General features: G+C 68.2%; 217 protein-coding genes, 3 rRNA genes and 2 riboswitches (2 of these 222 only partly in view). Of the genes, 125 read left to right on the forward strand and 95 right to left on the reverse strand.

Going from position 1 to position 225,642, the window contains the following annotated elements; all coding sequences use genetic code 11:
* The 3 genes from VV02_RS08915 to VV02_RS08925 all read right to left on the reverse strand — a co-directional run.
* On the reverse strand, positions 1-329 hold the 5' end (the start) of the coding sequence (locus VV02_RS08915) for a hypothetical protein (RefSeq protein WP_052591043.1). The gene continues 463 nt to the left of window position 1, outside the view; 329 of the gene's 792 nt are visible here — the first part of the coding sequence; its start codon is at positions 327-329; its stop codon lies beyond the left edge, outside the window.
* A complete protein-coding gene (locus VV02_RS08920) occupies positions 278-1,501 on the reverse strand; it encodes an acetyl-CoA C-acetyltransferase (RefSeq protein WP_052591044.1) in 1,224 nt (407 codons plus the stop codon). The genes VV02_RS08915 and VV02_RS08920 overlap by 52 nt, the downstream gene beginning before the upstream one ends.
* A 171-nt stretch (positions 1,502-1,672) precedes the next feature.
* Positions 1,673-2,749: an SGNH/GDSL hydrolase family protein gene (locus VV02_RS08925; RefSeq protein ID WP_052591045.1), complete on the reverse strand. Its 1,077-nt coding sequence runs from the start codon at positions 2,747-2,749 to the stop codon at positions 1,673-1,675.
* Between the two features lie 98 nt (positions 2,750-2,847).
* Between VV02_RS08925 and VV02_RS08930 the strand changes: the two genes are divergently transcribed.
* The 5 genes from VV02_RS08930 to lysX all read left to right on the forward strand — a co-directional run bounded on the left by VV02_RS08930 (position 2,848) and on the right by lysX (position 13,468).
* A complete protein-coding gene (locus VV02_RS08930; RefSeq protein ID WP_052591046.1) occupies positions 2,848-4,224 on the forward strand; it encodes a cystathionine beta-synthase in 1,377 nt (458 codons plus the stop codon).
* Between the two features lie 461 nt (positions 4,225-4,685).
* A 16S ribosomal RNA gene (locus tag VV02_RS08935) occupies positions 4,686-6,207 on the forward strand.
* 347 nt (positions 6,208-6,554) lie between these two features.
* A 23S ribosomal RNA gene (locus VV02_RS08940) occupies positions 6,555-9,662 on the forward strand.
* Positions 9,663-9,800: 138 nt separating this feature from the next.
* Positions 9,801-9,918: ribosomal RNA gene (gene rrf, locus VV02_RS08945) — 5S ribosomal RNA — on the forward strand.
* The 16S, 23S and 5S rRNA genes sit together here, the layout of an rRNA operon.
* A 163-nt stretch (positions 9,919-10,081) precedes the next feature.
* Complete coding sequence (gene lysX / locus VV02_RS08950) at positions 10,082-13,468, forward strand: bifunctional lysylphosphatidylglycerol synthetase/lysine--tRNA ligase LysX (RefSeq protein WP_083450033.1); 3,387 nt, start codon at positions 10,082-10,084, stop codon at positions 13,466-13,468.
* Positions 13,469-13,474: 6 nt separating this feature from the next.
* Here lysX and VV02_RS08955 read toward each other — a convergent pair whose 3' ends face one another.
* The gene (locus VV02_RS08955; RefSeq protein ID WP_052591048.1) at positions 13,475-13,990 is read right to left on the reverse strand and encodes a phosphoribosyltransferase; all 516 of its coding nucleotides are present in this window, start codon (positions 13,988-13,990) and stop codon (positions 13,475-13,477) included.
* Between the two features lie 61 nt (positions 13,991-14,051).
* On the opposite strand from VV02_RS08955, the gene VV02_RS08960 reads away from it, so the two are divergent.
* The gene (locus VV02_RS08960; protein WP_052591049.1) at positions 14,052-14,645 is read left to right on the forward strand and encodes a GNAT family N-acetyltransferase; all 594 of its coding nucleotides are present in this window, start codon (positions 14,052-14,054) and stop codon (positions 14,643-14,645) included.
* Positions 14,646-14,672: 27 nt separating this feature from the next.
* On the opposite strand, the gene VV02_RS08965 is transcribed toward VV02_RS08960, so the two are convergent.
* Positions 14,673-15,188 carry a ferritin gene (locus tag VV02_RS08965; protein WP_052591050.1) on the reverse strand — a complete coding sequence of 172 codons (516 nt, stop codon included), beginning with the start codon at positions 15,186-15,188 and terminating at the stop codon, positions 14,673-14,675.
* A 28-nt stretch (positions 15,189-15,216) separates the two neighbouring features.
* Positions 15,217-15,777 (reverse strand): TetR/AcrR family transcriptional regulator, encoded by a 561-nt coding sequence (locus tag VV02_RS08970; RefSeq protein ID WP_169787669.1) that lies wholly within the window; start codon positions 15,775-15,777, stop codon positions 15,217-15,219.
* 285 nt (positions 15,778-16,062) lie between these two features.
* On the opposite strand from VV02_RS08970, the gene VV02_RS08975 reads away from it, so the two are divergent.
* Positions 16,063-16,971: a phosphatase PAP2 family protein gene (locus VV02_RS08975; RefSeq protein ID WP_083450034.1), complete on the forward strand. Its 909-nt coding sequence runs from the start codon at positions 16,063-16,065 to the stop codon at positions 16,969-16,971.
* Between the two features lie 70 nt (positions 16,972-17,041).
* Here VV02_RS08975 and VV02_RS08980 read toward each other — a convergent pair whose 3' ends face one another.
* Positions 17,042-18,400 (reverse strand): esterase-like activity of phytase family protein, encoded by a 1,359-nt coding sequence (locus VV02_RS08980; protein ID WP_052591053.1) that lies wholly within the window; start codon positions 18,398-18,400, stop codon positions 17,042-17,044.
* Positions 18,401-18,615: 215 nt separating this feature from the next.
* Here VV02_RS08980 and VV02_RS08985 point away from each other — a divergent pair, with 215 nt between their 5' ends.
* The 3 genes from VV02_RS08985 (at position 18,616) to VV02_RS08995 (ending at position 21,380) form a co-directional block, all read left to right on the forward strand.
* A complete protein-coding gene (locus VV02_RS08985; protein WP_157063339.1) occupies positions 18,616-20,094 on the forward strand; it encodes a M36 family metallopeptidase in 1,479 nt (492 codons plus the stop codon).
* Between the two features lie 72 nt (positions 20,095-20,166).
* Positions 20,167-20,781 (forward strand): ClpP family protease, encoded by a 615-nt coding sequence (locus VV02_RS08990; protein WP_052591055.1) that lies wholly within the window; start codon positions 20,167-20,169, stop codon positions 20,779-20,781.
* The gene (locus tag VV02_RS08995) at positions 20,778-21,380 is read left to right on the forward strand and encodes a ClpP family protease (protein ID WP_052591056.1); all 603 of its coding nucleotides are present in this window, start codon (positions 20,778-20,780) and stop codon (positions 21,378-21,380) included. Before VV02_RS08990 ends, VV02_RS08995 begins: the two co-directional genes overlap by 4 nt.
* A gap of 3 nt (positions 21,381-21,383) precedes the next feature.
* On the opposite strand, the gene VV02_RS09000 is transcribed toward VV02_RS08995, so the two are convergent.
* Positions 21,384-21,737, reverse strand: coding sequence for a nuclear transport factor 2 family protein (locus VV02_RS09000; RefSeq protein WP_052591057.1), 354 nt, complete (start codon positions 21,735-21,737; stop codon positions 21,384-21,386).
* A 119-nt stretch (positions 21,738-21,856) separates the two neighbouring features.
* Between VV02_RS09000 and VV02_RS09005 the strand changes: the two genes are divergently transcribed.
* The gene (locus tag VV02_RS09005) at positions 21,857-22,825 is read left to right on the forward strand and encodes a hypothetical protein (RefSeq protein ID WP_052591058.1); all 969 of its coding nucleotides are present in this window, start codon (positions 21,857-21,859) and stop codon (positions 22,823-22,825) included.
* Positions 22,826-22,837: 12 nt separating this feature from the next.
* Here VV02_RS09005 and msrA read toward each other — a convergent pair whose 3' ends face one another.
* Together msrA and VV02_RS09015 are read right to left on the reverse strand one after the other, a co-directional pair.
* Entirely contained in the window at positions 22,838-23,551 is a 714-nt protein-coding gene (gene msrA / locus VV02_RS09010) for a peptide-methionine (S)-S-oxide reductase MsrA (protein WP_052591059.1), read from the reverse strand.
* Between the two features lie 81 nt (positions 23,552-23,632).
* Entirely contained in the window at positions 23,633-24,097 is a 465-nt protein-coding gene (locus tag VV02_RS09015) for a lamin tail domain-containing protein (protein ID WP_052591060.1), read from the reverse strand.
* A gap of 133 nt (positions 24,098-24,230) precedes the next feature.
* Between VV02_RS09015 and VV02_RS09020 the strand changes: the two genes are divergently transcribed.
* The 6 genes from VV02_RS09020 to VV02_RS09045 are packed head-to-tail and all read left to right on the forward strand — an operon-like array spanning position 24,231 to position 31,733.
* The gene (locus VV02_RS09020; RefSeq protein WP_157063340.1) at positions 24,231-25,301 is read left to right on the forward strand and encodes a GNAT family N-acetyltransferase; all 1,071 of its coding nucleotides are present in this window, start codon (positions 24,231-24,233) and stop codon (positions 25,299-25,301) included.
* A gap of 5 nt (positions 25,302-25,306) precedes the next feature.
* Positions 25,307-25,858, forward strand: coding sequence for an AAA family ATPase (locus VV02_RS09025; protein ID WP_052591062.1), 552 nt, complete (start codon positions 25,307-25,309; stop codon positions 25,856-25,858).
* Between the two features lie 28 nt (positions 25,859-25,886).
* Positions 25,887-26,630, forward strand: coding sequence for a hypothetical protein (locus VV02_RS09030; RefSeq protein WP_052591063.1), 744 nt, complete (start codon positions 25,887-25,889; stop codon positions 26,628-26,630).
* Positions 26,631-26,684: 54 nt separating this feature from the next.
* Positions 26,685-29,711: a glycine--tRNA ligase gene (locus tag VV02_RS09035; RefSeq protein ID WP_052591064.1), complete on the forward strand. Its 3,027-nt coding sequence runs from the start codon at positions 26,685-26,687 to the stop codon at positions 29,709-29,711.
* Entirely contained in the window at positions 29,711-30,514 is an 804-nt protein-coding gene (locus tag VV02_RS09040) for a GNAT family N-acetyltransferase (RefSeq protein WP_052591065.1), read from the forward strand. The genes VV02_RS09035 and VV02_RS09040 overlap by 1 nt, the downstream gene beginning before the upstream one ends.
* A gap of 43 nt (positions 30,515-30,557) precedes the next feature.
* Positions 30,558-31,733, forward strand: coding sequence for a cystathionine gamma-synthase (locus VV02_RS09045; RefSeq protein ID WP_052591066.1), 1,176 nt, complete (start codon positions 30,558-30,560; stop codon positions 31,731-31,733).
* A gap of 52 nt (positions 31,734-31,785) precedes the next feature.
* Here VV02_RS09045 and VV02_RS09050 read toward each other — a convergent pair whose 3' ends face one another.
* From VV02_RS09050 to VV02_RS09060, 3 genes are all read right to left on the reverse strand, one after another.
* On the reverse strand, positions 31,786-32,853 hold the full coding sequence (locus tag VV02_RS09050) for a type IV toxin-antitoxin system AbiEi family antitoxin domain-containing protein (protein ID WP_157063341.1): 1,068 nt from the start codon (positions 32,851-32,853) through the stop codon (positions 31,786-31,788).
* 208 nt (positions 32,854-33,061) lie between these two features.
* On the reverse strand, positions 33,062-33,649 hold the full coding sequence (locus VV02_RS09055; protein ID WP_052591068.1) for a TIGR03086 family metal-binding protein: 588 nt from the start codon (positions 33,647-33,649) through the stop codon (positions 33,062-33,064).
* Positions 33,650-33,753: 104 nt separating this feature from the next.
* Positions 33,754-34,743 (reverse strand): GNAT family N-acetyltransferase, encoded by a 990-nt coding sequence (locus tag VV02_RS09060; RefSeq protein ID WP_052591069.1) that lies wholly within the window; start codon positions 34,741-34,743, stop codon positions 33,754-33,756.
* A gap of 113 nt (positions 34,744-34,856) precedes the next feature.
* Between VV02_RS09060 and VV02_RS09065 the strand changes: the two genes are divergently transcribed.
* Together VV02_RS09065 and VV02_RS09070 are read left to right on the forward strand one after the other, a co-directional pair.
* On the forward strand, positions 34,857-35,849 hold the full coding sequence (locus VV02_RS09065; protein WP_052596753.1) for an ATP-binding cassette domain-containing protein: 993 nt from the start codon (positions 34,857-34,859) through the stop codon (positions 35,847-35,849).
* A complete protein-coding gene (locus tag VV02_RS09070) occupies positions 35,846-36,691 on the forward strand; it encodes an ABC transporter permease (protein ID WP_052591071.1) in 846 nt (281 codons plus the stop codon). The genes VV02_RS09065 and VV02_RS09070 overlap by 4 nt, the downstream gene beginning before the upstream one ends.
* 67 nt (positions 36,692-36,758) lie before the next feature.
* Here VV02_RS09070 and VV02_RS09075 read toward each other — a convergent pair whose 3' ends face one another.
* The 10 genes from VV02_RS09075 to VV02_RS26660 form a co-directional block, all read right to left on the reverse strand.
* Positions 36,759-37,820, reverse strand: a complete 1,062-nt coding sequence (locus tag VV02_RS09075) for an LLM class flavin-dependent oxidoreductase (RefSeq protein ID WP_052591072.1) — start codon at positions 37,818-37,820, stop codon at positions 36,759-36,761.
* Positions 37,817-38,608 (reverse strand): DUF1684 domain-containing protein, encoded by a 792-nt coding sequence (locus VV02_RS09080; RefSeq protein WP_052591074.1) that lies wholly within the window; start codon positions 38,606-38,608, stop codon positions 37,817-37,819. Before VV02_RS09080 ends, VV02_RS09075 begins: the two co-directional genes overlap by 4 nt.
* Positions 38,605-39,813, reverse strand: coding sequence for an LLM class flavin-dependent oxidoreductase (locus VV02_RS09085; RefSeq protein WP_052591075.1), 1,209 nt, complete (start codon positions 39,811-39,813; stop codon positions 38,605-38,607). Before VV02_RS09085 ends, VV02_RS09080 begins: the two co-directional genes overlap by 4 nt.
* Entirely contained in the window at positions 39,803-41,707 is a 1,905-nt protein-coding gene (locus tag VV02_RS09090) for an FAD/NAD(P)-binding protein (RefSeq protein ID WP_218917388.1), read from the reverse strand. The genes VV02_RS09085 and VV02_RS09090 overlap by 11 nt, the downstream gene beginning before the upstream one ends.
* Positions 41,708-41,727: 20 nt before the next feature.
* Positions 41,728-42,741: an ABC transporter substrate-binding protein gene (locus tag VV02_RS09095; protein WP_052591078.1), complete on the reverse strand. Its 1,014-nt coding sequence runs from the start codon at positions 42,739-42,741 to the stop codon at positions 41,728-41,730.
* Between the two features lie 28 nt (positions 42,742-42,769).
* The gene (locus VV02_RS09100) at positions 42,770-43,552 is read right to left on the reverse strand and encodes an amino acid ABC transporter ATP-binding protein (protein ID WP_052591080.1); all 783 of its coding nucleotides are present in this window, start codon (positions 43,550-43,552) and stop codon (positions 42,770-42,772) included.
* Positions 43,549-44,544 (reverse strand): amino acid ABC transporter permease, encoded by a 996-nt coding sequence (locus tag VV02_RS09105; protein ID WP_052591081.1) that lies wholly within the window; start codon positions 44,542-44,544, stop codon positions 43,549-43,551. Before VV02_RS09105 ends, VV02_RS09100 begins: the two co-directional genes overlap by 4 nt.
* Before the next feature lie 129 nt (positions 44,545-44,673).
* Positions 44,674-44,796, reverse strand: coding sequence for a hypothetical protein (locus VV02_RS27320; protein ID WP_281177294.1), 123 nt, complete (start codon positions 44,794-44,796; stop codon positions 44,674-44,676).
* 34 nt (positions 44,797-44,830) lie between these two features.
* Positions 44,831-44,943, reverse strand: a riboswitch (SAM riboswitch).
* A 150-nt stretch (positions 44,944-45,093) separates the two neighbouring features.
* Positions 45,094-45,588 (reverse strand): transcription elongation factor GreA, encoded by a 495-nt coding sequence (gene greA, locus VV02_RS09110; protein ID WP_052591083.1) that lies wholly within the window; start codon positions 45,586-45,588, stop codon positions 45,094-45,096.
* Between the two features lie 211 nt (positions 45,589-45,799).
* Positions 45,800-46,165, reverse strand: coding sequence for a DUF4307 domain-containing protein (locus tag VV02_RS26660; protein WP_052591085.1), 366 nt, complete (start codon positions 46,163-46,165; stop codon positions 45,800-45,802).
* A 171-nt stretch (positions 46,166-46,336) separates the two neighbouring features.
* Between VV02_RS26660 and mca the strand changes: the two genes are divergently transcribed.
* Together mca and VV02_RS09125 are read left to right on the forward strand one after the other, a co-directional pair.
* A complete protein-coding gene (gene mca / locus VV02_RS09120) occupies positions 46,337-47,281 on the forward strand; it encodes a mycothiol conjugate amidase Mca (RefSeq protein ID WP_052596754.1) in 945 nt (314 codons plus the stop codon).
* A 1-nt stretch (position 47,282) separates the two neighbouring features.
* Positions 47,283-47,525, forward strand: a complete 243-nt coding sequence (locus VV02_RS09125; RefSeq protein WP_052591087.1) for a hypothetical protein — start codon at positions 47,283-47,285, stop codon at positions 47,523-47,525.
* A gap of 118 nt (positions 47,526-47,643) precedes the next feature.
* Here the strand turns inward: VV02_RS09125 and VV02_RS09130 are convergent, their stop codons facing one another.
* The 3 genes from VV02_RS09130 to trhA are packed head-to-tail and all read right to left on the reverse strand — an operon-like array spanning position 47,644 to position 49,783.
* On the reverse strand, positions 47,644-48,090 hold the full coding sequence (locus VV02_RS09130; protein WP_052591089.1) for an HIT family protein: 447 nt from the start codon (positions 48,088-48,090) through the stop codon (positions 47,644-47,646).
* A gap of 60 nt (positions 48,091-48,150) precedes the next feature.
* The gene (locus VV02_RS09135) at positions 48,151-49,065 is read right to left on the reverse strand and encodes a helix-turn-helix domain-containing protein (protein ID WP_052591091.1); all 915 of its coding nucleotides are present in this window, start codon (positions 49,063-49,065) and stop codon (positions 48,151-48,153) included.
* A 10-nt stretch (positions 49,066-49,075) separates the two neighbouring features.
* Positions 49,076-49,783, reverse strand: coding sequence for a PAQR family membrane homeostasis protein TrhA (gene trhA / locus VV02_RS09140; protein ID WP_052591093.1), 708 nt, complete (start codon positions 49,781-49,783; stop codon positions 49,076-49,078).
* A gap of 155 nt (positions 49,784-49,938) precedes the next feature.
* Between trhA and VV02_RS09145 the strand changes: the two genes are divergently transcribed.
* The 9 genes from VV02_RS09145 to VV02_RS09185 all read left to right on the forward strand — a co-directional run bounded on the left by VV02_RS09145 (position 49,939) and on the right by VV02_RS09185 (position 56,296).
* Positions 49,939-50,703, forward strand: coding sequence for an isoprenyl transferase (locus VV02_RS09145; RefSeq protein WP_052591095.1), 765 nt, complete (start codon positions 49,939-49,941; stop codon positions 50,701-50,703).
* A gap of 69 nt (positions 50,704-50,772) precedes the next feature.
* Positions 50,773-51,279: a sigma-70 family RNA polymerase sigma factor gene (locus VV02_RS09150; RefSeq protein ID WP_052596756.1), complete on the forward strand. Its 507-nt coding sequence runs from the start codon at positions 50,773-50,775 to the stop codon at positions 51,277-51,279.
* The gene (locus tag VV02_RS09155) at positions 51,276-51,941 is read left to right on the forward strand and encodes an anti-sigma factor family protein (protein WP_052591097.1); all 666 of its coding nucleotides are present in this window, start codon (positions 51,276-51,278) and stop codon (positions 51,939-51,941) included. Before VV02_RS09150 ends, VV02_RS09155 begins: the two co-directional genes overlap by 4 nt.
* A gap of 32 nt (positions 51,942-51,973) precedes the next feature.
* Entirely contained in the window at positions 51,974-52,510 is a 537-nt protein-coding gene (locus VV02_RS09160) for a COG4315 family predicted lipoprotein (RefSeq protein WP_052591099.1), read from the forward strand.
* Between the two features lies 1 nt (position 52,511).
* Complete coding sequence (locus VV02_RS09165; protein WP_157063343.1) at positions 52,512-52,976, forward strand: hypothetical protein; 465 nt, start codon at positions 52,512-52,514, stop codon at positions 52,974-52,976.
* Positions 52,977-53,187: 211 nt separating this feature from the next.
* Positions 53,188-54,081, forward strand: coding sequence for an ectoine/hydroxyectoine ABC transporter substrate-binding protein EhuB (gene ehuB, locus VV02_RS09170; RefSeq protein ID WP_052591102.1), 894 nt, complete (start codon positions 53,188-53,190; stop codon positions 54,079-54,081).
* Positions 54,082-54,115: 34 nt separating this feature from the next.
* Positions 54,116-54,814, forward strand: coding sequence for an ectoine/hydroxyectoine ABC transporter permease subunit EhuC (gene ehuC / locus VV02_RS09175; protein ID WP_052591104.1), 699 nt, complete (start codon positions 54,116-54,118; stop codon positions 54,812-54,814).
* Positions 54,814-55,497, forward strand: a complete 684-nt coding sequence (gene ehuD, locus VV02_RS09180; protein WP_083450037.1) for an ectoine/hydroxyectoine ABC transporter permease subunit EhuD — start codon at positions 54,814-54,816, stop codon at positions 55,495-55,497. The genes ehuC and ehuD overlap by 1 nt, the downstream gene beginning before the upstream one ends.
* Positions 55,498-55,540: 43 nt before the next feature.
* On the forward strand, positions 55,541-56,296 hold the full coding sequence (locus VV02_RS09185; protein WP_052596760.1) for an amino acid ABC transporter ATP-binding protein: 756 nt from the start codon (positions 55,541-55,543) through the stop codon (positions 56,294-56,296).
* 72 nt (positions 56,297-56,368) lie between these two features.
* On the opposite strand, the gene VV02_RS09190 is transcribed toward VV02_RS09185, so the two are convergent.
* The 6 genes from VV02_RS09190 to VV02_RS09215 all read right to left on the reverse strand — a co-directional run bounded on the left by VV02_RS09190 (position 56,369) and on the right by VV02_RS09215 (position 62,760).
* On the reverse strand, positions 56,369-57,172 hold the full coding sequence (locus VV02_RS09190; RefSeq protein WP_052591106.1) for a carbohydrate ABC transporter permease: 804 nt from the start codon (positions 57,170-57,172) through the stop codon (positions 56,369-56,371).
* Complete coding sequence (locus VV02_RS09195) at positions 57,172-58,065, reverse strand: carbohydrate ABC transporter permease (RefSeq protein WP_052591108.1); 894 nt, start codon at positions 58,063-58,065, stop codon at positions 57,172-57,174. The genes VV02_RS09190 and VV02_RS09195 overlap by 1 nt, the downstream gene beginning before the upstream one ends.
* On the reverse strand, positions 58,062-59,420 hold the full coding sequence (locus VV02_RS09200) for an extracellular solute-binding protein (RefSeq protein WP_052591109.1): 1,359 nt from the start codon (positions 59,418-59,420) through the stop codon (positions 58,062-58,064). Before VV02_RS09200 ends, VV02_RS09195 begins: the two co-directional genes overlap by 4 nt.
* Positions 59,421-59,509: 89 nt before the next feature.
* Positions 59,510-60,274, reverse strand: a complete 765-nt coding sequence (locus tag VV02_RS09205) for an alpha/beta fold hydrolase (RefSeq protein ID WP_245633030.1) — start codon at positions 60,272-60,274, stop codon at positions 59,510-59,512.
* A gap of 62 nt (positions 60,275-60,336) precedes the next feature.
* The gene (locus VV02_RS09210; protein WP_218917389.1) at positions 60,337-61,869 is read right to left on the reverse strand and encodes an MFS transporter; all 1,533 of its coding nucleotides are present in this window, start codon (positions 61,867-61,869) and stop codon (positions 60,337-60,339) included.
* A 6-nt stretch (positions 61,870-61,875) separates the two neighbouring features.
* On the reverse strand, positions 61,876-62,760 hold the full coding sequence (locus tag VV02_RS09215) for an NAD-dependent epimerase/dehydratase family protein (RefSeq protein WP_245633031.1): 885 nt from the start codon (positions 62,758-62,760) through the stop codon (positions 61,876-61,878).
* A gap of 147 nt (positions 62,761-62,907) precedes the next feature.
* Between VV02_RS09215 and VV02_RS09220 the strand changes: the two genes are divergently transcribed.
* Positions 62,908-63,516, forward strand: a complete 609-nt coding sequence (locus VV02_RS09220; protein WP_052591114.1) for a TetR/AcrR family transcriptional regulator — start codon at positions 62,908-62,910, stop codon at positions 63,514-63,516.
* Between the two features lie 31 nt (positions 63,517-63,547).
* Here VV02_RS09220 and VV02_RS09225 read toward each other — a convergent pair whose 3' ends face one another.
* Both VV02_RS09225 and VV02_RS09230 read right to left on the reverse strand, forming a co-directional pair.
* Positions 63,548-64,366, reverse strand: a complete 819-nt coding sequence (locus tag VV02_RS09225; RefSeq protein ID WP_052591116.1) for an MBL fold metallo-hydrolase — start codon at positions 64,364-64,366, stop codon at positions 63,548-63,550.
* Positions 64,363-64,902, reverse strand: a complete 540-nt coding sequence (locus VV02_RS09230; RefSeq protein WP_052591118.1) for a HEAT repeat domain-containing protein — start codon at positions 64,900-64,902, stop codon at positions 64,363-64,365. Before VV02_RS09230 ends, VV02_RS09225 begins: the two co-directional genes overlap by 4 nt.
* Positions 64,903-65,350: 448 nt before the next feature.
* Between VV02_RS09230 and phoH2 the strand changes: the two genes are divergently transcribed.
* Entirely contained in the window at positions 65,351-66,583 is a 1,233-nt protein-coding gene (phoH2, locus tag VV02_RS09235) for an RNA 5'-3' helicase PhoH2 (protein ID WP_245633205.1), read from the forward strand.
* A 446-nt stretch (positions 66,584-67,029) separates the two neighbouring features.
* A complete protein-coding gene (locus VV02_RS26375) occupies positions 67,030-67,806 on the forward strand; it encodes an aggregation-promoting factor C-terminal-like domain-containing protein (RefSeq protein WP_218917391.1) in 777 nt (258 codons plus the stop codon).
* A 72-nt stretch (positions 67,807-67,878) separates the two neighbouring features.
* On the opposite strand, the gene VV02_RS09245 is transcribed toward VV02_RS26375, so the two are convergent.
* Positions 67,879-69,273, reverse strand: coding sequence for a class II fumarate hydratase (locus tag VV02_RS09245; RefSeq protein ID WP_425412262.1), 1,395 nt, complete (start codon positions 69,271-69,273; stop codon positions 67,879-67,881).
* Between the two features lie 254 nt (positions 69,274-69,527).
* Here VV02_RS09245 and VV02_RS09250 point away from each other — a divergent pair, with 254 nt between their 5' ends.
* On the forward strand, positions 69,528-69,914 hold the full coding sequence (locus VV02_RS09250) for a hypothetical protein (protein ID WP_052591121.1): 387 nt from the start codon (positions 69,528-69,530) through the stop codon (positions 69,912-69,914).
* Positions 69,915-69,917: 3 nt separating this feature from the next.
* Here VV02_RS09250 and coaA read toward each other — a convergent pair whose 3' ends face one another.
* Positions 69,918-70,886: a type I pantothenate kinase gene (coaA, locus tag VV02_RS09255; protein WP_052591122.1), complete on the reverse strand. Its 969-nt coding sequence runs from the start codon at positions 70,884-70,886 to the stop codon at positions 69,918-69,920.
* Between the two features lie 122 nt (positions 70,887-71,008).
* Between coaA and glmS the strand changes: the two genes are divergently transcribed.
* The 11 genes from glmS (at position 71,009) to VV02_RS09310 (ending at position 82,226) form a co-directional block, all read left to right on the forward strand.
* On the forward strand, positions 71,009-72,862 hold the full coding sequence (glmS, locus tag VV02_RS09260) for a glutamine--fructose-6-phosphate transaminase (isomerizing) (RefSeq protein WP_052591126.1): 1,854 nt from the start codon (positions 71,009-71,011) through the stop codon (positions 72,860-72,862).
* On the forward strand, positions 72,859-73,209 hold the full coding sequence (locus VV02_RS09265; RefSeq protein WP_052591131.1) for a holo-ACP synthase: 351 nt from the start codon (positions 72,859-72,861) through the stop codon (positions 73,207-73,209). Before glmS ends, VV02_RS09265 begins: the two co-directional genes overlap by 4 nt.
* Positions 73,210-73,211: 2 nt before the next feature.
* Positions 73,212-74,669: a bifunctional ADP-dependent NAD(P)H-hydrate dehydratase/NAD(P)H-hydrate epimerase gene (locus tag VV02_RS09270; protein ID WP_052591133.1), complete on the forward strand. Its 1,458-nt coding sequence runs from the start codon at positions 73,212-73,214 to the stop codon at positions 74,667-74,669.
* A 21-nt stretch (positions 74,670-74,690) separates the two neighbouring features.
* Positions 74,691-75,221: a YbaK/EbsC family protein gene (locus VV02_RS09275; protein ID WP_052591136.1), complete on the forward strand. Its 531-nt coding sequence runs from the start codon at positions 74,691-74,693 to the stop codon at positions 75,219-75,221.
* Between the two features lie 139 nt (positions 75,222-75,360).
* Entirely contained in the window at positions 75,361-76,503 is a 1,143-nt protein-coding gene (alr, locus tag VV02_RS09280) for an alanine racemase (protein WP_218917392.1), read from the forward strand.
* A complete protein-coding gene (locus VV02_RS09285; RefSeq protein ID WP_052591139.1) occupies positions 76,500-77,666 on the forward strand; it encodes an alpha/beta fold hydrolase in 1,167 nt (388 codons plus the stop codon). Before alr ends, VV02_RS09285 begins: the two co-directional genes overlap by 4 nt.
* Entirely contained in the window at positions 77,659-78,144 is a 486-nt protein-coding gene (gene tsaE, locus VV02_RS09290; protein WP_052591141.1) for a tRNA (adenosine(37)-N6)-threonylcarbamoyltransferase complex ATPase subunit type 1 TsaE, read from the forward strand. Before VV02_RS09285 ends, tsaE begins: the two co-directional genes overlap by 8 nt.
* An 87-nt stretch (positions 78,145-78,231) precedes the next feature.
* A complete protein-coding gene (gene tsaB, locus VV02_RS09295) occupies positions 78,232-78,900 on the forward strand; it encodes a tRNA (adenosine(37)-N6)-threonylcarbamoyltransferase complex dimerization subunit type 1 TsaB (protein WP_052591143.1) in 669 nt (222 codons plus the stop codon).
* A complete protein-coding gene (gene rimI / locus VV02_RS09300; protein WP_083450040.1) occupies positions 78,897-79,427 on the forward strand; it encodes a ribosomal protein S18-alanine N-acetyltransferase in 531 nt (176 codons plus the stop codon). Before tsaB ends, rimI begins: the two co-directional genes overlap by 4 nt.
* On the forward strand, positions 79,420-80,511 hold the full coding sequence (tsaD, locus tag VV02_RS09305) for a tRNA (adenosine(37)-N6)-threonylcarbamoyltransferase complex transferase subunit TsaD (RefSeq protein ID WP_245633032.1): 1,092 nt from the start codon (positions 79,420-79,422) through the stop codon (positions 80,509-80,511). The genes rimI and tsaD overlap by 8 nt, the downstream gene beginning before the upstream one ends.
* Complete coding sequence (locus VV02_RS09310; RefSeq protein WP_052591146.1) at positions 80,508-82,226, forward strand: glycoside hydrolase family 3 protein; 1,719 nt, start codon at positions 80,508-80,510, stop codon at positions 82,224-82,226. The genes tsaD and VV02_RS09310 overlap by 4 nt, the downstream gene beginning before the upstream one ends.
* Positions 82,227-82,269: 43 nt before the next feature.
* Here the strand turns inward: VV02_RS09310 and VV02_RS09315 are convergent, their stop codons facing one another.
* The gene (locus VV02_RS09315; protein ID WP_218917393.1) at positions 82,270-83,679 is read right to left on the reverse strand and encodes a DHA2 family efflux MFS transporter permease subunit; all 1,410 of its coding nucleotides are present in this window, start codon (positions 83,677-83,679) and stop codon (positions 82,270-82,272) included.
* A gap of 82 nt (positions 83,680-83,761) precedes the next feature.
* Here VV02_RS09315 and VV02_RS09320 point away from each other — a divergent pair, with 82 nt between their 5' ends.
* Positions 83,762-84,187 (forward strand): MarR family winged helix-turn-helix transcriptional regulator, encoded by a 426-nt coding sequence (locus VV02_RS09320; protein WP_052591147.1) that lies wholly within the window; start codon positions 83,762-83,764, stop codon positions 84,185-84,187.
* A 24-nt stretch (positions 84,188-84,211) separates the two neighbouring features.
* Here the strand turns inward: VV02_RS09320 and VV02_RS09325 are convergent, their stop codons facing one another.
* Positions 84,212-85,435 carry a class I SAM-dependent methyltransferase gene (locus VV02_RS09325; protein ID WP_052596767.1) on the reverse strand — a complete coding sequence of 408 codons (1,224 nt, stop codon included), beginning with the start codon at positions 85,433-85,435 and terminating at the stop codon, positions 84,212-84,214.
* 103 nt (positions 85,436-85,538) lie between these two features.
* On the opposite strand from VV02_RS09325, the gene VV02_RS09330 reads away from it, so the two are divergent.
* Positions 85,539-86,873 (forward strand): TrkH family potassium uptake protein, encoded by a 1,335-nt coding sequence (locus VV02_RS09330; protein ID WP_245633033.1) that lies wholly within the window; start codon positions 85,539-85,541, stop codon positions 86,871-86,873.
* On the opposite strand, the gene VV02_RS09335 is transcribed toward VV02_RS09330, so the two are convergent.
* On the reverse strand, positions 86,870-87,310 hold the full coding sequence (locus VV02_RS09335; RefSeq protein WP_052591150.1) for an OsmC family peroxiredoxin: 441 nt from the start codon (positions 87,308-87,310) through the stop codon (positions 86,870-86,872). The genes VV02_RS09330 and VV02_RS09335 overlap by 4 nt on opposite strands.
* A gap of 86 nt (positions 87,311-87,396) precedes the next feature.
* Between VV02_RS09335 and VV02_RS09340 the strand changes: the two genes are divergently transcribed.
* Together VV02_RS09340 and VV02_RS09345 are read left to right on the forward strand one after the other, a co-directional pair.
* Positions 87,397-87,840 carry a MarR family winged helix-turn-helix transcriptional regulator gene (locus tag VV02_RS09340; RefSeq protein WP_052591152.1) on the forward strand — a complete coding sequence of 148 codons (444 nt, stop codon included), beginning with the start codon at positions 87,397-87,399 and terminating at the stop codon, positions 87,838-87,840.
* Positions 87,841-87,859: 19 nt separating this feature from the next.
* A complete protein-coding gene (locus VV02_RS09345) occupies positions 87,860-88,555 on the forward strand; it encodes a potassium channel family protein (RefSeq protein ID WP_052591154.1) in 696 nt (231 codons plus the stop codon).
* A gap of 42 nt (positions 88,556-88,597) precedes the next feature.
* Here VV02_RS09345 and VV02_RS09350 read toward each other — a convergent pair whose 3' ends face one another.
* Positions 88,598-89,620 carry an alpha/beta fold hydrolase gene (locus VV02_RS09350; protein WP_083450041.1) on the reverse strand — a complete coding sequence of 341 codons (1,023 nt, stop codon included), beginning with the start codon at positions 89,618-89,620 and terminating at the stop codon, positions 88,598-88,600.
* 126 nt (positions 89,621-89,746) lie between these two features.
* Positions 89,747-89,881: a hypothetical protein gene (locus VV02_RS27325; protein WP_281177295.1), complete on the reverse strand. Its 135-nt coding sequence runs from the start codon at positions 89,879-89,881 to the stop codon at positions 89,747-89,749.
* Here VV02_RS27325 and VV02_RS09355 point away from each other — a divergent pair.
* From VV02_RS09355 to VV02_RS09370, 4 genes are all read left to right on the forward strand, one after another.
* Positions 89,880-90,857, forward strand: a complete 978-nt coding sequence (locus tag VV02_RS09355; protein ID WP_052591158.1) for a ribose-phosphate diphosphokinase — start codon at positions 89,880-89,882, stop codon at positions 90,855-90,857. The genes VV02_RS27325 and VV02_RS09355 overlap by 2 nt on opposite strands.
* A gap of 87 nt (positions 90,858-90,944) precedes the next feature.
* On the forward strand, positions 90,945-92,018 hold the full coding sequence (locus VV02_RS09360; protein ID WP_157063344.1) for a hypothetical protein: 1,074 nt from the start codon (positions 90,945-90,947) through the stop codon (positions 92,016-92,018).
* Complete coding sequence (locus VV02_RS09365; RefSeq protein ID WP_052591162.1) at positions 92,018-93,064, forward strand: hypothetical protein; 1,047 nt, start codon at positions 92,018-92,020, stop codon at positions 93,062-93,064. Before VV02_RS09360 ends, VV02_RS09365 begins: the two co-directional genes overlap by 1 nt.
* A 17-nt stretch (positions 93,065-93,081) precedes the next feature.
* Complete coding sequence (locus VV02_RS09370; RefSeq protein WP_052591164.1) at positions 93,082-94,170, forward strand: hypothetical protein; 1,089 nt, start codon at positions 93,082-93,084, stop codon at positions 94,168-94,170.
* Between the two features lie 15 nt (positions 94,171-94,185).
* Here the strand turns inward: VV02_RS09370 and VV02_RS09375 are convergent, their stop codons facing one another.
* A complete protein-coding gene (locus tag VV02_RS09375; protein ID WP_052591166.1) occupies positions 94,186-95,103 on the reverse strand; it encodes an NADP-dependent oxidoreductase in 918 nt (305 codons plus the stop codon).
* 103 nt (positions 95,104-95,206) lie between these two features.
* Between VV02_RS09375 and VV02_RS09380 the strand changes: the two genes are divergently transcribed.
* The 4 genes from VV02_RS09380 to VV02_RS09395 all read left to right on the forward strand — a co-directional run bounded on the left by VV02_RS09380 (position 95,207) and on the right by VV02_RS09395 (position 98,572).
* Positions 95,207-95,608, forward strand: coding sequence for a winged helix-turn-helix transcriptional regulator (locus VV02_RS09380; protein ID WP_052591167.1), 402 nt, complete (start codon positions 95,207-95,209; stop codon positions 95,606-95,608).
* Between the two features lie 224 nt (positions 95,609-95,832).
* The gene (gene groES / locus VV02_RS09385) at positions 95,833-96,126 is read left to right on the forward strand and encodes a co-chaperone GroES (RefSeq protein WP_052591169.1); all 294 of its coding nucleotides are present in this window, start codon (positions 95,833-95,835) and stop codon (positions 96,124-96,126) included.
* A 106-nt stretch (positions 96,127-96,232) separates the two neighbouring features.
* Positions 96,233-97,843: a chaperonin GroEL gene (gene groL, locus VV02_RS09390; protein WP_052591171.1), complete on the forward strand. Its 1,611-nt coding sequence runs from the start codon at positions 96,233-96,235 to the stop codon at positions 97,841-97,843.
* 135 nt (positions 97,844-97,978) lie between these two features.
* On the forward strand, positions 97,979-98,572 hold the full coding sequence (locus VV02_RS09395; RefSeq protein ID WP_052596769.1) for a type II toxin-antitoxin system Phd/YefM family antitoxin: 594 nt from the start codon (positions 97,979-97,981) through the stop codon (positions 98,570-98,572).
* A gap of 24 nt (positions 98,573-98,596) precedes the next feature.
* Here the strand turns inward: VV02_RS09395 and VV02_RS09400 are convergent, their stop codons facing one another.
* Positions 98,597-98,830 carry an RNA-binding S4 domain-containing protein gene (locus tag VV02_RS09400; RefSeq protein ID WP_052591172.1) on the reverse strand — a complete coding sequence of 78 codons (234 nt, stop codon included), beginning with the start codon at positions 98,828-98,830 and terminating at the stop codon, positions 98,597-98,599.
* 264 nt (positions 98,831-99,094) lie between these two features.
* On the opposite strand from VV02_RS09400, the gene shbA reads away from it, so the two are divergent.
* The 4 genes from shbA (at position 99,095) to VV02_RS09420 (ending at position 102,885) form a co-directional block, all read left to right on the forward strand.
* Positions 99,095-99,712: an RNA polymerase sigma factor ShbA gene (gene shbA / locus VV02_RS09405; RefSeq protein WP_169787670.1), complete on the forward strand. Its 618-nt coding sequence runs from the start codon at positions 99,095-99,097 to the stop codon at positions 99,710-99,712.
* Entirely contained in the window at positions 99,709-100,539 is an 831-nt protein-coding gene (locus VV02_RS09410; RefSeq protein ID WP_052591174.1) for a hypothetical protein, read from the forward strand. Before shbA ends, VV02_RS09410 begins: the two co-directional genes overlap by 4 nt.
* A gap of 82 nt (positions 100,540-100,621) precedes the next feature.
* Entirely contained in the window at positions 100,622-102,136 is a 1,515-nt protein-coding gene (gene guaB / locus VV02_RS09415; protein ID WP_052596772.1) for an IMP dehydrogenase, read from the forward strand.
* 152 nt (positions 102,137-102,288) lie between these two features.
* A complete protein-coding gene (locus VV02_RS09420) occupies positions 102,289-102,885 on the forward strand; it encodes a dihydrofolate reductase family protein (protein WP_052596774.1) in 597 nt (198 codons plus the stop codon).
* Between the two features lie 7 nt (positions 102,886-102,892).
* Here VV02_RS09420 and VV02_RS09425 read toward each other — a convergent pair whose 3' ends face one another.
* The 10 genes from VV02_RS09425 to VV02_RS09465 all read right to left on the reverse strand — a co-directional run bounded on the left by VV02_RS09425 (position 102,893) and on the right by VV02_RS09465 (position 115,027).
* On the reverse strand, positions 102,893-103,300 hold the full coding sequence (locus VV02_RS09425; protein WP_052591176.1) for a VOC family protein: 408 nt from the start codon (positions 103,298-103,300) through the stop codon (positions 102,893-102,895).
* A 54-nt stretch (positions 103,301-103,354) separates the two neighbouring features.
* Entirely contained in the window at positions 103,355-103,783 is a 429-nt protein-coding gene (locus VV02_RS09430; protein ID WP_052591178.1) for a helix-turn-helix domain-containing protein, read from the reverse strand.
* A gap of 9 nt (positions 103,784-103,792) precedes the next feature.
* A complete protein-coding gene (locus tag VV02_RS09435) occupies positions 103,793-104,404 on the reverse strand; it encodes a DUF2867 domain-containing protein (protein ID WP_052591179.1) in 612 nt (203 codons plus the stop codon).
* A gap of 144 nt (positions 104,405-104,548) precedes the next feature.
* On the reverse strand, positions 104,549-106,756 hold the full coding sequence (locus VV02_RS09440) for a tetratricopeptide repeat protein (RefSeq protein ID WP_083450042.1): 2,208 nt from the start codon (positions 106,754-106,756) through the stop codon (positions 104,549-104,551).
* Between the two features lie 210 nt (positions 106,757-106,966).
* A complete protein-coding gene (locus tag VV02_RS26380) occupies positions 106,967-108,046 on the reverse strand; it encodes a hypothetical protein (protein ID WP_157063345.1) in 1,080 nt (359 codons plus the stop codon).
* A 12-nt stretch (positions 108,047-108,058) separates the two neighbouring features.
* Positions 108,059-108,448 carry a hypothetical protein gene (locus VV02_RS09445; protein ID WP_052591183.1) on the reverse strand — a complete coding sequence of 130 codons (390 nt, stop codon included), beginning with the start codon at positions 108,446-108,448 and terminating at the stop codon, positions 108,059-108,061.
* Positions 108,449-108,593: 145 nt separating this feature from the next.
* Complete coding sequence (locus VV02_RS09450) at positions 108,594-112,013, reverse strand: error-prone DNA polymerase (RefSeq protein WP_052591184.1); 3,420 nt, start codon at positions 112,011-112,013, stop codon at positions 108,594-108,596.
* A 77-nt stretch (positions 112,014-112,090) separates the two neighbouring features.
* The gene (locus VV02_RS09455; RefSeq protein ID WP_052591186.1) at positions 112,091-113,692 is read right to left on the reverse strand and encodes a DNA polymerase Y family protein; all 1,602 of its coding nucleotides are present in this window, start codon (positions 113,690-113,692) and stop codon (positions 112,091-112,093) included.
* A complete protein-coding gene (locus VV02_RS09460; RefSeq protein ID WP_052591188.1) occupies positions 113,689-114,297 on the reverse strand; it encodes a hypothetical protein in 609 nt (202 codons plus the stop codon). The genes VV02_RS09455 and VV02_RS09460 overlap by 4 nt, the downstream gene beginning before the upstream one ends.
* A gap of 73 nt (positions 114,298-114,370) precedes the next feature.
* On the reverse strand, positions 114,371-115,027 hold the full coding sequence (locus VV02_RS09465; protein ID WP_052591190.1) for a LysE family translocator: 657 nt from the start codon (positions 115,025-115,027) through the stop codon (positions 114,371-114,373).
* A 77-nt stretch (positions 115,028-115,104) separates the two neighbouring features.
* Between VV02_RS09465 and VV02_RS09470 the strand changes: the two genes are divergently transcribed.
* On the forward strand, positions 115,105-116,583 hold the full coding sequence (locus tag VV02_RS09470; protein WP_218917394.1) for an aminotransferase-like domain-containing protein: 1,479 nt from the start codon (positions 115,105-115,107) through the stop codon (positions 116,581-116,583).
* Positions 116,584-116,610: 27 nt separating this feature from the next.
* Here the strand turns inward: VV02_RS09470 and VV02_RS09475 are convergent, their stop codons facing one another.
* Together VV02_RS09475 and VV02_RS27330 are read right to left on the reverse strand one after the other, a co-directional pair.
* Positions 116,611-117,765 carry a N(5)-(carboxyethyl)ornithine synthase gene (locus VV02_RS09475; protein WP_052591193.1) on the reverse strand — a complete coding sequence of 385 codons (1,155 nt, stop codon included), beginning with the start codon at positions 117,763-117,765 and terminating at the stop codon, positions 116,611-116,613.
* Positions 117,762-117,893: a hypothetical protein gene (locus VV02_RS27330; RefSeq protein ID WP_281177296.1), complete on the reverse strand. Its 132-nt coding sequence runs from the start codon at positions 117,891-117,893 to the stop codon at positions 117,762-117,764. Before VV02_RS27330 ends, VV02_RS09475 begins: the two co-directional genes overlap by 4 nt.
* Before the next feature lie 107 nt (positions 117,894-118,000).
* Here VV02_RS27330 and VV02_RS09480 point away from each other — a divergent pair, with 107 nt between their 5' ends.
* Positions 118,001-118,423, forward strand: coding sequence for a hypothetical protein (locus tag VV02_RS09480; protein ID WP_052591195.1), 423 nt, complete (start codon positions 118,001-118,003; stop codon positions 118,421-118,423).
* Between the two features lie 34 nt (positions 118,424-118,457).
* Here the strand turns inward: VV02_RS09480 and VV02_RS09485 are convergent, their stop codons facing one another.
* Together VV02_RS09485 and VV02_RS26665 are read right to left on the reverse strand one after the other, a co-directional pair.
* Entirely contained in the window at positions 118,458-119,582 is a 1,125-nt protein-coding gene (locus VV02_RS09485) for an AAA family ATPase (RefSeq protein WP_052591196.1), read from the reverse strand.
* Positions 119,560-119,835 (reverse strand): hypothetical protein, encoded by a 276-nt coding sequence (locus tag VV02_RS26665; protein WP_052591198.1) that lies wholly within the window; start codon positions 119,833-119,835, stop codon positions 119,560-119,562. The genes VV02_RS09485 and VV02_RS26665 overlap by 23 nt, the downstream gene beginning before the upstream one ends.
* A 120-nt stretch (positions 119,836-119,955) precedes the next feature.
* Here VV02_RS26665 and VV02_RS09495 point away from each other — a divergent pair, with 120 nt between their 5' ends.
* The 4 genes from VV02_RS09495 to VV02_RS09510 all read left to right on the forward strand — a co-directional run bounded on the left by VV02_RS09495 (position 119,956) and on the right by VV02_RS09510 (position 125,089).
* A complete protein-coding gene (locus tag VV02_RS09495) occupies positions 119,956-121,077 on the forward strand; it encodes a GuaB3 family IMP dehydrogenase-related protein (protein WP_052591200.1) in 1,122 nt (373 codons plus the stop codon).
* A 110-nt stretch (positions 121,078-121,187) separates the two neighbouring features.
* Positions 121,188-121,694, forward strand: coding sequence for a GNAT family N-acetyltransferase (locus VV02_RS09500; protein WP_052591202.1), 507 nt, complete (start codon positions 121,188-121,190; stop codon positions 121,692-121,694).
* 78 nt (positions 121,695-121,772) lie between these two features.
* Positions 121,773-123,380 carry a succinic semialdehyde dehydrogenase gene (locus tag VV02_RS09505; protein WP_052591203.1) on the forward strand — a complete coding sequence of 536 codons (1,608 nt, stop codon included), beginning with the start codon at positions 121,773-121,775 and terminating at the stop codon, positions 123,378-123,380.
* On the forward strand, positions 123,377-125,089 hold the full coding sequence (locus tag VV02_RS09510) for a GMC family oxidoreductase N-terminal domain-containing protein (protein ID WP_052591205.1): 1,713 nt from the start codon (positions 123,377-123,379) through the stop codon (positions 125,087-125,089). The genes VV02_RS09505 and VV02_RS09510 overlap by 4 nt, the downstream gene beginning before the upstream one ends.
* 104 nt (positions 125,090-125,193) lie before the next feature.
* On the opposite strand, the gene VV02_RS09515 is transcribed toward VV02_RS09510, so the two are convergent.
* Both VV02_RS09515 and VV02_RS09520 read right to left on the reverse strand, forming a co-directional pair.
* The gene (locus tag VV02_RS09515; protein WP_052591206.1) at positions 125,194-126,924 is read right to left on the reverse strand and encodes an ABC transporter ATP-binding protein; all 1,731 of its coding nucleotides are present in this window, start codon (positions 126,922-126,924) and stop codon (positions 125,194-125,196) included.
* A 52-nt stretch (positions 126,925-126,976) separates the two neighbouring features.
* Positions 126,977-128,734, reverse strand: coding sequence for an ABC transporter ATP-binding protein (locus tag VV02_RS09520; RefSeq protein ID WP_052591208.1), 1,758 nt, complete (start codon positions 128,732-128,734; stop codon positions 126,977-126,979).
* Positions 128,735-128,806: 72 nt separating this feature from the next.
* On the opposite strand from VV02_RS09520, the gene VV02_RS09525 reads away from it, so the two are divergent.
* From VV02_RS09525 to VV02_RS26825, 4 genes are read left to right on the forward strand one after another with little or no spacing between them, the layout of a single operon-like run.
* The gene (locus tag VV02_RS09525) at positions 128,807-129,640 is read left to right on the forward strand and encodes an SURF1 family protein (RefSeq protein WP_052591210.1); all 834 of its coding nucleotides are present in this window, start codon (positions 128,807-128,809) and stop codon (positions 129,638-129,640) included.
* A complete protein-coding gene (locus VV02_RS09530) occupies positions 129,633-129,992 on the forward strand; it encodes a DUF3817 domain-containing protein (RefSeq protein WP_052591212.1) in 360 nt (119 codons plus the stop codon). Before VV02_RS09525 ends, VV02_RS09530 begins: the two co-directional genes overlap by 8 nt.
* A gap of 34 nt (positions 129,993-130,026) precedes the next feature.
* Entirely contained in the window at positions 130,027-131,604 is a 1,578-nt protein-coding gene (guaA, locus tag VV02_RS09535) for a glutamine-hydrolyzing GMP synthase (protein WP_052596776.1), read from the forward strand.
* A gap of 54 nt (positions 131,605-131,658) precedes the next feature.
* The gene (locus VV02_RS26825) at positions 131,659-132,510 is read left to right on the forward strand and encodes a phosphatase PAP2 family protein (protein ID WP_052591214.1); all 852 of its coding nucleotides are present in this window, start codon (positions 131,659-131,661) and stop codon (positions 132,508-132,510) included.
* A 165-nt stretch (positions 132,511-132,675) separates the two neighbouring features.
* Here VV02_RS26825 and VV02_RS09545 read toward each other — a convergent pair whose 3' ends face one another.
* On the reverse strand, positions 132,676-133,773 hold the full coding sequence (locus tag VV02_RS09545; RefSeq protein ID WP_245633034.1) for a lysylphosphatidylglycerol synthase transmembrane domain-containing protein: 1,098 nt from the start codon (positions 133,771-133,773) through the stop codon (positions 132,676-132,678).
* Positions 133,770-134,585, reverse strand: coding sequence for a PIG-L deacetylase family protein (locus VV02_RS09550; RefSeq protein ID WP_052591215.1), 816 nt, complete (start codon positions 134,583-134,585; stop codon positions 133,770-133,772). The genes VV02_RS09545 and VV02_RS09550 overlap by 4 nt, the downstream gene beginning before the upstream one ends.
* Before the next feature lie 35 nt (positions 134,586-134,620).
* Between VV02_RS09550 and VV02_RS09555 the strand changes: the two genes are divergently transcribed.
* Both VV02_RS09555 and VV02_RS09560 read left to right on the forward strand, forming a co-directional pair.
* Complete coding sequence (locus VV02_RS09555; RefSeq protein ID WP_052591217.1) at positions 134,621-135,751, forward strand: glycosyltransferase family 4 protein; 1,131 nt, start codon at positions 134,621-134,623, stop codon at positions 135,749-135,751.
* Positions 135,752-135,754: 3 nt separating this feature from the next.
* Complete coding sequence (locus VV02_RS09560) at positions 135,755-136,468, forward strand: NUDIX hydrolase (protein WP_052591219.1); 714 nt, start codon at positions 135,755-135,757, stop codon at positions 136,466-136,468.
* Here the strand turns inward: VV02_RS09560 and VV02_RS09565 are convergent.
* Together VV02_RS09565 and VV02_RS09570 are read right to left on the reverse strand one after the other, a co-directional pair.
* Positions 136,449-137,138, reverse strand: a complete 690-nt coding sequence (locus VV02_RS09565; protein ID WP_052591220.1) for a hypothetical protein — start codon at positions 137,136-137,138, stop codon at positions 136,449-136,451. The genes VV02_RS09560 and VV02_RS09565 overlap by 20 nt on opposite strands.
* Positions 137,135-138,679, reverse strand: coding sequence for a PspC domain-containing protein (locus VV02_RS09570; RefSeq protein WP_157063347.1), 1,545 nt, complete (start codon positions 138,677-138,679; stop codon positions 137,135-137,137). Before VV02_RS09570 ends, VV02_RS09565 begins: the two co-directional genes overlap by 4 nt.
* 125 nt (positions 138,680-138,804) lie before the next feature.
* Between VV02_RS09570 and VV02_RS09575 the strand changes: the two genes are divergently transcribed.
* Positions 138,805-140,070, forward strand: a complete 1,266-nt coding sequence (locus tag VV02_RS09575; protein WP_083450508.1) for an ATP-binding protein — start codon at positions 138,805-138,807, stop codon at positions 140,068-140,070.
* A complete protein-coding gene (locus VV02_RS09580) occupies positions 140,067-140,753 on the forward strand; it encodes a LuxR C-terminal-related transcriptional regulator (RefSeq protein ID WP_052591223.1) in 687 nt (228 codons plus the stop codon). Before VV02_RS09575 ends, VV02_RS09580 begins: the two co-directional genes overlap by 4 nt.
* A gap of 12 nt (positions 140,754-140,765) precedes the next feature.
* Here VV02_RS09580 and VV02_RS09585 read toward each other — a convergent pair whose 3' ends face one another.
* The gene (locus VV02_RS09585) at positions 140,766-141,926 is read right to left on the reverse strand and encodes a winged helix-turn-helix domain-containing protein (RefSeq protein ID WP_052591225.1); all 1,161 of its coding nucleotides are present in this window, start codon (positions 141,924-141,926) and stop codon (positions 140,766-140,768) included.
* Between the two features lie 410 nt (positions 141,927-142,336).
* Between VV02_RS09585 and VV02_RS09590 the strand changes: the two genes are divergently transcribed.
* The 3 genes from VV02_RS09590 (at position 142,337) to VV02_RS09600 (ending at position 145,535) form a co-directional block, all read left to right on the forward strand.
* Entirely contained in the window at positions 142,337-143,524 is a 1,188-nt protein-coding gene (locus tag VV02_RS09590; RefSeq protein WP_052591228.1) for a GAF domain-containing protein, read from the forward strand.
* 91 nt (positions 143,525-143,615) lie between these two features.
* Positions 143,616-145,139, forward strand: coding sequence for an acetaldehyde dehydrogenase ExaC (gene exaC, locus VV02_RS09595; protein WP_052591230.1), 1,524 nt, complete (start codon positions 143,616-143,618; stop codon positions 145,137-145,139).
* 6 nt (positions 145,140-145,145) lie between these two features.
* A complete protein-coding gene (locus tag VV02_RS09600; protein ID WP_052591231.1) occupies positions 145,146-145,535 on the forward strand; it encodes a DUF779 domain-containing protein in 390 nt (129 codons plus the stop codon).
* 6 nt (positions 145,536-145,541) lie between these two features.
* Here VV02_RS09600 and VV02_RS09605 read toward each other — a convergent pair whose 3' ends face one another.
* Complete coding sequence (locus VV02_RS09605) at positions 145,542-145,943, reverse strand: hypothetical protein (RefSeq protein ID WP_052591234.1); 402 nt, start codon at positions 145,941-145,943, stop codon at positions 145,542-145,544.
* 131 nt (positions 145,944-146,074) lie between these two features.
* On the opposite strand from VV02_RS09605, the gene VV02_RS09610 reads away from it, so the two are divergent.
* Positions 146,075-146,431 (forward strand): hypothetical protein, encoded by a 357-nt coding sequence (locus VV02_RS09610; protein WP_052591236.1) that lies wholly within the window; start codon positions 146,075-146,077, stop codon positions 146,429-146,431.
* A 27-nt stretch (positions 146,432-146,458) separates the two neighbouring features.
* On the opposite strand, the gene VV02_RS09615 is transcribed toward VV02_RS09610, so the two are convergent.
* From VV02_RS09615 to VV02_RS09640, 6 genes are all read right to left on the reverse strand, one after another.
* Positions 146,459-148,015 (reverse strand): AbgT family transporter, encoded by a 1,557-nt coding sequence (locus VV02_RS09615; protein WP_052591237.1) that lies wholly within the window; start codon positions 148,013-148,015, stop codon positions 146,459-146,461.
* A gap of 28 nt (positions 148,016-148,043) precedes the next feature.
* Positions 148,044-149,006: a CE1 family esterase gene (locus VV02_RS09620; protein WP_052591239.1), complete on the reverse strand. Its 963-nt coding sequence runs from the start codon at positions 149,004-149,006 to the stop codon at positions 148,044-148,046.
* A 92-nt stretch (positions 149,007-149,098) separates the two neighbouring features.
* Entirely contained in the window at positions 149,099-149,863 is a 765-nt protein-coding gene (locus tag VV02_RS09625; protein WP_052591241.1) for a creatininase family protein, read from the reverse strand.
* The gene (locus VV02_RS09630; protein ID WP_052591242.1) at positions 149,860-150,546 is read right to left on the reverse strand and encodes a FadR/GntR family transcriptional regulator; all 687 of its coding nucleotides are present in this window, start codon (positions 150,544-150,546) and stop codon (positions 149,860-149,862) included. Before VV02_RS09630 ends, VV02_RS09625 begins: the two co-directional genes overlap by 4 nt.
* Positions 150,547-150,627: 81 nt before the next feature.
* On the reverse strand, positions 150,628-151,143 hold the full coding sequence (locus tag VV02_RS09635) for a hypothetical protein (protein WP_052591244.1): 516 nt from the start codon (positions 151,141-151,143) through the stop codon (positions 150,628-150,630).
* 96 nt (positions 151,144-151,239) lie between these two features.
* Positions 151,240-151,887, reverse strand: coding sequence for a DedA family protein (locus VV02_RS09640; protein ID WP_052591246.1), 648 nt, complete (start codon positions 151,885-151,887; stop codon positions 151,240-151,242).
* Positions 151,888-151,991: 104 nt separating this feature from the next.
* Here VV02_RS09640 and VV02_RS09645 point away from each other — a divergent pair, with 104 nt between their 5' ends.
* Positions 151,992-152,540 carry a Uma2 family endonuclease gene (locus tag VV02_RS09645; protein WP_052591248.1) on the forward strand — a complete coding sequence of 183 codons (549 nt, stop codon included), beginning with the start codon at positions 151,992-151,994 and terminating at the stop codon, positions 152,538-152,540.
* A gap of 1 nt (position 152,541) precedes the next feature.
* Here the strand turns inward: VV02_RS09645 and VV02_RS09650 are convergent, their stop codons facing one another.
* Genes VV02_RS09650 through VV02_RS09665 form a run of 4 tightly spaced genes read right to left on the reverse strand, consistent with a single transcriptional unit; the run spans position 152,542 to position 155,805 of the window.
* Complete coding sequence (locus VV02_RS09650; protein WP_052591250.1) at positions 152,542-153,309, reverse strand: class I SAM-dependent methyltransferase; 768 nt, start codon at positions 153,307-153,309, stop codon at positions 152,542-152,544.
* Entirely contained in the window at positions 153,306-154,667 is a 1,362-nt protein-coding gene (locus VV02_RS09655) for a serine hydrolase domain-containing protein (RefSeq protein ID WP_052591252.1), read from the reverse strand. The genes VV02_RS09650 and VV02_RS09655 overlap by 4 nt, the downstream gene beginning before the upstream one ends.
* A gap of 4 nt (positions 154,668-154,671) precedes the next feature.
* Complete coding sequence (locus VV02_RS09660; RefSeq protein WP_052591254.1) at positions 154,672-155,193, reverse strand: GNAT family N-acetyltransferase; 522 nt, start codon at positions 155,191-155,193, stop codon at positions 154,672-154,674.
* A gap of 33 nt (positions 155,194-155,226) precedes the next feature.
* Positions 155,227-155,805 carry a TetR-like C-terminal domain-containing protein gene (locus VV02_RS09665; protein ID WP_052591256.1) on the reverse strand — a complete coding sequence of 193 codons (579 nt, stop codon included), beginning with the start codon at positions 155,803-155,805 and terminating at the stop codon, positions 155,227-155,229.
* Positions 155,806-155,890: 85 nt separating this feature from the next.
* On the opposite strand from VV02_RS09665, the gene VV02_RS09670 reads away from it, so the two are divergent.
* Positions 155,891-157,120 (forward strand): MFS transporter, encoded by a 1,230-nt coding sequence (locus VV02_RS09670; RefSeq protein ID WP_052591258.1) that lies wholly within the window; start codon positions 155,891-155,893, stop codon positions 157,118-157,120.
* A 66-nt stretch (positions 157,121-157,186) separates the two neighbouring features.
* Positions 157,187-159,688, forward strand: a complete 2,502-nt coding sequence (gene pcrA, locus VV02_RS09675; protein ID WP_052591260.1) for a DNA helicase PcrA — start codon at positions 157,187-157,189, stop codon at positions 159,686-159,688.
* A gap of 270 nt (positions 159,689-159,958) precedes the next feature.
* On the opposite strand, the gene VV02_RS09680 is transcribed toward pcrA, so the two are convergent.
* Positions 159,959-160,747 carry a M23 family metallopeptidase gene (locus VV02_RS09680; RefSeq protein ID WP_052591262.1) on the reverse strand — a complete coding sequence of 263 codons (789 nt, stop codon included), beginning with the start codon at positions 160,745-160,747 and terminating at the stop codon, positions 159,959-159,961.
* Between the two features lie 340 nt (positions 160,748-161,087).
* Between VV02_RS09680 and icmB the strand changes: the two genes are divergently transcribed.
* The 5 genes from icmB (at position 161,088) to VV02_RS09705 (ending at position 166,399) form a co-directional block, all read left to right on the forward strand.
* Complete coding sequence (gene icmB / locus VV02_RS09685; RefSeq protein WP_052591264.1) at positions 161,088-161,495, forward strand: coenzyme B12-dependent isobutyryl CoA mutase small subunit; 408 nt, start codon at positions 161,088-161,090, stop codon at positions 161,493-161,495.
* A gap of 196 nt (positions 161,496-161,691) precedes the next feature.
* On the forward strand, positions 161,692-162,672 hold the full coding sequence (locus VV02_RS09690; RefSeq protein WP_052591266.1) for a M28 family metallopeptidase: 981 nt from the start codon (positions 161,692-161,694) through the stop codon (positions 162,670-162,672).
* A gap of 186 nt (positions 162,673-162,858) precedes the next feature.
* A complete protein-coding gene (gene sucC / locus VV02_RS09695; protein ID WP_052591267.1) occupies positions 162,859-164,034 on the forward strand; it encodes an ADP-forming succinate--CoA ligase subunit beta in 1,176 nt (391 codons plus the stop codon).
* A 37-nt stretch (positions 164,035-164,071) separates the two neighbouring features.
* The gene (sucD, locus tag VV02_RS09700; RefSeq protein WP_052591269.1) at positions 164,072-164,959 is read left to right on the forward strand and encodes a succinate--CoA ligase subunit alpha; all 888 of its coding nucleotides are present in this window, start codon (positions 164,072-164,074) and stop codon (positions 164,957-164,959) included.
* Between the two features lie 222 nt (positions 164,960-165,181).
* Positions 165,182-166,399: a cell division protein PerM gene (locus VV02_RS09705; RefSeq protein WP_157063348.1), complete on the forward strand. Its 1,218-nt coding sequence runs from the start codon at positions 165,182-165,184 to the stop codon at positions 166,397-166,399.
* Positions 166,400-166,431: 32 nt separating this feature from the next.
* Here the strand turns inward: VV02_RS09705 and VV02_RS09710 are convergent, their stop codons facing one another.
* Complete coding sequence (locus VV02_RS09710; protein ID WP_052591273.1) at positions 166,432-166,827, reverse strand: hypothetical protein; 396 nt, start codon at positions 166,825-166,827, stop codon at positions 166,432-166,434.
* 118 nt (positions 166,828-166,945) lie between these two features.
* Here VV02_RS09710 and purN point away from each other — a divergent pair, with 118 nt between their 5' ends.
* The 3 genes from purN to VV02_RS09725 all read left to right on the forward strand — a co-directional run bounded on the left by purN (position 166,946) and on the right by VV02_RS09725 (position 170,318).
* On the forward strand, positions 166,946-167,560 hold the full coding sequence (gene purN / locus VV02_RS09715; protein WP_052591275.1) for a phosphoribosylglycinamide formyltransferase: 615 nt from the start codon (positions 166,946-166,948) through the stop codon (positions 167,558-167,560).
* Positions 167,561-167,630: 70 nt separating this feature from the next.
* A riboswitch (ZMP/ZTP riboswitch) is annotated at positions 167,631-167,707 on the forward strand.
* Positions 167,708-167,734: 27 nt separating this feature from the next.
* On the forward strand, positions 167,735-169,345 hold the full coding sequence (purH, locus tag VV02_RS09720; RefSeq protein ID WP_052591276.1) for a bifunctional phosphoribosylaminoimidazolecarboxamide formyltransferase/IMP cyclohydrolase: 1,611 nt from the start codon (positions 167,735-167,737) through the stop codon (positions 169,343-169,345).
* A gap of 61 nt (positions 169,346-169,406) precedes the next feature.
* Positions 169,407-170,318: a DMT family transporter gene (locus VV02_RS09725; protein WP_281177337.1), complete on the forward strand. Its 912-nt coding sequence runs from the start codon at positions 169,407-169,409 to the stop codon at positions 170,316-170,318.
* A 15-nt stretch (positions 170,319-170,333) separates the two neighbouring features.
* Here the strand turns inward: VV02_RS09725 and VV02_RS09730 are convergent, their stop codons facing one another.
* On the reverse strand, positions 170,334-170,762 hold the full coding sequence (locus VV02_RS09730) for a Crp/Fnr family transcriptional regulator (protein WP_052591280.1): 429 nt from the start codon (positions 170,760-170,762) through the stop codon (positions 170,334-170,336).
* Between the two features lie 153 nt (positions 170,763-170,915).
* Here VV02_RS09730 and VV02_RS09735 point away from each other — a divergent pair, with 153 nt between their 5' ends.
* Genes VV02_RS09735 through VV02_RS09745 form a run of 3 tightly spaced genes read left to right on the forward strand, consistent with a single transcriptional unit; the run spans position 170,916 to position 175,050 of the window.
* The gene (locus tag VV02_RS09735) at positions 170,916-174,014 is read left to right on the forward strand and encodes an adenylate/guanylate cyclase domain-containing protein (protein WP_083450048.1); all 3,099 of its coding nucleotides are present in this window, start codon (positions 170,916-170,918) and stop codon (positions 174,012-174,014) included.
* 30 nt (positions 174,015-174,044) lie between these two features.
* Positions 174,045-174,626 carry a GNAT family N-acetyltransferase gene (locus VV02_RS09740; protein WP_052591283.1) on the forward strand — a complete coding sequence of 194 codons (582 nt, stop codon included), beginning with the start codon at positions 174,045-174,047 and terminating at the stop codon, positions 174,624-174,626.
* Between the two features lie 19 nt (positions 174,627-174,645).
* Entirely contained in the window at positions 174,646-175,050 is a 405-nt protein-coding gene (locus tag VV02_RS09745) for a YjbQ family protein (RefSeq protein WP_052596782.1), read from the forward strand.
* Positions 175,051-175,053: 3 nt separating this feature from the next.
* Here the strand turns inward: VV02_RS09745 and VV02_RS09750 are convergent, their stop codons facing one another.
* Positions 175,054-175,518 carry a GNAT family N-acetyltransferase gene (locus VV02_RS09750; protein ID WP_218917395.1) on the reverse strand — a complete coding sequence of 155 codons (465 nt, stop codon included), beginning with the start codon at positions 175,516-175,518 and terminating at the stop codon, positions 175,054-175,056.
* Positions 175,519-175,537: 19 nt separating this feature from the next.
* Between VV02_RS09750 and VV02_RS09755 the strand changes: the two genes are divergently transcribed.
* The gene (locus tag VV02_RS09755) at positions 175,538-176,383 is read left to right on the forward strand and encodes a bifunctional methylenetetrahydrofolate dehydrogenase/methenyltetrahydrofolate cyclohydrolase (protein ID WP_052591287.1); all 846 of its coding nucleotides are present in this window, start codon (positions 175,538-175,540) and stop codon (positions 176,381-176,383) included.
* The gene (locus VV02_RS09760; RefSeq protein WP_052591288.1) at positions 176,380-176,643 is read left to right on the forward strand and encodes a DUF3017 domain-containing protein; all 264 of its coding nucleotides are present in this window, start codon (positions 176,380-176,382) and stop codon (positions 176,641-176,643) included. The genes VV02_RS09755 and VV02_RS09760 overlap by 4 nt, the downstream gene beginning before the upstream one ends.
* A 95-nt stretch (positions 176,644-176,738) precedes the next feature.
* Here the strand turns inward: VV02_RS09760 and VV02_RS09765 are convergent, their stop codons facing one another.
* Positions 176,739-177,731, reverse strand: coding sequence for a malate dehydrogenase (locus VV02_RS09765; RefSeq protein WP_052591289.1), 993 nt, complete (start codon positions 177,729-177,731; stop codon positions 176,739-176,741).
* A gap of 139 nt (positions 177,732-177,870) precedes the next feature.
* Between VV02_RS09765 and sfnG the strand changes: the two genes are divergently transcribed.
* Positions 177,871-178,953, forward strand: coding sequence for a dimethylsulfone monooxygenase SfnG (gene sfnG / locus VV02_RS09770; RefSeq protein WP_052591291.1), 1,083 nt, complete (start codon positions 177,871-177,873; stop codon positions 178,951-178,953).
* Positions 178,954-178,961: 8 nt separating this feature from the next.
* Here sfnG and VV02_RS09775 read toward each other — a convergent pair whose 3' ends face one another.
* On the reverse strand, positions 178,962-180,428 hold the full coding sequence (locus VV02_RS09775) for a right-handed parallel beta-helix repeat-containing protein (protein ID WP_052591292.1): 1,467 nt from the start codon (positions 180,426-180,428) through the stop codon (positions 178,962-178,964).
* Positions 180,429-180,479: 51 nt separating this feature from the next.
* Here VV02_RS09775 and VV02_RS09780 point away from each other — a divergent pair, with 51 nt between their 5' ends.
* The 3 genes from VV02_RS09780 (at position 180,480) to VV02_RS09790 (ending at position 183,146) form a co-directional block, all read left to right on the forward strand.
* A complete protein-coding gene (locus tag VV02_RS09780; RefSeq protein ID WP_052591294.1) occupies positions 180,480-181,751 on the forward strand; it encodes a carboxylate--amine ligase in 1,272 nt (423 codons plus the stop codon).
* Positions 181,748-182,515, forward strand: coding sequence for a cysteate racemase (cuyB, locus tag VV02_RS09785; protein ID WP_052591296.1), 768 nt, complete (start codon positions 181,748-181,750; stop codon positions 182,513-182,515). The genes VV02_RS09780 and cuyB overlap by 4 nt, the downstream gene beginning before the upstream one ends.
* A 271-nt stretch (positions 182,516-182,786) precedes the next feature.
* On the forward strand, positions 182,787-183,146 hold the full coding sequence (locus tag VV02_RS09790; RefSeq protein ID WP_052591298.1) for a helix-turn-helix domain-containing protein: 360 nt from the start codon (positions 182,787-182,789) through the stop codon (positions 183,144-183,146).
* A gap of 18 nt (positions 183,147-183,164) precedes the next feature.
* Here the strand turns inward: VV02_RS09790 and VV02_RS09795 are convergent, their stop codons facing one another.
* On the reverse strand, positions 183,165-183,887 hold the full coding sequence (locus tag VV02_RS09795; protein ID WP_157063351.1) for a hypothetical protein: 723 nt from the start codon (positions 183,885-183,887) through the stop codon (positions 183,165-183,167).
* Positions 183,888-184,056: 169 nt separating this feature from the next.
* On the opposite strand from VV02_RS09795, the gene VV02_RS09800 reads away from it, so the two are divergent.
* Positions 184,057-185,274 carry an NADP-dependent isocitrate dehydrogenase gene (locus VV02_RS09800; RefSeq protein WP_052591302.1) on the forward strand — a complete coding sequence of 406 codons (1,218 nt, stop codon included), beginning with the start codon at positions 184,057-184,059 and terminating at the stop codon, positions 185,272-185,274.
* A 127-nt stretch (positions 185,275-185,401) separates the two neighbouring features.
* Complete coding sequence (locus VV02_RS09805; protein WP_052591303.1) at positions 185,402-186,781, forward strand: tyrosine-protein kinase domain-containing protein; 1,380 nt, start codon at positions 185,402-185,404, stop codon at positions 186,779-186,781.
* A 29-nt stretch (positions 186,782-186,810) separates the two neighbouring features.
* Here the strand turns inward: VV02_RS09805 and VV02_RS09810 are convergent, their stop codons facing one another.
* Both VV02_RS09810 and VV02_RS09815 read right to left on the reverse strand, forming a co-directional pair.
* Positions 186,811-187,707, reverse strand: a complete 897-nt coding sequence (locus VV02_RS09810; protein ID WP_052591305.1) for a nucleotidyltransferase family protein — start codon at positions 187,705-187,707, stop codon at positions 186,811-186,813.
* Positions 187,704-187,991: a PqqD family protein gene (locus VV02_RS09815; protein WP_169787671.1), complete on the reverse strand. Its 288-nt coding sequence runs from the start codon at positions 187,989-187,991 to the stop codon at positions 187,704-187,706. Before VV02_RS09815 ends, VV02_RS09810 begins: the two co-directional genes overlap by 4 nt.
* Before the next feature lie 120 nt (positions 187,992-188,111).
* On the opposite strand from VV02_RS09815, the gene VV02_RS09820 reads away from it, so the two are divergent.
* The 5 genes from VV02_RS09820 (at position 188,112) to VV02_RS09840 (ending at position 192,781) form a co-directional block, all read left to right on the forward strand.
* On the forward strand, positions 188,112-188,714 hold the full coding sequence (locus VV02_RS09820) for an arsenate reductase/protein-tyrosine-phosphatase family protein (protein ID WP_083450050.1): 603 nt from the start codon (positions 188,112-188,114) through the stop codon (positions 188,712-188,714).
* 84 nt (positions 188,715-188,798) lie between these two features.
* Positions 188,799-190,103 (forward strand): nucleotide sugar dehydrogenase, encoded by a 1,305-nt coding sequence (locus VV02_RS09825; RefSeq protein ID WP_052591311.1) that lies wholly within the window; start codon positions 188,799-188,801, stop codon positions 190,101-190,103.
* 2 nt (positions 190,104-190,105) lie between these two features.
* Positions 190,106-190,705, forward strand: a complete 600-nt coding sequence (locus VV02_RS09830) for an acyltransferase (RefSeq protein WP_052591313.1) — start codon at positions 190,106-190,108, stop codon at positions 190,703-190,705.
* Entirely contained in the window at positions 190,702-191,790 is a 1,089-nt protein-coding gene (locus tag VV02_RS09835) for a DegT/DnrJ/EryC1/StrS family aminotransferase (RefSeq protein WP_052591316.1), read from the forward strand. The genes VV02_RS09830 and VV02_RS09835 overlap by 4 nt, the downstream gene beginning before the upstream one ends.
* A 1-nt stretch (position 191,791) precedes the next feature.
* A complete protein-coding gene (locus VV02_RS09840) occupies positions 191,792-192,781 on the forward strand; it encodes a Gfo/Idh/MocA family protein (RefSeq protein ID WP_083450051.1) in 990 nt (329 codons plus the stop codon).
* A gap of 83 nt (positions 192,782-192,864) precedes the next feature.
* Here the strand turns inward: VV02_RS09840 and wecB are convergent, their stop codons facing one another.
* Complete coding sequence (wecB, locus tag VV02_RS09845; protein ID WP_052591317.1) at positions 192,865-193,926, reverse strand: non-hydrolyzing UDP-N-acetylglucosamine 2-epimerase; 1,062 nt, start codon at positions 193,924-193,926, stop codon at positions 192,865-192,867.
* A gap of 73 nt (positions 193,927-193,999) precedes the next feature.
* Between wecB and VV02_RS09850 the strand changes: the two genes are divergently transcribed.
* Positions 194,000-195,412: a lipopolysaccharide biosynthesis protein gene (locus VV02_RS09850; RefSeq protein WP_052591320.1), complete on the forward strand. Its 1,413-nt coding sequence runs from the start codon at positions 194,000-194,002 to the stop codon at positions 195,410-195,412.
* Here the strand turns inward: VV02_RS09850 and VV02_RS09855 are convergent.
* The 8 genes from VV02_RS09855 to VV02_RS09890 are packed head-to-tail and all read right to left on the reverse strand — an operon-like array spanning position 195,409 to position 205,065.
* The gene (locus VV02_RS09855) at positions 195,409-196,830 is read right to left on the reverse strand and encodes a hypothetical protein (RefSeq protein WP_052591321.1); all 1,422 of its coding nucleotides are present in this window, start codon (positions 196,828-196,830) and stop codon (positions 195,409-195,411) included. The genes VV02_RS09850 and VV02_RS09855 overlap by 4 nt on opposite strands.
* Complete coding sequence (locus VV02_RS09860; protein WP_052591323.1) at positions 196,827-197,942, reverse strand: glycosyltransferase; 1,116 nt, start codon at positions 197,940-197,942, stop codon at positions 196,827-196,829. Before VV02_RS09860 ends, VV02_RS09855 begins: the two co-directional genes overlap by 4 nt.
* Positions 197,939-199,126: a glycosyltransferase family 4 protein gene (locus VV02_RS09865; RefSeq protein ID WP_052591325.1), complete on the reverse strand. Its 1,188-nt coding sequence runs from the start codon at positions 199,124-199,126 to the stop codon at positions 197,939-197,941. The genes VV02_RS09860 and VV02_RS09865 overlap by 4 nt, the downstream gene beginning before the upstream one ends.
* Positions 199,123-199,749 (reverse strand): NeuD/PglB/VioB family sugar acetyltransferase, encoded by a 627-nt coding sequence (locus VV02_RS09870; RefSeq protein ID WP_052591326.1) that lies wholly within the window; start codon positions 199,747-199,749, stop codon positions 199,123-199,125. The genes VV02_RS09865 and VV02_RS09870 overlap by 4 nt, the downstream gene beginning before the upstream one ends.
* Positions 199,746-200,477 carry a sugar transferase gene (locus VV02_RS09875; RefSeq protein WP_281177298.1) on the reverse strand — a complete coding sequence of 244 codons (732 nt, stop codon included), beginning with the start codon at positions 200,475-200,477 and terminating at the stop codon, positions 199,746-199,748. The genes VV02_RS09870 and VV02_RS09875 overlap by 4 nt, the downstream gene beginning before the upstream one ends.
* On the reverse strand, positions 200,474-201,619 hold the full coding sequence (locus VV02_RS09880) for a DegT/DnrJ/EryC1/StrS family aminotransferase (RefSeq protein ID WP_052591328.1): 1,146 nt from the start codon (positions 201,617-201,619) through the stop codon (positions 200,474-200,476). The genes VV02_RS09875 and VV02_RS09880 overlap by 4 nt, the downstream gene beginning before the upstream one ends.
* Positions 201,616-203,475 (reverse strand): polysaccharide biosynthesis protein, encoded by a 1,860-nt coding sequence (locus VV02_RS09885; protein WP_245633036.1) that lies wholly within the window; start codon positions 203,473-203,475, stop codon positions 201,616-201,618. Before VV02_RS09885 ends, VV02_RS09880 begins: the two co-directional genes overlap by 4 nt.
* A 48-nt stretch (positions 203,476-203,523) precedes the next feature.
* Complete coding sequence (locus VV02_RS09890) at positions 203,524-205,065, reverse strand: tyrosine-protein kinase domain-containing protein (protein ID WP_083450054.1); 1,542 nt, start codon at positions 205,063-205,065, stop codon at positions 203,524-203,526.
* A gap of 245 nt (positions 205,066-205,310) precedes the next feature.
* Between VV02_RS09890 and VV02_RS09895 the strand changes: the two genes are divergently transcribed.
* The 4 genes from VV02_RS09895 to VV02_RS09910 all read left to right on the forward strand — a co-directional run bounded on the left by VV02_RS09895 (position 205,311) and on the right by VV02_RS09910 (position 209,604).
* Positions 205,311-206,102 carry an exodeoxyribonuclease III gene (locus tag VV02_RS09895; RefSeq protein WP_052591330.1) on the forward strand — a complete coding sequence of 264 codons (792 nt, stop codon included), beginning with the start codon at positions 205,311-205,313 and terminating at the stop codon, positions 206,100-206,102.
* Positions 206,103-206,175: 73 nt separating this feature from the next.
* On the forward strand, positions 206,176-206,931 hold the full coding sequence (locus VV02_RS09900) for an HAD-IIA family hydrolase (protein ID WP_083450510.1): 756 nt from the start codon (positions 206,176-206,178) through the stop codon (positions 206,929-206,931).
* Positions 206,932-206,971: 40 nt separating this feature from the next.
* On the forward strand, positions 206,972-208,966 hold the full coding sequence (locus tag VV02_RS09905; RefSeq protein WP_052591333.1) for a S9 family peptidase: 1,995 nt from the start codon (positions 206,972-206,974) through the stop codon (positions 208,964-208,966).
* Positions 208,963-209,604 (forward strand): SecDF P1 head subdomain-containing protein, encoded by a 642-nt coding sequence (locus VV02_RS09910; RefSeq protein WP_052591335.1) that lies wholly within the window; start codon positions 208,963-208,965, stop codon positions 209,602-209,604. The genes VV02_RS09905 and VV02_RS09910 overlap by 4 nt, the downstream gene beginning before the upstream one ends.
* 77 nt (positions 209,605-209,681) lie before the next feature.
* Here the strand turns inward: VV02_RS09910 and VV02_RS09915 are convergent, their stop codons facing one another.
* The gene (locus VV02_RS09915) at positions 209,682-210,479 is read right to left on the reverse strand and encodes a DeoR/GlpR family DNA-binding transcription regulator (protein ID WP_052591337.1); all 798 of its coding nucleotides are present in this window, start codon (positions 210,477-210,479) and stop codon (positions 209,682-209,684) included.
* Between the two features lie 145 nt (positions 210,480-210,624).
* Here VV02_RS09915 and trpS point away from each other — a divergent pair, with 145 nt between their 5' ends.
* From trpS to VV02_RS09955, 8 genes are all read left to right on the forward strand, one after another.
* Entirely contained in the window at positions 210,625-211,662 is a 1,038-nt protein-coding gene (trpS, locus tag VV02_RS09920; RefSeq protein WP_052591339.1) for a tryptophan--tRNA ligase, read from the forward strand.
* 20 nt (positions 211,663-211,682) lie between these two features.
* Complete coding sequence (locus VV02_RS09925; protein ID WP_052591341.1) at positions 211,683-212,213, forward strand: 2'-5' RNA ligase family protein; 531 nt, start codon at positions 211,683-211,685, stop codon at positions 212,211-212,213.
* 101 nt (positions 212,214-212,314) lie between these two features.
* Positions 212,315-213,121 carry a hypothetical protein gene (locus VV02_RS09930; RefSeq protein ID WP_052591343.1) on the forward strand — a complete coding sequence of 269 codons (807 nt, stop codon included), beginning with the start codon at positions 212,315-212,317 and terminating at the stop codon, positions 213,119-213,121.
* Entirely contained in the window at positions 213,121-215,043 is a 1,923-nt protein-coding gene (locus VV02_RS09935; protein ID WP_245633037.1) for a fumarate reductase/succinate dehydrogenase flavoprotein subunit, read from the forward strand. The genes VV02_RS09930 and VV02_RS09935 overlap by 1 nt, the downstream gene beginning before the upstream one ends.
* Positions 215,044-215,092: 49 nt before the next feature.
* Positions 215,093-215,881 (forward strand): succinate dehydrogenase/fumarate reductase iron-sulfur subunit, encoded by a 789-nt coding sequence (locus VV02_RS09940; protein WP_052591344.1) that lies wholly within the window; start codon positions 215,093-215,095, stop codon positions 215,879-215,881.
* A 67-nt stretch (positions 215,882-215,948) separates the two neighbouring features.
* Positions 215,949-216,668: a succinate dehydrogenase cytochrome b subunit gene (locus VV02_RS09945; RefSeq protein WP_052591346.1), complete on the forward strand. Its 720-nt coding sequence runs from the start codon at positions 215,949-215,951 to the stop codon at positions 216,666-216,668.
* 11 nt (positions 216,669-216,679) lie between these two features.
* Positions 216,680-218,668 (forward strand): fumarate reductase/succinate dehydrogenase flavoprotein subunit, encoded by a 1,989-nt coding sequence (locus tag VV02_RS09950; RefSeq protein ID WP_052591348.1) that lies wholly within the window; start codon positions 216,680-216,682, stop codon positions 218,666-218,668.
* Positions 218,668-219,405: a succinate dehydrogenase/fumarate reductase iron-sulfur subunit gene (locus tag VV02_RS09955; protein ID WP_052591350.1), complete on the forward strand. Its 738-nt coding sequence runs from the start codon at positions 218,668-218,670 to the stop codon at positions 219,403-219,405. The genes VV02_RS09950 and VV02_RS09955 overlap by 1 nt, the downstream gene beginning before the upstream one ends.
* Positions 219,406-219,522: 117 nt before the next feature.
* Here the strand turns inward: VV02_RS09955 and VV02_RS09960 are convergent, their stop codons facing one another.
* A complete protein-coding gene (locus tag VV02_RS09960) occupies positions 219,523-220,662 on the reverse strand; it encodes a glycosyltransferase family 4 protein (RefSeq protein WP_052591352.1) in 1,140 nt (379 codons plus the stop codon).
* A gap of 94 nt (positions 220,663-220,756) precedes the next feature.
* Here VV02_RS09960 and VV02_RS09965 point away from each other — a divergent pair, with 94 nt between their 5' ends.
* The 6 genes from VV02_RS09965 to VV02_RS09990 all read left to right on the forward strand — a co-directional run.
* Positions 220,757-221,863 carry a mannose-1-phosphate guanylyltransferase gene (locus VV02_RS09965; protein WP_052591354.1) on the forward strand — a complete coding sequence of 369 codons (1,107 nt, stop codon included), beginning with the start codon at positions 220,757-220,759 and terminating at the stop codon, positions 221,861-221,863.
* A gap of 123 nt (positions 221,864-221,986) precedes the next feature.
* Entirely contained in the window at positions 221,987-223,072 is a 1,086-nt protein-coding gene (locus tag VV02_RS09970; RefSeq protein ID WP_052591356.1) for a quinone-dependent dihydroorotate dehydrogenase, read from the forward strand.
* Complete coding sequence (locus VV02_RS09975) at positions 223,056-223,520, forward strand: guanyl-specific ribonuclease (RefSeq protein WP_052591357.1); 465 nt, start codon at positions 223,056-223,058, stop codon at positions 223,518-223,520. The genes VV02_RS09970 and VV02_RS09975 overlap by 17 nt, the downstream gene beginning before the upstream one ends.
* On the forward strand, positions 223,517-223,891 hold the full coding sequence (locus VV02_RS09980) for a barstar family protein (RefSeq protein ID WP_052591359.1): 375 nt from the start codon (positions 223,517-223,519) through the stop codon (positions 223,889-223,891). The genes VV02_RS09975 and VV02_RS09980 overlap by 4 nt, the downstream gene beginning before the upstream one ends.
* Positions 223,892-223,903: 12 nt before the next feature.
* The gene (locus VV02_RS09985) at positions 223,904-225,142 is read left to right on the forward strand and encodes an amidohydrolase (protein WP_052591360.1); all 1,239 of its coding nucleotides are present in this window, start codon (positions 223,904-223,906) and stop codon (positions 225,140-225,142) included.
* A 156-nt stretch (positions 225,143-225,298) separates the two neighbouring features.
* Positions 225,299-225,642, forward strand: the beginning of a protein-coding gene (locus VV02_RS09990) for a BMP family lipoprotein (protein ID WP_245633038.1). Its footprint extends 739 nt past the window's final position; 344 of the gene's 1,083 nt are visible here — the first part of the coding sequence; it begins with the start codon at positions 225,299-225,301; the stop codon falls past the right edge of the window.

A 225,642-nucleotide genomic window follows, 5' to 3' on the forward strand; every position in this document is an offset into this window, starting at 1 on the left:
TCCAGCGCGGCGATCAGGGCCACCCGTCGCCCGATCGGCGGCTGCTGATCCGCGTCGCCCATGAGCCGGAAGTCGGCCGCAATCGCGATACCGACCAGCCCACTGCCCGCGATGAACCACCAGATGCCCGGCTCGATCTCTTCGCTTCGCGCCAGTGCCACGAGCGCGCCGCAGCTGAGCAGCGCGCCGGCCAGTACGACGGCCCGCAACCAGGGGTTGAGCCCGAAGAGGCCCTGACCGGCGAACCGGTCAGGGCCTTCGGGCTTCTTCTTGCTGGTCAGCTCAGACGCTCGTAGATGATGGCCATGCCCTGGCCGCCACCCACGCACATCGTCTCGAGGCCGAACGTGCCGTCGGTCGACTGCAGACCGTTGAGCAGCGTGGTGGTGATGCGTGCACCGGTGCTGCCGAAGGGGTGGCCCAGTGCGATCGCGCCGCCGTGCACGTTGAGCTTCTCGAAGTCCATGCCGAGGTCGTCGGCCGACGGCAGCACCTGGGCCGCGAACGCCTCGTTGATCTCGTACAGGTCCATGTCGCCGATGGTCATACCCGCGCGACCGAGTGCCTGCTTGGACGCCTCGACCGGGCCGAGGCCCATGATCTCGGGCGACAGCGCGGAGACGCCGGTCGAGACCACGCGGGCCAGCGGCGTGATGCCGAGCTCCTTGGCCTTGGTGTCGCTCATGACCACGAGTGCCGCAGCGCCGTCGTTCAGCGGGCAGCAGTTGGCAGCGGTCACGGTGCCGTTCTCACGGAAGACCGGCTGCATGGTGGAGACCTTCTCCAGCGTCGTACCCGCGCGCGGGCCGTCGTCCTTGGAGACGACGGTGCCGTCGGGCAGCGTCACCGGCGTGATCTCGCGCTCGAAGAAGCCGGCGTTGATGGCCTTCTCGGCGCGGTTCTGCGAGCTGACGCCCCACTCGTCCTGACGCTCACGAGAGATGCCGCGCGAGGTGGCGACGTTCTCGGCGGTCTGGCCCATCTGGATGTAGATGTCGGGGAGCAGGTTCTCCTCGCGAGGATCGGTCCAGACGGTGTTGTTCTTGGCGATGTCCGCACCGCGCTCGCCGGCCTCGGCGAACTTCGTGTTCTTCCACTCATCGGGTGAGGAGCCCGCGCCGGTGAGGTCGGCGTACCGGGACACGCACTCGACGCCGGCGGACAGGAAGATGTCGCCCTCGCCGGCCTTGATGGCGTGCGCGGCCATGCGGGTGGTCTGCACCGAGGAGGAGCAGAAGCGGTTGACCGTTGCGCCGGGCAGGTGGTCGAAGCCCGCGAGCACGGCGACCAGACGCGCCATGTTGTTGCCCTGCTCGCCCCACGGCTCGGCACAGCCGAGGTAGAGGTCTTCGACGAGGGCCGGATCGAGCTCGGGCACCTTGTCCAGCGCGGCCTTGATGACCTGGACGCTGAGGTCGTCAGGGCGCAGGTCCTTCAGGCTCCCCTTGAACGCGCGCCCGATGGGCGTACGCGCAGTGGAGACGATGACGGCTTCGGGCATGTGTCCTCCAGATCGCGGGGCCCGATGACGGGCCGGCTCGCGGGCGGCCCAAGGTGCCGCACCGCACAGGCTGACGAGTCTACGTCCCCTAAGCGAGCGCTTACCGCCGCATCCGGCATCCGCAGGTCGAGTAGGCGAGGCGCTAGCCGAGCCGTATCGAGACCACCGCGCTCACGACTGCTGAGCGACCGACTCCTCCGCGTCGTGACCCTCAGGCGCCGGCGTCTGCTCCTCAGCAACCACGTCGCCACCGGTCTCGGGCACCGGCTGGCGGCGACGACGCCGCAGCACCGCCCAGCGGCCGCGACGGCCGACCTCGGTGCCGTCCAGGTCGGTGCCGCTGACCTCGCTGCCCGGATCGCGTACGGCGCGCACGGCGGCCTCCGCGACCGGGCCGACGCTCTCGCCGCGACGACGATCGGGCGCCTTGTCGGTGTCGGGAGTCCGATGACCGAGGGCGTCGAGCACGCTCGGCAGCAACGCCGACGCAGCCCGTGCGTAGCCGGCGGGCGACGGATGGAACTGGTCCTGGCTGAACATGATGGTCGGCCGCTGCTGGAAGTCCGGGCCGATCAGGTCGCCCAGCGACACGGTGCGCCCGCCCTGCTCGACGACAGCCACGGTCTGCGCCGCGGCCAGGTCACGCGAGTACCGACGTGCGACCAGGCGCAGCGGCTGGGGGAGCGGTCGAACGGTCCCGAGGTCCGGGCAGGTGCCCACGACGACCTCGGCATCGGAGTCACGCAGCCGGCGTACGGCCATGGCCAGGTGTCGTACGGCCGTCGCCCTCGAAGTCCGGTGAGTGACGTCGTTGGCCCCGACCATCACGATGGCGACTGCGGGTTCAGCGACGCGCTCGAGCGCCTGGTCGATCTGCCCGTCGAGGTCCGAGGACTGCGCGCCGACGACCGCGACGTTGGTGAGCTCGACCGGGCGGCCGGTGAACGCCGCGACCGCGTTGGCGATGATCGCCCCGACGGTCTGCCACCTGTCGTCCGCACCCATACCGCGGGCGCTGGAGTCCCCGAGCACGAGGAGGTTGATCGGATCGCCGAAGCCGTGACCGTAGGTCCCCGAGTCCTCCGGCGCGGTGTCGAAGGGGGTGCCGACGACCCGGCGCGCGATCACCGCCTCTGCACGCAGGAGTCCGTACGCCGCTGCCCCGGCCGCGCCCGCGCCCGCCGCGGTGACGGTGCCGCCGAACGCGGCCTTGGCCGCGATCCTGCGGGCTCGTCTTGCTCGTCCCATCGACTCATCAACCCCTCTCTGCCCTACGTGATCGTCTCATCTGCCCTAGGTGGTGCCCGAGAGGCACGACTGTGTCCAGAACCTGAGACGATGCGAGCGTGAAGTATGCCGAGAACATCGCAGACCTGGTCGGACAGACCCCGCTCGTCAAGCTCTCCTCAGTGACCGAAGGCATTGCCTGCACGGTCCTGGCAAAGGTCGAGTACATGAACCCGGGCGGGTCGGTGAAGGACCGCATCGCCCAGCGCATGATCGAGGCTGCGGAGGCCTCGGGCGCGCTCCAGCCTGGCGGCACGATCGTGGAGCCCACCTCGGGCAACACCGGTGTCGGTCTCGCGCTCATCGCGCAGCGCAAGGGTTACAAGTGCATCTTCGTGTGCCCGGACAAGGTCAGTGAGGACAAGCGCAACGTCCTGCGGGCGTACGGCGCCGAGGTCGTCGTGACGCCGACCTCCGTCCCCCCGGAGCACCCGGACAGCTACTACTCCGTGTCCGACCGCATCGCGGCGGAGACACCCGGAGGCTGGAAGCCCGACCAGTACTCCAACCCCGAAGGCCCGAACAGTCACTACCACTCGACCGGCCCGGAGATCTGGACCGATACCGATGGTGAGCTGACCTCGTTCGTCGCGGGGATCGGCACCGGCGGCACGATCACGGGCACCGGCCGCTACCTGCGCGAGATCTCAGCGGATCGCGCGGGCGGCCGGGTGCAGATCATCGGCGCGGACCCGGAGGGCTCGGTCTACTCCGGTGGCAGCGGACGCCCCTACCTCGTCGAAGGTGTCGGCGAAGACATGTGGCCACGCGCCTATGACCCCAAGGTCGTGGACGAGGTCATCGCAGTGACGGATGCGGACTCCTTCGCGATGACCCGCCGGCTGGCCCGCGAGGAGGGCTTGCTCGTCGGGGGGTCGTGCGGCATGGCTGTCGTGGCAGCGCTGCGGCACGCGGCAACGTTGCCCGCAGAGGCGACCGTGGTCGTTCTCCTGCCGGACTCCGGACGCGGCTACATGTCCAAGATCTTCGACGACGCGTGGATGTCGTCGTACGGCTTCCTCCACGAGGCGCAGGAGCGCACTGTGGGAGAGGTGCTGGCCGGCAAGGACGGCAAGATGCCCGCCCTGGTCCACACCCACCCCAACGAGACCGTGCGCGATGCCATCGAGATCCTGCACGAGTACGGCGTCTCGCAGATGCCCGTCGTCAACGCCGAGCCGCCGGTCATGGCGGGCGAGGTGGCCGGTGCTGTCAGCGAGCGAGAGCTGCTTGATGCGCTCTACACAGGGGCAGCGCACCTTGCCGACCCCGTCGACAAGCACATGTCTGTGCCCCTGCCGCTCATCGGCGCGGGTGACTCGATCTCCAGCGTCCGCAGCCAGCTGGAGAAGTCCGACGCCGTCATGGTGGTCCAGGACGGCAAGCCGGTCGGAGTGCTCACGCGCGCGGACCTGCTCAACGTCCTGATCGACTGACGTCTCGTACGCCGGCGTCGCCTCGCGCAGAGGCGGCGCCGGCCGTCCCTGACGCGTCCAGGACGGGCCGTCGGGCGGCCGTCCGGGAGCGCTCGGAGCCCCGGTCAGGCCCCGATTTGTACATCGCCGCAGATGTGCCCTACTGTTCTCGATGTCAGCCCAACGGGCTGGCCGCCGGACCAAGACCTAGCAGCCTCTCGAGTCTGCTAGCCTGGTCCTCCTGCCGGAGCCAAGTGCGCGAGAATCTCGCTCTTCATCTTGATGGAAGAGCGGATTTGACGCCCAAGAGCCGGTGGGAAACACTGAAGAAGTCACCCCGAGGGTGCGTGCTGAACTAGCACGGGTTCCCGGTGTGTGGTTGTTTCTTGAGAACTCAACAGCGTGTCGAATGATTGATGCCAAGTTTGTTTGTTTTTGGTTGATTTTGAACTCTTGTTCATTTTCTGCCGGGTTTTGAGTTTTCTACGGAGAGTTTGATCCTGGCTCAGGACGAACGCTGGCGGCGTGCTTAACACATGCAAGTCGAACGATGAAGGACCAGCTTGCTGGTTTGGATTAGTGGCGAACGGGTGAGTAACACGTGAGTAACCTGCCTTCCACTCTGGGATAAGCCTGAGAAATTGGGTCTAATACTGGATATGACTGATCCTCGCATGGGGGTTGGTGGAAAGATTTTTCGGTGGAAGATGGGCTCGCGGACTATCAGCTTGTTGGTGGGGTAGTGGCCTACCAAGGCTTTGACGGTTAGCCGGCCTGAGAGGGCGACCGGCCACACTGGGACTGAGACACGGCCCAGACTCCTACGGGAGGCAGCAGTGGGGAATATTGCACAATGGGCGAAAGCCTGATGCAGCGACGCCGCGTGCGGGATGACGGCCTTCGGGTTGTAAACCGCTTTCGCCAGGGACGAAGCTTTTGTGACGGTACCTGGAGAAGAAGCACCGGCTAACTACGTGCCAGCAGCCGCGGTAATACGTAGGGTGCGAGCGTTGTCCGGAATTATTGGGCGTAAAGAGCTTGTAGGCGGTTTGTCGCGTCTGCTGTGAAAGCCCGGGGCTTAACTCCGGGTCTGCAGTGGGTACGGGCAGACTAGAGTGTGGTAGGGGAGACTGGAATTCCTGGTGTAGCGGTGAAATGCGCAGATATCAGGAGGAACACCGATGGCGAAGGCAGGTCTCTGGGCCACTACTGACGCTGAGAAGCGAAAGCATGGGGAGCGAACAGGATTAGATACCCTGGTAGTCCATGCCGTAAACGTTGGGAACTAGGTGTGGGCCTCATTCCACGAGGTCCGTGCCGTAGCTAACGCATTAAGTTCCCCGCCTGGGGAGTACGGCCGCAAGGCTAAAACTCAAAGGAATTGACGGGGGCCCGCACAAGCGGCGGAGCATGCGGATTAATTCGATGCAACGCGAAGAACCTTACCAAGGCTTGACATACACCGGAATCATGCAGAGATGTGTGAGTCTTCGGACTGGTGTACAGGTGGTGCATGGTTGTCGTCAGCTCGTGTCGTGAGATGTTGGGTTAAGTCCCGCAACGAGCGCAACCCTCGTTCCATGTTGCCAGCACGTAATGGTGGGGACTCATGGGAGACTGCCGGGGTCAACTCGGAGGAAGGTGGGGATGACGTCAAATCATCATGCCCCTTATGTCTTGGGCTTCACGCATGCTACAATGGCCGGTACAGAGGGTTGCGAGACCGCGAGGTGGAGCGAATCCCTTAAAACTGGTCTCAGTTCGGATTGGGGTCTGCAACTCGACCCCATGAAGTCGGAGTCGCTAGTAATCGCAGATCAGCAACGCTGCGGTGAATACGTTCCCGGGCCTTGTACACACCGCCCGTCAAGTCACGAAAGTCGGTAACACCCGAAGCCGGTGGCCTAACCCTTGTGGGAGGAGCCGTCGAAGGTGGGACTGGCGATTGGGACTAAGTCGTAACAAGGTAGCCGTACCGGAAGGTGCGGCTGGATCACCTCCTTTCTAAGGAGCTGCTAAGCCCTTCATGGCCACCGAGTGTGTGGTCTGGGGTGATGCTCATATGGGTGGATCATCAATCATGGTGCTGTGGGTGTTCGTCGCGCCGGCGTGAGTACGACCTGTCGTGCCCCTCTTGGGGTGTGTGGGTGTGGAAAGTGTGGGTGTGGTGGGGCTTGGAGTGTCGACACGTTGTTGGGTCCTGAGGGAACAACCGGGCCGTCCTGTTTTTTGGGGTGGTGGTTGTTGCTTCTGTGTGTGACGGGCTCATCGGTGCTCCTGCTGTTGTGGGGGTGTGGGTGGGTTTTCCGTGTGTTGTTTGAGAATTGCATAGTGGACGCGAGCATCTTTGTGGCCAAGTTTTTAAGGGCGTACGGTGGATGTCTTGGCACCAGGAACCGATGAAGGACGTAGGAATCTGCGATAAGCCTCGGGAAGTCGATAACCAGACTGTGATCCGAGGATTTCCGAATGGGGAAACCCGGCGAGAGTCATATCTCGTCACCCGCACCTGAATATATAGGGTGCGTGGAGGGAACGTGGGGAAGTGAAACATCTCAGTACCCACAGGAAGAGAAAACAACAGTGATTCCGTGAGTAGTGGCGAGCGAAAGCGGATGAGGCTAAACCTGTTTCGTGTGATACCTGTCAGGGGTTGCGGAGCAGGGGTTGTGGGACTCGTTGGTTGACGCTGACACGTTGACAAAGAGTAAGAAATGACAGGCGTAGGTGAAGCAGCTTGAATGCTGCGGCGTAGAGGGTGGTACCCCCGTAACCGAAACGTTTGTGACTCTTGATGAGTATCCCAAGTAGCACGGGGCTCGAGGAATCCCGTGTGAATCTGGCAGGACCACCTGCTAAGCCTAAATATTCCCTGGTGACCGATAGCGGACTAGTACCGTGAGGGAAAGATGAAAAGTACCCCGGGAGGGGAGTGAAATAGTACCTGAAACCGTGCGCTTACAATCCGTCAGAGCCCCCCTGGTTGGGGTGATGGCGTGCCTTTTGAAGAATGAGCCTGCGAGTTAGTGCTCAGTGGCGAGGTTAACCCGTGTGGGGAAGCCGTAGCGAAAGCGAGTCCGAATAGGGCGTTTGAGTCGCTGGGTCTAGACCCGAAGCGGAGTGATCTACCCATGGCCAGGTTGAAGCGCCGGTAAGACGGCGTGGAGGACCGAACCCACTTAGGTTGAAAACTGAGGGGATGAGCTGTGGGTAGGGGTGAAAGGCCAATCAAACTCCGTGATAGCTGGTTCTCCCCGAAATGCATTTAGGTGCAGCGTCACGTGTTTCTTGCCGGAGGTAGAGCTACTGGATGGCTGATGGGCCTCACCAGGTTACTGACGTCAGCCAAACTCCGAATGCCGGTAAGTGAGAGCGTGGCAGTGAGACTGCGGGGGATAAGCTTCGTAGTCGAGAGGGAAACAGCCCAGATCACCAGCTAAGGTCCCTAAGCGTGTGCTAAGTGGAAAAGGATGTGGAGTTGCTGTGACAACCAGGAGGTTGGCTTAGAAGCAGCCACCCTTTAAAGAGTGCGTAATAGCTCACTGGTCAAGTGATTCCGCGCCGACAATGTAGCGGGGCTCAAGCACACCACCGAAGCTGTGGCAATGACACATTACCCTAGGTTTTCCTCAGGGGTGTTGTTGGGTAGGGGAGCGTCGTGTAGCGGGTGAAGCAGCGGGGTGACCTAGTTGTGGACGCTACACGAGTGAGAATGCAGGCATGAGTAGCGAATGAGGAGTGAGAAACTCCTCCGCCGAATAACCAAGGTTTCCAGGGTCAAGCTCATCTGCCCTGGGTAAGTCGGGACCTAAGGCGAGGCCGACAGGCGTAGTCGATGGACATCCGGTTGATATTCCGGAACCGGCGAAGAACCGCCCATATCGAATCAGGGGATGCTAACCACCTGAAACCAGCTTTACTTTCACCTTCGGGTGAAAGGTTGCTGGCGGAGCGTGGGACCCGATCTTGTAGTAGGTAAGCAATGGAGTGACGCAGGAAGGTAGCCTCCGCGTGGCGATGGTTGTCCACGTCTAAGAGTGTAGGGAGTGAGGTAGGCAAATCCGCCTCACACATATCCTGAGACTTGATAGTGACCACGTAATGTGGGAAGCAGGGTGATCCTATGCTGCCGAGAAAAACTTCTAGCGAGGTTCGAGCCGCCCGTACCCCAAACCGACTCAGGTGGTTAGGTAGAGAATACCAAGGCGATCGAGTGAATCGTGGTTAAGGAACTCGGCAAAATGCCCCCGTAACTTCGGGAGAAGGGGGGCCCAGACCCTGAAGCCTTTACTGGCTAGGGGAAAGGGCCGCAGAGACCAGGGAGAAGCGACTGTTTACTAAAAACACAGGTCCGTGCGAAGAAGCAATTCGATGTATACGGACTGACGCCTGCCCGGTGCTGGAACGTTAAGGGGACCGGTTAGCCTCACGGCGAAGCTGAGAACTTAAGCGCCAGTAAACGGCGGTGGTAACTATAACCATCCTAAGGTAGCGAAATTCCTTGTCGGGTAAGTTCCGACCTGCACGAATGGCGTAACGACTTCTCCACTGTCTCAACCACGAACTCGGCGAAATTGCACTACGAGTAAAGATGCTCGTTACGCGCAGCAGGACGGAAAGACCCCGGGACCTTTACTACAGCTTGGTATTGGTGTTCGGTACGGCTTGTGTAGGATAGGTGGGAGACTTTGAAGCATTAGCGCCAGCTAGTGTGGAGTCAACGTTGAAATACCACTCTGGTCGTTCTGGGCTCCTAACTTCGGACCATGATCTGGTTCAGGGACAGTGCCTGGTGGGTAGTTTAACTGGGGCGGTTGCCTCCTAAAAGGTAACGGAGGCGCCCAAAGGTTCCCTCAGCCTGGTTGGCAATCAGGTTTCGAGTGTAAGTGCACAAGGGAGCTTGACTGCGAGACAGACATGTCGAGCAGGGACGAAAGTCGGGACTAGTGACCCGACGGTGGCTTGTGGAAGCGCCGTCGCTCAACGGATAAAAGGTACCCCGGGGATAACAGGCTGATCTTGCCCAAGAGCTCATATCGACGGCATGGTTTGGCACCTCGATGTCGGCTCGTCGCATCCTGGGGCTGGAGTAGGTCCCAAGGGTTGGGCTGTTCGCCCATTAAAGCGGTACGCGAGCTGGGTTTAGAACGTCGTGAGACAGTTCGGTCCCTATCCGCTGTGCGCGTAGGAAGCTTGAGAAGACCTGTCCCTAGTACGAGAGGACCGGGATGGACGAACCTCTGGTGTGTCAGTTGTTCTGCCAAGAGCACCGCTGATTAGCTACGTTCGGAAGTGATAACCGCTGAAAGCATCTAAGCGGGAAGCACGCTTCAAGATGAGGCTTCCATGCCCCTTGTGGGTGAGAGGCTCCCAGCTAGACGACTGGGTTGATAGGCCGGACGTGGAAGCACAGTAATGTGCGGAGCTGACCGGTACTAATAAGCCGATAACTTGATACACGAAGATGCTACGCGTCCACTATGCAACTCTGGAACAACACACAACCGTTCCACACCCCTGACAGGACCAGTCTCAGACCGGACCACGTCAGAGGGAAACTAACTGAACAGGTTGCGTGACCTTGCGTTCCACAAGGTTACGGCGGTCATAGCGAAGCGGGAAACGCCCGGACACATTCCGAACCCGGAAGCTAAGCCCTTCAGCGCCGATGGTACTGCACTGGTGACGGTGTGGGAGAGTAGGACACCGCCGGACAAACACACCCAAGGAAGGCCAGCACACACGTGCTGGCCTTCCTTGCGTTTATGGCCATTTTCGTCTGTACATTCGGGTGGTTGCGCCCCTGCGGCGGTGGTCACTCGGCCATGATGGACGGGCGGCGCGAACGCCGGCCGAGCTGGAGTTGTCAGGAGTGCGGATGAGACAGGCCCTCAAGGGGTCCTTCCGGCCGTACGGAGGCACACCCGTCGGGCCGAGCCGACGGCAGGCCGCACCTCACGAGCGGGTAGCCATGTGGCTCGGTCGGATCTTGCTGCTCGCGGCGATCTGGTCGCTCGTCAGCATTCCGTTCAAGCACCGCGGGCTACCGACGGTCGTGTCGGATGGTTTCGAGCTGCTCAACATTCCTGCAGATCCCAGCCTCTTCGTCGTGGCTCTTCTGCTGACACTGTCGGGCGCGGTGCGCCGGCGGTTCCGGATGGCTCATATCGTCACGGTGATCGTGATGGTGCTGTCCGTGCTGGAGCAGGTGCGCTGGATCATCGAGGTCATCCGCAGCCCTGGGTTCGAGGGCAATCCGTACCACGGCTTCGCGCGCCGCTGGTGGGAGTGGCGCAATGAGCTCCCGCTCAACGTGCTCGCTCTGGGAGCGGGCCTCGTCGTGCTGGTGCTGGTGGTTCGGTCGTATCCGGCCTTCACCGCCCGACTTGCCCAGGGGTCGCGCCGCACGGCGCTTGCTGTCCTGGCGGCAGGCCTGCTGCTCTCGGCGGTGGCCACGACTCTGCTCACCTTTGTCTTCCCGCGCACCCTCTCTGGTCCCGTCGAGAAGGTCGCGTGGTCGGTCCGCGCGGCGTTCGGTGTGTCGACTCCACCGGATGAGCCGGGATTCCGTGGGCATCTGGGACATCACTGGATCTACGGGCTGGCCGGTCTGATCTCGGCGGGTGCTTTGGTTCTGGCGATCCTGGTGTTCTGGCGTTCGGGTCGGGCGGCGCAGCACCAGGACGCTGAGGAGGAGCTGGCTGTCCGACGGCTTCTGCTCGAGCACGGTGAGGCTGACTCACTCGGATACTTCGCCACTCGACGCGACAAGAGCGTGGTCTTCTCTCCCGATGGCCGTGCGGCGGTGACCTATCGCGTCGAGGGCAGTGTGAGCGTGGCGAGCGCCGATCCCATCGGGAGGCACGGCTCGTGGGCAGGAGCTATTCACGCGTGGCTGGCCGACTGTCGCGTCCATGGCTGGTACGCCGCGGTGCTCTCCTCGAGCGAGGAGGGCACCAAGGAGTACGTCGACGCCGGTCTACGTGCGTTCGCGCTCGGTGACGAGGCCATCATCGATGTCGACCGGTTCAGCCTGCGCGGTCGCACCATGCGTCCGGTGCGCCAGGCGGTCACCCGCATTACCCGGGCCGGCTACACCACTCGTGTGCGTCGCCACAGCGAGCTGTCGCCGACCGAGCTCGCGCAGGTGGGCGAGCTGGCCCAGCGTTGGCGTGGCAATGAGACCGAACGTGGATTCTCGATGGCGCTCAACCGGCTGGGTGACCCTGCCGATGGCCGGTGTGTGGTGATCACCGCTCACGATGCAGCTGGACAGATCCGCGGCTTCCTGTCCTTTGTCCCATGGGGTGCTCGCGGCCTGTCGTTGGACTTGATGCGTCGTGACCGGGACGCTGAGAACGGCCTGAACGAGTATCTCGTCGCGCAGCTGGTCGAAGCGGCGCCCGGCATCGGCGTACGACGAATCTCCTTGAACTTCGCGGTGTTTCGCAATGTATTCAGTGCGGCAGACCAGGTGGGCGCGGGTCCGATCACGAAGGCGACCGACGCGTTCTTGTCCTTCGCATCGCGGTTCTACCAGCTTGAGACCCTGTACCGCTCGAACGACAAGTACCAGCCCCAATGGGTGCCGCGGCTGCTCTGTTACGACCCTGCCCTCACCGTGGCCCGGGCAGGTATCGCGATGGGCGTCGCTGAAGGTTTCCTGCCGACGCTCGGACCGAGGTTCCTGGTCGGCCCGAAGGTGTCCGATGTCCAACCGCCGCGCGCCGAAGGGTCGTTCGTCGACCGGGTGCGCGAGCAGGAGCGTCGGCTGTTGACGCCGACCGCGCCGATCGCGGCCCTGACCGAGCAGCAGCGGGTCCGCCGCGACAAGCTGGAGCGCTGGGAGGCGACGGGGCGGGAGGGCTATCCGGTCGGCGTACGACGCACCCATCGAGTCGCTGAGCTGCGAGAGGCGTACGACGGTCTGACGCCGTCGAGACGAACGCCCACTCGAGTGTCGGTCGCCGGTCGGGTGCGCGCGATCCGCGATCTCGGCGGCGTCTCGTTCGTCGTCCTGGACGATGAGGGCGCTCGCATCCAGGCCATGACGACGGCCGATGAGACACCACAGGGCGTACGCCGCGCCTGGGACCAGGTCATCGACCTCGGCGACCTGATCAGTGTGACCGGCACGGTGGCTACCTCGCGCTCGGGCGAGCTGTCCGTGCTGGTGCAGGAGTGGGACCTGGCCGCCAAGTGCCTGAGCCCGATGCCGGACCTGCACGCGACCCTCGCGGACGACGCGCGTACTCGGCAGCGGGCGCTCGACCTGATTGTCACGCCCGGTTCTCTCGACCTGCTGCGGCAGCGGTCCCGCGGAGTTCGGGCGATGCGCGAGGCGTTCGAGACGCGGGAGTTCACCGAGGTCGAGACCCCGGTGCTGCAGGCCGTCCACGGTGGAGCGGCGGCGCGGCCGTTCCGCACGCACATCAACGCCTATGACATGGACCTCTACCTGCGCATTGCACCGGAGCTCTATCTCAAGCGCTTGTGCGTCGGAGGGATGCAGCGGGTCTTCGAGCTCGGCCGCAACTTCCGCAACGAGGGCGTCGATGCGACGCACAACCCCGAGTTCACCTCGCTGGAGGCCTACGCGGCGTACGGCGACTACAACACGATGCGGGAACTGACCCGCGAGGTGCTGCTCGAGGTGGCCACTGCCGTCAACGGTGCTCCGGTGGCCCGCCGCCCGGAGGGCGATGTCGACCTGAGCGCGGTGTGGCCGGTGGTACCCGTGCACGCCGCCGTCTCGGAGGCGACCGGCACGACTCTCACGTCGGCGTCCCCGCGAGAGGAGGTCGCTGCGGTCTGCCGTGCGCAGGGAGTGAGCGTCGCCCCGGCAGCGACCGCCGGGATGCTCGTGGTCGACCTGTACGAGGCATTGGTCGAGAAGCAGACGACGTTCCCGACGTTCTACACCGACTTCCCGCTGGAGACCTCGCCGCTCACCCGGCAGCACCGCGAAGATCCGGCGCTCGCCGAGAGGTGGGACCTGGTGGCCTTCGGCGCGGAGATCGGGACGGCGTACAGCGAGCTCATCGACCCTGTCGACCAACGACGACGGCTGGCCGAGCAGTCCATGTCAGCGGCCGCCGGAGACCTCGAGGCGATGCAGCTCGACGAGTCGTTCCTCTCGGCGTTGGAGTTCGCGATGCCGCCCACTGGTGGGCTGGGGCTCGGTGTCGATCGAGCCATCATGATGCTGCTGGGCGCGAATATCCGCGCCACGCTTGCGTTTCCGTTCGTTCGACCTCAGCAGTAGCGACCGTCAGGCGACGGGAGGCTCAGCCGACCACGGGAACTCGATCCAGTCGTTGGTTCGCTTCCAGACGTACTCGCACTTCACGCTTGAGCGGTCCTTCTCGTAGATCACGGCGCACCGGGTCTCCGCGACGTGGTCGGCGCAGTAGTCGCGGACAACCTCCAGCGTGCCTCCGGTGTCGGCGACGTCGTCCACGATGAGCACTGTCTTACGGGAGAGGTCGACTGCCTGAGGCACGGGCGGCAGCATCACGGGCATCTCGAGCCGCTCGTTGACGCCGGTATAGAACTCGACGTTGATCACGTGGAGGTTCTTGATGCCAAGCGCGTAGCTGATCGAGCCGGACGGAATCAGCCCTCCCCGGGCGATGCCCAGGATCAGGTCCGGGTGGAAGCCGTCGTCGGCGATGGTCTGCGCCATCTCGCGAGCCGCGCGGCCGAAGGCCTCCCACGTCAGCACCTCGCGAGGCACATCGTCTGTGGCCGGAGAGTCTTGGGCGGTGGTGGGTGCCTGCTCCGTCATGGGCTCAGTGTGCCGGTAATCCGCTGGACCCCCGCAGGTGGCCGTTGGTTGCATAAGCCCCATGACGAGCGACCCGTGGCTGGACAAGCCGACCATCGAAGGTGAGCGGGTCCTCCTGCGCCCGTTCGCCGCTGAGGACGCCGCCGACATGGCGCGCATCATGTCCGACCCGGAGGTCGGCCGGCTGACGGGGAGTGAGACCACCAGTGAGGATGCCGCGGCCTCGTCCGGCGAGCCCGACGAGCGTACGCACCAGTGGTACGGCAGCCGCGCGACTGCTCCGGACCGTCTCGACCTCGCAGTGGTCGACCGCGCCTCGGGTGATGTCGTCGGGGAGGTCGTCCTCAACCTGCTCGACCGAGACATCCGTGCCTGCAACTTCCGAGTGCTGATCGGACCAGCGGGCCGAGACCGCGGGCTCGGCACCGAGGCGACCCGGCTCATCGTCCGCCACGGCTTCGAGCGACTTGACCTGCACCGGATCAGCCTCACGGTCTTTGCCTTCAACCCGCGGGCGCAGCGGGCGTACGAGAAGGTCGGCTTTGTCCGCGAAGGCGTACGACGCCATGCGTTCCGCTTCGACGGCGAGTGGATCGACGACATCGACATGTCGATCCTCGAGGACGAGTGGCGGGCGTTGAACGCCGACACGTGACGGTCGGTCTCGTCACGCGTGGTGAGGTCAGCGCTGGTTCTCGGTGCTGGTGCTTGGACGCTGACCGAGCTCTTCGTCCAGCCGCAGCAGCCCGGGGCCGTCCTCATCGATCAGCTCGATCCGCCCGACGATCTCACCGACCGTCGCTTCTTCTTCGAGCTGCTCGCTGATGAACCAGTTGAGCAGGGGTCGTGAGTCGAGGTCGCCGGCCTTGTCGGTCTTGCGGTAGAGCTCGCGAATGGCCTCGGAGACCCGCTGCTCGTGCTCCAACGCGGCCTTGAAGCAGGCCAGCACCGAGCTGACCTTGACCTTCGGGCCAGGGACCGCGCCGATCTGCGGATGGTTGCCGCGATCGCTCACGTGGTCGATGAACTTGTTGGCGTGCACGATCTCTTCGTCCGCCTGGTGACGCAGCCAGGCAGCCATCCCCGGAAGGTCCCGGATCTCCATCTCGATCGCGAGCTGCCGGTAGACGATGGAGGCCTCGAACTCCAACGTGATCTGCTCGTTGAACGCCGCTTCCAGCTCAGTCGTCAGCTTCATGTCTCGACTGTAGCCACGGCGGCTCGGATCAGGCCGCGGCGCGGGACGAGCCGAGGACGCCGAGGGACGCCTCGAGGAGGGTCTCGCGCAGCACGTCGTCCGGGGCGTCGGCCACCGACATCGACGATGACAGCACCCCGCCGACGACCTCCGTGGCGGCGACGGCGCGAATGCGGTCGCGGACGGAGGCATCTGGCCCGGCGAGCCAGCGGTGCAGCTGGGCGGTCAGGGTGAAGATCTCGCCGAGCGCCTCCTCGAACGCGGACAGTGCGCTGATGTCCCGGGACAACCAGACGCCGACGTCGCGGTGCCGGATCAGGCTGTCGATGAACTCGGTCAGCACGTTGCGGACCTCGGTCGGCGACCACGGGCGTTGGTCCAGGCCGTCGAGCACCGATCGCATGTCGTCGATGAGGGGGATGAGCAGTGCGTTGACCAGCTCTTGCTTGGAGGCGTAGTGGTAGTAGAGCGATGCCTTGGTGATGCCGACGGCCTCAGCGATCTCCCGAAGGCTTGCACCTTCGACACCCTTGGCCGCGATCACGTCGATCGCGGCCTTGCAGATATCGGACTTGGTGTCTCTGGCCACCGCTCCCAGACCTTCCATGAACCTGAACGTGTGATGGAAACCTCTTTGCCTAGCCTACCGGTCGGCAGGTAAGATATCTACCGTGCGGCAGGTCAGCGCTTATCTCGCTCGACTGCGCCCGGTGGACCAGCAACTCCCGGACGCCACTGACTGCTGTCACGTATCAGGCGCGCAGCTGTGTCTCCTAGATAAGACACAGCACGCAGTTGCCTCAGGGGAGCGCCAGGGTCCAGTCGGGGTCGCTCCCGATGGCGACGGGCGTGCCGCAGGACGGATGGTGAACTCGTGACAATCAGGCATTTCGAACGGCCGGTGCCGTACACCCATGTCGGGCGTACGGCCCTCGCCTGGACGACCCGACGCCGATCAGGGCTGGTCGAGCTGGGCCTCATTCTGCTGCTCTACATCGGCTACAGCGCCTCGCGCCTGCTGGCGAGCGACAACCTCGCCGACGCGCAGGCGCGAGCGGTCCGCATCCTCGACTGGGAGAAGGCCGTCGGCCTCGACGGTGAGTCGGGGCTCGGGCACTGGTTCGCGACCCATGACCTGATGGGGATCATGGGCAGCTACTACTACGCAGCCGGTCACTACGTCGTGACGGCAACGGTGCTGCTCGTGCTCTACCGCCGCGGCGGCGGCCACTATGTACGCGCTCGCCGTGCCCTCGTGACCGCCACAGTTCTCGGCCTCGTCATGTATCTCCTGCTCCCGACGGCGCCGCCGCGGCTGAGCAAGATGGGCTACGTCGATGTGCTGGCGCAGCACGCTTCAGCAGGGTGGTGGGGAGCGGACGCCTCGGCGCCCAAGGGACTCGGTGGGATGACCAATGAGCTCGCCGCGATGCCCTCACTGCACGCCGGCTGGGCGTTGTGGGTCGCCATCGTCGCGATCGCATCCGGCGCCAAGATGCACTGGCGCGTGCTCGGTGTGGCCCACGCGCTGATCACAGCGGTCGTCGTGGTCGGCACCGGCAACCACTGGGTCAGTGACGTTCTCGTCGGCTGGTACATCGTCCTCGTCGCCGCACTGATCGCGTGGCCGCGCGAGGTCCGTGGTCCTGAAGGTGCGGCTACCACGCCGAAGCGCCTCACCCTGTCGGCACCGGACGGTGACCGCGTCGTCGGACTGGATGGCGCCGTGGACATGGAGCGCAGCGCCGACGTGGAGCGTGAGCACGCGTCGTCGCCCGGCTGACCAACGCTGCAGATCTCAGACTGGTGAGCAGCGCCCGCCCGCTGCCGGAAGCGTGACACCGGGATCGAGTTCAGCGGAACTGAGCCGGCACCTGGCGCAGGTCGACCTCGAGGAGCTCGCCCGTGTCCTGCTGACCGTTGGGGAGCAGCTTGGTCTTCAGGGTGTAGGGCGCGGCATCGTTCGCGAGACCCTCGATGCCGAAGTCGCTGTCGTTGGAGATCACCACGCGGCGACCGCCGTCCAGGACCGCGACTCCCTCGACCTTGTCGTGCCCGAAGAATCCACCGGTCGGGTCGATCGAGGTCACCAGTCCGGCGATGTCGAGGAACTTCTCCGACCGGACCGGGCGGACACCGGCGGCCGGCAGGGAGGCTGAGGCATCCGTCGTACTGGCCTGTCCCACAACGCCTTCCAGCGTCTTGCCGCCGATGCGTAGTCCGCCGTGCGTCGCGTCATAGGAGCTGCCGGGCACCCGGGACAGCTTGCCCACGTCGGTCGCCTTGCGCAGGTCGACCTTGTAGAGCTTCTTGTCCGCGCTGGGCTCCTTGGCGCCATCGCGCTCGTCGACGAGCAGCTCGTGGTCGTTGATCGCGGAGATCTCACTGACAGCGGTGGTGACGCCCTTGGCGGTGGTGTGGAGGACGTACGCGTACTGCCGGGTCTGACGAGTGCGCAGGTCGATCGTGACGATGCGGACGAACGGGACGTTCTTGGACTTCGGCCCGTCGGGCGCGTTCAGACCGGCCTGCATGATGCCGACGAGCGTGCGCCCGTCCGGAGTGACCGTCAGGCCCTCCATGCCCTTGTTGGGCTCCCGCTCGGAGAGCTCGACCGGCAGCGACCCGTCGAACGGGCTCAGCCGCTCGAGCTGGCGTCCATCGCGGGAGAAGCGGGTGACGAACGGGCCGTACTCGTCGGACACCCAGAAGGTGCCGTCGCGCATCACTGCCAGGCCCTCGGGGTCGTAGCCGTACGGGCTGGCCGGAAGCGTCTTGCCGCTGAGGTCGGTGATCGTCTCGCCGGTGCTGCCGGCGAGGCTCACCTGGCCGTTGTACGGCGACCCGTCGGCGGCGTTGAGGGTGATGCTGCGTACGAGGTGGGCCTTGTTGCCCCGCAGCTGGAACTCGCCGATCGCCGGCGTGAAGTCGGGCAGCGGCTCGACCTTGATGCCGCCGGGGCCATCGACGTTGGGGCCGCGATCGGTGAGCCCATAGAACGTGTTGCGCGAGCCTGGCTTGGCGACGAAGGACGAGCCGTACGCCGCTCCATCGATCCGCGCGCCGCCGACCGTGCCGAGGGCCGGGACGTCCTGCGTATAGACGCGTACGCCGGGCGTGGGGCGTGGCGTCGGTGCGGCCGCTGCGGGCACGGCGACGGCGCAGGACGCAGCGAGCGCAGTGGCGAGGACGACGAGACGACGACCGGACATGAGGACCCTCCCAGGGCAGGCAAAGCACGGACCGACAGCGGACTCTCGTCCGCTGGTGCCTACGCGGGGTGTCGGGTGGCTGAGCGGCCGGAGGCGGTCAGGTGAACAGCCACCTCGGCACGTGAAAGGTCCCTGATCGCTAAAGGCCCTGCGGCGCACGTACGCGGGCTAGGTTGCGAGTGCTTGCCTAAAGTCTCGGGGACCAAGGGGAAGACATGAGCACCTTGACCACTCGACGTTCCCGAGCGCTGGCGGTGGCCCTCTGCGCCGCGCTGGCCGGGCCCATGTATGGCGGTGCCACCGCATCCGCCGCCCCGCGATCCAGCACCACGATCGGCACGGTCGCGCTGATCAAGACCAAGCATTCCTTGACCGGGACACACCAGTGGTACGAGCAGCGTTTCCGAGGCGTCCCGGTCCTCGACGGCTACTACGCCAAGCACACGACTAAGGCCGGCACCGTCGTCCAGGACGGCCGCAAGGCGGTCCCCACCACGCTCGTCATCCAGCCCAAGACGACGTCCGCGGTCGCCACGAGCAGGGCGCTGAGCAACGCCAGCGCTCGTGCGGCACTGCGCACGGTGCCGCCGCAGGGCAAGCTCGGCAGCGGTGAGGCGGCGACCCAACGCGGTACGACGCGCCTCGCGATCACCGTGGACTCTCGTGGCGCAGCCCTCGTCTGGGTCGTAACGGCACGGTCCGGTGAGGGCGTCGTACGCACGCTCGTCGATGCGGCGATCGGACAGGTCCGCAGCACGAAGGTGATGTCACGCAGCGCGGCCGACGGGCACGGGCTGGTCTTCGACCCAAATCCGGTTGCCACGCTGAAGAACGAGAACCTCACCGACCAGGATGACGCCGACCAACCGGCCCTGGACAAGGCGTACAAGACCGTGACGCTGCGTCACCTGACCGGCAACGGGCGCAAGCTCGTCGGGTCGTTCGCGAAGATCATCGAGGCCAAGGGTGGTCTCGCGAGCTCGCTCAACGGCAACTTCCTCTACACCCGCTCGGACGACCGGTTCGAGCAGGTCATGTCGTACTACCACGTGACCGGAGCGCAGGAGTACCTCCAGAAGCTGGGCTTCAAGGACGCCAACAACGAGCCGCAGAAGCTGCGCGTCAACACCTTCTCTGGCGACAACTCGTTCTACTCGCCGGACGACGACACCATCGAGTACGGCGAGGGTGGCGTGGACGACGCCGAGGACGCCGAAGTCATCTGGCACGAGTACGGCCACGCCATCCAGGACGACATCGTCCCGGGCTTCGGCGACTCGCACGACGCCGGCTCGATGGGCGAGGGCTTCGGCGACTACTGGGCCGTGACGATGTCGGTCCCGACCGGTCGAGGCTTCGAGGTGCCGTGCGTCATGGACTGGGACGCGACGTCGTACACCACGACCGTGCCGCACTGCCTGCGTCGGACGGACACCACGAAGACCACGGATGACCAGACCGGCGAGGTGCACGACGACGGCGAGATCTGGTCCGGTGCGCTGTGGGACATCCAGAAGGCGCTCGGTCGCAACAAGTCGGACAAGGTCGTCATCGAGTCGACCTACTTCTATGCGCCGGACACGACCTTCGCGGCGGCTGGCAAGCAGGTCGTCCAGGCGACCAGGGCGCTCTACGGCAAGGACGCGGCGGCGACGGTCACCAAGATCCTGCAGAAGCGGAAGCTGATCCCCTGAGCGTGATCGCTCTCCTTCTGCTGTGAGCAGCAAGGTCTGGTCTCCTCAGCGGCGCGGAGTCACGCTGGGTCCATGAGCGACACGCCACGACCGCCACATCCGTTGAGTCAGCAAGTGGCCGATCAGCTGCTGCAGCAGCGCATCATCGTGCTCGACACCGCGCTCGATGACGAGATCGGGACTCGGTTGATCTCCCAGCTGTTCCTGCTGTCGGCAGCCGACAGTCGCGCCGACATCAGCTTCTGGATCAACTCGCCGGGTGGCTCCGTACCGGCGATGCTCGCGATCATGGACGTGATGCATGCGATCCCGAATGACGTATCGACCTTGGCCCTCGGAATCGCTTGCAGCGCAGGGCAGTTCATCCTCTCCGCGGGGACGAAGGGTAAGAGGTTCGCGCTGCCGCATTCCAAGATCCTGATGCATCAGGGGTCTGCCGGAATCGGAGGCACAGCCGTCGACATCGAGCTGCAGGCCGATGACCTGCGGCACACCCGGGACACCGTGCTCGCCCTGATTGCCGGGCACACGGGCCAGACGGTCGAGCGGGTCTTCGAGGACTCGCTGCGCGACCGGTGGTACACCGCACAGCAGGCCGTGGACTACGGCTTCATCGACACCATCATCGAGTCAGTCGACACCATCCGACCGCGCAAAGCGCCTGTGGGACTTGGAGTTTCGCAATGAGCACCTACACGATCCCCAATGTGATCTCGTCGTCGGCACGTGGTGACCGGGTGATGGATGTCTACAGCCATCTGCTGTCCGAACGGATCGTCTACCTCGGCACCGAGATCGACGACGGCGTCTCCAACGCGATGATCGCGCAGATCCTCCACCTGGAGGCGACCGCGCCCGAGAACGAGATCAACCTCTACATCAACTCGCCTGGCGGCTCGCTGACGGCGACGTTCGCGATCTATGACGCGATGCGGTTCGTCCGGTCTCCGTTAGCGACGACGTGTGTCGGCCAGGCGTGCTCGACCGCGGCCATCCTGCTGGCGGCGGGCGAGGCCGGGCGCCGCAGCGTGCTGCCGCACTCTCGAGTGCTGCTGCACCAGCCGTCAGGGCAGGGCCAGGGGGCGATCCCGGACCTGATCCTTGCGGCCGACGAGGTGATCCGCGTTCGTTCCGAGGCGGAGGAGATCCTGGCGCACCACACGGGTCAGGACCTCGAGGCGTTGCGGCGCGACACTGACCGCGACCGGATCTTCACGCCGCAGGCAGCCGTGGACTACGGCCTGGCGGACCAGGTGGTCTCTTACAGAGAGGTACCGGCGGCCTAGTCCTCACTGGTCGGCATCGGCGGAGCCCTCGCGATAGATCTTGGCCGACGTGATCAGGCCGTTGGCGATGTCATAGATGCCGGCGATCGAGGCACTGCGCGTGCCGCCGTGGGACCACGTCTCCCGCATCTGCGCCACGACGACGGGTCCGCCGTCGATGATCCGGACGATGTCCAGGCGTGGCGTGAGGTGCACGAAAGCGTTGGTGAAGAACTCCCGCAGCTCGGAGGCCCGGATCGTGTCCGCTCCGGTCACCCACGTCGCGTCAGGCGCGAAGCCCGCCATGAGCGCTTCGATGTCGCGCGCGTTGAAGGCGGCGATGTGGCTCTGCAGTGCCGAGGAACTACTGGTGCTCATGACTGGTCACGGTAGCGGGGGCGGGCGCGTCCGAGAGCCGTCGCCGAAAGCGGCAGTGCTTCGTCCGGAATGGAGGTCACCATGGCCTGATGGACGTGGACACCCGAGGGAGCAGACCGATGAGTGATGTCACCACATGGTTGCTTGATACCGATCCGGCCATCCGGTGGCAGTTGCTTCGGGATCTCACGGACGCGCCGGCCGAGGAGGTGCGTGCGGAGCGTGCCAAGGTTGCCGAAACAGGTTGGGGCAGAAGGATTCTCGACTTGCAGGTGGATGGTCAGTGGGCCGGCGGCGCGTGCTTCCCGGGTCCCGACTGGCGAGCCCCGAGGCCGATCGTCGGTGACCCGGACGGTCAGCCGTGGACCGCGACGCTGCCGACCCTTCGGCTCCTTCGCGAGTTCGGGATCGACCCAGCCGACCCGGCGGTCCGCACGGCGGTCATCGGCGTACGGGAGAGCTCGCGGTGGGAGCACGCCGACGAGCCGTTCTTCAAGGGAGAGGTGGAGCCGTGCATCAACGGCGGCACCGTCGTACTGGGCGCGTACTTCGGTGAGGACGTCGACGGCATCGTGACCCGGCTGCTCGGAGATCAGCTCGAGGACGGCGGGTGGAACTGCGAGGCCGAGTACGGGTCGACCAGATCGTCGTTCAACTCCACGATCTGTGTGCTGGAGGGATTCTTGGAGTACGAGCGTGCCGGCGGGGCGATCGCGGTCGCCGATGCGCGGCGGCGGGGTGAGGAGTACCTGCTGTCGCGCAACCTCTTCCGCCGTGCGAGCACCGGCGAGGTGGGGGACCCGGAGTGGCTGACCTACTCGTTCCCGGCGCAGTGGCACTACGACGTGCTGCGTGGGCTCGACTACTTCCGATCCGTCGGCGGGTCGCCCGACCCGCGGCTGGCCGAGGCGGCACAGCAGGTGCGCGACAAGCAGCAGCCGGACGGCACCTGGCTGCTGGAGAACACCCATCCTGGTCTCGCGCACCTCGAGATGGAGGACGGCGACGGCAAGCCGAGCCGTTGGAACACGCTGCGTGCGCTCCGGAGCTTGCGCTGGTGTGACGCCGCCACCGCTCGCCTCGCGTAGCGGCTCGCCGGCTCAACCAGCGTTTCGGGGTGGCTCGACGGACTGCTGGCTGGGGAGCTGGTCCTGCTTGACCAGGCCGACGGGGCAGGTCATGCCGTTGGGGCCGTGGTTGCAGTAGCCGCCGGGGTTCTTGTGGAGGTACTGCTGGTGGTAACCCTCGGCGTAGTAGAACTCACCGACCTCAGCGGCCGGTCGCATCTCGGTTGAGATCTCGCCAAACCCGTTGTCCTGCAACACTTTCTGGAACGCCTCACGGGTCGCGAGCGCGGCCGCTTCCTGCTCGGGTGTCGTCCAGTAGATGGCCGATCGGTACTGCGTGCCGATGTCGTTGCCCTGGCGGTTGGCGGTCGTCGGGTCGTGGTTCTCCCAGAACGACTTGAGCAGCAGCTCCGGAGAGGTCCGCGCAGGGTCGTACGCCACGAGCACCGCCTCGGTGTGCCCGGTCCGTCCGGTGCAGGTCTCCTCGTAGGTCGGGTTCGTGGTGAACCCACCCATGTAGCCGGCCGCGGTCGTCACAACACCGGGCAGCTTCCAGAAGATCCGCTCGGTGCCCCAGAAGCAGCCCATCGCGACGTACATCACCTGCGTGCCCTCGGGCCACGGGCCGTGCATGGAGGTGCCCAGCACCTCGTGCGTATCGGGGATCCCAGGCAGCGGATCGGGGCGCCCTGGCAGGGCATCCTCGGGAGTAACCATCGTCTTGCGCTGACCGAGTCCGAAAACCATGTGTTCGAGTGTCACACTTTGGTCAACATTCGTCAGCCCCTCCGTCATCCCGGGCGGAAGGGCTGACGGGCAAATAAGGCCTCAGCAGGTCTTGTAGCCCGCCTTGACCTTGTAGTAGACGCAGGACTCGATGGCGTGGCCCGCGGCGTTGTTGAGCGTGGCTGTGTCGCCGTCGTTGTTCCAGACGTAGCCGGTCTTGTTCCAGTACACGTTGGTGATGCTGATGCTGCCCTTGCCGGTGTGCAGCGTCACCGTGGCGCGCGGCCGCAGCGTGAGCGACGGGAACGTGTAGCGGAAGTGGTTGCCGCGGTCATAGATGACGTATCCCTTGAGGTTGTACGCCTTCGTCGTCGAGGTGTTCGTCAGCGCGATGGTCTCGCGGTTGAGATACGTATTGGTCGTCGGATCGGTGCCCGGGATCTTCGTCTCGACGACGAACCGCCGGAACTGCAGCGGTTGGGTCGCCGCGTCGGCGTGTGGATGTGATGCGACGACGGTCGCCGTCGCGAGCGAAGCGGCAGCAATGAGCACGGTGGATCGGCGCATGATGTTTTCCCCCAGTGAAGCGTGGTGTATGAGGGTGAATTTACTCGCGCTTTACCTTTTGCATACCTGATCTTGAATATCTGAGAAAAGTGGATCCGAGCCGGAAGAATCCAGTCGCCCGGCGTCCGGTCACGTGGCAGAGTCAACGACCGTGGTGCGGATCATCGAGGTCGACGGACTGAGCAACGAACCGGCGCAGCAACGGCTGTTTGCGGCGTGGAACGAGGTGTACACCAGCGCTTCCCGACATCTGTTCGGCAACGAGCACTCCGGCTTCACCGTCGAGGAGATGGTCGGGCGCAGGCGTGGGAGCAACCACCAGTTCGTCGATCGGGCGGCCGTCGATGGCGAGCCGGTCGGCGAGATTGATCCGGCTGCCGTGGTGGGAATGATGAGCGTCGCCGAGCCACTGAAGGACAACACCGACACCGGGCTCCTGCGACTCGCAGTGCTGCCCGAGCATCGCCGCAGCGGTGTCGGAACCGAGCTGTTGCGCGTGGGGGAGCGGGTGATCGCCGAGCATGGTCGCTCGGTCGTGCAGGCGATCACCGAGTGGACTGAGGGCAATGCCGACGAGTCAGGCGAAGGGTTCGCGGCGGCGTACGGATACGCCCCTGCTCAGACGACCATCCGATCAGCAATGCCGATCCGTCGTGGCGAGCACGACCTGGACCATCTGCGGCAGCTGATGGCCGGCGACGGCGTCGAGGACGCGGCGGCCTTCGAGATCGAGGCGAGCGTGGACGACCTGCCCGAGGCATGGCTGGGTGACCTGGCCGTACTGGAGCAACGAATGAGCACCGATGCGCCGCAGGGCGACACGACGTTGGAGGAAGAGTCCTGGGATGCAGCCCGCGTCCGTGAGGAGCTCCGCTGGGCGCTCGACTCGGGACGGCAGGTGATCACGGCTGTGGCACGCGACCGGCTGTCGGACCGGCTCATGGGCTTCACGCAGATCCAGGTGCCGCCGACCGACCCGACCCTGGCGTACCAGCAGGACACGCTCGTCCTGCGCGAGGCGCGGGGCAACGGCCTCGGTCTGCGGTTGAAGGCCTGCGCGGCGCTCGAGCTGATCAAGACCAGCGACGAGGTGACGCGCATCCGTACCTGGAACGCCGACGACAACACCCACATGCTCGCGGTCAACGCGGACCTGGGTTACGAGCGTGAGGGATACCTGCGGGTGTGGGAGAAGCAGCTCTGAATGCCGTGCCACGACTGATCGTGCTCAACGGTCCGCCCGCGGTCGGCAAGTCGACGCTCGCGGCGCGGTACGCCGACGACCATCCGCTGGCACTCAACCTGGACCTCGATCGCGTGCACCTGCTGCTCGGCGGTGCGGACGACAACGCGCTCGATGGCTATATGGCCACGCGGGACCTGGCTGCGGCGATGGCGCGTACGCACCTGCAGGCCGGGCATGACGTCGTCGTGCCGCAGTACCTCGCGCGGCCGTTGTTTCTCGAGCGCCTCGAGGCGCTCGCCGGTGAGATCGGTGCCGCCTTCCACGAGATCGTGCTGCTCGACAGCCTGCAGCGACTCGAAGCGCGGTTCGCCCATCGCAGCGCGACCAGCGCGGAGCCCGAGCACCAGCTAGCCGCCCGAGCCGTAGCGACGGGCGGTGAGCAATCGCTTCCTGCGATGCGCGCGCGCCTCGTCGAGCTGGTCGCCACCCGGCCGCTCGCGGTGGTCATCGACTGCCCCGAGGGCCAGGAGGACACGACCTACCGGGCGATCCTGCACGCGGTGGGCGAAGCCTGAAGGGCTCCTCATCTGGCACGCTCAGCGCATGACCGAACTCGTCATCACCACCCTCGCCGAGCGGCCCGAGCTCGCCGCCCGGTGGTACGAGATCGCTGACTCCTGGCCGCGATTCATGCTCCAGGACCCGGTCGGTGACGCTCTGTGGCATCGGCTGCCCGAGGCGTTCCCGGAGTACAGCGTCATCGCCACCTCCGGCGACACGATCGTGGCGCGCGGCCGGTCCGTGCCCTTCGCCTTCCCGACCGAGGAGCGGCCCGAGCTGCCTGACTCCGGCTGGGACCGGGCGATGATCTGGGCGATGGAGGATCACGCCGACGGCGTACGTCCGACCGCGGCCAGCGCGCTCGAGATCGCGATCGACAAGTCCCAGCTCGGCCAGGGTCTGTCGTCGGTCATGGTCGGTGCGCTGCGCGTTGCCGTACGCCGGCAGGGGCACGACGCGTTGTACGCACCGGTGCGGCCCAACGGCAAGACCGACCCGTCGCAGCCGATGACGGAGTACGTCGAGCAGCGTCGCGAGGACGGCCTGCCGACCGATCCGTGGCTGCGCGTCCACGTCCGCGCGGGCGGCACGATCGTGAAGGTTGCGCCGGCGTCGATGATCATCGCGGGGTCGCTGGACGAGTGGCGAGGCTGGACCGGGCTGCCGTTCGACGAGGACGGTGACGTGGTCGTACCAGGTGGACTGACCCCCGTGCGCTGCCACCTGGCCGACAACGTCGCCACCTATGTCGAGGCGAATGTCTGGGTGCGGCACGACCTGACCTGAATGCTGCGCCCACGCCGGTCCGGCACAGGGCTCCGACGCCGGTAACCTTGGCGGGTGCTGACCGTGCAAGACGCCCTCCTGACCCTGCAGAAGTTCTGGACCGATCGGGGCTGCATGGTGGTGCAGCCCTACAACTCCGAGGTCGGAGCGGGAACCATGAACCCGGCCACCCTCATGAGGGTGCTCGGACCCGAGCCGTGGCGAGCGGCGTACGTCGAGCCCTCGGTGCGGCCCGACGACAGCCGCTACGGCGAGAACCCCAACCGTCTGCAGACCCACACCCAGTTCCAGGTGATCCTCAAGCCGGACCCGGGCAACCCGCAGGAGCTCTACCTCGAGTCGCTGCAGGCGCTGGACATCGACATCCACGCCCATGACGTGCGCTTCGTCGAGGACAACTGGGCGCAGCCGGCGATCGGTGCGTGGGGTCTGGGCTGGGAGGTCTGGCTCGACGGCATGGAGATCACCCAGTTCACCTACTTCCAGCAGGTGGGTGGCCAGAACCTCGACCCGGTGAGCGTCGAGCTCACCTACGGCATCGAGCGCATCATGATGGCCCAGCAGGGCGTCACGCACTTCAAGGACCTGCAGTACGCGCCAGGTGTCACCTATGGCGAGGCGTTCGGCCAGCAGGAGTACGAGATGTCTCGCTACTACCTCGACGACGCCGACGTGCCGGCCAACCGCGAGCTGTTCGACCACTACACGTCCGAGGCGCAGCGGATGGTCGACGCGCGACTGCCGATCCCTGCGCACAACTACGTCCTGAAGTCCTCCCACGCGTTCAACGTGCTCGACGCCCGAGGCGCGATCTCCACGACCGAGCGGGCCAAGGCGTTCTCGACGATGCGTCGACTCTCGCGCGAGGTCGCCAAGCTGTGGGTCGAGCGCCGCGAGGAGCTCGACTATCCACTGCTGAAGTCCGAGGGTCCCAAGATCCAGGCCGGCGCCGCACTGATGCCGCCGCAGCCCGACCCCGATGACATCGGAACCGTTGCGGCAGAGGCAGATTCGCAGACCTTCGCTCTCGAGGTCGGTGTCGAGGAGCTCCCCCCGCACGTCGTCGAGCAGGCCATCGAGCAGGTCCGTACGACACTCACCGAGCGTCTCGCTGGCACGCGCCTCACGTATGGCGCCATTGATGTTGTCGGTACGCCGCGCCGCATCGTGGCCACGGTCGCGGGCGTCTCCGCCCATGAGCCCAATGCCGAGACGCTGCGCAAGGGTCCGAAGGTCGCGGCGGCGTACGACGCGGACGGCAACCCGACGAAGCCGGCCGAGGGATTTGCCCGCGGCCAGAAGGTCGATGTGGCGGACCTCGTGCGCGCCGAGTTCGACGGCGCGGAGCACGTGGCGGTCAAGGTCACCGAGTCCGGTCGCGACGTGCTCGCCGTGATGGGCGAGATCGTCGAGGTCATCGTCTCCGGGCTGCGTGCCGACAAGAACATGAAGTGGAGCGACCCCGAGCTGGTCTACAGCCGTCCGATCCGTTGGGTCGTCGCGCTGTGGGGCAGCTACGTCGTCCCGGCCGAGGTCTCAAAGCTGAGGGCGGGGCGCACGACCTACGTCCAACGTACTGACCTGCAGCCGCACGTCTCGGTGAAGGACGCGGCGTCGTTCAAGCACGTGCTCGAGACGCACCACCTCGTGCTCGACCCGAAGGTGCGCCGGCAGCAGGTCGTCGATCAGGCCGCCAAGCTCGCCGAATCTGTCGGTGGCACAGTCGATTTCGAGGGCGAGTCCGCGCTGGTCGATGAGATCACCAACCTCGTCGAGCAGCCGCACGGCATTCTCGGGACCTTCGGGCCGTCCTACCTCGAGCTGCCTGAGCAGATCCTGACGACGGTCATGCGTAAGCACCAGCGCTACCTGCCGGTGCGCGATGCGGCGGGCAAGTTGATGCCGTACTTCGTGACCATCGCCAACGGTGACTGCGACGACGAGCTCGTACGCCTGGGCAACGAGTCGGTGCTGCGCGCGCGCTACGAGGACGCCGCCTTCTTCTACCAGGCCGACCTCAAGGTGCCGCTTGCTGATCTGCGCTCGAAGATCAGCAAGCTGACCTTCGAGGACCGCATCGGATCGATGGCTGACCGTGCCGGCCGCATTGCCGATGTCGCGACCGTGCTCGCGGCCGACGTCGACCTGTCGGGTCCCGAGAAGACCACCCTCAAGCGAGCAGGCGAGCTGGCCAAGTTCGACCTGTCGTCCTCGATGGTCGTCGAGCTGTCTTCGCTGGCCGGGACGATGGCCCAGGAGTACGCCGCACGCGCCGGCGAGACGCCTGAGGTCGCCGCTGCACTGCTCGAGATGGAGCAGCCTCGAACCGCTGGTGGGGCGTTGCCGGAGTCCAAGCCGGGTGCGTTGCTCGCGCTCGCCGACCGGCTCGATCTGCTGATGGCGATGTTTGCCCTGGGCGCCAAGCCGACCGGATCGTCGGACCCGTTCGCGCTGCGTCGGGCGGCGCTCGGCGCAGTCAGCATCCTGCGGAGTCAGCCCGCGCTGGCAGGCATCACGGTGGACTCCGGTCTGGCGGCTGCGGCGGATCGTCTGCGCAAGCAGGGCATCGAGGTCAGCGATGAATCCGTAGCATCTGCAAAGGAATTCATCGAGGGACGCTTCGCTCAACAGCTTCGCGACGAAGGCGTCTCTGCTGGTCTGGTCACGGCCGTTCAGCCGCTCGCGGCGGCGCCCGGCAAGGCCGAGCACGCCCTCAACGACATCGCGACGGTGCGTCGTCTCGATGCCTTCCCAGCGTTGGTCGAGGCCGTGCAGCGGATCACTCGCATCGTCCCTAAGGGCACGGAGCCGTCGTACGACCGCGCTCACCTGACCGAGCCGGCCGAGGTGGCGCTTGCCGACGTCGTCGACGGTCTGCCCGACCACGCCGCCGACTCGATCCCCGAGTGGACGACCGATGCCGATGCACTGGTCGAGCCACTCGTCCGGTTCTTCGACGACGTGCTGGTGATGGCCGACGACGCTGCGGTGAAGGCCGCGCGTCTGGGCCTGCTGCAGACCGTCGTCGAGCGTGCCCCGAGCGGCATCGCCTGGCAGGCGCTGCACACCGCGATCGCCTGATGGCCTGGACACCGTCCGACCTGTCTGCGGGCTGGGCAACGGATCTGGCCATTCTCGAGCTGAACGGTTCGGTCATCGACGACCGTGGGGACCACCTGGTCGTCACGACCCCGAGCAACCCGCAGTTCCACTGGGGCAACTTCGTTCTGGTCACTGATCCGGACACGGTCGACCAGGCAGGGCGCTGGGTGGCCGTGTTCGAGGACGCGCTGCCACAGGCGACCTGGCGGTCGATCGGGCTCCCGCGCGAGCCGAGCGATCGTGCGGCCTGGCACGACGTTGGTGTCGAGATCGACGTCGATGAGGTGCTCGCCGCGACGCGTCCGCCGCGGCCGGGGCCGCTCGCTGCGGGATACACCTCGCGCGCCCTGGTGAGCGACGACGACTGGAGTCAGCTCCTGCAGCGGGACCTCGACGAGAACGCCCGCAGCGGGGAGCACGACCCGTCCGACTTCCGGTCGTTCGCCGAGGCGCTGGGGCAGTCGCAGCGCGCCATGTCGGAAAACGGCTCCGGCGCCTGGTTCGGCGCGTTCGATGGCGACGGTGGGCTGGTGGCCGAGCTCGGGATCGTCGCATGCGGTGCGCGGGCGAGGTACCAGCGGGTCGGCACCGACCCACGGCACCGCCGCCGCGGCCTCGCCTCGCACCTGCTCGGCGTGGCTGCGCAATGGAGTGCGTCTCGAGGGTGTGACCAGTGGGTCATCGTCACGGGGGCCGACAATCCCGCCGGTCGGGTGTACCGCTCGGTCGGGTTCGAACCATCGGCCGGCAGCTTCAGCGCATACCGGCTCCCGCCTCGCTGACGGTGGGCTGAGCCTCGCTGGCAGCACGGCCTAGCCTGGGCTCATGACAGAGCAGTCACAGCCAGGGTTCGCCACGCGAGCGATCCACGCCGGCCAGGAGCCGGACCCTCGTACCGGTTCGGTCGTACCCGCGATCTACCAGACGTCGACCTACAAGCAGGACGGCGTAGGTGGTTTCCGAGAGGGTTACGAGTACTCCCGATCGGCGAACCCGACGCGTACCGCGTTGGAGACGTGCATCGCTGAGCTTGAAGGCGGGGCAAGGGGATTCGCGTTTGCCTCGGGTCTCGCGGGCGAGGACACGATCATGCGGGCGTTGCTCAAGCCGGGCGATCACATGGTGGTGCCGACGGACGCCTATGGCGGCACGTACCGGTTGATCAACACGGTGCAGCGCACCTGGGGTGTCGACCACAGCCTCGCCAAGGTCAGCCAGGCCGACGCCATCCGCGGTGAGATCCGGCCGGGCGTCACCAAGATCGTGTGGGTCGAGACGCCCACCAACCCGCTGCTCGGCATCTCCGACATCGAGGCCGTCGCACAGGTCGCGCACGACGCCGGCGCACTGCTGGTCGTCGACAACACCTTCGCCTCGCCATACCTCCAGCAGCCGATCTCGCTGGGCGCCGACGTCGTCGTGCACTCGACCACGAAGTACTGCGGTGGCCACTCGGACGTAGTCGGCGGAGCGGTCGTCGTCGCCAAAGACATTGCGGTCAAAGAGTTCTCGGACGCAGCAGACCGGATCGCGTTCCACCAGAACTCCATGGGTGCCGTGGCCGGGCCGATGGACTCCTGGCTCACGCTGCGCGGGCTCAAGACGCTTGCCGTACGCATGGAGCGCCACAGCGACAACGCCGAGAAGGTCGTGGAGTTCCTGCAGTCACGCAAGGACGTGACTCACATCCACTACCCCGGGCTCGACTCCCACCCCAACCACGACATCGCGGCCAAGCAGATGAAGCGCTTCGGTGGGATGGTGAGCTTCCAGATCGACGGAGGCGTGGAGCGCGCGCTGGACGTCGTCGGTCGTACGAAGGTCTGGGCCCTGGGCGAGTCGCTCGGCGGCGTCGAGTCGCTGATCGAGCACCCCGGCCGCATGACCCACGCGAGCGTCGCGGGCACCGAGCTCGAGGTCCCGGCGGACCTGATCCGGCTCTCTGTCGGTATCGAGGACGTCGAGGACCTGCTCGCCGACCTGGAGCAGGCGCTCGCCTGACCGCCGGCGACTACCCCGCTCAGATGGTCACTTCCCGGGGTGAGATGACCAGTCATCCGACCCCGGGAAGTGCACCTTTCGGCGGGGTAGTGCGGGGACTGGCCCTTCGGATTGCTTCCGCCTCGCGCGCCATAGTCTCCGGCAGCGTCGAGCCGAATCGCGCAACGCTGTCGGCGTGGTCGGCTCGAAGCCGGGTGATGGCGTCCGCGCGCCGAGCGCCCCAGTAGTCCTCCCAGTACAACCGGGTCACGCCGAGCCGCCTGTCTCGTACGAGACGCTCGCGCTTGCGCTCGTCCCACGCGACGGCGTCGGCTGGCTTGCTCGCCACTCCGCCCTCGTCGGTGGATTGGTACTTGGTCCGGCCGTCGGCCTCGATGACGTGGTTACCGACTCGCAGGTCGCACCACTTCACGCCCTCGCGGGTCCGTACGGGGAATTGCGTCTCCGGTACGCCGATGCCGGCCTCGAGCACCAGCTCTCTCGCCAAGGACTCGTTCGGGTTCTCCGCACCTGCGTCGCCGAGCTCGACGCAGGTGCGGGCGGCTCGTACGCCGGGCCAGCGGCGCATGATCGCGTGGGCGTGCTCCAGCTCGTCTCGTGCAATACCCATGCGTAGCGCCGAGTCGCACGCCACCAGACCGTGGCGGACGCCGCGCTCGCGGGCAATGTCGACCGCCGTGCGTGCACGGTCGAGCGAGGCGAGCCCGTCAATCTGGACGATCTGCGTGGCGTCGAACGAGGCGAGGTGGTGAGTGACGCCGTTCTTGCTCCACGTGTTGGTGAAGCCAGGTCTGGTCACGTGCACCTGTGGTCCGTGGGGGCGAAGGATGGCCAGTCCGAGCAGGTGCGCGGCCGAGTCATGGCTCAGGACCCACCCGTGACGTAGCTGGAGGATCGTCGCGCGTGCGAGCAGGAGCGGCCGGCCGACGTATTCATCGAGTCCCGCCCAGATCTGCGCCGTGGTGACCACACCGTGCCTGACTCGTATCCAGTCGCTATTGCGCACTCTCCGTCGCGCCTCGGCAGGGGTTACTCCGAGCCCGAGCAGCTGCTTCCGTGACAGCACGCCGTAGTGAGTGGCGAACGCACCAAGGACACGAGGGTCGACCGAATCGCTCATGCGCAGACCGTGACGGCCCGCCCAGGCGATACGTGAGCGTTGCTCGAGCCACGGTGGATGGGAAGTGCGGCGGAGCGGGGGTGTGGACGGCGTCAGACGCCGACTACCCCGCTGATGTGACGACTTCCCCGCGTGAGCTGACCAGTCATCCGACCCGGGGGAGTGGACGTTTCGGCGGGGTAGTCGAAGATGTATGCGCGCCGGGTGCTCAGGGCTGGGGCTGCCAGCCGATGTCGCGGCCGGTGTTGCCGAGCAGCCGCTGCAGGCCCGCACCGTCGTCCGGCGTCTGGACCATCGGGCCGAACGCTCCGGGGGATCCGGCGGGGTCGAACTGCGCGGTGAACTCCGCGCCGATCGCGACGAGCTCGGGGTGCGGGTCGTACGCCTGGCCCGTGCCCTTCGCCAGGTCCCAGCCGTGCACGAGGACCTCGTTGAGGGCGACCAGGCCGCCGACCTCGCCCGGCATCTCGATGCCACCGGCCTTGGTCATTCCGGTCCAGGCGTCGGGGTCCTCCCAGGCGTCGGCCAGGCTCTTGAGGCGGTGCGGGATGACGGCCTTCCAGTCGTCGGCGAGGTGCTCGGTGCGGCCCAGCGGTGGTGGTCCGTCCATCACCTCGAGGTTGGTCTTCTGCGCGGCCCACGTGAACGCCGTGGAGAGCCCGGCGAGATGGTCGAGCAGGTCGCCGACCTGGTAGTCGGGGCACGGCGTCGGTGCACTCAGCTGGTGGTCGTCGGTCTGCTGCACAAGGTGTGACACGAGCTCCGTGGCGTGCCGCAGGCTGGGTCGTTCAGTCATCTGGCTGGCTCCGTCGTGGTGGGGATGGTGCCGACGAGGCTGTCAGGTCGAGCGGCCGACCGACAAGGTTCTTCGGCAGAACGAGCAGGATCGGAGCGGATCCGTCAGCGCGGCTTCAGCTCCATCTCGTGCATGACCTCCACAACCTCGAACCCGAACCCGGTGTTGACCCGCTGCATCGCGCCGTTGCTCTGAGCGGTCCAGGTGTGCACCCATCGCACGTCGCTCTCGGCCTCGCGGATCTGGGCGTAGTTCGCGGCCTTCAGCAGCGCGCCGAGCCCGTGCCCGCGGTGCTCCTCCAGGACGAGGGTGTCGTCCTGGATCGCGTTCGAGCCGTCGGAGCGATCGACGTAGACCAGGGTGTAGCCGGCGGGTGAGCCGTCGGAGTGCTGGGCGAACGCGACATAGCTGCGGTACGACCGCGCCATCCGCTCCTCGCTCTGCCGGATCCTGTCGGGCGTGATGATCCGGTGGTCTCGGGTCAGGTCGCCGGTCGGCACATCCGCCGACATCGCAGTCCACATATGCGCGTACGCCTCGATCAGGTCGTCGGGCGTGGCGCCGGTCCAGGTGATCACGCGGTACGCCTCTTCGGACGACGGCGTCCGCGGTGCGCCGGGCCAGGCGAGGGCGAGGTGGTCCTCGACGTGCGAACTGACGAAGCCGCGCGCGAGGGCGAACCGGCCGCCGAGCGAGTTCTCGAGTGTCTGGTCAGGCGCGATGTTGAGCTCTACGGCCGCGATCGTCCGACCAAGCGCAGCCATCCTGGCGACCGCCCAGTTCCACAGAGCCGTGCCGACTCCTCGCCCGCGCGCCGCTGGAGGGACGCCGATCTCGACGTCGACAACATCCACGTCGTCCTCGATGTCGTACTCGAAAAGCATTGCGCCACAGATCGATTCGCCCTCATACGCGGCGACCGCAAGGCGGGTACGACGAGGACTTGGGTTGCGCAGGGATGTCGCCAGGGCGTCGTACGTCGAGAACACCGGAGCCTTGCGGCCGTCAGTGACGCCGCTCTTGAACGTGTCGTACCAGGCGCGGAAGGACGCCTCGTCATGCGGATCGACTTCGGTCGTTGTGGGGTGCGCCATGTGGCCATCGTGGCGATCGAGCGTCGCCTGAGCCAACGATTTCTTGGGATGCGCCGGGAGGATCGCAGAAATGGAGTCGTGATATCCGGGCTCGGGATGGGAGGTTGGGCAACGTGACTGACGCGGTAAGGGCAGAAGGCCTGATCAAGCATTACAAGGACGTCAAGGCGATCGACGGTGTCTCGTTGGCGGTGCCCGAGGGCACGGTGCTCGGGATGTTGGGCCCCAACGGGGCCGGTAAGACCACGACGGTCCGCGTCCTGACGACCCTCATCCGTCCCGACGCCGGCACGGCCACAGTCGCGGGTGCGGACGTCATCAACCAGCCTGATCAGGTGCGCAGCAAGATCGGGGTGTCCGGTCAGTACGCCGCTGTCGATGAGTACCTCACGGGCTACGAGAACCTTGAGATGGTGGGGCGGCTCTACCACCTGCCGGCGAGCCAGGCGCGGGCACGAGCGCGCGAGCTGCTCGGCGAGTTCCGGCTGGAGGACGCGGCGGACCGCCCGGCGAAGACGTACTCCGGCGGTATGCGACGACGCCTCGACCTGGCGGGCGCGCTGGTCGCTCGGCCGCCCGTGATCTTCCTCGACGAGCCGACCACCGGCCTCGACCCGCGTAGCCGCGGTGACATGTGGGAGGTCATCGAAGGCTTGGTGTCCGAGGGCACCTCAGTGCTGCTGACGACGCAGTACCTCGAGGAGGCCGACCGGCTCGCCGACAACATCATCGTGATCGATCGCGGTCGGATCATCGCCGAGGGCACCGCCGACGAGCTCAAGGCGCAGGTGGGTGGCGAGCGGCTCACGGTGACGGTTGCCGAGCCCGAGCGGCTGCGCGAGACCGCGCAGACGCTCAGCGAGCTCGGTTCCGGAGAGGCCGAGGTCAACGACCACACGCGCACCGTGATCGTGCCGGTGACCGGTGGCACGCAGTCCCTGCTGCTCGCCGTCAGACAGCTGGACGAACGGTCGATCACGGTGCAGGACATCGGGATTCGACGCCCAACACTTGACGACGCCTTCTTGTCGCTGACAGGCCACAAGGCCGAGGACGAGGAGAGCGACGCCGACGACGAGCGCGAGCGAGAGGCACAGACCGTATGACTACCGTGAGCGCGGCACACCTGGTGGGCGATGCCGCGACCGTCGCCAAGCGCAACTTGATCAAGATCAAGCGGGTCCCGGACCTGCTGGTGTTCACCACCATGCAGCCGATCATGTTCGTCCTGCTGTTCGGCTTCGTCTTCGGCAGCCTGGCGCCCGCTGACCCCCAGGGATACCGGGAGTTCATGATGGCGGGCATCTTTGCCCAGACCATCATCTTCGGCGCGACGATCACCGGATCCGGCATGGCCGAGGACATGCAGAAGGGCATCATCGACCGGTTCCGGACGCTGCCCATGCATCCGGGTTCGGTGCTGTTCGGCCGGACGATCTCGGACCTGCTCAACAACCTGATTGTGCTGGTCGTCATGTCGCTGACCGGGCTGGTCATCGGGTGGCGGATCCGCGAAGGCTTCGTCAAGGCGTTGGTCGCGTACGGCCTGCTGCTGCTGTTCGCCTACGCGTTCTCGTGGGTGATGGCGTTCGTCGGGCTCAAGGTCCGTACGCCCGAGATCGTCAACAACGCGGCGTTCATCGTGATCTTCCCGCTGACCTTCATCGCCAACACGTTCGTGCCGGCCGAGAACATGCCGGCCGTGCTCAAGACGCTGGCCGGCTGGAACCCCGTCTCGACGATCACCCATGCGGCTCGGGAGAACTTCGGCAACCTGTTCGCCCTGCCGGACGCGAAGGGACGCACCGACGCGGCTCGGCTCGGCGAGATCGAGTACACCTGGGCACTTAAGCACGCCGAGCTCTACACGCTCGGGTGGGTTGTGCTGCTGCTGGCGATCTTCGTGCCGCTGTCGACCGCCGCCTACAAGAAGGCCGTCGCCCGCTGACATCGCCGGTCGAGTAGGCGAGGACCTAGCCTCCGCTGGCGCTCCGGCTACTCGACCAGCGGGGTGGTCAGGCGGCGGGGGCGAGGCCGGGCCAGACGCGGGAGGGGTACGTCCGTCGCAGGACCGGCGCGATCTCGCCCACGAAGGTCTCCACACTGCGTCGTACGACATCGGCCGGCAGGCCAGGGACCTCCAGGGGAATGCCGGTCAGCTCGTGCCCGAACGCCTCGTGATACCTGCCGAGCTTGTCCAGCACCTGCTCAGGCGACCCGATCAGCGCAGACCCCTGATCGACGAACTCCTCCAGCGTCGAGAACGGCAGCTTGTTGTGCTTCGCGCCTGGCGAGCTCACGAAGGCATCGAACGCGGGGCGGTACGTCCGCAGCGCCTCCTGCGTGGTCGGCGCCACCAGCAGGCCGTTGAACCCCGCGCCCACAACAGCGTCCGCCGGGTCGTGCCCGTGCGCCTCCCAGCGTTCGCGGTAGTGCCGGACGAGCGCGGCGTACTTCTCCAGCGGGTGAAAGCCGTTGGCGGAGAACAGGGGTTCGCCGAATCGTGCTGCCAGCTCAGTGGATTCGGTCGAGGACGCGGACCCGTGCCAGATCGGGATGGTCGGCTGCTGCAACGGCCGCGGCTGGGTGGTGGCGTCGACCAGGTCGGGTCGGTAGGTGCCCGACCAGGTGACATCCTCTTCGCGCAGCAGCCGGCGGAGCAGGTCGTACTTCTCCCGGTTGCGGTCCCACTGCCCGTCGAGGTCGTAGCCGAAGAGTGCGTTCTGCTCCGGGTCGTTGCCCTTGCCGATGATGATGTCGAGCCGTCCGCCGCTGAGCTGGTCGAGGGTGGCGTAGTCCTCGGCCACCCGCACCGGGTCCAGCAGCGACAGCACCGTCACCGTCGTCAGCAGCCTGATCCGCGACGTGCGCGCTGCGATGTAGGCGAGCACGACCGGGGGAGAGGACGACACGAATCGCTGCGCGTGCCGTTCGCCGACTCCGTACGCGTCGAGACCCAGCTCCTCCGCCCATTGCGCCTGGCGTACGACGTGCTGGAACCTCTCGTACGGCGAAAGTGCCTCTCCCGTCACAGGATCCGGGCTGTTGTCGATGAGCGTGTAGGTACAGATCTTCACGCGGGTGCCTTCTCGCCAGCGGTCACGCGGGTCTCGATCCGGTTGCCGGACGGCGGAGCCGGGCAGGTGCCGAACTCGGTGAACGCATACGGCAGGTTCAGCGTCCGGTTGAAGTCCACCTCGGCCGTGCCGTCGGCGGACGGTACGCCGGTGGTGACTGTCCTCCAGAGCGCGGTCTCGGCGCCGTTGGTCGCGTCGTGGAAGATCAGGGTGAGCGCGCCGTCCGCGGACTCACCCACGGCGAGCCGATGGCTCTGGCCGGCGAGTTCCAGCTCGAGCTCGCCGATGAGACGGACGTGCTGCCGCAGGTCCGCCCTGGCGGTCGCCACCTCGACCCGGCGCGGCTCGGCCCAGCGGGTGAGCCGGCCCTCCACGACCCAGGCGGGGTCGTACTCGAAGGTGGGAACGCCGTCGAAGCGAGCCCGCGTGGGCGCGGACGCGTCTCGGGTGCGTACGGCGAACCGGCCACCTCGAAGGAGGAGCTGCACGCGGCGGGTTCCGACTCTCACCCAGTCGAGCGAGCCGGCCTCGGCAACGGTCGCCGCGATGACGCCGTCGACCGGTTTGCCATCCACCGTGATCCCGGCGTCCGCATCGGCCTCGACATGAGCGTCGACCGCGCTGGCCCACCACCGGCCCGGTAGGCCGTCGACTGTGCCGGGCTCGCCTGGTAGCCAAGCGAATCCGGTGAGGGAGAGCCAGCCGTACTCGGTGGCGAGGTCTGCCTCACGCTGGGCATGCCAGCGCTCCCACTCGACCTCGGACCGGGTGACCTGGTCGATAGTCATGCCACGACCGCCTTCGGAGTGGCGTGCTCGGCCCGGCCGGCGCGCTGCTCGCGGCGAGCGACCTCGGCACGGACCAGCGGGATGACCTGTCGGCCGAAGTCGACGGCGTCGTCGTACAGGTGGTAGCCACGGGCCGAGAAGATCCGGACGCCCAGGTCGTAGTAGTCGAGCAAGGCGGCAGCGACGGTCTCCGGCGTACCGACCAGTGCAGTCGAGTTGCCACCGCCACCGGTGGCGGCCGAGGTCGCGGTCCAGAGTGCGCGGTCGTGCCGCTCACCCGACGCGGCCGCGTTGAGAAGTCGTTGCGACCCAGCGTTCTCTGGCTGAGATCCGTTGCGCCGTCCTGTGTTGTCGAGCGGTGCGCCTCCTCCGGTCGACGTCGCAGGCTCCGCCGATCCGGCATCGTTGCGCCGCAACCGTCCTCGCGGACTCACCCCCGCCTCCTGGGCGGCCTTGATGTCACCGAGCGTGCGCTCCGCCTTCTCCCACGCCAGCTCATCCGTGGCCGCCAGGATCGGTCGGAACGCAACCTGGATGGTCGGGAGCGGGCGGCCGGCCTCGGTGGCGATCCGGCGGATGGTCTCGATCTGCTCCGCCGTGCCGGCGAGCGGCTCTCCCCAGAGGGCGAACACGTCCGCCTCGCGCGCGCCTACGTCGTACGCCGCGGCTGACGAGCCGCCGAACGAGATCCGCGGCCGCGGCTGCTGGACCGGCTTGATGTCGGCGAGGAAGTTCTCCAGCTGGTAGTGCCTGCCAGGGAAGTCGAACGGCTCGTCCGAGGTCCAGGCGCGCTTCAGGATCTGGATGAACTCACGTGTGCGGCCGTAGCGGTCGTCCTTCGGAAGGTGGTCACCCTCGGCTGCCTGATCGGCGGTGGAGCCACCCGTGATGACGTGCACCTCGACGCGGCCGTTGCTGATGTGGTCGAGAGTGGCCAGGGTCTTGGCCGTCAGGGTCGGCGCCGCGGTGTTGGGGCGGTGCGCGACGACGAGCCGCAGACTCTCCGTCTCGCCCGCGAGGTAGGCGGCGACCTGTGCCGGGTCCGGCGAACCCGAGCTGTAGGCGAACAGGACGCGGTCCCAGCCGTTGTCCTCGTGCGCGCGGGCCAGCTTCGCGGCGTACGCGAGGTCGAGCGGGCCGGCGGATCGCGCGGCAGTCTCGGTGCCGTCGTTGTTGGCGGCCATTCCCAAGAACTCAACTGGCATGACGGTGCTCCTCCGTGGTGATGGTGGTGGATGGTGCGAAGGCGGTCGCGTCAGCGACGAGCTGCTCGAGCAGCCCCCGGGCGAGAGCGTCGTTCTGGCGCAGCCCGGCGCCGTTGAAGCCAGGACGGGTGAACCCGCCGGCGCCGACGCTGCCGGACACGGATGGTCCGACGAGATAGCGGCGGGGATGGGAGGTGCCGTCCGCTCGAACAGCCCGACATCGTTCGTCGGACAAGAGCTGGCCGCCGCGCTGACCGTCTTCGCCGTCGGAGACGACATCAGCGCTCAGGTCACCGCGGCGCAGCAGCCCGCGGATCAGCGGATCGGTGGTGGCGACGACGTTGGGCCGGGGGAGTCGGGCATCCACGAAAGCACGCGCGGTGATCACGCCACGGACGCTCGGTGACGATGCGCGAAACCCGTTGTCCTCCAGAGTGACTCGCACATCCGGGCCGAGGAACCGCACGATGCCGGCGCGGTGCAGGGCAAGCAGCTCGGCCAGGCGCTGAGGTGGCGGACCACTGGCGAGGAACGAGAAGAACCCGTGGAACTCCTGCTCCAGCCGCAGCACCCGGTCAGCGGGGGACAGCCGACCGCTGCTCGCCAGGCCGGCGAGCACGCCGTACACCGACAGCAGACCGTCGAAAACCGCACGGTCCGAGGAGAACTCGGGGCTCGCCCGTCGCTGGATGTCTTGCTCGATGTGGGTCACCAGGTCCTGCTCGTACGCCTGCCGCTCGCCCCACGTCCGCCCCGCCATCGGCCGGTCGACGTCAGGGAGATGGAAGCGGTCGTGTGGGTCGGGCACGTGTGCGGCCGCGGCCGCTTCGAACGAGGGAGCCGCGACGTCCGACTCGGCGATCAGCGCCTCCAGCGTCTGCCAGCTGCCGCGAGTGCGTTCGGGGTGCGCCGCGAACAGTCGTCGGTAGTGCAGGTCCGTGAGCTCGCGGGCGACAAGGGGACGCACCTGACTGTCGAAGTCGAGGGTGCCCAAGCCCGCCAGCGCGTCGGCGGTCAGGTGCCGAGTGCTCACTGGCCCGGAGGCACCGACGCTGTAGCCGAGCTTGGAGTGATACGGCACGCCACGGCGCGACCCGGCGTACAGGACCGGCTCCTCGCCGCTCGGGTGATACGTCAGGTCGAGGCCCTCCCCGGTGAACCGCCCGCCCCGGCCCTCCGCGAGCAGCACGAACAGGTCTACGAAGGCCAGACCCATGCCGCGCACGATGACCGGCTCACTGGGACGCAGGCCCGACAGGTCGAGATCGGCCGTGTAGCCCGGCGGCACATAGGTGAGGTCCTGGGACGCTGCCGCCTCCAGCCAGGCGGTCTGCTCAGGCGTGGGTTCGTGATCGAGGTAGCCCTGCGCCAGGACCACGACATCCGCGTCCAGCTGCCGACCCGAGGCCAGCGTGACGCGCTGGCGCTCGGGAGCCCGCCGACGTCGTACGTCGTCCACAGCGACCGCGGACTCGTGGTGGACGTGCACTCGGATGCCCTCTGGCAGCGACGAGATGACCCGCTCCCACACCCACGAGAGGTACTCCGCCTGCACGCCCCGAGGCGCAAAGTCGTTGGGCTGCAACGACTCTCGTGGGCCGTACCACCCCGCCTCGCGGAGCCGGCCCAGTCCTTCGCCGGCCGCCCACTCAGCCAGGGACGGTCCGGGGTGGACAGGTCCGTCGCAGGTGACGGAGCTGTCGGTGAAGACGGTGATGTCTTCGGCGACGGAGTTCATCCAGAGCAGAGGCGACTGCTCACGTCGCCACACTCGGCCACCGCCGGCGGGATGCGGGTCGACGACGTGGATGTCGAGCCGCAGGCCCGGCGCCAGCTCCGGTGCGCTCGCGCCCAGCCGCTCCAGCACCCCAATGGTGCGTGGACCGGCGCCCACGAGCACGAGCCTGACGCCGGTCATTTCTTGGCCGGCTTCGGGAGCCCGGGCGGGTTGAGCTCGGACTTCGGCACGGCCTCCGAGCTGAGACCCCAACGCTTCAGCACCTTGGCGTACGTGCCGTCCGCGATCGTCTTGTTGAGTGCCTGCTGGATGACGGGAGCGAGCGCGTTGCCCTTCTTGGTGAGGACGCCGACCTTGCCCTGCACGGGATAGCTCGAGGAGACGGTGCCGACGATCTGGGTCTTGCCGTCGGTGGCCACGTGGTACGTCGCGCTCGGGTTGGGGCCGAGGTAGACGTCGATCCGGCCGGACGCCAGGGCGAGGTAGTAGTCGCTCGCGTTCTGGTAGTACGAGACCTTGATCGGTGCCCGACCCGCCTTGACGTTCTCCGCGTTCCAGCGCAGGAGGATGTCCTCCTGCAGCGTCCCGGAGCCGACCGCGACCCGCTTGCCAGCCAGGTCAGCAGGTCCCTTGACCCGTATCGGCGAACCCTTCTTGACCTCGAAGGCGTGCAGCCCCAGGCGATAGGTCGCGAAGTCGTACTTCTCCTTACGCAGCTCACTGACGCCGACGTTGGAGAGCGCGACGTCGTACTTGCCGGAGTCGACGCCGACGAAGAGGTTCTCGAACGACGTCGTCTGGACCTGTGGTTTGAGGCCGAGGACGTTGCTGATGAGGTAGGCGATGTCGAGCTCGACGCCCACTGGCGTCTTGTTGTCCGTCGCGGTGAACCCGAGCGGTGGGATGCCGCCGCCGGCAGAGCCGTTACCCACGATGATCGAGCCGCGCTTGCGGAGGGCGGGCGGCAGCTTCGCAGCGATCGCGGCGTCGTACGTGCCCTTGACCCGAAGTGTCTGGCTCGGCGACGTGTCGTAGCGCACGACCTGCGCCTTCGCCTCGCCCTGCTGGGGTGCGATGGTCGCCGTAGTGGTCTTCTCCTCCGGGTCCGAGCAGGCCGCGAGGGCGACCGAGGTGCCGAGGGCCAGGACGGCGGCAATTGTCGTACGACGGGAAATGGCGTTGGTGGTCATGGGAACTCGCTCTCAGGTCAGGTTGGATTCAGAGGACGCGGTCGATGAAGGCGCGGGTGCGCTCGTGCGTGGGCTGGTCGATGACCTGGCTCGGCGGGCCCGACTCGACGATCTGGCCGTGGTCCATGAACACGACGGTGTCGGCGATCTCACGGGCGAATCCGATCTCGTGAGTGACGACGACCATCGCGGCACCGTCGTCCGCGAGTGACCGGATGACGTCCAGCACCTCGCCGACCAGCTCGGGGTCCAGCGCCGAGGTGGGCTCGTCGAACAGCAGCACCTTGGGCTGCAGGGCCAGCGCACGCGCGATGGCGACGCGCTGCTGCTGACCACCCGACAGCTGGCGGGGATAGGCAGCGGCCTTGTCTGCCAGGCCAACTCGTTCGAGCAGCTCCTTCGCCTGATCCTCGACTTCACGGCGGTTGCGCCGCTGCGCCGAGATGGGAGCCTCGGCGACGTTCTGCAGCACGGTGAGGTGTGGGAACAGGTTGAAGTCCTGGAACACGAAGCCGATCCGGGAACGCTGCTTCAGCACATCTCGCTCACGTAGCTCGTGCAGCCGGTCGCCCTGCCGGCGATAGCCGATCAGGTCGCCGTCGACATGGATCTGTCCGCGGTCGACCTTCTCGAGGTGATTGATAGTGCGCAGCAGGGTCGACTTGCCAGACCCGGACGGCCCGAGCACGACAGTCACGCTGCCCTGCTCGACATCGAGCGACACATCGCGAAGCACGACATGGTCGCCGAACGACTTGGTGACGTTGCTGACCTCGACGACCGGCCGGCGTACGAGTGCTTCCGCAGTCATCGGGACACCTCGCTCGTGCGCGTCTCACCGCGAGCGGCGGCCGCATCCATGCGGAACTGTGCGACGCGAGAACGTAGGCGTTGCAACGGTGTTGGTGGCAGATGCCGAGAGCTGCCCTTGGCGTAGTGCCGCTCGAGGTAGTACTGCGCGACCGACAGCAGGGTGGTCAGGACGATGTACCAGATGGTCGCCACGATGAGCAGCGGCACGACGCGTGAGGTCCGGCCGTAGATCACCTGGACCTGGTAGAAGAGCTCAGGGATCGCGAGCACGGACACGATCGAGGTGCCCTTGAAGAGGCTGATCACCTCGTTGGTGGCATTCGGCAGGATCGAGCGCATGGCCTGAGGGAGCACGATCTTGAAGAACTGTCGGCGACGCGGAATCCCTAGTGCCGCAGCGGCTTCCAGCTGTCCCTGGTCGACCGAGGCGATGCCGCCGCGGATGATCTCCGCGGCGTACGCGGCCTGGTGCAGGGCAAGCCCAAGGACGGCGGCACCCATGGCACCGATCGCGTTGCTGGTGTCGAAGCGGAACAGCTCCGGCCCGAACGGGATGCCGATGCTGAGCTGCTTGTAGAGGTAGGCGATGTTGAACCAGAACAGCAGCTGCACGATCAGGGGGATCGACCGGAACGCCCACACGTAGGTCCAGGCGACGGCCTGGAGGAACGCGCTACCGGAGAGTCGAAGGATGGCCAGCACGATGCCGAGCGCGAACCCCAGCACCGTTCCGAGCAGGGTCAGCTGGATGGTGGTCAGCAGTGCCGTGAGGATCGTCTTCGTGACGAGGTAGTCCGCGACGGTCGACCACTCCCAGGCGGGGTTGGTGACCAGTCCGTTGACCAGCTGGGCGAGCAGCCCGAGGACAACGGCGGTGCCGACCCAGCGCCACGGGCGGCGTCGCGGGACGACGCGGAGCGCCGGTGTCGCGGCGGGCTCGTTGGGTGCCGCGACGTCGAAGGTTCGGGCTGTGGGCAAAGTCGTGGACACGGGCGGTCTCCAGACGAAGATCGAGGGTCAGGGAGAGCGACCAGAGCGCCGGAGGCCGGGCTGCGGGGGTCGCTGACGAGGCGCTCGAGGCGCAGACGGGAGACCAGGAGGGCGGTCAGACCGACGAGATCAGCAGCAGGACGCTGAGGCGATCCGCATCAGGTCGATGTGCAGGCGGTAGAACGCCGGCCGCTGCCGTTTGACGGACACGGACGGCCGCGGAACGAGCCGGGCGTCTGGCTGAGCTGCCATATCGAGCTCCGTCGCGTGAGGTGGACCCACGAGGAGTCCGCGCTTGCACCGACCGGGTGGCCGGTGCCGTGTCGTCACCCGGAGCACCCCACCGCGGTGGAGGGTTGCTGTCCAGCAAGCCGGGGCTGTGCGCTGAAACTCAAGACCTAACGAGAAGTTATGGGATGCATTAGTAGACGTGCAACTCAGCGTCTCGCTGAGCAAGACACCGCCCGCTGAGAGGCACACCGAATGCACGAGAGGCACACCCAGTGGGTGTGCCTCTCGATGGAAAGCTGTGCCTCTCGGCGGGTGCGATCAGCCGGTGTACGGCGTCGCCGCGATCACCTTCACGGCGATGGTCTTGCCGTTGGGCGCGTCGTACGACGTCTCGTCGCCGACCTTCTTGCCGTTGATGGCGGCGCCGAGCGGGGACTTCTCGCTGTAGACGTCCAGATCGGAGTCGCCGGCGATCTCGCGGCTGCCGAGGAGGAACTTCTCCTCGTCGCCGAACATCTCGACGGTCACCACCATGCCGGGGTTGACCACGCCGTTGTCCTTGGGCGCCTGGCCGACGGTCGCGTCCCGCAGCAGCTCAGTGAGCTGGCGGATGCGCAGCTCCATCTTGCCCTGCTCCTCCTTGGCCGCGTGGTAGCCGCCGTTCTCCTTGAGGTCGCCCTCCTCGCGCGCCGCCTCGATGCGCTTGGCGATGTCGGAGCGACCCTCGCCGGACAGGTGGTCGAGCTCGGCCTTCAGTCGGTCGTACGCCTCCTGCGTCAGGAAGCTCGCCGATGCGCTGGCGGTGTCGGTCACGATGGTTCTCCTTGGTGTGCGGGCCTGGCGCCACACCCCCGAACGGATGCTGGGCCAAACAACGAGGCCCGGGTCGATTCCGCCGTGCGGATTCGAACCCAGACCCTCGGTGAACCTACAAGTCTAGCAACTTGACCCGACAACGCCAGTCGGCAAGTTCCGCGTGGACGAGGGCCTCAGGCCCGCCGGACCGGTCGGCGTACGACGGTCGTCAGGGGGTGTACTCGCACGAGTCGACCGTGGCGGTCGTCGCGCGTTCGGTGGTCGCGATGGTCGCGACGTAGCGCGTGGAGGGGTACTTGCTCGGCGGGTAGGCGACCTGCTTGGAACCCACGGTCGAGTGGTCGACCGCGAGGGCTTTGATGCTGCAGGTGACGCCCTTGTCGGTGTCCGCGGTGACGTCGAACCGGACCTGCACCGAGCGGTCGTCGACGATGGAGTGGCCTGCGTCGTTCCAGGTGACGCCCTGTGAGGCGGAGATGCCCCACCAGGTGGCGAGGGCCACGCCCAGCGCGACCCCGACAGTGCCGATCACCCACCACTTGGCCTGCCCGGGAGCGGGACGAGGAAGGGGCACGACGGGCTCCTGAGCGGTGTGGGTGGCCAGCGGTTCTGGCCAGGGCTCCGAGTGAGAGGATAGGAGGCGTCGTTGCCCCGTCCGTGACCGGTCGAGATGGGGCGGTGCGGCGGGGGCCGTTCGCCCACCGCGGCACGACGACCTCACATGTGGACGACGAGGTGGACTTTCGTGTCTGACCGCTTGCGGCTCATGGCCGTGCATGCGCATCCCGACGACGAGTCGAGCAAGGGTGCGGCGACGCTGGCGCGCTACGCCGACGAGGGCCATGAGGTCATGGTCGTCTCCTGCACGGGTGGAGAGCGCGGCGACGTGCTCAACCCGCGACTGCAGGGTGACCCCGAGATCCAGCGCGATCTGCCCGAGGTGCGCCGCCGGGAGATGGCTGCCGCACAGGCCATTCTGGGCGTGCAGCACTCCTGGCTCGGATTCGTGGATTCCGGTCTGCCAGAAGGCGATCCGCTGCCGCCGCTGCCCGACGGATGCTTCGCGCTGGAGCCGATCGAGGTCACCGCTGAGGCCCTCGTACGTGTGATCCGCGAGTTCCGTCCGCACGTCATCACGACCTATGACGAGAACGGCGGCTACCCGCACCCGGACCACATCATGTGCCACGTGGTGTCGGTGGCGGCGTTCCGTGCGGCAGGCGACGAGTCGGCGTACCCGCACGCCGGCCGGGCCTGGCAGCCGCTCAAGCTCTACTACGACCGCGGCTTCTCCCGCGCCAAGCTGACCGCCTTCCATAACGCGATGACGGAGGCCGGCATGGAGTCGCCGTACAAGGAGTGGCTCGAGGGCTGGGGCGACCGGCCCGAGGGGCGGATCACCACGCGGGTGCCCTGTGCGGACTACTTCGGCAAGCGTGAGCAGGCGCTGCTCGCGCACGCGACGCAGGTCGATCCGGACGGCAACTTCTTCCGCATCACCAAGGAGATGCAGGCCAAGGTCTGGCCGACGGAGGACTTCGACCTGACGCTGTCCTACATCCCGCTGTCCGAGGGCGGCGAGGATGACCTCTTCGCCGGGCTCGGGTCGGCCGACGATGCCGACGCGCAGGCCACGAGCGGCGACCTGACGCTCGTGGTCGATGACATCCGCGAGCGAGAGACGGTCTGACATGGGCGGCTCCGGCTCGGCGAGCACCCAGATCACGGCCGGGCTCGGCGGTTTCGTCGTCCTGTTCGGTCTGGCGATCGTGTGCTACTTCCTGTTCCGCAGCATGAACAACCGACTGCGCGGTGTCCGCTACCGCGAGGAGCAGGAGCAGAAGGCCCGCGAGGCCGCCGAGCGCGACGCGGAGTCCGGCGCGCCAGAGCCCGGCGGGCTCGAGGACGGTACGCCGCACCCCGGCTCTCCCTGACGTCCCACACGTGGCGTCATCACTACCCCGCCGAAACGGCAACTGCCCCGAGTGAGATGACCGGTCATCTCACCCGGGGCAGCGCACGAAGTGGCGGGGTAGTCGGGTCGGCCGCGGCTCATCCCTGGACTTCGAGCGCGGACCTGAGCCGGCCAGCCGTCGCGAGCGCCTCCTCGGGTGTGGCGCCGGGACCGTTGACGCTGTCCATCAGGTAGCGCGGTCCGCGAGTGGCTGAGGTCTGCCACCACGGGATCAGCCAGAGGTGGAAGTGCGCGTACGCGTCCATCGTCGCCCAGCGGTAGACGCGGTCGCAGCCGGTCGCCTCGGTGACCGCAGCCAGCAGGCGCGCGGTGATCGTGCCGAGCGACGCTCGTTCTTCGGGCGTCATGGCCTGCTCATCGGCGGCGTGGCGTCGCAGCTCGAGGATCGTCGTACCCGCGACGCTGTAGGCGGCTGGCGTGTGACCCACGCGCCAGAGGTCGTCGGCGTAGAGCCAGCCGCCGGGCGGCGGATCGGTGCGGACGGTGTCGGAGCAGAACCAGCAGGACGGGTCGGTCTCGGTCATGGCATCAGCCTGCTCGGCTGAGCACGCTCGGACTTGACCGAATTTGCGATGTCCGGTCGCTCACGTCTCGACCGGCTTGGTGAACCACTGCTTCGGGTCGCCGAAACGCAGATCGTCGATGCCGCAGGCGCGCATCCGGTCGAGGGCGAGCAGGCGGTGATGCGCGGCGAACGTCAGCACGTGCGCGACCATCGCGCCGTACGTCATGACCATCGGCTTGGGTGAGAACGCGTCGACGAACGTCTCGTCGAACCGCCGCTCGGCACCGACCCGCGCGACAGACTCGGTGAACGCAGGGCCGACCCTGGTGATGCGCCGCCGCATCGACGTCACCGACTCCGCTCTCTCGACCGTGAAGTCGTACTCCCGGTCCTCCATGGCGGCCAGCCACATCTCCATCTGGCCGATCATCCGGGAGAGCAGCCAGCGCAGTGACTCGCCGTCGATGCCGTCGACCGGAGCGGCGAGAGGCGCATCGAGCTCCTCGTCGGCGAGGCGGTCCGCACGAGTCACCAGCTCCTCGACCAGCCAGACGTGGTGCTGCACCATCTGATCGACCACATCCATGCCGCTCATCTCCGTCCGGGCCGGCAGGCGGAGGCCGCCTGGTGGGTGGAAGTGCACGTTGTTGGGCGCGGCGATCTGGAAGCGGGTGGGCCGCTGCCGCCAGACCGAGGGAGCGATGTCGTACGCCCGACGGAACGCACGCGTGAAGGCCTCGTGCGAGGAGAACCCGGCCTCGAGGGCGACCTCGAGCAGGGTGGCGTCGCTGCGGATCATCCGGTACGCCGCGCGCTCCAGCAGGATGCGGCGCCGGAACGTCGTGGGCGTCTCGCCGGCCACGGCGGCGACGATGCGCTCGTAGTGGTGTCGCGAGAAGTGCGCGTCGGCGGCCAGGACCGGTGCGCTGGCGGTCAGCCCGTCGAGGTCGTCGGCCAGACGGGAGACGAGCTGCTCGAACGGATCAGGCGGCACGCTCGGATCGTCAGGTCGCGAGGCCGGGGCGGTAGATCGCCAGGGACGCAGCGACGTAGTGGACCACGAACGCTGCCACGGTGAAGGCGTGGAAGACCTCGTGGAAGCCGAACCAGCGCGGAGAGGGGTTGGGTCGTTTGGTGCCGTAGACGACTGCGCCCAGCGTGTAGAGCAGGCCGCCGACCGCGATCAGCGTGACCACGGCGATGCCGCCGGCGTGCAGCAGCGGACCGAAGTAGAAGACGGCCACCCAGCCGAGTGCGACGTAGACCGGGGTGTAGAGCCAGCGTGGGGCGTTGACCCACAGGACCCGGAACAGCACCCCGAGGATGGCGCCGCTCCACACGATCACCAGCAGCTGGGTTGCCTGGCCGCGAGGCAGGAGAGTCAGCGCGAACGGTGTGTAGGTGCCGGCGATGATCAGGAAGATGTTGGAGTGGTCCATCCGCTTGAGCAGGCTGTGCAGCCGCGGAGACCAGTTGCCCCGGTGATAGACCGCCGACGTGGTGAACAGCAGGACGGCCGTGATCCCGAAGATCACGGCGCCGATGCGGCCACGAGCGGTCGGGGCCAGACAGATCAGCACGATCGCGGACGCGAGCGCGAGAGGCGCCATGCCGGCGTGCAGCCAGCCGCGCAGGCGGGGCTTGACGAGGCGTACGAGCTCGGACGCGGTCTCCTGGACCTCGTCGAGCTGGTGGCCGATACGGGCGATCATGAGGACATCCTAACTTACGTTTGCGTAAGTTGCGGTCGCTCGGCCGACCGGCGCAACCTCGCCATTGACTCGAACGTCCATCTTCGGGCTCACGTTCCGACGGTAACGTCTGAGTGGTGCCGTTCGACGCCGATGACAGCAACCAGGAGTAAGTGATGCGTGGTCTGAATGACCTGCTGTACGGCGCGTACGAGCGACAGCTGACCCGGGCGCTCCCACAGGAACAGCTGCCCCGGCACGTCGGCGTGATGCTCGACGGCAACCGGCGCTGGGCCAAGCTGCGCGGCAAGAACTCCGAGACCGGTCACCGCGCGGGCGCGGACAACATCGAGCCGTTCCTCGGCTGGTGCGAGGACCTCAACGTCGAGATCGTCACCCTCTGGCTGCTGTCCACCGACAACCTCAACCGGCCGGCCAAGGAGCTGGCGCCGCTGCTCACGATCATCGAGGACGTCGTCGCCGACCTGGCCGCGACCAAGCGGTGGCGGATCAACGCGGTGGGCGCGCTCGACCTGCTGCCGCAGCAGACGGCGACCCGGCTGAAGGACGCCGCCGACGCGACCCGCGAGGTCAAGGGCTTGGTCGTCAACATCGCCGTGGGCTACGGCGGGCGCCGCGAGATCGCCGACGCCGTCCGATCGCTGCTGCAGGAGCACGCGGCCAAGGGCACCTCGATCGAGGAGCTGGCCGAGGTACTGGATGTCGAGCACATCGCCGAGCACCTCTACACCAAGGGCCAGCCCGATCCCGATCTCGTCATTCGCACGTCGGGGGAGCAGCGGCTCGGCGGGTTCTTGCTCTGGCAGAGCACCCACTCGGAGTTCTACTTCTGCGAGGCCTACTGGCCCGACTTCCGGCGAGTGGACTTCCTGCGAGCCCTGCGTGCGTACGCCGAGCGCGAGAGGCGCTACGGCGCTTGAGATTCGTCGCCGGTCTCGTTGAACCCGAGGCGCGTCGGCAGCGTAGGTAGAGGTGTGGAGGCTGACCGCGTGCGTGAGGACGAGCAGCTGCTGCGGACGCTCTTCGACGAGCACGCCGCGGTGCTGTGGTCGTTTGTCGTGCCGCTCACCGGCGGCAATCTGCCCCTCGCGCAGGACATCGTGCAGGAGACGATGCTGCGCGCATGGCGCCGGCCGGCGATCCTCCGTCAGCAGCAAGGATCGGTCCGGTCCTGGCTGTTCACGGTGGCGAGGCGGCTGGTGATCGACGAGTGGCGCAAACGCAGCCGCCATCCGGAGCTGCCGCTGGACGAGGCGCGTGAGGCCTCGGACGCCGAGCAGGTCGACGCGCTCCTGGACTCGGTCGTGGTCAACGAAGCGCTCTCCCGGCTGAGCGCCGACCATCGCGCGGTGCTCGACCTGTGCTACTTCCAGGGCTGTACGACGACAGAGGCTGCCGCTCGGCTCGGCATCCCCGACGGCACGGTCAAGTCTCGGGCGCACTACGCGCTGCGGGCGCTGCGGCTGGCTTTGCAAGAGATGGGAGTGACGTCATGACGTCCTCAACCGATCCGTTCGAGGAGTTCGACGCGGCGTACGTCCTGGGCGCCCTGGACGACGACGATCGGGCGGCGTACGAGCAGCACCTGCAGACGTGCGACGCATGCACCGCTGCGGTGGCCGAGCTGCGATCGCTGCCGCCGCTCCTGGCGCGCGCGCAGCCTGACGAGCCGAGGCCGGAGGTGCCGCCGATGCCGCAGACGCTGCTCCCGGGGATGCTGCGCACGGTCCGGCGCTCGCGGATCCGCCGACGTCTGGCGGTCGGCGCGGCCGCTGCCGTGGCCGCCGTCGCGCTGGTGGGCGGCACTGCGGTGCTCGCGGACCGTGGTGACCCGCCCCCGTCGATCGGCCAGCCCGTCGCGATGAGTACGGCGTCGGCTGCTCCGATACGCGCGTCGCTGCACCTCCAGCCGATGGCGTGGGGCACGAAGGTCACGATGGAGTGTCTCTACGAAGGCGACCGCGCTCCGCAGGGGCCGCGCCGGACGTACGAGCTCGTGGTGCTCCCGAAGGATGGCGGCACCCCGCAGACGGTGGCGCGATGGGCGGTACTGCCTGGGCGGGACGCGACGGTGACCGGGAGCACGGACCTGACCGCCGCGGCCATCAGCCAGGTCCAGGTGCGTACGACGGACGGCCGGGTCGTTCTGCACACCTGAACCATTGCCGCCGTCGTGGCGTAAGCGTTGGTATGAGCACTCGACACGGCATTCGGCCCCGGTACGGGGCGGGCCTGGCGGTGGCGGCGTTGTCCGTCACGCTTCTCGGAGCCTGCGGCTCCAACGACGACTCAGGTTCCGGTACGAACGCACCTGCTGCCTCCGGCGCTGCGCTGAGCGCGACCTCCTCGTCCCTGGGCGCGGTGCTGGTCAACAGCACGGGCCGCACGGTCTACTACTTCGCCGGCGACAAGGGCATGCAGTCGCAGTGCAACGGCGCCTGCGCAAGCAACTGGCCGCCGGTGAACGCACCGTCTCCGCTCCCCGCCTCGCTCGACGGCGTGACCGGCAAGCTGGGCTCGGCGACCCGCGCGGACGGCAGCAACCAGCTGACCGTCAACGGCCACCCGATCTACACCTTCAAGGGCGACTCGGCGAAGGGTCAGGCGAAGGGCCAGGGCAAGGTGCTCGACGGCGGGCTCTGGACGGTCGTGGCACCGGACGGCGACGCGATCACCAGCAAGGCCGGCTCGACGCCGACCGCGGAGTACGGCGGCGGGGGCTACTGACATGTCTGTTCTCGGAGTGAGTACGCCTTCACGCTCGACGGCACGACGTCGTACGCCCGTGGTCTGGGCTCTTGCAGTCCTGGTCGCCGGCGCGCTGGTGATCGATGCAGTCGTGCACATCAAGAATGCCGACCTGTACGCCGGGGCGCCCGGCGGAATCTTCAACGAGGGCAACATCTTTCGCGTCCAGGGCATGGTCGCTCTCGTAGCGGCCGGAGCGTTGCTGGTGAGGCCGCGGTGGTACACGTTCGCGTTCGCCGGACTCATCGCGGCGACCGCCGCCGCGGCCGTCATCACCTACACGTACGTCGAGGTCGGCGACATCGGTCCGATCCCTGACATGTACAACCCGACCTGGGAGACCGACGGCAAGGTGCTGTCCGCGGTGGCCGAGACGGCCGGTGCGGTGGTCGCTCTCGGAGGCTTTTTGATGACATGGATGGAGGCCCGGCGAGTGCGCGACTGAGACGTCTCTTATCAGGTGTGCCCGTCTGGACATAGGTGGCCCCCAGCGAGGTCACGGACCGGTAAACGATTGCTGTGCGGAACACTGTGACGCCGTTCCGGCTCCGATAACGTCGAGTGAGATTGAGGCTGGCGTCGCCCTCCACCGTGGTGGATCGGCCGTTGGTCGGACAGACCTACGAGGCACCACCTACGAGGAGCTGAGTCCGCACATGTCTCTCGAGATCTCACGTCGTACCCTCATTCGCTCGGCCGGCCTGGTGGCCGTCACCGCGCCCTTGGTGGCGTGCGGCGACTCCAAGGATCCGGCGCGCGGCGGCGGAGGAGGCGCCACCGCAGGGGAGGACCTGCTCGCCAAGGGCAAGAGGCAGGGCTACCTGCGGGTCGCCATCGCCAACGAACCGCCCTACACCAAGATCGAGCCGGACGGGACCGTTACCGGTGCCGAGCCGGACATCTTCCGTGCGGTCTGCAAGCTGCTGGGCATCAAGGACATCCAGGGCACTGTGGCCGGCTACGACGCGATGATCCCGGGGCTCAACGCCAACCGCTGGGACGCCGTCACGGCCGGGCTGTTCATGAAGCAGTCCCGCTGCGCGCAGATCGACTACTCCGAGCCGACCGTCGTGTCGACCGAGTCGTTCGGCGTCAAGAAGGGCAACCCGAAGAAGATCCTGACGGCCGCTGATGTGGTCAAGAACAAGGACCTCAAGATCGCCGTCATCGGCGGCGGGTTCGAGGAGGGCATCCTCAAGGGCAAGAAGGTGCCAGGGGGACAGCTGCTCCCGGCCAAGGACGGGCGTACGGGCATCGAGATGGTCAAGTCGGGCCGTGCGGACGCGTTCTTCCTGCCGACGCTCTCGCTGAACGACCTGGCCAAGACCGACAAGGACTTCGAGGTCACTGCGCCGGTCACGGACGTGCCCAACACCGGCGCTGGCAGCGGCTTCCGCAAGGGCGACGCGAAGTTCGTCGAGGCGTACAACGTGCAGCTGAAGAAGTACAAGGCGACGCCCGAGTTCGACGCCCTGATGAAGAAGTGGGGCTTCGACGCCGAGGCGTCCCGCAAGGCCACCAAGGCCGAGCTGTGCAAGGCAGAAGGCTGATCTCCACCCGGCCCCGAACGGTCAGGTCCGCCGGATGAGCGCCTTGTGGGACTACCGCAGCCTGCTGCTGGACGGACTCTGGCTCACCGTCCAGGTCTTCGTAGTCGGCCTGGCGCTCGCGGTCGTCGTGGCGTTCGTCCTCGGCATCGCCGGGCTGTCCGACCACCGGTGGGTGCGGTGGCCGGTATCCGTCTGGGTCGAGTTCTGGCGCGGCACGTCGATGCTCGTGCAGATGTTCGTCCTCTTCTACGTGCTCCCGTTCTTCGGGCTGGAGTTCACGCCGTTCGTCTGTGCGGTGCTCGCCCTGGGACTGAACGAGGGTGCGTACGCCTCGGAGATCGTCCGCGGGACGATCTCCGCGCGGGCGAAGGGACAGAACGAAGCCGGTATCGCGCTCGGGATGAGCAAGGCGCTGCGGATGAGGCGCATCCTGATCCCGCAGTCGATCCCGGCGATGCTGCCGCCGTTCGGCAACGTCGCGGTGGACACGCTCAAAAACACGTCGCTGGTGTCATTGGTGACTGTCGGTGAGCTGACCTACCAGACCCAGCAGGTATGGAAGACCGAGGGCCACACCGTCGCGATCTTCACCGCGCTGCTGGTCATGTACTTCGTGCTGGCGATGATCGTCGCCGGCATCATGTGGCTGCTCGAACGGCGGTTCGCGGTTGATCGGGTCGACCGTCGGTTCGCCAGCAGGTTCTTGCGCACGAGCGCGGGACCGGGGTTCTGATGATGATTCCGACCAAGGACTACTGGGACAGCCAGTACGCCGCCGATGCGCTGCCGAAGCTGCTCGACGGGCTGAAGCTCACCGTGCAGATCAGCCTGCTGGGCTTCGCGCTCGCCGCGGTGCTCGGTCTGCTCGTCGCGGTCGTACGACGCTCGAAGATCCCCGTGATCTCGCACCTGTTCAGCTTCTACGTGCTGTTCATCCGAGGTACGCCGCTGCTCGTCCAGGCGATCTTCGTCTACTTCGTGCTGCCCAAGCTGCCCGGAGTCGGCGTGAGCCTGAGCCTCTTCTGGGCAGGCGTCGTCGTCATGGGCGTCAACTACAGCGCGTATTGCGCCGAGGTCTACCGGGCCGGTATCGAGGACCTTCCTGCCGGGCAGTGGGAGGCCGCCACCGCATTGAGCCTGCCGCGCGCCACGACCTGGGGTCGTGTCGTGCTTCCGCAGGCGATCCGGTCGGTCATTCCGATCCTCGGCAACTACCTGGTGCAGATGTTCAAGGACTCGGCCGTGCTGCTCGGTATCGGTGTCGTCGAGCTGCTCAACTCCGCCAACATCTACGGCCAGGACAGCTACCGGTTCGTCGAGCCGATGGTGATGGCCGGTCTGCTCTACCTGATCGTCAGCATCCCCGCCAGCCTTGCCTTCCGAGTGATGGAGCGTCGCCTTGCCGTCAACGCCTGATACGCCGACTGTCACCGACAGCGCCGTGCCGACCGAGGAGCCGATGATCTCCTTCGACGGGGTGAGCAAGTCGTGGGGAGACAACCACGTGCTGCGCTCGCTGGACTTCCAGGTCCATCCCGGCGAGAAGGTCTCGATCATCGGGCCGTCCGGCTCGGGCAAGACCACGATCCTGCGCATCCTGATGACGCTGGAGACACCCAACGAAGGCGTCGTACGCGTCGGCGGCAAGACGCTCTGGGATGTCCCCGCGGGCGGAAAAGCCAAGGAGACCAAGGAAACTCGGCTCGCGCGCCGCGACGTCGGGATGGTGTTCCAGTCGTTCAACCTGTTCCCGCACATGACCGCGCTCGCCAATGTCATGGAGGCGCCGATCAAGGTCTCCAAGGTGCCCAAGGAGCAGGCGCGTGAGGAGGCGCTCGAGCTGCTCGACATGGTCGGCCTGCGTGAGCACTGCGAGAAGAAGCCGCCCAAGCTGTCCGGTGGGCAGCAGCAGCGCGTCGCGATCGCTCGCGCCCTGGCCATGAAGCCTCGGGTGCTGCTGTTCGATGAGCCGACCTCGGCGCTGGACCCGGAGCTGATCGGCGACGTGTTAGGCGTCATCCGCGATCTCGCGCACCGGTCGGACATGACGATGCTGATGGTGACGCACGAGATGCGGTTCGCCGAGGAGATCTCCGACCAGGTGGTGATGTTCGACTCCGGTGCGGTCGTCGAGCAGGGGCCGCCCGCACAGATCCTGAAGGAGCCGCAGCACGAGCGGACCCAGCGCTTCCTGCGAGCCGTCCTCGAGCACTAGGTCGACAGTGCAAGCCGCGTCGCTACCCAGATCCGGGAAGCGACGCGGCTTGCACTGTCGGCCCAGAACGGGTCAGTCTTTGGTGGCGCCTTCGAGCATGCCGGCGATGAAGTGGCGTTGCAGGAACAGGTAGAGCACCACCACGGGCAGCGCGACGATCGTGGCGCCGGCCGCCAGCAGGGCGAAACCCTGCGTGTACTGGCCCGAGAAAAAGCTCAGCCCGAGCGGCGCGGTCCGCAGTGACTCGTTGCTCGGCACCATGACCAGCGGGATCAGGAACTCGTTCCAGGTCCACATGAACGTCAGCACCACCAGCGTCACCAGCGCGGGTCGGGCCAGCGGCACGAGCACCTGCCAGAGGATGCGCCAGGTCGACGCGCCGTCGAGGCGAGCAGCCTCGATGATTGAGCGGCTGCTGGACCGGAAGAACGCACGCAACCAGAACGTCCCGAACGCCACCGACTGCGCGACCTGCGGCAGCGCGATCGCCCAGAACGTGTCCGTCAGACCGATCGCCTGCAGGTCGAAGAACAGCGGTACGACGATCGCCTCGGCGGGCATCATGATGCCGAGCAGCATCAGGTAGAACAGCAGGTCGCGACCGCGAAAACGCATGGTGCCAAAGGCATATCCGGCCAAGATCGACAGCACCGTGCTGATCGCGACGACGAACGTCGACACCAGCACGCTGGTCCGCAGGTACGACCCGAACCGGCCGATGTCCCACGCCTCACTGAAGTTCGAGACGCCGCCCGGTGCCTCGGCGTCGGACTGCAGCGCGGCGACCACGATGGTGATGATCGGGTACAGCGCGAAGATCGCGAACGCCACCAAGATGACGTAGTTGAGGGTCCGCTCCGAGGTCGAGACGCGCATCAGTCCGTCACCCTGTCGCCAATACGGGTGATGGCGAACGAGATCACGAAGATGATCGCCGTCAGCACCACCCCGATCGTGCTGGCGAGCCCCACGTGGCCGAGCTCGAAGGCCTGCCGATAGACCTCGTACGACGGCACGGTGGTCTCGTGACCGGGCCCACCTGAGGTGGTCATGTAGATCAGGTCGAACGTCTTCAGCGCCGCGATCACGGTGAGGGTGAGCGCGACCGCGATCTCGCCGCGCACGGACGGCAGCGTGACGGCGAAGAACTCGCGGACCGGCCCGGCGCCATCGATGCGCGCGGCCTCGTAGAGCTCGCGAGGGATGCGGCTCATGCCGGCGAGCAGCAGCACCGTGACCAGACCGCTCTCGAACCACGTGCCGATCACACCGACGGCAGGGAGCGCGAAGGTGTAGTCGCCGAGCCAGCCGCGCGTCCACGAGTCCAGGCCGATCGCCGAGAGCACCGAGTTGAGCGAGCCGTCCGGTGAGTACAGCCGCCGCCAGGCCACCGCGATCACGACCATCGCGACGACCTGCGGCAAGAACACGACCGTCCGGAAGAACGACAGGCCGCGCACCTTCGCCCGGTGCAGCACTGCGGCGAGGACCAGCCCGACGAGCAGCGGCAGCACCGCGAAGAACGCCATCAGCACGAGCGCGTGCCCGAACGATGCCCGGAGCCGCTCGTCGCCGAAGACGTCCGCGTAGTTGCCCAAGCCGACCCAGGTGGCGAGCGTCAGCCCGTCCCAGTCCCAGAACGAGAGGTAGACGGCTTTCAGCAGCGGGTACAGCGCGAAGGCGGCATAGACCGCGAAGGCCGGGAGGACGTACAGGTAACCGACCCGACGCGGCTCACCGGGAGGGCCGGCCGTACGCGTACGGCTCACTTGGCCGTGAACTCCTGGTAGTCCTTCTGCAGGGCTGCCATGGCCTTCTCAGGCGTGACCTTCTTGGCCAGCAGGTCCTGCAGCGTGGCGCCCAAGGTGTCGCCCATCGTCGGTGTCGCCCAGTCGAGGTAGGGCACCAGCCCGTCGGCCTGCGAGATCTGACCGAACGCACCGAAGACGTCCTTGCCAAGGGTGTCCGGAGGGCTCTGCTTCGAGGTCTCCACGACGGGCAGGTTGCCGTTGTCGGCCAGCACCTTCATGGCCGCCGGGCTGGTGATGAAGTTGATGTACGCGGCCGCCGCGTCAGGCTTCTTGGCCTTGCTGGTGATCGCGAACGGCAGGCCGGTCCCGCCGGTCGTGATGGTCTTACCGCCGGCCTCCGAGGGCGGCGGGAGCATGAACCGCACGTCGCCCTTCATCGCCGTGGACAGGTCGGCCTGCAGCCAGGACCCGGCGAACAGGAACACGCCGTTGCCCTTGCTGAAGCTCTGCCATGCCTGGTCGTAGTCCTGGCCGTTGAAGCCCTTGTTGAAGTAGCCCTTGTCGACCCAGCTGACGAGCGTCTGCGCGGCCTTCACGTTGTCCGGCGCGGTCCAGCTGGCGCCGGCCTGCCCGAACCCGAGCTTGCGGATCTGGTCGGCCTTGGCATAGCGACCCTGGACGATCCCGAACAGGTGCCCCGCGGGCCACTTCTCGACGTTGCCGAGGACGAGCGGGATCTGTCCCTTGGACTTCGCGGTCGCCAGCGCGGCGTCCATCGCGGCCCAGGTCTTGGGCGGTTGGATGCCGAGCTCGGTGAGCCTCTTGGCGTTGTAGTAGACGCCGACGACCTCGCCGACCTGCGGCATGCCGTAGAGGCTGCCGGACCCGAACGTCTTGCCGTCGGGGGAGTAGGACGCGACCGAGCGCACCGAGGTCGGGTAGCGCGTGTCCCAGCCGTACGCCTTGGCGTAGCCGTCGAGGCTGATCACCTGCTTGGCCTTGACGAACTCGCCCATCTGGGAGCGTGTGTTGTTGGCCTGTACGACGTCGGGTGCGTCGTTGCCTGACATCGCCAGCCGCAGCGTCTTGGTGAGGTCGTCGAACGACCGGGAGACGCGCTTGATCTTGATGTTGGGGTACGTCTTCTCGAACTGCGCGATCAGCGTGGACATCTGCTTCTGCTGGCCGCCCCGGACCTCTTGGTCCCAGACGGTCAGGGTCACGTTGCCCATCTTCGCCGCGTCGGTCGTGACGGACGCGGTCGGCGGGGCGGACGTCTTCGTGTCGTCGCCGTTGCTGCCGGGTGTGCACCCGGCCACGGTCAGCGCGCCGACGGCGAGCAGTGCCATGGAGGTTCGCTGCGTGCGGTTCATCCAGTCAGTCTGGCCCGAAAGCGGGTGTTCGTTGCTGGTCCGGGAGAAATCGATTCCGAGCCCTGCGATGTCGTACGCCGGGTGTCACCTCAGCCGAGGAAGTCCAGCAGGAGGTCGGCGACCTCCGCGGGCCGTTCGAGGCTGGGCAGGTGACCGGCCCAGGGGAGTGCGCGGTCCTCGGCGTCCGGGATCCGCTGAACCAGATCGGCCGCGATGTGCTGGAAGTAGTCGAGGTCGAGCGCGCCGGACACGACCAGGGTCCGGGCCGTGATCGTGGCCGGATCGACGTCGACCCACACCGGCTGGGGAGGGTTGGGCTGCTCGTCGGCGGCGAGCTGCACCTCGAACGCGCGCTGCTGCATGTCGCGAACCAGCTCGCGGGCGCTGTCGTCGGCCTCGGGTCCGACGAAGGTGCGGACGTTGAGCGCGGTGGCGGCTGCGACGTCACCCTTCTCCAGCAGCGCGTCCTCCTCCTCGCCGAACGCGCGGATCGCAGCCGTCGGCTCGTAGCCCCGTGCGTCCGAACACAGGAGGACCAGGGTGGCGACGAGTTCGCTGGTAGCAGAGGCCATTTCGAGTGCAACCCGTCCGCCGAACGATGAGGCGACCAGCCCGATGCGATCGGCGCCCACATGAGCCAGCACCTCGCGTACGTCATCGGCGAACGACATCTCGCCCGGCCCCACCGGGCTCTGGCCGAAACCGGCGAGATCGACTCGGATGACTCGATGACGCGCAGCCAACGCGTCCCACTGGGGATCCCACATGCGGCGGTCGGCGACACCGGCATGGATGAGGAGCACGGCGTCGTACGGGCTGGAGTCGCCGGATCCGGCGATGTCGTAGTCGATCACGGCGCTGACGCTATGGCCGAGTGAACAGGGGCGCCAGTGCATTTCGAGCCCATGAACCAGGCTCAGGCACCGGACGCGCGCTCGCCTCGACGTGCCCACGTCATCTCCGCGATCACCAGGACGCCAGCGACGAGCACGATCAGGGCGACCACCTTCAAGGCGGTCCCTGCGCTGGAGGAGTATGCGCTGATCACCTCGCCGTGGTGCGGGCGAGTTGTCGTGGCGAGCGCCTCCGCGACGGTGCGCGGAGCGTGCTCGGCAACCCGTACGTCGGGGAGCTCGCTCGTCATGTGGTGGACGAAGCCCGAGGTGAGCAGACTTCCGACGACGGCCACGCCGAGCGCGCTGCCGAGCTCGCGCGTGGTCGCTTGAAGGCCACCCGCGACACCTGCCTGGTGGGGCGGCAGGGCGTGCGCGATCACGGATGTGAGGGATGGCAGCGCGAGGGTCACGCCAGCACCGACGAGGACGAGCCATGCCCCGTACGCCGCGTAGCTCTCGTCGATGGCGGTCGCCAGTCCGAAGAGTCCGATGCCGATGACACCGAAAGCCGTTGCCAGCACAAGGCGTTCGCCGGCGCGGGCCACCAGGCTCGGGACGTAGCGGGCACCCGCCAGCAGCGGAACCGTCAGCGGGACGACGCCCAGTCCGGCCTCGAGCACGGAGAAGCCTCGGCCGTACTGCATCAAGGACGCGTTGAGGTAGAAGAGACCGAACACGCCGAAGAAGACGATCAGCATGCCCGAGCAGGCGGCTCTCAGGGCAGGGACGCGGAACAGCCGCGGATCCAGCAGTGGCTGAGCCGAACGCAGCTCGGTGCGTAGCCACGCCGCGAGCAGCACGAGGCAGGCGACGAAGGCGCCGATGACGGGCGCACTCGCCCACCCCCGCTCGGGGCCCTCGATGATCCCCATCAGCAACGCGAGAGTGCTCAGCGTGAGCAGCACCGCGCCGGGCAGGTCGAGGCTGCGATGGTGACGATCTGTTCGAGGAGCTGCGAGGGCGACCCAGATCGCGCCGATCAACGCCACAGGAATGACCGCCGCGAAGAGCCACCGCCAGGTGCCCACGCTGAGGAAGGTTCCGCCGCCGACGTTGCCGACGACCCCGCCGACGCCGGACATCGCGGCCCAGATGGCGAGCGCGTGCGACCGCCGGCGCGGCTCTGTCGCGTGGATCAGGACGGCCAGGCCGTTCGGCAGGACACACGCGGCGCCGAGGCCGGTGGCGGCACGGCCCACGAGCATGACCGCCACGTCGCCGGCGAGCGCTGAGACTCCCGCTCCCGCGGCGAAGATGAGCAACCCGGCGATGAGCACCCCTTTGCGGCCGTAGCGGTCCCCGAGGGCGCCCGCCGGGATGACGAGACAGGCGAAGACCACGACGTACGCATCGACGATCCAGAGCAGCTGGGAGGACGACGGGCGCAGGACGCTGGACGCCAGCATCGGCACCGCGAGATTGATCGATGCGACGAACCCGACGACCAGGATCGTGCACCAGCAGATGCCGGCCAGTACGAGCCGGTCACGAGCCCGTGGAGACGGCTCGGCGGCACGAGAGGTGAGGGGCGCGATCGCCGGTTCGGTGCGCACGGCGCCTCATGCCCTTCCGTAGGCGCCGGCGTCGATGTCCTCGACCAGGCCAGCACCGGTCGGGGTCCACGGAAGCATCGCGCGGGTGAGCTCGTTGGACGCCGTCATCGTGGTGCGGAAGAACCCGCCGACGAAGCCGAAGTGCTCATCGGCGTCCCCCGGAGCGACCGAGGTCACCGGTAGGTCCAAGGCGCGGCCGAGAGCCTCGGCGATGGTCCGGGTGCTGATCGCCTCTTCGTCAACCACGTGCAGGCGTGATCTGGCCGGCGCCTGCTCCAGCCCGAGCCGGATCAGGCGTGCGGCATCGGCGCGCGCCACGGCTGACCACCGTGCGGTGCCGTCGCCGACGTAGGCGGAGACGCCGTGCTTCCGGGCCGCCGCAGCGAGGAAGCTGACGAATCCCCAGTCGCCGACGCCATGGACCGACGGGGCGAAGCGGGCGATGACGGTTCGTACGCCGCGCCCGGCGTACTCGAGTGCGAGGTTCTCGCTGCCACCTCGCGCGGAGTCGGGTCCGACCGCCGGCGACGCGTCCGTCTCCCGGACCGGCCGTCCCTCGACGATTCCGGAGAGCGGGGCTGCTACGACGAGTGGACGGTCTGTGCCCAGGAGGGCGTCGGCCAAGGCACCGATGGCGGCGCGTTCGGACCGCTTCGTCTCGGCCGGATCGGCCCAGTCGTGCTTGTTCGCCAGGTGGACGACGCCGTCTGTCTCGGCCGCGCCGCTGCGGAGTGAGTCGAGATCATCAAGGTCGCCGCGGAGGACCTTCACACCCTTCTCGTCGAGCGCCGCAGCGGATGCGTCGGAACGGGCCAGCCCGATGACGTCATGGCCGGCGTCCAGCAGCTCGTCGACGGTTGCGGAGCCGATCCAGCCGGTTGCTCCAGTCACCAGTACACGCATGAGCGTGACCTCCTTGTGCCCTTGCGGGCGTCGATGGTGTGTGGCACGCGGCCGAACCGAGCAAGCGGTTACGAGACAGCGTGTACCGAAACTGTAGAGCATTACGAGACACTGTGTCCATGTACTGTGACGCGGGTGACCACAGAGCAGGGCCGAGGAGGCCGACCGCGGAGTGAGCAGGCTCGTGCGGCGGTGCTGCACGCGGTCGATGACCTGTTGCTCGAAGTCGGGTACTCGGCGATGACGATGAAGGGCATCGCCGAGCGAGCCGGCGTGTCCCGGCAGACGGTCTACCGGTGGTGGTCGACGAAGGCGGAGATCCTGTTCGAGGCGAGTGCCATCGACGCGGAGCAGGAGCTGGCCGTACGCCCGGCCGGCGATCCGGTGAGCGACCTCGCGGCGTACCTCGATGCGCTGGGGCGTTTCCTGGCCGAGTCCGAGGCGGGGGCTTCCTACCGTGCGCTCCTGGGCGAGGCGCAGCACGACGCGGCCGTGGCGCAGCTACTCGGGACGAAGGATGTGATCGGAGACAGTGCCCGGACGGTCATCGATCGAGCCGTGCCGCACCTCATGGAGTCAGTACCCGCAGACCGGGCCGTCGCCCGGCTGGTCGGACCGACCTTCTTCTGGATCCTGAGCGGTCGCAGTCGAGCTGAGCTGGTCGCACAAGACCTTGCCGCGGCGTTCGTGGCCGAGATCAGGGCTGATGCAGGTCCCAGTCGAGGCGGCGCTGGAGCTCGCTGAGTGCCCGCGATCCGCGTCCAGAGCGAGTGCGCTACAGAGGCCCGGCCGGGGCGTCACCCGGGAGGCCGACGCGCGCCCGAGCCTGCTGGAACGCGCGAGGGTGCACGCCGGCACGACTCACCGCGGCGTCGTCATCGAGATGTCCTTCTACGAGCAGCCGGAGGGTCTCGCTGACCCGAGCGATCGTCGTACGGAACTGTGCTGCGAAGGCGCGATCGACCACGCGGCCGTGACCGACGACCACGGGCCCGGTGAGCAAGGGCATCAGTCGGTCGAGGGTCTGGGCCCACTCGTGCGGGAAGGAGTCACGGAAGCCCGGCGGGCCGCTCTCCTTGACCAGGTCGCCGACAAAGCACGCGTCCGCGTCGCTGCAGGTGACGACGATGTCGTGGTCGGTGTGCCCGCGACCGAGGTGCGTGAGGCTGACGACCCGGTCGCCGAGATCGAGCCTCTTCACGTCGTTCATGACGTCGGTGGGCGGGGTGACGGTGACCGCCGTGATCGCCGCCCGCTCATCGGGTGTGAGGTCGCGCTGCAAGAGGTTCTGGCGCAGCGGCTCCGAGGCGTCGCGCACGAAGTCCGGCGCGCGGTGGTGGGCCCAGATCGGGACGTCCGTGAAGCAGGCGTTGCCCCAGACGTGGTCCCAGTGGCCGTGGGTGTTGACCACGGCCACCAGCGGTGACGACGACAGGTCACGCAGCTGGGCGCGCAGCTCATGGCCGGAGATCTCGGAGGCGCGGGTGTCGATCAGGACCAGGCCGGTCTCGCCCTCGATCACGCCGACCGTCTCGTCGGCGAAGTCGTAGCGGCGGGTCCAGATGCGGTCGCCGATCTCGGTCCACCCGGTCATGGCGCCACGTCTCCCAGGTCGCGGTCGAGGCGGCGCTCGAGGTCGCGGAGCGCTCGCTGCGCCGCGGCACGAACAGCGGACTCCTCATCATCGAGCGCGTCCAGAACGGTCGGCGCGTGCTCGCCCTCGCCCACAGCCCCGAGCACGCGCAGGGCAGCGGCGCGTACGCGCGGTACTTCGTCGGCGACGAGCTGAGCGGCAGGGTCGGCGGAGGCGCCGATCAGGCGGAGCGCGGCGACCTTGGCGCACATCTCGCGCACCCGCCAGTGCTCGTCGTCCAGGCCGGCCACGACCGCGCGCTCCGCGGAGTCGTCCCAGGCGTACAGCAGGGACCGCGCGCCCCACACCCTGAACCAGTAGTGGTTGACCGGCTTGGCCTTCCACGCCTCGGTGTGCGTGCTCAGCGCGCTGACGAACTCCGGGTCGGCGACACCATCGATCAGGCCCGCACACCGGCGTACGACATCCGCCTCGCCCCAGCGCGCGCAGGCTCGCGCGACCGTCTCCGATGGGTGCTCACGATCCGGACCGGGCATGGGAGTGATCCTTCCAGAGTGAACGCCCTGGACCGCGGGGTGCTGGTGTGACTGGTGAGGTTGGTGGGGCTCAGGTGTCTGAACGTGCGGCAAACGTCACAGCAATGTTCGGCGAGTCGGGCGGCTCAGTGCTCCCGCATGTCAGCCCGCCGTCGTACGGTCGGATTAGCGCGGAGGCGCCCGCCCTCGCGTTCGGGAGGCCCACCTATGGAGCGATCACCGCTCTGGACGGAGGGTCGGTATCGGCCCCACCGTCAGCGGTTGGCCTGGTCCCGGCACCTCGTCCGAGAGTAGGCCCGCGCGGCGGAAGCGTTGCGCGGTAAGGAGATCGGCCATGGCATCAGCCCGTCAGTCCTCCCGTCCCTCGTCCGCGCGCGCCCGCACCAAGAAGCCCAAGACCCGCACCTACGTGCTGGACACCTCGGTGCTCCTGTCCGACCCCCGCGCCATGACCCGGTTCGCCGAGCACGAGGTTGTGCTCCCTGTAGTTGTCGTGACCGAGCTGGAGGCTAAACGCCACCACCCCGAGCTGGGCTACTTCGCCCGGCAGGCGCTGCGCATCCTGGACGACCTGCGCGTCACCCATGGACGGCTGGACTCACCCGTCCCCATCGGCGAGGGAGGCACGCTCCGCGTTGAGCTCAATCACACCGACGCCGAGTCGCTGCCTGCGGGCTTCCGCCTGGGCGACAACGACACTCGCATCCTGGCGGTCTCGCGCAACCTGGCCAACGAGGGCTTCGACGTCACAGTGGTCAGCAAGGACCTCCCGATGCGGGTCAAGGCGTCCGCGGTGGGGTTGCCTGCTGAGGAGTACCGCGCCGAGCTGGCGGTGGACTCCGGCTGGACAGGCATCTCCGAGCTCGAGATCACCGACGCCCAGATGGACACGTTGTACGACGACGCGCGCCTCGAGCTCGACGCGGCGGCCGACCTGCCGTGCAACACGGGTGTCGTCATGCTGGGCCCGCGTGGCAGTGCCCTGGGCCGGGTGATGGCTGACAAGTCGGTCCGTCTGGTCCGCGGCGACCGCGACGCGTTCGGGCTGCACGGTCGCAGCGCCGAGCAGCGGATCGCGCTCGACATCCTGCTCGACCCGGACGTGGGCATCATCAGCCTCGGTGGCCGGGCCGGCACGGGCAAGTCGGCGCTGGCCCTGTGCGCCGGCCTGGAAGCCGTGATGGAGCGGCGGCAGCACCGCAAGGTGATCGTCTTCCGTCCGCTGTACGCCGTCGGCGGCCAGGAGCTCGGCTACCTGCCCGGCAGCGAGAACGAGAAGATGGGCCCCTGGGCCCAGGCGGTGTTCGACACCCTGAACGCCGTGGTCTCGCGTGAGGTGGTCGAGGAGGTCGTCGACCGTGAGCTGCTTGAGGTCTTACCGCTGACGCACATCCGCGGGCGTTCGCTGCACGACGCGTTCGTCATCGTCGATGAGGCGCAGTCTCTGGAACGCAACGTGCTGCTCACGGTGCTGTCCCGAGTGGGTCAGAACTCGCGCGTGGTCCTCACCCACGACGTCGCCCAGCGAGACAACCTGCGGGTCGGCCGGCATGACGGCGTGGCCGCGGTCATCGAGAAGCTCAAGGGCCACCCGCTCTTCGGCCACGTGACGCTGCACCGCTCCGAACGCAGCCCGATCGCGGCGCTCGTGACCGATCTGCTCGAGGGCGGCGAGGCCTAGCTCCCGCGTCCGGACGGGCTCTCCGGAGCCAGTTCGGGCGGATGACCAGACCACGTGTCGGCGGTCCGACCGGTTCACACCGGGACGTACCGCCGACACTTGGTTGTGTCCCAAGACGTCTGCGCGACACCTTCTGTCAATTCGGCGTGCGGAGTGGACAAGGTAGGGGCGATCATGCACAGTTGGTCCGCTGGTAACGGTTGAATAACGGGCAGAACGCCCCCCGCAAGCCCGCCCTGCCGTACCGGTAAGAACGTCTTTGGCGCTTCGTAGCGCGGATGTGACCCATCCGCATTGCGGGGCGCACTGCACGCCCGAGACACCCCCCAATGGTCTCGGAACGCGTAGGTGGTACTACCCCCGCACCGCCCCCCAAATTGGTCACGCACGTCCACGATCAGGTTGCCGATCGGCAGCCTGTGAGCGGACGTAGGAGGTCCCCCCGGATGTCAACACCCGTCGGACGGCACCGCGCCCGTCGACAGGCCGCACTGCGCCGTCCAGCAGTTGCGGCTACGGCCACACTCTCCGCTCTTGCTGTCTCCGCCGCGGGCTACGCCTCGGCCACCGAGCACGGCGCCTCCTCGGCTGCCGGCAACCTCAGTGGCACGGACGGCCTCGCGCCCGCGAGCAGCTCACAGCAGTACCAGAGCTTCGACCGCAACACCTCTTCCTCGCTGCAGCAGAGGGCCTCGCGGGCACGCACCGCGGCCTCCGCCCGTGAGCGGGCGTTGCTGGCCAAGCGGGCGGCGGACGCCAAGATCAAGCAGACCTCCGCGAGCAAGGCGTCCATCGGCGTGCTGCGCCAGATGGTCACCGATCGCACGGGCAAGGCCCAGGACCTGCTCCCGGCCCGCGTCAAGGAGACCACCCCGGACGACCGCGCCTCGCGCAGCAAGCGCGACGAGCCGGTGCCGACCGGCGGCAGCCCCAAGGCGATCGCCCGGGCGATGCTCTCGTCCTACGGCTGGAGCTCGAGCCAGTTCGGCTGCCTCGACAACCTCTGGACCAAGGAGAGCGGCTGGCGCGTCTCGGCGACCAACGGCTCGTCCGGCGCGTACGGCATCCCGCAGGCGCTGCCCGGCCGCAAGATGGCCTCTATCGGCTCCGACTGGCGTACCAACGCCGCCACGCAGATCAAGTGGGGCCTGGGCTACATCCAGGACCGCTACGGCAGCCCGTGCAGCGCGTGGTCGCACTCGGTCGCGACCAACTGGTACTGAGCAAACCGCGCACCACAGACGCCGGCCCGTCTCCCTCCAGGGAGGCGGGCCGGCGTTCGTTTGAGCCGCGGCTCAGACGGGTGGGCGGGTCATAGCGAGCACGTCGAGCGCGGCGTCGAGCTGCTCGAGCGTCAGGTCGCCGGAGTCGACGTGGCCTCGCTCGAGCACGATCTCGCGGATGGTGCGGCCCTCCTTGAGGGCCTGCTTTGCCACCGCAGCGGCCGCCTCGTAGCCGATGTACTGGTTGAGCGGCGTGACGATGGACGGCGAGGACTCGGCGTACGCCCGACCCCGCTCCTCGTCCGCGGTGATCCCGTCGATACACCGCGTCGCCAGCGTGCGGGTGGCGCCGGCCAGGAAGGTGATCTGCTCCATCACCGCCCGCCCGATGACCGGCAGCATCACATTGAGCTCGAACGCGCCGCTGGCTCCCGCAGTCGCGATCGTCGCGTCGTGACCGATGACCTGCGCGCAGACCATCAGCGTCGCCTCAGGGAGCACCGGGTTGACCTTGCCGGGCATGATGCTGGACCCGGGCTGCAGGTCCGGCAGCCGGATCTCGGAGAGGCCGGCGCGCGGCCCTGAGCCCATCCAGCGCAGGTCGTTACAGATCTTGGTCAGGGAGACCGCCAGCGTCCGCAGGGCGCCGGACAGGGCTACCACCGCGTCCTGGGTGCTCTGTGCCTCGAAGTGGTCGGTGGCCTCGCGCAGTGGCAGGCCGGTCTCGTCCGCCAGCCGGGCGACCACGGCTGAGGCGAAGCCGGGCTTGGCGTTGAGGCCGGTGCCGACCGCAGTGCCACCCAGGGGCAGCTCGTGCACGTACGCCGCCGCCTGGCTGATGCGCTCGCGGCTCAGCTCGATCTGGCGCGCGTAGCCACCGAACTCTTGGCCGAGCGTCACCGGCACCGCGTCCATCAGGTGCGTCCGCCCGGACTTCACGACGTCCGCGAGCTGCTCGGCCTGGCGGATGAGGGAGTTCTGCAGCGTCTCCAGTGCCGGATCGAGCTGCTGGACCAGCGCGGTCGCAGCCGCCAGCCGGATCGCGGTCGGGAACGTGTCGTTGCTGGACTGCCCGGCGTTGACGTGGTCATTGGGGTGGATCTGCAGGTCGCTCGCGAGATGGGCGATACGCGCGACGACCTCGTTGACGTTCATGTTGGTCGAGGTGCCGGAGCCCGTCTGGAAGACATCGATCGGGAACTGGTCGTCGTGCTGCCCGTCCACGACTTCACGGGCGGCCGCCGCGATGGCTGTCGCCCGTGGTTCGTCGAGCACGCCGAGGTCAGCGTTCACGAGGGCGGCAGCGGCCTTGATGCGGGCCAGAGCGTGCACGATCTGCGGCGGGACGCGTTCGCCCGAGATGGGGAAGTTCTCGACGGCGCGGGCGGTCTGGGCGCCGTACAGCGCATCGGCGGGGACTTGCACCTCGCCCATCGAGTCGTGCTCGGTCCTGGTCGCATCTGCCATGCCTCCCATCATGCGCCTGTGGCCGGCGTCACCTCCCCGGGGGACAGCGCGCGGGTGAGTGGGTGCTCAGTGCGCATGTTCGGCGGTGAATGGCCGCTCACTGCGCGTCAATGGCTCCCGAACCGACGACGTACGAGCCGTTTGCGCTCAGTCGCGAAGCGGCACGAGGCTGCTGACGGTCTGCCAGCCCGACGTTGACGGTGCTTGATGCGAAGGTGGTCCGCCGAGCCTCTGACGCGAGTGAGAATGGAGACATGCAGGTGCTGCAACAACGCGCGATCGCGGTCGCGTACTGGGTGATCGCTTTCGTGCTGTCGGTCCTGGCGGGCGTCGGCGGCGCAGTCATCGCCCGAGACTCTGCGCCCGAGTTCTCCAAGGAGGACGAGGGAGCAGCCGCGACCAGCGGTGCGCGAGTGCTGTTCGGAGCGATGGGTTTTGCGATCGCGGGCTTGGCCGTGGCGGCGCTGTTCGCCGGCGCGTGGATGCTGCTGTGGATCCGTCAGCGGCGGACGCAGGCACCCACTGCGATCGGCCACGACGACCCGGACCACGACCTCGCCGACCTCCTCGTGGACGAGGACGGGGCCTTCATCGACGAGGTGGCCGACCCGACGGCCGACGAGCCGGGCGCCCGTACCTGATGCTCAGAGCTTGCGCAGCAGGACCTGCTGGACGGCGTGGTCCGAGCCCTTCTGCATGACCAGCGTCGCCCGGCCACGGGTGGTCTCGATGTTCTCCATCAGGTTGGGGTAGTTGATCGATTCCCAGATCTCCGTCGCGCGGTTGACCGCATCGGTGTCGGACAGCGACGCGAAGCGGTGGAAGTAGGACTGCGGGTCGGCGAAGGCCGTCTTGCGCAGGGAGAGGAAGCGGTCGACGTACCACCGACGGATGTCGCGCTCAGCCGCATCGACGTAGACCGAGAAGTCGAAGAAGTCCGACAGCGCCAGCGTCGACGGGTAGTCCATGGACAGGGGCGCCGGCTGCAGCACGTTGAGGCCCTCGACGATCAGGACATCGGGCTGACGCACCACGATCTTCTCGTCCGGGACGATGTCGTACGACAGGTGCGAGTAGACCGGCGCGGTCACCTGAGGCTTGCCGGACTTGACCTCCGAGACGAACCTGATCAACGCGCGACGGTCGTACGACTCGGGAAAACCCTTGCGCTCCAACAGTCCTCGCTTCTTGAGCTCGGCGTTGGGCAGCAGGAATCCATCGGTCGTGATGAGCTCGACGCGAGGGGTGTCCTCCCAGCGCGAGAGCAGCTCGCGCAGCACACGGGCCGTGGTCGACTTGCCGACTGCGACGGACCCGGCGATGCCGATGATGAAGGGCGTCTTGGCCGGCCGTTCGTCCAGGAACGCCGATGTGACTCGATGCAGGCCTGACGTGGCGCCGACGTAGAAGTTGAGCAGCCGCGAGATGGGGAGGTAGACCTCCTCGACCTCGCGCAGGTCGATCGGCTCGCCGAGACCGGACAACCGGTCGACATCGGCCGCGTCGAGGCTCAGGGGGTGCGTGTGCCGGAGCCGGGCCCAGTCCTCGCGGTCCAGCTCCACGTACGGAGACGGCAGGAGGGGTATGGCCAGCTCGCCGGTGTGTCGGGTCACCCGGACATCGTGCCAGGCGACGATGCCGGACCGACGGAGCCTGCGACGTCGGCCGGAGGAGGAGCTGGCCGAAACAGCACAGGTCGTCCAGGGTCGGCCGGGGAGGCCCTAGGCTGCCCGCCATGTGTGGAATCGTCGGATACGTCGGCTCGAACGTCGACGGCAAGGCCCAGGACGTCGTACTCGAGGGCCTGGCCCGGCTCGAATATCGCGGTTACGACTCGGCTGGAGTAGCCCTCGTCACCGGCGACAGCGTGTCGACCGCGAAGAAGGCCGGCAAGCTCGCCAACCTCCTCGAGGAGCTGCAGAGCGCGCCCCTGCCACAGTCCAGCACCGGCATCGGCCACACCCGTTGGGCGACGCACGGCGGCCCCACGGATGCCAACGCCCACCCGCATCGCGGCGGCACCGACAGCAAGCTGGCGGTCATCCACAACGGCATCATCGAGAACTTCCACGCGCTGAAGTCCACCCTGACCGCCGACGGCGTCGAGTTCGTCTCCGAGACCGACACCGAGGTCGTCGCCCAGCTCTTGTCACGGGCGTACGCCGGCGATCTCACCGAGGCGATGCGCACCGTCGTGGACCAGCTCGAGGGCGCGTTCACCCTGCTCGCGGTGCACGCCGACCAGCCTGGTGTCGTCGTCGGTGCTCGTCGCAACAGCCCGCTTGTGGTCGGACTCGGCGAGGGAGAGAACTTCCTGGGCTCCGACGTCGCGGCGTTCATCGGTTACACCCGTCACGCGCTGGAGCTGGAGCAGGACCAGATCGTCACGATCACACCCGAGGGCGCATCGGTCATCAACTTCGACGGTACGCCCGCGCAGGGCAAGGCGTTCGAGGTCACCTGGGACGCCGCGGCCGCCGAGAAGGGCGGCTACGACACCTTCATGGAGAAGGAGATCCACGAGCAGCCGCACGCTGTCGGCGACACGCTCCTGGGTCGCACGGACGAGGCTGGACACCTCGTGCTCGACGAGCTGCGCATCTCGGAGGAGCAGCTCAAGGCCGTCGACCGGATCACGATCGTCGCCTGCGGCACGGCGGCGTACGCCGGCATGGTCGCCAAGTACGCCATCGAGCACTGGACGCGCATCCCGGTGGAGGTCGCGCTGGCGCACGAGTTCCGCTACTGCGACCCGATCGTCAGCGAGCGCACGCTCGTCGTCTCCATCAGCCAGTCCGGCGAGACCATGGACACGCTGATGGCGGTCAAGCACGCTCGCGACCTGGGCGCATTGACCGTGTCGGTCTGCAACACGCACGGCTCGACGATCCCGCGCGAGTCTGACGCGGTGCTCTACACCCACGCCGGGCCGGAGATCGCGGTCGCCTCGACCAAGGCGTTCCTGGCGCAGATCACCGCTTGCTACGTCCTCGGCCTTTACCTCGCCCAGCTGCGCGGCGGGTCGTACGCCGATGACGCGCACGCGGTCCTCAAAGAGCTGCAGGAGGTGCCGGACAAGATCGAGAAGCTGCTCGGCGACCTGGACCGCGTCCGCGAGATCGCTCGCTTCATGGCCGACACCCGCTCGGTGCTGTTCCTTGGTCGGCACGTCGGCTATCCCGTGGCGATGGAGGGCGCGCTCAAGCTCAAGGAGCTGGCCTACATCCACGCGGAGGGTTTCGCCGCCGGTGAGCTCAAGCACGGTCCGATCGCGTTGATCGAGCCCGGACAGCCGGTGTTCATCGTGGTGCCCGGGCCGGACACTCCGCACGGCCTGCACGGCAAGGTCGTCTCCAACATCCAGGAGATCCGCGCTCGTGGCGCCCGGACCCTGGTCATCGCGCAGGAGGGCGACACGGCGGTCGAGCCGTTCGCCGACGAGATCCTGCGGGTGCCGGCGACGTCGCCGATGCTCGCCCCGCTGCTCACCGTCGTACCCCTGCAGGTGTTCGCCCTGGAGCTGTCCACGGCCAAGGGCCTGGACGTCGACCAGCCGCGCAACCTCGCGAAGTCGGTCACGGTCGAGTGATTGTCGGGGTCGGGATCGACGTGGTCGACGTAGCGCGGTTCGAGCAGACGCTGGAGCGGACGCCGGCTCTGCGTGACCGCCTGTTCACGGTGGACGAGGCGTCACTGCCGATCAACTCGCTGGCCGCCCGCTTCGCCGCCAAAGAAGCACTCGCCAAGGCCCTCGGTGCGCCGGCCGGTATGCACTGGACCGACGCGACGGTCGCGCGTCGCGACGGCGGACAGCCCTACCTCGTCATCACCGGCACAGTGCAGTCGCGGGCGAACGACCTGGGCATCCAGTCCTTCCACCTGTCCATGAGCCACGACGCCGGCATCGCCTCCGCGGTCGTCGTCGCGGAGGGCTGAGCATGATCCGGGCGTACGCCGTCGGCCAGGTGCGCGCAGCCGAGGCGTCAGCGATGGAGGACCTCTTCGACGGTGAGCTGATGCAGCGAGCCGCTCTCGGCCTGGCGGAGGTCGCCATCGCCCGACTGAGCGAGCGCGCCGGCGGCGTCGCCGTCCTCGTCGGCTCAGGCGACAACGGAGGCGATGTGTTGTACGCCGCCGCTCACCTCGCGCGCGCCGACCACCCCGTCGAGGTCGTCCTCGTCGGGAGCCATGCTCATGACGGCGGCGTGGCCGCTGCGAGTGGGGCCGGAGTGTCCGTTCTCGAGTGGCGAGGCGGCGAGGCGTCGCCCGAGGTGCGTGCGGCGCTAGCGGAGGCTGACGTAGTGCTGGACGGCATCACCGGGATCGGTGGCCGGCCCGGTCTGCCTGAGCACCTCGTCGCGCTCCCGGAGCTGATCGGCGAGGACGCCTACGTCATCGCGGTTGACCTGCCCTCAGGCGCCGATCCAGCCGGCCGGACCTGGTCCGAGACGGTGTACGCCGACGAGACCGTGACCTTCAGCCTCACCAAACCGGTGCACCTGCTGCCTCCGACCGAGCCGGCGACGGGTCTGCTGACCGTGGTCGACATCGGTGTGGCCGAGCCGTCGAGCCCGGCCGTGGAGCGACTCACCCACGAAGACGTCGCACGGCTGTGGCCGGTGCCTGGGCCGGACGACGACAAGTACTCGCGTGGCGTCCTCGGCGTCGTTGCCGGCGGTGAGCTCTACACCGGCGCTGCGCTGATGTCGGTGACGGCCGCGGTCACGGCCGGGGTCGGGATGGTCCGCTACGTCGGACCGCGCCACCCGACCGACCTGCTCCGTGCGGCGGTCCCGGAGGCGGTCTTCGGCGTCGGTCGGGTCCAGGCCTGGTCCATCGGGTCCGGCCTGGACGTCGAGCAGGCTGACGAGGAGCAGCTGGCCGCAGCACGCGATGCGCTGGAGTCTGATCTGCCCGTGCTGCTTGACGCCGGCGGGCTCGACCTGATCGACGAATCGCGTTCTGCTCCAACGCTTCTCACGCCTCACGCGGGCGAGCTCCTCCGCCTGGCCCGCCGACTCGAGCTCGCCGACGCCGATGACGACCAGGTCAGGCGTACGCCCGTCGATGTCGCTCAGGCGGTGGCCGACCGGCTGGATGTGACGGTGCTGCTCAAGGGAGCGGTGACCGTCGTCGTACCCCCGACGTCGGCAGGGCTGCCGATCCGTTCACAGTCCGACGGCCCCTCGTGGCTGGCCACAGCCGGCGCCGGCGACGTGCTGGCGGGACTGGCCGGGGCATTGCTGGCCAGTGGCCTGTCGCCGCTGGACGCGGGGTCGCTCGCGGCTCTCGTGCACGGCGTCGCCGCGGATGACGCCAACCCCGGAGGCCCGGTGCGCGCGATGGATGTGGCCCACCAGCTCGGCCGGACGGTTGCCCGTCTGCTGAGCCGCTGACCGCCCGGTTAACGTGCCCGCATGACTGATCTTGTCCTCGGCCGCCTCTCGTGGCAGCCGCTCGCCGACCATCCCGAGCTCGTCGCCGATGCGGTGGCGGCCGCGTCCTTGCCGGGCGACGTGTGGGTCACTCCGGTCGACCCGGACCTGGCCGACACGGCGGCGTTCTGCGAGGAGTACGGCGTCACGCTCGAGCAGTCGGCCAACTGCGTGATCGTCGAGGCGCGGCGCGGGGACCAGCGCACCCTCGCGGCGTGCATGGTCCTGGCGACCGACCGCGCGGACATCAACAAGACCGTCCGCAAGCACCTCGACGCTCGCAAGATCTCCTTCGCCTCGATGGACGAAGCGACGTCGGCGTCTGGCATGGAGTTCGGTGGCATCACGCCGATCGGCCTGCCCCAGGACTGGCCGATCCTGGTCGATGCGCGCGTCGCGGCCGCAGGCACCGTGGTCATCGGCGGTGGCGTACGCAGCTCCAAGATCGCGCTCGACGGCGCGCTGCTCGGTGGGCTGCCCGGCGCCGAGGTGATCGAGCTCGCCCAGCCCTGACACGGCTGCTTTCTGAGAGCCGGCTCGAGTGGTCACTGCTCGGCCCGCGGCCGCAACCGCGGCGGGAGCGACCCGGCTCACGTGTGTTGAGCGTCACTCGGTTGGGTACGCCGGGAGGCCTGATGCCATGCTGGGGCCGATGAGCACGGATCAGCCCACGGCGTGGGTCACCATCGATCTTGACGCGATCGCGAGCAACGTGGCATCGCTCAAGGAGCGGGCCGGCGACGCTGCCGTCATGGCGGTCGTCAAGGGCGACGCGTACGGCCATGGCCTGGTGCCGAGTGCGCGGGCTGCCTTGCGGGGCGGAGCGACGTGGCTCGGCGTGGCTCAGATGGCCGAGGCCCTCGAGCTGCGTGCGGCCGGCGTCGACGCGCCGTTGCTCACCTGGTTGCACGCGCCGGGTGTGAACTTCGCCCCCGCGGTGCGCGAGGGCATCGACATCGGGGTCCCCGCAGTCTGGGAGATCGAGGCCGTGGCCCAGGCGGCGCGCGACGAGGGCCGGACCGCGCGCGTACAGCTCAAGGCTGACACCGGCCTCGCCCGCAACGGCGCCTACGGCAAGGACTGGGACCTGCTGCGCGATGCGGCGGCGCGGCTTCAGGCCGAGGGCGTCATCGACGTGACCGGCGTCTTCACCCACTTCGCCTACGCCGACTCACCGCAGCACCCGACCGTGCTCCAGCAGCAGGAGCTGTTCCGTGAGCGCGTCGCGGATGCCGAGCGCGCGGGTCTCAAGCCGGACGTACGCCACATGTCCAACTCAGCGGCCACCCTGACCACCCCGTCCGCGGCCTGGGACATGGTGCGTCCGGGCCTGTCCGTCTACGGCCTGACGCCGGTGCCGGACCTCGGCGACGCTGCGTCGTTCGGGCTCCGCCCGGCCATGACGATGGCCGCGCGGGCGACCGTCGTGAAGCGGGTGCCGGCGGGTCAGGGCGTGAGCTACGGGCACACCTATGTGACGCCCAGGGAGACGACGCTGGTCGACGTACCCGCCGGATATGCGGACGGTGTGCCGCGTGCCGCCTCCGCGGTGGGGCCTGTCGCCATCGAGGGCAAGCGTTTCACCGTCGCCGGGCGGGTCTGTATGGATCAGTTCGTCGTCGACGTCGGCGATCTCCCCGTCGAGGCCGGCGCAGAGATCGTCCTCTTCGGACCCGGCGACCACGGCGAGCCGACCGCGCAGGACTGGGCGGACGCCGTCGGCACCATCTCGTACGAGATCGTCACGCGCATCAGCAGCCGGCTGCCGCGTGTCTATGTAGGAGAAGGCGCATGAGCGACCGTCCATCGCGTTCCCTCGTCGGCCTGGGGATCGGGCTGGCGGCGGCGGGAGCGACCGCAGCCGTCGGCTTGTCCGTCGGCCGTCTCATGCGCCGACGCGTCGAGGCCCACCGGGTCGACATCGACCCGCAGTTCGTAGAGATCCCGGACGAAGAGCTGGTCGTCATCGCCGACGACGGTGTGCCGCTGCACGTCGAGATCGACGAGCCGCGCGGTGAGGCGACCGGCGTCACGGTGGTGCTCACGCACGGCTACACGCTCAACCTCACCGGCTGGGTGTTCCAGCGACGGGCGCTGCGCGACGCCGGCTACCGGGTCGTGCTCTGGGACCACCGCGGCCACGGTCAGTCCGAGGAGGGCGAGGACTCGTCGTACGAGATCGCCCAGCTCGGTCGCGACCTCGCCTCCGTGATCGCTGCCGCCGCGCCCGAGGGCCCCGTCGCGCTCATCGGCCACTCGATGGGTGGCATGACCGTGATGGCGTACGCCGAGCAGCACCCCGAGGCCTTCCGCGACCGGGTGATCGGTGCGGGACTGCTCTCAACCAGCGCCGGCGGTCTGCGCGATGTGCACTGGGGACTGGGCCAGCGGCTGGGTGCGGTCGTGCACCGGCTCGGCCCGGGTGCGGTGTCACGGCTGGGCGACCAGCAGGATCTCGTGGCGCAGGCGCTCAAGGCCGGCAAGGACGTCGAAGAGCTTGCGGTGCACCACTTCTCGTTCGGTTCACATGTGCCGCAAGAGATCATCCGGCTGACCGCGGACATGATCTTCTCGACGCGGCTGCACGTCATCGGGGCGTTCCTGCCCACGCTGCAGGAGCACCACCGCTTCGACATCCTGCACAGCTTCGACGGCATCGAGACGCTCGTCATGAACGGCACCGTCGACCGCATCACACCGCCGGACCACTCCGAGGCGATCGTGGCGGCCATCCCCGGCGCCGAGCACGTCGTCGTCAAGGATGGCGGGCACGTGCTCATGCTCGAGTATCCCGACCTGGTCAACGACGAGCTGCTCGCCCTGCTCAAGCGCGCGGAGCGGGCCGTCGAGAAGCCTCGCCGTCGTACGCCCCTGATGCGCCGCACGGTGACCGACATCGCCGGTCGTCGGCGCGGCTCTTCGTCCCGGTCGCGAGGTCGGGCAGGTCAGGGTGCCTGAGCCGGTCGTCCTCACCGCTGCTGACGCCGAGGAGACCCAAGCGCTGGGGGAGCGGCTCGGCGACCTGCTGCGAGCCGGCGACCTGGTCGTACTGACGGGTGGCCTGGGCGCGGGCAAGACGACGTTCACGCAGGGCATCGGGCGCGGTCTCAAGGTCCGCGGCCCGATCACGTCGCCGACGTTCGTGGTCGCCCGGGTGCATCCGTCGCTGGGGGACGGGCCCGAGCTGGTGCACGTCGACGCCTACCGGCTGGGTGGCGCGGCCGAGCTCGATGACCTGGACCTCGATGCCGAGCTCGACGAGGCCGTGACGGTCATCGAATGGGGCGCCGGACTCGCCGAGAGCCTGAGCGAGCAGCGCCTGGAGATCGTGCTGACCGGCACCGACGACCGCAGTCTGCATCTGACCGCCGTAGGCGACCGCTGGGACGAGGTCCTGGCCGCCCTCGCCGGCGATCGGTCCGGACGATCAACCTGACATTCCGTGCCCTCTGGGGCACGAGATGTCTGAACGATCGTCGCGGCGATTGGGTGGGGGACAGACTCGGTCGTTAGCCTGACCGGCGTGCTGCTAGCCATTGACACCGCGACCCAGGCGGTCACCGTCGCCGTCCACGACGGTGCCACGGTGGTCGCCGAGCACAGCACCAGTGATGCCCGCAGGCACACCGAGCTGCTGGCGCCGAGCATCCGCGACACCTTGCGGGCGGCCGGGCTGCGGCCGCGCGACCTCAGCGCGATCGCGGTCGGTGTCGGTCCGGGTCCGTTCACCGGGCTGCGCGTCGGCGTGGTGACGGCGCGGACGATGGGCCTGGCCCTCGGCGTACCCGTCCATGGTGTGTGCAGCCTCGACGCGCTCGCGCACGGTGTCATGGCCGACGGCGAGCGGACGCGGTTCCTCGTGGCGACCGACGCTCGCCGCAAGGAGGTCTACTGGGCGGCCTACGACGTGACCGACCAGGGCGTACGCCGCTCGGACGGTCCTGACGTCGCGCGTGCCGCAGACCTGCCGGCTCACCTGCGCGGTCTGCCGACCGCCGGTCGCGGACCGCTGCTCTATCCCGATGCTCTCCCGCACGCGCTGCCACAGCTCGACGTGGGTGCCGGTGCGCTGGCTACCTTCGCGATGGGTGCGTTGCGCCGTGGTGAGGAGCTGCTGGAGCCGCAGCCCCTCTATCTGCGGCGACCGGATGCCGTACCCCAGTCCGAGCGCAAGCCGGTGTCGACAGCATGACGGCACTGCGTGAGCTGCGATGGACCGACATCGAGACGCTGGCCGAGCTGGAGCGTGCGCTGTTCGCTGACGACGCCTGGTCCCCGGCCAGCTGGTGGGGCGAGCTCGCCGGCCGGCCGCGGCGGGCGTACGTCGTCGCCGAGGACGGTGCGGACATTGTCGGGTACGCCGGGGTCGACCGAGCGGGCGACGTCGCCGATGTGATGACGGTTGCCGTTGCGCCTGCGGCGCAGGGCAGCGGGCTCGGTCAGCAGCTGATGGACTGGATGGTCGACACCGCCCGCGACGGCGGCGCCGAGTCACTTCTGCTCGAAGTGCGTGCCGACAACGCTCCCGCTCGAAAACTCTACGACCGCAACGGTTTTGAGCAGATCTCAGTGCGGCGCCGTTACTACAAGGCGACGATGCCGACCCGATCGAGCCTGCGAGAGCGGTCGGAGGAGGAGCCTGGTGGAACGGGCGCTGTCCAGCCGGGTGACGTCGACGCCCTGATCCTGCGCAAGCTGCTCAAGGAGAGCCATGTCTGACGGCGCGACCACGCCAATGGGGTCGACCCGCGGTGGGCAGTCCGACGGGCCTCTCGTCCTCGGCATCGAGTCCAGCTGCGACGAGACCGGGGTGGCGTTCGTCCGAGGCAACATCCTTGTCGGCGACGCGCTCGCGAGCAGTGTCGACGAGCACGCGCGCTTCGGTGGCGTCGTGCCCGAGGTGGCCAGCCGCGCGCACCTGGAGTCGATCATCCCGATGATCGAGCGGGCCTGTGAGGAGTCGGGCCACAAGCTCGACGACGTCGACGCGATCGCCGTCACCTCGGGCCCGGGTCTCGCCGGTGCGCTGATGGTCGGCGTCGCCAGTGCCAAGGCCCTTGCGCTGTGCCTCGACAAGCCGCTCTACGGCGTCAACCACCTCGCTGCCCACGTCTGCGCCGATGTGCTCGACCACGGTCCGCTGCCCGAGCCGACCGTCGCGCTACTGGTGTCCGGCGGCCACACCAACCTGCTCGTCGTCCGCGACATCGCCTCTGACATCGAGGAGCTCGGCGGCACGATCGACGACGCGGCGGGGGAGGCGTACGACAAGGTCGCCCGGGTGCTCGGCCTGCCCTACCCGGGTGGTCCGCACATCGACCAAGCCGCTCGTGAGGGCGACCGGGACGCGATCGCCTTCCCGCGTGGCCTCACGTCCCGCAAGGACATGGACCGACACCGCTACGACTACTCCTTCTCCGGTCTCAAGACGGCCGTCGTGCGATGGGTCGAAGCGCGCGAGCGAGCCGGTGAGCCGGTCCCGGTCAACGACGTCGCGGCGAGCTTCAGCCACGCGGTGGCCGACGTGCTGACCCGCAAGGCCGTCCTCGCATGCACTGAGCAGGGCATCGAGGATCTGCAGATCGGCGGGGGAGTGACGGCCAACTCGCAGCTGCGTGCCCTTGCCGAGGAGCGCTGCGCTGAGGCCGGAATTCGCTTGCGAGTGCCCAGGATTCGGCTCTGCACCGACAACGGCGCGATGGTCGCGGCGCTGGGCTCCCAGATGGTCCAGCGGGGTCTGCCGCCGTCGGACCTCGCCCTGCCCGCTGACTCGTCTCTCCCTGTGAGGACGGTTCAGGCATGAGGACGCACGTACGCCGACCGCTGGTCATCGCCTGCGCCGCGGCTTTGCTCGCTGGCTGCTCGAGCGGCAGTGATGACGGCGCGGCGTCGCCTTCGCGGACGCTCGTTCCTTCTGCCTCTCTCCCGACCGGCAACCGATCGGTCACGCCGGTTCCCCAGCGGACGGCCGCTCCGACGCCCTCCGCGACCACTGGTCCGAGCGCTGGTCTGCCGACCGAGGCTGACCTCGCCAAGGCCCGCCAGGACGTCAGCAAGCTGCCCACCGATCGACTGGCGGCGCAGCTGATCGTCGGGTTCTACACCGGCAGCGGCGAGGACTCCATCGCCAAGGTGATCAAGAACGAGCACCTCGGCGGCGTCATCCTGTTTCCGGGCAACGTGCCCAGCGGCAGCACCATGACCCGCGACCTGCGGGCGACGTCGCAGCGCGCCCAGGACGCGATGCGCACCGACGGCCGCGACTGGCCGGCCATCATCTCGGTCGACCAGGAAGGTGGTCCGGTCGCACGGCTCGGTTCGCCGGTCACCGAGCTGCCGTCGGGGATGGCGTACGGCGCCGCGCACGATCCGGCGCTCGCGACCCGCACCGCGCAGGGCATCGGCCAGGAGCTACGTGCCCTCGGCATGACGATGGTGTTCGCCCCAGACGCGGACGTGACGATCGGCGCGCACGACCCGACCGTCGGCGTACGCTCGCCCGGCTCCGACCCGCAGCGGGTGGCGAGCACGGCGGTGGCGCAGGTCAAGGGCTACACCCAGGCAGGCGTCGTCCCCGTCGTCAAGCACTTCCCGGGCCATGGCTCCGTGACGACCGACAGCCACGTCGGGCTGCCCGTGCAGGGTGCCTCGCTGGGCGTGCTGAAGAAGCGCGACCTGGTGCCGTTCCAGCAGCTGGTCGGGAGCGGGGCTCCGGCCGTCATGTCTGCGCACGTCGTGCTCAACATGGTCGACCCGAGCGCGCCGTCGACCATGAGCAAGCCTGTGCTGACCGGCGTCCTGCGCCAGCAGATGGGTTTCAAGGGCCTGATCATCACCGACGCGCTCCAGATGGGCGCCGTCCAGCAGCGCTACGGACCAGCGCGCGGGGCTGTCCAGGCGCTCAAGGCCGGTGCGGACGTGCTGCTCATGCCGGCCGACCCGAGCGCGTCCGTCAAGGCGATCACGGCCGCAGTCGGCTCCGGAGAGCTGACCCGCGACCGGCTCATCGAGTCGGCGGCGCGGATCGTGGCGACCATGCGTCGTACGACCACCGCCCAACCCGCGGCGTCGGCCGTCGGTGCCCACCAGGCCGACGCGCTCGCGCTCGCCCGCGCCTCGGTGACCCAGATCTCCGGCACCTGCGGCCAACGTGCCGTCGGCGACGGCGTACGGGTCTCCGGTGGCACCGCTCGTGACAGGGCACGTTTCGAGGCAGCGGCGCGCAAGGCCGGGCTCCGGGTCGGCAGCGGTACGACCGTCCGCCTCCTCGGCGGAGGGGCCTACAACGCCGGCAGCGGCAAGGCCAGTGGCGATGAGGGCGGCAGCGGACAAGTCATGGTCAGTCTCGATACGCCGTACGCCCTCAGCGCGGGCCCCGCGGCTGCGACGCGGATCGCGGCCTTCGGTCGCACTTCCGCGACCTTCACAGCTGTCGTCGACGTGCTGACCGGCAAGCAGAAGGCGTCCGGCACGCTGCCGGTCGACGTCGGCCGTTGGAAGGTCGGCGCCGGCTGCTGACGGCACCTCCCCAAAACCGTTGGCCTGCAAAGTGATCGGGCGCCTACCGCGCGTTGCGGAGGGTCCGCCACAGGAATGCTGACGCGACAAGAGCCAGGGCGCAGGTGGCCGAGAGGCACCAGTACGCCCGGTGGAACGACGTCTCGAGGCTGAGCCCGGACGCTGAACCGCGATAGAGCACGACGGCCAGGAGTGCGGCGCCCAGCGCACCGCCGAGCCGCATCGCGATGTTCACGAGAGCCGACGCATCAGGCATCTGGGAGCGCTGCACCGTCTTGTACGCCGCGGTCGTCGCCGGCATCGCCGCAAGCCCGATGGCCACGCCGTTCACGAAGAGCAGCGGGCCGAGCGTGGCAGCGGAGGCCGACGCGCCAAGGAGCGCGAACGGCACGACGGTCACCAGTGTCATCGCGGAACCACAGACGACCACGATGCCGCTGCCGACGCGATCAACGATCCGACCGGCGACCGGCATCGTCAGGGCGCCGCCGAGCCCGAACGGGATGAGGGTGAGTCCGGTGTCGATCAGGCTCTTGTCATGCAGCTGCAGGAAGTAGAGCGGAAGCAGCAGCATCGTCCCGAACAGCGCCGCACCCATCAGGCACGAGACGGCCGTCGCCGACGCGAAGACCCTGTTGCGCAGCAGCTCGAGGTTCAAGATCGCGTGGGGACGGGCCCACGACCGGCGGATGAACGCGACCAGGGCGACCACGCCGAGCACGAGCGGCAGCCAGGACGACAGGCCCGTGATGGAGCCGGTTCGGCCGACCTCCCCGACCGCGTACAGCACGAGCGACAGGCCGGCCGCACTCAGGAGCAGGCCGGTGACGTCGAGAGGCCCGGCAGCGCTGCCGTCATCCCGGGGCAGATAGCGGAAGCCGAGTGCGAGGCCGACGGCTCCGATAGGGACGTTGATCGCGAAAAGCCATGGCCAGCTGAGGTTTTCGAGCATGACGCCACCGACTGCAGGGCCGATCGCGGGCGCGCCGACCACGACGAGTCCGAGCGTGCTCATCACGCGTCCGAGCCGCTGCGGCCCGGCGACCTGGCCGAGAATGCTCTGTCCTGTCGGCACCAGGAGGCCGGCAGACAGACCCTGGAGCACGCGTAGCGCGATCATCCACTCGATGTTGGGAGCGATCGCGCACAGCGCTGACATGAGGGTGAAGGCGGCGAGCGCACTGAGCCACAACCGTCCTGCGCCGACGCGTCGTCCGAGCCAGCTGCACGCGGGGAGGGCCACGGCCATCGCCAGCAGGTAGCCGCTCCCGATCCACTGCACGGAGTCCAACGAGGCGTGCAGATCCTTGCCGATGCTCTCGAGGCCGATGTTGACCAGCGAGGTGTCCAACGTGCCCATGAAGGCGCCGAAGACCACGACGCACGCCACCCGCCACACCTCCCGAGGAATGGCGTCGGCGGCCTTCGGGTCGGTGATCGTGGACTGCGACATGGCAAACCTCCTAGAAAGCGGGGCGAAGCAATTGCAGACAGTATCAATAGTAGGTCACACCCACAATAGGTAGAATCCTTGAATGGTCGACACAACACCGCACCCCGATGGCCTGCTCCGCTTCCCGACCTATGTGCTCGGCCTGCTGCACAAGGCGTCACACGCCGAGGCCGGGTCCTCGTTGCGAGACCACTGGGTGCTGGTCTGCCTGGACGAGGAGCGCGACCTGTCGCAGCAACAGCTGTCCGATGCCTTGCGCATCGATCGCAGCGATGTGGTTCGGTTGATCGACGGTCTGGAGTCAGCGGGTTATGTTGTGCGGCAACGAGATTCGCATGACCGACGTCGCTATCAGCTGTCGATCACTCCTGCCGGGAGGGCGCAGCGCAAGCGAGTCGACCGACAGATCGAGCAGGCTCAGGACCGGGTCCTGGCAGCATTGGATCCGGCCGAGCGCGAACAGCTGCATCGGCTGGCGCTCAAAGCGTTGGGCCACCCTGAGTCGTGAGCGCTCGACGTCGAGCGGGTCGGGTCAGAACGGCGTGACGACCAGGACGACCTGGGTGGTCCGCAGCCGCGTCACCACAATGGTCACCGTCTGGTCGCCGCTCAGGCGCAGCTGTCGACGCAGCTGGTCGGCGTCCACCGACACCCCGCGCTTCTTGATCGTCACGCGTCCCGCACGCCGGTCGCGCAGCAGGGCGCGCAGCCCCTTGACGTTGTACGGGAGCACGTCCGTCACGGCGTAGCGACGTGCCCAGGGGAGCCGCATCTCGTGCGACGCGTTGACGTAGCCCAGCCCTGGCGACAGCTCCCGTCCGCCGACCGCGTTGGCCAGCGCACCGACCAGGCCGGCCCGGATCACGGCCCGGTCCGCCTCGTAGAGGTAGCGGTCGAGCCGCCCGATCTCGGCCAACGTCGGATCGGCGTCCTTCGCCATCGTCTCGTCGACCACGGCATCCACCCGCCGGCCGAGCACGCGAGCGGACCGCCCCGGGCGGCGTACGAGAGTGCCCCACCACAGCGCGCACTCGACGACCTCGCCGTCGTACGACGTCCACTCGGCTTCGGCGCGAGCCGGAAGCCGGCTGTGCGGGAACGCCGGCGAGAGCTTGGCCCCAGCCCCGGGAACCCGCGAGCTGAGGTCGCGAACCGCGTCCCACGACGGGCTCAGGTCCTCCAGGCGGAACAGGCGGCGGGTCTTGCCGTTGACGTCGGCGACGCCGGGTGTGCGTCGAGCCGGGTCGAGCCAGACACCCACACCTCGCGCCCCCTCGCCGGTCGGCAGCGGCACCGACTCGGCGGTGGCTTCCTCGACGGCGGCGCGCGTCCACGGCCGGAGGTTGACGGCGGCGATCGCCGCCGTCACCTCGTCCGCATCCACAGCGTTGACCCGAAGTCCGGCAGCCGCGAAAGCCATTGCGTCAGAACCGATTCCGCAACCCAGGTCGTAGACGTGGCGGATCCCGGCATCGGCAAATCGTTGTGCGTGAGCCTCGGCGATCGGCCTCCGGGTGGCCTGCTCCAGACCGTCACGGGTGAGCAGCATCTCGGCTGCTGTCGGGCCGAGCTTGTCGACCGCGCGAGCGCGCAGCTGGGACTGGGTCAGCGCGGCCGCGACGAGGTCGGGCTCGAAGCCTGCGGCCCGCAGCCGGGCGCCGAGGGCGAGCGCCGTCGACTCGTCGTAGGGCGGGAGCGACTGCAGCAGGCCCCAACCCTCACCGGACGTCAGCCGGTGCACGAGCGGAAGGTCCATGACCGTCATCTTGGCGCACGTGCTCCGGAGCGTGGGAAGGAGCCGGTGACATGCTGTGGACGATCTCCGTCCAACGTCCGACTGTTCGAGGAGCACCTGCAGCGTGGTCCGTGCATCCCTTGGCCGCCCGACCCGGATGGTGGTGCTCGCCTATCTCCTCGCGGCGGCCATCGGCACCGTGCTGCTCATGATCCCGGCGGCCACGACCCAGGAGGGCTCGGGCGACTTCCGGGATGCGCTGTTCACGAGCGTGAGCGCCGTCTGCATCACGGGTATGTCCACGGTGGACGTCTCGACCTACTGGACGCCGTTCGGGCAGAGCGTCATCCTCTGCCTGGTCCAGATCGGCGGCCTCGGCATCATGACGCTGGCCATGCTGCTGGTGCTGGTCGTACGCGGCCGGCTCGGCCTGCGTGACACGCTCGCCGCCCAGGCCGACGCGCACACGCTGACGTTCGGCGACGTACGCCGCCTGCTGCGGCGGATCGTCACCCTGTTCGTGGTCGTCGAGCTGGTCGTGGCGGTGCTGCTGACCATCAGGTTCAGGGCCGCGTACGACGCTGGCATCGGCCAGGCGCTCTGGCACGGGGTCTTCCACGGGGTGTCGTCGGTCAACAACGCCGGCTTTGCTCTCTACCCCGACGGGATGATCAGCTTCGTCGGCGACATCTGGATCATCGGCCCGCTGTGTCTCGGGGTGCTGCTGGGCGGTCTCGGCTACCCCGTGCTGTTCGAGCTGCGGCAGCGCGGCCGCCGGTACCGCCAGTGGTCGATGCACCTGCAGCTGACGATCAAGGGCACGGTTCTGCTGTTCGTGGTCGGACTGGTGGCGTTCGTCGGGTTCGAGTGGAGCAACCCGGGCACGCTCGGGCCTCTCGGCGTCTGGGACAAGACCGTCGGCGGACTGGCCGGCACGGTCTTCCCGCGGACCTCGGGATTCAACTCGGTCGACTACGCCCAGATCCGTCCCGAGACGATGACCATCAGCTACGTGCTGATGTTCATCGGTGGTGGCAGTGCGGGCACGGCAGGCGGCATCAAGCTGACGACGTTCCTGATCCTGGCCGCCGTGATGTGGGCCGAGATCCGCGGTGAGCGCGACGTCACCGTCGGCCACCGCAGGATCCCGGCCGAGACGCAGCGGCAGGCCCTCACCGTCGCGCTGCTCGGCGTCGCGTGCGTGATGCTTGGCACGATCGTCATGGTGTCGGTGACGTCGTTGCCGTTGGAGCTGGCGATGTTCGAGGTGATCTCGGCGTTCTCGACCGTAGGCCTGTCCGCGAACGTCACGCCCCAGCTGCCTGCCGCCGGTGAGGCGGTGCTGATGGTGCTGATGTTCATCGGCCGCGTCGGCATCATCACCGTGGCGTCCTCGTTGGCGTTGAGCAGCCGGCGTCGCCGCTACCAGCTGCCCGAGGAACGACCGATCGTGGGCTAGGACGCCAGCGACGCGTCCAGCGTGATCTCGACACCGGTCAGGGCCTTGCTGACCGGGCACCCGGCCTTAGCGGCTGCGGCTGCCTCGGCGAACCCATCGGCGTCCAGGCCCTCGACCTCGCCCTCGACGGTCAGGGCGATGCCCGTCAGATGGAAACCACCGGCGGGGTCCGGGCCGAGGGAGACGTCAGCCTTCACGTCAAGGGCAATCGGCGTACCTCCGGCCTCGGCGATGACCGCAGAGAGCTGCATGGCGAAGCAAGCGGAGTGCGCAGCGGCGATGAGCTCCTCGGGGCTCGTGACGCCTGCGGCGTCGTCAGCCGCGCGACGGGGGAACGACATCTCGTACGTGCCGAGGCCCGAGCTGGTCAGCTCGACCTGGCCGGAGCCGTTCTCGAGGGTGCCGTTCCAGGCAGTACGAGCGGTGCGTGTGGGCATGGTGTGCTCCTGTCATCAGGGTGGAGACTTTGCTTGCGAGCAACTAAAGTGTACACAAGGTAACTTGGGTGGCGAAGGAGATCCCGATGGCTGACGATGGACACCCGGCGCTCGCCGAGATGCTCTGCTTCGACCTGTACGCGGCGTCGCGTGCCGTGACCGCGGTCTACCGTCCGCTGCTTGCGGAGATCGGCCTGACCTACCCGCAGTACCTCGTGCTCGTGGTGCTGTGGCGCGAGAAGGAGTGCACGGTCAAGGAGCTGAGCGGCGCACTGCAGCTCGACTACGGGACGCTCACGCCGCTGCTGCGCCGGATGGAGAAGTCGGCCCTGATCACCCGCCGTCGTCGTGACGACGACGAGCGCTCGGTCACGATCAGTCTCACCGAGGCGGGCGCTGCGCTCCGGTCTCACGAGCGCCCTGTCCAGGCCAGGATCGCCAAGGCGACCGGTCTTGCCGTGACCGAGGTGGCCGAGCTGCAGCGCACCTTGCGTGCCCTCACCGCGTCCGCGGCCGACGCCGGGTCATGATGGGCCCTGTGGAGCAGACATGCCGGTGAGAAGCCGCAGACCCGACCGCAGTCGTTCGGCCCTGGTGGTCGGACTGGGCCGTTTCGGCACGTCGGTCGCGAGCAGCCTCGTGGACCAGGGCTGGGAGGTCATCGCGGTCGATGAGTCGCAGGAGCTGGTGCAGCGCTGGTCGGACGCCATCACCTTCACCGTCCAGGCCGACACGACCGATCAGGAGGCGTTGGAGCAGCTCGGCGCCGGCACCTTCGACCGCGCGGTCGTCGCGATCGGGACCGACATCGAGGCCAGCGTCCTGACGGTCGTCAACCTCGTCGACATCGGGGTGTCCGAGATCTGGGCGAAGGCCATCAACTCCCAGCACGCCCGCATCCTGCAACGGATCGGTGCGCATCACGTGGTCCTGCCGGAGTCGGCCATGGGAGCGCGGGTCGCACACATGCTGACCGGTTCCATGACCGACTACCTCGAGTTCGACGACGGGTTCGCCATCGCGCGTACGACCGCCCCTCCGTCCGCGTGCGGGCGCACCTTGGCCGAGTCGGCGTTGCGGACGAAGTTCGGCATCACCGTCGTGGGAGTGAAGGCCAGCGCCCAGGACTTCGACTACGCCCGCCCGGAGACCGTCGTCCGCAGCGGCGAGGAGCTGGTCATCTGTGGGCCGACGGCGAAGGTCGATGCGTTCTGCGCGGCCGCCAGTGCGGAGCGCGCCAGCTAGTCCGGCAGGGGAGGCCAGGCAACCCGGGGGCTGACGCTTGGCTCACGCCTGACCGAGAGCGGCTGGGCGAACGTGCTCTAGCAGCGTCACCAAGAAGTGGCCAGGCTCTTCGTACATCGCCATGTGCGCAGAGTCCTCGAACCATTCCACGGCCAGACTCGGCACGTTGAGCCGCTCGAGCCACGCCTCGACGGGCGCCGTTGGCGTCATCGCGTCGTGCCTTCCGAGCACCTGCACCATCGGCACAGGAAACGTGGCGACCTGTCGCAGGTCGAGGCCCAGGAAGTGCGGCACCAGAGCGGCCGAGGTCAGCTCATTGCCGGCTGACAACGCCTCCAGGTCGGCGGTCGTGTAATCAGGCGAAACACCCGACATGAAGTAGTCGCAGTCCGACCGGCCTGCGGCGAACCCACCGCTGCGGCCGACCCACTCGCGCTCAACGATGATCTGCGGGAGCAGGTCGGCCGCGGCGTCCGGGTAGGGGTGCAAGGCGTCGAGGGCTGCCACGCCGTCTTCGAGCCCTTGTTGCTCGGCCGCCGCGCGGGTGAGCTCCCAGCTCACCGGCTCCGCCTCCTCGAACGAGACCACCTGACCCACGCCGACGTAAACGCTGAACAGGTCGGGCGCCTGAACAACGGCGAGCGTTGCCACCGCTGAACCCCAGCTGTGCCCGCAGACCGCGACCTTCGGCACGCCCATCTCTTGGCACAACCAGCGTGCGATCTCTACCGCGTCGTCGACGTACTGCCCTAGCCGCAGCGTGGGGCGTACGACGCCGGCGTCCGTCAGTGCGTGCGTGCGACCAGCGGCACGCTGGTCGTAGTGGACGACGGTGAAATACTCCTCGACCGGCCGCTGCCACATCCACCCCGTCGGCGCCAGCGGCGTCGCAGGGCCGCCGTGGACCATCAGCAGCACGGGGTTGCGCCGGTCGCGACCGCGCATCGAGACCACGTGAGGTAGTCCGCCAGCCTCCACGACGTGGGTCTCCTGGATGCCGTGAGGCGTCACGATCCGGTTGAGCTCGGCCAGAACGGTGATCGGAGACATTTCTTCGTCGCTCATGTCCAGATAGTAGGTCTCAGGTGATCGACCGTTTGAATCTCATTGTGTAGCAAAGCAATTCGCTTGCGCGACCGAATCGGTGCCTTCGATCGAGTTGCTTCTGCAGCCCCGCCGCACAGCGGGGTCTCACCGCAGCGCATATCGCGGACCGACGACGGATGCACGTTGATAGTCCGGCGTACGGACCGCACCGCGCGCTGCCACAGCGGTGACGGCTACTCTCGCGACCATCGGCCTCGCCACGTCAAGGAGCTCCTCCATGCGCGACATCGTGGTCTTTTCCGGGTCCGCCCATCACGCCCTTGCGAGCAGCATCTGCTCCGCTCTCGGCGTGGGTCTGTCGGCCGTCGACATCAAGCGTTTCAGCAATGACTGCCTGCAGGCTCAGCTGCTGGCCAACTGTCGCCAGCGCGACGTCTACATCGTCCAGCCCCTGGTGCCGCCCACCCAGGAGCACCTCATGGAGCTGCTCCTCATGATCGACGCTGCCCGCGGTGCGTCGGCGGCCCAGATCACTGCCGTCATCCCGCACTACGCGTACGCCCGCTCGGACAAGAAGGACTCCTCCCGCATCTCGCTCGGCGGGCGTCTGGTCGCGGACATGCTGGCCACGGCGGGCGTCAGCCGGGTGCTGACGATGGCGCTGCACGCGCCTCAGGTGCACGGGTTCTTCTCGGTCCCGGTCGACCACCTGACGGCGATCGGCGTGCTGGCCGACCACTTCCGCGGCCGCGACCTCACCGACACGGTCGTGGTCTCACCCGACCTCGGCAACGCCAAGACCGCCACGCAGTTCGCGCGGCTCCTCGGCCTGCCCGTCGCGGCCGGCAGCAAGCAGCGCAAGGCCGACGACAAGGTCGTCATCGACGCGATCGTGGGTGACGTGTCCGGCCGCCGGGCCATCGTGCTCGACGACGAGATCGCCACCGGCGGTTCGGTGATCGAGCTGATGGACCGTCTCAAGGAGTTCGGCTGCACCGATGCCGCGGTCGCGTGCACGCACGGACTGTTCTCCGGTCGGGCCGTGGAGCGACTGAGCAGTCACCCGATGATCAGCGAGGTCGTCACCACGGACACCGTGCCGGCGCCCGACTGGCCCGAGCTCAAGGTGCGGTCGATCGCTGACCTGTTCGCCCAGGCGATCGCCCGCATCCACGGGGGCGAGTCCGTCAGCAGCCTGTTCGACGGGGTCGACCCGGCTCACGCCCCGCCGCAGGCGACGTTGCCGCTCGGCTGAGCCCAGGCGTACGTCCTCCGCGAGGAACCGTCGTCGCGCGCCTGGCGTCTTGTCACCATGTGGTCTTCGTGGTTCCGCAGCCGACACGTGCGCACCGCCGCTGCGCTGCTCGTCCTGCTGGCACTCATCGGCGCGTGGATCGTGCACGTGCAGGTACGTGATCGTCTCAAGGCCGGCGAGAGCCGCACTGGCGAGTACTCCCTGTCTTCTGACTTCCGCTCGAGCTCGACGTTCGAGCTGCCTGACGGCGGCCTGAGCGTCACCGTCGAGGTCGGCGAGGAAGCCACGAAGTACGACGACTGGTCGGATCGGACGCGGGTGCGGGCTCCTCGCGGTGGCCGGCTGGTCGAGGTCAGCTGGTCGCCTCAGAGCCGCCAGAGTGACCGGACGATCGGGGTCACGCAGCGCCCGAGCAGCCTCAGCCTTCGTTCCGGCGGTCGCACGATCCTGCTGGAGGGCTCGATCGAGCAGTCCGACGACACCTCCTCCGGCGAGACGAGCAAGGAGCGGCTGGTCGCGGTGCCCGGCGACCTGGCGGATCTCGAGATCGTCGCAGGGTTCGCCGGCCGACAGCAGAGCGTGCGGGTCCTGACCGGCAAGCGTGAGCTCGGCGACTTCGCGACCCTCTACCGTCCCCGCAGTGACCTGGCGCTGCAGCCCGTGGACGTCGGACCGGACAACGACCGATACGTCCGCGGCAACGGTTTTCGGTGGGAGCTCCGGCCGGTCGTCGGCCAGACCAGCCGGAGGCCCTACGTCGAAGGGCTCGGCTGGGCCGCTGCCGGGCGAGAGTGGTTCGTGGTGCAGGGGTCGGGCTACTACAGCCTCCTGGGCTCCGCCGCCGAGTGGAGCAGTGAGACCGCAACGGCGGACTACAACGCCACCCGCGTCACCACCACGGTCACGGCCAACGGCACCCGCCCGAGCCGCACGGTGACGCCGTCCCGCAACCAGCAGGACCCCTCGACCGATCGCGTGATCAGCGACCTGACCTTCTCGGTCGTCAGTGGCGCCCCGGTCACCCTCAGCACGGTCGTCGACGCACCCCTGACGCGCGATGACCGCCACGGCGCCGAGACCGAGGCGCCTAAGACCGCCACCCTGCACCGGACCTCCGTACTGGCCTACCCCGGCGTCGTTGACCCACGAAAGGCTTCCTGATGAGCACCTCGGATGCGGCAACGGGCGCCGGGGGTGCCGGCCGACGATGGCAGCTGTGGACGGCCGCCGTCGTACTCCTCGTCCTCGTGGTCGGTGTGGCGACCTGGCGCCTCACCAGGGACGACGTCCACATCGGCGACCGGCTGGACAACGCCACGTTCTTCAACGACCAGTCCGAGGATCGGATGATGTCGGTGTCGCTTCCGCTGACCGCTCTGAGCCTCCAGGTCGGCGTCGGCCGCACGATCGGCCCCTCCGATGACCGGCTCACCGCGCCGGACGGTGCGACCTTCGTCAAGGTGTCCTGGTCGCCGACGACCTACAGCGGGACCCCGCCTGTCTGGCCGCTGGCGACGGTGGCTCAGCGGCGCGACCCGGGTTCCGCGCTCGCCCTTGTCGCCGGAGGCCAGCGTTATCCGCTCGTCACCGGTCTGACGGCCGCCGACCAAGGGTCCTCCGCCGTGGTGGTCGCCAAGGGCGACGGCTCGGACGTACGGATCGAGGCGACGTACGCCGGCCGCACCGTCACGTCGACCGTGCGCAGCGAGCCGAGCACGGCGTCCGCCATCAAGCGGCCCTCCCTCGACGCGAATCGTGGTTGCGACGCGGCGCCACCGGACACGTTCTTGTGGGTCTCGTGCACCGTCCGCTTCCACCGCGGCCTCTATGTGCCCGGACTCGGCGCGGCTCCGGCCGGTCAGGAGTGGCTCCTGGTCCACAGCAGCTCGGCGTCCCGCAAGGAGGACCGGGCCAGGCAGTACAAGAATCATCAAGGTGCGGAGTACCTGCCGTCCGGGCCTGCATCGTTCACGGTCTCCGTCGGCTCCGCGGCGCCTGCGCGTCAGGTCGGCCGCGATGTCGTGTCCGGCGATCGCGTACGACTCGCTGACCGGGCCTTCCTCGTGCCGGCCGGGAAGCCCGTCGCGATCCGCACCCGCTACCGCCTGCCCATGACGCTGGACGCCGAGCGCAGCGAGTGGAAGTCGGCGCCGAAGACCTACCTGATCGATGTCGGGTCCTCCGGGACCTACACGGACGTCGAGTAGCCCTACAGTCCGATCCCATGTCGTCCTCCCCTGAGCCATCCGTACGTCGCACGCGAGTCGCGCTGCTGGCTGGGCTGGCCGTCGTCGTGCTTGCGGCAGTCGCCGCACTGGGCGCGTGGTCGGTCCTGAAGGATCGTGCCGAGGCCGGTCAGGTGATCCGCGGCGGTCTCACAGACGTCTCGGGCCGCTCCCGGCCGGTGCTGCTGCCTCTCGGACAGGTCGACGTCACGGTCAGTGAGCCGGTCGAGTCCGTGCCTGAGGGAGCGTCTGTCGATGCTCCGCGTGCGCCGTGGGGCGGCAGCTTCGTCGGTGTGAGCTGGGAGACGGGCTACATGGGCGGCTTCCCGACCTGGGCCACCGTGCCGCTGGGGATGGCGCCTGTGCAGCCGCACGTGCACCTCGTCGTCGGCGGTCATCGCTACCCCGTGCCGGGAGCGAGCGGCGGCGACATCGTCGGTCGGCGCAAGGAGACCATCCACGGTGAGGGGAAGGCGTGGATCGCCGTCGACGGCGAGCCCAAGCAGCCGGTCATCGAGATCGAGTACGACGGTGTCACGCAGCGCGTGGACATCGCCACCGGTCGACGTGAGTCGGGTCGGGCTGCGCCGCTGTACTCCCTGGATCGTCAAGGCGCCCACTTCCGGACCTGCCCGGCGCCCCGGATCAGTGGCCTCGGCGGTGTGCTGTCGGTGGACGCGAAGTGCGGGGTCGCGACACCGCTGCGACTGCCGTACGTCTCGGGCCTGGGTTGGGCGAAGCCCGGCCGTGAGTGGGCGGTCATCAACGCATCCGTGTCGTTGCCGAGCGATGGGGAGTGGCGTGCCGCGGCCGGCTCCGGCCCGGCCGCTGACTACGACCTGGAGCCGGTGAGCACGACGTTCACTCTCGACGGTCGAGCGCCGCGACCCACGCCCGAGCTCAAGGACGCGGCGTTCGACGCCACGCGTGGCACCGGCTCGGTGGTTTTCGACGTGCCCGTGAACGGCACGGGCACGCTGCGGATCATGCAGCGGGCGCGGGCCGAGCTCGACGACGTGAACGGCGCACGGCCGCCCCAGAGCGATGCGTCGATCATCCTCGACCGGGCGATGACGCTCGCACCTTGAGGCGGCCGACCGCGCTCACGGCACGAGCACGTAGCGGCCCCTGACGCCGCCCGCCGCAACCTTGTCCAGCGCGACCGCGACATCGGCCAGCGGCACGGTCGCGTGCACACGGGTCGGCAGCGTGCCCGCCACAGTGAGGTCGAGCAGCCGCTGCTGCCGCGCACGATCCGCGTGCACCTTGACCGCCGCGGTCGTGATCCCGCGTACGGAGGCGGGGACGTTCGCAGGCACCACGCCGACGTAGTGACCGCCGTCCCGCACCACGGCGAGGACCGGGTCGACGAGTGCAGCGGCATCGAAGGCCGCATCGACCGACGACACCTCGTCCACGGAGGCGATCGGTCGGGCGCCGGCGTCTGCCACCGCGTCGCGGTCGGACTCCCGTGCCAGCCCGACGACCTCCCAGCCGGCCAAGACGGCGAGACGGACGGCGTACTCGCCCACGGCGCCCGCGGCGCCCGTGACGAGCAGGGTGCGGCCATCGGCCTCGCCCAGCAGGTCCAGCGCCTGGTCCGCGGTGAGTGAGTTCATCGGAACCGTTGCGGCCGCGACGAGATCCAGCTCTTCGGGTACGACGACCGCGGCCTCCGCGGGGACCAGGACCTGGTCGGCGTACGGCCCCGTAGCGTGGTCGAGGCCCTCGTGCAGTGCGGCGACGCGCGTCCCGACCGCCAGTTCCGGGTGCTCGCGGGCCGCGTCGGCACCGACAGCGGTGATCCGGCCGGCGATGTCCCAGCCCAGGCCGGTGTGCTCCGGCTGGTCGATCCAGCCGATGCTGTGGAAGAAGCCCGAGACCACCATCAGGTCGACGGGGTTGACCGTCGCCCCTTCGACCGCGATGCGGATCTCGTGCGGTGCGGGTTCGGGAGTGGCGACCTCGATCACCTCGACCGAGGCGTCGGGGCCGGGAGTACGGACGACGGCTGCGCGCATGACTGCTCCTTCGTGAATGGATGACATGGCGGCTACTCTGAGTCAGGCACTCTCTCGTGGGAAGTAGGCACCTGAGAGTGCGTAACCAACGCAAGGGGATGTGATGGCCACCAAGACCGCCGCTCGCCGCCGCACCGAGGCCAAGGTCGAGTACGACGCGTTCATGGCCGCGTGCAAGAGCCGTCAGCTGCTCGACCGGCTCACGGACAAGTGGGTGACGCTGGTGATCAGTGCGCTCAGCGAGCGGGACATGCGCTACTCCGAGCTGTCGCGCCGGGTCGCCGGCGTCAGCCAGAAGATGCTGACCCAGACGCTGCGCAACCTCGAGCGCGACGGTCTCGTGACGCGCACCGTCACGGCCACCGTGCCGGTCACGGTCGACTACGCCCTGACCGACCTCGGAGGCTCGCTGCACACGGTTGTTCAGCACCTCAAGGACTGGGCCGAGGACAACATGGACGACGTACTGGCCGCCCGGGAGGCGCACGACCGGCGTACGGCCTGACCGGGGAGCGCCTCCTGATCGCGAGACGCTCTGGCACTCGAGTTGACCGAGTGCTAATCGCGACTTAGATTCGGACTTGGCACTCGCCTGGGGCAAGTGCCAGCCACGGTACGAGCACCGACCCCCGCGACGGCGGCGCTCGTGACCAGCCGGCACGACCCAGGCGTCACGTATCCACACCTGCCCGTCTGGGCAGGCCTTTCACGCATAAGGAAGGTCACACCGTGTCGGTGAACATCAAGCCGCTCGAGGACCGCATCGTGGTCAAGTCGGTCGAGGCCGAGCAGACGACGGCGTCCGGTCTCGTCATCCCGGACACTGCCAAGGAGAAGCCCCAGGAGGGCGAGGTCCTGGCCATCGGTCCGGGTCGCATCGACGACAACGGCCAGCGCGTCCCGCTCGATGTCGCGGTCGGCGACAAGGTCATCTACAGCAAGTACGGCGGCACTGAGGTCAAGTACGCCGGCGAGGAGCTGCTCATCCTCTCGGCCCGCGACGTGCTCGCGGTCCTCGCCTGAGTCGACATCTCGTCTGCGACGTACGCCCCGGTCCCGCTGCCATCAGCAGCCGGGGGCGGGGCGTACGTCGTACCCCGCTCTTTGAATCGCATCCGGAAGGAACAGCATGGCTAAGCAGCTGGAGTTCAACGACTCCGCGCGCAAGTCGTTGGAGCGTGGCGTCGACGCCCTCGCCAACGCGGTCAAGGTGACGCTCGGCCCCAAGGGCCGCAACGTCGTCATCGACAAGAAGTGGGGCGCCCCCACGATCACCAACGACGGTGTCACCATCGCTCGCGAGGTCGAGCTGGACGACCCGTACGAGAACCTTGGCGCGCAGCTCGCCAAGGAGGTCGCCACCAAGACCAACGACGTCGCCGGTGACGGTACGACGACGGCCACGGTGCTGGCCCAGGCCCTGGTCAAGGAGGGCCTGCGCAACGTTGCTGCCGGTGCCGGTCCGGCCGGGCTCAAGCGCGGTATCGACCAGGCGGTCGAGGCCATCAACGAGCGCCTGCTGAGCAACGCGCGTGAGGTCGAGGGCAAGGACGAGATCGCGCAGGTCGCGACCCTGTCCGCGCAGGACCCGACCATCGGTGGGCTCATCGCCGACGCGTTCGACAAGGTCGGCAAGGACGGCGTCATCACCGTCGAGGAGTCCTCGACGACGGCGACCGAGCTCGACTTCACCGAGGGCATGCAGTTCGACAAGGGCTACCTGTCGCAGTACTTCATCACCGACGCTGAGCGCATGGAGACCGTCCTCGAGGACGCCTACATCCTCATCAACCAGGGCAAGATCTCTTCGATCGCCGACGTCCTGCCGCTGCTGGAGAAGGTCGTCCAGGCCGGCAAGCCGCTGGTGATCATCGCTGAGGACGTCGAGGGCGAGGCCCTGTCGACGCTGGTCGTCAACAAGATCCGTGGCACGTTCAACGTGGCCGCGGTCAAGGCGCCCGGCTTCGGCGACCGCCGCAAGGCCATGCTGCAGGACCTCGCGATCCTGACCGGTGGCCAGGTCATCGCCGAAGAGGTCGGTCTCAAGCTCGACCAGGTCGACCTGGACGTGCTGGGTCAGGCTCGTCGTGTCGTCCTCACCAAGGACACGACCACGATCATCGACGGCGCCGGTGAGTCCGCTGACGTCGACGGTCGCGTCAAGGAGCTCAAGGCCGAGATCGAGCGGACCGACTCCGACTGGGACCGCGAGAAGCTCCAGGAGCGTCTCGCCAAGCTTGCCGGCGGCGTGTGCGTCATCAAGGTCGGCGCCCACACCGAGGTCGAGCTCAAGGAGAAGAAGCACCGCATCGAGGACGCCATCTCGGCGACCCGTGCAGCGATCGAGGAGGGCATCGTCGCCGGCGGCGGCTCGGCCCTCATCCACGCTGCTGCCGCGCTGCAGAACCTCGCGCTCGAGGGTGACGAGGCGACCGGCTCCGCACTGGTCGGCAAGGCTGTTGCCGAGCCGCTGCGCTGGATCGCCGAGAACGCCGGCCTCGAGGGCTACGTCGCTGTCTCCAAGGTCAAGGAGCTGGAGGTCGGCAACGGTCTCAACGCCGCGACCGGCGAGTACGGCGACCTGATCAAGGCCGGCGTCATCGACCCGGTCAAGGTCACGCGTTCCGCGCTGATCAACGCTGCCTCGATCGCGTCGATGGTGCTCACCACCGACACGCTCGTCGTGGACAAGCCCGAAGAGGATGAGCCGGCCGCTGCCGGTCACGGTCACGGCCACTGAGGCCCGCTAGCCGTACGCCTCACTGAGGGGCCGGCGTCGTCCGAGTGCAGACTCGGACGACGCCGGCCCTTCTTCGTCCCCAGGGGCCCACTGGTGGCCGATGATGGCTGCGACGACGAGGTGCGAGGGGGAGCGGTGAGCAGACAGATCGACGCGGGGCAGCTGTCCGAGCAGGTGCTCGACCTGATCGCCGGCCTACAGCCGGGCGACGACCTGGTGATCACGCGCGCCGGCGAGCCCATCGCGACGATCACGCCCTACGACAGCGTCCTCGAGGGCACGGTCATGCTGCCGGACGCACCGGCCGACGTGCCGCCCAGCACGGCGTACGACGGAGTCACGGTGGTGGCCACGGCGATGAAGCTGTCGGCCGAGGCACGCAGCCGCCTGTCGGCCGAGATGGGCGGCGAGGTCGCCGTGATCGACATGATGGATGTGGTGCCCGGCATCGAGGTCAATGTCCTGCTGATCCCGGCGGCGAGCGCGCACGCCGTGGGCATCCTGAGGCGGCAGTTCCCCGTGGCTCGGATCGTCGTCACGGAGATCGAGGACGAAGAGCTCAACGTCAGCTACGCGGGGCCGGTGCGGCGCCTGCTCGAGGCCGGCGCTGACTCCTACTTGGCGTCCTCGACGATTAGCCACCTCGCCACACAGCTCGAGGCGGAGGTCCTACCGGCACGTCGTCAGCTCGAGAGTGGCGGGGGAGCCCGGTACGAGCTGGAGGGCTGACGGGACAGCGCACCCCGGCGGTGCTCAGGGTTCGGACCGGACCACCGTCATCACGGCGCCGGGCAGCTCGACACGTGACCCAGGGCGTACTTGCCGGGCCCGGCGCGTCTCGACCTCGCCGTCGACGCTCACCCGGCCGGTCTGGATCAGCTCGCGCGCCTCGGCGCCGTCCTCGACCAGACCGGACAGCTTGAGCAGCTGTCCGAGCTTGATGGCCTCGTCGCGGATAGGGACCTCGATGACCGGTTCGGACGTCATGGAGGCATCGTGTCATCCCGAATCTTTGCCAAAGGCTGCAAAACACCCTCTTGCCGACGGCCGCGGGATCGGTCAGTGTTTAGCGCCTGGAGCTCGCGCAGTTTGGCCTCCACCGTTTGACGTATGCCGGGTGCATCTGTCTACGGTGACTGCGCTAGTTGACGTTGCGACGAGTTGGACGGAGGCCTGGTGCGCTCGGGCAGTACGAACGCGGGTGAAATTTCCCCTGCTGGAGACGCATGGAGCAGCGCCACAGACTCGTCAGTGTCCAAGCGCGTAACGCTTTATCAATCCCAGGCGATAGATGGACAGATTGCGCAGGTTCCCCTGCGCGACCTGGCAGCTGCCGCTCGGGAGGGCGACCAGTCTGCAGTCGATCAGTTGATGGGGGCAGTGCATCAGATCGCGGTTCGGTACGCCCGAGCCCGGCTGGGCGCTTTTCCCGGAGCAGCGGACGCCGCACAGGATGCGGCACAGGAGGTGTGCGTGGCCGTGCTGACAGCGCTCCCTCGCTATGCCGACCGTGGCGTCCCCTTCGAGGCCTTCGTCTACCGCATCGCTTCGCACAAGGTGGCCGACGTCCAGCGTGGCGTGATCCGCCGTCCGGTGCCCACCGAGGACGTCCCGGACACGGTCGACCTCTCGGCCGGTCCGGAGGAGTCCGCGCTGCGCGCAGATCAGGCCGCCCGCGTCTGGTCTCTCATGGACAAGCTCTCGCCGCAGCACCGCGAGATCATCACGCTTCGAGTCGCCGTCGGCATGTCCGCGGAGGAGACCGCGCAGGCCCTGGGCATGACGGCCGGCGCCGTTCGCGTTGCTCAGCACCGCGCGCTCGGCCGGCTGCGCGACATGATCGAGAACGACGATCAGGGGCTGCGATGACACCGCCCTCTATCGATCGCATTCGCAAGGACGACCAGTTCCTGGACGCCCTTGGTGGGCGCGGTGGCCCCGCAGACGGTTCTGACCTCTCGGGCCTCCTGCAGTCGTGGGTCGATGAGATCGACAGCACGCCGGCTGCCAGCTCCGCAGGCGCCAAGCGGATGCGTCGCCGCCTGCTGCAGACCGGCGCTGCCGCTGGTCTGGCGTTCGCCACACTTTCGGTGAGCTCGATGGCCGCGGCCGTCACCGGCACCCAGGTTCCCGTGCTCTACCAGCTCGGCTCGATGGCTGGCGGCATCTTCGGCGGCACGACTCAGCAGCCCGCGCAGAGCCTGCTGGGCTCGGGCAGCTCCACCAGCAGCGACGGTTCCAACGAGGCCGGGTCAACCGACTCCTCCTCGGAGGACGGCAGCTCCAGTACCTACGGTCCGCCGGTGCCGAGCAGCAGCGCGACCGCTCTGCCACAGCTGCCGGATCCGTCCGGCAACTGGCCCGGCACCGGTCAGCGGCCGCCGTCCGAGGCCACGTCCTCGGACGGGACGTCCACCTCGTCGAGTTCTGACGGCTCGTCCACGTCGGGCACCCCGACGGGCACACCGACGTCGACCAGCACCCGCACCGGACCTGCTCCGGTGCCGACCACGACCCCCACGACCAGCCCACGGCGCAAGCCGCCGCCCACGCACCCTGGGGATCCGACGAGCACGTTGCCGTCGTCGACCTCGAGTGGCTGGTGGCCCTTCCCGTGGCCGACGCTGACGCTGCCGCTCAATCTGCCCACCAGCAGCTCGACGTCCAGCCTGTCCACGTCCAGCACTGCCAACTGATTCGTCCGCTGTCGGGGACCACTGGTGTGGCACCTACAATTGGGCAATGGTCTCCTCGCCCGATCAGTCCGCGGTGCCGCCCATGAGTGAGCAGCCTTCGATCCCAGCGCATTTCGGCCAGCTCGGGCTGACTTACGACGACGTCCTCCTGCTGCCCGGAGAGACCGACGTCATCCCCAGTGAGGTGGACACCACCGCACGCCTCACGCGTGAGCTGTCGATCCGCGTCCCGCTCATCTCTGCGGCAATGGACACCGTGACCGAGTCCCGGATGGCGATTGCCATGGCGCGACAGGGCGGCATCGGTGTCCTGCACCGCAACCTGTCGATCGAGGACCAGGCCGAGCAGGTCGACCTCGTCAAGCGCACCCAGACGGGCATCATCTCCAACCCGGTGACCATCGGCGCTGACGCGACGCTGGAGGACCTCGACGAGACCTGCGGCCGCTATCGCGTCTCGGGGCTTCCCGTCGTCGATGTCGATGACCACCTGATCGGCATCTGTACCAACCGCGACCTGCGCTTCACCCCGGTTGCCGAGTGGGCGACCACCAAGGTCGGCGAGGTCATGACCCCGATGCCGCTGGTGACGGCTCCGGTCGGCATCAGTCGCGAGGACGCGACGGCGCTGCTGCGCCAGCACAAGCGGGAGCGGCTGCCGATCGTCGATGACAGCGGTCGGCTCGCAGGGCTCATCACCGTCAAGGACTTCGTGAAGTCCGAGCAGTTCCCCCAGGCCTCCAAGGATGCTGACGGCCGTCTGCTCGTGGCCGGCGCGGTCGGCTACTTCGGCGACGCGTGGGAGCGTGCGGCCACGCTGGTCGAGGCCGGCGTCGATGTCCTCGTGCCCGATGTCGCCAACGGTCACGCGCGTCTCATGCTCGACATGATCCGCAAGCTCAAGTCCGACCCGGCCACCAAGCACGTCCAGGTGATCGGCGGCAACGTCGCCACCCGCGCGGGTGCGCAGGCGCTGGTCGATGCCGGCGTGGACGCGGTCAAGGTCGGCGTGGGTCCTGGCTCGATCTGTACGACTCGTGTCGTCGCCGGTGTGGGCGTGCCTCAGGTGACCGCGATCTACGACGCCGCACTCGCGTGCAAGGCGGCCGGTGTCCCCGTCATCGGCGATGGCGGTCTGCAGCACTCCGGTGACATCGCCAAGGCCCTGGTCGCTGGTGCGGACACCGTGATGGTCGGCTCATTGCTCGCCGGGTGCGAGGAGTCTCCGGGCGAGCTGGTGCTGGTCAATGGCAAGCAGTTCAAGGCGTACCGCGGCATGGGCTCGATGGGTGCCATGGCCTCGCGGGGCAAGAAGTCCTTCTCCAAGGACCGCTACTTCCAGGCCGACGTCGCCAGCGATGACGAGCTGGTGCCCGAGGGCATCGAGGGTCGGGTGCCCTACCGCGGCCCGCTGGGCACCGTCGTCCACCAGCTCGTCGGCGGTCTGCACCAGTCGATGTTCTACGTCGGTGCGCGCACCGTGCCCGAGCTGAAGGAGCGCGGTCAGTTCGTCCGCATCACGACGGCCGGGCTCAAGGAGTCCCACCCGCACGACGTGCAGGGCATCGTCGAGGCGCCCAACTACAGCGGGCGCTAGCCCCAGCTGTTCCCCGTACGCCGCCGGTCACCCCTCGGGGAGACCGGCGGCTTTCGTCGTACCCCAGCGAGGTTATTCAACCAAATGGTTGACGACGTGTGGCTTGACGCGTACGGTCGTACTCAACCAATCAGTTGAGGACGGTGATCGTGATGAGCACGGTGATCATGCAGGCGGTGTGCTCCGTGGACGGGTTCATCGCCGACGAGAACGACCAGATCGGCACGATGTTCGAGTGGTACGACAACGGCGACGTCGAGCTGCCGCTCTTCGAGGGCACGATGATCACCCACCTGTCGCAGGCCTCGGCGGACTACCTCAAGCCGTTCTGGGACCAGATCAAGGTGACGATCATCGGACGGCGCCTGTTCGACATCACTCACGGCTGGGGCGGCCGGCCGCCGACCGGTGATCACGTGATCGTGGTCAGTCACCGCCCGCCGCCCGCCGAGTGGCTGGAGGAGTTCCCCGATGCGCCCTACATCTTCGCGACCAGCGTCGAGGATGGCATCGCCAAGGCGAAGGAGCTCGCCGGCGACGGCATCGTGTGTGTCTGCGCGGGTGACGTGGCGGGCCAGGCGTTCGCGGCCGGACTGGTCGATGAGGTCGAAATGGATGTCGCACCAGCGGTTTTCGGATCCGGCAAGCGCTTCTTCGGATCGTACGACGGCGCCGAGGTCGTCCTCGAGGACCCGACCGTGGTGCAGGGTGACCGAGTCACCCACGTGCGCTACCAGGTCCGCCGCTGACTCGACCTCACGCGTTGAGCTGGCCGATGCGGAGGTTGTTGCCGAACGGGTCGCGGATGCCGAAGTCCGTGCCGTACGGCTGCTCCATCGGCTCCTGGGTGATGTCGACTCCCGCTGCTTGCATCTTCTCGAACGCCGCGTGTACGTCGTCGGTCGTGAAGGTGAGCCAGCCGCCGCCGGCGCCCTTGGTGACCATCTCGCGGATCTGCTCGGCGGTGGCGTCGTCCCAGCCGGGAGGGCCGGGCTTCTCCAGGAAGATCTCGTGTGTGTCCCCGGGGACCCGGACACTGAGCCAGCGCATCGGTCCGAAGTCGGTGTCGACCGCGACCTCGAGACCGAGGACGCCGACGTAGAAGTCCTTCGCCTGATCCTGGTCGAGGACGAAGATCTGGGAAAGGTTGTTGCGAGTCAACATGATTCGGCTCCTTGATGAGTGATGAATCTGGTCCGTACTTCGATGAGACAGACGCTATTCGGGTCGCTCGGAGCGTGCTTCTCCAAAACTGCTCGGCCTGTTCCAGCGCATTGCGAACATCGTCGGAGCGACGTGGGGGAGGCCGCGCGTTCGTACGCGATAGGCGGTCGGCGTCTCGCCGACGATGGCGGTGAAGGTGCGGCTGAACGTACCGAGGCTGGTGAACCCGACTGCCATGCAGATGTCGGTCACGGAGTCGTGCTTGTGCTGCAGCAGGAACATCGCCCGCTCGACGCGGCGGCGCTGCAGGTATCGGTAGGGAGGTTCGCCGAAGACGCGTTTGAACTCGCGGATGAAGTGCGCCTGGGACATCAGCGCGACGCGAGCGAGCTCGGCGACCTGCAGCGGCTCGGCGAACGTGCGGTCCATCCGGTCGCGAGCGCGCAGCAGCCGGCGATTGGTGTCCTCGACCTCGCGGCTCACCGCCTCAGGCTAGGCGCTCGTCCGCCGCACCGCCTCCCAGTCAGACGCGATGCCGCGCAGGAGCGCCGGGTAGACCACGAAGTGGCGGATCGGCTTGATTCCGGCCATGTAGAGCCGCCCGAAGAGGCCGTTCGGCTTGGTCAGGACGGCCATCTGACCGCGGTAGCTGCCGTCCGGCGTACGGACCCAGCTGTAGTGGGCGAGCGCGTGCACGGTCTTGTTGGCGAGCTCGTCGACGAACTCGTTCTCGGTCAGGTAGACGGGGCGGAAGGGCGCGTTCGGTGTCTCCGGTCCGGCGGGACCGTCGCGCAGGTCCTGGGGGAGGCGTTCGCGCAGAGAGTGAACGCGCTGTTCGAGCCCGTCGTCGTCGCCGTCCCAGCCTAGGAGTGCGCCGAGCTTCCAGCGGATGGAGAGCATCGTGCGTACGACGAACGAGGAGTTGTCGTACGCGTCGGCCGCGGCGCACAGCTCCAGCAGGTAGCGGAAGTCGTCCGGTCCGCCCGGGGTCGGCAGAGCCCAGACGTCCTCGACGATGAAGTCCGGCGCGATCTCGTGGATACGCCAGGGCTGGTCGGTGTGTGCGCTGGGCGGGAGCCGTACGCCGGTGCGTTCAGTGCTCATGTGACTCACGATGGCGGTGGTGGCCCTTCCGTCGCCTCCCGCTCGCGCGCGACGCGCTCACCCGTCCGAGGGAGCCCGGCCGTAAACGTAAGGACCTCCAAGAGGCCAGGCTCCTGAAATCCGGCATGAAGCTGCAGTCGAAACTCACTCATCAGTTGCGATCTGTAGACCGCTCAACTCAGCTCGCAATTCCTTTGCTTCCGCCTTGCAGCCGACCTCGACCAGGAAGATGATGTAGTTGGCTAATGACATCGCCAGGTCGGGGGTGTAGGCCGCGGCATTCTGGGCGACCAGCCTGCGGCGCAGGCGGATGGCTTCCGCGGCCGGGCCCAGGGACTCGGCGCGTCGGCCGACCTCAGTCAGCCGGACGGCGTAGTTGTGCAACGACGCCGCCAGGTCGGGGGTGTATGCGGCCGGATTCTCAGTGACCAGCGCGCGGCGCAAGGTGACGGCCTCGTGGGCACGAGTCAGGGCCTCTGGGTGACGGCCTACCGCAGCGAGTCGATTAGCGTAGTTGTGCAATGACAACGCCAGATCGAGGTTGTAGGCGGCGGAGTTCTTGGTGGCTAGGGACCGGTAGAAGTTGACGGCCTCTTCTGCGGGCGCCAGGGCCGCTGGGTGGCGGCCTGCTTCGGCGAGTCGGTTGGCGTAGTTCTGCAACGCTCCCGCGAGGTCTGGGGTGTATGTGTCGGGGCTCTCGGTGGCTAGGGACCGGTAGAAGTTGACGGCCTCTTCTGCGGGCGTCAGGGCTTCGGCGCTGCGGCCTTCCTCGGCGAGTCGGTTGGCGTAGTTGTTTAACGCTCCCGCGAGGTCTGGGGTGTGGCCGGCCGGGTTCTCGATGACAAGGGCGCGGCGCAAGGTGACGGCTTCCTTGGCCGGTGCCACAGCTTCGGCGCGGCGGCCCTCTTCGGCGAGCCGGTTGGAGTAGTTCGTCAACGACATCGCGAGGGCGGGTGTGTAGGCGCCGAGGTTCTCGGTGGCCAAGGTTCGGTAGAAGGTGACGGCTTCCTCGGCAGGGGCGAGGGCGTCGGTGCGGCGGCCTACCTCGGCGAGCTGGTTGGAGTAGTTGGTCAATGAACCCGCCAGGCCGCTCGTGTAGGCGCCCGGGTTCTCGGTTGCCAGGGTTCGGTAGAAGGTGACGGCTTCCTCGGCAGGGGCGAGGGCGTCGGTGCGGCGGCCAACTTCGGCGAGCCGGTTGGCATGATTGATCAAGGACATCGCGAGGACGGGTGTGTAGGCGGCTGGGCTTTCGGTGGCCAGCGTTCGGTAGAAGGTGACGGCCTCCTCGGCAGGGGCCAGGGCGTCGGTGCGGCGGCCGACCGCGGCGAGTCGGTTTGCGTAGTTGGTCAATGATCCTGCGAGGTCGGGGGTGTAGGCGGCGGGGTTGTCAGTGGCAAGCGCGCGGCGCAAGGCGACGGTTTCCTCGGCGGGGGCGAGGGCTTCTGTATGACGCCCTACCGCGGCGAGCCGGCTGGCGTAGTTGTTCAACGCTCCCGCGAGATCGACGGAGTAGGCGGCCGGGTCCTCGGCGGCCAGGGTTCGGTAGGAAGTGAGGGCGTCCTCGGCGGGAGCCAAGGCGTCTATGTGGCGGCCGACTCCGGCGAGCCGGTTGGCGTAGTTGTTCAACGACATCGCGAGGTCGGTGTTGTAAGCGGCCGGGTCCTCGGCGGCCAGGGTTCGGTAGGAGGTCAGGGCCTCCTGGGCGCAGGTCAGGGCTTCTATATGGCGGCCAACTTCCGTGAGGATGTTGCCGTAGTTGTTCAACGCTCCCGCGAGGTCGGGGGTGTAGGCATCCGGATCCATCCTGGCCAGATCCTGGTACGAAGTGACGGCTTCCTTGGCAGGGGCGAGGGCGTCGGTGCGACGGCCTACCTCGGCGAGTCGGCTGGAGTAGTTGTTCAACGCCATCGCAAGGTTGGGGGCGTAGGCGGCCGGATTCTGGGTACTGAGAACTCGAAAGGATCTGACAGCCTCCTCCGCCGGGGCCACGGCTTCCGTCCGGCGTCCGGCTTGGGCGAGTCGGTTGGCGTAGTTGTTTAGTGATCCCGCGAGGTCGTGAGCGTAGATGGCTGGTGCTTCCTTGGCGAGCGCTCGATAGGTGTCTGATGCGGCGCGCGCCAGGGAGAGTGCCAAGGCGGCAAGAACGTGATTGCTGCCGGGAACGGAGCTGTCTGCCGCCGACAGGTCGTTCGGGGGAAGGCGCGTTCCGACGGCATCTGTCAGGCTTGCGAGAGCGGCAGGGACGCAAATTAGACGTGCTCGATACCGTTCCCGGTCGGTTGATTCACAAACTGCATGCTTGACCAATGGAATCAATCGACCCGAAAGAACTGATACTACGGTCTCAGCCATTTGCTCTGAGTCTGCGAGAGCACGTGGAAGCACGACAAGCGGCCGTTCTAGGATTGAAGAGTGGCGTTGAGGATCGAGCACCGCCTCAATAGCAGCGAAGCAAGAAGAAAGTTTGATTGAGACCAGATATTCCCCAAGCGTATCCGGTTCGAGTTGGCCCCAGCGGGGAGGCTGGGGTGTGTCCGCTTCGGTCGGGTAGATCCGACAGAGTCACGAGTCGATCCTCCGAAGCTCCCGCTCTGGGCGGTCGGATGAGTCTGGGAGCAAGGACAGCAGCCTAAGGGCTTCCGCGGCGTTGGTTGTGCTGGTCAATGTGGCCAAAGCAACCGCTTCCGCCAGAGATTCATCATCGATCGGAAAGCCGTTGCCTTTCCAGGTGGCGCGCCAGTGCCGTTCTTCGTGTCCAAGTATCGCATCGAACATTGCTTCACGGGTAGAAGGTATTCGCGTCCCGCGCGCGCTTAAGAATGCTGCCATCAGTACTGTCAAGGGCTGAGCATACAGCCGGTCGTCGAGATCTGGATCTGGTACTTCTGTGGAACTGCCTTCTTGGCAAAGGCTGAAGGCTGCCACGGCTTCGGAGAAGAGCGCGGCCTTCTCGGACGGAGTGAGGGGAGTGGTGTCAAGCACGGTCTCCGTTGCTGTGTCTATGACGATGTCTGCCGCTTCGTCATCGGCGCGAACGGCATCGACCCACGCCGAAGCCTGTGACCTGAGAGATGGTCGTAAAGGCGCCGGTCGACGGACCAGTAGGAGTACGCGTGCTGGGGTATGTGTGACGGCGGTATCGTGAAGTGCGGGTAGTAGTCGTCGCAACTGCTCCGGACGATTCTCGGCGTAGTCGATAACGATGAGTCGGGGAGCGGGCAAAGCGGCCAAGCCGTCAAGTTGGCTGGGAGCGACATCAGATGGCAGGAAGCCGGCGAGCCATGCTGTGGCGTCCGTCGGTGGAGTCAACTCGTTCAAAGTGATACACAGTTCGGTGGCTAACCGAGTTTTTCCGGTTCCTCCTGCCCCTCCGAGAATGCGAATGGCGAACGGGTCATTTGTGGTTGCCCATCTCTGGAGATCATCGATAACTCCGGATCGATTCACAAAAGGAACCGGCGTGGATCGTGGCCGCAAGAGCCGCGCGACGCTTGCTGTTGGCGGCAAGTGGGGTCGTTGGGGTCGGTCCAGTAGGGTGATTTGGTCGCCGCCAACGATCGACACCACGGAGTTGACCGCTTGAACAATATGATGTCCGTGAGCGTGTAACAGAATGCGCTCGTCGTTCGACGTCTGAGACATGGCGCACACCGGCTATGAGTTATTCTGCTCGCGGTCCCAGTTTACATTCACGGTCGAGTTCGTCGCCTGGACGATATGATTGCCGATCGCGCTTTGATAGGTCTGCGGGGCTTCCTTCTCCACGCGTCCGATGAGTTCGTGCAACTCTGCCATGCTGTCCTGGTCAACAATCTCGGCGTCGATAATGTCCGCGAGTCGGGCGATGGCAGAGGGGCTGTCTGGCGCCTCTGCCACGAGATCAAGTTCCTTGCTCGAGCTCAACTTTTGGCGCAACCAGTGCACGATCTTGCCCCCGAGGCCGGCTGCGCCGTCCACGGCGCTTTCGGCAGCGCGATCAAGGGACTTCTCCGCCATCTTCGCTACCACTGCTGCTGTGATTACGCCCAACGTCAGCGGATCCATTCTGACCTCCCCAGTTTGGTCGGCGCGATACGAGAGCCGACGACAGTTAAGCCTAGATCTGATAACGCGGCTTGGGGGACGAGTCAGACTATTGGGCGTCTGGCTGGGGCGACGACGGAGTATGGTGCTGTCCCTCCCCGGGGCGTCACTGGAAATCGCGGGACGTGGTCTGGACGTGGATGGCGAGGTGCTCGATGCGGTCGGCCAGCAGGTTGACCACACCTTCGGGGGAGCGCTCGACGATGCCGCGGATCACCATGGCTGAGGACGTGCGCGCGATTCGGCGGTAACGATGCCAAACCCCTTTGGTCACAATGACATTGAGGATGCCGGTCTCGTCCTCAAGGTTCACGAACGTCACGCCGCCCGCCGTCGCCGGCCGTTGCCGGTGCGTCACCACGCCACCCACTTCGAACCGCCTGCCCGACTCCACGGTCATGACCTCTTTGATGCTCAGCGCACCACGCACGCGCATCTGCGTGCGGCAATGATTCATGGGGTGGTCGGCTGGGCTGATCCCGGTGGCCTGCAGGTCATGGACCAGCATCTCGCCCGGCGTCATCAGCGGCAGCAGCGGCGGCTGGTAGGCGACCGGCACCTCCAGCTGACCGGGCCTGGATGCTGCCGCCTCACCCGCCTGCCACAACGCTCCACGCCGCGATCCCGCCAGGTCATCCAGAGCGCCGGCCAGCGAAAGTGCTTCCAGCTGCTCGGTATCCAGGTCAGCGCGCCGTGCCAGGTCGGCCAGGTCGAGGAAGTCTCCGCCGTCCTCCCGGGCGGCGACGATGCGCTTGGCGACGGCGTCGCCCAGCTGACTGATGTCTGCCAGACCCAGGCGAACGGCGTACTGGTCGTCGCGTCGATGCGCCGCCGAGTCGTCGGGCGTGCTCGGGTCGAACTTGCCCGCCTCACCATCGGGATGGTCCAGCAGACAGGACTCCAGTCCGCCTGGTGCATCAGTGGATTCGGGGGTGAGTGGTTCGAGGTCAGCCTGGACACTGGAGAGCATGAGGTCGGGCGAGCGTACGACGACGCCGTGCCTCCGTGCGTCACCCACCAAGGTCTGACCCGAGTAGAATCCCATCGGCTGTGACCGCAGCAGAGCGGCGAGGAACGCAGCGGGGTAGTGGAGCTTGAGCCACGAGCTGGCGTAGACCAGCACGGCAAAACTGAGGGCGTGCGACTCGGCGAAGCCGAAGTTGGCGAAGGCCTCGATCCGGTTGTAGATCTCGTCGGCAAGCTGTCCCTCGATGCCGTTGGAGGCCATTCCGGCGAACAGCTTGTCGCGAAGTGCGCCGATCTTCTCGATGCCGCGTTTCGAACCCATCGCTCGACGCAGGAGGTCGGCGTCGGCCGGTGTGCAGTTGCCCACCGTGGTGGCCATCTGCATCAGCTGCTCCTGGAAGAGCGGGACGCCCTTGGTGCGTTCGAGGACCGGCTCGAGCATCGGGTGCGGGTAGGTGATGTCCTCTTTCCCGGTCGCACGCCGAATGTAGGGGTGCACCGCGCCGCCCTGGATCGGCCCAGGCCGGATGAGTGCGATCTCGATGGCCAGGTCGTAGTAGCAACGCGGTTGCAGCCGGGGGAGAGTGCCCATCTGCGCCCGGCTCTCGACCTGGAAGACACCGATCGAGTCAGCTCGGCAGAGCATGTCGTAGACCCCGGGCTCGGCCTTGGGGATCTCCTCGATGCGCCACTTCTCGCCCAGGTGCCGAGCGACCATGTCGAAGGTGTGCTGCAGGGCCTCCAGCATGCCGAGGCCGAGCAGGTCGAACTTCACCAGTCCCATCCACGCGCAGTCGTCCTTGTCCCACTGCAGGACGGTGCGGTCCTCCATCCGGGCGTGCTCGATCGGGCAGACCTCGCCGACCGGCTGCTCGGTGAGCACCATGCCGCCGGAGTGGATGCCGAGGTGCCGTGGGAAGCCCAGGACCTGGGTGGCGAGTCCGATGACCTGGTCGGGGATCTCGTGGTCCTGGCTCTCGATGTCGGCGCCCCAGCGCTCGACCTGCTTGGTGTACGCATCCTGCTGCCCCTGGCTGTGACCGAGCGCCTTGGCCATGTCGCGCACAGCGTTCTTGGGGCGATAGGTCACGACGTTGGCGACCTGGGCGGCATTGCGTCGGCCGTAGGTGCGGTAGACGTACTGGATGACCTCCTCGCGGCGGCCGGAGTTGAAGTCGACATCGATGTCTGGCGCCTCGGTGCGCAGCTCGGACAGGAAGCGTTCGAACGGCAGGTTGTACGCGATCGCGTCGATCACGGTGATGTCCAGGACGTAGCAGACGACTGAGGCGGCCGCGGATCCCCTTCCCTGGTAAAGGATTCCGTTCTGCCTCGCGAACATGGCGATGTCGTGAACGATGAGGAAGTAGCCGGGGAAGTCATTGTCCTCGATGACTTTGAGCTCTTGCTCGATCCGCTCCCAGGCGACTGCAGACCCTGCCGCGGCTCGTGGGTAGTGCTGCTCTCCTCGACTCTCGACCAGCTCACGGAGGTAGCTCATTGGGGTGTGACCGCGAGGTACTTCGAGCTTGGGGAGCCGCGGCGAGGCGGAGCGCAGCGAGAAGCCGCAGTCCCTCGCGATGTCGACGGTCAGCTCGACGGCACCTGGGAAGCGAGCGAACCGCCGTGCCATCTCGGCACCACTGCGCACATGTGCCATGGGTGTCGACGGCAGCCAGCCGTCCAGCTCTTCGAGGCTACGTCGAGCGCGAACCGCGGAAACCACTGTGGCCAACGGGAATCCGTCGGGCGTTGCGTAGTGCACGGCGTTGGTGGCGACCACGGGCACACCGGCGACCTGGGCGACCTCGGCCAGCTGGTCATTGCGCGTGCTGTCCCAGGGGTCCCCGTGGTCGGTCAGCTCGACCAGCACGTTGTCGCGGCCGAACAGGTCTTTGAGGCGCTCGACCTCACGGACCGCTGCATCGTGCCCACCTGAGGCGAGCGCCCGGCGTACGGCACCTTTGCGGCAGCCGGTGAGGACCGTCCAGTGGCCGCTCGCCTCATCGGACAGGGCGCCCAGATCGTAGACAGGGCGGCCCTTTTCGGCGCCTTCGGCCAGATGTGCCTCGGTCAGCGCACGCGCCAGCCGACGGTAGCCTTCCTGCCTGCGGGCGATCACGACCAGGTGGGTGCCCTCGGGGTCGGCGATGCCGTTCTGCGGACCGGTGAGACCCAGCGAGAGCTCGGCGCCGTAGCAGGTGTCGATCTCGCCGTACGCCTCCGCCGCCTCGGCGAAGCGCACCACTCCGTAGAGCCCGTCGTGGTCGGTCAGCGCGATGCCGCTCAGCCGCTGGCGGACGGCCTCGGTCATCAGGTCCTCGGGGGAGGACGCACCGTCGAGGAAGCTGTAGTGGGAGTGAGCGTGCAGCTCGGCGTAGGGCACGGCCGGTCCGTCGAGATCGCCAGTGTCCTTGGCGCGGAACGGCATTCGCTTGCGTGACCACCCGGGACCGTCGCCACCGTCGGCAGGGTACGCCGACCAGCTGGCCGGACGTACGCCGTCGGAGAGCGCCCGCTCCAGCTGCGACCACGGGATCGGCGGGTTATCCCATCCCATGGCTACTCACCCACCGGCGAAAGTTGGTGGTGGGTACAGGTATGCGTGTGCGGCTGGCCAACTTTTGCCGGAGGGTCCTAGTCATATCTGGCCTCGGCCCACCATTGGGTGCCGTCGGTGAGCAGCAGCCATGCCTGCGACCGGTCGTCGACCACCTGGAACCGATCGAAGCGGTGATGAGCGCGCCACCAGCGTTGTCGCACCGGCCACGGCCCGGCCCACCCGGTGACCCGATGTCCCTCGGACGCCTGCCCCGACGAGAGCCAGCCCAGGGGAGCCGAGACCTCGCCACGCTGGTCGATGCGGATCGGCGTGCGGTCGGCGGCGAGCACCAGCACCGGCCGTGCCTGCGCGAACACTGTCGCGGGTGCCGGCCCCGGCAGCCCACCCGGCCATGGCTGATCGACGCGACGCTCCCACGCATCTGGCAGCGCATCGCCCCAAGGGCGCAGGACGCGGCGCTCGTGGAGCAGCCGTCCGCCGCTGATCGTGGAGACCAGCACGCCGTGGTAGCCGAGCTGGTGCTGCAGTCCGGTCAGCGTCTGGACGACGTGCTCATCGGGTCGTTCGCCCCACAGCCCCTGCGCGTGGTGTGCCATGTCATCGACGGACTCGGGCGCGATCTCGATCGTGATGACCGCGCGGCTCAGGAAAGGGTCGTCATCGCCGGTGCTGGTCGTCGCGACATCCTCCAGCTGCCAGCGCACCCGGTCGGCGATCTCGGCCGCGGTGAAGTGCCACGGGTGACGCCAGCTGCGCTGATCGGCCGGACCGGACTCGGTGTGGATGGACAGACGAATCTCGTTGCACACCAACGACGCTGACGTCAGCCTGGCAACCAGGTCGTCGATGTGCGGCTCACACTCGGCGATGATGTGCTCGACCTGCTCTGAAGCCGGCTCGAACGCAACCCGGACAGAGAGATCGCGAGGGACGTCGCGCGGGTTGAGCACGGGAGCGTCCTCACCCGAGGCGAGCTGGTGAGCTCGCCACCCGCCCTCACCGAGGCGAGCGTGGACGTCGGCGCGAGGGATGGCGGTCAGATCGCCGAGCGTGCGAATCCCCATACGCCGCAACAGGTTGGTCATGCGTTTGTCGCCGGTCTGAGCCTCGACCGCAGTGACCGGAAGATGAGCGAGGAACTCCGCTGACGTGCCCTCCGGAATGCTGACGAAAGCAGACTCGGCCGTGGTCGTGAACGCTGCCTGCTCAGCCGCGAACAGCCCGTCGGCGACGGCGACGCGGACGTCGGGACCGGCGTACGGCCTGAGTCGGGTGAGCAGGGTCATGGCGGCTGCCCGGTCGCCGCCGTAGAAGCGGCTGGCCCCCTTGGCTCGGACAGCAGCCAGTCCTGCCCGCACCAGATGAACCCCCGGGACGGTCTCCTCGATGGCGCGCATGATCGGCTCGAAGACCTGCAGCTCAAGAGCCGGGTCATGTGGAAGCACCGTCATGTCCGGGCACCGATGCTGGGCCTGGCGGACACGTAGCCCCGGCGTGACGCCTTCGGCCTGCGCCGTCGCAGAGCAGGCGACGACGACGCCTTTGTCGACGAGCGCGAGCTGGTCGTCGGGGTTGATGCCCTGGCTGCGCTGCACGGCCACGACCGACCAGTCAGGGCACCAGACCAGCAGCACCCGCAGCGGCCTGGTGACGACAGGAGCCAGGGCCGGCGTCATGGTGACTCCGGGACCATGATGCGTACGCTGCGCCGCCGGTGCCGCTCGACCACGTCGAGCTGGAGGTGCTGGCGCACCAGGCATCCGTGGCCCTGGCCGAGCCCGTCCCACCCGACAGTGGTGGCGTGGATGGTGGCCGCCGGGTGCTCCCACGGCCCGGTCACGATGAGGGAGGACCGTCGCGTACGCAGTCGTGCGGTGAGGCGTTGGACGTCACCGGCCGTGATCCGGCCGGGCGGGCAGGCGACCACCAGGTCGGCCACCTCGGCCAGCGCGGCGACGGCTGTCACCCACTGCTCGGGCGAAGGAGAGGGCACCAGCACCAGGTGGTCGAGGTCGACACCCCAGGCGGCTGCCGCCTCCACCCCGAGGTCGGGCAGCCCGACGATGCCGGACCAGGAGCCGCGCTGCGAGGACCCGGCGAGCAGCGCCAGCGCGACCGAGACCGACCCGACGAGCGAGTAGACGGCACCCCGCCGCAGCCCGGCCGGAAAAGCCGGCGCCAGGCGAGGGTGCACCGGCAACGTGTCGGCGGCAGCCGTCGTACCGCGCTGCTGGAGCATCTCCTGCAGCTCGGCGACGGTGTCGGTGGCGGGCTGGGTCACTCCTCCATGATCGAACGCATGTTCGATAAGGTCAAGGTGGGAGAGGTCATAGCGGACAGGTGCCGCTCGCGCGTCAGGCGACGCGCAGCACGCCACCCACCCCGGCGACGGCGGCCAGGGCGAAGTAGATCCCGGCAACCGCCATCCGGCTGCGCCGTCCGTCTCGAGACGACTGATCCGTACGCCGGCTGCGGAACCGGTCGCCGGCCGCGGAGGCGGCGAGGGCGTACGTGATGTCGATCAGCAGGGCAATCACGAAGACGCCGGCGCCGAGTGCGACCAGCTGGCCGCGCAGCTCGGTGACACTCGCGCCCGGGCGGGTGAACTGGGGCAGGAACGCCATGAAGAACAGCGCCACCTTGGGGTTGAACAGGTTGACCAGCACGCCCTCGCGGTAGGCCCGCCGCAGCGAGCTGGACGACGCCGCGACGCCGCCGGACCCGTGAGAGCGCAGCGTCCGGATCCCCAGCAGGACGAGGTAGCCCACGCCGAGGTAGGTGATCGCCGAGTACGCGACCGGCGATGCGGCAACGACCGCCACCAGCCCGAGAGCGGTCGCGAGCGCGTAGACGAACGTGCCGGTCTCGACGCCGAGCGCGCACAGCAGCCCGACTCGGCGGCCGTGCGCGACGGACTGGGTGCAGATGTAGAGGATGTTCGGCCCCGGCATCCCGACCAGCACGATCGTGGCGCCGACGAATGCGGCGAGATATCCCAGGTTCAGACTCATGACGACTCCCTCGATTGGACTGCTTCCCCTAGCATGTGGTCTGGGGGAGCAGTCCACCCGAGCCAATGGAGGTCGAAGTGGACCGTTATCGGGACGCGGCGCAGCTGTCAGACGCGCTGGGCGAGTGGATGTCCGGCACGGCGCCGCTCTTCAGGCGGCTGGCGGACGGCGTCGCCGCGCTGGTCGGCCAGGGCCGCCTGGTGGCCGGCGACACGCTCCCCGCGGAGCGCGCTCTGGCCACCGCGCTGGCGGTCAGCCGCTCGACGGTCGTGGCGGCGTACGACGACTTGCGTAGCCGAGGCCTCATCGAGAGTCGGCGCGGCAGCGGCAGCCGTGTGGCCGGCTCAGCAGCAGCGGGTACGACGGTGCGTGACCGTCGGGTGGACGGCGGCCATGGCGCATCGATCTTCCAACGCATCGTCGCCGGACCGAGCGACGACATCTCGATGATCTACGCCGTCGACCCGGCGGCGCCCGAGCTGGCGGAGACCCTCCAGCAGGTGGTGGACGAGGATCTCCCTCTCCTGCTCGACGATCTGGGCTACCACCCCCGCGGGCTGCTCGTGCTGCGTGAGCGGGTGGCCGCGCACCTGACCCGCACGGGCCTGCCGACCACCAGCGATCAGGTCGTCATCACCACCGGCGCGCACCAGGCCATCTCGTTGATCGCCCAGATGTACGTCCGACCTGGCGCCACTGTTGTCGTCGAATCACCAAGCTGGCCAGGGTGTTTCGACCTCTTCGATGCGGCGAGCGCGGCCGTGGTCGGCGTGCCGATGGACGAGGACGGCATCGCGATTCCACCGCTGGCGGCCGCCTTGAAACGGCATCAGCCTGCCCTGCTGTTCGTGATGCCGACGTTCCACAACCCGACCGGTCACCTGATGTCGGTCTCACGTCGACGGCAGGTGGCTGACCTCGCGCGGCGCTACGACGTGCCTCTGGTCGAGGACAACGCGTACGGCTCGGCGCCGGGGATACGTGACCTGCCCGCCCCGGTGGCCGCGCACGCCCACGGTGATCAGCAGGTGCTGACGGTCGGGTCGTTGTCGAAGGCGGTGTGGGGAGGCCTGCGAATAGGGTGGATTCGCACTTCGGCGCCCATCGCCGAGCGGCTCTCACGACACAAGGCACTCGCTGACCTCGGCAGCCCGATCCTGGACCAGGCGATCGCCGCCCGGCTGATGCCGCGGCTGCCGGAGCTGCTGGCGCGCCGGTCCGAAGAGGGAGCGGCCCGACTCCGAGCGATGGAAGACCTGCTGCACGACCGGTTGCCGGACTGGCGGTGGGACACGCCGGCGGGCGGGTCGGCGCTGTGGATCGAGCTGCCGGACACCGACGCTCGCGTCTTCGCTCAGGTCGCGCGGCGGCACGGTGTGGAGGTCGTGGCCGGACGCGCGATGGACCCGACCGGTGCGCACGACGCGTACCTCCGGCTGCCGTTCACCTACTCGCAGGAGCGGATGACGCAGGCCGTCGACCGCTTGGCGGCTGCGTGGACCGAGCTGCGACGGCATGGCCCCGGACCGACCGGGGACGCGCGCCCCGTCATCTGAGGCGCGCGACCGGCGTACGGGATCTGGTCAGGCTGAGTGATGCGGGTGCTGCGCCGAACGTCCTTGGAACGAAAGGATGTTCGGGTTGATGATGCGTCCCTCGCGGATCTCGATGGCGCGACTGATCGTCTCGTCCTCGTCCCACGCGGCGGGCCCGTCCATGACCATGTTGAGGAACGGCAGCAACGCTTCGCTGTTCTCCCAGGTGGCGGAGTTCCAGAGGTACGACGGGCTGTGGTCGACCGCGTAGTAGTCGATGTGGTCACCGACCTGGAACATCGGCTCGTCGAACGTCGTCGGCCGCGCCCAGCTGAAGCCCATCCCTTCGTCGCACGAGACGTCGATGATCAGCGTCCCCCGCCGGAAGCCGGGGAGATCCTCGGTCGTCAGGTAGGTCAGCGGGTGGTCGGTGTCCTGCAGCGTGCAGTTGACGATGATGTCTCGCTCAGCAAGGAACGGTGCCAACGGAACTCGGCCGCGGCCGGTGATCACGTGGCTGAGGTAGGGCGCCTTGTCGTCGTGGTCGAACTGGGTGATCTGAACCGAGTGGATCGGCGAACCCACAGCAGCCACACCGCGATTCGTCAGCACGTGGACGTCGTGGACACCGTGCGCGTTGAGCGCGGTCACGGCTCCTCGTGCGGTCGCGCCGAAGCCGATGACCACGGCGTTCAGCCGGCGGCCGTAGTCGCCCGTCGAGCCGGTGAGCTCAAGAGCCTGGAGCACCGAGCAGTAGCCCGCGAGCTCGTTGTTCTTGTGGAAGACGTGGACACCGACGGCGCCGTCGATCGTCCAGTGGTTCATCGCCTCGAAGGCGATCAAGGTGAGGTTGCGGTCGATCGCGATCTGCGTCAGCACCGGGTCCTGCACACAGTGCGGCCAGCCCCAGAGGACGGCGCCCTCACGGAGGGCAGCGACGTCCGAGTGCTGCGGCTTGGGCAGCACGACGACATCGGACTCGGCCACCACTCGCTCACGGGGCGCGAAGCCGCGCACCAGGTGCGCAAGGTCGGCGTCGGCGTACCCGAACCGCGCGCCGTAGCCCTCCTCGAGGGTCATGTGGTCGCGGATCGACTGATCGATGCGCTCCAGGTGGGCCGGGTGAAGCGGTAGCCGGTGCTCGTTCTCCTTGGCGGACGTGCCGACGACCCCGATGGTCGAGGTCTTGATGGCCGCCGTCACTTCTTCTTGGGGTCGAGCTTGTCGTGGAAGGTCTGCTGCTCGGCCTTGGCGCGCTTGTCGGCGCGCTTCTCCTTGATGGACTTGCCCGACTTCTTGGACATGGTGTGCCGTGGCGACTTGTCGCTCATCGTGGTGTCCCTTGGTGGGAAGCCTGAATGGCTCCGTCTCGCAACCGTACGCCCCGGAACGCGCGCGACTGACCACCTTTTCCCGGAGCCGTACGTACGGTGGAGGCATGAACACCGTGGCGCGTGCGCTGCTCGGCCCGGCACTGGCCGTGCTGATGCTGTCCGCGTGTTCCACCGATCCCGACCTCCCGGACCGGTCGGACCCGCAGGTGGTCCGGCAGACGTCGGCGCTGAAGGCTCAGCTCACCGCGGAGTCGATGGGTTTCGGGACCAAGACCGAGCAGTGGAGCTGCGCGGTCAGACTGCTCGGATATCGCGAAGGTGATGCCCTCGGGTGGGCGTCCTGCATGGGTCGCACCGGCGCCCACAAGCAGGGTTCCTCAGGTCCTGTACGCGTGTCTCCCGCGGGCGTGGTCCGCCAGCCTCAGGACGGCAACGCTTACGCCACATCGGTGCGGCAGATGTTCGGCGACGAGCTCGGCGGCTGGGTCCTGGATCATCGGGACGAGCTCGCCAAGGACGCGGTCTGATCCGTCGCGGTCGCGGTCGCGGTCGCGGTCGCGTCTAGCGTTCGAGTCCGCGATCCGGGCGTTGGCCTGGCGTGGGGTGCTGTACGGGTCGGGGCAGCTGGGCGGCGGGGACGCCACTGCGTTGGGCCTGGGCGACACGCTCGGCTAGTGAGCCGGGTCGGGCGATGGCTGGCACGTCGTGCTGCGGTGGCTGGATCTGGAGGTCCGGTCGGGCCTGCATAGCGCGGCTGACCGCGGGAAGCGCGGCGCGGACATGGTGATCGGTGATGCGAGCGCCCGGACCGGGGTAACCAGCGGTCTTCCAGGTCTCATCGCCGATGACCTGCAGCACGTGGGGGTGGCCCCGGGTGAGGTCGGAGGCGGTGCGCAGGGCGTCGTGGTCCCAGAGCACTCCGACATCTTGCGCGGGCCTCGCCAGCGCAACAGCGACGGTGTCCGGGCTGAGGGGCTCGAGGTCGGAGTACGCGAAGCGGTCGGCGATGGGCGCGGCCTGGGAGAGCACGGCACGGGTGTGTGGCAGGCCAGTCGCGAAGATGCCAGCGGGCAGGTCAGGACGTTCGCGCTGGAAGTTCTCCCAGGCGTAGAAGAGGTTGCGCACACTCGCGGCGTCCGCCTGGTCGATGTCGTCGATGAGCAGGACCAGACCGGTGTGTCCCTGCTTGCGCGCCAACTCGGTTGCCGTCGACAGCAGGTCCTCGGTTTGCGCGATCGAGGGAATGGCACCCGATGCCGGGCCGCGCTCTACACCCGGTCGACCCTCACGGCTCCACTCGACCTCGGCGCCAGCGACGCCAGGTACGCCCGCCTTCACCTTGAACGCGCCATGCTCCCGGATGGAGTTCAGGACTCGTCGGATACGTCCTGTGCTCTGCCCATCGGATGCTTGGCCGAGCTGGCCGGCGATCGTAGGGAGTAGGGGTGCCGCCCCGCACTGAGCCCAGACGGTCGCCACACCTCGTCTGCGCGCGCGCTGTTGGGTGTGCCACAGCAGCGACGTCTTGCCCGTACCAGACGGGCCTGTGTCGACTCGTGTCTGCGGGATCAGCCGTTGGAAGGACTTCAGGTAGTCCAACCGCTCGTCGATCGCGGCCCGCTGCTGATTGCGACCGGCGATGCGCGGTGTGATCGCCCCTGGGCTATACGGGCTCGGCTGATCCACGGTTACTCGTTGGCCCGTAGGTGTACAGAATGGCGTGCTCCAGAGCTTCCGGAACCGGAATACCTGCGCGATCTGCCGCATCATCAAGCAGCTCGCTCACGCTGGCTGCGAGGTCGGTCTCCAGTTCAACGGTGACCTCTCGCTTCGGAACCGGCAGCCCGAGCCGCTCGCGTGCCCGCTTGACGTTCTCGGGCTCGTCGCGATCCGCGAACTCCATGCCGTCCGCCTGACCGTCCTGAGTGCTCTCAGTCATCAGAAGATCTCCCCTGTCCGTAAGTCCGCTGCCTTGACTGATATCGACCCTGCCACATCTGCGGCGGGCACGGGTGCCCGGCTGCGCGGTTGAAGACCTGGCCACCAGTAGCCTGACCCGGTGACTGAGATCGAGATCGGCAAAGGCAAGCGCGGCCGTCGCGCGTACTCCTTCGACGACATCGCCGTGGTGCCCTCCCGTCGTACCCGCGACCCGGAGGAGGTGTCCACCTCCTGGCAGATCGACGCCTACCACTTCGAGCTGCCGGTCATGGCCGCGCCGATGGACTCGGTGATGTCACCGCAGACCGCGATCGCGTTCGGTCAGCTCGGCGGCCTCCCGGTGCTCGACCTCGAAGGTCTGTGGACACGGCACGAGACACCCGAGCCGTTGCTCGCCGAGATCGCTGGTCTCGACCCGGCCGTCGCAACTGCCCGGATGCGCGAGATCTATGCGGAGCCGATCAACCCTGACCTGATCTCGTTGCGGTTGGGCGAGATTCGCGATGCCGGCGTGACCGTCGCCGGTGCATTGAGCCCGCAGCGCACCCAGGAGCACTGGAAGACCGTCGTCGACGCCGGTGTCGACCTGTTCGTCATCAGAGGTACGACCGTGTCGGCCGAGCATGTCTCCGGCAAGGCCGAGCCGCTCAACCTCAAACGATTCATCTACGAGCTCGACGTGCCGGTGATCGTCGGCGGTGCGGGGACCTACACCGCGGCACTGCACCTCATGCGCACTGGCGCGGCGGGCGTACTCGTCGGCTTCGGCGGGGGAGCGGCGCACACGACGCGGCGCACGCTCGGCATCCACACGCCGCTCGCGACCGCGGTCGCCGATATCGCCGGCGCGCGACGTGACTACATGGATGAGTCCGGTGGTCGCTATGTCCACGTCATCGCGGACGGCGGCGTGGGCACCTCCGGCGACATCGTCAAGGCGGTCGCCTGCGGTGCGGACGCCGTGATGCTCGGCGCGGCACTCGCGCGGGCGAGCGACGCTCCGGGCCGCGGCTTCCACTGGGGCTCCGAGGCGCACCACCACGACCTGCCGCGCGGCGAGCGCGTCGAGGTCGGCACGGTCGGCACGCTGCAGGAGATCCTCAACGGCCCGGGTCGTGGTGCGGATGGCACCACCAATCTGGTCGGTGCGCTGCGCCGAGCCATGGCGACGACGGGCTACTCCGACCTCAAGGAGTTCCAGCGTGTCGAGGTCGTGGTCGCGCCTTACCAGCGCTCCTGACCCGCGTACGGATTCGGCGACATCGCCGAACGCGGGCGTCTCGACGTGAGATCATGACGGCTACAGCAAGGCCTCCGCGCACCGGTTTCCGGTGTGCGGAGGCTTTTGTTATGACACCTTCTCTGCGCGTTGCTGGCCCCGCCGACCGCGAGCTGCTCGAACGCTTCTGGCTGCTCTTCCGCCACGACATGTCCGCCTTCACCGGCGCGCTGCCGTTCCCCGACGGCAGCTTCCGTCGCGAACGCCTCGACGCGGCGCTCACCGACGACGACTGGTGCGCCTACCTGCTGTACCTGGGCGAGGCTCCCGTCGGGATGGCCCTCGTGCGCAGCCTGGGCCGCGAGCCCCGCGTCCTGAACAGCTTCTTCGTCGTCCACGGCGCGAGGAGAAACGGGACGGGGACCTGGGGCGTGCGCGAAGTCGTACGGCGTCATCCAGGACGGTGGGAGGTGGCTTTCCAGGAGGCGAACGACGGCGCCGCGACGTTCTGGCGCGCGGTCGCTGCGAGTCTGGATCCGGCGTACGTCGAGGAGCAGCGGCCGATCCCGGGTCGACCGGAGCTCCCGGCTGACTCGTGGATCGCCTTCACGGTGGATCCGGGTGGGGACGCTGATTGACATCGCTGATTGACATCTCGGTCTCGGGTGTCGAACGACAACCTCCCGCCGTGAGCGCGGTCACGTTACCCTGCGGTAATGACCGAGTCGCTCGTCGCCCAGACCGAGAGCAGCGCTCCCTCGGAGCCCTCGCCCGCGCCGTACGTCGTCCCGTCCGGTCTCGCCGTACGCCTGGCCCGCCGTGTGGTGGCGCCGGCCCGTGCCGAGACCCAAGCCAGCGTCAGCCCCCTGACGGGCGGACACCTCGCTGACCTGCCGGTCAGCACCATCGACAGCGTCGATCACGCCTACCGCTCGGCCCGTGAGGCTCAGGCCCGATGGGCGAGCCAGCCGATCGCGGCGCGCGCGCGAGTGCTGCTGCGGCTGCACGACCTGGTGTTCCGCAACCAGAACGAGCTGCTCGACCTGATCCAGCTGGAGTCGGGCAAGACGCGTGGCCAGGCGTTCGAGGAGATCCTGGACGTTGCCGGTGTCTGCCGGCACTACGCCCGCAAGGCCGAGCACTACCTCAAGCCGCGCAAGCGGCTCGGCGCCATCCCGGTGCTGACCCAGACCGTCGAGCTGCGCCACCCCAAGGGTGTCGTCGGTGTCGTCGCCCCCTGGAACTACCCGCTGTCGATGTCGGTCACCGACCTCATCCCGGCGCTGCTCGCAGGCAACGCGGTCGTCGTACGCCCGGACGAGAAGTCCGCGCTGACCGCGCTGCGCTCGTTCGAGCTGCTCGACCAGGCGGGTCTGCCTGAGGGTCTGCTGCAGGTCGTCCTCGGTGACGGCCCGACGATCGGCAAGGCGGTGCTCGACCGCGCGGACTACGTCATGTTCACCGGCTCGACCGCGACCGGCCGCACCGTCGCGCGCGACGCGGGGGAGCGGCTCGTCGGCGCCTCGCTGGAGCTAGGCGGCAAGAACGCGATGTACATCGCCGCCGACGCCAACCTCAAGGCCGCCGCCGACTGCGCGGTCCGTTCCGTGTTCTCCTCGGCCGGCCAGCTGTGCATCTCGATCGAGCGGCTGATCCTGCACGAGGCGATCGCGGACGAGTTCCTCACCCACTTCATCAAGCGCGTCCGGGCCATGAAGATCGGGCCTGACCTGGCCTGGGGCAACACCATGGGCTCGCTCATCTCCCAGGCCCAGCTCGACAAGGTCACCGAGCACGTCGAGGACGCCCGCGCCAAGGGCGCCACCGTCCTCGCCGGCGGCCGCGCCCGCCCGGAGCTCGGTCCCTACTTCTACGAGCCGACCGTGCTCGAAGGTGTCACCGCGGCGATGACCTGCCGTGACGAGGAGACCTTCGGCCCGGTGGTGTCGGTCTACCGCGTGAGCACCGACGACGAGGCGGTCGCGCTGGCCAACGACACGTCGTACGGCCTGAATGCCTCGGTCTTCACCAAGGACATCAGCCGTGGCCGCGGGCTGGCGGCGCGGATCAAGGCCGGCACGGTCAACGTCAACGAGGGCTACGTGTCCGCCTGGGGGAGCAACGGCTCGCCGATGGGCGGCATGCGGCAGTCCGGAGTCGGCCGCAGGCACGGCGCTGAGGGCATCTGGAAGTACACCGAGTCCCAGACCGTGGCGGTGCAGCACCTCATGCCGATCGCGCCGACCAAGGGCGTACCCGAAAAGCTCTGGGCCAAGTCGATGGTTCTCGGTCTCAAGGCGATGAAAGCAGGACGAATTTCATGAGCGGCACGACCTACGACCACGATGTCGTTGTCATCGGCTCCGGCTTCGGCGGGGCGGTGGCGGCACTACGGGCCGCGGAGAAGGGGTACGACGTCCTGGTCTACGAGGCCGGGCGCCGGTTCGAGGACGACGACTTCGCCAAGACCTCGTGGAACCTTCCGCGCTATCTCTGGGCCCCCAAGCTGAAGTGCTTCGGTGTGCAACGCATCCACAAGCTGCCCGACGCGATGATCCTGGCCGGTGCAGGCGTGGGCGGCGGCTCGCTCAACTATGCCAACACCCTCTACAAGCCGCCGAGCGCGTTCTTCAAGGACCAGCAGTGGGGTCACATCACCGACTGGGACGCCGAGCTGTCCCCGCACTACGACACGGCCAAGCGGATGCTCGGTGTCGTCGAGGAGAACCCGTGCGACGGTCCGATCGAGCGGCTGATGAAGCAGACCGCGGACGACCTCGGCGTGGGCGACACCTTCCGCAAGACCCCGGTCGGCGTCTACTTCGGTGAGTCCGGCACGACGGTCGCCGACCCGTTCTTCGGCGGTGAGGGACCCGAGCGCACCGGCTGTACCGAGTGCGGCAACTGCATGGTCGGCTGCCGAGTCGGCGCGAAGAACACGTTGATGAAGAACTACCTCGCGCTCGCCGAGAGCAAGGGTGTCGAGATCCGCCCCAAGCGCACGGTGGTCAAGCTGGAACCGTTGGGAGACAAGGGTTTTCGCGTCACCACCGAGGAGACCGGCGCCTGGGTCGCCAAGCGTCGCGAGACGGTCACGGCCGAGCAGGTCGTGCTGGCCGCCGGCACGTGGGGCACGCAGACACTGCTGCACACGATGCGTACGAACGGAGTGCTGCCGGCGCTGTCAGACCGCCTCGGAGTCCTGACCCGCACCAACTCCGAGGCGATCGAGGGCGTCGCGGCGGTGTCGGTGCCCGAGCACATGGATGTCGACAAGGGTGTGGCGATCACGACGTCCTTCCACGTCGACGACCGGACGCACATCGAGAACGTGCGCTACGGCAAGGGGTCCAACGCGATGGGTCTGCTGCAGACCCTTCTCGTGGACGGCAGTAAGCCGCCGCTCCAACGCGCGATCCAGTTCGGCAAGGATCTGGCGGCGCGTCCGAGCGCCAACATTCGCGCCCTGGTGTCCCCACGATGGAGCGAGCGCACGGTGATCGCGCTGGTGATGCAGTCGCTCGACAACTCGATCACGGTGTCCACCAAGCGGCGGCTCGGTCGGCAGGTGCTGACCAGCCGGCAGGGACATGGCGAGCCGAGTCCGACGTACATCCCTGCGGGTCAGCGTGCCGTGCGAGCGATGGCCGAGCGGTTCGGTGCGGAGGCGAGGACCGAAGTGGTCGCCGGTGGCAACTGGGCCGAGGTGTTCGGGGTGCCGCTCACGGCGCACTTCCTGGGCGGCGTGGTCATCTCGGACTCCCCGTCCGAGGGCGTCATCGACCCGTATCACCGCGTGTGGGGCTACCCCGGTCTGCATGTGACCGACGGCTCCGCGGTGTCCGCCAACCTGGGTGTCAACCCGTCACTGACGATCACTGCTCAGTCGGAGCGGGCGCTGGCGCTGTGGCCGGCCAAGGGACAGACCGATCAGCGGCCGGCGCAGGGCGAGCCGTACCGCCGGATCGACGCGCCACCCGCGCGCGTCCCCGGCACCGACCTCGGCATGCCGCAGATGCCCGCCGCCGGCTGACCCGGCTTCGGTGCCTGAGCCAAGAGACTGCGTCTTCTGAGTCTGACTCACTTGCAAGGCGGTCAGACTCAGAAGACGCAGTCTCTTGGTGGGCTGGCCCGTCGTTAGACCGGCGTGTTCTCTGGCTCGTCGCGCCACGAGCGCCAGAGTGCGGCGTACGCACCGTTCTGCTCGATCAGCTCCTCGTGCGAACCGATCTCGGAGATCAGACCGTCCTCGACGACCGCCACCCGATCTGCGTCGTGCGCCGTGTGCAGCCGGTGCGCGATCGCCACGACCGTCCGACCCGACACGACCGCGTTGAGCGACCGCTCGAGGTGGCGCGCCGCGCGTGGGTCGAGCAGCGATGTCGCCTCGTCCAGCACCAGCGTGTGCGGGTCGGCGAGGACCAGCCGCGCCAGCGCCAGCTGCTGCGACTGCGCATCGGTCAACGCCTGACCGCCGGCACCGACGGCCGTCCCCAAGGCGTCCGGCAGCTCGGCCGCCCACGTTGCGCCGTCGACCGCGTCGAGGGCGTCCCACAGCACCTGATCGGTCGCGTCCGGTCGGGCCAGCAGCAGGTTGTCCCGCAGTGTCCCGACGAACACGTGATGCTCCTGGGTCACCAGCGCGACCTCGCCTCGCAGGTCGTCCAGGGGGAGGTCGACGAGAGGTACGCCGCCCACGTCCACCCGTCCCTGTCGCGGCCCGTCGATCCCGGCCATCAGACGACCGAGCGTCGACTTGCCCGCGCCGGAAGGCCCGACGATGGCGAGGCGCTCGCCCGGTGCGAGGTCGAGGTCGATCCCGCGCAGTACGTCCCGCCCGGCTCGGTAGGAGTAGTGCACGTCCTCGGCCGCCATCCGGGCGTCCTTCGGCTGCTCGCCACTCGCCTCACGGTCGGGCGGCACCTCCTCGACACCGATGACGCGCGCCAGTGACGTGGCGCCGACCTGGATCTCGTCCAGCCAGCTGAGCAGCTCATCGAACGGACCGGCCAACGCCTGCGCATAGAGCACGACCGTCGTGACCTGACCCAACGAGGCGTGCCCCTCGAACACCAGCCAGCCGCCCCACAGCAGCGCGACCGCGGCCGGCGCGAGGATGCCGAGGTCCACCTGCGGGAACCACCGCAGGCGTAGCCCCAGCGTGTAGGCCTCCGCGTCGAACATCTCGCGGATCGTCCCGTCGATTCGACGCTTGCGATGCGTCGCCAGGCCGAGCGCGTCGACCGTGCGCGCGCCCTCGACGGTCTCGGTGATGACTCCGTTGCCGACGGCGTACGCCGCTCGCTCGCGTAGGTAGCCGTCGGGCGCCAGCCGCAGGTAGCGACGGGTCGACACGATCAGCAACGGGATCCCGGCCAGCAGCGCGACGGCCACGAGCGGGCTCACGATGAACGCGGCCACGAGCGTGAGGACCGTCGTGACGATGGCAACGAACAACGAGGGGATGCCGAATCGCACGACGTACGAAAGGGCTTCGACGTCGTTCGTGGTGCGGGCGACCAGGTCGCCGGTGCCGGCGCGCTCCACAGTGGACAGCGGCAGCTCCATCACACGCGAGATGAACCGCTCGCGCAGCTGGGCGAACACCGCCTCGCCGAGCACGAACGAGGCGCGTCGCGCGAACCACGTGAGGATCGTCTGAGCCACGACCGCGATCGCCAGCAGGATGCCGACCTGGTTGATCGCCGACAGCGTGGTGCCCTCGGTCAGGTCATCGACCAGGTTGCCGACCAGTCGTGGCGTCGCCAGAGCCGCGACCGCCGCCAGGGCGTGCAGCCCGATCACGCTGAGCAGCGACCGTCGGTGCTGCCGCATCAGGGCGCCGGTGTGCTCGCGCACCGCAGCCATGTCAGCGATCGGCAGCGTCCGCCTCGTCGAGTCGTGCTTGTCCTGAACAGGGTTAGTGGACAACGGAATTCACCTCCTGGGGGTCCGCATCGTTGGACGGCGTGTCTTCTTCGCCTCGTACGACGACCCGCCGGTACTCCGGCGATGTCGCCATCAGATGTGCATGGGTTCCGCGAACCAGCTCGCGGCCCTCGATGAGCAGGACCACGTCGTCCGCCTGGTCGAGGATGAGCGGGCTGGCCGACATCACGACCGTCGTCCGACCGCGTCGCGAATCGGACAGACGCCCGGCGATACGTGCCTCGGTGTGGGCGTCGACCGCACTCGTCGGCTCGACCAGGACGAGCGTCTCCGCCTGGGTCAGCAGCGCTCGGACCAGCGCCAACCGCTGCCGCTGCCCGCCGGAGAACGACCGGCCGCGCTCCTCGACCTCGGCGTCCAAGCCGCCGTCGAGAGCATCGAGCACGTCATCGGCGCTCGCGACCTCCAGCGCAGCCAGCATCTCCTTGTCGCTGACCTGACCGGACGGATCGAGCTCGTCGCGCAACGTGCCGGTGAACAGACGCGGGTCCGTCTCGGACACGACCACCCGCGAACGCAGCTGTGACACAGGCACATTCGCGATCGGCGTACCACCGAACGTCACGTCCGTCGGCGTCGGTCCGAAGCGACCGAGACGGTCAGCGAGTGCGGAAGTGTCCTCGGGTCGTTCGGACACGATCGCCGTCATGCGACCCGGTTCGATGCGTACGCCGGAGGTCGGGTCCGCGAGCGCGGCGGCACCTGCCGGCAGCTCGTCACCGGGCAGCTCAGGTGTGTCGCTCTCGACCTTGAGGACGTTGATGATCTTGCGCGACGCGACGAGCGAACGGATGGCCTTGTCGGTCATCTCGGTCGCCGTACGCAGCGGCATCACCAGGAACGCGGCGTAGCCGTAGAACGCCACCAGCTGACCTGGTGTCAGCGATCCGTCGTGAACGGAACGCGCACCGAGCCAGGTCACGATCAGCATGAAGATCCCGGGTAGCAGCACCTGCGCTGCGTCGAGCGTCGACTGCAGACCCGCGACGTGCACGCCGCTGGCCCGGACCCGCTGCGACTGGTGCTCGTAGCGGCGCAGGAACGTCTGCTCGCCACCGATACCGCGCAGCACCCGCAGACCCGCCACCGTGTCGGCGCCGAGCTCGGTGAGCTTGCCGCTCTCCTCGCGCTGCGCGGCCTGGCGCCGTTGGAGCGGACGCATCACGACGGTCAGGGTCCCGAGCAGGAGGGGGACGCCGAGCAGGACGACCAGGCCCAGGCGTACGGACGACGTCAGCAGGATCACCGCGACGACGAAGTAGGACACGATCGCGCCCACGAAGCGGGCGAAGGTGTCGTACGACGCCCCGAGCCGCATCGAGTCCGACGCGACACTCGCGACGACCTGGCCCGGCGGCACCTCGCGGGGGAGGGCGGCGCCACGCGTCGCGGAGTGCCAGCCGATGAGCTGGATGGCGCGGAAGGCCGCGCGCAGCCAGTTCTCCACCGCGAACCGGTGACGCAGCGTGCCGCTGACCGCGGACACGACTGCGAGCGCCAGCACCGCGCCCGCCCACAGCCACAACCGGGACACGTCGTGCGCCCGGATCCCCTCGTCGATGGCGCGACTGAGCGCCGCGGGAACCAGCGCCTGCGACAGCATCCAGGTGACGCCGCAGAGCACACCGCAGGTGAGGGATCGCCGCTGACCACGGGCCACCCAGAACATGAATCGGGCTGGTCCGCGCAGGTCGGGGGTGCCGGGATCGGCATAGGGGAGAGGTTGCATAGCGCTTCAACGCTAGAGCGCCGACACCCCCGGAATAAAGCGATTTTCGCGCGGCGGCCTACTCTGGAGGGCGTGCTGCAGACCGCTCTCCGACCGCGCAACCTCGCGCTGCTGACGCTCGCCGTCGTCGCAGCCGTGGTGTTCGTGCTCCTCGGGCGCTGGCAGTGGGGCGTCGCGCAGGACGACGCTCGGGCCAAGGCGCTGCGCGACGGACCGCGGCACCCCGTCGTCCAGCTGACCGACTACGTCCAGCCGCACCAGCCGTTCCCCAAGGGAGGCTCGCTGCGCCGGGTCGAGGCGAGCGGCACGTACGACTCCGCTCACCAGGTCCTCGTCCCCGACCGCCGGCTCGCGGGCAAGAAGGGTCTCTGGGTCGTGACCCCGTTGGTCGTCGACGGCACGGGAGCCCGGCTGGCTGTCGTACGCGGTTTCGTCACCTCCGCAGACCAGGCCACGCCACCCGTCGTACGCGGGAAGGTCACCATCGTCGGCGCGCTCGCTCCCACCGAATCACCTTCAGAGGCAACGGATTACCCGTCCGGACAGATCGGCTCGGTCGATGTCCCTTCGATGCTCAACACGTGGGGCGGCGACGCGTACAACGCGTTCGTGTTCGGGATGAGCGAGTCACCGTCGGCCACCACGGTGGCCATCACCAAGGTGCCGCCGCCGAGTCCCGAGGCCGGCAACCGCGACTGGCGCAACGTCGGCTACGCGTTCCAGTGGTGGGCCTTCGCGGCGTTCGCCCTCTACTTCTGGTGGCGCAGCGTCAAGGAGGACCGCCGTGACGAGCTCGCGGCGGAGCAGGCGCACAATGAGGGCGCACCTGACCCAGCACCTGACCAGCCAGCACCTGACCACCCAGCACCTGACCACCCAGCCCCTGCCAAGGACCTTCATGTCTGACGTCGCCCCCTCGGGCCAGCCCGCCGCCACCGCCACGATCGATGCCGAGAAGGCACGCAAGAAGCTCACGTTCTTCAAGGTGATGGCGTTCATCGTCGGCATCGGCCTGCTCATCCTGTGCGCCGAGATGGTGCTGCACTACGGCTTCGACAACGAGGCGCTGGACTGGTGGCCGCAGCCGCACGGCTTCATCTTCATCGTCTACGTCCTCGCGACCGTGCTGCTCGGCTTCGAGGTCCGCTGGCCGCTCAGCAAGACAGTCCTCGTGGTGCTGGCCGGCTGCGTACCTTTCCTGTCGTTCTGGGTCGAGCGCAAGATCTCCCGTGAGGTGGAGACCACGCTGCACGCCTGACCGCCCGGGCCGCCGGGCCGGATAACCTGTGCGGGTGACTGAAGCCCTCCAGGACCGGCCCGTTCTCGTCGTCGACTTCGGGGCGCAGTACGCCCAGCTCATCGCCCGCCGGGTGCGTGAGGCCGCGCTCTACAGCGAGGTCGTCCCGCACACCATGCCGGTGGCCGAGATGCTCGCCAAGAACCCGTCCGCCGTCGTGCTCTCCGGCGGTCCGTCCTCGGTGTACGCCGATGGCGCGCCTTCGCTGGACGCGGCCCTGCTCGAGGCGGGGGTGCCGGTCTTCGGCATCTGCTACGGCTTCCAGGCGATGGTCAAGGCACTCGAGGGCACGGTGGAGCAGACCGGGATGCGCGAGTACGGGCGTACCCAGGCCACCATCCACAGCACCGACTCGACGCTCTTCAACGGCCAGCCCGACGAGCAGTCGGTGTGGATGTCACACGGCGACTCGGTCAGCGAGGCACCCGACGGGATGCGGGTCACGGCGACCACGCCGGGCGCATCCGTCGCGGCGTTCGAGGACGACGAGCGCAAGCTCTACGGCGTCCAGTGGCACCCCGAGGTGCTGCACTCCACGTTCGGCCAGCGCGTCATGGAGAACTTCCTGCTCCGCGGCGCCGGCCTCGAGCCCACCTGGACCCCGGCCAACATGGCCGAGGAGCTCGTCGCGCAGGTCCGCGAGCAGGTCGGCGAGTCGCGAGCGCTCTGCGCGCTGTCCGGCGGCGTCGACTCCTCTGTCGCGGGAGCTCTCGTACAGAAGGCGATCGGGGACCAGCTCACCTGTGTCTTCGTCGACCACGGGCTGCTGCGTGACGGCGAGGCCGAGCAGGTCGAGAAGGACTTCGTCACCGCCACTGGTGTCGACCTGGTCGTCATCGACGCCAAGGAGCAGTTCCTCACTGCGCTCGCCGGGGTCAGCGACCCCGAGGAGAAGCGCAAGATCATCGGCCGCGAGTTCATCCGCGTCTTCGAGCAGGCGGCGCGCGACATCGTGCACGACCGTGGCGATGAGGAGCACCCGGTCGAGTTCCTCGTCCAGGGCACGCTCTACCCCGACGTCGTCGAGTCCGGCGGTGGCGCGGGCGCGGCCAACATCAAGTCGCACCACAACGTCGGTGGACTGCCCGAGGACCTGAAGTTCTCACTGGTCGAGCCGCTGAAGGCGTTGTTCAAGGACGAGGTCCGTCAGGTCGGCCTTCAGCTGGGCGTGCCGGAGGGCATCGTCTGGCGCCAGCCGTTCCCCGGCCCTGGCCTGGGCATCCGCATCATCGGTGAGGTCACCGCCGAGCGCCTCGACATCCTGCGCGCCGCCGACAAGATCGCCCGCGAAGAGCTGTCCGCCGCCGATCTGGACCGCGACATCTGGCAGTGCCCCGTCGTACTCCTCGCCGACATCCGCTCGGTCGGCGTGCAGGGCGACGGCCGCACCTACGGTCACCCGATCGTGCTGCGCCCCGTCTCCTCCGAGGACGCGATGACCGCCGACTGGACGCGGCTGCCGTACGACGTCCTCGCCAAGATCTCCAACCGCATCACCAACGAGGTCCCCGACGTCAACCGCGTGGTGCTGGACGTGACGAGCAAGCCCCCGGGCACCATCGAGTGGGAGTGACTGCGCACAGGTCCTACTCAGGGGACGCTCAATGTCCTCGCGCACAGTGAGGAGATGACCGCGTCCACCGTGTACCGGCCGGCGGAGCCGCCGGCCCTGGCCGAGCGGCCCCCACCGACCTCATGGACTCGGTCAGCGGCGATGTCGCTGACCGGCTTCGTTCTGCTCGCTCTCTGTGTCGCCGGTGGGCTGCGCTGGGAGGGCGGCCTCAACCTGGACCAGCGGATGATGCGGTCCGTCGGGCACTCGGCCGAGGCCGGCATGAAGATCATCGACGTGATGACGGCTGTGTCGGTCTCGTTCGTCGCGATCTGCCTGGTCGGCTGTATGGCGGTCGCGCTGCTGCGGGGGCGGTTCGCGCTCGCGACGAGCGCCGCGCTGCTGATCGCGGGCGCCAACCTGACCACCCAGGTTCTCAAGTACCACGTGCTCGGTCGCGTCGACGGGGCCAACAACACCTCCCCGAGCGGCCACACGACCGTGTCGCTGTCCATCGCGATCGCGGCCGTGCTGGTCGCACCTGCCGTCTGGCGCTGGGTGGTCGTGCCGCTGGCGGGGTTCGTGGGGACTTTCGTCGGAGCCGGCACTGTCGTGGGTCAGTGGCACCGCCCGTCCGATGTGCTGGCCGGGGTCGGCGTCTGCCTGGTGTGGACGGGCATCGCGGTGGCCTTCGTCGCAGCCGTGCAACGACGTCGTACGCCAGCCGCTCCCGTCCCGGCGAGCCGCTCGTTGCTCGCCTTGCCCGGCTCGGCCGTGGCCGGTCTGGTCTTCGTCTCCTGGGGCGTACGACCGCAGGACGGCGACGTCAACCTCGGCCTCGCGGTCGTCTCGTTGGCGACCATCGGCCTGGCCGTCGCCGGCGCGATCGCGTGGGCCGGTTCGTACGCCGACCGTCACCTCGCCTAGGACACGGCGGCGGGCGATCTTTCCCGACCGGGCGTGTCGCTGACTGAGGGATAGGGGTGTCGTGGAGAAGTACAACCTCGTTGTAGATATGCGCAACAAGGTTGTCCTTCTTCGCAGACCCCATATCCGGTCGGCCACGACACGCGGGACGGCCGGTCAGCGAGGTCAGTCGGGTGGGGTGACCTTGGGGGAGAGCCACCAGCCGAGCCAGCCGAGCGCGCCGAGGGGCACCTCGAAGATGTGCGTGAAGATCGCGAACAGCAGCACTCCCGCGGCCGCGGCCGGCTTGTCCGCACCCCAGGCGACCAGCACCGTCAGCGTGCCGGCCTCGGTGATGCCCAGCCCGCCCGGCGTGACGCCGACGGCGGTGAGGAGCCGGCCGATGGCGTACGCAGCGAACAGCTTGGGGGTCGGGATGTCGACTCCGACGGCCGCCATGGTGCGCCAGAAGAGCACGAAGTAGATCCCGAGGAACCCGGTCACGCCGACCGTCATCGGGAACCAGCCGGTCTTGGTGACGCTGGCCAGCCGCACCCGCTGGTTCTGCAGCACGGCCTTCATGTCGACCCGCTGGCCCTTCTTGGGACCTCGCCGCAGACGCGCGATCCAGTGGCCGATGTGCTTGTCCAGGAAGACCCCGAACCGGCCCGCCCACTTCTCGCTGACCAGCATCGCGATGAACGCCAACAGCACGATCAGCCCGCCGATGCCACCGACCAGGGCACCCCGGCGTACGGATTTGGGCAGAGCTGTCTCGTCGAGCGAGAGCATGGCAATCCCGAGGAATGGCAAGCCAACTCGCGCGAGGACATTCCAGACGCCGCTGACGATGATGGACGTCGAGATCGACAGCCTGGAGAAGCCCCAGGTGCGCCCGAACAGGTAGGTCACGCCGACGCCCGCTGCGCCACCACCGGGCAGCAGGTTGCCGACGGAGGAGCCGGCGACGTTCATCATCAGCGCCTTGCTGTGCGACAGGCCGGGCAGCGAACCCGTCAGCGTGAACGTGTAGAGCCACAGCCCCAGCGCCACCAGCCCGAACAGCTCGAGGGTGACCATCCAGCCCACCCGGTCGAGGTGGTGCCAGATCTGCGGCCACGACGACTCGGCGAAGTGCGGCAGGCCCCACGCGATGATCGCGATCGCCAAGGTCAGTCCGAGGACTGCCTGGATGACCGTACGACGGCTCACCCTCGGGAACGACGTCCCGTCATCGTCGCCCAGCTTGGACGCCCCGCCGGACGCGTCCTCGTCCACGCTCACGGCAGCCCCTCGAAGATGTCGTCGCTGACCGGCCCCTGGTGGGTCGGGTCGACGAACCACTCACGTCCGAAGATCAGGTCGTACGCCGGGCGCGGGATCTTCAGGAACATCCCGAGCGTGCGATCCGCGCCACCGTCTGCAGAGGCCTGCGAGGCGTGCGCCCGCATCGAGGCGCGCTTGGCGCCGATGTAACGCCGGACCGAGACCCGGTGGGTGATGTCCGATGACGCGCTGAAGGAGCGCTCGAAGGACGTGGGGTCGAAGTCCGCAGGAAAGCGGTAGACCTTCGCGACGAGCTTGACGGCGCCGGCGATCAGGTCGCGCGGCACGGTCGCCTGGAGCACGCGCGGGGTCTGCGCGATCTCCGCCGCGCGGGCACCGACCTCGTGCACGCGTACGTGGTCGCGGTGCCCGTAGCCGCCATTGGCGTCGTACGTCAGGAGCACGTCGGCGTCCTCCTCACGCAGGATGTCGGCCAGTCGTCCTGCGGCTTCCTCGACCGGCGCGCGGATGAAGCGCATGCCGCTCGGAGGGTCGTCGTACAGCTCAGGACCCATGCCGCTGTCGGCGTAGCCGAGGTGCTCGACACGGTGGACGCCGAGCGCGCGGGCGCTGGCTTGCAGCTCTTCCAACCGGCGTGAGGCCAGCTGTCCGTCGCCACGAAACTCCTCCGAGGCGAGCCCCAGCTCACCGTCCGTGGCGACCACGAGCACGACTCGGTGACCCTCTGCAACGGCGCGCGCCATGGTCCCTGACGTGAGCAGGGCTTCGTCGTCGGGATGGGCGTGGAAGGCAACCAGCGTGTGCAGCATCAGGAACCATCCTGGCGCATGACAGTCTGTAACCCGTGAAGGTGGCCCTGCTGTCGGACTGCTATCTGCCTCGACTGGGCGGCATCGAGGTGCAGGTCCACGATCTCGCGCGCCATCTTCGGGAAGCCGGGCACACCGTCGAGGCCTTCACCGCCACCCGTTCGGACACCGGCGCACGTCAGGTCACCGAGGTGATCGACGGCATCACCGTGCACCGGCTGGCCATCCCACTGCCGGGCGACATGCCGATCAATCCGTTCGCCCCACCCGAGCTGCGTCGCCAGCTGCGCTCCGGCGGGTTCGACGTCGCGCACGTCCACATGGGCGTGGTCAGCCCGTTCTCGATGGACAGCGTCCGCGTGCTCCTCGGGCTGGGGATGCCGACCGCCGTGACCTGGCACTGCGTCCTCGCGTGGGTGGCTCCCGCGGTCAAGGTGATGGGCTACGTCGGTCGTTGGGCGGCCAAGGGCGCCGCGCTCTCTGCGGTGTCGTCCGTGGCGGCCGAACCCCTGCACGAGATGGTCGGTCCGGATGTGCCGATCTCGGTGCTGCCCAACGGGATTGACGTCGCACGCTGGGTTGCCGTCGACCGTCATCCACACGAGTTCGTACGCGTGGTGACGGCCATGCGGCTCGCCGCCCGCAAGCGTCCGGTTCAGCTGCTCGAGGTCATGCAACAGGCGCGCGAGCTCGCGCCCGACGTCGACATCCGTCTCGAGGTGCTGGGGGAGGGTCAGCAGCGAGGGCGTATGGAGCGATGGGTCGCCGACCACGACGCGGCCAGCTGGGTCAACCTGCCGGGTCGCCTCTCCCGGGACGACCTGCATCGCGAGTACATCGACTCCGACCTCTACATCGCACCCGCCGACCTCGAGGCGTTCGGCATCGCCGCCCTGGAGGCACGGACGACCGGGCTGCCGGTGATCGGACCGAAGCACAGCGGCATCACCGAGTTCGTCACCGACGGAGTCAACGGGCTGCTGGTCGACGACGACACCCAGATGTCGGCGGCCATTGCACGACTTGGTCAGGACACGGCCCTGCGACAGCAGATGCGGCGGCACAATGTGACTACGCCGCCGGCACAGGCCTGGCCGTCCGTGGTCGGGGAGACCATCGCGCTCTATGAGCGTGCAACGGCACAGCGGCGGCATAGGGGGAGCTGAGCCATGGCGGAGCGGGCGATCACCAGACCACCACGCGTACACGTACGCGGTGTCGACCGCAGCGGCAGCCTGTGCCACGAGCGGTGGTTGCGCCACGGTGACGACCCGCAGGTGGTGCTGCGCGCGCAGGGCTGGGAGCCCAGCGGCCTGGTCAGCATCAGCACGCTGCGCTCGCCGACCCTGGAGATTGCCCTCGACTACCGGGTGAGCCGCGCCCCCAAGACCGAGCCCCCGGCGTACGACGTCCCGCGCGACGACGGCTTGCGGATCATGGAGGGTGAGCTGCCGATCCGCTACCAGCGCGTCGCGGCCTACGCGGTCGTGACCAGCACGCGCGGCACGCTGATGAGTCAGGCGTCGCACCGCACCTCGACCCAGGGGCAGTGGGGTCTGCCGGGCGGTGGCCTCGATGACGGTGAGGACCCGGACGACGCCGTGGTGCGTGAGGTCTGGGAGGAGAGCGGCCAGCACGTCAGGCTGGCCGGCGCCTTGGATGTGGTGACCCAGCACTGGGTCGGGCGTGCGCCGAGTCGGCGGCTCGAGGACTTCCACGCGATCCGTCTCGTCTACCGCGCGGTCTGCGTGGCACCGACGGAGCCGGTCGTGCACGACGTCGGCGGTACGACCGCTGCCGCCGCCTGGATGACGGACGAGCAGCTCGCCCAGGCCGACATCGCGACCTGGGCGAGACCGCTGCTCACTCGTTCTCTCGCCTGAGGACGCTCGTCAGTCCGGCTCCGCCGAGCAGCAGTCCCGCAGCGATCGCGGCCACCGGCACGGCCACCGACCAGGTGATGTCCAGGTCGCGGGTATGCACCACGATCGAGAAGACCGCCAGCGCCATCAGCAGCACTCCGGTGACGACCGTGAGCGGCGCCGGCCCCTTGATCCACCGCTGCGGCATCGGGGTTGAGGCGTATGTCGGGATCGGCTCGGGCGTCGAGGTCGCCTCGGGCTTCTTCACGGCCGTGGGGTCCGGCTCCTTGACGTCCGGCGGGATGGCCAGCGTCACGGTGTCGTCCTGGTCGTCGTGCACCGGCTCGGCTGCGGCGTCGGCTGTCGGCTCGTCATCGACCGGTTCGGTCGCGTCAGCCGGTTCGGTCGCGTCAGCCGAGGCGGTCGCCTCAGTCGCCTCAGCCTCGTCGGTCGACTCAGTCTCGGCGGTCGGTTCGGTCGCCTCGGCGGGCTCAGCCGGCTCGCTGTCAGCAACAGGCTCGACGCGCTCGGTGCGGTCGACGGGCACGACAGCCTCGGTGCGGTCGTCCGACTCCGTCGGCTCAGCGGCAGCCGACTCGGTCGGCTCAGCGGAACCCGTCGGGGTGGCGCGCCAGGTCGGCAGCATCGGGTCGGTGGTCGGGCGGTCGTCCGACGGATCCTGGGTATTCATCGGACCGGCTCCTTCTCGATCGAGATCTGGCCGATGCCGACGTTGGCGTCGATGACCAGGGTTGCGGGCTGAGTGCCCACGCGGATGGTGCGGTTGAGGTCGGTCCCACCGGTCGAGGACTTCCAGCCGATCTCGTTCTCGATGCTGTCGTCCAGGTCGATCGAGCCGATGCCCACGTGGGTCCGGATCTCGACCGGTACGCCTGCTGGCACGTGCACCTCAAGATGGCCGAAGGAGATCTTGGCCGGCACGACGGTGCGCGTGGTCGGCTTGCCCAGACGGGAGAGATCCAGCTTGCCCTGGCCGGCCGACAGCTCGTAGTGCTGCCCCGAGGCCACCGTGGCGGCCGTCGGCGTCCACGTCTCGTCGCCTGCCGAACCGGTCAGGCTCAGCCCCTTGGGCAGGATCATCAGGACCGCGGTGACGAGGGCGAGCAGGACGCCGATATGGCTGGCGAAGGTCGCTCTGCGCCCGAGTGCGCCGGCGATGAACACGCCGAGCCCGACCACACCGAGCGCAGCGGCGATACCGACGCGTCCGGACACGTCGTCGTACGACGTCTGGTCGAGGATGAGGGCGGTCGCACCGCCGCCGGCAGCGGCGAGGCCGAGCAGCGCGAGGGTGAGTCCGCCACCGACCTTGCGACGACGAGCGCGCGGCGGCCTCGGTGTCCAGGGGCCTGACTGGTACGGCGGCACCCCCGTGTCGCTGGGAGGCGTCGCCCCACCTGCACCGGAGGACGTCGGCTCGCTGCTCACCGGACTGGTGCCACCGGCGGGCGTGAAGGTGGGCGCGTTCGCACTTCCAGGCGTACGGCTGCCCGTCGACGTCGGCGCGTACTGCGGCGGCGAGGAAGCGTACGGCTGGGAGGAGGTGGCGTACGGCTGGGAGGAGGTGGCGGCGTACGGCTGGGCCGGGCTCGCCCCGCTGTAGGGCTGCGGCGCGGGAGAGGAGGCAGCGTACGGCTGCGGCGCCGACGGGGCGCCTGGCTGCTGGTGCTTGTCACGGGACAGGTAGAGCCAGCCGGCGCCACCGATCACGAGCAGCGGAACGATCGGGCCAGGTCCCCAGCCGTCGCCCCAGCCCCACAGCCAGCCGAAGCCGGAGCCGACGACCACGATCGTGACGACCATGAGTCCGATGGCGGCGCCGTCGCTGTGGCGGGTGGCGCGCTCGAGCATGATCGAGCCGCGGCGGTCCGGCAGCAGGCACCAGGCGATGAGGTAGAGCGAGACGCCCGCGCCGAAGATCAGACCGAGCAGGATGAACGCCGCTCGCACGATCAGCGGGTCCACCCGCAGCCGGTCGGCGATGCCGGAGCAGACGCCGGCGATCCACTTGTCGTCGGAGTTGCGGGCCAGACCGACGCCGCGTACGCCGTTCAGGAACCTGTCGAAGGCGTCCGAGTGCGAAGACTGCGAGTTCTGGCCGTGCTGCCAGCCGAAGTGCGAACCGGACGGGTCATGGGTGGGCGGCGTCTGAGCTCCCGAGTCCGGTGGCGGCGCCTGGCCTGTGCCGGGGGGAGGAGTCTGGTCTGTCACGGTCTCCACTGTGCTGCCTGAGCGGGCTCGCAGCCATGAGGGTCGACCCTGAAGTGCCCCTGACGGACCCCTGGGGATGGCCCTCGATGGTCGGAATCACGCCGATCCTGCGCGAGGATGGGGTCATGTCCAGCCCCACCGCGCCCGGCGCACCCCGACCCCTGCCCGGGGCCGTGCTGCCCGAGCGACCGCCTCTGCTCCGCCCGCGACACGGGCGCGTGCTCGGCGGCGTCGCCGAGGGAGTGAGCCGTCACCTCGGTGTGCCGGTCATGGCGGTCCGCGTGTTCTTCGTGGTCACGGGCGTGTTCTTCGTCGGCCTGGTGATCTACGGGTTTCTCTGGCTGACGATCCCGCAGGGGGAGCAAGCCGGAGCGCCATTCCACCCGCGCAACATCCCCAAGAGCCTGCTGCTGATCGGCGGCGTCATCGTGCTCGGCTCGTTGGGCGCGTCGGCGTTCATCGGCGCCAACATCGAGCCGCGTGTCGTGCTTCCGGTGATCGCGATCGGCGCCGGCCTCCTGATCACCTGGTCGATGTTGGACCGCTCGCGGCGTGAGCAGTGGCTGGCAGCCGGCGACTTAACTCGCCGAGAGTCGTTGGTACGCATAGGAATTGGCAGCCTGCTCGTTTTGAGCGGCCTTGCTCTCGTGGCCTCGCAAGGGCGTGGCCTGTCGGGCATTCGGGACGTCGCCATCGCGACCCTCGTGGTCCTGGTTGGCACCGCGCTGCTCGCGGCGCCGTTCGTGATCCGCCTCTGGGACGACTTCCGGCGGGAGCAGACCGCGCGCATCCGGGCGACCGAGAAGGCCGACATCGCGGCGCACCTGCACGACTCCGTGCTGCAGACCCTCGCGCTCGTCCAGCGTCGATCGGACGACCCCATGGCTGTGCAGCGCCTGGCGCGTGCCCAGGAACGCGAGCTGCGCCAGTGGCTGTACGCCGATGAGTCGCCCGCCGCTGCCACCCTCGCCTCTGCGGTCACGGCCGCGGCGCACGAGATCGAGGACATGCACGGCGTGCCGATCGACCTGGTCGTCACCGGCGACCGCCCGCTGGACGACGACGGCGCCGCACTGGTGCGTGCTGTGCGCGAGGCGATGGCCAACGCCGTACGCCATGCCCAGCCGCCCGTTTCGGCGTACGTCGAGGTCGGCCAGCGTGAGGTGGAAGCCTTCGTCCGTGACCACGGTGCCGGCTTCGACCTGGACGCTGTGCCGTCGGACCGGCTCGGTGTCCGGGAGTCGATCGTCGGCCGAATGGACCGGCACGGGGGGTCCGCAACGGTGCGACGGCGAGAGGATGGCACTGAGGTGTCCTTGCGCCTGCCGCTTCCAGAAGGAGCAGGGCCCGAGTCTCGTCCAGAAGGATCAGCTGAGGAGGTTCAGTCATGACTGCTGAGAAGCCACCACCACGCATCATCAGGATCGTGCTCGTCGACGACCACCGGATGTTCCGGTCGGGCGTGAAGGCCGAGCTGGACGAGACCACTGAGGTCGTCGGTGAGGCACCCGACGTCGAGGCGGCAGTCGCTGTTGTCCGGGAGACGCGACCGGACGTCGTACTCCTGGATGTTCATCTGCCCGGAGGCATGGGCAACGGTGGCTCCGACGTCGTCACCGGCTGTGCGGGACTGACCACTGAGGCCGGTGAGCCCGTACGCTTCCTGGCCCTGTCCGTGTCCGACGCCGCTGAGGACGTGATCGCCGTGATCCGTTCTGGCGCAAGGGGATACGTCACCAAGACCATCTCGCCGGCGGACCTGATCACGGCGATCCATCGGGTGGCTGATGGCGATGCGGTCTTCTCGCCGCGGCTGGCCGGCTTCGTGCTGGACGCGTTCGGCGCGACGGCCGGTGAGGTCGCCGAGGTGGACGAGGAGCTGGACCGGCTGAGCGCGCGTGAGCGTGAGGTGATGCGGTTGATCGCCCGCGGCTACCAGTACAAGGAAGTTGCCAAGGAGCTGTTCATCTCGATCAAGACGGTCGAGACCCACGTGTCGTCAGTGCTGCGCAAGCTGCAGCTGTCGTCGCGGCACGAGCTCACGTCGTGGGCGATGGCCCGCCGCCTGCTCTGACGTGCGGGCGCGTCAGCCGTCGCCGAGCTGGAAGCGCTCGAAACGGGTCAGCTCTGCATCGATCGCCGCCTGGTGATCTCGGGCGTTGCCACGGCCGACCCACGTCCACTGCTGCACCAGCAGCCTGCGCTGGTCACGGTCGGTCTTCAGGTCGATCGCGGCGACGACCTCATCACCCACGAGCACTGGCAACGTGAAGTAGCCGTAGACCCGCTTGGCCTTCGGCACGTACGCCTCGAAGACGTGGTCGTAGCCGAAGAACGACGACAGCCGCTTGCGCATGATCACCAGCGGGTCGAACGGCGACAGGACGTGCACCAGCTCCTCGACCGGCGGCGGCGGCGGGACGTCCAGGGTGGCCGGCTCCGCCCAGTGCTCGACCTTCTCTGCGCCGTCGATTGCCACTGGTACCAGCTCTTTTCGACGGACCCGCCTCTCGATGATCTCGCGCATCGCCACCCTCGCCGGGAGCTTCTGGAGGTGCGTCGTTGACTCGACGCTCACCACACCCTGGGCTCGCAGTGCCCGGTCGAGCTGGAAGGCCTGCACCTGCCGGTCGGTCGCCGGCCGCGGCGCCCGCTCCCAGCCGAAGTGCCGGTCCGGCAGGTCGTACGTCTTCACCATCCCGTCGCGTCCGCTGACGGTGAGGAGTCCGCGGTCGAAGGCCAGCTCGAGCGCGGCTTTCGACGGCTTGCGGCTGGCCCACAGATGAGTCTTCTCGACCAGTGCGTCGTTCTTGAAATCCCGAATCGTCAGCGGTCCGTCGGCACGGATCTGCCGCACGACCCGGCGTACGTCGTCCTCGGTGACGGAGGAGTACCAGGACGGGATCGGGGCCGTGCGCCGGGCGCGCATCTGCGGCAGTGAGTAGCGGAAGCGCTCGGTCGGGACGTAGGCCAGGGCGTGCGTCCAGTACTCGAAGACGCTCTTGTCGCGCGCCTGCGCCCGCTGAAGATCCGCCGGCCGATAGTCCGGGATGCGGCTCCACAGGATGTGGTGGTGGCACCGCTCGATGACGTTGATCGTGTCGATCTGGACGTAGCCGAGCTGATCGACGGCGGCGCTCACTGCGCCTTCGCCGGCGTCGCCGAACGGATCACGCGAGTCCAGCCGCTGAGCGCGCATCCAGATGTGGCGCGCCTCGGCCTGGGTCAGGGCAGCAGCAACCGGCATGGCTGCACGCTAGAGCCCACCACCGACAGCACCCCAGACCGCTGGTCGAGTGGGCGAGCCCAACCACCGCTGGTCGAGTAGGCGAGCCCCTGGGCGAGCCGTATCGAGACCGGGTGCGCGCGGTCGCGGGTCTCGATACGCCTCCGCTGGCGCTCCGGCTACTCGACCAGCGATGGGCGGACAGGGGTCTCGTGCAGAAGCTCAACGTCGTTGTACACATCTACAACAAAGTTGAGCTTCTCTTCACACCCCATGCCACCATCGCTGGTCGATGAGGTGAGCCGTGTCGAGACCGGGTGCGCGCGGTCGCGGGTCTCGATACGCCTCCGCTGGCGCTCCGGCTACTCGACCAGCGGGACCTACCTGGTCGGACGGGTGACAGGGACCGGCCCGCGAGGTCTACTGGGGAGATGGGTCACAACGTCGTGCGACCGATGGTGACGGAGTCGTGGATGCGCTCCGCGGCCGCCGGCGTACGCGTCGACGAGGGCGAGGCGCCGATCACGCTGCCCGATGACGAGCTCGGCGACTACCGCGCTGCCCACCCGCTCTCGCTCGCGATCCCGCTGCTGGAGGACGTCCTCGGAGAGGCGGCCCGCGCCAGCGACGCCCTGATGGCGGTCTCCGACGAGCACGGTCAGCTGCTCTGGCTGTGCGGTACGCCGGACACCCTGCGTCGCGCGGAGGGCATCGGCTTCGTGGAGGGCAGCTCCTGGGACGAACGTGTCGCGGGCACCAATGCTCCAGGGACAGCACTCGCGCTGGACCGCCCGGTGCAGGTCATCCGGGCCGAGCACTTCCGGTCGTCGGTGCAGTCGTGGTCATGTGCAGCGGCGCCGATCCACGACCTCAGCTCGGGCGCGCTGCTGGGCATCCTGGACGTCACGGGAGGCGACCAGATCGTCGTACCCCAGACCATGGCGATGCTGCGCGCCGCCGCTCGGCTCGCCGAGATCGAGCTCGCGCGCCCCGACCTCGAGCATCCCCGCCTCGTCCTGCCCGGAGGGAGCGGCGGTCCGCGGCTCGAGGCGAGCGGGCTCGGTCGAGCCAGCGCCGAGGTCCACATCGGTGGGCGCGGGCACCGGCTCGGCCCACGGCACAGCGAGATGATCGTGCTGCTCGCGGAGGCACCCGACGGCCTCTCTGGCGACGAAATGGCTTGCGGTCTCTACGAATCCGGCACTGCAAACTCGACTGTTCGGGCCGAGACGATCCGGCTGAAGCGGGTGCTGGGCGAGGACGTGCTGCGCTCGCGGCCCTACCGACTACACGCCGATCTGGTCACCGACTGGACCGCCATCGAGGCGCGTCTCGCGGTGGGCGACGTGATCGGTGCCGTACGCGCCTACCGAGGCCCGCTGCTGCCTCACTCGGACGCGCCGGGCGTGGTCAAGGTGCGCGATCGCGTACACCTCGCCCTGGCGAACGCCGTCGTCAGCAGCGGTCGGGCGGACCTGCTGTCGACCTGGACCCGCAGCGTCTGGGGTGCCGATGACCTGACCGCATGGGAGGCGTTGAACGCCGCCCTGCCCGTGGCCTCGCCGATGCGCCGGCTCGCCCAGGCTCAGGTCGATCGGATCGACACCGAGCTCGGCTGAGCCGAGCAGCACGCAACCTTCCTGCAACGTCTGTGTGTCTAGCGTCACATCACGAGACGACTCAGCCACCAACGGTGATGGGAGTGCAGCAATGACGGTGTACGAGCGGCCGGGATCCTCCGGCTCGAAGATTGCGGTCGAGGACAAGTACGGCCACTACATCGGCGGCGAGTTCGTCGCTCCGAAGAAGGGCGAGTACTTCGAGAACTACGCCCCGCAGACCGGCGAGGTCTTCACCCAGGTCGGGCGCGGTACGGCCGAGGACATCGAGGCCGCCCTGGACGCCGCGCACAACGCAGCGGACAAGTGGGGCACCACCTCACCCGCAGAGCGTGCGGGTGTCCTGCTGAAGATTGCCGACCGGATCGAGAAGAACCTCGAGGACCTCGCGGTCATCGAGTCCTGGGACAACGGCAAGGCTGTACGCGAGACTCTCGCGGCCGACCTGCCGCTGGCTGTCGATCACTTCCGGTACTTCGCCGGGGCGCTGCGCGCTCAGGAGGGTGGCGTCTCCGAGATCGACGAGAACACGATCGCCTACCACTTCCACGAGCCGCTCGGCGTCGTCGGCCAGATCATCCCCTGGAACTTCCCGATCCTGATGGCGACCTGGAAGCTCGCGCCCGCGCTGGCCGCCGGCAACGCGGTCGTCCTCAAGCCGGCCGAGCAGACGCCGTGGTCGATCCTCAAGGTGATCGAGCTCATCGGCGATCTGCTTCCGCCCGGAGTTCTCAACATTGTCAACGGTTTTGGCACGGAGGCCGGCAAGCCGCTGGCGTCCAACAAGCGTGTCGCGAAGGTCGCGTTCACGGGTGAGACCACCACGGGCCGGCTGATCATGCAGTACGCCAGCCAGAACATCATCCCGGTCACCCTGGAGCTCGGCGGCAAGTCCCCGAACGTCTTCTTCGAGGACGTCGCGGCGGAGCGGGACGCGTTCTACGACAAGGCGCAGGAGGGCTTCGCGATGTTCGCCCTCAACCAGGGCGAGGTCTGCACCTGTCCGTCGCGTGCCCTCGTGCAGTCGAGCATCTACAGCGACTTCATGAAGGACGCCGTGGCGCGCGTCGAGAAGATCAAGATGGGCAACCCGCTGGACACCGAGACCACCATGGGTGCGCAGGCCAGCAACGACCAGCTCGAGAAGATCAAGTCCTACCTCGACATCGGCAAGAGGGAGGGCGCCAAGGTCCTCACCGGTGGCGAGGAGGCCAAGCTCGAAGGCGACCTGGCCGGCGGATACTACGTGCAGCCAACGGTTTTCGAGGGTGACAACTCGATGAGGATCTTCCAGGAGGAGATCTTCGGACCGGTCGTCTCGGTCACCCCGTTCAACGACGAGGCCGACGCGCTCAAGACCGCCAACGACACGTTGTACGGCCTGGGTGCCGGTGTGTGGTCACGCGACGGTGCGAGGGCGTACCGCATGGGTCGGGGCATCAAGGCCGGCCGCGTGTGGACGAACTGCTACCACGCCTACCCAGCGCATGCCGCGTTCGGTGGCTACAAGCAGTCGGGCATTGGACGGGAGAACCACAAGATGATGCTCGACCACTACCAGCAGACCAAGAACCTGCTCGTGTCCTACTCCCAGGACGCACAGGGGTTCTTCTAAACCGCGATGAGCGACACGACTCCCGAAAGGGTGGCGGTCACCGACGAGGCCGCGCAGCTGCTGCGCGACCTCGTCGGTCGGCACGGGCCGGTGATGTTCCACCAGTCAGGCGGCTGCTGTGACGGCAGCGCACCCATGTGTTTCCCGGAGGGGGAGTTCATGACCGGTGATGCAGACGTACTCCTGCAGGACCTCGAGGTGGACGGCATCGAGAAGCCGATCCCGTTCTGGATGTCGGTCTCCCAGTACGAGTACTGGAAGCACACCCACCTCACGGTCGACGTGGTCAAGGGACGAGGCAGCGGATTCAGTCTGGAGGCGCCCGAGGGCGTCCGATTCCTGATCCGGTCCCGTCTCATGACCGCGCCCGAGCTGGAGGCGCTCCGGCTGCTGTAGACGAGGTCAGCTGTGGCGCTGGGCGAGCCAGGCGCGCAGGATCAGGATGCCGCCGCCGAGGCCGATCACGAAGCCGGCGACACCGCGCCCGAACGCGACCCAGTCGCCCTGGAAGACGACGCTGCACAACGCGACGAGGACGACACCGACGGCGAGGACGGCCAGCGAAGGCGTCGTGATCTTCTGTGGCCGGACGACCGCCGCCACGATGTGTCCGACGATCCACCCGAGGATCGGCGCGGTGAGCCAGTCAGGACCGGGGAACGAGGAGTCGTCCGGCGCGAAGACGGCGCTGAGCACGAGCAGGATTGCCAGGAAGCCGAGGTCGGCGACGACCCAGACCAGGAGCTCCTGGCGGGCGTTGAGAGATGAGCTGGGAACTGCCTTGGGTGTGGTGGGGTGAGCCATCAGTAACTCCCTTGTCTCGCAGGCACCGCGACAGGCGGTCGCGGGTTCGCTACTGATGAGTCACGCTACTGCTCAGGGGGGTTCGCGAGACTTACATCACCCGGTGAATATTGGCTGACTAGGCTCTCGTCATGGACGTCGTGTACGACCTCGTCGTCGTCATCCACCTGCTGGGGATGGCGGCACTGGTCGGCGGCTTCTTCGCGGTCTTCTCCTCGCCGACCGCCGGTCCGTTGATGGTGTGGGGTGCCCGCACCCAGCTGGTCACCGGACTCGTGCTCGCCGGTCTCGGCGAGGCCGTCGACTCACTGGACAAGGTGCCGGACCACAACAAGCTCGGGCTCAAGCTCCTGGTCGCCATCGCGGTCCTGGCCTTCGTCGAGGTCGCCCGGGTCCGTGAGAAGAAGGGCGGCCACGAGCCGGGCATGGTCAGTGCCGCCGGCTGGTTGGCGGTGCTCAACGTGGTGGTCGCCGCGGGCTGGAACTGACGCCCGCGACGACCGACGACCACCAGGTCAGCGCACCGGTGCGCCCGGTCCGAGCGGGATGCCGAGAGCCCACCAGGCCAGGAAGAGCAGCGTCCACACGGTGGTCATCGCGACGGCGAGCGGCAGCGTGTACGACGCGAGTGTCCCGATGCCGGCGTTCTTGCGGTAGCGCTGCAGGAAGCCGAGCGCCATCACGAAGTACGGGCTCATGGGCGTGATGGCCGTCGACCCGGAGTCAGCGATCCGGAACAGCGCCTGCGTGGTCTCAGCGGGCACCGAGAGCAGCATTAGCATCGGTACGACGACGGGCGCCGCGATCGACCACATCGCTGACCCGCTGGTCACCAGGACGTTGACGACGGACATCACCACCAGGATCAGCAGGAAGACCACGACGATCGGGATGCCGCTGGTCTTGAGCGCGTCCGCTGACGAGACGGCGATGACGTCCCCGAGGTGCGTCCAGTCGAAGTAGGCGAGGAACTGGGCAATCGCGAAGAACAGCACCAGAACTGGCGCCATCTGCTTCACGCCCTCACCCATCAGCGTGGGCACGTCCGAGGGTGCCTTGATCGATCCGGACCTCCAGCCGTAGACCACGCCGACGACGGTGAACAGCACCGCGACGATGCCGGCGACACCGTCCAGGAACGGTGAGTCGGCCAGGCTGCCGCCCTCGCCACGCAGGGGAGAGCCGGACGGGATGACCACGATCGCGAGAGCTACCAGCAGGATGCCTGCCGCCGCACCTGCCCAGCGCACCGCGGAAAGGTCGCGCGGGGACAGACGCAGATCGGCCACGTCGTCGAGGTCGGCGTCGGGGTCGGCATCAAGGTCGGGCCGTTTGGCGAGCACCCACCGCGTCACCAGCGTGATCACCGTGGCCAGCACGAACGACGACGCAATGTTGAAGTACCAGTTGCTCACCGCAGACACCGAGGCGCCCGGGTCGACGATCTTGGCTGCGGTGGTGGTGATGCCGGCGAAGATCGTGTCGTTCGGCGTCGGGATCGGACTGGCGTCGTAGCCCGACGCGATCGCGGTGTACGCCACCACGATGCCGAGGATCGGCGACTTGCCTACCGCTCGAAAAGCCATGCCTCCCAACGGAACCAGGATGATGTACGCCGCGGCGCTCGCCACGTGCGAGACCGTGCCGGCGAAGGCGACGGCGAATACCACCCACGATGCCGGTACGCGTGAGACGGACACCCGCATGAGCGCGGCGAGGAAGCCGGACCGCTCGGCGACGGCGACACCCATGATCACGACGACGATCGTGGCCATCGGCCCGAACGTGGCGAAGTTCTCGACAGCGGTCGACATCGCCATGGCGAGGCCGTCGCCGCTGAGCAGGTTGCGGACGACGACGGTCTTGTCGTCCTTGGGCGACACCACCGACACGTCCATCGTGGACAGCACGGTGCTGATGACCGCCAGGATCGCGGCCAGGATCCAGAACAGCCAGAACGGGTGGGGCAGCGCGTTGCCGGCACGTTCGACCACAGCCAGTGCACGCAGCGTGCGCGGCAGCTCGGCCGGGCCATCTTGCGAACCGGTGGACTGCGTTGTGGGAGTAGACATCTCGGGCTCCTCGTGGGTGCAGGCGGGGTCAGTGCCGGGGGAGTCGTTGACCGCGGAGGAAGGTCCACATCACGTCGTGGGCCTCGATGCTGTGGGTGGCGTAGCCGCCGCCGGAATAGCTGTCCTCACCGGGCCAGGTGTGACCCCCGCCGACAACCGCGACGTGCGCGACGTCCGAACCACTACGGCAGCCGTGCCAGTCGTACCGCGCGACGTCGTACGCGACTCGCGTCTCGTGCGGACGGGTGCGGCAGCCGTCTCGGTCGGCCCATGCCCCGACCCAGTCGCGAATCGCGGGGAGTCCGCGGTCGGCATCGCCGGCGTACGGGATCGTGGTGTCGGCCGTGCCGTGGAAATCGATGACCGGGACGCGTCGGCTGGGGTTGCAGGGGCGGCCGGTGGGGTAGAACGCTCCGGAGACCGGGGCGATCGCGGTGATTCGGTCGGACAGCTCGCACGCGAGGATGCCGGTGAAGCCGGCGCCGTTGGACTTGCCGGTCGCATAGACGCGGCGAGTGTCGACGCACAGGTCGGACTCCAGGCTGTCCAGGAGATCGCCGGTGAAGGCGACGTCGTCGACGCCGGGGGCTGAGTAGGGCGCGCCCTCCCAGGCCTGACGCTCGCCGTCGCCGGTACCGATCACGCCGTTGGGATAGACCACGATCGCGGGCAGGTTGTCCAGACCCGAGAACGCCTGCGTGCCGGCACCGGTGTTGCCGCGCCCGTGGTAGGCGATGACCACCGGCCACGCGCGCCAGGTGCGGTAGCCCGCGGGCAGGTGGAGCTCGTACGTCCGGGCTCGGCCGCCACTGGAGACCGTGTGCTGACCGTCGACCGGGGCGGAGCCGATCCCGCAGCCAGTCGACCATCCGGATCCGGTTGGTGCTGAAGCAGATTCGGCGGTCGCGGCGCCGGCACCGGCTGCGCTCAGAGCAAGGACGCTGAAGGTCGAGACGACCGTGCGCCGTAAGCGGCTGGTCTTCGTTGACATTGCCGTTCCTTTCGGTGGCTGCCTCGTGCGGAGGCAGGCCGGGATGGGCGTCGGACCGAGGAGGGCGACGCCGGCGGGGGTGGGTGACGGGGCTAGGCGGTGTCCCAGTCCTGGATGAAGGTGGTGATGCGCTGGACGATGGCCTGGACGATCGCTTCGCCGTCCTCAGGTGTGACGCGCCTGGGGTCGCCCAGCACGCCGTTCTTGCTGAGCCGGTCGTAGGGCAGAGTGAGGGTGGGCTGTCCGTGCGTACGAGCCACGCGGCTCACGGGGTCGAACTGGTCGAGCGTCGTGGTGCCGGGCTCGAGGAGATCCGTGCGGACGAGTTCTGGTGCGAGAGTGAGCATCTGGGCCGTCTCGGCTTCTCCGGAGTGACCGTGCACCTCGCTCGGATCCAAGGCTGCGACCTCAGTGCGAGCCAGAGTGGTGAGTGGAGTCCAGGCCAGCTCCAGATCGGGCAGCTCGACGAGCAGGTCCTGCGCGACCGTCGTCAGCGCGGCGTTGTTGCCGCCGTGACCGGTCACGACGAGCACGCGACGGAAGCCGTGCCGGTGCAGGCTGAGGAGGTAGTCGCGTACGACGGCGGCGAAGGTCGTGGTCGACAGCGACATGGTGCCGGCGAACGCCAGGTGATGCGGCGAGACGCCGACCGGGATCGAGGGGCCGATGAGGGCGCGCCCACCCGCCAGGTCCGCGACCTGCGCGCAGACCCGCTCGGCCCGGATGAGGTCGGTCGCCATCGGCAGGCCGGGGCCGTGCTGCTCGAAGGCACCCGCGGGCAGCAGCACGATCGGTTGGGACGGCACGGTGTCGGCGATCTCGAGCGTGGTCATTTCGCCCATGCGGTGCGTGGTCACGAGCGGTCCTCGAAGTCCGCGGCCGCGACCGAGTCGCGGATCGTGGTGAGGTGGTCGCGGGTCAGGTCGTGTGCTGCGGAGGCATCGCCATCGCGAACGGCTTCGAGGATCTGCTGGTGCTCGGTGTGGTCGCGCTGCCGATCGTCGTAGCGGAACCGGATCTCGGTCTGCTCGTGGGCGCGTACGTGCAGGAGGGCCTCGACCGTCTGGCGTACCAGCGGGTTGCCCGTCGCGCCGGCGAGCTCGATGTGGAAGTTGATGATCGGGCGGACGTCCTTGGCGGGCGGGTTCAGGGCGTTGGCCGTGGCCTGCTCCATCCGCCGCAGTGCGGCATCGTCCCGTTCGCGCGCGGCAGCGGCGGCGATCCCGGGCTCCAGCACGAGTCGTGCCTCAGCGAGCTCCAGCACGGCCTCTCGGGTGATCAGCCGACGGTGCGGGTTGGCCAGCACGCTGCGGTCGATACCGGGTCCGATGTAGGTGCCCGAGCCGTGCCGCAGCTCCACCACGTTGGTGGCCTCGAGCCGACGCAGGGCCTCGCGCACGGTCGGCGTCGTGACGTCGAAGCGCTTGGCCAGGTCACGCGAGGACTCCAGCACGTCTCCGGGCGTCAGCTGCTCAGCGCGGATCAGCGCGACGATGTCGTCGGCGAGCTGCTCGGAGAAGGAAGGGCGCGGCTGATTCATAAAGTGAATAAATCACTTGGTCAATCATGTGTCAAGGGTCACATCGCTGGTCGTGGCCGGGAGTGCAGCCGCTGACCAGCGTCAGTCGCCCGTGAAGTCGAGGGCGCCGTGCTCCAGTGTCTGCTCGCCGCGACGCCCCGCCGGGGACTTCCACGTGACGTGGCACTCGAAGGCGCTGCTCGGCACGAATGTGTGCTCCGTAGGTGGTGATTGGCCCTCCATCGCGGCCCGCACGGCCTTGATGCTCTCAACAGCATTCCGCGCCTTCTCCCGGGCGTCCCGATCTGCCGCCGCGGTCGCATCGAGGTCGACATGTCCACCGCTGGGGACGTCTCCGAACGTCTCCGGCGGCAGCACCACACCGTTGATCACGTACGCCACCTCGACGTCCAGCGCGGTATGGAGCCCGATGTTCGTGAGTCGCAGGACGCCACGGGTGGGGATGCTGTCAGCCCAGAGCACGACGTGATCTTCGGTCTCGAGCTCAAGTGCCCGGGCGGCGATCTTGTTCGCGCCCTGCGCCTGCCGCCAGGCGATACCTGCCGTGCCCAGCGCGATGACGACTCCGGCACCTTGGAACCAGTCCGTGACCGCCATCGCCAAGCCTCCCCAGCTGCCGTTCTCGGCAGACTACGGCGCACGGGGCAAGCGCGGCAGCCGTACGGCCGCAGAGCACGACGAGGTCGGGAGAGCTCAGACGCCCTCGGCCGCCCGGCGTGCGGCGGCGTACGCCTCGACGTTGCGCTGCACGCGCCGACGCAGCACGGTCGAGGCCGTGATGCCGACGACGACGGCGATGCCGAGACCCACGAATGAGAAACCCTTGAGCCACGACTCGGCCGCCGTACCGACGTAGTAGACGAGGTACGTCGTACCACCGGCCCAGGCGATCGCGCCGCAGACATTGGCGACCAGGAACCTCGGGTACGCCATCTGCAGCGAGCCGGACAGCGGGCCGGCGAAGATGCGAAGCAGGGCGACGAACCGCCCGAAGAACACTGCCACCATGCCGTAACGGCTGAACAAGTGCCGGGCGTACGCCAGCAGGTCGTCGTTGACGTGATCGGGGAAGCGCCTGCCGAGGAACCCGAACAGCCGGTCGCCGTAGCGCCGTCCGACGGCGTAGCCGATCGAGTCCCCGACGACCGCGCCCACCACCGCGGCCAGAGCGACACCGTGCGGGCTGACATCCAGCTCGTGACGGCTGGCGAGCAGCGCGGCCGTCACCAGCACGATCTCACCGGGCAGCGGGATGCCGATGCTCTCGAGACCGACCACCCCGCCGGCCAGGACGTAGACCAGGATCGGCGGGACGGACACCAGCCAGTGCTCAACATTCACACCCGCATTGTGCCCCGCGGCTCGCCCCTCGCTGCCTGTGGATAGCCGAACGGCTCGCCCGTCCCGCTCTGCGACGCTGGCCCGCATGTCGAGGAGGAGGCACGATGGGAACCATGACGCTGCTGCCGCAGAGCAGACCGTTCACTCGGACGGACCTGGATGCGATGCCCGATGACGGGCACCGTTATGAGCTCATCGACGGGATGCTCGTCGTGACGCCGGCTCCATCGATCCAGCACCAGCGGGTGGTGGGCAGTCTCTACAGGCTGCTCTTTGCCGCATGCCCGGACCAGCTGGAGGTCATCTTCGCGCCCTTCGAGGTCGCGCTCGCCAAGGACACCGTCGTGCAGCCGGACCTGCTGGTCGCCCCGCGAGCGTCCTTCACCGACCGCGACCTGCCGACGGCACCGCTTCTGGCGGTCGAGATCCTCTCGCCGAGCACTCGGCGCTACGACCTCACGCTCAAGCGTGACCGGTTCGAGGCGTCTGGCGCGGCGTCCTACTGGGTCATCGATCCGATCACCCTCACGTTGATCGCGTGGGACCTTGCCGAGGGTCGCTATGTCGAGCGGGCGAACCTCAAGGGTGATGAGTCGTACGACGCCACCTCGCCTTTCGCCGTCACGGTGACACCGGCGCAGCTCGGTCGATAGCTCAGGCCGGTTTGCGGCACTCGATCAAGAAGCGCTCGGACGTCGCCCGGAACGGCCCGTCCGCGACGATCCGGTCGTGCAACCGGCGTAGCTGATCGTGGTACCGCTCGACGGTGAAGTCGGGCACGATCCAGATCACCTTGCGCAGGAACACCACGACAGCCGCGATGTCGTCGAACGTCATCGGCATCGACGCCACCTGCAGGTCGACCACGTCCAGCCCCGCTGCCTCTGCCTCGGCCGCCAGCCGCGCCGGCACTCGGGCGTCGCCGATGTCGTACGGCCCGATCATCGCCTCGGTGAGCTCGCGGACCGTGCCGTTGCCGACCTGCTGGGACAGGTAGGTGCCGCCGGGAGCGAGCACCCGTGCGATCTCGGGCCAGATCGTCACGGTCGGGTGCCGAGATACGACTGAGTGAAAGGCGTTGCTGTCAAAGGGGATTGGCCCAGCGTCTGGAGCCTCCACGACGACAGCGTGCCACGGGTCGAGGCGCCGCGTCGCGAGCGTGGCGTTGGGCGACCACGACTCGGTCGCGCAGACGGTGCCCGGCGCAGCCGCGGCAGAAGACAGTGCGCCGGCCAGCACCTCACCGCCTCCCGTCTGCAGATCCAGCACATCCGGCGTGGACGACAACCGCTCCGCGAGGAGGCGGGCGTACGCCCACGGCGGCCGTCCCTCGGTGGCGCGACCGGCGAACCACGAGAAGTCCCAGCCCTCGACCGGCACCGACTGACCCTCGGCGAGCAGGTCCTCGAAAGCCCTCGTCACGCGTGCCAGCCCCGACCGTCCACGCCGCCGGGGATGTCGCTGTCCGGGTCGTATGGGTCACGGGTCAGCCGGAAGCTCCCCAGGTCGAGGTACGCCGCGCGCTCGGCCGGGCCATGTGCCCGCAGCACCTCGCCCGCCCAGTAGTCGTCCTGGCCGAGCCAGGTGCCGTCGTCCTGCGGGACGAACCGTGACCACGTCCCTACGCCGTCGTTCATCGTCAGTACGAGCTCGCCGCCGGGTGCGCTGCGCAGGTCGAAGCGGCGCGGCCCCCAGTGCCAGTGGCCGACGAGCCCAGCGGATGCCGGAGCGTCGGGGTCGGCGTGCCAGGCCTCGACCGGGCGAGGGTCGTGCTCCTCGAGCAGGTCGACCAGGTCCCAGGTGATGGTCGGGCCGGGGCCGCCCGTGGAGTTGGTGAGCAGCGCAATGCCGTCGCCGGTCTCGACGTCGACGCGCACGACGCCCTGGAACCCGGGCATCGAGCCGCCATGGCCGATGTAGTGGGTTCCGTCGCGGTTGAACACATCGAGGCCGATGCCGTAGGCGCGCACCCACGGCTGGCCGGGTGCGTCATAGACCACGGCCGGCGCGTGCATCGAGAGCCGGAGGTCGTCCGGGAGCACCGCGTCGTTGCCGCCATGCAGGAACGCAGCCCAACGGCACAGGTCGCCCACGGTCGACCAGACCTGGCCGGCCGGCGCCATCGCACCGGTGTCCTGCGACGGCTCGTGGTGGATGAGGTCGGCGAGCGAGTGGACCGCCAGCCCGGGAGCGCTGGGCGCCACGGCGTCGTACGACGTCCGCGCCATCCCCAGCGGGTCGAGGATCTCGTCGCGAACCACTTCGAACCAACCCCGCCCGCGCGTGGTCTCAATCAACCGGCCGAGCACGGCGAAGCCGATGTTGGAGTAGTGGAATCGCCGACCAGGGTTGTGCACCAAGCGAATTGACGGCTGAAGGTCGTCCCAGGAGACGCCGGGGGAGCGCTCCCACCACGAGCCGGTCGTCTCGGCCTGCAGCCCGGAGGACTGGGTCAGCAGAGCGAGCACCGTGACTCCGTCGAGGCGGTCGGCGAGCTCGGGCAGGTGTCGACCGATCGGGTCGGTGAGCCGCACGGAGCCGTCCGCCACCAGACGCATCACCTCGACTGCCACCAACGTCTTGGTGATCGAGCCGATGCGGTACTGCGTGTCCGGAGTCGCCGTCTCTCCGCCGGCGCGACCGTCGATCGTGCCGACGGCCCCCGCCCACGCGACGTCACCATCACGCAGCAAGGCAGCCGTGATGGACGGAAGCCGTTGCTGCGCTTGCTCTTTCGCGAGGCGATCAGACAAGAACGGGGCAGCAGGTGAGGCGGTCACGCGATCAGTCTCGCAGGTCGATCCAGTAACGCTCCCGGCCGTTCCGCACGTCCTCGAGCACACCGCCGCTGCCGACGATCGTGCGCCGCGAGGCGACGTTGTCGTCGTCGCAGGTGACCAGGACCCGATCCAGCCCGAGTGCACGTGCCTGGTCGAGCGAGGCCCGCAGCGCGCCGGTGGCGACACCGCGTCCGCGGGCAGACGGCCGGACGCCGTAGCCGATGTGACCGCCCTCCTCGAGGAGGAAGTCGTTCAGCTCGTGCCGCAGGCTGAGCGAGCCGAGCACTCGCTCGGGCTCGAGGTCGTCGACGATCCAGTAGAGCGTGGCCGGCACGAAGCCCGCCTCCGGCTCGGTGCGTGCACGGTGCTGCGTCGCGACGAAGGACGCGAAGACGTCAGTGCTCCGCAGCTCGTCCAGGTCCCATCGCATCGTCGAGAACCCGTGCAGCCGAGCACCGTCGAACTCGTCGACTGCTTCGAACCAGGCGTCCTGGAGGTCGGTCGTAGGCGGGATGAGCCGAATCATGGCCAGACCGTACGACGTCCGTCTGGTGAGCGGCTACGCCTTATCGGCGGGGCGCGCCATGGCGAGGACATCGCCGACCAGGCGCTCGGCGTACGCCCGGTCGGTCGGTAGCCCGAACACCACGTGGTGGTAGAGCGGCGCGATGACGTGGTCGAGCACCTGGTGCTCGGTCGGCGCGACCTCGCCGCGCTCGATGCCGCGCGCCAGCATGTCCTTCGCCTGCCCGCGGCGCTGCTCCCAGCACGGGCACGACTCGACAGCCTCGCGAGCGGACACCATCGCGCGCAGGTAGCGCGTGCGTTGTGGTCGAGTGATGTCGTCGACGATGATCTGCGCCCACTGCGTCAGGTCCCCGCTGATGGATCCGGTGTCCGGGGGCTCGTCGCCCTCGCGGGTGAGCGCCGCGACGGACACCTCCTCGAGCAAGGTGTCGATGTCGCCCCATCGGCGGTAGACGCTCGTGGGATTGACCTCGGCGCGCTGGGCGACCATCGGGATCGTGAGCCGATCCGGTCTGCCCTCGCCCATCAGCTGACCGACAGCGGTGTAGACCGCGTCGCGCACTCTCGCGCTGCGACCGCCTGGTCGTTGGGGGTGCTTGGCGGGGGACATTGGCCCATTATCGCCACTCTCTTGGCTTTTGCGTCAAAGAGGCCTACTCTCCATTAACGCAAAACATCTTGCTTTAAGGGGTGTCATGTCCGTTCTTGTCCCGAGGCGCATCGCCTTCCCGCTGGCTGCGGTGACGATGGCCAGCCTGCTGGCTGCAGCGGCCGCACCGTCGCCGCTCTATCCCGTCTATCAACAGCTGTGGGGCTTCTCGTCCCTGACGCTGACCCTGATCTTCGCGGTCTACGTCTTCGCTCTCCTCGCCGCTCTGCTCACCGTCGGCTCGGTGTCGGACCACGTCGGCCGTCGGCCGGTGGTCATCGGCGCTTTGCTCCTTCTGGCGGTGAGCATGGCGCTGTTCATCGTCGCCGACGGCGTCAGCGGTCTGCTCGTCGCTCGTGTCGTCCAAGGCCTGGCCACGGGCGCGGCGACCGGCACGCTCAGCGCGATGATCGTCGACTTCCAGCCCTCTCAGCGCACCGGATCAACGGTCGCGAGCAGCGCGCCGACGCTCGGCCTGGCTGCAGGAGCAGTGCTCGCCGGTGCTCTGGTGCAGTACGCGTTCGCCCCCCGATACCTCGTGTACTGGGTGCTCCTCGTGCTCGATGTCGCCCTCGCGGCGGCCGTGTGGTTCCTCCCGGAGGCGACGGGCGAGCGGCGACTCTCTTGGCGGGCCGTCGCCGCATCGTTGAGGCCGAGCGCCGGCGTGCCACGTCCGCTGCGATCACTCTTCTTCTCCCAGGTTCCCGCACTCGCCTCCACCTGGGCGCTCGCGGGGCTGTACCTCTCGCTCGGCCCGTCCGTCGTCGGACACGAGCTGCACGTCGACAACCATCTGCTCGCCGGTGTCGTCCTTGCGGCCATGTTCGGTTCCGGTGCGGTCGGGTCCGCGTCCATGAACGCGCTCCCGGAGGCCGCGCGCAGGCCGACCGGCTACCTCACCCTTGGCGCCGGCGTCGTGCTCAGCGTGATCGGTGCCTTCGACGGGTCGCTGGTGGTCTACCTGGTGGCCTCCGCCATTGCCGGGTTCGGCTTCGGCGCGACGTTCCAGAACGCGATGGGCGCTATTGCCGTGGCGACCCCGCCGGCCGAGCGCGGGCAGGTGTTCGCGACGACGTTCGTGGTCAGCTACACCGCGTTCAGCGTGCCGGCCCTCGTCGCCGGTCTCGCGGTGCAGGAGTACGGCCTGCGGGACACGTTGCTGGGGTACGCCGTGCTGGAGATCGCGCTGGTCGTCACCGCCTCAGGTGGGGACCGGGCGCGCCGCCGGGCCGAGTCGGGTGAGCTGGACGAGGCCCGCGCGCAGGAAGCCGGCTGAGCGGTCGCCGCCGATGCGGTCCGGAGTCGGTCGGTGTCGGGCCCGAACCGTAGGCTGGTGCGCAATATGAGCAGCCTGTTCGATGACCTTCCCCTGCCCGGACTCAGCCCTGCCCAGGCAGCGCCAACCGCAGACCTACTGAGCCCTTCGAGCGACTCTTCTCCTCCGATCGGCGTCGCAGGCTCCGCCGAGTCGGCATCGTCGAGTCGTGACCGCCATCGGCGCGGCGAGGTCGATGAGCGAGGTGTGCCCACCTGGGCGAGTCTGGGCCACGGTCCAGACGGGGGAGACCCGGCCGGCCGACGTACTCACCCGGATGCCGAGCAGCTGCTCGAGGGCCTCAACGACCAGCAGCGAGAGGCCGTGATCCACCACGGCTCGCCCCTGCTGATCGTCGCGGGAGCGGGCTCGGGCAAGACCCGGGTGCTCGCGCATCGCATCGCTTATCTGCTGGCCGAGCGTGGCGCCCAGCCCGGTCAGATCCTGGCGATCACGTTCACCAACAAGGCGGCCGCCGAGATGCGTGAGCGCGTCGCCGACCTGGTCGGGGGAGCGGCCAAGGCGATGTGGGTCTCGACCTTCCACTCGGCGTGCGTGCGGATCTTGCGCCGCGAGGCCAGCAAGATCGGCATGAAGCCGACCTTCTCGATCTACGACGCCGCCGACAGCCAACGGCTGATGGCGATGGTGATGCGTGATCTCGACCTGGACCCCAAGCGCTACCCGGCGCGATCGTTCAGCCACCAGGTCAGCAACCTCAAGAACGAGCTGATCGACGAGGAGTCCTACGCCGCGCAGGTGACGGAGGGCAGTCACCAGGAGCGCACGCTGGCCGAGGCGTACTCCGGCTACCAGCGGCGGCTGCGGCAGGCCAACGCGATGGACTTCGATGACCTGATCATGACGACGGTCAACATCTTGCAGGCCTTCCCCGATGTGTCCGAGCACTACCGACGGCGCTTCCGGCACGTGATGGTCGATGAGTATCAGGACACCAACCACGCCCAGTACCAGCTGGTGAAGGAGCTCGTCGGCCACCAGGTTGAGGATGCCGCGCTGGGCACGGTGCCGCCGGCCGAGCTGTGTGTCGTGGGTGACGCGGACCAGTCGATCTACGCCTTCCGTGGCGCGACCATCCGCAACATCGTGGAGTTCGAGAAGGACTACCCCGACGCACGCACCATCCTGCTCGAGCAGAACTACCGCTCGACCCAGACGATCCTGCAGGCCGCCAACGCGGTCATCGACAAGAACCCCGACCGACGCAAGAAGAACCTCTGGACCGACTCCGGTGACGGCGCCTCGATCGTGGGCTATGTCGCCGATTCCGAGCACGACGAAGCAGCGTTCATCGCTCGCCAGATCGACCAGCTCGGCGACGACCACGGCGTCAAGCCCAAGGACGTCGCCGTCTTCTATCGCACCAACGCGCAGTCGCGTGCGATCGAGGAGGTGTTCGTCCGAGTTGGCTTGCCCTACAAGGTTGTTGGCGGCACCCGGTTCTACGAGCGGCGCGAGGTCAAGGACGCGTTGGCGTACCTGCGGGTCGTGTCCAACCCGGCCGACACGGTCAATCTCCGACGCATCCTCAACGTGCCCAAGCGCGGCATCGGTGACCGGGCCGAGGCCTGTGTGTCCGCGCTCGCGGAGCGTGAGCGCATCCCGTTCATCGCGGCTCTCGGTCAGCCCGAGGACGCGCCCGGCATCGCCACCCGATCGGTCACCGCGATCCGTGGGTTCACCACCCTGCTGGAGGGGCTGCGTGAGACGCGCGAAGCCGGTGCCGGCCCCGGCGACCTGCTGGAGGCGATCCTGGACCGCTCGGGCTACCTCGCGGAGCTGCGCGCCAGCCATGACCCGCAGGACGAGACCCGCATCGAGAACCTCGCCGAGCTGGTCGCCGTGGCACGAGAGTTCGACGAGGCTTACCCGGACGGCTCGCTCGAGGACTTCCTCGAGCAGGTCTCGCTGGTCGCTGATGCCGATGAGATCCCCGACGAAGAGGGTCGGGACGCCGCTGAGGAGGCCGGCGTCATCACGATGATGACGCTGCACACCGCCAAGGGTCTGGAGTTCCCGGTCGTCTTCCTGACCGGCATGGAGGACGGCACGTTCCCGCACCTGCGTGCGCTGGGCGACCCTGCTGAGCTCGAGGAGGAGCGGCGCCTGGCCTACGTCGGCATCACCCGCGCGCGGGAGCGGCTGCACCTGTCCCGGGCGCAGGTGCGCTCGGCGTGGGGCGCGCCGCAGTACAACCCGCCGTCACGCTTCCTGGACGAGATCCCGAAGCACCTCATCAGCTGGGAGCGGGTGGCCGCGACGGGCTCGCCGGGCTCATCGACTCCTGCGGTCGCGCGCCTGGCCAGTCGTCCGGGCGTACGCAGCCCGGGCAACCGGCCGGTCATCTCGCTGAGCTCCGGCGACAAGGTCACGCACGACAGCTTCGGGCTCGGCACGGTGGTGCGCGTGGAGGGCCAGGGCGACCGGGCGATGGCGCACATCGACTTCGGTGGCGACACGGGCGTCAAGCGGCTGCTGCTGCGCTACGCGCCGGTGGTCAAGCTGTGACGCTCTGACCTCATACGTCCCAAAAGTGTGTCGTGATATCGCGACACACTTCGGCGGGTGCGTCGTCTCTACAGGTGGGAGCAGCGTTACCGGCTCGATGGTGACGCTCATGGTCTCCCGGGTCAGGGCGCTGTGGCCGCGATCTGACCCGGGATGACCGCCCGAGAGCGCTGCGACAAGCCGACCTGATCGATCCAGGACGGCTCGCAGAGGTACGACCAAGGCCGCCTCCCCCAAAGGGAGAGACGGCCTTGGTGAAAAGCGGGTGGATCAGATCAGGCCGTGAGCACGCAACCAGGGTGCCGGGTTGGTGGGCTCGCCGTTGATGTGGATCTCCAGGTGCAGGTGCGGGCCCGTGGAGTTGCCGGTGTTGCCGGAGAATCCGAGGCGCTCCCCCGAGGCCAAGTGATCTCCGACGGACACGGTCGCGCGCGACATGTGGGCGTAGACAGCCTCCACGCCGTTGTCGAAGCGGATCTGGACCCGCAGGCCCATACCGCCGTAGAAGCCGACCGCCACGACCTGCGCGTCGTTCATCGCGCGCAGCGGCGTGCCGACCGGCGTCGCGAAGTCGTTGCCGAGGTGCATCCGGCCCCAGCGGTAGCCATAGCCCGACGTGTAGGTGCCGCCGATGAGCGGACGGACCCAGCCGCCGCCGACGGAGCTCTCAGGAGCGTCGTCCGTGGGCGCGTCGGTCTTGGCCGTAGCCGCGACCTTGGGCTCGGGTGTGTTGTAGCTCGACATCGTGCTGTCGGAGGCGGAGATCACTCCGAGTGCGGCCTTGCGGGCGGCGGCGTCCTTGGCGGTCTGCGCCCGGCCTGCGGCTGCAGCGCGCGACTTCGCCTTGGCGGCGGCGCTGGCGCGAGCCTTGGCCACGGCGGAGCGCGACGCGGCCGACGAGCGGGAGGCGGTCTGAGCGCCGTCCCGGGTCCACTGCGTGGTGTCCATCGCGCCGGCGGCCTGGTGGCTCGTCTTGGCCTCGGGAACCGAATCGGTAGCGAACGCCGTCCCAGCCGCGGCCACGGTCAGTGAGGCTGCCGCGAGGGCCGGGAGCGCCACGCGAGCACTCTGGAGGGGGGATACGGGGAGTGCACGGTGACGACCCTGATAACTCGGGGACAAGACACACCAACTTCTGCAATCGGGGGAGATAGCCGAGGGAACACTAACGTGACCTGACCGTGACCTGAAATCGGAACGCCCAAACTTGTGGAAAAAAAGTTCGGATCACGGGCAACCACAGCTGGATACATCGCGTCCGCGCGGTCAAGTGCTACACGATGTGAGCCATGTCACAAGCGGAGAAATTACCGCGTTTCCTTCCTCGGCGGGGTGTAGAGGGCCGGCAACTTCTGGCGCCCCTGTGATGGCGGTCTCACGGCGGCGATACCCTCACCATATGAGTGCCGCCCCCCTGCGTGTCGTCGTTGCCAAACCCGGTCTCGACGGTCATGACCGTGGTGCCAAGGTGGTGGCTCGCGCGCTGCGTGACGCCGGCATGGAGGTCATCTACACCGGCCTGCACCAGACTCCCGAGCAGATCGTCGAGGCGGCCATCCAGGAGGACGCCGACGCGGTGGGCCTCTCGGTCCTCTCCGGTGCGCACATGACCCAGTTCGCCAAGGTCACGGCTCTGCTCAAGGAGCGCGACGCGGCCGACATCGTCGTCTTCGGCGGCGGCATCATCCCGGAGGAAGACGTCCCTGAGCTGACCCAGATGGGTGTCGCCAAGGTCTTCACCCCGGGCGCCACGACGATCGAGATCGTCGGCTGGGTGCGCGAGCACGTCGGCGTCGACGTCGCCTGACCCCACCGTTCGGCCACCTCGGCGACCACCTCACCTCCGACGCCTTGACATCAAGAGGGCGCCATCGGTCGCCCATGATCTGACCAGCAACAGGTCAAGACGGCGCAGCCACGGTTCCCACGACGGCGACGCGCCAGCAACGTGAGGAGGCGACCCCGCCGGACCGGCAGGGCACGTCCACTCGGAGGAACTACTCATGTCTCACCTGCGCCCCCTGGCAGGCCTCACCGGCATCGTCGCGGCTGCAGCACTCGCCTTCCCCAGCGCGGCTGATGCGACGACGAGCACCGCATCGCTGGCCGGACCCGACATCCCGGTGACGGCGACCAAGGCTCATCTGGATGCGCTGCAAGGCATCGCCGACCAGAACAACGGCACTCGCGCGACAGGCACGCCGGGCTACCAGGCGTCCGTCGACTACGTGAAGGGCAAGCTCGACGCGGCCGGTTTCCAGACCACCGTGCAGGAGTTCGACACCCCCTACGGGAAGTCGTCCAACGTGATCGCCGACTGGCCGGGTGGGACGAGCGGCAAGGTCGTGATGTTCGGGTCGCACCTGGACAGCGTCGAGGCGGGCCCCGGCATCAACGACAACGGCAGCGGCAGCGCAGGCGTTCTCGAGACCGCGCTCACCTACGCCGCGTCGGGTGAGAAGCCAACGAACACAGTGCGATTCGCGTTCTGGGGTGCCGAGGAGCAGGGACTGTACGGCTCCTCGCACTACGTGGACTCGCTCAGCAGCGAGGACAAGAGCGCGATCGCCAGCTATGCGAACTTCGACATGATCGGCTCGCAGAACCCGGGCTACTTCGTCTACGACGACAACGCCAACGGCAACGGCGTACGAGACGACCTCACGGCCCACTACGACGAGGTCGGCATCAAGTGGGAGTACACCGACCCGCAGGGCCGTAGCGACCACGCTGCCTTCATCGATGCGGGCATCCCGACCGGCGGCATCTACAGCGGCGGCGAGGAGACCAAGTCGCAGGAGCAGGCCGACAAGTGGGGCGGCACGGCAGGCGAGGAGTTCGACGCCTGCTACCACCAGGCGTGCGACACGGCCGACAAGATCGACGTCGACGCGCTCGACAAGAACACCGACACCATCGGCGCGCTGGTGTGGTCGTACGCCGGCAAGGACCTCGGCTCGATCAATCTGCCGAACGCCGCCTGAGACCCGCTGGCACCAGGCCGGCACCAGGCGTACGCCTCACGTGAGCTTGTGACCCCGCTCACGTGAGGTTGCCCGGGTGCCGCGCGCCCGGCGTACGGGTGTAGAACCGTCGTGGGCGTCGCCTCGTCACCCGAGGGATACGCTCGCTCACGACGATCCCTTCAATGACGATGGAGCAGAATCCCCGTGGATCTTTTCGAGTACCAAGCGCGCGATGTCTTCGAGGCGCACGGTGTCCCGGTGCTGGCGGGCAAGACCGCCACCACGCCGGCTGATGCCAAGGCCGCGGCTGAGGAGATCGGCGCCAAGTCGGGCGGGGTCACCGTCGTCAAGGCGCAGGTCAAGACCGGTGGACGTGGCAAGGCCGGTGGCGTCAAGGTCGCCAAGACAGCCGACGAGGCGGAGACCTACGCCGGCGAGATCCTCGGCATGGACATCAAGGGCCACACCGTCGGCACCGTGATGATCGCCCAGGGCGCCAAGATCGCCGAGGAGTACTACTTCTCGATCCTGCTGGACCGGGCCGAGCGTCGCTACCTCGCGATGTGCTCCAAGGAGGGCGGCGTCGACATCGAGACGCTGGCCGTCGAGCGCCCTGAGGCGCTGGCTCGCGTCGCGGTCGACCCCAACGTGGGCGTCGATGAGGCGAAGGCCAAGGAGATCGTCGAGACCGCCGGCTTCGACGCCGAGACCGGCGCCAAGATCGTGCCCGTCCTGAGCAAGCTCTGGGACGTCTACGCCGGCGAGGACGCGACGCTCGTCGAGGTCAACCCGCTGGTCAAGACCGAGGACGGCGAGATCATCGCCCTCGACGGCAAGGTCACGCTGGACGAGAACGCCGACTTCCGTCAGCCGGCCCACGAGGCGCTGGAGGACAAGGCCGCGGCCGACCCGCTGGAGGCCAAGGCGAAGGCCAAGAACCTCAACTACGTCAAGCTCGACGGTCAGGTCGGCATCATCGGCAACGGCGCGGGTCTGGTCATGTCGACCCTGGACGTTGTCGCGTACGCCGGTGAGGAGCACGGCGGCGTGAAGCCGGCCAACTTCCTCGACATCGGTGGTGGCGCCAACGCGCAGGTGATGGCCGACGGGCTCGATGTGATCCTGAACGACGAGCAGGTCAAGGCCGTCTTCGTCAACGTCTTCGGTGGCATCACCGCGTGCGACGAGGTCGCCAACGGCATCAAGGGCGCCCTGGAGATCCTCGGCGACAACGCGACCAAGCCGCTGGTCGTCCGCCTCGACGGCAACAACGTGGAGCAGGGCCGCGCCATCCTCAACGAGCTGAACCACCCGCTCGTGACCCAGGTCGACACGATGGACGGCGCCGCGGCCAAGGCCGCTGAGCTCGCTTCCAAGTGACCCGCTGCCAGCTGACCAACTGAAGGAATCCCTAGCAATGTCAATCTTTTTGAACGCTGACAGCAAGATCATCGTGCAGGGCATGACCGGCGGCATGGGCTCCAAGCACACCGCCCTCATGATCGACGCCGGCTCCAACATCGTGGGCGGCGTCAACTCCCGCAAGGCCGGTACCACCGCCGAGATCGGCGGCAAGGAGCTCCCGGTCTACGGCACCGTCAAGGAGGCGATGGAGGCGACCGGCGCGAACGTGTCCGTGGCCTTCGTGCCGCCGAAGTTCGCCAAGGACGCCGCGATCGAGGCCATCGACGCCGAGATCCCGCTGCTGGTCGTCATCACCGAGGGCATCCCGGTGAAGGACTCCGCCGAGTTCTACAACTACTCGATCGGCAAGAAGACGCGGATCATCGGGCCCAACTGCCCCGGCGTCATCACGCCGGAGGAGTCGCTGGCCGGCATCACGCCGCACACCATCGCGGGCAAGGGTCCCATCGGCCTGGTCTCCAAGTCGGGCACGCTGACCTACCAGATGATGTACGAGCTGCGGGACTACGGCTTCACCACCGCCATCGGCATCGGCGGCGACCCGATCATCGGCACCACGCACATCGACGCGCTCGAGGCGTTCGAGGCCGACCCCGACACCAAGGCGATCGTGATGATCGGCGAGATCGGTGGTGACGCCGAGGAGCGGGCGGCGGCGTACATCAAGGAGCACGTCACCAAGCCGGTCGTCGGTTACGTTGCCGGTTTCACCGCGCCCGAGGGCAAGACGATGGGTCACGCGGGCGCGATCGTGTCGGGCTCCTCCGGCACCGCCGCGGCCAAGAAGGAGGCCCTCGAGGCCGCCGGCGTCAAGGTCGGCAAGACGCCGTCCGAGACCGCCGAGCTGATGCGCGAGATCCTGAAGGAGCTCGGCGCCTAGCTCACCCCAGCACAGTCGTTCGACGGCCGGTCACCTCTCCCCAGAGGTGACCGGCCGTCGTCCGTTCCGTCGGGTCGATCGGGCCGGTTGCGGCGCGGCTCCACGGGATTCGGGACCGGAGCGGACACCATGGGCGGTGTTATGAGCGCCGACCCGACTCAGGAATCGATCCAAGCCGAGGAACCGACCGAAGCGCGGCCCGAGGGGAAGGCCCGAGGCGCTGTGAGTCTGATCGAGCGCACTCGCCAGATCGTCCCGTCTGCCCCCGATGTCGAACGCCCGGCGCAGCTGCTCGGCGTGGGCGCCGGATATGGCGCGGTCGGCGCGCTCGCGCTGGCGCTCATCCTGATCGTGCCCTCCATGGTGGCCTGGCTCGCCGACGCGCAGAGCACGGTGGGCGCGTTCGATGCCTTGAGCTTTGCCGCGGACGGCTGGGTGCTGGCCCATCGTGGCTCGCTCGGCGTTCCCACCGACGGTGTGTCCGTCGTCGCGCCACCTCTACTGCTCACGGCCGCAGCCGTTCTCCTGGCGAGGCTGGCCGCGACCGCAGCTCTTGCCTCCCTGACCGACAAGACCAAAGGACTGTGGCGGCACGTGGCGCTGGCCTTCGTCGGTGGCTATGCCGCGACGGGTGTGCTCCTGGCGCTGGTCGGCTGGATCGGCCCCGCGCGCCCCAACCCGTTCATGGTGGTCCCGGGCGCCATGGTGGTCGGAGCGATCGGCATGGGCTGGGCGCTCTGGCGAGATCACAGGGGCGGGGACAAGTACGCCTCCGAGCTGATCGACGCCTGGGGCCGACGACTTCCCGCTGTTCTGGTCCGGGCGTTGCGGCCGGCTCTCGTCGGTGCCGGTGTGCAGCTGGCGATCGGCCTGCTGCTCGTGCTCGTGGCCATTGCGACTTCGTGGGGCCGCGTCAGCCAGATCGACTCCGAGCTCGGTGCGGGTGTGATCGGCACCACCGTGCTCACCCTCGGCCAGCTGCTCGCCCTACCCAACCTCGCGGCGTACGGCATGACCTGGCTGGGCGGCGCGAGCATCCACATCGGCTCGGTCTCGCTGGGCCACGCCGCGGTGACGCCCGGCATCCTGCCGATGGTGCCGGTCCTCGGCGCTGTTCCCGAGGCCGGCGCCGGCCCGTGGTGGGCGCCGTTCGTGCCGGTCGTTCCGGTGCTGGTCGGCGGCTTCATCGGGTGGTACACGTTGCGTGGTCTCACCGTGCTGGCGTCGTTGCGTTCCAAGGTGCAGACATCCGCGTGCGCGGCTGCCCTGGGCGGGCTGATCGTGCTCGTGCTGGCGTACGCCGGCAGCATGGGCGTCTCGGGTGGGGACCTGGGCTATGTCGGCCCATCGCTGATGGCGGTGCCGCTGCTGCTGGTCGAGCTGGCCGTCGGTGCTGTGGTGACTGCGACCGTGCTGCACTACTGGCGCACGCTGCGCTGAGGCGGCGTGGACCGGGACGCGGAACTGACGGGTCAGGACTCCTGCAGGAAGCGGTGCAAGAAGTCCGAGCTCTCCCCGAACTGAGTGCGGCACGCCGACTCCGCCGCATGGGTGTTGGCTCCGGCGAGGCAGTCCTGGTAGTCGCGCGTGGACCCGTAGAACGCGTACGGGATGGCGACCATGACCGTGAGCATCACCGTCAGGGCCAGCCCGATTCCGCTCCAGACCCGCATCGCTCGCGGCGCCCCGGCGGTGCCGAGTGCCTGCAGGCAGCGGACCGACTCCCACACCGCAAAAGCCAACGGCACCAAAGCAACCAGGTTGTAGGGCATCGGCATCAGCGATGCCATGAACCCGAGGAACAGGTAGAACGCAGCACGGCGCGAGTGCACAGCACCAGGTGGCAGCACCCGCTTCTCGTCGGCCACATCTCTCCTTGAGGTTGGGCACTCATCCTCTCCCAGAGTGTCGGTGCACGGTGCGTTGGGGGTGGGAGCAGACTCGGCCCGTGCACCTGCGGGCCTTGCGGGTCGGTAGCCTCACGCCGTGCCTGATTCGACTCCGATCGTGGTCCTGGTCTCCGGTTCGGGGACCCTCCTGCAAGCCCTGATCGATGCTTCGGCCGACCCGGCGTACGGCGTACGTGTCGCGGCCGTCGGCGCGGACCGGGACGGCATCGAGGGCTTGGCGCGCGCGGAGCGGGCGGGCATCCCGACGTTCGTACGCCGGGTGCGCGACTTCGCGAGTCGCGAGGACTGGGATGCCGCTCTCGCAGGTGACGTGGCGGCGTACGACCCCGCACTCGTGGTCTCCGCGGGTTTCCTCAAGCTGGTGGGGCCGACCTTCCTGGCATCGTTCGGCGGCCGCTACCTCAACAGCCACAACGCCTTGCTGCCCGCGTTCCCCGGGATCCACGGCCCGCGTGACGCGCTTGACTACGGCGTCAAGGTCGCGGGCGCCACGCTGTTCGTCGTCGACGAGGGTGTCGACACCGGCGCGATCGTGGCGCAGTGCGTGGTGCCGGTCGATGACAGCGATGACGTCGACACGTTGACGGAGCGGATCAAGCAGGCCGAGCGACCTCAGCTGGTGGACTACGTGGGACGGATGGCGCGCGAAGGATTCCAGGTCGAGGGTCGGCGCGTGCGGCTCGGCCGCTGACGATCGACCTGACATCTCGTGCGCGGGCATCAACGCAATGTCGGAACGATCGTCGGGGTCGACTAGCCTGAGCGCCGAACACGACTGGCGCAGGTGGGCCACCACCGGGGAGTGAAGTCGAGCGCATCGAACGCCTGGGTGCGACTCACACGATGACGTCCTCAGGAGTTCTCTGTGACTGCAGCAACCGACTTGCGTCGGCCGATCAAGCGCGCGCTCGTCTCCGTCTATGACAAGACCGGCCTGGAAGACCTCGCCCGCGGTCTGCACGACGCCGGTGTCGAGCTGGTCTCCACCGGCGGCTCCGCCAAGCTGATCGACGGCCTGGGCATCCCCGTCACCAAGGTCGAGGACCTGACCGGGTTCCCCGAGTGCCTCGACGGCCGGGTCAAGACCCTGCACCCCAAGGTCCACGCGGGTCTGCTCGCGGACACCCGCAACCCTGACCACGTGGCCCAGCTGGCCGACCTCGGTGTCGAGCCGTTCGACCTGGTCATCTCCAACCTCTATCCCTTCCGCGAAACGGTCGCCTCGGGCGCCACTCCCGAGGAGTGCATCGAGCAGATCGATATCGGCGGTCCGTCGATGGTGCGCGCCTCGGCCAAGAACCACGCGAGCGTGGCCATCGTGACCAGCCCGGCGGCGTACGACGACGTGCTGGCGGCCGTGGCTGCCGGCGGCTTCACGCTCGAGCAGCGCAAGCTCCTGGCGGCCCAGGCTTTCGTGCACACCGCGGACTACGACAACGCGGTCGCCAACTGGATCGGCAACGTCTACGTCGACACCAGCGAGGGCACCGGGTTCCCGGCGTGGGCCGGTGCGACGTTCGAGAAGTCGGCGACGCTGCGCTACGGCGAGAACCCCCATCAGAAGGCCGCGATCTACCAGCACTGGCGTGGGGGAGTGGCCTCGGCCGAGCAGCTGCACGGCAAGGAGATGTCCTACAACAACTACGTCGACACCGACGCGGCAGTACGCGCGGCGTACGACCACGGCGACCTGCCGACCGTCGCGGTCATCAAGCACGCGAATCCCTGTGGTATCGCTGTGGGTTCGGATATTGCTGACGCGCACCGGAAGGCGCACGCGTGCGACCCGGTGTCGGCGTACGGCGGGATCATCGCGACCAACCGGCCCGTCACGCAGGAGTTGGCCGAGACGGTGAAGGACATCTTCACCGAGGTCGTCATCGCGCCCGACTTCGATCCTGAAGCACTCGAGACGCTGACGGCCAAGAAAGCGATCCGCCTCCTCAAGCTGCCTGCCGAGCAGGCGCAGGCGACGGATCCCGTTGAGATCCGGCCGGTTTCGGGCGGCATGCTCATGCAGACGCGTGACAAGGTCGACGCCGTCGTCACGGACGAGGACGGCAAGGTGACCGGTGGCGACGACGCCGAGACGTGGCGTCTGGTCGCGGGTGAGGCGGCCGACAAGGCGACGCTGGCGGACCTGCAGTTCGCGTGGCGTGCGATCCGCGCCGTGAAGTCGAACGCGATCTTGCTGGCCAAGGACGGTGCCTCCGTCGGTGTCGGCATGGGCCAGGTCAACCGCGTCGACTCCAGTGAGCTGGCGGTCAAGCGAGCCGGCGAGGAGCGCGCGCGGGGTGCAGTGGCCGCATCGGATGCGTTCTTCCCGTTTGCGGATGGCCTGCAGATCCTGCTCGATGCGGGCGTGAAAGCCGTTGTCGCGCCTGGAGGTTCGAAGCGCGACCCCGAGGTCATCGAGGCTGCCGAGAAGGCCGGCGTGACCATGTACTTCACCGGAACTCGCCATTTCGCACACTGACACTGACGCCGAGTCGGCATCGTCGACACGCGGCCTCGGGTCGCCACGTGCGCTGGCGCTGATCGGCGGGCTGGTCGCGGGTGCGCTGCTGTCGGTGCAGTCGCGGATGAACGGCGTGATCAGCACGCACAGCGGTCGCCCCGTCGAGGCGGCTCTCTGGAGCTTCGGCTCGGGTCTGGTCGTGCTCTGCCTCATCGTGGCGAGCGTGCCCAAGGTGCGGGCCGGCGTACGCACCATCGGCGCCGCCCTGCGTGATCACCGCCTGCAGTGGTGGCAATGCATCGGTGGCGCGTCAGGCGGCCTGCTGGTCGGTGTCCAGTCCTGGTCGGTGCCGATCGTGGGCGTCGCGATCTTCAGCATCGGTGTCGTCGGCGGCCAGACGCTCAGCGCGCTCCTGGTGGACCGGATCGGTCTGGCGCCCACCGGCGTACAGCACATCACCTGGACCCGGACCCTGGCCGCGGCACTCGCGGTGGTCGGTGTCATCGTCTCGGCGACGGCGCACAGCGGCGGCCAGGGTGTCTCGATCGGCCCCGCGCTCGCGGCCTTCGGCGTGGGCTGCCTGCTGGCCGGTCAGCAGGCGGTCAACGGTCAGGTCAACCGGGTCACCGGTCAGACGATGGCGACGACGTGGCAGAACTTCCTCGTCGGTCTGGTCGTGCTCGCGGTGATCGCGGCGGTGCAGGCGATCAGCACCAACGGCTCCTGGGACCTGCCGACCGGAGCGCCGTGGTGGGCGTGGTTCGGCGGCATCCTCGGGATCGGCGTGATCGGCGTCATGTCGTGGGCCGTCGGCGAGATCGGCGTGCTGGTCTTTGGTCTGGTGTCGGTCGCCGGGCAGCTGCTCGCGGCCCTGGCACTCGACCTGGCCGACGCCTCGACACGCGACCAGGTGGGTCTCCAGCTCGTGCTCGGCCTGGCCATCACGCTCGTGGCTGCGGGCGGCGCGGGACTGGCCGCCGCCCGCGCCTGAGCGGTCCTCGCGAAGTCAGCTCTTGGCTGCGGCGGCCTCGACCTTGCGCAGCCGAGCGCTCAGCGTCTTGAGCAACGCGACTGCGATGTCCGGGTTGGAGCGCACCAGTGGGGTGAGCTGCAGGGAGGAGATCGCGAAGGTCGTACAGCCGTCCGGTCCCGCAGTCAGGCTTGCCGAGCGCGGCTCGCCGTCGATCGCGGAGATCTCGCCGACGTAGTCGCCGGCATTGACCTCGCCGCGGCTCTCGCCGCCGACGTCAACGGCAGCGCTGCCGTCGAGCAGGATGCGAAGCCCGCTGTCCGAGGAGCCCTCGGCGATGACCTTGCCGCCGGCACCGGTCGTGAAGGTGGTGCCGGACTGCTCGATCTGCGACAGGGCGTCGTCGTCGAGGGTGGAGAAGAGATCGATACCGGCCAGGACCGATCGGACCTTGACGCTGCTCATGAAGTGCCTCCCGCACGGGCATGCTGATGTGGAGTCGCACGCTAGCAGCGTGGTGGGTCCCGCGCCGGGTGTCGTGACCTCATGGTGACCAAGTGACGTCCGTACGCCCGGGTACCTTGTGCGGGTGAGCACGACCAGCCGGCGGGAGCCGGCATGAAGACCTGCGCTCGGTGCGGCGCATCGGTGCCGCAGGAGGCACGGTTCTGTCCTTCGTGCGGCGCCGCCGTGTCCGTGGGCACATGGGCTGCGCCGGTCCGCAAGTACGTCGTCGTGCTCTTCGTCGACATCGTCGGCTCCACCGCGCTCGGGGAGGCCGTCGACCCAGAGGCCTTGCGAGCCAACCTGGCCCGCTACTTCGATGCCGTCTCCGCCGTCATCTGGAAGCACGGCGGCACCGTGGAGAAGTTCATCGGCGATGCCGTGATGGCGGTCTTCGGGGTGCCGCAGACCCGCGAGGACGATGCCGTACGCGCCCTGCACGCCGCCGGCGAGATCCATGTGGCCGTCGCTGGTTTGTCCACCCAGATGCAGCAGGACGTCGGTCGCAGCCTCACCGTGCGGGTGGGCGTCAATGGCGGTGAGGTCTTCGTGACGCACCAGCCCGATGGCCAGTTCTCCGTGACCGGAGACGCCGTCAACACGGCGCAACGGCTCGAGGCCTCGGCCGGTGAGGGCGAGACGTACGTCGGTGCCTCGGTGGCCGAGCTCGTCCAGGGCCATGTGGCGCTGGAGTCCGTCGGGCTGGTCGTGCACAAGGGCAAGTCCGTCCCCCAGGAGGTCTTCCGGCTCACGAGGGACCAGAGCGCGCTGCCGGGACGGGACGAGGTCCCGTTCGTCGGGCGAGCCGAGGCGCTCGCTGAGCTGACCTCGATGGCGGAGCGGTCCGACGCCCGCCGTCAGGGCTGGTTCCTCACGCTGGTCGGCGAGGCCGGTATCGGCAAGACCCGACTGATCGCTCAGTTCCTCGCCGGACGACCGAGCACCCGGGTGCTGCGCGGCAGCAGCCAGCCCATGGACCAGGACACCTACGCGCCGCTGGTGCAGATGCTGACCCAGCTCGCCGACGAGACCGATGTCACCGAGCTCATGGGCGAGGACGCCGAGCACGCGCTCCTCCCGTTGCGCAGTGCGATCGGCCGCAGCGATGCCCAGACCTCGACCGATGACGTGGCCTGGGCGTTCAGGGGAGTGGTGTCCCGGCTCGTCCAGGAGCGCCCGCTCGTCCTCGTCTGGGACGACCTGCACTGGGCCACGGAGCCGCAGCTGGATCTGGTCCAGCGGCTCGCCCAGGAGCTGCGCTCGTTGCCCGTGCTGTCGATCTGCGTGACGCGTCCGGACCTGTTCGAACGCCGTCCACAGTGGGGCGGCGGTCGGCAGTCGCGGGTCGAGGACCTCGAGCCGCTCGACGAGGACGAGCTGCGGGCCATCGCGGAGGGGCAGCTGGCCCAGGCGAGCGAGCTGATCGATGTCGACAAGCTCATCGTCCGCAGTGACGGCAACCCGCTCGTGCTGCAGATGCTGGTCCAGTGCGCGTGCGACGGGGAGTCGCTCCCGGTGTCGGTGCACACGCTCTTCGAGGCGGCGCTGGACCGGCTGAGCCCTGCTGAGCGTCGGCTCTGCGAGGGCGGTTCGGTGTTCGGGCGCGAGTTCGACCCGGCGGCTGCAGCAGCCGTCGTGGAGGACTGGACCGAGCACGATCCCCGCGTGGTCGCCGACCGGCTGCGTGAGCTGAAGGTCCTCGAGCCGGGGCGGCACCACCGGCGAGCAAGCCAGGACTCCTACCGCTTCATGCAGTCGCTGCTCATGCAGACGGCGTACGAGTCGATCCCCAAGCAGGTGCGATCGCGGCGTCACGAGCGGGCGGCCGAGTGGCTGTCCGACCGGCATGCTCCGGGCGTGAGCGAGACGTCGACCGCGGTGGCCACGCACTACGACAAGGCCTGGACACTGCTGGCGGAGGTCAACGGGCCGGCCGCGGAGCGAGAAGCGTTGCGCGAGAAGGCAGTTCAGGCGGCCATCCGTCATGCTCGAGCGCTCCGAATGCGGGGGGATCCTGGAGCCAAGGCGGTCTACGAACGCCTCCAGGAGATCCTGGCACCAGGGGATCGACGACACATCCACGCCGCGTTGGGCGTCTTCCTGTTCGTCGGGCGTGGTCGGGACGCGGACTTCATCAGGGACCGGATGGCGGTGACAGATCGCGCGCTGCCGGACGACCCGGCGTGGGCGGTCGTACGACACATTCCCAGCCGCCTGATCGATCGTGGACACGGGATCGGCGCGCCCGAAGATCTCCTGTCGGACGTCGAGGCCGTACGCCGGTCGCTCGACGATCTCGACGACGTCCCGGCCGCGGCCCGCTACCTCGCGCTCGCCTACGAGGGCCAGGTCCTCGCGGACGCGGGGATGTTGCGCGGCTGCCTCGACGTCGTACGCCGTGGGCTCGACCTGTCACTCGCCGAGGGCGACCAGGTGGAGGAGAGGGTGTTCCGCAGCTTCCTCCTGCAGGTGGAGTTCAGCGGCAACGAACCTCTCGAGACCAGCATCAGGACGGCCGAACGGCTGCGGGCCGACTACGCGGGTGACCGCTACCAGAGCATCGTCCTGGACGCTGTCCTCACCGGCGCGTACGCCTGCGTGGGTGACCAGGAGGCCGCACAGGTCGCCTGGAAGCGCGTCGAGACCGCTCATGCCGGGATCCCCAACCACGCGATCCTGGAGCGGGAGTATCACGCCCAGATGCTCGAGGCCGCCGGTGACGTCAAGGGTGCGGCCCGCGAATGGGCCGAGCTGTCCCGTGACATCGGGGACAACGCGCGGCTGGCAACCTCCCTGGCCTGCATGGCCAGCCGCTACTCGCTGCGGTCGGGTGACCTCGAGGCCAGCCTGCGCTACGCCGACGAAGCCCGTCGCGTCGCCGGTGACCAGCACGCCCAGCTCGCGGAGTCCAACCTGTCGCCGGTGGGAGCAGTGCTCGCGGCGATCGCCGGTGACGCGGACGGAGCCCGCCGCCACCTGGACGCTGCCCGCGTCGAGACCAAGCCGGAGGAGAGTCTCGTCGACGCCGGACAGCTGGCCGTCTACACCGCCATCGTGCTGCGGCTCCTGGGCGATGAGCCCGGCGCTCAGGCGTCGATGAAGGACGCCAAGCGCCTCTTCGACCGCAAGGGTGCGGTCGCGCTCGCCGACCTGGTCGACACCTGGGTCGGTCACGCCGAGCGGCTGCGCGCGGGCGCTCGACAGCTGCATTAATCGTTTGCCGCGGCTCGTACCGTCGTGAGGGTGACGATCACCTACCGCGCCGAGCGCGCCTCAGACCAGGCCGCCGTACGACGTGTGGTTGCCGATGCTTTCGCCGATGAGGGTTCGCAGGTGGCTGCGTTCCTGGACGCGATGCGCGCCTCGACCCATTGGGTGGACCTGTCGTTCGTTGCGGAGGACGACAGCGAGGTGATCGGCCACATCTCGTTCTCGACCTGCTGGCTGGACACCCGCCGTGAGCTGCTCGAGGTCCTGACCCTGTCACCTGTCTCCGTCGCGCCCGAGCACCAGGGGCGAGGTGTGGGCAGCGGGCTCATCCGCTGGGCCTTGGCCGGGCTGCAGGACATGTCCTGGCCGATGATCGTGCTGGAGGGCGCACCGCGCTACTACGGGCGGTTCGGCTTCCTCCCCGGTGAGGAGCACGGGCTGCGGCGGCCGAGTCTGCGGACACCGGCGCCGGCCTTCCAGGTGCTGCCAGGGTCGCGACGTGAGGACTGGATGACCGGCACCGTCGTGTACCCCGAGTACATGTGGGCCCTGGACTGCGTCGGCCTGCGCGAGCCCGGGCTGTCGGAAGTCGAACGAGCGCTAGGCGTGTCCTGAGCCTGCCAGCATGGGTGGCATGCGCTCGATCACTCGCAGCTATCGCACCGGCGACCGCGAGGTCGTCCTCGACATCACCGCCGACTGCCAGGACTTCGTGGCGGGCGCCGGGGACGGGCTGCTGCACGTCTTCGTCCCGCACGCGACGGCCGGCCTCGCGATCATCGAGACCGGTGCGGGCAGCGACGACGACCTGCTCGCAGCGCTGCGCGATCTCCTGCCGGCAGACGACCGCTGGATCCATCGGCACGGAAGCCGCGGCCACGGTCGGTCACACGTCATGCCAGCGTTCGTACCGCCGTACGCCACCGTGCCGGTGATCGACGGCGCGCTGACCCTGGGCACGTGGCAGAGCATCTGCCTGGTCGACCTCAACATCGACAATGTGGCCCGGACCGTGCGCCTGTCATTCCTGGCGGGTTGAACCTCAGATCCAGCGGGCGTAGCACCGGCACTCGGGCTCGTCGCGGTAGTAGCCGTACGACGGGATCGGCAGGTAACCGACACTCTCGTACAGCGCCATCGCCTCGGGCTGTGCCGTGCCGGTCTCCAGGATGACGCGGCTGAAACCACGCCCGCGCGCGTAGTCCTCGATGGCCTCGAGCAGCCGCTTGGCGTGGCCCTGGCGGCGCCGGCCGGGGCGGATGAACATCCGCTTGAGCTCAGCATCTGCGCCTTGGGTACGCAGCCCGGCACAGCCGATGAGGCCGGCGCTGTCGGAGGCCACCACGAAGGTGCCCGAGGGCGGCGCGAAGTCGTCAGCCCTGACCGGAGTGGCATCGCCACCGCCATAACGTTGAGACAGATCGTCGTTCAGCTCCGATACCAGCGCCTGCGCGAGCGGGTCGTCATACGGGACGGTCTGCAACGTCCAATCTCCTACGGAAGTCACCATGGCAGGATAAGCGTCCGTGACGGCGACCCTTCTGGACGGTAAGGCCACTCTGGCGACGATCAAGGACGAGCTGCGGACGCGGGTCGCCGCTCTGCAGGCCCAAGGCATCACGCCTGGCCTCGGCACGGTGCTGGTCGGTGATGACCCCGGATCCCGGTGGTACGTCAACGCCAAGCACAAGGACTGCGCCTCCATCGGCATCAACTCCATCCGGCAGGATCTGCCCGCGACGGCGACTCAGGCCGAGGTCGAGGCGGTCATCGACGAGCTCAACGCGGACCCGGGCTGCACCGGCTTCCTCGTCCAGCAGCCCACTGGTCTGGACGAGTTCGCGCTGCTGTCGCGAGTCGACCCCGACAAGGACGTCGACGGCCTGCACCCGGTCAACCTCGGCAAGCTCGTGCTCGGCGAGGACGGACCGCTGCCCTGCACTCCGATCGGCGCCATCGAGCTGCTGCGCCGCTACGACGTGCCGATCGCCGGCGCGGACGTGGTCGTGGTCGGGCGCGGGCTGACCGTGGGGAGGCCCCTCGGTCTGCTGCTGACCCGACGTTCGGAGAACGCGACAACCACGTTGTGCCACACCGGAACTCGCGACCTCGCCGACCACGTACGGCGTGCCGACATCGTGGTGGCGGCGGCCGGCGTACCCGGTCTCATCACCAAGGACATGGTCAAGCCAGGGGCGGCCGTGCTCGATGTCGGTGTCTCGCGCGTCGACGGCAAGATCGCCGGCGACGTGGCGGCGGATGTCGCCGAGGTCGCGGGCTTCGTCTCGCCCAACCCTGGCGGTGTCGGCCCGTTGACCAGGGCCATGCTGCTGACCAACGTCGTGGCTGCCGCAGAGCGGCAGCTGCGGTGATCCCGAGCCGTCTCGGGCCCGTGTGGTGGGCTCTCGCGGCAGGCTGCGCCCTGGCTGCTGTCGTCATGGTGGCGGGATCGATCCGGCAGGGCGGCTACCTGCTGTCCGGTGTGCTGGTGGTCATCGCCGTCGCGCGGCTCGGCCTGCCGGCGCGGGTCTGTGACGGCATCGCTGTCCGGTCACGCGGTCTGGACGCGGTGATGTACGTCGCGCTCGCCGTAGCCGTCGCGGTGATCTTCCATGAGGTCAAGCTGCCCTAGCTGCGGGTACGACGAAGGGCCCGGTTCGTGAGAACCGGGCCCTTGGTCTCGATACGCCCCTCCGCTAGCGCTCCGGGGCTACTCGACCAGCGGGTTCAGCCGAGCAGGCCGAGCTTCTTGACGGTCTCGCGCTCGTCCTCGAGCTCCTTGACGGAGGCGTCGATCTTGGCGCGGGAGAAGTCGTTGATCTCCAGACCCTGCACGATCGACCACTGGCCGTCCTTGATCGTGACCGGGAAGGAGGAGATCAGGCCGGCCGGGACGTCGTACGAGCCGTCGGACGGGACCGCCATCGAGACCCAGCTGCCCTCGGCGGTGCCGAGCTGCCAGTCGCGAGCGTGATCGATGGTGGCCGATGCGGCCGAGGCAGCGGACGACGCGCCGCGCGCCTCGATGATCGCCGCGCCGCGCTTGGCGACGGTCGGGATGTAGGTCGACTCCAGCCACTCCTGGTCATTGACGACCTCGGCGGCGTTCTTGCCGGCGATCTCCGCATGGAAGATGTCGGGGTACTGGGTGGCGGAGTGGTTGCCCCAGATGCTGATCTTGCTGATGTCCGCGACAGCGGCGCCGGTCTTGGCGGCCAGCTGAGCGATCGCGCGGTTGTGATCCAGGCGGGTCAGCGCGGTGAAGCGCTCGGCCGGGATGTCGGGCGCGTTGCTCTGGGCGATCAGGGCGTTGGTGTTGGCCGGGTTGCCGGTCACCGTGACCTTGATGTCGTCGGCTGCGTGGTCGTTCAGGGCCTTGCCCTGCGGGGCGAAGATGCCGCCGTTGGCCTCGAGCAGGTCACCGCGCTCCATGCCCGGACCGCGCGGACGCGCGCCGACGAGCAGGGCGTGGTTGACGCCGTCGAAGACCGTGTTGGGGTCGTCGCCGATCTCGACGCCGGCCAGCGTGGTGAACGCGCTGTCGTCGAGCTCCATGACGACGCCCTCGAGCGCCTTGAGCGCGGGGGTGATCTCCAGCAGCCGCAGCTCGACGGGCTGCTCCGGGCCGAACAGGGCCCCACTGGCGATGCGGAACAGAAGGCTGTAGCCGATGTTGCCGGCGGCGCCGGTGACGGCGACCTTGATGGGCGTGGTGCTCACGGTGTTCCCTTCGAGCAAGCTGGGTTGATAACGCCTCGGACCGTAGCAGCGCAAGGCCTGCGGACGGTGAGCGGTCCCGGAGTCTCAGCGCGTGGACGTGGTCTGCAACAGCATGTAATGAATTAGATAACGTCGAATTATGAGCGACCTCTCCTTTGCCTACTGGGTACCCAACGTCTCCGGCGGTCTTGTCGTCAGCACCCTGCCGCAGCGCACCGATCACAGCCCGGCGTACAACATCGAGACGGCGCAGATCGCCGAGCGCAACGGCTTCGACTACGCCCTGACCCAGGTGCGCTACCTGGCGTCGTACGGCGCCGATGCCCAGCACGAGTCGACCTCCTTCTCCCAGCTGCTGCTGGCGCACACCGAGCGCCTCAAGGTGATCGCCGCGGTCCACCCAGGCTTCTGGCAGCCGGCGGTGCTGGCCAAGCTCGCGGCCACAGCGCAGGAGTGGAGCGGCGGCCGGTTCGCGCTCAACGTCGTCTCCGGCTGGTTCGCCAAGGAGTTCACCAACCTGGGGGAGCCGTGGCTGGATCACGAGGAGCGCTACCGCCGGTCGGAGGAGTTCATCGAGGTGCTGCGTGGTGCGTGGGGCGAGGACGACTTCGCCTTCCGTGGCGACTTCTACCGCACCCGTGACCTGACGTTCCGGCCGCAGCCGGAGACGCCGCCGGAGGTGTTCCAGGGAGGCAACTCCACCAGCGCCCGGCGGATGGCCGGTCGGTTGTCGGACTGGTACTTCATGAACGGCAACACGATCGAGGCCGTACGCGAGCAGATCGATGAGGTCAGCGGCTACGGCGTCCAGCACAACCGGCGTCCGGGCTTCGGGCTCAACGGTTTTGCGGTCGTACGTGACACGGAGGACGAGGCGCGCCAGGTCGTACAGGACATCATCGACAACGCCGACGCCGACAAGGTCCGCGACTTCGGCAACGCCGTGAAGGCCGCCGGCCAGTCCAGCAGTGACGGCAAGGGCATGTGGGCGGGATCGGAGTTCAAGGACCTGGTCCAGTACAACGACGGCTTCAAGACCGGGCTGGTCGGCACACCGGAGCAGGTCGCCCGGCGGATCGTCGACTACAAGAAGGTCGGGGTCGACCTGCTGCTGCTCGGCTTCCTGCATGTCAAGGAAGAGGTGGAGCGCTTCGGTCGCGACGTCATCCCGCTGGTGCGTGAGCTCGAGGCACGCGAGTCGCCGGAGCGGCGTACGGCCTGATCGTCCGGTCAGATGTGCGGCGCCGCCAGCCGCGCACCCGCGAATGGCGTTGCGGCTGCTGTGAATCCGTGTCCGCCAGTGAGCTTCATCGAGTTGCCCTTGGCAGTCCGGGCGTAGACACCACCGACGTCGCGGTAGCCCGCCGACCGCTCACCCGTGCGCAGCTGCACCGCGCCCAGGCGGACGCTGTTGCCCGTCGAGCACAGCCCGACCGCGGACGGTGTGGCGAACTGGTCCGACCACGGGTCGACGACCATCGTGTTGCCGACCGAGACGTTGGCGTTGTCGTACCAGAGAGAGATCCCGAACGGCGAGGGCTCCTCGATGCGGTTGCCCTCCAGCTGTACGCCCTGGGTCTGGTACATCTGAATCCCGCCGGAGACGTTGTTGGGGTCGGAGCCGACGCCGTCCGGCCGCAGGCCACCGCCGTGGCCGCGAATGATGTTGTCCCGCACCTCTCCGGTGGCGGCCATGATGCGAGCACCGGGCCCGCCCGCGCCGACGAGCCGCACTCCAGGTCCCTTGGAGCCGTCGCTGACGCCGCTGTCGATCTCACAGCTGCGCGCCACGCAGTGCTGCGGCGCCCAGCGGTCGTGGCCGTTGGTGTCCGAGCTCGGGACGAAGGCGATGCCGATGAGGCAGCCCTTGATCGTCGTACCGATGACCTTGATGCCGACGCCCCCGTGGGTGTCGACGCCCTCCCAGCCGGTACGACTGATGTGGCCCCCGCGGACCGTGCAGTCGCGCGAGACCGGGCTCAGCTCGATCGGCCTGGTGGCATCGCGGGTGAAGGCGATCGGGTAGGACTGGAGGTAGCCGCCGGCCAGGATGCCCTGCAGTGCGGACACGGTCGGGTTGCGCAGCTCGACCCGGCTGGCCGACATCATCATGAAGCCCGCGTAGCAGCAGCGGGTCACGGTGCAGTCCTCCAGTATCGCGCCGCTCATATGGCCCGCCCACCAGCCCGCAGCGCCGAATCCGTCGACCGTGACATCGGTGAACCGCAGCCCACGGACCGGGTGGGCCGGCGTCCCCGCGATGTCGAAGGCGCGGTGGTTGAGGGCGTACCGCGTCGGCTTGTCGCCATGCAGCTGCAGCCCGATGAACGAGGCTCCGGATGCATCCGATCCCAGCTGCCAGGCGGGCGTCGTGCCGTTGGCCACGACGTGCGCGCCGCGGCCGTCGATGACCAGCTGACGGCGGATTCGGACCGGGCCGGCCGAGAGGTTGAGCGTGGTGCCGAGCGGGACACGGACGGTCGTACCGGCAGGTGTTGCGTCGAGAACGTGCTGGAGCTGGGTCGTCGCGGACGCCGTGCCGCCGAGGTCGATCGAAGGCGCGATGTCGCGCAGATCGACCTGCGCAGGGCGGCTGGTGGCGCTCACCGGAGGGCTGTGCGAGTCGCAGGCGGCGAGGGCGGCAACGGATACGGCAGCCGTCGACCCTCGGATCAGCTGCCGGCGGGTGAGGTTCATGCCCGCCGCTCAGTCACAGGCTCGATCGTAGGGCCTTTAGGGTTGTGCGCTGTGACGCGCGTACCCGACAACCAGTCGTTCATCCCGGTCCTCCTCGGGGCCGATGCAGCGACCTACAGCCTCGCCCGGAGCTTTCACGAGGAGTACGACGTCGTGTCCGTGGCCGTGTCGCGGCTCGGGGCCGGGCCGGTCGCGAACTCGCGGATCATCGAGGTCTCGCGCTGTGCCGACTTCGACGATCCCGGCGGCCTGGTCGCGCACCTGACGGCGCTGGGGGAGCGCTTCGGCGACAAGCCGCTCCTGCTGCTGACCAGCATGGACTTCCTGGTCCGCCGCATCGTCCAGCTGCGGGGCCAGCTCGAGCCGCGCTTCACCATCCCGTACGTCGACCTGGACCTGATGGAGCGGCTGACGCAGAAGGAGAACTTCTCCGAGCTGTGCACCGAGCTCGGCATCGCGCACCCCAAGACGGTCGTCTACGACGTGCCCCAGCACGCCTCGCTGCGGCAGACGCTCGAGCTCGATCTGACGTACCCCATCATCGCCAAGCCCGGCGACACCCCGGCGTACCACGAGGTCGACTTCCCCGGGAAGCAGAAGGTCCACACGGCTGCCTCTCGCGAGGAGCTGGACGACCTGATGCAGCGCGTCCACGACAGCGGCTACCCGGGCACGTTCATCCTCCAGGACATGATCCCGGGCCTGGACGACGGCATGCGGATCCTCACCTGCTACTCGGACAAGAGCGGCACGGTGCGCTTCGCGTCCTTCGGGCACGTGCTGCTGGAAGAGCATTTGCCGGCGACCCTCGGTGTGCCCGCGGCGATCATCACCGGCGAGAACCACCAGGTGGTGCAAGAGGCGAAAAGGCTTCTGGAGCATGTGGGTTGGCGCGGCTATGCCAACTTCGACCTCAAGTACGACCCGCGCGACGGCACCACCAAGTTCTTCGAGCTCAACCCGCGTCTGGGCCGTTCCAACTTCTACGTCACGGCGTCCGGCCACAACCCGGTCCGCTACTACGTCGAGGAATACGTCGAAGGCTCCGACCTCTCCGACGAGCCGCCGCTGCTGGAGTCCACCAAGGAGGAGCTCTACACCTCCCTGCCTGTGCCCCTGGTGCTGCGCTACCTGCCGAATGACCTGCGCAAGAAGGTCATCGGCCTCGCCGCACGCGGTCGGGTGACCAATCCCTTGATGTACGTGCGGGATCCGCACCCCAAGCGATGGGCGTACGTCATGGCCTTCAGCGTCAACCAGGTGCGCAAGTACGCCCGGGTCTATCCGCCGCCCAAGCGCAACGCTGACGGGACCGCGGCATGAGTACGCCGGATGCTCGGGTCTCCCTGGAGCAGGGCTGGGCGGGGCCGACGGTCGGGATCATGGGCGGTCTCGGGCCGCTGGCCGGCGCGACGTTCCTGCGAGTGCTGACCTTGCTGACGCCTGCGAAGCGCGACCAGGACCACCTCGACGCCATCCTGCTGAGCCACGCCACGACACCCGATCGCACAGCGCGCATCGTGGATGAATCAGCGACCGATCCGGGACCCGTGCTGCTCGCGGATGCGTTGCGGCTGCAGGCCATTGGCGCGTCCTTCATTGCCGTGCCGTGCAACACGGCGCACGAGTTCTTGCACGCGGTCCAGGGCGAGGTCCAGGTGCCGCTGATCGACATCGTGGACGTCACTGCGGCCGCGGCGGTAGACCGAGCGCGTCACCTGTCGGGCTCGCAGTCACCTCGCATCGGCATCCTCGCGACCGACGGCACCCGCGCCGCCGGCATCTACGCCAAGGCGATCCGGGAGCTCGGGGCCGAGCCGGTCGACACCTCCGATGACGAGCAGCGCGAGGTCATGCGCATCATCTACGAACAGGTGAAGGCAGGGCTGCCGAGCGACCTCGCCGCGTTCACGGCCCTGGTCGACGCGATGGTCGAGAAGGGTTGCGCCGCAGTCGTCGTCGGCTGCACCGAGCTCTCCGTGGCATACGAGGAGCACGACCTCGGCTCCGACAGTCGCCTCGTCGACTCGATCGACTCCCTGGCCCGCGCCACGATCACCCGCGCCGGTCGTACGCCCCTGACCTGACGTCGATCGCGTCGCGTCGATCGGGCCCGGAGGTGGCTCGCGCCGTGCCCTATCGGGTGGGGCGCCCAGATCCAGACGGGGGCGGCCAAGGACTGTGCACTGCCCTTTGAGGTGGGGCAGTGCACAGTGTGCGGATGGTTCCGTCTTCGGGACCAGGCCCCAGGTGGTGGGGCGCTCGACCGTCGTCCCCATCTCCGCGACGGGCGTGGCGGTGCCCACAGCTCTCGGCGGCTAGTGGTCATCGCCGACGCGCAGTGGCCACGGTGGAGCCATGAGTCGCCCTGGCTATCCGTACTTCAAGGCAGTGGTCCGTAGTCGGACCAGCCCCACCCTTGCCCTGCAGGTGGTCCAGGCCCGAGCTGGCCTGAGCGCGCTCACCGAAGTCGGGCTCGCCTTGCGTGAGCTGCGCCGTGCTGAGGGTCTCAGCCAACGGGCCTTGGCGACTCGCCTAGGTGTCAGCAAGTCGATGATCGGTCGCCTGGAGAAGGACCCGAGCCAGGTGCCGCTGGGCAAGGTGCTGGCTGCTCTCGAGCCCACGGGCTACACGCTGCGGCTGGCCAGCGCGCAGGGAAGCACTGTGTCCAGTGCGCACTGGACCGGGGCAGACCTGATCGCCAAAGACCTCGGCTGACCCGCCGTTCGACGATGGCTAGCAGGTCTCCGGGGTGGCGATGAAGTTGAGGAACGCGATGAAGATCGCCTGGTTGGACTTCAGCCTGGTGGCGTTCCAGTAACGGATCTGGAACGACGTCACCGGGCCGGGCATCGTGACCGCGACGTTGCCCTGGCCGGACGTGTTCGGGTAGTTCGTGTTGTTCGAGGTGGCGTGCCAGGGGCTGGCGGTGCTGCCGGTGCCACTGACTCCCGTGCCCGGGACCGCGGTGAAGGCAGCCGCGGAGGTCAGCTCGACCTGGTCCCACCAGCCGTTCGAGGCGCTGTCGATGTCGCAGATCGTGAACTGCAGGCCAGTGACCGCCTGGCTGAAGGTGAAGGTCGCGATCTGGTTCTCGGCGCGGGTGCTGGTATTGGTCGGGAACTCCTGTGCGAGCGTGATCGCACGCTGGCCGAGGCCGCCGACGGTGCCCGGTGTGAGTGCCAGGTTGCTGGCGCCGAGCGGAGTCTGATCCCCGGCGAACGTCGAGGAGATGGTCATCGTGACGGGTGCGCCGCTCCCGGTGCTCGGCGGAATGACCGCCACTCCGGACGTCGAGCTGTTGCGGGTGTACGCCGTCTGGCCCCACTGCAGGACGTACGGCGTCGGCGTGCAGACCGAGGCAGCCGATGCCGGAGCAGCCGCCATGACGGTCAGGACTGGCACGGACCACGCCGCGCCTTTGGCGACAGTCCGACGAGTGGGAAGGGAAGAATCCACGTTGCCTGCTCCTTGCGAGCGAGATGGTGATATGGCCCCGAGCCGGAGGTCAGCATATGGGTCGACGCAGCGTTTCCCCGGGATAAGAGTCGTCGAGTCGCAGGGGTAACCTGCTGTGGCCGCCACCGCGCGCCGTTCCACCTCATCCCCACAGGAGCCAGAAGCCAGCATGGAGAAGATCAAGGTCAAGAACCCCATCGTCGAGCTCGACGGTGACGAGATGACGAGGATCATCTGGCAGTTCATCAAGGACCGCCTGATCCACCCGTACCTTGACGTCGACCTGAAGTACTTCGACCTGGGGATCGAGAGCCGCGACGCCACCGACGACCAGGTGACGATCGACGCCGCCAACGCCATCAAGGAGTTCGGCGTCGGCGTGAAGTGCGCGACGATCACCCCCGACGAGGCCCGCGTCGAGGAGTTCGGCCTCAAGGAGATGTGGAAGAGCCCGAACGGCACGATCCGCAACATCCTGGGCGGCGTGATCTTCCGCGAGCCGATCATCATCAGCAACATCCCGCGGCTGGTGCCGGGCTGGACCAAGCCGATCATCATCGGCCGTCACGCCCACGGTGACCAGTACAAGTCGCAGAACTTCAAGGTCCCCGGACCGGGCACCGTCACCATCACCTACACGCCGGCCGATGGCAGCGGCGAGCAGTCGTACGAGGTCGCTCAGTTCGGTGAGGACGGCGGCGTCGCGATGGCGATGTACAACTTCAACAAGTCGATCGAGGACTTCGCGCGCGCGTCGCTCAACTACGGCCTGCAGCGCAAGGTGCCGGTCTACATGTCGACCAAGAACACCATTCTCAAGGCGTACGACGGCGCCTTCAAGGACATCTTCCAGTCGGTGTTCGACAAGGAGTTCAAGCCGCAGTTCGATGCGCTCGGCCTGACCTATGAGCACCGCCTGATCGATGACATGGTCGCCTCCGCGATGAAGTGGGAGGGCGGTTACGTCTGGGCCTGCAAGAACTACGACGGTGACGTGCAGTCCGACACCGTGGCGCAGGGCTTCGGCTCGCTGGGCCTGATGACGTCGGTGCTGATGAGCCCTGACGGCAAGACCGTCGAGGCCGAGGCGGCGCACGGCACGGTGACCCGTCACTACCGCCAGCACCAGCAGGGCAAGCCCACGTCGACCAACCCGATCGCCTCGATCTTCGCGTGGACCCAGGGCCTGGCGCACCGCGGCAAGCTGGACGGCACGCCCGAGGTGACCAAGTTCGCCGAGACCCTCGAGCGCGTCTGCATCCAGACGGTCGAGGAGGGCAAGATGACCAAGGACCTGGCCCTCCTGATCAGCAAGGAGCAGCCTTTCCTCACGACCGAGGAGTTCCTCGCTGCCCTGGACGAGAACCTCCAGAAGGCCATGGCCTGACCCAGGCGCTCTTGCTGCACCGCTGACCCGGTGGTCCACTTCGTGGATCACCGGGTTTTGCGTCGTATGCTCGCCGACAGGCGGATGGCGCTGCTGCGGACCGCCGATCGTGACTCGAGAGGCGCCCGTGGAGCTGACCGACTATCTGCGCATCCTGCGTCGCCATTGGCGGGTCGTGCTGCTCGCGGCGCTGGTCGGGGGCCTCGTCGCTGCGGCTTACACCCTCACCCGACCCAAGGTCTACGCCGCGACCGCCACCGGTTTCGTCTCCTCCGGGTCTTCCACCTCGGCAGCCGAGGCGTCCGTCGGTGACACGCTCGCCAAGTCGCGCGCCACGTCGTACGTCGATGTCGCCAAGAGCCGGGGGACGGCCGCCGGTGTCGCTCGGCGGATCGGCACCACGCAGTCGCCGGACGCCCTGGTCGGCAAGGTCTCCGTCCGCCAGCCCGAGGACACGGTGCTGATCAAGGTGACGGTCAAGGCTTCGTCGCCGGCTGAGGCTCGGGCCACCGCCAACGCCTGGATCACTGAGCTCGCTCACCAGGTCCAGCTGATCGAGCGGTCGGGCACCAACGGGCTCCGGGTCGTGCCGCTGGAGTCGGCGCAGCTGCCGGCCTCGCCGACGTCGCCGGTGCCGAAACGGGACATCCCGATCGGCATCGTGGTCGGCAGCATCCTCGGGTTGACCGTCGCTGTGGGGCGCAGCCAGCTGGACCGGAGGGTCCGTGACCAGGACGAGATCCGCCGCCAGTTCGGCGTGCCGGTGATCGCGTCCATCCCCGGACACAAAGCGCTCGATCGTGGGCGAGGCACCCTGTTCCCGGTGCTGATCGGTGAACGGCGCAGCGGCTCGGGCGACCGGGCGATCGCGTCGGAGGCCTTGCTGAAGCTGCGCACCAACCTGCGCTATATGGACGTCGACAACCCGCCCCGCGTGGTCGTGGTGACGAGTCCGGCCGCGGGCGACGGCAAGTCGACGGTGGCCTCCAACCTGGCCTCGGCGCTGGGCGCGTCGGGCCAGCAGACCGTGCTGGTCGACGCCGACCTGCGGCGGCCGGTGGTGGCGGAGGGCTTCGGTCTGGTCGAGGGCGCCGGACTCACGGACGTGCTGGTCGGGCGGGTGGACGTCCAGGAGGTGCTGCAGGAAGCGCCGCATGCGCAGAACCTCTGGATCCTGGCATCGGGCAACACACCGCCCAACCCCAGTGAGATCCTCGGCTCGCGCGCCATGCAGACGCTGGTCGAGAAGCTCTCCTCGACGGCGTTCGTGATCATCGACGCGCCGCCGGTCCTGCCAGTGACAGACGCCGCGGTGCTCAGCACGATCGCGGACGGCGCTTTGGTGGTCGTGAGCTCCGGTCGCACCGTCGACACCCAGCTGCAGCACGCGATCGATGCGATCACCGAGGTCAACGGGCGCGTCCTCGGCATCGTCCTCAACCGGGTCGCCAAGCGCGACTCCGCGACCTACTACGGCTACCGCCGCGAGCAGTACGGCTCGCGCTGACGCGGGCGGACAGCTGTGCTGCCCGGCCGCTAGCGGCCGTGCTCGCGGGCCTGGCGCCGCGCTCGTCGGGTACGCCGGACCAGCTCCGGCACCAGGGCCGGACCAGTCCGTAGCCGCTCCAGGTTGTGCTGCAGCTGCGAGCGGCCGTCCGGCGGCGGGGTCTGCGGCCACACGACCTCCCGCACCGTGCCGGGCCACGCCCGCAGCGGGCGCTCCCGGAAGCGCGTCAGCAACCCGCCGCCTCGGGTGCCGGGTTGCTGCAGCAGGTGCCACAGCATGAGCTGGCGGGGCGTGCCCAGACCTGTGGTGGGGCGCGCGATGCCGGCCAGGTCCAGGAGCGGACCCAAGGTCGAAGTGGCGCCCGTCGCGGCGGCGACAGCGGCCAGCGCGCCCCGGTCCATGTCCGCCTGTGCCACGCGCTCGACCCAGTCGATCTCGCGCACGCTGTCTTGCTCGCTGGGCGCCCGCAGCACGTTGAGTCCCCACACCACGGCCGCGCTGGGCAGGTCGGGCGCGGGCACCCGCGCGTGAGCGACCTCGACCGTCGTGGCGCGGGCGTACAGCACCTCGAAGACGTCGGCCGCTGGTCCTAAGAACCCGGGGAAGTAGTGGTGCACATCGATGGAGCAGGTCCAACGGTCGTGCGTCAGCGTCACCGCATGGGCCGGCAGCACTCGGTGTACGTCATCACCCGGGTCATGGGCGGTCCAGCCCGCTGCGCAGAGCGCTCGCACCAGGCGATCGTGGCCGGCGGGTTCGCACAGCACGTCGACGTCGCGCGAGCCGTGCCCGGGCCGCAGGTCGTACGCAGCGAAGGTCGGGCCCTTGATGCACAGCGCGCGTACGCCGGCATCCCGGGCCACCACGGACACCAGCGCCGTGACGAGCGGGACGGCCTGGTCGTGCGAGACCGTGGCGGCCGTCATGCCGGCTCGTCCGAACTCGCGCGGGCGAGGCGTTGCGCAACCAGGTCCGGCAGGAAGACGCGCAGCACGGATCTGCTCCAGTCGGTCGGGTGGTCGGTCGCCGCGCTGACCCGCTGAGCAAGGTCGTCGAGGCCTCGAGGACGATCGTCGAGCAGCTGCCAGATGAGCGCACCTGTCGGGTTGAGCTGCACCGGCACGGCTTCGTCGGGCGGGTTGAGTACCGTCATCGCTAGGCCGTCGGCGTCGGCGATATATGCGACGTCCGCCGCCCGTGACCACCTCATCGGAGCTCCCACGCGGTCCATCGTGACCGAGGCGGAGCGCGGACGCGAGCTCGACCCGCGCATCGATCGTTCGGTGATCGACGCCATGTCACCCCCCGGGAGTCATCTACCCTCGGGGCCATGTCTTTGTCCCCGGACGTGTCGACCGAACCTGCTGCTGGCCGCATTCTCGTGGTCTGTACGGGCAATATCTGCCGCTCGCCCTACATTGAGCGGCTGCTGGCCGCCGAGCTGCGTGACACCGGTATCGAGGTGACCAGCGCAGGGACCGGTGCGCTCGTCGGAGCGCCGATGGACCCCGAGTCCGAGAAGCGGCTGATGGCCGCTGGTGGTGACGGCACGGGCTTCGTCGCGCGCCAGCTGACCGATGAGATGGTGCGTGAGACGGACCTCGTGCTCACGGCCACCCGCGAGCACCGGACCGAGGTCGTCCAGCTGGAGCCGAAGGGCCTGCGCAAGGTCTTCGCGGTCGCCGACCTGTCCGACCTGACCGAGGGGATGTCGGCGGCTGATGCCGAGCCGTCGTTCCTCGACGACCCGAACGACTCCCGCGTCGCGCGGATCATCTCGGCCGCCGCCCGCCGGCGGGGCGAGATCCACGCGCGTACGGGCGAGGAGGCAGCCATCGTCGACCCGTTCCGGCGTGGCCCCGAGGTCTTCGATCAGATGGCTGCGCAGATTGCCGTGCTCCTGCCGAATGTCATCCGGGTGTTTCGCGACTAGGCGAATGCCGATCGCCGATTGGTTGCACTCAGGGCGCTAACCTGTCCTCTGCTTCCGTGATCAATCTGAGAGCGAATTCTTCTGGTGAATATCACTGTTGTCGGCCTGGGCAAGATCGGACTTCCCCTGGCCGTCCAGTTTGCGAAGTCCGGGCATCACGTGCACGGCGCAGACGTCAATCCCACTGTTGTCGAGACCGTCAATCAGGGCCAGGAGCCCTTTCCCGGCGAGGCTCATCTCCAGGACTATCTCGCTGAGGTCGTGGCTGCGGGCCGGCTGACGGCGACGACCGACACGGCAGCTGCCGTCGCCGACAGCGACGCCGTCGTCGTGGTGGTCCCGCTGTTCGTCGACGACGAGGCGCGGCCCGACTTCGGCTGGATGGACTCGGCCACCGACGACATCGCGCGCGGTCTGAAGTCCGACACCGTCGTGATCTACGAGACGACCCTCCCGGTCGGCACCACCCGCACCCGGTGGAAGCCGCGCCTGGAGCAGGGCAGTGGCCTCACCGAGGGCACCGACTTCCACCTCGTCTTCTCACCTGAGCGGGTTCTCACGGGTCGGGTTTTCGCCGACCTGCGCAAATACCCCAAGCTGCTCGGCGGCCTGAGTGAGGAGGGCGCCAAGCAGGCGACGGCGTTCTACGAGCAGGTCCTGCAGTTCGATGACCGGCCCGACCTCGAGCGCGGCAACGGCGTCTGGGACCTGGGCTCCGCCGAGGCGGCCGAGATGGCCAAGCTGGCGGAGACGACGTACCGCGACGTCAACATCGGCCTGGCCAACCAGTTCGGCGTCTTCGCTGCCAACAACGGCATCGACGTCTACCAGGTCATCGAGGCGAGCAACTCCCAGCCCTACAGCCACATCCACCGCCCCGGCATCGCCGTCGGTGGCCACTGCATCCCGGTCTACCCGCGGCTCTACCTCTGGAACGACCCGGATGCCACGGTCGTACGCGCCGCACGCGAGGCCAACGCGGCCATGCCTGCCTACACCGTGGGTCTGGCGGCCGGCGCTGCCGGCGGCAGCCTCAAGGACAAGCGGGTCGTCGTGCTCGGCGCGTCCTACCGCGGTGGTGTCAAGGAGACGGCCTTCTCCGGTGTCTTCGGCACGGTCGACGCCCTGCGCGCTGGGGGAGCCCAAGTGCTCGTGCACGACCCGATGTACTCCGCCGAGGAGCTCGGCGAGTTCGGGTGGGAGTCGTACGACCTCGGGCAGCCGGTCGACATCGCGATCGTCCAGGCCGACCACGCGTCGTACGCCGACCTGGACGCCTCGGACCTGCCCGGCGCCACCATCGTGGTCGACGGCCGAAAGGTGTTGGACCGCAACCGTTTTGCGGGGCTCACCTTCCTCGTGGTGGGCCAACCTTCCGAGCAGGCATAACCGTGGCCGTTCGCATCGTCGACTCGGCCGATGTGGCCGAGTCGGCCATGATCGGCGAAGGTTCGTCCGTCTGGCACCTGGCGCAGGTGCGTGAGGACGCTGTGCTCGGTCGCGACTGCATCGTCGGGCGCGGTGCCTACGTCGGCACGGGCGTTCAGATGGGCGACTCGTGCAAGCTGCAGAACTACGCTCTGGTCTACGAGCCGGCAGTGCTCGAGAACGGCGTATTCGTAGGCCCTGCAGCGGTATTCACCAACGACCACTACCCGCGGTCGATCAGTCCGGACGGCACCCTCAAGCGGGGCGACGACTGGGAGGCCGTCGGTGTCACCTGTCGAGAGGGCTCCTCGATCGGTGCGCGTGCGGTCTGTGTCGCGCCGGTGACGATCGGCCGCTGGGCGATGGTGGCCGCCGGCTCGGTGGTCACCAAGGACGTACCGGACTTCGCTCTCGTCGTCGGCGTCCCGGCCCGGCGGATCCGCTGGGTGGGGCGCGCAGGCGTACCCCTGGAGCAGGTGGACGAGACCACCTGGCGCTGCCCGCAGACGGGCGATCACTACCTCGAGCACGACGGCAACCTCACGGAGGCATCTTCAGCATGACCGAGTTCATCCCGCCCGCGAAGCCGATCATCGGTGACGAGGAGCGCGCGGCCGTCGACCGGGTGCTGCGCAGCGGCATGGTCGCGCAAGGCCCGGAGGTCAAGGCTTTCGAAGAGGAGTTCGCCGAGCACTTCGGCCTCGGACGCCCTTGTGTCGCAGTCAATTCCGGCACGTCCGGCTTGCACGTCGGCTTGCTGGCCGGCGGCGTCAAGCCCGGCGACGAGGTCATCGTGCCGTCCTTCACGTTCGCCGCGACGGCCAACTCGGTGGCGCTGACCGGCGCCACGCCGGTGTTCGCCGACATCAGCGCTGATGACTTCTGCCTCGACCCGGCCGCCATCGAGGCCGCGATCACCGACCGCACGGTGGGTGTCATGCCGGTGCACCTCTACGGACACCCGGCCAAGATGGAGGCGATCCTCGAGATCGCCGAGAAGCACGGGCTGCAGGTCTTCGAGGACGCCGCTCAGGCGCACGGGGCGTCGCTGCACGGCACGCCGGTGGGCGCCTTCGGTGCGTTCGCGATGTTCTCGCTCTACCCGACCAAGAACATGACCTCAGGCGAGGGCGGCATGGTCACGGCCGGCACACCGGAGGTCGAGCGCCTCATGCGGCTCTATCGCAACCAGGGCATGGAGAAGCCGTACCACAACGAGGTCGTCGGCCTGAATAACCGGATGACCGACATCCACGCCGCGATCGGCCGGGTGCAGCTGACCAAGGTCGGCGGTTGGACCAAGCAGCGTCAGGAGAACGCTGCGTTCCTCACTGAGCACCTGGACGGGGTGACGCCGCCCCCGGTGGCCGACGGAGCCGTACACGTCTTCCACCAGTACACCGTCCGCGTCAGCGACGACCGTGACGGCATGGCCAAGGCGTTGAAGGACGAGCACCAGATCGGTTCGGGCATGTTCTATCCCGTGCCCAACCACCGGCTGAAGCCCTTCCAGGTCGATGTTGAATTGCCGGAGACGGAGCGGGCTGCACGCGAATGTCTTTCATTGCCAGTGCATCCGTCGCTCTCGCAGGCTGACCTGGAGCGCATCGTCACGGCGGTCAACACCCTCGCAAAGGCAGGTGCCTGAGGTGGCTCAGCTGCGCGCAGGTCTGATCGGGCTCGGCATGATGGGCCGCCACCACGCTCGTGTGCTCGGCAGCCTCGAAGGCGTCGACCTCGTCGCCGTCGCCGACCCGAGTGGCGACAAGCACGGCGTTGCCGGTGGCCGCGAGGTGCTCTCCAGCGTCGAGGAGCTCATCGAGAAAGGCGTCGACTACTGCATGGTTGCGGTGCCGACGGCCTTCCACGAAGAGGTCGGTACGGCTCTCGCGGACGCGGGTGTGCACGCGATCATCGAGAAGCCACTGGCCGAGAACCTCGAGACCGCCGAACGACTCGTGAAGGCGTTCAAGGACAAGGGCTTGATCGGCGGGGTCGGACACATCGAGCGCTACAACCCAGCGCTGCAGCAAGCGCGCTCACGGATCGAGTCCGGTGACCTCGGCGAGGTGTTCCAGGTCGTCACTCGCCGGCAGGGTCCGTTCCCGGGTCGCATCGCCGACGTCGGTGTGGTCATGGACCTCGGCACGCACGACATCGACCTCACGGCGTGGGTGACGCAGCAGGAGTACACCTCGGTCTCCGCGCACACGGCCCACCGTTCGGGTCGCGACCACGAGGACCTCGTCGCAGTCGTCGGTCGCCTCGACAAGGGCACTGTTACCAACCACCTGGTCAACTGGCTGTCTCCGCTCAAGGAGCGCACGACCGTGATCACGGGCGAGCGCGGCACCTTCATCGCGGACACCCTGAGTGCCGACCTGACGTTCTATGCCAATGGCGAGATCGCCACGACGTGGGACGAGATCAGCCGCTTTCGAGGCGTGTCCGAGGGCGATGTCATCCGCTACGCCATCGCCAAGCCGGAGCCGCTGCGCGTGGAGCACGAGCAGTTCCGCAACGCCGTCCTCGGCCTGGAGGGTGCGGACATCGTGACGCTCGAGCAGGGACTGGCGACGGTCAAGGTCGCCCGCGCCTGCATCGAGTCCGCCGCCAGCGGCACCAGCGTCACGCTCTGATCGCTGGTCGAGTAGGCGAGCCCCCAGGGCGAGCCGTATCGAGACCAGGTGACCGCGTGCGGCTGGTCTCGATACGCCCTTCGCTAGCGCTCCGGGCTACTCGACCGGCTCTCCGTCAGAGCCTTCACGGTCGCCTGCGCGGCGTGGCCGTCGCCGTACGGCGTGGCACTCGTGTCGCGCGGCTGCGGTCGCGTCACGAGCCGGGGCAGGTCGGCGAGGTCCAGCGCGAGGGCGTTCCAGCCCAGATCGATGGTCTCGACCCACTCGGTCTCGGTGCGCACGGTCGTACACGGCGTCCGCAGCAGGAAGGCCTCCTTCTGCAGTCCACCTGAGTCGGTCACGACAGCCGAGGCGCGGCGTACGGCACCGACCATGCTCGGGTAGTCCAGCGGGTCGATCACGCTGATGGACCCGCGCGACAGCTCGATGCCGTGCTCGGCCGCCTTGGCCACGAGCCGCGGATGTGCGGTGAGCACGACCGGGAGCGGGAGAGTCGCGAGCCCGTCGATCACCGCGCGCAGGCGTACGGGGTCGTCGGTGTTCTCCGCGCGGTGGATCGTGGCAAGAGCGAAGTCGCCGTCGGGGACGGACGCGGGCGGGGAGGCCTGCGCCGCGACCATGAGACACACGTCGGTCATCACGTCCCCGACGAGCACGGTCCGCTTGTCGAGCCCCTCGGCGGCCAGGTGCTCGACGGCGACCTGAGTCGGCGCGAGGCACAGGTCGGCGGCGTGGTCGGTCAGGACCCGGTTGTGCTCCTCGGGCATCCTCCGGTTGAACGACCGCAGCCCGGCCTCGAGATGGGCCAGCGGCAGGTGCAGCTTCACTGCGCTCAGGGCGCCCGCCACCGTGCTGTTGGTGTCGCCGTAGACCAGCACCCAGTCGGGTTGGTGCTCCAGGAACACGTCGTCCATCTGGGCCAGCATCGCGCCGGTCTGCTTGCCGTGCGAGCCGCTGCCGACGCCGAGGTGGACGTCCGGGGCCGGGATCTGCAGGTCCTGGAAGAACACGTCCGACATGTTGGCGTCGTAGTGCTGACCGGTGTGCACGATCACGTGCTCGTGACCCTGCGCGGTGAGCTCCGCGGCGACGGGCGCGAGCTTGATGAACTGGGGCCGGGCGCCGACGACGCTGAGGATCTTCACGGGGTACGAGGCTACTCATTCGGGGCGGGCACGGGCCCGGGCGCGCCCGCCGTGATTCGGTAGTGTGCCCCGGGTGACCTCCGCGCCTTTGCGACGTGCCGGACTGACGGTCCTCGCAGGCAGCGCGTTGGGTTTCGGGATCAATCTCCTGCTCACGCCGGTCCTTTCGCGGATCTACAGCCCGGCGACGTTCGGGCTCTTCTCGACGATCGTCGCGGTCGGTACGGCCGCGGTCGGGCTCTCGACGCTGCGCCTGGAAGTGCGGGCCCAGAGCGAGCCGGACGATGCCGTGGCGCGGGCGCTGATGTCCCTGGCACTGGTCGTCGCGGCCCTGACATCGCTCGTCGCGACCTGGGTGGCCATCGGCGCGGTGATGCTCGGAGCGCCTCGGGCCTGGTGGCTCGTCGGCCCGGTCGTCCTGGCCGGCTCGCTCCAGCTGATCGGTACGGCCCACCTGGCTCGGCGCGGCGGCTACCGCTGGCTGGGCGCGGCCAACTTCATCCAGGGCGCCGGCACGGGTCTGGTTCAGGTGGTCGCGGGCTGGTGGCGCGCCTCGGAGCTCGCCCTGCTGCTCGGCTTCCTGCTGCCCAGAGCAGTCTGGATGGCGCCGGTGGCGATCCGCCCGGGTTCCAGACGTCGTCGATCCCTCGGTTCGACCTGGGCGCAGTTCCGCGGCTACGGCCTGATCGCAGGCGCGAGCGCGGGCGTCAACTCGATCGCGGGCCAGGGACTGATCCTCCTCTCCTCAGCGACCTACGGGAGTGTCCGGGTCGGTGCGCTCGCGATGGCGGTCCGGGTCCTGGTGAGTCCGCTGGGCATCATCGGGCAGGCGGCGGCCGCTGCGTCCATCGGTGAGATCGGGCGCATCCTGCGCCTCGGTGGCCCGGCTCGCTCGGTCGTGCGGCACGGCGTGCGCGACCTGCTCGTCGTCGGCATCGTGCCCTGTGTGCTGGCGATGGCCCTGGGTCCGTGGCTTGCGCCGCGGGTGCTGGGTTCGGAGTGGAAGGAGGTCGGTGTCCTGGTCGCGTGGCTGGCGCCGGGAGCCCTGTTCCAGTTCGCGGTCGCGCCCTTCTCCCAGCTGATGAACATGACCCGCAACAACCGGGACCTGCTGCGCTGGGACCTGATTCGACTCACGTTGCTGGTGCTGTCGTTGCTCGTGCCGTGGGCGTTCGGCGCACCCCTGTGGGCGACGATCGCGACCTACTCAGCGAGCCAGATCGTGCTGTACGCCGTGCTGCTGCACCTGGTGATGATGTCGGTCACCGGCCGGCACAAGCTCGGCGGCCCGAGTCCGACGGAGGAGGACCTGGACGAGGTGCGTACACAGCAGGTCGACCGCCCCGATCCGGACGCGCCGAGCCTGGACTGGTTGGACTGGCACGAGGGCACGGAGGCCCAGCACGACCAGGCGGCCGACCCGGTCGCGACGCTCGGCGCGCTGTGGCACGAGCGCCGCACGCACGAGAGCAGTCGGCGGCGTTAGCGCCGGGGCCGGGAGAGCGACGTGCCCGTACGCCGTCGTGGAGTCTGTTTTCGCGGGGTCTTGGGAGCACCCCACGTGGTACTTCGGACCGCGACCGGCATGCCGAGCATCATCAGGGCGAGCACGATGCCGCCATGTGTCGAGAGCACGGTCAGCGCCGCGGTGTTGGCGGCGGCCACCAGCACGAGCGTCATGGCCGGCGCGGAGACCTGCAGCGGCAGGTGAGCCGACCACTTGTCGAACCAGCGCAGATAGAGCCCGAGCACCACGGCCATGCCGAGGCAGCCGGCGATGCCGAAGTTGGCGTAGCCGTCAGCCACCAGGTTGGCGTTCGCGGCGACGGACGAGGAGCGGTAGTACTGGTAGCCGATCAGGTGCGAGGGCGTCAGCTCGTAGGGCGGGGCGCCCATGAAGGACAGCACGCTGTGCCGCAGGCCGTAGCGCGGGTGCTCGGAGAAGTAGTCGAAGTACAGCGCGGTGTTGAGCCCGGCGGTAGACAGCGCGCGGCGCACCAGCAACGAGGAGAACGCGAAGCCGTGCGTGATGTAGTCGATGACGCCGGCTGCCACCACCGTGCCGCCGAGCGCCAGCAGCCACTGATAGCCCTGCCGACGCTTGGGTGAGCACAGGAAGTACGCGCCCATCGTGAGGGCGACGCCGACGAGGTAGGACTTGTAGCCGGTGATGCTGTAGAGCACGAGGATGCCCATGGCCGCGGCCACGGTGAGCGGTCTGTTGCGCCGGTACATGCCGGCGCCGAGCACGACGGGCAGCACACCCGCGCCGACCCAGCCGACGAGGTAAGCACCGATGGAGCTGACGTTGGAGGTGTACTCCGAGCGCTGCTCGTAGACGTCGTTCAGACTCAGCATCCCCGGCGAGATGCCAAGGCTCAGGATCAGGTAACCGAGGCCGGCCGTGACGAAGCCGAACACCAGGACCCAGAAGAGTGACTCGGGCAGCTCGACTCCACGCGTCGGTGTACGCCCGCCCATCAGGCACAACCGGATGATCCCGAAGGTGGCGAGCGTGGTCACCTGCAGGACGAAGACGCCCCACGGGCTGAGCGGCCCCCAGAACACCGGGATCGACAGGATCGGGATGCCGACCGTCGCCAGCAGGAAGGTGAACGCCGCGTGCGAGGGATGGATCCAGCGGCGGAAGTTCATCGAGCCGAGGACGGCGAGCATGACCAGCCAGACCGCGACGTCGCGCCACCGCCACGGACGCGACGTGTAGCCGATGTAGCGGAAGTGGTCGGCGATGAAGTAGTCGATCACCAGCACGAGCAGGACCGCGTAGAGCACCGTCGCGAAGATGTTGACGGTGTTGAGGCGAGGCCCCTCGGGCCGCTTGCGGGACGCGCCGGTACGCCGCGCGCCGCCCGGCCGCGCAGGGCGGGCTTGGGTGGCCGTCATGTGCGCGTACGTGCCAGGAGGTCGCGGGTCAGCGCGACCAGCTTGGCGCCCTCGATCTCGAAGTTGAACACCGTCTCGACAGCGTGTCGCCCGCGTCGACCCATGTCAGCGGCCCGGTCCGGATCATCGACCAGCGTCGAGACAGCAGACGAGATCGCTTCGACATCAAGGGGATTCACGAGCGTGCCGCAGTCGTAGGACCCGAACATCAGCTTCCACGACGGGAAGTCCGAAGCCACGAACGGCCGGCCGGCCGCCATGTACTCGAAGATCTTGGTCGACTGGGCCTCGAGGTAGTTGGGCAGCGGGTGCAGGACCGCGAGACCGACCGTGCTGTCGGCCAGCATCTCCGGGATGTCCCGAGCGGCCACGACCCCGCGGTAGTCGACCCGGTCGCTGCTGTCGTCCACGTGCGAGCGTGCGTCGGGCGCGACCGGCCCGGCGAGCACCAGCTCGGTCTCCGCCGGCATCGCATCGACCGCTGCGACCATCTCGCGTGACCCGCGGCCGGCCGAGATGCCGCCGATGTAGCAGAGCTTGACGGGCGAACCCTGGGGCATCGGCGTCGGCAGAGGGAAGTCGCGCAGCCACGGGAAGTTCTGCACCACGGTGACCCGCTTGTTGCGGAAGTTGCGGGCGATCGACGGCGTCGCGGTGACGATGGCGTCGAAGGACCGGTCAGCCATCGCCTCGAGCCCGCGCACGAAGGTCGCGACCGCCGGGCGGCTCCAGGTCGGCAGGTAGGGCTTGCCCATGACCTGCTTGCCGAGGTCCTCGTGCGAGTCGAAGATCGCCTTGCCGCGCGAGGTGGCCTTCCACAGGGCAACGACCGGGATGAGCTCGGGGTCGTGGATGTGGACCACCTGCGGCTGCAGCCGGCGTACGGTCCGGAGCGCGTCGACCGGCCCGAGTGCCATCCGGGTCAGCCGGTTGCTGCGCCGGGGGAGGGCATGGACGGGGATGCCGTCCACGACGGAGTCGGCGTCCTGGGTGGCGATGACGTGCACGTCGATACCGGCCTCGTGCAGGACGGTGCACTCCTTGCGGAAGATGCGGTTGTCCGTGGGCGGGTGTGCCGTCGTGAGGTGTACGACGTCCGGTCGCGTCGTCATCGGCTCACCGCCTTCCGTCCTGAGGTGCTGGCCGCCTCGAGCACGCCGGTCAGCGTACGTGCCGCGCCGGTGCGCGAGAAGCGCGTCGTGACGATGCGGCGCCCCCTCTCGGCCCACTGCCGGCGCTGCGCAGCGTCGGAGGAGGCAAGGTCCTTCAGCGAGCGGGGCAGCGAGTTGGGCTCGCCCGTACGCCCGGCCTCGCCGTCCGCGACGACCGTCCGCAAGCCTTCGCCGGCGTTGCTCACGATCGGCAGGCCGGCTGCCATGTAGTCGAACAGCTTGTTGGGGCTCATGCCCGAGGTCAGCACCGGGAGCGGCTCGATGCAGTGCACGCCGAAGTCCGCGGCCGCGAGGATGCGGGCGAGCTCGGGCTTGGGGACCGGGTCGAGGAAGCGAACGTTGTCCAGATCGTCGGCCGCCTGGCGCAGACGAGCCTTCTCGGTGCCCGATCCGACGAGCACGAAGTCGACATGCGGCAGCTCGCGCGCCGCGTCCAGGACCATGTCGAGGCCGTTGGCCGGGCCGTGCGCTCCGGCGTAGACCGCGGTGTCCTGGGTGAAGCCGAACTCCTCGCGCAGCGCGGTGCGGTCCTCATCGCACTCGAAGTCGGAGGTCTCGGTGCCGTTGGGCACGATCACGACCTTGTCCAGGTCGACGCCGAGGGACTCGAAGTGCGGCTCCCAGCCGGGCGTCACGACGACGATGCGGTCGGCGTGGTGATAGATCCAGCGCTCCAGACCCTCGAGCACCTGATGCAGCCGGCTCCCGCGAGTCAGCGCGCCCGCACCGATGATCGACTCGGGCCACAGGTCGCGAACCTCGACGATCAGCGGCGCGCGCCGCAGCCGGGCCACGGCCCAGCCCGCGACGGGTGCGAGCAGGTGAGGCGTCGAGGCGTAGACCGCATCGACCCGACGACGGGTCGCACCGACGCCCGTTGCCTGAGCGGCATAGAGCGCCCAGCCGAGCATCCGGGTGAGGCTCGCGCCCTCGTACGACGGGATCGGCAGCAGCCGGAAGCGTTCGTCGTCGGTCGAGTAGGACTGCTGGGTGTTGTAGTTGCGGTTGCCCGCGACGATGAGCGGCGCCCAGCCGTCCACCCGGCTGAACAGGTCGACGTGACGGGTCCCGCCGCTCTGGGTCCGCGGGATCGCGAACTGGTTGAGCACGACGACGTGCTTCATCGAGCGGGCACTCCCTTCACCACAGCGTGGTTTCCTGTGTCTCGTACGACGACCGCGCCGGCTCCCACCGTCGAGCCTTCTCCGATCGAAAGACCTTGCAGCACAGTGGAATTCGCGCCGATCAAGGCGCCTGCCCCAACGGAGACATTGCCGGAGACGCAGGCCTGCGGGTTGAGCCGGCTGTAGTCGCCGAGCTCGACGTCGTGACCGACGGCGGCGTTCTGGTCGACGTGCACGTGGCGACCGACTCGGATGTGAGTGCTCAGCCGCACGCCCGGCGCGATCACGACTCCGGGGCTGAGCTCGACGTCCTGGCCGATCGTGGTGTCGGGGTGGATCAGCGTTGCCCACTGCTGCTGCGGTCGCGCCCGGTCGATGGACTGCCGGGCGGTGGCGGAGCCGATGCCGATGACGGCGCGGGCGTCGAGGCTGTCCAGCTCGGTGAGTGGACCGAGGTGGCGTACGTCGAGGCGCTTGAGCAGGGCGAGGTCCTCCTCGCGAGGACCGTCGTCGACGTAGCCGGCGACCGACCACCGCGCGTCCCGCGCATTGATGGCCGCCACGATGCCGAGGACCTCACGGCCGAACCCGCCGCAGCCGATGATGACCAGCTGTTCGGTCATGCCACAGAGGCCTCGGAGACCCGGCCGGCCTCGATGTCGATGGTCTTCGCCTGACCGGAGGGTCCGAAGAACTCGGTCATGGTGACGCTGCCGTCCTCGGCGATGCCGTCGCGGCGCAGCACGGGGGAGACGGTCCGCCAGATGAGCTGCATGTCGAGCGCGAGGTTGCGGTTCTTGACGTACTCGACGTCCAGCGCGAGTCGGTCGTCCCACGAGATCGTGTTGCGTCCGGACACCTGGGCGAGACCGGTGAGGCCCGGCTTCACCTCGTGCCGACGAGCCTGCTCGGCGGAGTAGCGGTCGAGGTAGCGCACCAGCAGCGGTCGCGGGCCGACCAGCGACATGTCGCCCTTCACGACGTTCCAGAGGGCGGGGAGCTCATCGAGGCTGGTCGCCCGCAGCGTGGCACCCAGCGGCGTCATCCGCTGCTCGTCGGTGACGAGCCCCTTGGCCTCGTCAACGTCGAGCATCGTGCGGAACTTCACCATCTCGAACGGCTTGCCGTCCAAGCCGGGACGCGTCTGACGGAACAGCACCTGACCGCCCATGCGCCGGCGTACGGCCACCGCCACGGCCAGCTGGATGGGCGCACTGACGACGAGTGCGGGCACGGCGACCGACAGGTCGAAGCCTCGCTTGAAGCGGCGCGACTTCAGGACCCGCTTGGCTACGCGGCGTCCCTGGGCACTGAGCTGCATCGTGACGGTCTCCTGGTTGCGGTTGGTCATGCTGCACTCACTGCTGCGGTCGTGGCTTCGATGACGCGCTCGACGTCGCTGTCCGACAGCTCGGACCCGCTCGGCAGCGTCACGCCGTAGACGAACAACGTCTCCGACTGCTTGCCGCCGAACATCCGGCCCCGCTCGTAGAGCGGCTGGAGGTGCATCGGCTTCCAGAGATGGCGGGCCTCGATCTGCTGGGCATCCAGCGCGGCCACCACGTCGTCGGCGCTGACCGACACCTCGGCCGGGTCGAGCACGATGCAGGTCAGCCAGCAGTTGTCGTCGACGTCGGTGTCGCCATCGGTGCGGCCGAGCAGTCGTACGCCGGGCAGCCGCCCGAGCGTGTCGGCGTAGGCCTGCCGGTGTGCGCGTCGGCGGGCGATCATCTCGTCCAGCCGTGACAGCTGGCCGACCCCGAGAGCCGCCAGGATGTTGGACATCCGGTAGTTGAAGCCCATCTCGGTGTGCTCGTACCAGGGCGCCGGCTGGCGCGCCTGCGTCGACAGGTAGCGCGCGCGGTCGACCAGGTCGGTGTCGTCGCTGATCAGCATGCCGCCGCCGGAGGTGGTCATGATCTTGTTGCCGTTGAACGACAGGGCGGCCGCGCTGCCGAACGAGCCTGCGGCCCGACCGGCGTGCGAGGCACCGAGCGCCTCAGCGGCGTCCTCCACCAGGGCGACGCCGCGCTTGGCCAGCGCCGGCTCGAGCCGGGAGTAGTCCGCACTACGACCGAACAGGTCGACCGACATCACGCACGCGACGGTCTTGCCCTCGACCTGGAGAGTGTCGACGGCCTGGAGTACCTGGTCGACGTCGAGGTTGGCGTCCGAGGCCTGCGAGTCGACGAACACCGGCTGAGCGCCGGTGTAGAGCACGGCGTTGGCCGATGCCGCGAACGTCATCGACGGCAGCACGACCACGGTCTCGGGGCCGGCACCGTGGTGCAGCAGTGCGAGGTGCAGCGCGGCCGTGCCCGAGGCGAGGGCGAGCGCGGAGGCGACACCGACCCGCTCGGCGATCTCCGCCTCGAAGCGGTCGACCATCGGACCCAGTGGCGCGACCCAGCCGGACCGCAGCGCCTCCAGGACCAGCTCTTCCTCGACCTCGGTGACGTGCGCTTTCGACAGGTGGATGCGGGGGGCTGTCACGCCTGCTCCTTCACGCGTACGCCGTAGGCGGCCCGAACCTCTGCCAGCTCGACGTCAGGCAGACGCGGCGAGGGCCGGTCGGCAGTGGCCTCGTCACGCATCCAGGCGTGGGCGGACTCGTGGTCGTGCGGGTGTGCCGTCAGCACCTGGTGCGGCGTGATCGACGGGACGCCGACGTAGTTGACCTGCGGGTGGATCGACCGGTTGATCTGCTCGCCAGGGATGAACAGCTCCTCCGTGAGCTTCTCGCCCGGTCGTAGCCCGGTGTAGACGATCTCGATGCCGGGCTTGCCGGACAGCTCGATCAGCGTGCGGGCGACCTCGACGATCTTTACCGGCTCGCCCATCTCCAGGACCATGACGTTGCCGTCCTGCCCGATGGCCGAGGCCTGCAGGACCAGCTGGCACGCCTCGGGGATCAGCATGAAGTAGCGCTCGACCTCGGGGTGGGTGACGGTGATCGGGCCGCCGCGCTCGATCTGCGAGGTGAAGGCGGAGATGACCGACCCGCGCGAGCCCAGCACGTTGCCGAAGCGGACGCTGACGAAGGTGCCCTTGCCGCGGTGGGCGAAGTCGGCCGTGAGCCGCTCGGCGAGCCGCTTGCTGTAGCCGAGCACACAGCTGGGGTTGGCGGCCTTGTCGGTCGAGATGTTGACGAACGTCTCGACACCCGACTCGTACGCCGCCTGCAGGACGTTGCGAGTGCCCAGCACGTTGGTCTTCCAGCCCTCGAGCGGGAACTGCTCCAGCAGGGTGAGGTGCTTGAGCGCGGCCGCGTGGAACACCAGGTCGGGCTTCTCGCGCTGGAACAGCACCCGCAGCGCGTCCAGGTCGCGGATGTCGACGAGGGCGAGCGTGCCGTCGTCCAACAGCGCGCGGCCGGTGAGGCTCATCTGAGCGGCGTGCAGTGCGGACTCGTCGCGGTCGAGCAGCAGCAGCCGTTTGGGACCGAAGCGGGCGATCTGGCGGCACAGCTCGGCGCCGATGGAGCCGCCGGCACCAGTCACCAGAACGGTCTTGCCGGAGATCGAGTCGGCAATAGCGTTCTCGTCCAAGCGGATTCGGCGACGGCCGAGGAGGTCTTCGAGGTTGAGCTGGCGCAGGTCCTGGCCACGCGGGCTACCGATCAGCTCTTGCACGGTCGGCAGGATCAGCACCTCGAGGCCGGCGCGCCGCGCCTCGTGGCTGAGGTCGCGGACGAGGTCGGCGTCGGCGCTCGGCATCGCGATCACGAGGGACCGAGCACCACTGCTCTCGGCGAGCGACGCGAGCCGGCTGCGGTCACCGCGGACCGGCACGCCGTCGATCTTGAGACGACGCTTGCGCGGGTCGTCGTCCAGGAGGGCGACGGGAGCGTACGGCGCGTGCTGGTCGCGCTGGATGGCGCGGATCAGCTGGCGGCCACCCTCACCCGCACCGAACACGATGATCTTGTGGTCCTCGTCGCGGCTGGTGGTCCGGCCCCAGCGATAGGAGCGCACGACGAACCGCAGCGTGAACATCCCGACGACGGCGAACGCCGGCACCGCGATCGGCAGGCTGCGCGGCACATCGAGCCACGGCGTCAGCAGCACGATGGCGCTGAGCGTGACCGCGCTGAACACCGCGACCCGGCCGATGTCGGCGGTCTCCTCGAACGAACCACGTTGGTGTCCAACGCGATAGGGACCGAGGACGACACCGCCCACCAGGTGGACCACGCAGGCGACCGCCGCGAACTGGGCGATCGGCCAGCTGTTGATGTGCGTGACATGGAGGTCGAATCGAAGCCACGCGGCGACGTAGGTCGCGAGGGCCACGATGGCTGCATCGACGGCAGCCCAAACACCTTGGACCAGACGCTCCCGACGCGTCATGACGCTCATGGAACTGTGTCCCCTGTCCTGCTGGGTCGGTGAACTCACTTAGGAGGCGGAGCTGCTGCTGACGGCCGTACGTCGGCCACGGCTCGCGCCGTCACCGTCGCTCTCGGCGGTCTTGCTGCCGCCACGGCTACTACCGCCGCCACGGCTGCTGCTGCCACCACCACTGCTCTTGCCACTGTTCTTGCCGCCACCGCGCTTGCCGAGCTTGCGGCCGCCCTTGGCCGGCTCGGTCGGGCGGTACTCGTAGCGGTAGTCGTAGTAGCCGCCGGCGGACTTGCGGGGAATGCGGTTGAGCACGATCCCCAGGACTCGGCCGTTGACGGTCGCCAGCGAGTCGAGAGCGGTGTCCAGCTGGTCGCGGGTCACGATGCCGGAGCCACTGACCAGAACGGCTCCACCCACGAGCGTGCTGAGCACGGCGGCATCGGTCACCGGCAGCAGCGGGGGAGCGTCGATCAGGACGTAGTCGAAGCTGCTCTGCAGACGGGCCAGCGTCTCGCGCATGGCTGTCGAGCCGAGCAGCTCGCTCGGGTTGGGCGGGATGGCACCGGCGCCGAGCACGGCGAGCCGGTGCTTGCCGAACGGCTGCAGCACGTCACGCAGGTCCGCGCGCTCGATGAGCACGTCGGTCAGGCCGACGCCGCCCTCCATGCCGAGGTAGTCCAGCAGCCGTGGCCGGCGCAGGTCGCCCTCGATGAGGCACACGCTCGCGCCGGACTCGGCCATCGCCAGAGCGAGGTTGGCCGTGGTGGTGGTCTTGCCCTCGCCGGCCAGCGAAGAGGTGACCACGATCGTGCGCGGGTGGTTGGCCACATCGACGAACTGCAGGTTGGTACGCAGCGAGCGGAACGCCTCAGCGCGGCCGGACTGCGGGTCGGCCTGCACGATCAGCGGCTGGGAGCTGGCCTCGGAGTCGTACGGGATGCCACCGATCACGGTGACGTCGGTCAGCTCCTCGATGTCTTCCTTGGTGCGGACCCGGCTGTCGAGGATGTGTCGCAGGATCGCGACCGCAACGCCCAGCAGGAGGCCGAGCATCAGGGCCAGGGCGATGTTGCGGACCGGGCGGGGGCTGACCGCTCCGGGCGAGGCCTGCGGGTCCTTGACGACCGTGACCTTCACCGGGCTCGGGCTGTCAGCCTTGACCCGCTCGAGGTCCTGCACCGTCTTGGGGAACTGCTCGCTGACCGACTTCGCGATGGCCTTCGCCCGGGCCGCGCTGCGATCGGTGATCGAGACGTCGATGAGGACCGTGTCGACCGGGATGTTGGTGCTCACGTGAGCCGCGAGCTGGGTCGGGGTCAGCGGCAGCTTCAGCTGCTGGACCACCGGGCCGAGCACCTTGGGCGTCTTGAGCAGCTCGGTGTAGGACTTCACGCGCTGCTGGGTGAAGGTGCTGCCCTGCGCGAGCTGAGCCGAGTCCGATGAGTCCGACGTCGAGACGAAGAACTGGATGTTCGACTGATACGTCTTCGGAGTCAGCACCGTGAGCAGCGTGGCAAGTGCGACGACCAGAAGGGCAACAGCGGGGATGATTCGCCAGCGCTTTCGCAAAATGCGCGCATAGCTCTGCAGGTCCACGTATTCCCTTTCACGGTGGTGCTCACGTCACAAGACACGGCCGACTCTCTTGGCCGCCCGCGGAAGCATATCGGCGACAGACACCAAAACGTGACATAGCGACTTGTCGGCTTTGCGGTGCAGATTGCGGGTCTCATGTGCTAATCGCCTATGTCGTTACTCGCCAGTCGGAATGGGTTTTGTGGCACACTCCGGCCCCTGCCCGGCCAGCGACTCGGTGAGCTCGCCGCCTACGATCGGCGGCCATGCGTCTGATCACTGCCAACGTCAATGGCATCCGTGCGACGGTCCGTCGAGGTGGCCTCGACTGGCTCGCTGACCAGGCACCCGATGTCGTGACGCTCCAGGAAGTCCGAGCCACCCCTGAGCAGCTCGAGTCCGCTTTGGCACCAACCGCATTCGTGGACTGGCAGGTCGTCCATGCCTCAGGCCCGGCAGCCGGGAGAGCGGGCGTCGCGGTGCTCAGCCGACACCCGGTCGTACGCCGCTCGCTCGACCTGGCGGACCACCCCGACCTCGGCCGCTGGGTCGAGGCCGACATCGCGACTCCTGGCGGCGCGGTCATCACGGTCATCTCGACTTACGTCTTCACCGGTGAGGCGGGCACGGAGCGGCAGGTCGAGAAGCTCGCCTACCTGGACACCATCAGCCGCCGCCTAGCGACATTGCGCGACGGACATGCCGTCCTCACCGGCGACCTGAACATCTGCCACACCCAGCGCGACCTGAAGAACTGGAAGGGCAATCGCGGCAAGTCCGGATTCCTCCCGGAAGAGCAGAGCCGCCTGAGCGAATGGTTCGACGACGGCTGGGTCGACGTGGGGCGGGCGTACGCCGGTGACGTGGACGGTCCGTACACCTGGTGGTCCTGGCGCGGGCAGGCGTTCGACAACGACACGGGCTGGCGGATCGACTACCAGATCGCCAGCCCCTCGCTCGCGACCCAGGTGAAGCACGCGGAGGTCGGACGCGCGGCCTCGTACGCCGAGCGCTGGAGTGATCACGCCGCGGTCATCGTCGACTACGCGGTGGACTGAGTCTTCTTGGTGAGACTCCTGCAAGACTGGGCAGGTGACCTCACGCAAACCGGTGGAGTGCTGGCTCACCGACATGGACGGCGTCCTCGTGCACGAGGAGCAGGCCATCCCGGGTGCGGCCGACTTCCTGCGCCACCTGCAGGACTCGGGTCGGCGCTTCCTGGTGCTGACCAACAACTCGATCTACACCCCGCGCGATCTGCGGGCGCGGCTGCACGCGTCCGGTATCGACATCCCCGAGCAGGCCATCTGGACCTCGGCGCTGGCCACCGCGCAGTTCCTGCAGGACCAGCGTGAGGGCGGTTCGGCGTACGTCGTCGGCGAGGCCGGTCTCACGACCGCTCTGCACGACGTCGGCTACGTCATGACCGAGCGCAGCCCTGACTACGTCGTGCTCGGTGAGACCCGGACCTACTCCTTCGAGGCGATCACCCGGGCGATCAGGCTGATCGAGGACGGCTCCCGGTTCATCGCGACCAACCCTGATGCGACCGGCCCGAGTCCGCACGGTCCGATGCCGGCGACCGGCTCCATCGCGGCACTGATCACCAAGGCCACCGGCGTCGAGCCCTACTACGTCGGCAAGCCCAACCCGCTGATGATGCGCAGTGCGCTCAACCGGATCGACGCCCACTCCGAGACCACCGTGATGATCGGTGACCGGATGGACACCGACATCGTGAGCGGCCTCGAGGCCGGGCTGCGCACCATCCTCGTGATGACCGGCTCGACCCGCGCCCACCAGGTCGACCGGCACCCGTTCGTCCCCACGCGGGTGGTCGAGTCGATCGCCGACGTCGTCCCCCTGATCGACGAGTTCGCCCCCTGATCGGACGTCGTCGGCTGGGGCGCTCGCATACGGTCGTCAGGTGAGCCAGACGACATCCAGCCCTGCCCGCCCGGATCAGCAGCCCGAGTCACCGTTCTCGGCGATGCTGAAGGACCTCTTCCACGACCGTACGTCGGTGTCGGCCCCCGCCGTATCCCCGGACGGCAAGCGCATCGCATTCGTGGTCTCGACCATCGACCTCGACGAGAACACCACTCGATCCAGGGTCTGGCTCTCCGGCCCGGACGGTGACCCGGCGCCGGTCACGGCCGGCCCCAACGACGCGCAGCCGGCCTGGTCTCCTGACGGCCGACTGCTCGCCTTCACGTCCAAGCGGGGCGAGAAGGACAAGGAGGCGACGCTGCACGTGATGCCGCTCGCCGGGCCCGGCGAGGTGCGTACGGTCGCGACGATGAAGGAGGGCTTCGCCGAGCCGCAGTGGTCCCCGGACGGCCGCTACCTCGCCTTCACCAGCAGGACCCGCGACGCGCGCTACGACGCCAAGGACGAGAGCTGGCAGCCGCCGCGCAAGATCGAGACGTTCTTCACCCGGCTCAACGGTGAGGACTGGGTCTTCGACCGCCCGTCCCACGTCTACGTCGTCCGCGCCGACGGCACCGGTAGCCCGCGCAACCTCACGCCGGGTCCGCACCAGCATGACGGGGTCTCGTGGCTCGCTGACTCCAGCGGCGTCGTCACCAGCGGGGCGCGGCACGACGACTGGGACCTCGACCTCGCGCAGGACCTCTACGTCGTACCGCTCGACGGTGAGATCCGCGCGCTGACCTCGCAGACCGGCGGCTACTTCCACCCGTCCGTGTCGCCGGACGGCACTCGCGTCGCGCTGCTCGGCAACGACGACCCGATGATCGAGCCGCAGAACGCCAGGGTCGGCGTGCTCCCTCTCGACGGCGGACCGATCACGTGGGTGTCGACCGACCTCGACCGCACCTTCAGCCCGTTCCCCGGGGCCCGCGCACCGATCTGGACCGACGATGCCACGTTGCTCGCAACGGCCGAGGACCACGGCGACGTCCATCTGTACGAGGTCGCGGCCGACGGCTCCGCGGCGCCACGTCCGTTGACCTCGGGTCCCGTTGCAGTGCAAGGCTTTTCGGCTGCGGCCGGCAAGGTCGCGATGGCGCAGGCGACCGTCGAGCACCCGGCCGAGCTGGTCACGCTCGACGGTCCGGTGACTGACGTGACGACTTCGTGGTCGGGCTGGGAGAAGTTCGCGGTGCCGTGCGCCGACGGCTCCGGTGAGATCGACGCGTGGATCATGCGACCGGCGAATTTCGATGATTCCCAGACCTATCCGGTCCTGCTCAACGTGCACGGCGGGCCGTTCACGCAGTACGGCGAGGGGTTCTTCGACGAGGCGCAGATGCAGGCGGCAGCCGGCTTCGTCGTACTGATGAGCAACCCGAGGGGCGGCAGCGGCCGCGACACCGCGTGGGGACAGTCGATCGTCGGTGCCAAGCACCCCAAGGTGCCCGGCACGGGCTGGGGATCGGTCGACGTCGACGACGTGATGGCGGTCCTCGATCACGCGCTCGCGACCTATGCGTTCTGTGATCGAGACCGGGTCGGCATGCTCGGCGGGAGCTATGGCGGCTACATGGCCACGACGCTGGCCACGCGTTTCAGCGATCGCTTCCGGGCGATCTGCTCCGAGCGCGCGGTCAACAACATGCTGACCGAGGAGTTCACCTCGGACGTCAGCGGCGCGTTCCAGGTCTTCCTCGGCGTCAGCGTGGTCGAGGACCCGGATGCGTATGCCGCGATGTCGCCGATCCATCAGGCGAAGGAGATCAACACGCCACTGCTGATCATCCACTCGGAGAACGACCTGCGCTGCCCGGTCAACCAGGCCGAGGAGCTGTTCGTCGCGATGCGGTTCATGGGCAAGGACGTGACGTTCTACCGGTTCCCGGGTGAGGACCACGAGCTGACCCGCGGCGGGTCTCCAGTCCACCGCAAGATGCGCGCCGAGATCGTGCTCGACTACTTCACCGAACGTCTGGCGGTCCGATGACGCGCTTCGCCTGGGTGGGCGCAACCGTCGCTACGGTTCTGTTTGCTGCTGGGTGCTCGGACTCCTCGTCGCCGACCCTGTCGGCGCCGAAGGATCCGTTGCAGGTCCGGGTCGTCGTGCTGCGCAAGGCGGCCAAGTCGGGCTCACCGGTCGAGCGCTTCAGCGAACCGGTCACGTCCCCGAGTGCCCAGGCGGCCACGCTCGCGGCGCTGCGCTGGGCACCCAGCCCCGCGGAGGAGCGGGCGTTCACCGAGTTCCGCTGTACGACGGCCGGTGCGGCCCCAGCAGCGAAGCCGCTGATGGCGTGCGACGCGCTCGGTGTGGCCTACCTCCTCAGTCCGGCCGCGATCGATGGTCACGTGACCTCGGCAGCGTCCAAGCCGGATCAGTCCGGCAAGTGGGCGGTCGATGTCACCTTCGACAAGGACGGCGGGACGTCCCTGTCCTCGCTGTCCGAGTCACTGTCGAAGACCGCCGACGGCTCCGCCGGCAAGCGGCGTCCGATGGCCTTTCAGCGCGCTCGCATGGTCGCGATGGCCGGCGAGGTCCTGCAGCCGATCGCGGGCGGCAAGGTCCAGCTGGCGTCCTTCTCCCGAGATCGAGCGGACCAGCTCGCCCGCGACATCATGCCGACCTGACAGAACGGCGGGTCGAGCCGGTATGGCTTACCGAACGTCTCAGCGCTCGGTAAGCCATACCGAATCGGGAGGGTGGTCTACTCGGCGACGTCGTCGTGGTCGCTGCGGGGCGCGACGATCAGGTGGACCCCGTTGTCGGCGATGGCTCGCCGGGCGTCGTGGTCCAGCTCGGCGTCGGTGACGAGGGTGTCGACCTGCTCCAGGTTCGCGATCGTCTGCAGCCCGACGACGCCCCACTTGGTGTGGTCGGCCACCACCACGATGCTCTGCGCGCACTTGATGAGCGCCCGATTGGTCTGTGCTTCCTGGAGATTCGGCGTCGTCAGGCCTGCCTGGATGTCGATGCCATGGACACCGAGGATGAGCGTCTCGACGTGCATACCGGCGAGCATTGCGTTGGCGACGGGGCCCGCCAGGGCGTCAGACGGCGTACGCACCCCGCCGGTCAGGACAACCAGCTGGTCGTCGCGCAACGGGTCGTAGAGCAGCTCGGCGACGCGAGGTGAGTTGGTGACCACGGTGAGGCGTTTGATCGGTCGCAGCTCTACGGCGACGGCGTACGCGGTGGTCCCGGCAGAGACGGCGATGGTGCTGCCGGGCCCGATCAGGGAGGCAGCGGTGCGGGCGATCTCGGACTTCTGGACCGGGTTCATCTCCGACTTCACCGAGAAGCCCGGCTCGTCGGGGTGGCGGTCGCCGACGGCGGTGGCGCCGCCGTGCACCTTCATGACGAGCTTCTTGCTGGCAAGTGTCTCGATGTCGCGGCGCACGGTCATGTCGGAGACGCCGAGCGTGGCAACCAGCTCGGAGACGCGGACGCCGCCGTTGTCCTCCACCTCGCGCAGGATCAGCTCCTGCCGCTGCCGTGCCAGCATCGCGCCCTCCCGACGTCGCCGACCAGTACTTCCCCACAAGTAAACAGGACCGGACGTCGTACCTGAGCACCGGACGGAAAGGTCCACCACGCGGGGGAGGGGGTCGCATGTCGCAGTCTCGCTGCGACAGTGCAGAATTCAAGCCATGTCGCAGCCGGCCTCCCCGCCACGTTCGGGCGCACCGCGAATCCTCTCGGGGATGCAGCCCACCCATGACTCGCTCCATCTCGGCAACTACCTCGGGGCGCAGGTCAACTGGGTACGCATGCAGGCCGACTTCGACGCGTTCTTCTGCGTCGTCGACCAGCACGCTCTGACCGTCGGGCCCGAGCCGGAGGAGCTGCGTCGTCGTACGCGCGTGACCGCGGCTCAGTACATCGCCGGCGGAGTGGACCCCGAGAAGTCCACGGTCTTCGTGCAGAGCCACGTGCCCGAGCACTCCCAGCTCGCCTGGGTCCTCAACTGCATCACCGGCTACGGCGAGGCCGCGCGGATGACGCAGTTCAAGGACAAGTCGGGCAAGCGCGGCGCCGAGGGCACCAACGTTGGCCTCTTCACCTACCCGATGCTGATGGCGGCCGACATCCTGCTGTACGACACCTCGGTCGTCCCGGTCGGTGAGGACCAGCGCCAGCACCTCGAGCTCACCCGCGATCTGGCTGGCCGCTTCAACGCGCGCTACGGCGACACCTTCCGTATCCCTGAGGCGCACATCCCGGGCGAGACGGCCAAGATCATGTCGCTGCAGGAGCCGACCGCCAAGATGAGCAAGTCGGCGGACAACCAGGCGGGCAACCTGATGATGCTGGACGAGCCCAAGGTCAACACCAAGAAGGTCAAGTCCGCGGTCACCGACACCGACAACGCGGTCCGCTTCGACGCCGAGGCCAAGCCGGGCATCGCCAACCTGCTGCGCATCCACGCGGCGCTGTCCGGTGACTCCATCGAGACGCTGGTCGAGCGCTACGCCGGTGAGAACAAGTACGGCGCGCTCAAGGGCGACGTCGCCGAGCTGGTCATCCAGGTGCAGGCTCCGTTCAAGGCCCGGGTCGATGAGCTGATCGGCGACCCGGCCGAGCTCGACCGAGTGCTTGCGGCCGGTGCCGAGCGCGCCCGTGAGGTCGCCGCGGCGACCCTCGCTCGCGCGTACGACGCGGTCGGGTTCCTTCCCGGCGCGCGCTGAGTAGTGCAGAGTGCATTGTCATGACGACCGCTGACCCCCGGACGATCGGTGTCTCGATCCCGGTGCCGTCGCCGTACGCCGAACAGCTCGAGGACGTACGCCGGGCCGTGGGCGATCCGCTCGCCGACGCCGTGCCGTCCCACATCACGCTGATGCCGCCGACCGACCTGGCCCAGCCGGCGGCCGCGGACCTGGTGTCCCACCTCGCTGCCGTCGCCGCGAAGGCCGACCCGTTCCGGATGACGCTTCGGGGGACCGGCACGTTCAGGCCGATCTCGCCCGTGGTGTTCGTCGCGATCGCCGAGGGCATCAGCTCCTGCGAACAGCTCGAGCGACGGGTTCGGTCGGGCCCGGTGCACCGCGAGCTCGACTTCCCCTACCACCCGCACGTGACGATCGCCCACGGCGTGGACACCGCGGCACTGGACCAAGCGTTCACGGCGCTGGCGACCTACGAGTGCACGTTCCCTGTGGAGGCCTTCGACCTCTACGAGCACGGCGCCGATCGCGTGTGGCGATCGGTCCAGCGCTTCCCGTTCGGCGGTGGGTGAGGCTCCGACAATCGGAGACGCGGTTCCGCCACATGCTGATCGGTGTGCCCCCTAGGGTGATGGAGATCACACGACAGCGGCGACCGTAAGCAGAGGTGGGAATGGCCACGACGCAGGCCCAGCACACCACGGGGGTATGGACTGCAGGGCGTGCGCAGATCGCTGCGCGAACCCTGCGTGGTGACCGATGGTGGCTGACGCCGCTGGCGTACGGACTCACCTTGCTCATCGTGACCGCCTACCTGACCTACGCGGTGTTCGCGAACAAGAACTACTACTGGGAGCCCTACATCTCCCCGATGTACTCCCCATGCCTGAGCGAGAACTGCGTGGCGGGCAGCGGTTGGGGCTGGTTCCCCAGCATCGACCCGATCACGCCGGCGCTGCTCATCATCGTCTTCCCGGCCGGCCTTCGCGCGACCTGCTACTACTACCGCAAGGCCTACTACCGGTCCTTCTTCTTCTCCCCGCCGGCCTGCGCGGTGGCCGAGCCGGCCAAGCGCTACAAGGGCGAGTCGCGGTTCCCGCTGATCGTGCAGAACGTGCACCGCTACTTCTTCTACATCACGTTGATCTTCAACGGGATCCTCACCTACGACGCGGTGATCGCCTTCCGTGACCACGAGGGCAACTGGGGTCACATGGGACTGGGCACGTTGGTGCTGATCGGCAACGCGACCCTGCTGTGGCTCTACAACCTGTCCTGCCACTCCTGCCGGCACGCCATGGGCGGACGCCTCCGGCACTTCTCCAAGCACCCGGTGCGCTACTGGATGTGGAGCCAGGCCACCCGCCTCAATGCGCGGCACGCCCAGATTGCCTGGGCTTCGCTGGTGTTCGTGGCGTTCACCGACCTCTACGTCCGGTTGGTCGCCAGCGGTACGTTCGACGATCCGAGGTTCTTCTGATGGCGGCGACGAAGCAGAGCGCAAGTAGCGGCGACGCACCACAGGACGCAGGTAGCCGGCACCCGATGACGGGCAACGAGATGTCCGGCGATGCCGTCGGCGGCACCGAGCACCACGACTTCGACGTGCTGGTGATCGGTGCCGGCGGATCCGGTCTGCGGGCCGCCATCGCCGCGCAGGAGGCGGGCGCCAAGGTCGCCGTCGTGTGCAAGTCCCTGCTGGGCAAGGCGCACACGGTGATGGCTGAGGGCGGCATCGCGGCGTCCCTGGGCAACGCGTGGTCGGAGGACAACTGGAAGGTCCACTTCCGCGACACCATGCGCGGCGGCAAGATGCTCAACCACTGGCGAATGGCCGAGCTCCATGCGCAGGAGTCGCCCGAGCGGGTGCTCGAGCTGGAGGACTGGGGAGCGCTGTTCGACCGCACTCCGGAGGGACTGATCTCCCAGCGCGACTTCGGCGGCCACCGCTACGCGCGCCTGGCACACGTCGGTGACCGCACCGGGCTGGAGATGATCCGCACCCTCCAGCAGCGCGCCGTCGCGCTCGGCATCAAGGTGTTCATGGAGTGCACGGTCACCGAGCTGCTCATGGACCGTACGGGCGATGAGCCGAGGATCTCCGGTGCCTTCGCCTACTGGCGCGAGACGGGCCGGTTCGTGGTGTTCAAGTCGCCGTCGGTGATCATGGCGACAGGCGGCATCGGCAAGTCGTTCAAGGTGACCTCGAACTCGTGGGAGTACACCGGCGACGGACACGCGCTCGCGCTGCGCGCCGGTGCGTCGCTGATCAACATGGAGTTCGTGCAGTTCCACCCGACCGGGATGGTGTGGCCACCGTCGGTCAAGGGTCTGCTGGTCACCGAGTCGGTGCGCGGCGACGGCGGGATCCTGCGCAACTCCGAGGGCAAGCGGTTCATGTTCGACTACATCCCGGAGTTCTTCAAGGCCGAGACGGCCGACAGCGAGGACGAGGCCGACCGGTGGTACGACGACAAGGAGAACAACCGTCGCCCACCTGAGCTGCTGCCACGCGATGAGGTGGCGCGGGCGATCAACTCCGAGATCAAGGCCGGTCGCGGGACACCGCACGGCGGGATCTTCCTGGACATCGCCTCGCGGCGCACGCCGGAGTTCATCAAGCGGCGGCTGCCCTCGATGTATCACCAGTTCAAGGAGCTGGCCGACGTCGACATCACGGCCGAGCCGATGGAGATCGGGCCGACCTGCCACTACGTGATGGGCGGTATCGAAGTCGATCCGGACGTGCAGGTCAGCTCGGTCGAGGGGCTGTACGCCGTCGGCGAGTGCTCGGGCGGCATGCATGGCTCGAACCGGCTGGGCGGCAACTCCCTGGGCGACCTGCTCGTCTTCGGCAAGCGCGCGGGAGACGCGGCTGCGGCGTACGCCGCCGGGCTGGGTGACGCGCGCCCGGGTGTGACCGACGAGCAGCTCAGCGACGCGCAGCGTACGGCGTTGGTGCCGTTCGACCCTGCGACGGTTGCCGAAGGCGGCACGACCGAGAACGCGTACATGATCCAGCAAGAGCTTCAGCAGACGATGAACGACCTGGTCGGGATCATCCGCACTGAGGATGAGCTGGCGAAGTCGCTGGCCGAGCTGGAGAAGTTCAAGCAGCGTGCCGCGCACGTGCTGGTCGAGGGCAACCGCCAGTACAACCCCGGCTGGCACCTGGCCCTGGACCTGCGCAACATGCTGCTGGTCTCGGAGTGCGTCGCCAAGGCTGCGCTGGCTCGACAGGAGTCGCGTGGTGGTCACACCCGCGACGACTTCCCGATGCCCGATCCCGGGTGGGGCGCCAAGAACCTCGTGCTCACGCTCGACGACACCGGAGCCGGTGTCGACCTGGCCGAGAAGCCGTTGCCGCAGATGCCGGACGAGCTGAAGAAGCTGCTCGACTAGCAGCCGGGTGCCCACCAATGAGCTACAGCGATAAGGGAGTTGGACGAGCGTGGGATACGACCTGAAGTTGCGCGTATGGCGCGGTGACAAGTCCGGCGGCGAGCTGGGCGACTACACCGTCGAGGTCTCCGAGGGCGAGGTCGTCCTCGACGCGATCCACCGGCTGCAGGCGACCCAGGCAGGCGACCTCGCCGTGCGGTGGAACTGCAAGGCCGGCAAGTGCGGCTCGTGCAGCGCCGAGATCAACGGCCGGCCCCGACTGCTGTGCATGACCCGGCTGTCGGACTTCGACCCGGCCGAGACCATCACGGTGACGCCGATGCGCGCCTTCCCGGTGATCCGCGACCTGGTCACCGACGTCTCGTTCAACTACGAGAAGGCCGAGCAGGTGCCGGCCTTCGCGCCGCCACCGCGGGATCCGGACGGCAAGCGCCGGATGATGCAGGTCGACGTCGAACGTGGCCAGGAGTTCCGCAAGTGCATTGAGTGCTTCCTGTGCCAGGACACCTGCCACGTCGTGCGCGACCACGATGAGAACAAGAAGAGCTTCGCCGGTCCGCGCTTCTTCCTGCGCTACGCCGAGCTCGACATGCATCCGCTGGACACGCACGACCGCCGCGCGCTGGCTCAGGAGGCGGCCGGGGTCGGCATGTGCAACATCACCAAGTGCTGCACCGAGGTCTGCCCGGAGGGCATTCACATCACCGACAACGCGATCATCCCGCTGAAGGAGCGGGTCGCGGACCGGAAGTACGACCCGCTGGTCTGGCTGGGCAACAAGATCGGCATCCGCAACCGGGACAACGACGGGCGCGAGGAGACACCTGCTGGCGGCTGATGTGGCCCAGAACACATAGGCCAGCCTCACCGGCTGGTCGTGCCGACATGCCAGTAACCTGCACGCTGTGGCAACCAATACCCTCCCCGCGAAGAAGCGGACGGGAAAGGTCGGAAGCACGATCTTCCTGAAGACGCTCATGGCGGCCAGCGGCATCATCTTCATCGGCTTCGTCATTGCGCACATGTACGGCAACCTCAAGGTCTTCAACGGCCAGGAGGCGTTCAACACCTACGCCGAGCACATCCGCACCATCGGTGAGCCGATCCTTCCTTACAAGGGACTGCTCTGGATCCTGCGCGTGGGCCTGCTCGTCTCCCTCGTCGCGCATGTGTACGCCGCCGCCGTGCTGAGCGCGCGCGCTCGCAAGGCGCGGCCGCAGCGCTACGCCGTCAAGAAGCGGGTCGCCTCGACGTTCTCGGCCAAGTGGATGCGGTGGGGCGGTGTCACGTTGCTGATCTTCCTGATCTGGCACCTGCTGCAGTTCACCATCGTCAAGATCAACGTCGGCTCCGACGGCAACGCGACCGAGGTCGTTGAGAACCCCTACCGCCTCTACGTCGAGAACTTCCAGACGTGGTGGCTGACGGTGATCTACCTGCTGGCCATGGTCGCGCTGGGCATGCACCTGCGTCACGGTGTCTGGAGCGCGACTCAGACGCTCGGCCTGACCGGGACCGCCGCCGCTCGCCGCTATGCCAACCTCGCGGCGTACGCCGTGGCGATCGTCGTGGCCGGTGGCTTCGCACTGCCGCCGCTGTTCGTGCTCTTCGGCGTGATCGACTAAGGACTCCACGAATGACTGACACCAATACGAGCGCGGACCTGCCCGGCGGTGACCTGTTCACCCTCGGTGCGCCGATCGCCGACACCAAGGCCCCCGACGGGCCGATCGAGAACCGTTGGACCAAGGCGGAGTTCAATAACCGGCTGGTCAACCCGAGCAACCGACGCAAGCTGTCGGTGATCATCGTCGGCACCGGCCTGGCCGGCGCCTCGGCGGCGGCCACCATGGGCGAGTCCGGCTATCACGTGAAGTCCTTCTGCTACCAGGACTCCCCGCGCCGGGCGCACTCGATCGCCGCACAGGGCGGCATCAACGCCGCGAAGAACTACAACAACGACGGCGACTCGGTCCACCGGCTGTTCTACGACACGGTGAAGGGCGGCGACTACCGCTCTCGCGAGGACAACGTCTACCGCCTGTCCGAGGTCAGCACCCGCATCATCGACCAGTGCGTGGCGCAGGGCGTGCCGTTCGCCCGCGACTACGGCGGCCTGCTCGACAACCGTTCGTTCGGTGGTGTCCAGGTCGCTCGTACGTTCTACGCGCGTGGCCAGACGGGCCAGCAGCTGCTCATCGGTGCGTACCAGGCCATGGAGCGTCAGGTCGCGAACGGCACGGTGGAGCAGTTCACCCGGCACGAGATGCTCGAGGTCATTGTCAAGGACGGGAAGGCGCGCGGCATCATCGCGCGCGACATGGTCACCGGTGAGATCGAGACGCACCTGGCCGACGTGGTCGTGCTCGCTTCCGGCGGCTACGGCAACGTCTTCTTCCTGTCGACCAACGCGATGGGCTGCAACGTCACGGCCACCTGGCGCGCGCACCGCAAGGGTGCCTACTTCGGCAACCCGTGCTACACGCAGATCCACCCGACCTGCATCCCGGTCAGCGGCGACCACCAGTCCAAGCTGACGCTGATGTCAGAGTCGCTTCGAAACGACGGCCGCATCTGGGTGCCCAAGCGAGCCGAGGACTGCGGCAAGGACCCGCGCGAGATCCCCGAAGCGGACCGCGACTACTACCTGGAGCGGATCTACCCCGCGTTCGGCAACCTGGTCCCGCGCGACATCGCTTCGCGCCAGGCCAAGAACGTCTGCGACGAGGGCCGCGGCGTCGGTCCGCTCGTCGGTGACTTCCGCCGCGGCGTCTACCTCGACTTCTCCGCCGCCCTGGCGCGGATGAGCGAGGAGGCCGTCGCGGAGAAGTACGGCAACCTCTTCGACATGTACCAGCGGATCACCGGTGAGTCGCCGTACGACGTGCCGATGCGCATCTATCCGGCGGTGCACTACACGATGGGCGGGCTCTGGGTCGACTACGACCTGGAGACCACGATCCCAGGCCTGTTCGCGGTAGGAGAGGCCAACTTCTCCGACCACGGCGCCAACCGCCTGGGCGCGTCGTCGCTGATGCAGTGCCTCGGCGACGGCTACTTCGTCCTTCCCAACACCATCCGCAACTACCTCGCCGACGGCCCGTTCGAGCCGGTCAGCGAGGACGCCCCCGAGGTGGTCGAGGCTCGACAGGCTGTCGAGGACCGCATCTCGACGCTGCTGTCCATCAATGGCGACCGCACTGTCGACTCGTTCCATCGCGAGCTCGGCAACATCATGTGGGAGTACTGCGGCATGGAGCGCACCGAGGAGGGGCTGCGTAAGGCGGTCGACCTCATCCGGGCGCTCAAGGATGAGTTCTGGCGCAACGTCAAGGTGCTCGGCTCGGCGGACACGCTCAACCAGTCGCTGGAGAAGGCCGGCCGGGTGGCCGACTTCCTCGAGCTGGGCGAGCTGATGTGCATCGATGCGCTGCACCGTCGCGAGTCCTGCGGTGGCCACTTCCGCGCCGAGAGCGTGACCGACGACGGCGAGGCACTGCGCGATGACGAGAACTTCGCGTACGTCGCGGCCTGGGAGTTCGGCGGTGAGGGCTCGGCGCCGGTGCTGCACAAGGAAGACCTGGTCTACGAGTTCATCGAGCTGAAGCAGCGGAGCTACAAATAATGAACCTCACCCTCAAGATCTGGCGTCAGGACGGCCCGCAGGTCGCCGGCCGCCTGGCGGAGTACCAGGTCAGCGACATCTCCGATGACATGTCGTTCCTGGAGATGCTGGACGTCCTCAACGAGGAGCTCATCACCAAGGGTGAGGAGCCGATCGCGTTCGACAGCGACTGCCGCGAGGGCATCTGCGGCATGTGCGGTCTGATGATCAGTGGCCACGCCCACGGGCCGGAGGTCACCACGACCTGCCAGCTGCACATGCGCTCGTTCAAGGACGGCGACACCATCACGGTCGAGCCCTGGCGAGCCGAGGCGTTCCCGGTGGTGCGCGACCTGGTCGTGGACCGTTCGTCGCTCGACCGCATCATCCAGGCGGGCGGATTCATCTCGGTCAACACCGGCGCCGCGACCGAGGCCAACAACCTCCCGGTCTCCAAGCCGAAGGCCGACCGCGCCTTCGACGCCGCCACCTGCATCGGGTGTGGTGCCTGCGTGGCCGCCTGCCCCAACGCGTCCGGCATGCTGTTCATGGGTGCCAAGATCACCCACCTGTCCGAGCTGCCGCAGGGCCAAGCCCAGCGCGACGCGCGTGTGGTGTCGATGGTCAACCAGCACGATCACGAGGGCTTCGGCGGCTGCACCAACATCGGTGAGTGCTCGGCGGCCTGCCCTAAGGAGATCCCGCTCGACGTCATCTCCACTCTGAACGCCGACTTCCGTAAGGCCAAGCAGGCCTGAGCGCAGTCACGAAAGGCGCCCCACCGTCGTACGAACGGTGGGGCGCCTTTCGTGCACCCCGGCAAAAGGTGGTGGTGGGTACAGGTATGCGTGTGCGGGCGATCAACTTCTGCCGGGTCAGGCGGCGGTGGTCGTACGCGGGGACCAGCTGGGCTCGATGACCGACTGGTAGTAGGCCACCAGCTCATCGACCAGGCCGGCCCATGAGCGGTCGGCGACCTTGGCCCGCCCCGCGCTGCCCATCCGCTCCCGCATGGTGGCGTCAGCGACGAGCCCGCCAACGGCCTGGCGAAGTGCACCGCCGTGGTCGGGGTCGAAGAGCAGACCGGTGACGCCCGGGCGCACGATGTCCAGTGGTCCGCCCGCGGCCGGAGCCACGACAGGCAGTCCCGCAGCCATCGCCTCCTGGAGCGTCTGCCCGAAGGTCTCCTTGGTGCCGGTGTGCGCGAAGACGTCGAGCGCGGCGTACGCGTGCGCGAGCGGCAACCCGGACCGGTAGCCGAGGAAGCTCGCTCGTGGCAGCAGTCGTTCGAGCGACGCGCGAGACGGCCCGTCGCCCACGATGCACAGGCTCACTCCCGGCAGGTCCGCGATCTCCGCGAGCCGGTGCACCTCCTTCTCAGGTGCCAGTCGCCCGACGTAGCCGACGATCGTCTCGCCGCGCGGCGCGAGCATGTCGCGCAGGTCACTGACCTCGGCCTCGTGGCGTCGGTCGGGGTCGAACATCACGGTGTCGACACCGCGGCTCCACAGGGCCGTCCGCGGGACGCCGTGGTCCGAAAGCTCTTGCAGCGTCTGCGAACTCGGCACCAAGGTGAGGTCGGCGAGCGTGTGCAGGTGGCGGATCCACCGCCATGACGCCTTCTCGACGATCCCGCCCGCGCGCCCACCGTGCTGCTTCAGATAGCTGGGCATGTCGGTCTGGTAGATCGCGACAGCCGGGATGCGCAGGTTGCGCGCCGCGGCCAGCCCGCGGGCGCCGAGCCCGAACGGCGACGCGGCGTGCACGACGTCGGGCTGGAAGTCCTTGAGTACTCGCTCGAGGTCGTACGACGGCAGCCCGACCCGGAACTGGCGCAGGGTCACGCCCATCACCGTGTGGACCGGGAAACCTTGGTACGACGAGGGCGCAGGCCCGGGGCACACCACGAGGGCTTCGTGCCCCGCGGCGCGCAAGCAGTCCAGTACCCGGCAGACGCTGGTGGTGACACCATTCAGCGTCGGCAGGAACGACTCGGTCACGATGGCGATTCGCACACCTTTACGGTCCCGAGGCCGAGTGGCATGGCGTCGACACCGAACTGTGTGTCTGGTGAGCGTCGGGTGAACGGCGTGAGTTACCGTCGGCGCCATGTCTGACTCGGGAGACGGCGAGATCGAGGGGTTCTGGGCGGTTGTCCCAGCTGGAGGTTCGGGTACGAGGCTGTGGCCGCTGTCGCGCGCCGGCTCACCGAAGTTCCTGTACGACCTCACGGGCACGGGGCGTTCGCTGCTCCAGGGCACGGTCGACCGCCTCGCGCCGCTGTCGGGCAACCGGCTCATGGTGGTGACCGGCGGGATGCATGCCGAGGCCGCGCGTGAGCAGCTCCCGCAGCTCGGCCAGGACGACCTCGTGGTCGAGCCGTCGCCGCGTGACTCGATGCCGGCGGTCGGGCTGGCCGCCGCGATCCTCGAGCGGCGTGATCCCGAAGCCGTGCTCGGGTCGTTCGCCGCCGACCACGTGATTCGCGACGACGAAGGCTTCCGCAGCTGCGTGCGTCAGGCGGTGGCCGTCGCAAGGACCGGCAAGCTCGTCACCTTGGGGATCGAACCCACCCACGCCTCAACGGGATTCGGCTACATCCAGGTGGGCCAGGCGCTGACCGTGGAGGGCGCGCCGGATGCGCGGGGTGTGAAGGCGTTCGTCGAGAAGCCCGACGGTGTGACCGCTCAGCACTACCTCGAGAGCGGCGAATACCGTTGGAACGCAGGCATGTTCGTGGTTCGTGCCACGGATCTGCTCGACATGCTCGCGCGCTACCAGCCCGTGATGGCCAACTACCTGCGCTCGATCGCGGCCAACCCGCTGCGACTCAACGAGCTGTGGCCGCGGCTGACCAAGATCGCGATCGACCCAGCCATCGCGGAGCCGGCGGCGGTCGACGGACGGGTGGCGGTCGTACCCGGCAGCTTCGACTGGGACGACGTCGGCGACTACGCCTCGCTGGCGTCGCTGGTCGTGGAGTCGGCGGAGGCACCGGGCGTCAAGGTGCTGGGTGACTCCGACCTGGTCGTGATGCAGGACGCCACGGGTTTCATTGCTCCTCAGTCGGGTCGGACGGTCGTCGCGCTCGGGCTCGACAACATCGTGGTCGTCGACACGGAGGACGCCGTACTCGTCACGACGCAGGAACGCGCCCAGGACGTCAAGAAGATCGTCGAGCGCCTCAAGCTCTCCGGCCGCGAGTACCTCACCTGACGATCGTTCGGACCCGACTACCCCGCCGGTACGAGCACTGCCTGGTGTGCAATGACAGGTCATCTGACCCAGTCAGTCACCTTCTTGGCGGGGTAGTCGCGTCCGACGTTCTAGGGTCAGGGGGTGCCGACTCTGACACCCCGCGCGCTCGACCTGGGCTATCGCACCGTCCTGCGCCCCGCTCTCTTCCGGATCGGGAAGGGCGACGCCGAGGAAGCCCACCACGCGACACTGCGCCGCGTCGCGCAGCTCGGCGAACGCCCCAAGGTGCTGGCTCAGCTGGCCAAGATCATGGGTACGCCGGACGTTCCCGTCACGCTCGCCGGCATCACCTTCCCGAGTCGTGTCGGTCTCGCGGCCGGCGTCGACAAGGACGGTGTAGGCGTGAAGGCCTGGGGCGCCTTGGGATTCGGGCACGTCGAGCTGGGCACCGTCACGGCGAGACCGCAGCCTGGCAACCCGCGTCCCCGCCTGTTCCGCCTGGTCAAGAGCCGCGGGGTCATCAACCGGATGGGCTTCAACAACGCTGGAGCTGCGGCGCTGGCCGAGCGCCTGAGGGACGCCGGTGACCCCGGCATCCCCGTCGGTGTGAGCATCGGCAAGACCAAGACGACACCGGTCGAGGACGCGGTAGAGGACTACCTCACCAGCTTGCGCGCTCTCGATGGTCTGGCCGACTACGTCGCCGTCAACGTCTCCAGCCCCAACACGCCCGGCCTGCGCTCGTTGCAGGACCGCGCCCCGCTCAGTGAGCTGCTCGCTGCCATCACGTCCGAGGCTGCGGACCTCGGCCACCGGCGCATGTCGCGCCCCGTACCGATCTTCGTCAAGGTCGCGCCCGATCTGACCGATGAGGCACTGGACGAGGTCCTGGAAGTCGCCGACGAGTCCGGCGTCAGCGGCATCATCGCGACCAACACCACTCTCGGCCGCGACGGCTTGGCGCACGCGGACCTGCCGCTGGCGACCGAGGCCGGGGGACTGTCCGGTGCACCGCTCACCCGACGGGCGCGCTACGTCGTCCATCGACTGGCTTCGCGAGGCCACCTGCCCGTCATCGGGGTCGGTGGTGTGATGACCGCGGCCGACGGCCGCGCGCTGATCGATGCGGGCGCCGAGCTCGTGCAGGTCTACACCGGCTTCATCTATCACGGTCCGGCGCTCGTGGCCGGCCTCAACCGAGAGCTGTCCCGTGCCCAAGAACGCTGATCTCTTCAAGTGGATCTACCGCAACTGGGTCGCGGTGATCATCGGCCTGCTGCTGCTGATCCTCGTGATCGTGTGGGGTGCGCGCAGCGGCTCGCCCGACCCGATGTCCACGCCCTCGGCAGACAACCGAACCTCCGCCACCGGCACAGCATCCACGGTCCCGACCAGCAACCTGCCGACGATCGCGTACGACCAGCTGCCCCCCGAGGCGCAGAGGACTCTCGCTCTCATCGCCAAGGGCGGGCCCTACCCCTACCGCCAGGACGGCGTCACCTTCCAGAACCGCGAACGAGGGCTCCCGATCCAGCCGCGTGGCTACTACAAGGAGTTCACCGTCGTCACACCCGGCTCCAAGGACCGCGGCGCGCGACGCGTCATCAAGGCGCGCGACGGCACCGTCTTCTACACCGATGACCACTACGAGTCCTTCCGGAGGATCAAGCGATGACGTCGTTGAGCGCGGTGCTGCGCAGCGGAGGCTCCGGCGTCTACCAGAGCTCCCGGCCGGTCGGCGACATCCTTGAGCTGGCCGGCTCGGAGGGCTGGCGGACGGTGCACCTGGACACCGGCGACGTCAGCGACAAGGCCGGCCTGATGGACCGCGTCCAGCGGGCGTTCCAGCTGCCCGACTGGTTCGGTCGCAACTGGGACGCACTGGCCGACGCGCTGTCCGACGTACGGTCCGAACCCGGCGTCCTCGTCGCGTGGACCGGACGCGCCGGACTCGACGACACCACACGTCGTACGACCGAGGAAATCCTCACCGAGCGCGCGGACGATCGCGAGGGTGCCTTCGTCGCGGTCCTGCTCGAGGGCTAGCATCGCTGGACTGTGAGCGCTCGACTTCCTACCCAGCATCTCGGCACCGACCTCGTCGATGCCGTACGCAGCGAGGTCGACGACATCGCTCCTGAGCTGATCCAGGTCCGCCGCGACCTGCACGCTCACCCCGAGCTGTCCTGGCAGGAGACGCGGTCAACCGAGTTGCTGGCCGAGCAGCTGACCGCGGCCGGTATCGAGCACCGTCTGCTGCCCGGCAGCGGCCTGATCGCCGATGTCGGGCCGCGTGACGCGGACCGACGGGTCGCGCTGCGCGCCGACCTGGACGCCCTGCCGATCCCGGACCGTTCGGGGCTGCCCTTCGCCTCGACCGTCGAGGGTGTCGCCCACGCGTGCGGCCACGACGTCCACACGACAGCTGTCCTGGGTGCGGCGCTTGCCCTCAAGAAGCACGAGCAGGCCCTGACCGCTCATGGTCGGGCCGTGCGATTCCTGTTCCAGCCGGCCGAGGAGATCGTGCCGGGCGGCGCCCACCACGTGATGGATCACGGTGGCCTCGACGCCGTTCACCAGGTGCTGGCCGTGCACTGCGATCCGAGCGTCGACGTCGGCCAGGTCGGGCTGGTGACCGGCGCGATCACCTCCGCGTGCGACGCGGTGCACATCACGCTCAGCGGCAAGGGCGGCCACACATCACGGCCGCATCTCACCCAGGACCTGACCTTCGCGCTGGCCAAGGTCGTCACCGACGTCCCGGCCGCGCTGTCCCGTCGGCTCGACCCACGCGCCGGCGCTGCGCTCGTCTGGGGTCAGGTGCACGCCGGCAACGCCGCCAACGTCATCCCCGCGACGGGCTCGGTCTCGGGCACGTTGCGGATCCTCGACGCCGAGGTCTGGCACCAGCTGGGCGACCTCGTCGAGCAGCTGGTCGCCGAGATCGTCGCCCCCTACGGCGTCACCGCGACGACCGACCACGTGCGCGGCGTGCCGCCGGTGGTCAACTCCGCCGCCGCTGTGCTGTCGCTCAGTCGCGCGGCGAGTGCGGCCCTCGGCGCGGATGCCGTCGTCCCGACCCAGCAGTCGCTGGGTGGTGAGGACTTCTCCTGGTACCTCGGCTCGGTCCCGGGCGCCATGGCCAGGCTCGGTACGCGTACGCCTGGGGGACCGACGTACGAGCTCCACCAGGGCGACCTGGTCGTCGACGAACGAGCCATCACCTATGGCGCTCAGCTGTTGGCGACGGCCGCGCTGTACCACGGTGCTGTGGAGGACGACTCACCGCTCCGGTAACGGTTCAGTCACCGCGGGCCCGACCAGTCGTTGTGCGTGTGAACGCACAGGTAGAGTCCCCCCGACCAGGTCAGACATGGCCTGGTCCAGTCCCGGGGGTCTAGTCCTTGCACGTGTGAGGCGACCGGGGCATTCGAAGCAACTGAGGAGATCCCCTTGCGTCGCGTTCTCACGATGGCGGTCGTAGCGTCGACCCTGACTTTTGGTCTGGCCGCATGCGGCTCTGACTCCGACACCGGCGACGGCGGCACTACAGCTCCCGGCGGCAGCACAGGCACGGGCAGCGGCAGCGGCAGCGCCGCTCTCAAGGTGGGCCTCGCGTACGACGTGGGCGGTCGCGGTGACCAGTCGTTCAACGACTCGGCCGCCAAGGGCCTGGACAAGGCCAAGACGGAGCTCGGCGTCACGAGCAAGGAGTCCGAGGCCAGCAACGGCGAGCCGGAGTCGGCTCGCGAGGAGCGCCTGACCTCGTTGATCAACGGTGGCTACACCACCATCGT

It is taken from the genome of Luteipulveratus mongoliensis, from assembly GCF_001190945.1.
Lineage (GTDB): Bacteria > Actinomycetota > Actinomycetes > Actinomycetales > Dermatophilaceae > Luteipulveratus > Luteipulveratus mongoliensis.

What these genes read in the sequence shown, in the direction of transcription:
- VV02_RS08920 (WP_052591044.1), bottom strand. Translation starts at nt 1,501, where the DNA reads ATGCCCGAAGCCGTCATCGTCTCCACTGCGCGTACGCCCATCGGGCGC.
- VV02_RS08925 (WP_052591045.1), bottom strand. Translation starts at nt 2,749, where the DNA reads ATGGGACGAGCAAGACGAGCCCGCAGGATCGCGGCCAAGGCCGCGTTC.
- lysX (WP_083450033.1), top strand. Translation starts at nt 10,082, where the DNA reads ATGAGACAGGCCCTCAAGGGGTCCTTCCGGCCGTACGGAGGCACACCC.
- VV02_RS08955 (WP_052591048.1), bottom strand. Translation starts at nt 13,990, where the DNA reads ATGACGGAGCAGGCACCCACCACCGCCCAAGACTCTCCGGCCACAGAC.
- VV02_RS08960 (WP_052591049.1), top strand. Translation starts at nt 14,052, where the DNA reads ATGACGAGCGACCCGTGGCTGGACAAGCCGACCATCGAAGGTGAGCGG.
- VV02_RS08965 (WP_052591050.1), bottom strand. Translation starts at nt 15,188, where the DNA reads ATGAAGCTGACGACTGAGCTGGAAGCGGCGTTCAACGAGCAGATCACG.
- VV02_RS08980 (WP_052591053.1), bottom strand. Translation starts at nt 18,400, where the DNA reads ATGTCCGGTCGTCGTCTCGTCGTCCTCGCCACTGCGCTCGCTGCGTCC.
- VV02_RS08985 (WP_157063339.1), top strand. Translation starts at nt 18,616, where the DNA reads ATGAGCACCTTGACCACTCGACGTTCCCGAGCGCTGGCGGTGGCCCTC.
- VV02_RS08990 (WP_052591055.1), top strand. Translation starts at nt 20,167, where the DNA reads ATGAGCGACACGCCACGACCGCCACATCCGTTGAGTCAGCAAGTGGCC.
- VV02_RS08995 (WP_052591056.1), top strand. Translation starts at nt 20,778, where the DNA reads ATGAGCACCTACACGATCCCCAATGTGATCTCGTCGTCGGCACGTGGT.
- VV02_RS09000 (WP_052591057.1), bottom strand. Translation starts at nt 21,737, where the DNA reads ATGAGCACCAGTAGTTCCTCGGCACTGCAGAGCCACATCGCCGCCTTC.
- VV02_RS09005 (WP_052591058.1), top strand. Translation starts at nt 21,857, where the DNA reads ATGAGTGATGTCACCACATGGTTGCTTGATACCGATCCGGCCATCCGG.
- msrA (WP_052591059.1), bottom strand. Translation starts at nt 23,551, where the DNA reads ATGGTTTTCGGACTCGGTCAGCGCAAGACGATGGTTACTCCCGAGGAT.
- VV02_RS09015 (WP_052591060.1), bottom strand. Translation starts at nt 24,097, where the DNA reads ATGCGCCGATCCACCGTGCTCATTGCTGCCGCTTCGCTCGCGACGGCG.
- VV02_RS09030 (WP_052591063.1), top strand. Translation starts at nt 25,887, where the DNA reads ATGACCGAACTCGTCATCACCACCCTCGCCGAGCGGCCCGAGCTCGCC.
- VV02_RS09040 (WP_052591065.1), top strand. Translation starts at nt 29,711, where the DNA reads ATGGCCTGGACACCGTCCGACCTGTCTGCGGGCTGGGCAACGGATCTG.
- VV02_RS09045 (WP_052591066.1), top strand. Translation starts at nt 30,558, where the DNA reads ATGACAGAGCAGTCACAGCCAGGGTTCGCCACGCGAGCGATCCACGCC.
- VV02_RS09050 (WP_157063341.1), bottom strand. Translation starts at nt 32,853, where the DNA reads ATGAGCGATTCGGTCGACCCTCGTGTCCTTGGTGCGTTCGCCACTCAC.
- VV02_RS09055 (WP_052591068.1), bottom strand. Translation starts at nt 33,649, where the DNA reads ATGACTGAACGACCCAGCCTGCGGCACGCCACGGAGCTCGTGTCACAC.
- VV02_RS09060 (WP_052591069.1), bottom strand. Translation starts at nt 34,743, where the DNA reads ATGGCGCACCCCACAACGACCGAAGTCGATCCGCATGACGAGGCGTCC.
- VV02_RS09070 (WP_052591071.1), top strand. Translation starts at nt 35,846, where the DNA reads ATGACTACCGTGAGCGCGGCACACCTGGTGGGCGATGCCGCGACCGTC.
- VV02_RS09080 (WP_052591074.1), bottom strand. Translation starts at nt 38,608, where the DNA reads ATGACTATCGACCAGGTCACCCGGTCCGAGGTCGAGTGGGAGCGCTGG.
- VV02_RS09085 (WP_052591075.1), bottom strand. Translation starts at nt 39,813, where the DNA reads ATGCCAGTTGAGTTCTTGGGAATGGCCGCCAACAACGACGGCACCGAG.
- VV02_RS09095 (WP_052591078.1), bottom strand. Translation starts at nt 42,741, where the DNA reads ATGACCACCAACGCCATTTCCCGTCGTACGACAATTGCCGCCGTCCTG.
- VV02_RS09100 (WP_052591080.1), bottom strand. Translation starts at nt 43,552, where the DNA reads ATGACTGCGGAAGCACTCGTACGCCGGCCGGTCGTCGAGGTCAGCAAC.
- VV02_RS27320 (WP_281177294.1), bottom strand. Translation starts at nt 44,796, where the DNA reads ATGGCAGCTCAGCCAGACGCCCGGCTCGTTCCGCGGCCGTCCGTGTCC.
- VV02_RS09125 (WP_052591087.1), top strand. Translation starts at nt 47,283, where the DNA reads ATGGGCGGCTCCGGCTCGGCGAGCACCCAGATCACGGCCGGGCTCGGC.
- VV02_RS09130 (WP_052591089.1), bottom strand. Translation starts at nt 48,090, where the DNA reads ATGACCGAGACCGACCCGTCCTGCTGGTTCTGCTCCGACACCGTCCGC.
- trhA (WP_052591093.1), bottom strand. Translation starts at nt 49,783, where the DNA reads ATGATCGCCCGTATCGGCCACCAGCTCGACGAGGTCCAGGAGACCGCG.
- VV02_RS09145 (WP_052591095.1), top strand. Translation starts at nt 49,939, where the DNA reads ATGCGTGGTCTGAATGACCTGCTGTACGGCGCGTACGAGCGACAGCTG.
- VV02_RS09155 (WP_052591097.1), top strand. Translation starts at nt 51,276, where the DNA reads ATGACGTCCTCAACCGATCCGTTCGAGGAGTTCGACGCGGCGTACGTC.
- VV02_RS09160 (WP_052591099.1), top strand. Translation starts at nt 51,974, where the DNA reads ATGAGCACTCGACACGGCATTCGGCCCCGGTACGGGGCGGGCCTGGCG.
- VV02_RS09165 (WP_157063343.1), top strand. Translation starts at nt 52,512, where the DNA reads ATGTCTGTTCTCGGAGTGAGTACGCCTTCACGCTCGACGGCACGACGT.
- ehuB (WP_052591102.1), top strand. Translation starts at nt 53,188, where the DNA reads ATGTCTCTCGAGATCTCACGTCGTACCCTCATTCGCTCGGCCGGCCTG.
- ehuC (WP_052591104.1), top strand. Translation starts at nt 54,116, where the DNA reads ATGAGCGCCTTGTGGGACTACCGCAGCCTGCTGCTGGACGGACTCTGG.
- ehuD (WP_083450037.1), top strand. Translation starts at nt 54,814, where the DNA reads ATGATGATTCCGACCAAGGACTACTGGGACAGCCAGTACGCCGCCGAT.
- VV02_RS09185 (WP_052596760.1), top strand. Translation starts at nt 55,541, where the DNA reads ATGATCTCCTTCGACGGGGTGAGCAAGTCGTGGGGAGACAACCACGTG.
- VV02_RS09190 (WP_052591106.1), bottom strand. Translation starts at nt 57,172, where the DNA reads ATGCGCGTCTCGACCTCGGAGCGGACCCTCAACTACGTCATCTTGGTG.
- VV02_RS09200 (WP_052591109.1), bottom strand. Translation starts at nt 59,420, where the DNA reads ATGAACCGCACGCAGCGAACCTCCATGGCACTGCTCGCCGTCGGCGCG.
- VV02_RS09225 (WP_052591116.1), bottom strand. Translation starts at nt 64,366, where the DNA reads ATGACCGGGTGGACCGAGATCGGCGACCGCATCTGGACCCGCCGCTAC.
- VV02_RS09230 (WP_052591118.1), bottom strand. Translation starts at nt 64,902, where the DNA reads ATGCCCGGTCCGGATCGTGAGCACCCATCGGAGACGGTCGCGCGAGCC.
- phoH2 (WP_245633205.1), top strand. Translation starts at nt 65,351, where the DNA reads ATGACCCGGTTCGCCGAGCACGAGGTTGTGCTCCCTGTAGTTGTCGTG.
- VV02_RS26375 (WP_218917391.1), top strand. Translation starts at nt 67,030, where the DNA reads ATGTCAACACCCGTCGGACGGCACCGCGCCCGTCGACAGGCCGCACTG.
- VV02_RS09245 (WP_425412262.1), bottom strand. Translation starts at nt 69,273, where the DNA reads ATGGCAGATGCGACCAGGACCGAGCACGACTCGATGGGCGAGGTGCAA.
- VV02_RS09250 (WP_052591121.1), top strand. Translation starts at nt 69,528, where the DNA reads ATGCAGGTGCTGCAACAACGCGCGATCGCGGTCGCGTACTGGGTGATC.
- glmS (WP_052591126.1), top strand. Translation starts at nt 71,009, where the DNA reads ATGTGTGGAATCGTCGGATACGTCGGCTCGAACGTCGACGGCAAGGCC.
- VV02_RS09270 (WP_052591133.1), top strand. Translation starts at nt 73,212, where the DNA reads ATGATCCGGGCGTACGCCGTCGGCCAGGTGCGCGCAGCCGAGGCGTCA.
- VV02_RS09275 (WP_052591136.1), top strand. Translation starts at nt 74,691, where the DNA reads ATGACTGATCTTGTCCTCGGCCGCCTCTCGTGGCAGCCGCTCGCCGAC.
- alr (WP_218917392.1), top strand. Translation starts at nt 75,361, where the DNA reads ATGAGCACGGATCAGCCCACGGCGTGGGTCACCATCGATCTTGACGCG.
- VV02_RS09285 (WP_052591139.1), top strand. Translation starts at nt 76,500, where the DNA reads ATGAGCGACCGTCCATCGCGTTCCCTCGTCGGCCTGGGGATCGGGCTG.
- rimI (WP_083450040.1), top strand. Translation starts at nt 78,897, where the DNA reads ATGACGGCACTGCGTGAGCTGCGATGGACCGACATCGAGACGCTGGCC.
- tsaD (WP_245633032.1), top strand. Translation starts at nt 79,420, where the DNA reads ATGTCTGACGGCGCGACCACGCCAATGGGGTCGACCCGCGGTGGGCAG.
- VV02_RS09310 (WP_052591146.1), top strand. Translation starts at nt 80,508, where the DNA reads ATGAGGACGCACGTACGCCGACCGCTGGTCATCGCCTGCGCCGCGGCT.
- VV02_RS09315 (WP_218917393.1), bottom strand. Translation starts at nt 83,679, where the DNA reads ATGTCGCAGTCCACGATCACCGACCCGAAGGCCGCCGACGCCATTCCT.
- VV02_RS09320 (WP_052591147.1), top strand. Translation starts at nt 83,762, where the DNA reads ATGGTCGACACAACACCGCACCCCGATGGCCTGCTCCGCTTCCCGACC.
- VV02_RS09325 (WP_052596767.1), bottom strand. Translation starts at nt 85,435, where the DNA reads ATGGACCTTCCGCTCGTGCACCGGCTGACGTCCGGTGAGGGTTGGGGC.
- VV02_RS09335 (WP_052591150.1), bottom strand. Translation starts at nt 87,310, where the DNA reads ATGCCCACACGCACCGCTCGTACTGCCTGGAACGGCACCCTCGAGAAC.
- VV02_RS09340 (WP_052591152.1), top strand. Translation starts at nt 87,397, where the DNA reads ATGGCTGACGATGGACACCCGGCGCTCGCCGAGATGCTCTGCTTCGAC.
- VV02_RS09345 (WP_052591154.1), top strand. Translation starts at nt 87,860, where the DNA reads ATGCCGGTGAGAAGCCGCAGACCCGACCGCAGTCGTTCGGCCCTGGTG.
- VV02_RS09350 (WP_083450041.1), bottom strand. Translation starts at nt 89,620, where the DNA reads ATGAGCGACGAAGAAATGTCTCCGATCACCGTTCTGGCCGAGCTCAAC.
- VV02_RS09355 (WP_052591158.1), top strand. Translation starts at nt 89,880, where the DNA reads ATGCGCGACATCGTGGTCTTTTCCGGGTCCGCCCATCACGCCCTTGCG.
- VV02_RS27325 (WP_281177295.1), bottom strand. Translation starts at nt 89,881, where the DNA reads ATGGAGGAGCTCCTTGACGTGGCGAGGCCGATGGTCGCGAGAGTAGCC.
- VV02_RS09365 (WP_052591162.1), top strand. Translation starts at nt 92,018, where the DNA reads ATGAGCACCTCGGATGCGGCAACGGGCGCCGGGGGTGCCGGCCGACGA.
- VV02_RS09370 (WP_052591164.1), top strand. Translation starts at nt 93,082, where the DNA reads ATGTCGTCCTCCCCTGAGCCATCCGTACGTCGCACGCGAGTCGCGCTG.
- VV02_RS09375 (WP_052591166.1), bottom strand. Translation starts at nt 95,103, where the DNA reads ATGCGCGCAGCCGTCGTCCGTACTCCCGGCCCCGACGCCTCGGTCGAG.
- VV02_RS09380 (WP_052591167.1), top strand. Translation starts at nt 95,207, where the DNA reads ATGGCCACCAAGACCGCCGCTCGCCGCCGCACCGAGGCCAAGGTCGAG.
- groL (WP_052591171.1), top strand. Translation starts at nt 96,233, where the DNA reads ATGGCTAAGCAGCTGGAGTTCAACGACTCCGCGCGCAAGTCGTTGGAG.
- VV02_RS09400 (WP_052591172.1), bottom strand. Translation starts at nt 98,830, where the DNA reads ATGACGTCCGAACCGGTCATCGAGGTCCCTATCCGCGACGAGGCCATC.
- VV02_RS09410 (WP_052591174.1), top strand. Translation starts at nt 99,709, where the DNA reads ATGACACCGCCCTCTATCGATCGCATTCGCAAGGACGACCAGTTCCTG.
- guaB (WP_052596772.1), top strand. Translation starts at nt 100,622, where the DNA reads ATGAGTGAGCAGCCTTCGATCCCAGCGCATTTCGGCCAGCTCGGGCTG.
- VV02_RS09420 (WP_052596774.1), top strand. Translation starts at nt 102,289, where the DNA reads ATGAGCACGGTGATCATGCAGGCGGTGTGCTCCGTGGACGGGTTCATC.
- VV02_RS09425 (WP_052591176.1), bottom strand. Translation starts at nt 103,300, where the DNA reads ATGTTGACTCGCAACAACCTTTCCCAGATCTTCGTCCTCGACCAGGAT.
- VV02_RS09435 (WP_052591179.1), bottom strand. Translation starts at nt 104,404, where the DNA reads ATGAGCACTGAACGCACCGGCGTACGGCTCCCGCCCAGCGCACACACC.
- VV02_RS09440 (WP_083450042.1), bottom strand. Translation starts at nt 106,756, where the DNA reads ATGGCTGAGACCGTAGTATCAGTTCTTTCGGGTCGATTGATTCCATTG.
- VV02_RS26380 (WP_157063345.1), bottom strand. Translation starts at nt 108,046, where the DNA reads ATGTCTCAGACGTCGAACGACGAGCGCATTCTGTTACACGCTCACGGA.
- VV02_RS09445 (WP_052591183.1), bottom strand. Translation starts at nt 108,448, where the DNA reads ATGGATCCGCTGACGTTGGGCGTAATCACAGCAGCAGTGGTAGCGAAG.
- VV02_RS09450 (WP_052591184.1), bottom strand. Translation starts at nt 112,013, where the DNA reads ATGGGATGGGATAACCCGCCGATCCCGTGGTCGCAGCTGGAGCGGGCG.
- VV02_RS09455 (WP_052591186.1), bottom strand. Translation starts at nt 113,692, where the DNA reads ATGACGCCGGCCCTGGCTCCTGTCGTCACCAGGCCGCTGCGGGTGCTG.
- VV02_RS09465 (WP_052591190.1), bottom strand. Translation starts at nt 115,027, where the DNA reads ATGAGTCTGAACCTGGGATATCTCGCCGCATTCGTCGGCGCCACGATC.
- VV02_RS27330 (WP_281177296.1), bottom strand. Translation starts at nt 117,893, where the DNA reads ATGAGCGACAAGTCGCCACGGCACACCATGTCCAAGAAGTCGGGCAAG.
- VV02_RS09480 (WP_052591195.1), top strand. Translation starts at nt 118,001, where the DNA reads ATGAACACCGTGGCGCGTGCGCTGCTCGGCCCGGCACTGGCCGTGCTG.
- VV02_RS26665 (WP_052591198.1), bottom strand. Translation starts at nt 119,835, where the DNA reads ATGACTGAGAGCACTCAGGACGGTCAGGCGGACGGCATGGAGTTCGCG.
- VV02_RS09500 (WP_052591202.1), top strand. Translation starts at nt 121,188, where the DNA reads ATGACACCTTCTCTGCGCGTTGCTGGCCCCGCCGACCGCGAGCTGCTC.
- VV02_RS09505 (WP_052591203.1), top strand. Translation starts at nt 121,773, where the DNA reads ATGACCGAGTCGCTCGTCGCCCAGACCGAGAGCAGCGCTCCCTCGGAG.
- VV02_RS09510 (WP_052591205.1), top strand. Translation starts at nt 123,377, where the DNA reads ATGAGCGGCACGACCTACGACCACGATGTCGTTGTCATCGGCTCCGGC.
- VV02_RS09515 (WP_052591206.1), bottom strand. Translation starts at nt 126,924, where the DNA reads ATGGCTGCGGTGCGCGAGCACACCGGCGCCCTGATGCGGCAGCACCGA.
- VV02_RS09520 (WP_052591208.1), bottom strand. Translation starts at nt 128,734, where the DNA reads ATGCAACCTCTCCCCTATGCCGATCCCGGCACCCCCGACCTGCGCGGA.
- VV02_RS09530 (WP_052591212.1), top strand. Translation starts at nt 129,633, where the DNA reads ATGTCTGACGTCGCCCCCTCGGGCCAGCCCGCCGCCACCGCCACGATC.
- VV02_RS26825 (WP_052591214.1), top strand. Translation starts at nt 131,659, where the DNA reads ATGACCGCGTCCACCGTGTACCGGCCGGCGGAGCCGCCGGCCCTGGCC.
- VV02_RS09550 (WP_052591215.1), bottom strand. Translation starts at nt 134,585, where the DNA reads ATGCTGCACACGCTGGTTGCCTTCCACGCCCATCCCGACGACGAAGCC.
- VV02_RS09560 (WP_052591219.1), top strand. Translation starts at nt 135,755, where the DNA reads ATGGCGGAGCGGGCGATCACCAGACCACCACGCGTACACGTACGCGGT.
- VV02_RS09565 (WP_052591220.1), bottom strand. Translation starts at nt 137,138, where the DNA reads ATGAATACCCAGGATCCGTCGGACGACCGCCCGACCACCGACCCGATG.
- VV02_RS09575 (WP_083450508.1), top strand. Translation starts at nt 138,805, where the DNA reads ATGTCCAGCCCCACCGCGCCCGGCGCACCCCGACCCCTGCCCGGGGCC.
- VV02_RS09580 (WP_052591223.1), top strand. Translation starts at nt 140,067, where the DNA reads ATGACTGCTGAGAAGCCACCACCACGCATCATCAGGATCGTGCTCGTC.
- VV02_RS09585 (WP_052591225.1), bottom strand. Translation starts at nt 141,926, where the DNA reads ATGCCGGTTGCTGCTGCCCTGACCCAGGCCGAGGCGCGCCACATCTGG.
- VV02_RS09590 (WP_052591228.1), top strand. Translation starts at nt 142,337, where the DNA reads ATGGGTCACAACGTCGTGCGACCGATGGTGACGGAGTCGTGGATGCGC.
- exaC (WP_052591230.1), top strand. Translation starts at nt 143,616, where the DNA reads ATGACGGTGTACGAGCGGCCGGGATCCTCCGGCTCGAAGATTGCGGTC.
- VV02_RS09600 (WP_052591231.1), top strand. Translation starts at nt 145,146, where the DNA reads ATGAGCGACACGACTCCCGAAAGGGTGGCGGTCACCGACGAGGCCGCG.
- VV02_RS09605 (WP_052591234.1), bottom strand. Translation starts at nt 145,943, where the DNA reads ATGGCTCACCCCACCACACCCAAGGCAGTTCCCAGCTCATCTCTCAAC.
- VV02_RS09610 (WP_052591236.1), top strand. Translation starts at nt 146,075, where the DNA reads ATGGACGTCGTGTACGACCTCGTCGTCGTCATCCACCTGCTGGGGATG.
- VV02_RS09615 (WP_052591237.1), bottom strand. Translation starts at nt 148,015, where the DNA reads ATGTCTACTCCCACAACGCAGTCCACCGGTTCGCAAGATGGCCCGGCC.
- VV02_RS09620 (WP_052591239.1), bottom strand. Translation starts at nt 149,006, where the DNA reads ATGTCAACGAAGACCAGCCGCTTACGGCGCACGGTCGTCTCGACCTTC.
- VV02_RS09630 (WP_052591242.1), bottom strand. Translation starts at nt 150,546, where the DNA reads ATGAATCAGCCGCGCCCTTCCTTCTCCGAGCAGCTCGCCGACGACATC.
- VV02_RS09635 (WP_052591244.1), bottom strand. Translation starts at nt 151,143, where the DNA reads ATGGCGGTCACGGACTGGTTCCAAGGTGCCGGAGTCGTCATCGCGCTG.
- VV02_RS09645 (WP_052591248.1), top strand. Translation starts at nt 151,992, where the DNA reads ATGGGAACCATGACGCTGCTGCCGCAGAGCAGACCGTTCACTCGGACG.
- VV02_RS09660 (WP_052591254.1), bottom strand. Translation starts at nt 155,193, where the DNA reads ATGATTCGGCTCATCCCGCCTACGACCGACCTCCAGGACGCCTGGTTC.
- VV02_RS09665 (WP_052591256.1), bottom strand. Translation starts at nt 155,805, where the DNA reads ATGTCCCCCGCCAAGCACCCCCAACGACCAGGCGGTCGCAGCGCGAGA.
- VV02_RS09670 (WP_052591258.1), top strand. Translation starts at nt 155,891, where the DNA reads ATGTCCGTTCTTGTCCCGAGGCGCATCGCCTTCCCGCTGGCTGCGGTG.
- pcrA (WP_052591260.1), top strand. Translation starts at nt 157,187, where the DNA reads ATGAGCAGCCTGTTCGATGACCTTCCCCTGCCCGGACTCAGCCCTGCC.
- icmB (WP_052591264.1), top strand. Translation starts at nt 161,088, where the DNA reads ATGAGTGCCGCCCCCCTGCGTGTCGTCGTTGCCAAACCCGGTCTCGAC.
- VV02_RS09690 (WP_052591266.1), top strand. Translation starts at nt 161,692, where the DNA reads ATGTCTCACCTGCGCCCCCTGGCAGGCCTCACCGGCATCGTCGCGGCT.
- sucD (WP_052591269.1), top strand. Translation starts at nt 164,072, where the DNA reads ATGTCAATCTTTTTGAACGCTGACAGCAAGATCATCGTGCAGGGCATG.
- VV02_RS09730 (WP_052591280.1), bottom strand. Translation starts at nt 170,762, where the DNA reads ATGAGCAGCGTCAAGGTCCGATCGGTCCTGGCCGGTATCGATCTCTTC.
- VV02_RS09735 (WP_083450048.1), top strand. Translation starts at nt 170,916, where the DNA reads ATGAAGACCTGCGCTCGGTGCGGCGCATCGGTGCCGCAGGAGGCACGG.
- VV02_RS09745 (WP_052596782.1), top strand. Translation starts at nt 174,646, where the DNA reads ATGCGCTCGATCACTCGCAGCTATCGCACCGGCGACCGCGAGGTCGTC.
- sfnG (WP_052591291.1), top strand. Translation starts at nt 177,871, where the DNA reads ATGAGCGACCTCTCCTTTGCCTACTGGGTACCCAACGTCTCCGGCGGT.
- VV02_RS09775 (WP_052591292.1), bottom strand. Translation starts at nt 180,428, where the DNA reads ATGAACCTCACCCGCCGGCAGCTGATCCGAGGGTCGACGGCTGCCGTA.
- cuyB (WP_052591296.1), top strand. Translation starts at nt 181,748, where the DNA reads ATGAGTACGCCGGATGCTCGGGTCTCCCTGGAGCAGGGCTGGGCGGGG.
- VV02_RS09790 (WP_052591298.1), top strand. Translation starts at nt 182,787, where the DNA reads ATGAGTCGCCCTGGCTATCCGTACTTCAAGGCAGTGGTCCGTAGTCGG.
- VV02_RS09800 (WP_052591302.1), top strand. Translation starts at nt 184,057, where the DNA reads ATGGAGAAGATCAAGGTCAAGAACCCCATCGTCGAGCTCGACGGTGAC.
- VV02_RS09810 (WP_052591305.1), bottom strand. Translation starts at nt 187,707, where the DNA reads ATGACGGCCGCCACGGTCTCGCACGACCAGGCCGTCCCGCTCGTCACG.
- VV02_RS09815 (WP_169787671.1), bottom strand. Translation starts at nt 187,991, where the DNA reads ATGAGGTGGTCACGGGCGGCGGACGTCGCATATATCGCCGACGCCGAC.
- VV02_RS09820 (WP_083450050.1), top strand. Translation starts at nt 188,112, where the DNA reads ATGTCTTTGTCCCCGGACGTGTCGACCGAACCTGCTGCTGGCCGCATT.
- VV02_RS09835 (WP_052591316.1), top strand. Translation starts at nt 190,702, where the DNA reads ATGACCGAGTTCATCCCGCCCGCGAAGCCGATCATCGGTGACGAGGAG.
- VV02_RS09855 (WP_052591321.1), bottom strand. Translation starts at nt 196,830, where the DNA reads ATGACGGCCACCCAAGCCCGCCCTGCGCGGCCGGGCGGCGCGCGGCGT.
- VV02_RS09860 (WP_052591323.1), bottom strand. Translation starts at nt 197,942, where the DNA reads ATGACGACGCGACCGGACGTCGTACACCTCACGACGGCACACCCGCCC.
- VV02_RS09865 (WP_052591325.1), bottom strand. Translation starts at nt 199,126, where the DNA reads ATGAAGCACGTCGTCGTGCTCAACCAGTTCGCGATCCCGCGGACCCAG.
- VV02_RS09870 (WP_052591326.1), bottom strand. Translation starts at nt 199,749, where the DNA reads ATGACCGAACAGCTGGTCATCATCGGCTGCGGCGGGTTCGGCCGTGAG.
- VV02_RS09875 (WP_281177298.1), bottom strand. Translation starts at nt 200,477, where the DNA reads ATGACCAACCGCAACCAGGAGACCGTCACGATGCAGCTCAGTGCCCAG.
- VV02_RS09885 (WP_245633036.1), bottom strand. Translation starts at nt 203,475, where the DNA reads ATGACGCGTCGGGAGCGTCTGGTCCAAGGTGTTTGGGCTGCCGTCGAT.
- VV02_RS09895 (WP_052591330.1), top strand. Translation starts at nt 205,311, where the DNA reads ATGCGTCTGATCACTGCCAACGTCAATGGCATCCGTGCGACGGTCCGT.
- VV02_RS09900 (WP_083450510.1), top strand. Translation starts at nt 206,176, where the DNA reads ATGGACGGCGTCCTCGTGCACGAGGAGCAGGCCATCCCGGGTGCGGCC.
- VV02_RS09910 (WP_052591335.1), top strand. Translation starts at nt 208,963, where the DNA reads ATGACGCGCTTCGCCTGGGTGGGCGCAACCGTCGCTACGGTTCTGTTT.
- VV02_RS09915 (WP_052591337.1), bottom strand. Translation starts at nt 210,479, where the DNA reads ATGCTGGCACGGCAGCGGCAGGAGCTGATCCTGCGCGAGGTGGAGGAC.
- trpS (WP_052591339.1), top strand. Translation starts at nt 210,625, where the DNA reads ATGTCGCAGCCGGCCTCCCCGCCACGTTCGGGCGCACCGCGAATCCTC.
- VV02_RS09925 (WP_052591341.1), top strand. Translation starts at nt 211,683, where the DNA reads ATGACGACCGCTGACCCCCGGACGATCGGTGTCTCGATCCCGGTGCCG.
- VV02_RS09930 (WP_052591343.1), top strand. Translation starts at nt 212,315, where the DNA reads ATGGCCACGACGCAGGCCCAGCACACCACGGGGGTATGGACTGCAGGG.
- VV02_RS09935 (WP_245633037.1), top strand. Translation starts at nt 213,121, where the DNA reads ATGGCGGCGACGAAGCAGAGCGCAAGTAGCGGCGACGCACCACAGGAC.
- VV02_RS09950 (WP_052591348.1), top strand. Translation starts at nt 216,680, where the DNA reads ATGACTGACACCAATACGAGCGCGGACCTGCCCGGCGGTGACCTGTTC.
- VV02_RS09955 (WP_052591350.1), top strand. Translation starts at nt 218,668, where the DNA reads ATGAACCTCACCCTCAAGATCTGGCGTCAGGACGGCCCGCAGGTCGCC.
- VV02_RS09965 (WP_052591354.1), top strand. Translation starts at nt 220,757, where the DNA reads ATGTCTGACTCGGGAGACGGCGAGATCGAGGGGTTCTGGGCGGTTGTC.
- VV02_RS09980 (WP_052591359.1), top strand. Translation starts at nt 223,517, where the DNA reads ATGACGTCGTTGAGCGCGGTGCTGCGCAGCGGAGGCTCCGGCGTCTAC.